A 228,380-nucleotide genomic window follows, 5' to 3' on the forward strand; every position below is an offset into this window, starting at 1 on the left:
CACCTCCTCGCGGGGTCCCCGGAACAGGTACACGCCGGGGGCATGCGGCAGATCGGCGGCCAGCTCCCGCTTTCGGCGTTGCGCCGAGGTCACCTCGGGCAGGTAGTCCAGCAGCTCCTCCAGGGACTGGACGCCGACGCCGCCGACTCGTTCGAGCAGTCCATGCAGGACGTTCACCGTGGCCCGTGCATCGGCGAGCGCCCGGTGACTGGGGGTCGTGTCGGAGCGGAAGAGCCGCGCGAGGGTGCCGAGTTTGACGTTCGGGGCCTCGTCTCGGCTGAGGATCCGGCGGGCCAGCCGGACGGTGCAGAGCACCGTCGGCCGGGGCCAGGGGCGTTCGAGGGCCTCGGCGGCGGAGCGCAGGAATCCGACGTCGAAGGGCGCGTTGTGCGCCACCAGCACACAACCGGCGGCGAACTCCAGGAAGGCGGGCAGGACCGAGTCGATCCGGGGCGCCTCGGTGACCATCGCATCGGTGATCCCGGTGAGCGACATGATCATCGGCGGGATGCCTCGACCGGGGTTGACCAGCGTGCCGAACTCGCCGATCACCTGGCCGCCGCGCACCTTGACCGCACCGATCTCGGTGATGGCGTCACCCCGGTTGCTGCCGCCGGTGGTCTCCAGGTCGACGACGACGAAGGTGACGTCGCGCAGCGGCGTTCCGAGTTCGTCGAACGTCAGCTGCCGATCCGGGAGTCCTGCCACGTCGGTCATCGGCTGGCAGGCTAATCGGATGGTCGGACATGACATCGACGGCTCCTCGGTAGTGAGGGATTGGGTGCGCAGCGTCGCCACCTCTAACCTGACGGGATGCCGAAGTTGAGTGCACGGGCCGGTTCTGACGAGCCGGTTTCCTCCGCCGAGCAGCCCGCCCCGGGTTCCTCGGCGAGCGACGTCGGCGCGGATCCCCCCGACACCTCCGAGTCGGGTGACACCACGGGCCTACGTGCCCGAGCCGAATCGGCCGACCCGAACGAGTCCTCGGCGGCCGCGGAGACGCCCGGCCAGACCGATCCTCCGTCGCCGGGCGAGCCGGGGCCCCCGCAGCCGCCTGCCGCGCCACCGCCGCCCGCTGCGCCGGAACCCCCGGTGCCACTCGCCGCACCGGAACCGTCTGCGGAATCGGATGCGACTGGCGACTCGTCCGTCGTCGACGAGCAGCAGGCGAGCGAGCGGGCGCAACCGGACTGGGACGGGTTCCCGGATGTCCTTCGTGGACGTCTCGCCGAACTCGCCGCGAGTGCGCTGGGCGAGATGAAGCCGCTGGAGATCCCCCGGCCCCTGCGGCCGGTCGCGAAGTTCACCCCCGCCAAGCGGGCCAGGCTCGGCCGGGCGCCGTTGTTGGCCGAGCTGCGCTCCTCGACGGCGTTCCGGACGGCGGTGTTGCGTTGGGCGGATCGGAATCGGCCCGCAGCGGTGGACGTCGATGCGCAGGACCCGATCGTTCGGGCGGTGGCCTCGGTGTTGGCGGCCGACGAGTCGGCCGCCGAACGCGTCGGTGCGGTGTCGAGGCAGGCGGAGGACAGCCGGTTGCGCGCGGAGCGGGACGCGGCGCTGGCCCAGGTGCAGCGGTTGACCGAGGAACTGGAGCAGCTGCGGTCGGAGAACGGCGCGGTGCGGGCTGCGGTGGAGCAGGCGCGGGCCGAGTCGGAGGAGGACCTGGAGAAGTTGCGTCGCAGGCTGCGCGAACAGGGCGTGCGGGTGCGGGATGCCAAGGACGCCTCGGCTGCGGCGATCGCCGAGCTGGAACAGATCAGGGCCGCGTCCTCGGAGGCGGTACGCGAGTTGACCCTGCAGCGGGATCGGGAGCGCGATCGGGCGGATGCGGAGCGGGCCAGGGCGAAACGGGCGATGGCCGATGCCGAGTCGGCCCGGCAGTCGGCGCGGGAGGCCAGGCAGGCCGACGAGGTGCGGCTCTCCCTGCTGGTGGACACGCTCGACGGCGCGGTGCTCGGCCTACGGCGGGAACTGGCGATCGGCGGCGGAGGCGGTCCTCGGCCCGCCGATCTGGTGGGCGGAGCGAGCACCGGTCAGGTGATGGCGGGTCGGGTGGAGGATCCGGCGGCGCTGGATCGTCTGCTGGCCCTGCCGACCGTGCATCTGGTCGTGGACGGCTACAACGTGACCAAGACCGGTTATCCGGAGCTGACACTGGCCTCGCAACGGGAGCGACTCGCCGCGCAGTTGGGCGCCTTGGCGGCCCGGACCGGAGCCGAGGTCACCGTGGTCTTCGACGGTGCCGACGTGGTGTCGGTACCCGCGGTGGTCAGTCGGGGAACCCGGGTGTTGTTCAGTGATCCAGGCGTGCTGGCCGACGACGTGATCCGTGCGTTGGTGGCTGCGGAACCGGAGGGCAGACCGGTCGTGGTGGCGACCTCGGACCGTGCGGTCGCCGATTCGGTGCGACGCAGAGGCGCCCATCCGGTGCCCTCGGTGATATTGCTGGCCCGATTGTCACGAATCTGATCCAATAGGATCGCTGCCACTCGATGAGGTGATCGATCGCACAGTGTCTGTTTCTGTGCGTCTTCTGCTTACTGTTTGTTGTCCCGCCTGCCGGAACAGCAGGTCGGATGATCGTGAATAGAAGAACACTGCGTAATCGCAACTAACCCTTTCGGGACCTTGTGCACTCGTTCACAACTTTTCCTTCCGGACAGTGGACTCTGTAGCTCACTACTCGTAACCTATCCGAGACCTCGCGGCGGGCAGTCGTCTACAAGGGGCGGCACTGCGGGTCACCGCCGAATCGGCATGTCGGGGAGCCGAACCGGAATCAACACTTTCGGATCCGATCAAGGGATCAGTTCGTCGACAAGATCGGCGAGTTCCCGCTTCGATCAAGGTTCGACGGTAGGCGGTTGGAGAAGTACGAAGGAGTTGCTCGCGACGTGGCGTCGCATCGAATGAGAAGAACGATGCGTGGAGCGATGGCGGCGACCGTGGTGGCAATGGCGGTAAGCCTTGTTCCCGCGCAGGCCATAGCCCAGGAACTTCCCGACAACAAGACGGATGCGGTCGCCCAGCTCGAAGAGCTGGCCCACGAAGCCGTGGTCCTCACCGAGGAATGGCACCGCGCCAACGATGATCTCGAGGCCCGACAGGCGGAGCTGGAGGAGGCCACCACGGTCTTCGAGCAGTCCCGCGAGTCGGCCGAACAGGCGCGAGGTGACGAAGAGCTGTTCCGCGGCAACGTGGACGAGCTCGCCAACGCCTCGTACCAGGGTGCTCGGTTCAACAAGCTCTCCGCGCTGTTGGTCGCCGAGGACCCCCAGGCGTTCCTCGACCAGCTCTCCGCGCTGGACGTGCTCGCCGCCGGGAACGCCGAGTCCCTCGACCGGCTCACCGCTGTCGTCATGCAGGCCGAAGAGGCCGAGGAATCCGCGTTGGAGGCCGAGGAGGCCGCTGCCGAGGCCGCTGCCGAGGCCGAGGAACTGCGCACCGAGATCGACGAGCGCCGGGAAGAGATGGACATCCGGATCGCCGAGGTCGAGGAGCACATCGATGCGCTCACGGCCGAGGAGCGCGAGCAGTACGAGTCGGGCCCCGGCGGTGGCGGCGGCGGCCTCGACGAGGGCGAGTACGAGGTTCCCCCGGGTACCGGTACCGGCTCCGCCGCAGTCCAGTCGGCGCTGTCCCGCGTCGGAATGCCCTACGTCTACGGCGCCCAGGGTCCCGGCACGTTCGACTGCTCCGGCCTGATGCTGTGGGCCTACAACCAGGTCGGCGTCTCGCTGCCCAGGAACAGCGCGGCACAGGCGTCGACGGGAATGGCCGTCTCGCGTAGCCAGCTGGCCCCGGGCGACCTGATCGCCTACGGCAACCCGTCGGTGCACCACATCGGCATGTACGTGGGCAACGGCAACGTCGTCCACGCGCCGACCCCCGGTCAGAACGTGAAGGTCGTCCCGATCGACAACGGCTCCAGCAGCCCGATCGTGGCGATGCGCCGCGTGGCCTGAGCTTCACCGGCGAACCGAACAACGAACACGAGAACGGCCCGACCCGACTGCGACAAGCAGCGTGAGTCGGGCCGTTTCTCGTTGATGCGCCGTAAGATCGGGTTTTGTGTCGGGCATGTCGCGGTCCCGCAGCTGGGCGACAGCGGCGATCACAGCTGCCCTGCTGACGGGCCTGGCGGTGATCGCCCTTCCTGGGCCAGGCCAGACCGTCGACACCGACCGGCACGGTGCGCCCGCCCCGGCGCCGCCCGCCTTCTCCGGATTCCCGACCGCCGCACTGCCCGACGCACGGGCGGGCTCGGGCGAACCCGCAGGAATGTCGGCCGAGGACGAGGCGGTCGCGGAACTGCTGGACCGGCGGGCCGAAGCCGTGTTGAACCGGGACGAACAGGCATTCCTGTCCACCCTGGACCCGGCGGCCGACCCGGCCTTCCGCCGCTCGCAACGCGAGACCTTCGCCAACCTCGCCGAGGTGCCGCTCGCCGAATGGGACTACCGCATCGTGCGACCGGCCGCCTCGATGCCGGAGCCGCCTGCGAACCTCGCGATCGACGCGTTCGCCGCGACCGAGGCGGACGGGCTCGCCGCGCCCGAGGTCGAACTGCGCTACGCCCTGGCAGGCGTGGACGAGGCCAGCACCGGCAAACCGATGGCCTACCTCTTCGTCCGACGAGACGACCGTTGGTTCGTCAACTCCGACACGAGCCTGGAGGCCCAGGGCAGACACACCTGGCGCGGGCCGTGGGCGTTCGGACCGACCGTGGTGCATCGGAGGGCGTCCGGACTGGTGTTGGGGCACCCCGAGAATGCGGAGTTGACCCGTCGGGTGGCGGACGAGCTCGACGCCGCGGTGCGGTCGGTCAGCGAGATCTGGGGTACCGACTGGTCACAGCAGACCGTGGTCCTGCTGCCCGGATCCACCGCCGAGTTCCAAGCCCAGGCGGGCTTGGTCTTCTCCCCGGACGACATCGCCGCGCTGGCCGTCGCCGACAGCGTCGACCTCGACACCCAGACGGCCACCGGACAGCGGATCGTGGTGAATCCCGCCTCGGCGGCCCGACTGTCCGATCCCGCCCTCGGGGTCGTGTTGCGACACGAGGTCACCCATGTCGCGGCCCGGGGCGTCACCGCATCCCGGGCACCGATGTGGCTGCTGGAGGGTTTCGCCGATTACGTCGGCTATCGGGACAGCGGGTTCGCCGCCGCACAGATCGCCCCCGATCTCAGCCAGGCCCTGCGCGATCGACGGCTGGGAGCGCAGATCGATCCCGCTCCCTCCGGGGACCCGACGGGGGTTCCGATTGCACCGCCCGGGTCGGATCGGGTCGGAGACGAGTCCACCGAGGAATCACCGACGCCCTTGGCCTTGCCAGCCGACGGCGAGTTCCACGAGGGCGGCAATCGGCTCGACCTCGCCTATCAGACCTCGTGGTCGTTGATCGACTTCCTCGCCGACGGCTACGGCGAGTCCTCGGTGGTCGACTTCTATCGGCGATTGGCAGCCGCGAACGAGCCCACCGAGGTCGAGGTCGATCGGGCGATGCGGGCGGTCTTCGGCACCGGCCGGACGGTGCTGCTCGATCGATGGCGGCGAGCGGTCGAACGGGAACTCGGCTGAGACTCGACACCATCGATCACCTCGGTGATCGCGGGGCGACCGCCGGCTCGACGGGATCGCGCATTACCCTCGGCCGGGTGCGTCGGACCCTCTTGGTGACCAACGACTTCCCGCCTCGACCGGGAGGTATCCAGGCGTATCTGCATGCCTTCGCCACCCGGCTACCCGGGCAGGAACTCACCGTCTACGCCCCGTCCTGGGAGGGACGCGCGGGCTCGCACACCGAGTTCGACGCCGCCCAGCCGTTCGAGGTCGTCCGGCATCCCACCAGCCTGATGCTGCCGACCGGCGACGTGCTGGCCCGCGCTCGGGAGATCCTGCGTGCCAAGGGCTGCGACACCGTGTGGTTCGGCGCGGCGGCCCCACTGGCCCTGCTGGGGCCCTGGCTGCGGGAGGCGGGCGCCCGCCGGATCCTGGCCAGCACCCACGGCCACGAGGTCGGGTGGTCGATGCTGCCCGGCGCCCGGTCGGCGTTGCGGCGCATCGGCGAGTCGGCCGATGTCGTGACCTTCGTCAGCCGCTACACCCGCTCCCGATTCGCCAGTGCCTTCGGTCCGACGGCGGCCCTGGAGCACCTGCCGTCCGGGGTGGACACCGAGGTCTTCCGTCCCGACCCGGCGGCCAGAGCGGAGATCCGTCGCCGATACGACCTGGGCGACCGGCCCGTGGTGGTCTGTGTGTCCCGGCTGGTGCCCCGCAAGGGACAGGACATGTTGATCCGCGCCCTGCCGCAGATCCGCCGCCAGGTGCCCGACGCGGCGCTGCTCATCGTCGGTGGTGGGCCGTATCGCGAGCGGCTGCACCGCCTGGCCCTCGATCGCGGGGTCGCGGGCCACGTCGTGATCACCGGCTCGGTGCCGTGGGAGGAGCTGCCCGCGCACTACGCGGCCGGGGACGTCTTCTCGATGCCGTGTCGGACCCGGGGCCGGGGGCTGGACGTCGAGGGCTTGGGCATCGTGTTCCTGGAGGCCTCCGCCACCGGACTGCCCGTGGTGGCCGGCCGTTCCGGCGGTGCACCGGAGACCGTGCTGGACGGCATCACCGGATTGGTCGTGGACGGCACGGACGTCGCCGCCATCGCCGAGCGGATCGGTGCGCTGCTGGCCGATCCGGCGCAGGCCGAGAGCATCGGTCGGGCGGGCCGGGACTGGGTGTCCCGGCATTGGCGGTGGTCGGACCTGGCGGGCAGGCTCGCGGGCCTGATCAACGGCTGAGCTCCCTGGCCGCGCCGTTCACGAGCGGTAGATCGCCTCGATCTCCAGGGCCCGGCTACGGGCGATCGCGACGCGCTGCAGTCTCCGATCCGGGGTCAGATCGCCGTTGGCCTCGCTGAAGTCCTCGACGAGCACCCGGAAGCGTTTGATCGACTCCGTGGCCGACACGGCCTCGTTCGCCTGATCGACGGCCCGTTGCAGTTCGCGCAGCAGATCGGGGTCCTTGGCCAGCGCGTCGATCCCGGTGCCCGCCATCCCCCGATTCGCCTGCCAGGCCGTGATCGCCGCCGCGTCCAGCGTGATCAGCGCGCCGACGAAGGGGCGTCGATCGCCGACCACCATGCACCGACTGACCAGCGGATGGAGCCGAACCCGTTCCTCCAGGGTGGCGGGCACGACCTTCCTGCCGCCCGCCGTCACGATGATCTCCTTCTTCCGACCGGTGATCGTGAGGAATCCCGCCGTGTCCAGCGCCCCGAGGTCGCCGGTGTGGAACCAACCGTCCCGCATCGCCGCGTCGCCCGCAGCCGCGTTGTTCCAGTACCCGCGGGCCACGATCTCGCCCTTGATCAGCACTTCATCGTCGTCGGCGATGCGCACCGTGACGCCCGCCATCGGCCTGCCCACGGTGCCGATCCGGGTGTCGTCGAGGCGATTCACGCAGGCGGCCGAGCTGGTCTCGCTCAGGCCGTAGCCCTCGAGGATGGGCACGCCCGCGCCCCGGAAGAAGTGCGTGAGCGCCTCGCTGAGCTGGGCGCCGCCGGAGATCACCGCCAGACAGCGTCCGCCGAGCATCGCCCGCAGCCGTCGGTACACCAGCCGGTCGTACATCGCGTGTCGCAGACGCAGTTGGACCGAGGCCCCGCCGCCGTCCACCGCCCTGCTGTAGGCGATCGCGGTCTCCTCGGCGCCGTCGAACACCGAGCCGCGCCCGCCTGCCACCGCCTGGGAACGCGCCCCCTCGTAGATCTTCTCGAAGATCCGGGGCACCGTCGGTATGAACGTCGGTCGATAGGTGCCGAGGTCGCTGAGCAGCCCGGCGGTGTGGCTGGTGTGGCCGAGCGTGGTGCGCGCGTAGACCGCGCAGATCGCGATGGTCCTGGCGAAGATCTGCGACATCGGCAGGGACATCAACACCGAGTTCCCCGGTTCCAGCAGGGTCGGGTGCGCCGCGATCTCCGCGCGGACCTGCGCGAGCAGGTTCCGGTGGGTCAGCTCACAGCCCTTGGCGTGCCCGGTGGCGTCCGAGGTGTAGATCAGCGTGGCGAGCTGGTCGGCGCGCACCTCGCGGCGCCGAGTGCGCACCGTGCTGTTGGCGATCGCACCGCCCAAGGCGGTCAACTCGTCCACGGCGCCCGCCGCACCGGTCTCGGCACTGGGGCCCTCGATATGCCAGAGGTGCCCGACCTCGGGCAGCCGGGACACCACCGAGTCGACCCGACGGCGGTGCGCGGCGTCCTCCACGATCACCGCCCTGGCGCCCGAATCGGTCAGCACCCATTCGATCTGCTCGATGGACGCAGTCTCGTCGATCGGGACGCTCACCGCGCCCGCCGCCCAGAGGGCGAAGTCGAACAGGCTCCACTCGTATCGGGTGCGCGACATCAGCGCGATACGGTCGCCCGGCTCGATCCCCGCCGCGATCAAGCCCTTGGCCACCGCCATGACCTGCGCGGCGAAGTCGGCTGCGGTGACGTCGATCCAGGTCCCCTCGATCCGACGTCGGAAGCTGACCGTGGTGGCGAAGCGGTCCGCATTGGCCCACACCATGTCGGTGAGGTTCTCCTCGGCGGAGACGGTTGCGGAGGCGGGAACACTGAACTCACGCACCTGTACCTCCCGGTGGCACTGTCACGGACAGCAACCTAACCAAATCGACGGGCCGGGGAACAGGGGCGGTGTCGCCTGGGCCAGGACCGGGCCGGTTTCCACCCGAGGTCGACGAGTCGCTGCGCCGGGTGGTGGCCCGGCCGAGGGCGGGTGCTCGCCGTAGGTGCTCGGCCTGGCAGGCTCGACGGTCATGCACGGCTTGGATCTCGCCGACGACACCTTCCTCGCGGTGCCCGGCGACCTGGTGTCGGCCGCCGTCGCCGAGCCCGCGTTCCTGCGTCGGCACTGGTCGGAGCTGGTCTTGCGGGTGTATGCGGACCGGGGTGTCAAGGGGCGGTGCTGGACGGTGGACGGGCCGCTGCACGGGACGATGGAGGTGTGGCTGGAGCCGGTGCTCGACGGCACGGTGTTGCACTACTACCTCCGCGTCGATCCCGTCGGTCCCGATGGCAGACCGCTCGACCTGACACCGGCTGCCCGAGGCAGACTTGCCCGCCGATGGCGGATCATCGGCCGGGGCGCCGCACTCGAACTCAAACTTCGTCTGGAGGCGGGTCGGGAACCCGGCCTCGCGCCGTGATCCCACTCCGCAGCCACGGCCGAGACGGCGACGCACCCCCCTCCCGGCCGTAGGATCCCGCTGCCCGATGCGGGGAAATCCGCACGTTCGCCTCTCGTCTGGGCACCGGAAGAGCAGGTAGGTTCGTCCGCGTGCGGGTTCATGTGGTGTCCGATGTGCACGGCAACGTCGACGATCTGGCCAGAGCCGGGGAGGGCGCCGACGCACTCATCGTGTTGGGCGACCTGCTGGACTTCGTCGACTACCTCAACCCCGCGAACGGGATCTTCGGCGCGTTGTTCGGTGCCGAGCGGGTCGCCGAGTTCGCCAGACTCCGCCGTGATCCCAACGGCGAGGCGGGTGCCTTCATCCGTTCCTTGTGGTCCGGGCTCGACGATGCCGCCGCCCGGGTGGACGAGGCGGTCCGCGAGCAGTACGCCAAGCTGTTCGCCGCCATGACGGTGCCGACCTACGCCACGCCCGGCAACGTGGACAACCCGGAGCTGTGGCCCGAGTACGCCGGACCGAACGTGACCGTGCTCGACGGGCAGACCGTCGAGATCGGCGGCTTGCGCGTCGGTTTCGTCGGCGGCGCCCTGCTGCTGCCCGGGACGACGATGCGCCCGGAGGCGCCCTGGAAGCCCTACCTGCGCTCGGCGGAGGAGTACGACACCGTCGTCGAAGCCCTGGGCCCGGTCGACCTGCTCTGCACCCACATCCCGCCCGCGGTTCCCGAACTGTGTTACGACGTGGTCGCCCGGCATCGCGAACTGGGCTCGGCGGGCATTCGTCGAGCCCTGCGCGAACACCGGCCGCGCTGGTCGGTATTCGGCCACGTCCACCAGCCGTTGGCGCAGCGCATGCGAGTCGACGGCACCGAGTGCGTCAACGTCGGTCACTTCCGACAGACCGGGGTGCCCTACGTCCTGCAGTGGTAGCGCTGCACACTCCCCGGCCCGACGGGGGTGACACGGTAGCCTGCCTGGCATGGCCGATGAGTCCACCCAGTCCTTGGTGATCGATGCACCCGCCACCCGCATCATGGGGGTCATCGCGGATTTCGCGGCCTACCCCGAATGGGCGGGCAATCTGAAGAGCACCGAGGTGCTCGCGGAGAACGCGGACGGCCAGGCCGAGCAGGTCAGGTTCGCGCTGGACGCCGGAGTCCTCAAGGACAAGTACACCCTGGCCTACGAGTGGGCCGCCGACGGATTGTCGGTGAGTTGGACCCTCGTGGAAGGCCAGATGCAGAAGTCGCAGCGCGGCAGCTACCGGTTGGAACCCGAGGGCACCGACGGGCCGACGACCGTGACCTACACCCTGTCGGTCGATCTCACGATCCCGATGATCGGCCTGTTCAAGCGCAAGGCGGAGAAGGTCGTGATGGACACGGCGCTCAAGGAATTGAAGCGCCGCGTCGAGGAGAGCACCTCCTCGGCCCGACCGGAGTAGGCGACGTCGTGCGCTTGCTGCTGTTCACCGGCAAGGGCGGAGTCGGCAAGACCACCCTCGCCGCGGCGACCGCGGCCCGGTTGGCCAGGGATGCGACCAAGACGCTGGTGGTCTCGACCGATCCGGCGCACTCGCTCGGCGATGCGCTCGGCGTGGCGGTCATCGACCGACCCACCGAGGTGGAGACCGGTCTGTTCGCGGCGCACATCGAGACCAGGGGACTGCTCGATCAGGCATGGCGGACGCTGCGGGAGCACCTCCGCACCATGCTGGCGGGCGCCGGTCTGGACGAGCTCGACGCCGAGGAACTGACGGTGCTCCCCGGCATCGAGGAGCTGCTTGCCCTCACCGAGGTCGCCAGGATCGCGGCCGACGGCCCGTGGGAGACCGTGATCGTGGACTGCGGGCCCACGGCGGAGACTCTGCGACTGTTGGCGCTGCCCGAGGCGCTCGCCGGTTATCTGGAGCGGCTCTTCCCCTCGCATCGGCGGGCGGTGCGCGGTCTGTTGGGCACCCTGGCCGGCGGGAAGCTGGAGCAGTGGGACGCATTGGCAGGCGGGCTCGGTGATCTGGCGGGTCGACTAGAGGGGCTGCGCGCGTTGCTCACCGATCGCGCCACCACCGGGGTGCGGCTGGTGCTGACCCCGGAACGGGTGGTCGCCGCCGAGACCCGTCGGACGATCACGGCCCTGACGCTGCAGGGCATCGCGGTCGACGCCCTGCTGGTGAACCGTCTGGTACCCGATCCCGGCACCGAGCAGGGGGTGGCCGCCGATTGGTTGCGGACCCGACGAGCCGAACAGCAGGACGTGCTCGATCAGGTGCGCCGGGAGTCCACCGTCGGAGTCTGGACGGCGGGCCACCACGCGAGCGAGCCGGTCGGTCCCGCCGCGCTGCGAGCCGTCGCCGACGATCTCTACGGGTCGGACGACCCGCTGCACCAGGCGCCCGATCGTCCGTTGCTGGCCATGCAGCGGCCCAGCACACCCGACGGCGAATACCTGTTGACCATCGCCGTACCGCTGGCGGCGTCGGACCGGCTCGATCTGGCCAGGGTCGGTGACGAACTGGTGGTGACCATCGAGGGCAGGCGAAGACTCGTCGCACTGCCCTCGGTGCTGCGGCGCTGTGTCGTCTCCGGCGCGGGCGCCGACGATGCCGGGCTGACCGTGCGGTTCCGGCCCGATCCCGCGCTGTGGATGCGGTGAGCGGGCGATGACCGAATCGGCGGGTTTCACCGACGCCACCGACACCGCCTCGGGCTCCGGTGCGGGCTCCGACGGCCATCCGATCGGGACACGGCAGATCGTGACCGAGCTGCGGCGCACGCTCGAACTCGTCCACGATCGGGCGCAACCGTTGGTGGAGAGCCTCCGCAACCGGGTCGGCCAGAGCACGACGGAGACCGCCGACTTCTCGCCGGAATCGGCTGCAGACCGGCCGAAGCACTCCGAGGTCGATGACGGACCCCTCGGTTGCGCGCACTGCGGGTTCGATCCGTCGAACGAGGACGAGTCCGCCGCCGAGCGGGCTTCCACTCGGGCCGACTCCGCCGCCGAATCGCGAGAGACGGCGAATGGCTGCGACTGGTGCCCGGTGTGCCTGGTCATCGCGGTGTTGCGTGGCGAACGACCGGAGATCGGCCTGCGCCTCGCGGAGCAGGCGATGAGTCTGCTCGGGGCCCTGCGCACCCTGGTCCACGAACAGGGGCCCGAGAGCGATGCGGCGCGGAGACCAGGCCGGGAGGCCACGGACGCCGACCCCACCGAGTCGGCTGCCGCCGCGCCGGACGCCGCCTCGGAGGCCCCGGCGAGCCGGGTGCAGCGCATCGACGTCACCCGGGCCCACGGATGCTGACCATCGGGATGGACGTCGGCGGCACCAGCATCCGGGCGGGCGTTGTCGACGAGCACGGCGCGGTGCTGCGCCTGGAACGCACCGACACCCCCGGCGAGGAACGAGCGCTGGACGACGCCGTGGTGGCGACGATCGCCGCGCTGGCCGACGTTCATCCGGTCGAGTCGGTGGGGCTGTCGGTTGCGGGTTTCGTGGCGCAGGACCGGAGTTCGGTGCGGTTCGCGCCGCATCTGGCCTGGCGGCAGGCCTCGGTGGCCGACCGGATCGCACAGCGGGTCGGACTGCCGGTGGTGTTGGAACACGATGCCAACGCCGCCGCCGTCGGGGAGTACCGATTCGGCGCGGCACGCGGTGCGGCCATCGCCGTGTTGGTGGCCGTCGGAACCGGTATCGGCGCGGCACTGCTGATCGACGGCAGGCTGTTCCGGGGCGCGTTCGGCGTCGCGCCCGAACTGGGGCATCTCACGGTCGTGCCCGACGGCAGGCCCTGCCCCTGCGGGAAGAAGGGCTGCTGGGAACGCTATTGCAGCGGCACGGCCCTGGCGGCGACGGCCCGGGAACTGCTGGCCGCCCCCACCGCGAGGAGTGAGCTATCGACTGCGACCGCGATCACCGGTCGTTCGGTGGCCGAGGCGGCGCGGCGCGGTGACCCGGTGGCCACTGCGGCGATGGCGGACTTCGCGCACTGGTTGGGCAACGGGCTGTCCCTGGTCGCGGACGCCTACGACCCGGCGGTCATCGTCCTCGGCGGCGGAGTGTCCGAATCGGCCGAGCTGTTCCTCGAACAGGCCGATGCCCGCTACCTCGCCTCGATCACCGGAGCCGGGTTCCGGCCGCGTGCGCAACTGAAGGTCGCCGCCCTCGGCGATCTCGCGGGGATCGTGGGCGCGGCCGTCTTGGCCGCCGAACACGCCGCTGTCACCGTCCCACCCGGCTGAGCGGGGCGGGCGGGTCTCCCGACCGCCCGGCCGCCGTCCTCTCGCGAGATCAGATCTGCGCGCCGTCGTCCCAACCGGAATCCGGCGGCGGGCCCTGCCGCATCCGGTAGACCAGCCAGCCGATGCCTGCACTGATGATCAGCAGTCCCAGCGGCAGACCCACCTGCCTGGTCAAGCCGATGACGCCCGGGATGATCAGCAGGATCAGGCCCACCGCGAACATCACCAGCGCACCGATCGTGCTGCGACGCAGCTTCGGCAGCGGCGGCGGCTCCGGGGGGATGTAGCGGTCCTCGTCGGGGACCTCTTCCTTCGGCGCCGGTGCCACGACCGGATCGACCGGTGCCGGCGGCGCGGCCTCCGGCTCCTGCTCGGTCTGCTGATCCCGGCTGGACCGCTCGTCCCGCTCCGCCCGCCTGCCGCGTTGGCCACGGGGTTCGGCGTCGGCCTGTTCGTCCTTCGGCCAGCTGGGCACCGATTCCGAATCGCGGGTCAAGCCCGCGACGATCTCGGCGAACGCTCTGTCGATGTCCTCCGGACCATCCGCGCTACCCGTGCCCCGTGTCATGACCGACTCCCGGTTCGCTCGTCCTCGAGCCTGCGGACGAATTCGAGACTGCGCTCGAAGATTCGCGGCGCGTCGTAGTCGAGCGTGGCGACGTGCGAACTGTCCGAAAGCGTCATCCGCGTCAGGTCCTCGCTGCGCACCCGGTTCGCGATGATCTCGGAGTTCTCCGGCTCCACCACCGGATCGCTCGGCGAGGTGCAGAGCAACATGGGCTGGGTCACCACCGGAAGATCGGCGTGCACCAGTCGCCAGAGGTCGGCCAGACTCGCCATGGCGCGCAGCGGCAGCCGATCGTAGGCGATCTCCATCACACCGGGCTTGGCGATGCCGCCCGCGATGCCGGGCAGCGACGGCCACACTCTCGACAGCAGCGGAAGCGCACCGATGGCCTTGCGCAGGGTCATCACCGACGGATTGACCAAGGCGAGCCCGGCGATCTGATCGCCGCGTTGCTGGGCGAGTCGCAAGGCGAGCGTGCCGCCCATCGACTGGCCGAAGACGTACACCGAACCGCACCTGGCCCGCAGTTCGTCGAAGGCCTCGGCATCGCAGTCGTACCAGTCCTGCCAGCGGGTTCTGTTCAGCTCACGCCACTGAGTCCCATGTCCGGGCAGCAACGGCAGTCGCACGCTGACACCCGCCTCGGCGAGATGTTCTGCCCAGCCACGCATGCTTTGCGGCGATCCGGTGAAACCGTGGCAGAGAAGGACACCGATCTCGCCGGATGCGTCATGGTTGAACGGCTCGGCACCGGCCATCACGGGCACCGTCGCCTCCCTTGTATCCGTGATCGACACCGCAAGAAAGCGGTAGCGCCATCGTGCCACGCCCGGCCGACCGACGGGAGAAAGCCCGGCTGGCGGACCCCTGCTTCACCGTTACCACAGGCGCTCACGTTGTGCGACCGGTGGTGTGGTCCGTAGTCTTGCCTGGCGATGCCCGCAGGCTGGTCCGCCGGGCGGAGGTCGTTAGGGAGGCGCGCGGGCAGTGGTCTACTGGTTGATGAAGCATATCTTCTTGGGACCCCTAATGCGGTTGTTTTTCCGGCCCCGGATCGAGGGTGCCGAAAACATTCCGCAGGACGGTGGGGCGATCCTGGCAGGCAACCATATTGCCGTCGCGGATTCGTTCTTCATGCCGTTGAAGGTCCAACGGCGAGTGACCTTCCTCGCCAAGAGGGAGTACTTCACCGGCAAGGGGATCAAGGGGCGACTGAAGAAGCTGTTCTTCACCTCGATCGGACAGGTGCCGATCGACCGCTCCGGCGGTTCGGCCGCTCAGGCGACGATGAACACCGCGGTGCGGTTGCTCAACGAGGGCAGGCTGCTCGGGATCTACCCCGAGGGCACCCGATCCCCGGACGGCAGGCTGTACAAGGGCAAGACCGGCGTGGCGCGGATGGCCCTGGAGGCGGGCGTCCCGGTGATCCCCGTGGTGGTCTTCGGCACCGACAAGGCCAACCCGATCGGTTCCAAGATCTGGCGGCCGTATCCGATCCGGATCGTCGTCGGCGAACCATTGAACTTCTCCCGCTACGAGGGATTGGCGGGCGACCGCTTCGTCGAGCGGTCGATCACCGACGAGATCATGTACGCCCTGATGGAGCTGTCCGGCCAGGAGTACGTCGACATGTACGCCACCAAGGCCAAGGCCGAGCTGTCCGGCACCGCCGAGAAGGACGGCAAGGCAAGCGCCAAGCAGGCCCGGCAGACCGGTGATCGGCTTCCGGAGTCCAAGGCGGGCTGAACCGCCTGTCGTGGTGGATGCCTGAACCGGCCGGGACGCCGTCGGCGCGCACCCTAGGCTGACTCGGTGCGTTACTTCTACGACTGCGAGTTCATCGAAGACGGTACGACGGTCGAGCTGATCTCGATCGGTGCAGTCGACGAACAGGGCCGCGAGTTCTACGCGGTGTCCACCGAGTTCGATCCGGAGCGGGCGGGACCCTGGGTGCGGCGCAACGTGCTGCCCAAGCTCCCGCCGCCCGCCGATCGAGCCTGGCAGAGCCGTGATGCGATCCGGCGCAACCTGCTCGAATTCCTGCGGGAGCCCGGCGAGGATATCGAGCTGTGGGCCTGGTTCGCCGCCTACGACCACATCGCCCTCGCCCAGCTCTGGGGCGCGATGCCCGCGCTGCCGCGCTCGCTCCCCAGGTTCACCCGGGAACTGCGCCAGCGCTGGGACGACGTCGGTCGTCCGACCCTGCCGCCCGCGCCGCTCGACGCCCACGATGCCCTCGCCGATGCCCGGCACAACCTCGCGCGGTGGCGCGTCATCCAGCGTCGCTGGGAGGAGCTGGGACTTCCCGCCGGTTCGACAGGCTCACCGACGCGATAACCGGCCCAACCGGAGCGGCCCGACCGAGTCGGCGCGGGCGCCGAGGAACGGCGTTCGCGACCTCGGAACTGAGATCGGATGATCGACCCCCATTGCTGCACCGATCCAGTTCGTGGCAGGCTCACCTCGCCCCTGTTCTTCGATGCGGAAGCTCGCCGCGAGTCCTCCACGTCGGCGGGCGGTCGGGCACGGCGAGGCCGGCCACCACGGCGCCGGCGAGGCTGACACAGGAGGCGAGACGAGAAGATGCGCATCGGTGTGCTCACCGGCGGCGGCGACTGTCCGGGTCTGAACGCGGTCATCCGTGCGGCGGTCCGCAAGGGCGTCGAGGTCTACGGGCACGAATTCGTCGGGTTCCGCAACGGCTGGCGAGGCCCGATCGAGGGGCTGACCAAGCCGCTCGGGCTCGACGACGTCGAGGACATCCTCACCAGAGGCGGGACGATCCTCGGATCCTCCAGGACCAACCCGTACAAGACCGAGGGCGGCGTGGAGGCGATCCGCTCGACGCTGAAGGATCAGGGCGTCGACGCGCTGATCGCCATCGGCGGCGAGGACACCCTCGGCGTGGCGAAGCGGCTGACCGACGACGGCATCGGCGTCGTGGGCGTGCCCAAGACGATCGACAACGACCTCAACGCCACCGACTACACCTTCGGCTTCGACACCGCGGTGCACATCGCCACCGAGGCGATCGACCGGCTGCGGACCACCGCCGAGTCGCACCACCGCGCGCTCGTCGTGGAGGTCATGGGTCGGCACGCGGGCTGGATCGCGCTGCACTCCGGCCTCGCGGGCGGTGCGAACGTGATCCTGACGCCGGAGAACGAGTTCGACATCGACCAGGTCGTCGGCTGGGTCGAGCGTCGTTTCGAGCGCGAGTACGCGCCGATCATCGTGGTCGCCGAGGGCGCGGTGCCCAAGGGCGGCGACGCGGTGCTCAGCCACGGGGAGAAGGACGCGTTCGGTCACGTCCGCCTCGGTGGCATCGGCACCTGGTTGGCCGAGGAGATCGCCACCAGGACCGGCAAGGAGTCCAGGGCCGTGGTGCTCGGACACGTCCAGCGCGGCGGCACCCCGACCGCCTACGACCGGGTGCTGGCCACCCGCTTCGGCCTGCACGCCATCGACGCGGTGCACGACTCGGACTTCGGTGTGATGGTCGCGCTGCGCGGCACCGACATCGTCCGCGTCAAGCTCGCCGAGGCCACCGCCGAACTCAAGACCGTCCCCGCCTCGCGCTACGCCGAGGCCGAGGTCTTCTTCGGCTGAGTTAGCCCAGCGGACCCGAGAGCACCCCGGCGTCTTGCGCGCCGGGGTGCTGCTGCTCTCGTCAGCGGGTCGACACGCCGGTACTCATTCCGGCACCTCGTAGGCATACCTGCTGGGGGTGAGCCGAGCAGGCGCAGGCGACCAATCCTGGAACACCCGGATCGTGCCGCCGTGCGCGACGGGTTGTTCTCCGCTTCGATCCAGTCGGATCTCCCGCACGATGAACAGCACCATGTGCTCGAACGATTGGGCGTGCTCGACCTCGGCGTGGGTCAGCTCGACCCTGGTCCCGTCGGTGCCGGTGCCTTTCACCTCGACGTGCGTTTCGGGGCGGCCCTCTGCGGTGAGCGCGAGGTCCCATGAGAAGGTTCGGGACACGTCCGCCACCTGCCAACCCCGTTCTTCGAAGTACTGCGTTGCCAGGGCCATCGAGTACATCTCCAACGCCAGCCGAGCTGCCGCATCCTGTTGCCGAGGAGTACCCGTCCCCGAGGAGCGCGACTTCGGGCTGTGGTGAACCTCCGGCGCGAGTTCGACGGATGTCGGCGGCAACACGATGTCCACCCGAGGCGGTGGGGCCGCCAGCCGAGACTGCAATCGATCGGCCTCATCGGTCGAATAGCCGGGGACACCCAGCCGTAGTCGTATTCTTCGCCGTCGATTGCTGCCCTTTGAGGGGTTCGCGTTGGAGGCAACGGTGCCCTGCGCGGCGGTGAGCACGTCACGCAACACGGTCAGATCGCGTTCGACACCGAGCCGCACCGGGAACGGTCGGCCCGCGAGCAGCAGCCTGCGTTCCGCTACGGGCAACCGCTCGGTGTTCCTGCTGTCGAGCAGGGCGTCGTCCAAAGACGCTCCGAGTAGCGCCAACCGCGTGAGCAGGAGCAGCAGCGCGGGGGAGTAGTCGCGGTTGCGCGGGACTCCGGAGGCCGTCCTACCACCCGCACTCTCGAAGATGAGATCGAGGCCGTAGGGGGGATCACCTGGTTCGACGAAGAAGGTCGCCACCAGTTCTTGGCCGCTCTCATCGCGGATTCGCACCCGATCAGGATGTCATTCCGAGGCCGGATCGGATACGGCTTTCGGGGGAGTGCACGAAGTTCGGTCAAGTATGGCGGCACGGGCGTCGGGGAAATCGGGAGCGCCCGTTCGGTTCGTCTCGCGATCAGGGTGCTACCACGGGGAAGTACATCTGCGGCACGCCGGTCTTCGGGTCGTAGTAGCCCGCGAACTCCAGGCCCTCGTGCGTGCCACTCCATACTCCGGTCACCTCATCGAAGAGGAAATCGTCCGAGGCCCAAGCCGCGTCTGCTGCAACCTGAACCTGCATGGGCGACCAGGCCTGGGGAAAGTAGGTGTGGTCGATCAGGACCGTTGATCCGTCGTCCCGACCGTGGGTGGTGACCATCCGGGTGGGTTCCGGGAAGTTCGCCGCCCTGGCAAGTCGGGGATCGGCGGCGGAGTCCCGAAGGAAAGCTCGCAAACCCGTGAGGATCGCGACCAGCAGGTCCTCGGAGAACCGGAGCGGTTCCCACCGGTCGTAGAGGCTCTCCAACACGACTTCTCCGTGTTCGAAACGGACGGCGCACCCGTTTCCGTTGATGGTGTGGCCGCCTGCTTTGGCCGTGGTCAGCAGCGTGCCGAAGGATTCGAGACCGGCCAGGTTGGCTTGGACATCGGTGTGGAGCCAGGCCGCGATGGGCAGCAGCCCATCCACCATGGCGATACGCAACCTGCGGGAGTCATCGAAGTCGAAACGAATGGACTCGTCGGTGGTCTCGAACATCACTGCTCGTTCCTACCTTTACCCTCGAACGGGCCAGTAACTACTGGTGGGATTTCCTGCTTCGTCCAGCGGCCCCGTGATCCTGATCGGTTTTGGTGTGGTACCCGGTCCTGCGGGGATCGTCGAACCTCCAGTCCACATGCCGTTGTTGCTTGTGGAGTCCCTGAACGCCTCGTTCGCCATGTTGGTGACCCCGCTGTTGCCGACATGGGATGGGAACATGGTGCTCTCTCCATATTTCTGGACACCGATGTTCCCTGGGAAGTCAAATTTCGGCTGGAGCATTGTAGTGACTCCATTGTCGTAGGTCTGATCCTGCCTCCCGCCGTAGGCGCCGCTCCCGTAGCGGTTGTTCGGCGGTGGTTGATCTATTGCGGTGGAATACATGTGGCCGCCTGTCGCCGTTCCGTAGCGGAACTCGCCATACTGCGCATGATGGTGGATGCGATCCGGAAGCCTGTCCCTTGGCGGTCGTGCCTGCGGACGCCGCCGGCCCCCTACCGTCTGAAAACCGTCGTCGGCGGGGGCGTTGACGGGAGGAGGCGGTGCAGCCGGCCGCGCAGCGGTTACGTCGGGGGTGATGGCGGGGCGGCCTGCGCCCCACGGACCGGGGGCTTTCCATGCCGGGGTGCTGGTGGATTGTGGAGTGACAGCGGGCGCTGCGGGCGGCCTCGGTGTGGCGGTTCCGGCCATCGACGGGGTGACGGCAGGCCTGGTCGCAGGCTGGTTGCCGCCGCCGGACCCGACCAGCTGGGCAAAGGTCAGAGGCTTCGCCGGAGTCGGTTTCGGGCTCGGACTCTGACTCTGGCAGGTCCCGGTGCCCCCGGTGTTCGGCGGCGGATTCGCCGACTGTTGTGGCACCGGAGTGGCCGGCCGGCTTCCCGATTGGCCGACCGATTGACCCCCTGATTGATTCCCCGCCTTATTTTTCTTCTTCTTCTTTCCCTTCAACCCCAACGGATCCGACCAGGTGATCGGGTTGGGCACGTATTCATGATGGTTGAGCTGCGGGCTGAGACCGAGCGGGTCGGGTGTGAGATAGCGACCGGTGGCCGGGTCGTAATAGCGGTTGCGGTTGTAGTGCAGTCCGGTCTCGGCGTCGTGGTATTGGCCGGGGAACCGCAGGGGAATGGCGCCGACCGGGTCGCCGGTCAGATTCTCGCCCCACAGGGTGCTGTGACCGTGCCAGGTCACGGTTCCATCGGGTGCGACGAGCTCCAGCGGGGTGCCGATGAGGTCGGTGATCACATGGTGGAAACTCAGATCCGTCCACTGTCGAGCGGCCGGGGTGCCGATGGCGACTCGCTCGGTCTGGGTGAGCACCCGGAAACCGTCGGGCTCCCATTCCCAGGTCGTCGCGGTCTCGGCGGCCGCGCCGTCCGGGGTGCGGGTGGTGGCGACCTGCTCGATGAGGACATCGCCGTCCCAGCCGAATCGGACCTGCTCCGCGACCTGGCCGGCCGCGTCCAGGCGTTCCTTGGAGATCCGCCTGCCGTGCGGGTCGTAGCGATACCGCCAACGCGTCGCGCTCGGGGTCGTCACCGCGACGAGCCGGTCGAAGCAATCCCATTCGTAGCGCCAGACCTGTTCGCCTGCGTCGTGGCCGAGCCGCCGTGTCACCACCCGGCCCTGCCCATCGTGGTCGTAGCGCACGGACCCCGCGCTCGTCAGCAACGTTCCCTCGTGGCGGCGATCTCCCAGCGTGTCGCGGGCGGGCAGCCGGGTCTCGGTGGGGATGGCGGCGGCATCGCCTGCGGCAGTGATCTCGGCGACGCTGAGATTGCCCGCGTCGTCGTAGCCGTAGCGTTCCCGCCAGCCCGTCGCTTGGACACCGATGGCCCGGCCGAGCACGTCGAGCTCGTACTCGCGGGGCCCGGACAACTGGTCGGTGACGGCGATGACCTCGTTCTCGCCTCGGTACACCCAGGCGCGGCGTTGGGCGACGGTGGAGCCGCGATTCACCCCGTTCACCAGCATGGCGGTGGTGAGTGCCTGCGAACGCAGTCGATCGCCGTGCTCCCAGGTCTGCGCCAGGCTTGCCGAGGCGCCCAGCCCTCGGTGCACCTCGCGTCCCGACGCGTCGTAGGCGAAGGCCACCGTGTGCGCTGCGGTCCGTAGCGCCGAGGGCAGCCCGTCCGCGGCGTGCTGCCAGGTGCTCACGACCCCGGTGGGCGTGGTGCGGCTGACCCGCCGGTCCAGCTCGTCGTATTCGAAACGGGTCGTCGCACCGTTGCACGTCTCGGTGGCGATCCGGCCCGACTCGTCGTAGACATAGGCGAGTTCGACGTCGGGGTTCGCCGCGCGGAGGAGCCGCCCGGCCGGGTCATGGGTGTAGTGGGTCGTGACGCCCCCGGCGGTCTCCTCGACGATCCGGCCCGCCGCGTCGCGGACGAAGTCGATCCGTTCGCCCATTCCGTTGACCCGCGAGACGATCCGGCCCAGCGCGTCATGGGTGTAGGCGACGGTGCTTCCGTTGAAGTCGGTCTCCTGCACCAGATTGCCCGCCGCGTCGTACCGATAGGTCCAGCGCCGCCCGTCCGGCCGGATGACCGAGGTGACCCGGAGCTCCGCGTCGTGCTCGAAGCGGGACGTGGTCCCGTCGGGTCCCGTTCGGGCGGTGAGCACCCCGAACGGCCCGTACTCGCTGCGGGTCACCCTGCCCTGTGCGTCGACGTGTTCGACGCAGTTGCCCTCGCCGTCGTAGCTCCAGGTCTGCGTCCGGCCGTCCGGTCCGGTCTCCCAGGCGGGCAGGCCCTCCACGGTCCAACCGAAGCGGGTCGTCTCGCCGGTCGGTTCGGTGCCTGCGGTCAGTCGTGCGAAGGCGTCGTACTCGAAGGTCGTGGTCGAGCCTGCCGGATCGGTCGTGGCGACGACCAGTCCGCGATTATCGAATCGGGTGCGGGTCACTCCGCCGAGCGCGTCGGTGACGATGATCTGGTCGGCCTCGTAGGCGTAACTCGTCGTCGCGCCGGTCGGTTCGATCTCGGCTCGCAGCGCACCGCTGGAGTCGTACTCCCAACGATGCACCGCGCCGTCGGGCTCGATGCGGCGCAGCGGCCGATGCCGTTGCGTGTAGACGGTCTCGGTGCGGGTCCCGTCCGGGTGCGTGACCGAGACCAGATCGCCTGCGGCGTCCCAGGTCTGTGTGGTCACGCCGCCGTGGGGATCAGTGCGGGTCAGCAGCCGATCGTGGGTGTCCCAGGTGTACGCGGTCGTGTTGCCCAACGAGTCGGTCTCGGACTCCACTCGGCCCGCGTCGTCGAAGCGGAAGGTCTTGGTGGCACCCAGCGCGTTGGCATAGGTGCTGACCCGAGCCCGGCTGTCGTAGGTGAAGACGCCGCTGACGAAGCCACCGGTACCCGAGGTCCGCACGCAGCGTCCCTCGCCGTCGTAGTCGTAGCGGTACTCGACGCCGGTGCGGTCGCGCCAGGAGGTGATCCGCCCGGCCCCGTCATAGTGGAAGACCATCGGGGCGCCGGAGGAGTTGGTGACCTCGGCGAGCCTGCCCACGTCGTCGTAGTCGAATCGGGCCACCTCGGTCTCGCCGTCGTTCTCGTCGACGAGGTGGAAACCGGTGATCCGACCGCCCTGGTTGGACACCCGCACCCGGTATCCGGCGGAATGCCGCACCTCGGTCGGTAGTCCCGCCGCATCCCTGGCCACCTCGATGTGGTGGCCGGAGACATCGACGATCGCCCGCAACGGATGCAGGTGACTCGCGTCGGTCGCCGCCGCGAAGATCAGCTCGCGGTCGGACTCCGGCAGAGCCAGCGAGTAGCCGCCGTCGGCGTGGTGCGAGAGCACGATCCTGGGGCCCTCGATGGGCAGGCCGTCCGCACCGGCGGCGATCACCGGATAGTGCAGGACCATGCCGTCCGCTGCGTGATAGCGGGGACCGGTCGGCGTGATCTCGATGCGTTGATCGAGGGTGGAGCTCCAGGACGGCCCGAACAACCGGCCGGACCGGTACGACGAGAGATGTGTCCGGTCCAATACCAGTGGCAGCCACCCGTCGACGGTCAGATCCGACTGTGCGAGGACCATCTCGCCGGTGACGACGTCCACCGGGTCGGATTCGCAGAACCGGCTGTCGAGCGACCTGGTGTTGCCGCCACCGCCGCCTCGGGCTCCGCTGGGGGACACGCCCGGCCCACCTCGGACGCCGCTGGGCGCGATCTCCGGTCCGCCGCGAGAGGACTCCGGAGTCCCCGCGCCGGGGCTGTTGTTGTTCGTGCCGGGCAGCGCATCGGGGCTCCGGCCGCCGCCGGTGTTGCCGCTGGGCGTGATCGACGGTGGTGCGTCGGTGCTGCGGGTGTCGGCGTTCTTGCTGGTCTTGATCTCCTTGAGGTGCTTGCCCGCGTCGGCGAAGTCGTCGCCGAGCTTCTTCAACAGCGGGGAGAGTTTGGACATCGAGGAGACGAGCTTCTGGATGAGCTGAGCGATCTTCGCTGCGGTCTCGGCGACCTTGGCGACCACCTTGGGAACCACCCAGACCATGCCGATGCCCAGGGTGAACAGAACTTGGAGTGCCCAGGAGACCATGGATCCGACGACGTCGGCGATGATGTCGCGGACGGCGTCGCGCACAGCACTGACGACTTCGCCCGCCATCTGGATGCCCTCGGCGGCTCCACCTGCGGCGGCTCCGGCGGCGAGGATCAGATTGGCGGTGTCGGTGGCGCGTTCGCGGTAGGCATCGGCTGCCGCACCGGTCCAGGTGGAGACGTCGGACTGGATCAGATTTCCCAGCTCCGTGGAGACCGCGTTGACCTCGTTGGCGACATTCGACCAGGTGTCGGCGTGGGATTGGATCTCATCGGGGCTGCCCGCGAGGGAGTCCAAGGCGTCGGATAACGGGCCGACGTGCTCCAACAACCAGCCGACGCCGTTGGAGATGATGGCCGCGAACGGGTCCAATGCGGACATCACCAATCCGGCGGTGCCCAACCCGGCTTCGAGCCAATCGCCGTTCTGGATCGCCTGATTCGTGGAGTTCACCGATTCGACCAGTGACAGACCCGACGTCGCTGTTGTCGAATCAACTACCTCGGCTACCAGTGGATTGCTCATCTACCACCAATCAGCTGGCTTGAGCCCGCGCGACGCAGAGCGATGCCGGGGTCTCCGCACTGGCATTACTTTCGGCCGAATTTCGGTGAAACAGAAAACAGTGCTTGGCAGAGTGATCGTTGCCGATCGTAGCGTTTCGTCGCGCAATGTCCAGCGGTGGGGCGAATGGCAATAGTGCGAGGCAGTGCAAGATTTGATTACTTATTCTCGATATCAACTATCGATAGGCTATTCGTGTCGAGTGTGGCGACGAGAACAGCCGGTTTTATTGTTCTCGGCGGCAACTGCGGGGGCAGCGCAGCCCGGCAGCTGCGGTCCGAGCAGACAGCCTGCGGCCAGCAGGCGCGAACCCGCCGTCAGACGACGAAAGCCGGGCCACCCAAGCGGCCGTCGGTCGGAAGACGGCGCCCGGAAGACCCGGCCCGTGAAGGTGTGTCCTGGGCTACCTCAGACCGCCGGCTGGCGATACACCGACAGCAGGTTCGTGCCCTGGTCGGACCAGCGCTGTTGCAGGGCGGTCGGGCCCTCTGCCGCGATGAAGTCGACCTCGGCGGACAGCAGCGGAATGAGCGTGATCAGTTGCAGGACGGGCCGCTCCGCGTTGTCGGTGAAGACATCGAACTCGTCCGACAGGTAGGGATGCGGGCAGGCCAGGACGCCCTGGACCCGGCTCTCGGGGATGATCAGCTCCGGAAAGCGAATCAGTCGGTCGTACTCCAGCCCTTCACCGCCCTGCACCGATGCCTCGGCGATCATGTGCACCAGCCCTCGGGCGAAACCCTGTTCCTCCGCGATCAGGCTGCAGGCGAACTCCTCGGGCAACAGCGAGGTGATCTGTTGGAAGCGGACTCCGTTGCTGACCACGGTGAACATGTCGTATTCGGGGTGCTCGTACACACCGAGGCCGAAGCCCCGATTCGCTCCGAGTGCATCGGGCCCCTCGGCGTCGCGGAACTGGCCCGCATACCGCTCGATGTGCTGGAGAAGTCCATCGAACTTGCCCTGGTCTGCCATCGGAACTTCCAGTCCTGGCCGCTGGGGCCGTCTTAGCGTCGTCGATCAGTGCACGGTGCGTGGTCGGTTGCCGATCACGGGAACTTGTGGCTGTAGATGCCAGGCATGAAGCCGTATTTCGCATCGCCCTGGCCGAAGGTGGGGTGATTCATCTTCGCCAAGTCGGCGGGGTCGGCCTCCTCGCTGTGGCTCTGGTTGGTCTTCCAGAACTCGAGACGATAGTGGTTCGGATCGTCATAGGTCTTCTCGAACTGGTCCCGGGTCGCGGAGGGGTGATCCATGGCGTACTGCTTGTGCATGTAGTGCTCCATGCCAGGCAGGTGACCCATCTGCATGTCGGAGGCCTGGTTCTTACCGGACGGGTGCGTCGCGGGTTCCATGAAGGTCTTGCCGTCGGGATCGACCCTCGGAGCATCCACCGGTCCGTTGCCCGCCGCGATGCTGTCGGCGTTCTCCTTCTTCCAATCGGTGTACCACTTCGGCGGGTCGACCTCCGTCTGGCCCTTGCCGTTCTTGCCGATCTCGTAGAACTTCGGGTCACCGTTCGCATCGCGCTTGACGTCGACCTTCGGGTTGTCGCCCTTGTCCTTGGTCGCGTCGCAGTGGTAGGTGCCGTCGGCGTACCGCTCGGCGCCGATCTTGACCTTGCGTTTGGTGTCGTTGCTGATGTTCGGCCGGGGCGGTTGCTTGTCCGACTTCTGATACCCGCCCTTGCCATCGGGCACCGCACCGAAGTACTTCGCGAATTTCTCGTCCGCCGCGATGTGCGCGGGCAGTGTGACCGGCTGCGGCGTCTTGGGCGCCTTGGGCGGCTTCGGCGCGGGCTGGCCGCCACTGCCGTTGCCGTTGTTCGAGCTGGCGTTCACGGCGGGCGGGTTGGGCTTCTGTTTCTTGTTCTTGCAGTTGCCCGTGCCGCCGCCACCCGTGGCCGTGGGCGGGTTCTTGCGCTTGGGCATCAAACCCAGCGGGTCCGACCAGGTCACCGGGTTGGCCACATAGCTGTGGTGGTTGGGCGCCGGGTCGAGACCGAGCGGGTCGGGGCTGAGATACCGACCGGTGGTCGGATCGTAGAAGCGGTGCCGGTTGTAGTGCAGCCCGGTCTCGTCATCGTGGTACTGCCCGGGGAACCGCAGCGGCGTGGGCGGGGCGGTGTCGTCGCCACCGAGGTGCCTGCCCCACAGGCTGCTGTGGGCGTGCCAGACGATCCGGCCGTCCTCGTCGACCATCTCGGTGGGCGAGCCGACCAGGTCGGTGACGATGTGGTGGAACCGTTCGTCCACCCAGTCCTGTTCGGCGGCCTGTTCCCCGACCGCGGTGGTGCGTTCCGACTGGGTCAGCACCCGGAAGGTGTCGGGCTCCCAATCCCAGGCGATGATTCGGCTGACCAGTTCGCCGTCCGGCCCCGGGGCGGTGTGGATCTGCTCGATGAGGCGGTCGGACTCCCAGATGAAGTCCACCCGTTCCAACACGGTGCCGGGATTCAGTCCGTCGAGGCCGACGCTGCGTCGTTCCTTGCGGATGCGCCTGCCCTCGGGGTCGTAGCGGTACCGCCAGTGCTCATCGGTCGGGGTGAGCACATCGGTGAGTCGATCGTGGGAGTCCCAGGCGTAGTGCCACTCCTCGACCTGGCCGTCCTCGTGGGTCACCTCGCGAGCCGTGACCCGGCCCTGGGCGTCGTGTTGGTAGCGGACGTTGCCCGCGTTGGTGATCAGCGTTCCGCTGTAGGCGCGCGGGCCCTCCGTGGTCTTGGGCGGCAGCTCGGTCTTGGCGGCGATGTCGGGTTGCTCGCCGGTCTCGGTGATCACCGCGTTGACGATGTTGCCGGTGCCGTCGTAGGCGTAGTCCTCGGTCCAGCCCGACGCCTCGACCGCGATGACCCGACCCTGCCGGTCCAGCGTGAACTCACGCGGTCCGGAGAGCTGATCGGTGACGGCGACGACCTCGCCGTCGGCCCGGTAGAGGTAGGCACGGCGTTGCGAGACCGACGCACCCCGGGTGACACCGTCCAGGATGACCGCGGTGGTCAGGGCCTGGGCCCGGAGTCGCTCGGTGGCGTCCCAGGTCTGGGTGAGAGTCGCGTTCGGCCCGAGGCTGCGTCGGGTCTGCTCGCCGGTGGCGTCGTGGTCGAAGGAGATCTGATGCCCGTCGACGGTCAGCGACAGCGGGCGACCCGCCGCGTCGTGGGTCCACACGCTCTCCATGCCCACCGGGGTGGTGCGCTGGATGCGGCGGCCGAGCCGGTCGTAGCCGTAGGTGCTGGTGGCGCCGTTGCAGCTCTGCGAGATCAGCCTGCCCAGGGCGTCGTACTCGAACGCCGTCTCCACGCCGGGGCTGCTGGTGCCGACGACCCGGCCTGCCGCGTCGTAGCGGTAGGAGGTGGTGATCTCGTCGGCGGTCTCCTCGATGACCCGGCCTGCCGCGTCCCGCAGATAGGTGATGACCTGTCCGACGGCGTTGGCCTTGGCGATCACCCGGCCTGCCGCGTCGTTCTGGTACCACAGGGTCCGGCCGTTGAAGTCGGTCTCCGAGACCATCCTGCCAGCGGCGTCGTATTCGTAACGCCAGGTGAGGCCGTCCGGGTTGGTGACGGCGATCAGGCGCAGTTCGGAGTCGTAGGCGTACTCGGTGCGGCTGCCGTCGGCCGCGATCCGCGCCGTCTCCAGATCGAACGGGCCGTACTCGGTGCGGGTGACATGGCCGAGGACGTCGACGTGCTCGACGCAGTTGCCCTCGCCGTCGTAGGTCCATCGCTCGGTACGTCCGTTGGGCCAGGTCTTCCAGGCGGGCAGGTTCTCCACCGTCCACCCGTGGCGGGTCACGTTGCCCGCCGGGTCGGTCGAGGTGACGACCCGGCCGAGCGCGTCGAGTTCGTAGGTGGTGCGGTTGCCCATCTCGTCGACCCGGCCGATGAGCAGCCCGCGCGCATCGTGGATGGTCTGGGTGACCCCACCGAGCGCGTCCCGGATGGTGGTGCTCCGCGCCATCTCGTCGTAGCCGTAGGTGATCGTCGCGCCGGTCGCATCGGTCTCGGCGAGCAGCTTGCCCCACGGGTCGTATTCCCAGCGGTGCACCGCGTCGCCGGGTTCGATGGTGCGAACCGGCAGCCCCATCTCGTTGAACACCGTCTGGGTGCGGGTGCCGTCGGGGTGCACGACGAGGACGAGATTGCCCTCGGCGTCCCACTCCTGGCGGGTGGTGTTGCCCAGCGCGTCGGTCCTGGTGAGCAGCCGGTCCCACTGATCCCAGCCGAAGGTGGTGGTGTTGCCGAGGGTGTCGGTCTCGGCGAGTACCTGCCCGAGGTCGTTGAGGTGGAAGACCTTCGTGCCGCCGAGCGCGTCGGTGTAGGTGGTGATCAGTCGGTCGCGGTCGTAATGGAAGACCCCGCTGACCCGGCCGTCCACCCCGGTGGTGCGGATGCAGCGGCCGTCGGCGTCGTACTCGTAGCGGTACCAGGTCTCGCCCCGGTCCTGCCAGCCGATGATTCGCCGCGCGTCGTCGTAGGAGAAGCGGTACGGCAGCCCCGAGGAGTTGTAGACCTCGACGAGATTGCCGAGCCGGTCGTAGCCGTAGCGGGTGATCGTCACCGGCTCGGCGTTCTCCGAGGCGAACAGCCGAAGCCGGGTGACCCGATGGTCGGAGATGTCGATCGACACCCGTTGGCCGCTGCTGTGCCAGAGGGTCCTGGGCAGGCCCTGGGGGTCGTGCTCGATCTGGATGCGATGTCCGGTGAGGTGTTCCACCGAGACCAGCGGCAGTCGGTTCCCGCTGCCGGGCAGGGCGGTGAAGTACAGGAGTCGGCCGGTCTCCCGGTCCGCGAGGACGTGGGTGCCGTCCTCCTGCAGCGTCAGCAGCAACTGCGGGCCCGCGAGCGGGGTGGCGGGCATGTCCACTTCCAGCGGCGGGTAGTGCAACACCATGCCGTCCGGTGCGAGGTAGCGCGGACCGTTGAAGCCGAGTTCGATGCGTTGATCGAGGCTGGAGGCCCAGGACTGTCCGAACAGGCCCCCGGTCCGGTAGGAGGAGACGTGGGTGCGGCTGAGTTCCAGCGGCAGCCAGCCGGGCAGGTTCAGATCGGTCTGGGTGAGGATCATCTCGCCGGTGACGATGTCGACCGGGTCGGATTCGCAGAACCGGTTCTCCTCCGGCACCGACCGGTCTCGGGGGTTGTCGCCGGGCAGCCCGCGGTTCCCCGAGGGGTTGACCTCGGGTCCGCCTCGATTGCCGCTGGGGTTGATGTCGGGTGAGCCGCCGGAGTTGCCACTGGGGTTGACGTCCGGACTGTTGTTCGGCCCTCGGTTGTCCGGTGTCGGCAGCGGGTCGGGTCCCCGGCCGCCGCCGGTGTTGCCGCTGGGCGTGATCGATGGCGGCGGGTCGATGCTGCGGGTGTCGGCGTTCTTGCTGGTCTTGATGTCTTTGAGGTGCTTGCCCGCGTCGGCGAAGTCGTCGCCGAGTTTCTTCAACAGCGGGGAGAGTTTGGACATCGAGGAGACGAGCTTCTGGGTGAGCTGGGCGATCTTCGCTGCGGTCTGGGCGACCTTGGCGACGACCTTCGGGACGACCCAGGCGAGTCCGATCCCGAGGGTGAAGAGGACCTGGAGTGCCCAGGAGACCATGGATCCGACGACGTCGGCGATGATGTCGCGGACGGCGTCGCGGACGGCGGTGACGACTTCGCCCGCCATCTGGATGCCCTCGGCTGCACCGCCTGCGGCGGCGCCGGCGGCGAGGATGAGGTTGGCGGTGTCGGTGGCGCGTTCGCGGTAGGCATCGGCTGCCGCGCCGGTCCAGGAGCTGACATCCGACTGGATGAGGTTGCCGAGTTCCGTGGAGACGGCGTTGACCTCGTTGGCGACATTCGACCAGGTGTCGGCGTGCGCCTGGATCTCGTCGGGACTGCCGGCTAACGCGTCCAGTGCGTCGGATAACGGGCCGACGTGTTCCAACAACCAGCCGACGCCGTTGGAGATGATCGCGGCGAACGGGTCCAGCGCGGTCATGACCAGATCGGCGGTACCCAGGCCCGCTTCCAGCCAGTCACCGTTCTGGATCGCCTCGTTGGTCGAGTTCACCGAATCGACCAGGGACAGACCCGACGTCGAGGTGGTCGAGTCGACTACATCGGCAACCAACGGGTTACTCATCGTGCACTCCCAAGCGTGACGATCCGGGCTCGCAGGGGCCGTGCGTGCAGCGGGGAACCGGGCGTGATGACGAGCCCCTGCGTTCGCCTGTGCGCTAGGTGCGTACCGCTCATCACTGGCTCCCTTCGAGTCGGCCCGAGGATCGGTGCGTCCGCGTGTTCGCGTCTGGCCGAGGCCGGTTGCGTCGCCGTGATCACGTCATGATGAACGCGCACGGATCGTAGGCGTTGCGCGGAAACGCGATGGACACCGCCGTTGCTCGCTGCCCGAATGGGCATCCGGCACTGCCTTATCGTTCACCGTTGAACCATGGGACTCGGGTGGGCAGGCCGGGGCGATCGGGTCACGTGACTTCCCGATATCGGCTTACTGCGAGCGCCACCGCAGCGATCTTAGCCGTCGCGGATCGGACGTCGGTGAAGTCGCAGGGACCGACCGGAAGGGGTGACCCGAAGCAGGGTCGAAGTCGTTCGGGCACTGCTGCTGTAGGTCGACACCGTAGATCGAGATTTCTATTTCGAACTTCAAGGCCTTGGCGACTGTGACCGCCATGGCCCGACCCGATCACCCAACGTCGACCTCGATACTTCGACAGTGATGAGAGGCACGGCTCGGGACCGAATGCGGCGAGAGCCGACCGCTAGGCTGGGGCTGTGATATGGACCGTCGACGTTCCGGTCGAGACCCTACCTTCGCTGCCCCCGCTACCCGCAGAACTTCGGGACCGCCTCGACGTGGCGTTGTCCAAGCCCGCGGCGCAACAGCCGGAGTGGCCGGACCCGGAGGCCGCGGCCAACGTGCGCTCCGTGTTGGAGAGCGTGCCTCCCATCACCGTGCCCGCCGAGGTCGACCGACTCCGTACCCAGCTCGGCGAGGTCGCCGAGGGCAAGGCCTTCCTGCTGCAGGGCGGCGACTGTGCCGAGACCTTCGCCAGTAACAACGAGCCGCACATCCGGGCGAACATCCGCACCCTGTTGCAGATGGCAGTGGTGCTGACCTACGGCGCGAGCATGCCGGTGGTCAAGGTCGGGCGTATCGCCGGGCAGTACGCGAAACCGCGTTCCTCCGGCATCGATGCGCTGGGCCTGCCCTCCTACCGGGGCGACATCATCAACTCGCTGGTCGCCTCCCCGGAGGCCAGGGTCGCCGACCCGTCGCGGATGATCCGCGCCTACGCCAATGCGGGCGCCGCGATGAACCTGGTCCGCGCCATCACCAGCGGTGGCATGGCCGGTTTGACCAAGGTGCACGATTGGAACAAGGACTTCGTGCTCAACTCGCCTGCGGGCGAGCGCTACGAGGCCCTGGCCAACGAGATCGACCGAGGCCTCCGCTTCATGGCGGCCTGTCGGGTGCAGGACTCCAACCTGCAGACCGTGGAGCTCTTCGCCAGCCACGAGGCGCTGCTGCTGGACTACGAGCGGGCCCTGTTGCGCTTGGAGGACGGCAAGCTGTACGACCTGTCCTCGCACTTCCTGTGGATCGGCGACCGCACCCGCCAGCTCGATGGCGCGCACATCGCCTTGGCGGAACTGCTGGCCAACCCGATCGGGCTCAAGATCGGCCCCACCACCACCCCGGAGATGGCGGTGGAGTACGTGGAGCGGTTGGACCCCGAGGGTGTGCCGGGCAGGTTGACGCTGATCAGCCGGATGGGCAACTCCAAGGTTCGCGACCTACTGCCCGCGATCGTCGAGAAGGTCACCGCCTCCGGGCACAAGGTGATCTGGCAGTGCGACCCGATGCACGGCAACACCCATGAGTCGAGCACCGGCTACAAGACCCGCCATTTCGACCGGATCGTCGATGAGGTGCAGGGTTTCTTCGAGGTGCACCGAGGGCTGGGCACCCACCCCGGCGGCATCCACATCGAGCTCACCGGCGAGGACGTCACCGAATGCCTCGGCGGTGCGCAGGACATCACCGACACCGATCTAGCGGGCCGCTACGAGACGGCCTGCGACCCCCGGTTGAACACCCAGCAATCGCTGGAGCTGTCCTTCCTCGTCGCGGAGATGCTGCGGGCGTGACCTGCCGATAGCGTCCACCATTCTTCTTCGGCGCCGGGCCCGTGCGCGATCCGCACGCCCGGCGCTCATGCGTCGTGACCAGGCAGGTCGGCGGCTTCGCGTGCTCTTCGCCCGGGCCGCCGCCGATGGTTCTCGGTGGGCGACCGCGCGGAGGCGGCGCGGGCTCATCCGTGTCTCCTCGTCCCCTTTGCCCCTCGCCGATGCTGCTCCATTCGGCGCATTGACCGTTCTCGTGATCTCGTTGTAACTTTCCCCCACCTCGACTGAGAGAGCGCTCTCACACGGAGCTGCGTGACTGGCGAGTCAGATTAGACCGGGTGATCACCAGTGTTTCCCCCTCTACGAGCAACTGGGTGGTCGAACCGGACAAATCGCAAAGACCAGGAGGTCGGACCATGACCAGGGCGAAGTTGCCCAAATGGTTGGCAGCGGTGACCACATCCGCGTTAGCCTGCTCAGCCCTCGTGCTTGTTCAGGGCACAGCCTCAGCCGAGACCGTCGCGGTCGGAGCGGGCAGTTACACCACGGAACTGCCGGCAGGCGCCCTCGGGCCGTCGAGCCAGCAGGGACAGCCCGTCTCACCGAAGGTCACCGACGCCTTCACCGGCGCGGCGCCCACCAACGACTGGTGGTCCTCGCTGATCTTCCAGCGGTATGCGCCGGACAACCCGCACGGCGAGAACATGTTCCCGCACCCGCTCGCGTTCAAGGCCCAGAACAACGGGCTCGCCGTGGGCTACCCGAGTTCGCCGAACATCGTCGGAACCGCGCCGAAGTACGAGTACAGCTTTCAGCAGGACCTGCGCCTGGGGCTGTCGGGACTGTCCTCACCGGACACCAAGGTCGACTCCTACAGCGACTGGACCGTCACGCCCTTCTGGGGCGACGGCACCCGTGAGCTGCGCACCACCATCGGCCACGGCCTGCCCTTCGTCTACGCCGAGGGCAACGGCGGCCCCGCCGAGGTCGAGTTCAGCGCACCGCCGGAGATCTTCCACCAGGAGGGCGGCGTCCTCGGCGCCACCGTCAACGGCAACCACTACGCGTTGTTCGCGCCCTCGTCGTCCAGCTGGACGGCCTCGGGCAACACCTTCACCTCGGACCTGGGTGGCGACGGCTATTTCTCCGTCGCGGTACTGCCGGACCCGGCCGACCTGAGCACCTTCCAGAACTACGCCTACTCCTTCGTCACCGGTACCACGGTCAACTGGGATTACGACGAGGCGGGCGCCTCGGTGACCACCGACTTCCAGGTGCAGACCGAGGCCAAGGAGGGCTCCGAGACCGGAACCCTGCTCGCCCTCTACCCGCACCAATGGAAGAACGTCACCAACGAGCTGACCGACCTGAGCTACGCCTCGCCGCGTGGCGAGATGCGGGTCGTCGAGGGCGGCGGATTCAGCACCGAACTGCCCGCAGGCGGCATCATGCCAAGCCTGCCCACGGTGGACTCCGCAGACCACGATCGGCTGCGGCAGCTCATCGACGAGGAGATCAACCACGAGGACCCGTGGCGCGGCGCGACCGACACCTACTGGGTCGGCAAGGCGCTGGGCAGGCTCTCCCAGCTGGTCCCGATCGCCGACTCTATCGGCTACACCGAGGGTCGCGACGCCCTGCTCGAACTGGTGCGGGGCAAGATGGAGGACTGGTTGACCTTCTCCGGTCCCGGTGACCAGGCGCTGTTCCGGTACGACGAGAACTGGGGCGCGCTGACCGGTTACCCGTCCAGCTTCGGCGCGGACCAGGAACTCAACGACCACGACTTCCACTACGGCTACTTCGTGACCGCCGCGGCCACCCTGGCCCGGTACGACGCTGCTTGGGCATCCGACGAGCAGTGGGGCGGAATGGTCAAGATGGTCATCAAGGACGCCAACAACTGGGACCGCACCGACGACCGCTTCCCGCTGCTGCGGTCCTTCTCCCCGTACGCGGGCCACGGCTGGGCCTCCGGCCACGCGGGCTTCGGATCGGGCAACAACCAGGAATCGTCCTCGGAGGGCATGCACTTCGCCGGTGCCGTGGCCATGTTCGGCTCGATCACCGGTGACGACGACATCCGCGACCTCGGTGTCTACATGCACTCGACCCAGGCCAGCACGGTCGCGCCGTACTGGCAGAACGCCGACGGCGACACCTTCCCCGACTCCTACGACGCCGACGTCGTCGGCATGGTGTGGAGCGACGGCGGCGACTACGGGATCTGGTGGGACGGTTCGGACGAGGAGCACTACGGCATCAACTACCTGCCGATCACCGCTTCCTCGCTGTACCACGGCACCCGCCCGGACCACGTGAACGCGATGCACCAGTCCTTGGTCGACCGGATCGGTGGCCAGCCGCAGGTGTGGCGGGACATCCACTGGGCCTACCAGGCGATGGGCGACCCGGACGCCGCGTTGGCGGCCTTCGACGGGCAGTGGCAGACCTACGAGCCGGAGGCCGGTTCGTCCAAGGCGCACACCTACCAGTGGGTGTCCACCCTGGCCGAGGTCGGCACGGTCGACGCCGAGGTCACCTCGGATGCCGCGCACTACGCCGTGTTCGACGATGCCGGACAGCGGACCTACACCGCCTTCAACCCGGACGACACGGCACGGACCGTCAACTTCTCCGACGGCACCACCCTCGAGGTACCCGCTCGTGGGTTGGCGTCCACTGCGGGCAGTTGACAGTGATCGCACCGACTTCGGTCGCGTGATCACTACGCATAATCGCTGATTGAACGAAACCCCCTGTCCGAGTGGATATTTGCCACTCGGACAGGGGGTTTTTGTGAATATTGATTCACAAAGAATTGTCCTAGTTGATTCGCTCCGGGCCCACCGGTTTCCTGGCACGAAATACCTTCACACGCACCATTGGAAGGAGAATCGTGCTCACTCGTCGCGAGATGCTGACCACCGCCCTGAGTGCCGGAGCCTGGATCGTCGCGGGCGCACCCGGCGCCGCGATCGCCGAAGCCCCGGGTTCCGACACCGATTCCGTCGTCGGCCGGGTGATCAGACCCGAGGCCTTCGATCACGTCGGTGTGCTCTTCCCCGCCGAGGCACGTATCGCCCCCGACGGGGTCGTCGGCTCGCTCCGCTTCGAGATCGCGGGCGAACTCGGGCCGTGGCAGCCGTTGCGACCCTCCGCCGAGGCGCCGGACCACCGACCGGTCGCCGCGACCGACCTGGTGCGCGCCCCGGCGGGCGCGTCGGGCTATCAGGTCGACATCGCCGAGGGGCTCGGTCCGATCCGGCCGGTCGCCGTGCTCGCAGGACCCCCGGCGGCGGGCGCGGCGCCCCGGCTGCTCCCGCTGCCGCAGAGCAGTCTGCGGGCGATCAGCCGGGCGGGTTGGGGAGCCGACGAATCGGTGCGCACCTGGCCCGCCACCTTTCATCAGGTCCAATGCCTCACGGTGCACCATTCCGCCATCGAACTCGAAGCCGACCGTGCCGCCTCCATGCGTGCGATCTACCGATTCCACGCCGTCGATCAGGGCTGGGGCGATATCGGATACCACCTGCTGATCGACCCGGAGGGCCTGGTCTACGAGGGACGATTCTCCGGATCGGACGGAACGCCGGTCTTCGACGGTCCACCGAGCGGCGGCCTGGCGCGTTCGGTGCTGGCCGGCCACGTCGGCGGCCACAACGCGGGCAACATCGGCGTCTGCCTGCTCGGCGACTTCACCCTGGGCGAGCCCGACGAGCCCGCCGTGGCCGCCCTGGTGGAGACGCTGACCTCGCTCTGCCTGCTGACCGGGCTGAACCCGACCGGCACCACCCATTACGTGAGTCCCACCGACGGTGCCTCGCGGACGGTGCCGACCATCTCGGCGCACCGGGACTGGTCGGTGACCCAGTGCCCGGGCGATGCCTTCTTCCCGCAGCTGAGCACGATCCGGACCAGGGTCGCCGCAGCGCTGGGATGAGACGGGCATGCGGGCGGTTCGATTCGGTTCGGTTCGGTTCGGGGACCGTGGGCGACCCAAAACCGTGCCGGGGCCCGCAGGCGACACCGCTACCGGGCCTGCGGCATCGCCGCCTCACCGAGCACGGCCGCCGAACGGACCAGCGCCGCGACAGCCGGGGAACGACTGTTCGGCGGCCACGCGATCACCGTGGTCACCTCCGGTGCGTCGACGACCGGCACCGCGACGTGCTCCGGCCACTGCCAGGCACGACTGGAGGCGGGGATCACCAGCAGCGTCTTGCCGAGCGCCACGAGCTGAGCGAGTTTCGACTGGGTGCGGACCTCCGGGCCGGGACCGTCCGGATAGGACCCGTCGAGTCGGGGCCACCGTGCGATCGGCAGGTCCGGTACGTCGCGGACCTCGGCCAACGTGAGTCGATCGCGCACGGCGAACGGATGCGCGGCGGGCAGGATCGCCACCTGACCCTCGATGTGGAGATCCTCGGTGTCGAAGCCTGCGAGGTCGTCGAACGGCCGATGCATGAGCGCCGCATCGGCGTGTCCGCCGCGCAACAGCCCCGCCTGCTCGCCCACCTCGCACAACAGCACCTCGACCGGCGGGATGTCGGGCTCGGCCGCCACGGTGTCGAGCAGCCGTTGGAGCAGCTCATGGGAGGCACCGGCCTTGGTCGCGAGTACCAGGGGTTGCGCCGGATTCCCGGCGCGCCGGGTCCGGCGGGCGGCGGCCGCGACCGCATCGAGCGCTGTCGTGGCCTCTCGCAGCAACACGCGGCCCGCCTCGGTGAGTGCGACGCCACGGCGGTTCCGATCGAACAGCCGTGCGCCGAGTCGGTGTTCGAGCCGGTGGATCGCCCGGGATAGCGGTGGTTGCGCCATCCCCAGTCGTTCGGCGGCGCGGCCGAAGTGCAGCTCCTCCGCGACGGCGACGAAGTACCGCAGCTCGCGGGTCTCGAGATCCTCCACGCAGGCAGTCTAACCGCTGATACCCGCCGGGTATCACAGTCGACCGAGTCGATATTGGACCGCTGTCGAACCCGAGGGCGATCATGGATCGGGTGAACGACACCAAGACGGCGCTGGTCACCGGCGCGAACAAGGGAATCGGCCTCGCCATCGCCCACGGCCTCGGGGCGATCGGCTTCCGGGTCGCGGTGGGCGCTCGCGATCAGGCCAGACGCGCGAAGGCCGTCGAGCAGCTGCATGCCGCAGGCATCGACGCGTTCGGGGTCGCCCTGGATGTCACCTCGGACGACGGTGTCGCCGCAGCGGCGACCACCATCGAACAGACCTCCGGGCGACTCGACGTGCTCGTCAACAACGCGGGCATCGCCGGCCGGACCGAGGATGCGGCGCAGGACCCGACGGCGCTCGACCTCGACAACCTCCGCACCACACTGGACACCAATGTGTTCGGGGTCGTCCGGGTGATCAACGCGATGCTGCCGTTGCTCTACCGCGCCGAGTCCCCGCGCATCGTCAACCTATCGAGCAACATGGGATCGCTGGCGTTGCAGACCGGCCCGATCATGGCCGCCTATGCGCCGTCGAAAACGATGCTCAACAGCCTGACGACGCAGTACGCCCGTCGACTCGCCGAGACCAAGGTGATCGTCAACGCGACCTGTCCCGGCTATGTGGCCACCGACTTCACCGGCCATAACGCGCCGAGGAGCCCAGAACAGGGTGCCGCGATCGCCATCGCGTTGGCCACGCTGCCGGATGACGGGCCCCGAGGCGGTTTCTTCGACGACGCGGGGGTCGTCCCGTGGTGAGCTAGCCGCGCCGGCGTCCGATCGGCCAACTCGGCTCATCGACGAGGCGAACTCTGCGCGACGACTCATCGCAGGTCAAGGCGCAGGACAGCCGTTCGGTATCGTCCGGCGATCCGCCGCCCGCACCGCCGTTGACCAGCGAGAACGCCTGGTGTTGGGTCCGGTCGGTCGCCGGTTGGGCGCCTGCCGTTCCGACCAGCGGAGATCCACAGAAGGGGTATCGGCGGCGATAACGGATCTGTCAGGGTGCGCGGTGGCGACATTGCGCCACGACAGCTCGTCGAAAGGAACCCTCATGCGTCTCTCCGCCCGGTCGGTGCGGCCGGTCCTTCTGCTGTCCCTGCTCATGGTGGGTGTCACCACGCCGATCGCCGGCGCGGCCGAGACGAATCACCGGGGCGGCCCCGAGGTGATCGCGCATCGGGGCTCCTCCGGCGTCGCGCCCGAGAACACCGTGGCCGCGATCACCACCGCCCGCGAGCACCGCGCCGACTCCGTCGAGGTGGACGTCCAGCGCACCGCCGACGGCGAACTGGTGCTGTTCCACGACTGCACCCTGGAGCGCACCACCAACGTCGAAGAGGTCTTCCCCGACCGCGAGTCCCGAGTGCTGAGCGACTACACCGCCGACGAGCTCGCGCAGCTCGACGCGGGTTCCTGGCTGTCGCCGGAGTTCGCGGGCGAGCCGATCCCCACCCTTCGGGAGGGCATCCGCGCGCTGGGAGTGCGCACCGACCTGCTGCTCGAGGTGAAGGTCTGCGAGGGCGAGGAGGGCCTCGGCGAGGCGGTCGCCGACGGTCTCCGCGAGATCCCCGGCTACCTGCCGCGTGCCCTGGCATTGGACTCGCTGGTCGTGCAGTCCTTCGACCACGAGCAGACTCGCGAGTTCCACGACGAGCTGCCGCGCGTCCCGGTCGGTCTGCTGTTCGGCGCCCGCCCCACCGACGCGGAGCTGGCCGACGCCGCGACCTGGGCGCAGCAGGCCAACCCCCGCTACACCCTCGTCGACCAGGAGTTGGTCGACCAGGTGCACTCGCTGGGGCTGGACATCAACGTCTGGACCGTCAACGAGGAAGCCGACATGACGGCCGCGGTCGACCTGGGTGTCGACGGTGTCATCACCGACTACCCGCAGGTCCTGCGCGAACTGTTGCGCACCAGCTGAGTTCTGCGCCGCGCCTCGACCGCGTCGTCGCCATCGCCCGGTGGCGGCGGCGCGGTCGGCGTCAGTCCAGCTCGGTGGTCGGGTGAACCGACATGTCCTCGGCGGCTCCGGACGGGTCGCCGGACCACGCCGGGAAGTCCTCGATGGGTTCCCCAGTGGGGCCCACCTCGGTCGGCTCCAACTCCATGCCCTCCTCCGGACCCGCGTCGCCGTGGTCCACGACCTCGTCCACCGAGGAGTCGAGATCCTCCAGCTCTCGCTCCACGGCTGGTCGAGCGGTGCCCTCCTCCTCCGGCGGGGTATCGGGGACCTCGGCCGCCACCCGTGCGTCGAGGGTCTCGCCCTCCAACATCTCCCTGGGTGTCACCCCCGAGGAGGTCGTCCGCTGCCAGTTCTCCGGCGGGTCGACGCCGCCCTCCAGCGGATCGACGTCCAGCTCATCCTCGTCGAGCTCCTCGAATACCGAGAGCAGCTCGTTGTCGGTGGCACCGGGCTGCGGCAGTTCGAACTCGGAACGGTCGCTCATCGCTCTACTCCTCCAGTCCGTGGCTAGGCGATGTTCATCGGTTGGGGGTACCCGACCGGCCGCCGGTCCACTCGTCGCCCTGGTCGTCGGTGTCGCCCTCGGTGCGCATGACAGGGCCCGCCACCTCGAATACGTGTCGTCGTAGCCCCGTCGGGGTATGCGATAAGGACGTTGCTTGGGTCGGCCGGGTGAACTGGTCGATCGAGTGGGTTACCCCGACTGAGGGGAGTGTGAAGGAGATGGAGCTGGGCCTGTTGCGAGAGCTCGCCACCAGGTCAGGACCCTGCGCGGTGGCGTACTTCGACGTCACCCGGGACACGGAGGAGGCATTCCGGGCCAACGCCTTGCGGCGTCGGGCGGTCGGGGAGGAACTCGCCGACCGAGGCGTCGACGCCGAGACCCTGGCGGCGATGGACGAGGCGATCGGCTCCGAACCCTGGGTGGTCGGCCGGGCAGGCCGGGCCGTGGTCGGCCGAGACGGCACCGTCCTACTCGACCGGGTGCTGCCCGAACCGCCCGCCAACACGGTGACCGCCTACTCGCGGGTTCCCGACGTCTTCCCGCTGTTGGTGGCGGTGTCCTCCGATGAGCCGGTCGTGGTCGCGGTGGTGGACCGCGTCGGCGCCGACATCGGGGTGCACGTCCGCGACGGCGGCTGGCGGGAACACACCGTTCGCGGCGACGAGCGGCCGGTGCACAAGGTGCGCGGGCTGGGCTGGTCGCAGAACCGGGTGCAGCGCCGAGTGGAGAACACCGCCGCGCACAACGCGGCGGAGATCGCGCACGAGGTCGATCGGGCCGCCGCCGAGATCGGTAGTCGACTGATCGTGATCGCGGGCGAGGTACGGGCCCGAGCCGAGGTCATGGCCGCTCTGCCCAGCCGCAGCCGAACCATCGCGGTGGAAGCCGAACACGGCGGGCGGGCCGCTGGCTCCGACCGGACCGCTCTGGCCGAGGAGGTGCAGCGCATCGCCGCCGAGTTCCTGGCCGACGAGACCGAGCAGGTCCTCGATCGATTTCAATCGGAGCTGGGCGCGGGCCAGGGATTGGCCGTCAGTGGCCCGGAACCGGTGGTCGCCGCCTTGCGTGCGGGCGCCGTCGAGACGGTGCTGCTGCCCTCCGACGGGATGCACCGCGACGTGACGGTCGGAGAGGAGGCGACCGACATCAGCTTCGGCGCCCAGGATGCGAACAGCATGGCGGGGGAGATGACCGCCGATGTCGCGGTGGGCCGGGCCGAATCGGCGGTCGCGCTGGCCGCCGCGGCCACCGACGCGAGCCTGTTCGTCATCGACCCGGTGGACGCGGTCCCCGACGGTGTCGGCGCGATGCTGCGGTTCCCGATGCCTCGGTGAAGAGACGAACCGGATCCGCTCAGACGAGGAGGCGATCGTGGTGCAACGCGGAAGCGATAAACACGGAGCCCGGCTGGACGACGAGCTGAGTCACGAGGTCGAGGGCATGACGCGAGCCAATCGCAGCGTCCGTGCGGAGGAGGCCCTCACCCCGGAGCCGCCCGCCGACGACGACCCCTTGGTCGCCAACCGAGCCCATCCCGAGGAACCGGACGAACACCCGCCGCCCGGCGAGTAAGGGGCCTTCGGCCTCGCGGTCTTGCACCCATCGAGCGAGACCGGCCGGGCACGCCGAAGCGGTCACCGTGACGCCCACTCGCAGGCGATGCGAGGCACGGTGACCGCTTCGGTTTCTCTGAGGAACGCGGTCCTTCAGTTCTTGGAGTGCTCGTCCCGGTCGACCGGGATCGACTGCACGGAGGCGGTCGAGCCCTTCGTCTCGGACTTGTCCGCCGGGGTGTCGCCCTGCACGGACTCCATCAGCGTCTTGGCCAACCCGAGACCGGTGCCGCCCAACGACAGTGCCTTGCCGAACAGATCCGACATCCCGTCGGCGCCGTTGAGCACCACCAGGTTGTCGATGCTGCTGAACGCCTTGGCGCCTGCGTCGACGATCTCCGGCCAGTGCTCGGCCAGCTGCTGGGCCACGACGGCCTCCTGGTTCTCCGCCAGCGCGGCGGAGCGGGCCCGGATGCCCTCGGCCTCGGCGAGACCCTTGGCCTTGGCCGCGTCGGCCTCGGCGAGACCCTTCGCCTTCGCCGCTGCGGCCTCGGCCTCACCGGTGGCCCTGGTCGCGTCGGCCTGCGCCACACCGCGTTGCTTGGTGGCCGAGGCCTCCGCCTCCGCCGCCGTCTTGACCCGGGTCGCGTCGGCAGCCGCCCGAAGCTCGGTCTCCCGTGCCTCGGCCTGTGCCCTGGCGATCCGCGCATCGCGCTCGGCCTCGGCGATGGTCCGCGTCTCGTACGCCTTGGCGTCGGCGGGCTTGCTGATCTCCGAGAGCAGCCGCTGTTCGGAGAGGTTGGCCTCCAGCTCGGCGGCCTTGGTCTCCTGGACGACGACCTCCTGCCGGGCGCTGGCCTCGGCCAGCGGTCCCGACTGGCTGCTCCGTGCGCGGGCCTCGTCCATCTCGGCCTGGTAACCGGCCTGCTGGATCTCGCTCTCCCGCACCGACGCGGCCTTCTTGGCCGCCGCCTGCTGCTCGGCCTCGGTGGCCTCCTGGTCGCGCTGTGCCTCGGCGATCCGGGCCGAGGCGGCGACGGCGGCCGCGTGTGGCTTACCGAGGTTCAGGATGTAACCGGACTCGTCGTCGATCTCCTGGATCTGCAGGGAATCGATGACCAGACCCAGCTTGCTCATCTCGTCGGCGGAGGACTGCCGAACCGCACCGGTGAGCGCATCCCGATTGTGGATCAGATCCTCGATCGTCAAGCCACCGCAGATCGACCGAAGGTGACCGGAGAACAACTCGTGAATGGTGCTGTTCATCCCGTCCTGGCGATCGAGGAATCGACGGGCGGCGTTGGCGATGGACACGAAATCATCGCCGACCTTGTATATGACGACCGCCCGAACAGTCACCGGCAGTCCCTGTTGGGTGACGCATGAGACCTGGAGATTGGCACCATTGGTGTCCAGTGAAAGCCTGCGCGCCACCTGGAAACCGGGCAGCACCAGGCTGCCCTTACCGGTGATGATCTTGAAACCCATGCTGTCCGGCCTGGACTTCGGGGTGGACCCGGTGCCGAAACCGGAGATGATCAATGCCTCGTTCGGCTCGGCGACCTTCCACAAAACGCGCAGCAGAATGACGAAGACGAGGATTCCCGCCGCCACCAGAATGGCGATGAGAAGCGGACCGTCTGGCATGTGGCAACTCCCCAGATGTAGACGTCACAGATGACGGCGAGCAGGGTCGCCGTCGACCGAGACGATCAACCAAGGGGGAGCCAACGTTGTACGTAGACGCTGCGGGGTGGTTGATGATCAACCACGAGGACCTGCTCGCCCGGCTCGATGACCTCGCCTGCCTCGGCGGGATAGGCGTAGAACGCCTCAACGCCGCCGCGAATGCTGATCATCACCTCGCCGACCAATCCGGGGCCGATCTTTCCTGTTACCCGACCCCGGTCGCCGATCATGTGCACTCCATCTTGGCTGTCGTCCAGCCGACCCGAGCATAAGGGCCGCGCGGGAAGGTTTTACCTGGATTGAACATCGTCGTGCTCAAAAAGTGTTGACGGTGAAGACGTCGCCGGGGCGCAGCCGGGTGCCCGAGGGTGGGAACTGCCCCACGATCCTGGCATTGTCGCCACCGAAGAATTGCTGGACCTCCAGTTCCAATCCCAGATCCTCGATCGTCTGGCGGACGTCCCGCAGTCGATCACCGGTGACGTACGGGGCGATGATCGTATTGGACAGCACCACGCCAATCCGGGTTCCCGGCGTTTCGATCAAGGTCTCGGCGGGCGGATCGGTGCGAATCACATCGCCACCGTCGACGCTCTCGGAGAATTCCGCCTCCAGCTCGTAGGGCTCGAATCCGGCCTCTCGAATCGCGGCGAATGCCTCGTCTCGGGACGAACCGGCGACATCGGGCACCGGAACCGGCGGCGGGCCGAGGCTCAGGATCAGCGTCACGGTGCTGTCGATCTCCAGCTCGGTGCCCGCACCCGGCTCGGTCCGGATCACCGCCCCTTCCTCGACCTCGGCGCTGTGCTCGGCCAGTTCCTCGTCGATCGCGACTTCGAGCTCCGCATCCTCGATCTGCGTGGTGGCCTCGTCCGGACTGATACCGGGAGTGATCTCGGGAACGGTGGGCAGACCTGAGGAGACCCGCACCCGCACATCGTCGCCGCGTCGAATCCGACGTCCCTGATCCGGCGCGGAGTCGATGACCACGCCTGCCGCGATGTCGTTGTGCGGCACGTGGACCAGCCGGGCATCCAGCTCGGCGGCGGTCAACGAGTCCTCCGCCTCCTCGACCTCCATACCCGCCAGGGCGGGCACCGACGTCCACTGTGCGCTGTTCCACCACCAGAGCAGCAGGGCCAACACCAGAACGACACCCATGGCGATCAACCGGGTGGACGCCTTGCTGAACAGGCCACCTGCCTTGCCGCCCGGCTTACCGCGTCTGCCTCGGCGGCCCCGATTGCCTCGGTCACCTCGGTCGCCGAGCCCGCCGAGGTGGGCGGCATGCGCGGCGTTGCCTGCCGCCGCGTCGTTCGGACCGCCGGGCAGTTCATTGCGACTCAGCGCCTGGGTGGCCCGGTGGCCGGGCGGCCGCGCGGGGGCGGGCCCGCCCGCAGGCAGCGGGGTGCGCACCGTCGGTCCGTCGATCCCGCTCGCCGGGTTGGGCGACTCGGGCGGCAGCCCGCCTACCGCCTGGGTGACGATCGTCCCGTCGTCGGCGCCCGCAGCCGACCCAGGGGCCGCCGACGTCGGTCCGGCCGGGGGAACGACACCCGGGACGGCGACACTCGACAGTCCCAGCGTCGCCCTGGTCTCGCGGAGCCTGGCCAACAACGCCGCCGCGTCCGCCGGGCGTTCCTCCTGCTCCCGGCGGGTGGCCGCGAGCACCAGGGCGTCCATCGCGGCGGGCACCTCGGCGACTCGTTCGCTCGGCGCAGGCACCCGATCGTTGACATGTCGATATGCGGTGGAGAACGGGGTGTCCCCGGTGAACGGCGGTGCCCCGGTGAGCAGTTCGTAGAGCACCACGCCTGCGGCGTAGACATCGCCGCGCGCATCGGTCTCACCGGTGGTGACCTGCTCGGGAGCCAGATAGTCGACGGTGCCGAGGATGACGCTGTCGCTGGTCGTCTTGGCGTCGGCCAGCGCGCGGACCAGACCGAAATCGGCGACCTTCACGACGCCGTCCCGACTGATCAGGATGTTCTCGGGTTTGACGTCCCGGTGCACCATGCCCGCGCGATGTGCGGAGTCCAAGGCCGACAGCACGGGTTCCAGGACGCTCAGCGCCACCGCAGGCGACAGCGTGCCCTGGCTGCGCAGCAGATCGCGCAGCGTGCCGCCGTCGACCAGTTCCATCACCAGGAAGACCTGCTCGCCACCGGAGGTGTGGTCGACACCCTGGTCGTGCACGGCGACGACCGACGAATGATGGATCCGGGCCGCCGACCTGGCCTCCAGCTCGAACCGGCGGACGAAGTCCGCGTCCCCGGAGAAGCGCTGATCCATGACCTTGACGGCGATCGGTCGATCCAGCCGAAGGTCCACACCTCGATACACGACCGACATCCCGCCCCTGGCCAGGACCGAATCGATCCGGTACCTGCCTTCGAGGGTCGTGCCGATGACGTGCGCCTCCCGTCGGTTCACACCTGCGATCGTACGGAGGCCCACCGACCCGGTGGCAGGGCGGCGTGCGTGGGCAGGCGAGGCGGTGAAACCGGCCGCGACGCGGTTATGGCATCGTTCGGTGCGTGAGTGAGTTCCCCACCGCCCCGGACGTGCTCGATCCCGAGGTGGAGGTCCTGCCGTTGCCGGACGTCGCCGAACGATTGGGTGTCCCCTTCACCCGAGTCCACCAGATGTTGCGGGACGGGCTGCTTCTCGCCGTACGTCGTGACGGCGTAGCGCTGGTCCCCGCCGAGTTCCTCACCGACGAGGAGAACATCGTCAAGGGCCTGCCCGGGACCGTCACGGTGTTGCGTGACGGCGGGTTCTCCCACGGCGAGATCATGCGTTGGCTGTTCACCGAGGACGACACACTGCCCGGTCGGCCGATCACCGCGCTCCGCGAGAACCGGGGCCGCGAGGTTCGCCGCCGCGCGCAGGCGATGGCGTTCTGACCTACAACGGCACCGTCGCGCGTCACCGGTTCTACTGACCGGTCCTCGCCGAGTCGGACGCAGAAGATTCGTGATGAAGTCGTAGTAGCGGCGGGTGCCCATCGGCCCCGCCGCGCAGTCGTCGTCGGGCGGGCCCCGGTCCGGATACTCGGTCAGCCGGGCGGCAGGCTCGCCGTGTCGGCGACCTTGCTACGGCTGGACAGCCGCAGCGGGTCCGGCCGCACCAGCGAGACGGCCGCCAACACCGACACCGCCAGCGCGCCCAGCAGGTAGAACCACGAGTAGAGCGCTGTGTCGCCGCTGGGGAAGGTCACCAGTAGCAGCCACACCGAGCCGCACACGGCGGCCGCGGTGGCGGCACCCGGCCAGTTCAACACCGCACCCAGTGCCAGCGGCCAGCTGAAGTACCAGGGCAGGGTGGCGGGGGAGAGCAGAGCGAGGGCGAAGAGCGTGATCGTCGCGCGGTAGACCGCCGCCTCGAGCCCGCCGTGTCTGGCCTTCCACCACTGCCAGACCGCGACGAAGAAGAACGCCACCATCCCCAACATGCGGGTCAGCGCCAGCAGGCTGGGCAGGCTCAGATCGATGAACCAACCGCCGATCAGTTCCGCGATCTGTGCCACCGCCGTCGGAACCGACAGCCAGTTGACGATGAGCGAGGACGTCTCCAGCGCGCCGATCCAGCCGAGATCCACCCCGGTGACCAGCGTGCAGGTGGCGAAGACACCCAACGAGACCACGAGCGAGGCCGAGGCGGCGCGGATGAACCGCGACTGCGGGGATCCGTGGAGTCGGGCCGCCCACACCCACACCATGAAGGGCAGCGCGATCACCGCCGTCGCCTTCATCGCGGCGGCCATCGTGATCAGGGCGACGCCCCAGACGTGTCTGCCCTGCAGACAGACCAGGACGCCCGCCGCGAGCAGCCCGACCATCAGCAGATCGTTGTGCGGCCCGCCGACCAGATGGACCAGCATCAGCGGATTCGCGGCGGCCAGCCACAACGCGCGCTCCGGTCTGCCGCCGAGCAGCCGGGCCAGCTTGGGCAACGCCCAACACAGCAGGACGAGTCCGAGCACCATCACCAGGCGCATCAACAGGACGCCGAGGATCAGATGCTGGCCGGTGACCATCACCACCAGCATCGACACCAGGATGAAGAGCGGTCCGTACGGCGCGGGGGTGTTCTGCCAGACCCAGCTCACGTTGTCGGCGAGCGGACCGGGCAACGCGGCGGGGCCCATCTGATAGGGATCGATGCCATGCGCGGCAAGGTTTCCCTGCGCGAGATAGCTGTAGGCGTCGCGACTGAACAGCGGTGGAGTGAACAGCAGCGGCAGCAGCCACCCCGCGATGGTGGCCAGCACACCGTGGGTGCCGACTCGTTCGATGCGTACCTCGCGGCCCAACCGCACCCACGCCCAGACCAACAGACCGAGGCCGAGATAGAGCAGCCCGCTGGCCAGATCGCGGCCGTGTCCGAAACGCACCCAGCTGAGGCCCGAATCGGCGAGCAGCGGATCGTGGTTGAGAACCCCGGCCGCACCCACCGCGCCCAATGCGATCAACACCGAGCCCGCAGCGCCGAGCAACACGATCCGTAGCGGAACCAGCCTGCGGAAGACGGCCAGCCGGTGGATCAGACGGCGTTGATCGGGCGAGTTGCTCAAGGCATTTTCTCTCGAGGTGCGGTTCGGCCGGTGGAGGGTGCTGCGTCCTGCTGCCGAGATGGTCGCGGCGGTTGTACTGGGTACGTCAGGGCTGCGCATGGCGGCCCCATGGTCCCACAGGCCGGATGTCAGCCTCGGTCTGCCGCCGTCCTGATTCCATGATCGTGTGTCCATAGGCATGGAATTGATCACCCTGCGTATCGATCTCTCGACTTAACGGGTGAAGAATCCTGGTCCGCCGATCAGTGGTTGCGCCGAGTGGCGACCGCCGACAGCTCGACGAGCCGTTCCTTGGCCACGGCGTCGATTCCAGTGGCCTCCAACACGCTCAACGCCCGCGCGGTCAACCGCTCGATCTCCCGCTCGATCTCGGCGACCGCACCGAGCCGCAGCAGTACGGTGCGCACCGAGGAAACGCCGTCCTCGTCCAGATCCGGATTCCCGATGGCCGCGCGAAGCAGCTTCGTACTCGCGTCGTCCGCTCGCTCCCTCGCCCGGCGCAGGCCGACGGACAACAGCAGGGTGCGCTTGCCCTCCCGCAGATCGTCGCCCGCCGGTTTGCCCGTGACGGCCGGGTCGCCGAAGACGCCGAGCTGGTCGTCGCGGAGTTGGAAGGCCACTCCGAGATCGGTGCCGAAGTGGCGTAATCCCGTCACGATCTCCGAGGAGCCACCCGCGATCGCGGCGCCGAGATGCAGCGGCCGCTCCACCGTGTAGGCGGCGCTCTTGAACCGATCGACCCGCAACGCGGTCTCGGGATCCTCGTCACACCGAACCTGCGACAGCATGTCGAGGTACTGGCCCGCGAGCATCTCGGTGCGCATCGCCTGCCACGGCTGGACCGCCCGCGCCGCTGCCTCGATGTCCAACCCGGACTCGCGCAGCATGTCGTCGGCCCATGCGAGGGAGATATCGCCGAGCAGCACGGCGGCGGCCATTCCGAAGCGGTCGGGGGCGGTCGCCCAACCGGCGCGGCGATGCCGTTCGGCGAAGGCGACATGGATGGTGGGCGCCCCACGCCGTCGCGGCGAGTCGTCCATCAGATCGTCGTGCACCAGAGCACAGCCCTGGATCAACTCCAGCGCGCTCACCGCACGCACCACGGCCTCGGACTCCGGGGACGACGGATCGCCGCCCGCCGCGCGCCAGCCCCACCAGGCGAAGGTGGGACGCAGTCGCTTGCCCCCGCCGAGCACCAGGTCGATCAGCGAGTCCATCGCCTCGGCGAATTCGGGCACCGTCGCACCGATCGTGGCTCTTCGCTGGTGCAGGAACGTCGCCAGCGCGCGGTCGACCCTGCTCCGCAGATCGTCATGTCCTCGGCCTGTCGAGCCGGTGGGGACAGCGGCGGCCGGAGCCGAGATCCGATGAGTAGAGGTAGCCACGTTGGTCATCTTCGCGAAAACTCTCTGGTCCTATTCGTGGTGGGGTCGTGATTCGACTGCGAAGTCGGTATGCATCGGTGCTCCACACCTTGTTCACCATGTGGACCCCCTTAGGGTGGAATTCATGACTCGCGTCGTGGATCGATTGAGGGCACAGCGCCCGGTGTTCTCCGTGGAGTTCTTCCCACCCCGCGACGACGAGAGCGAACGGCAGCTGTGGCGGACGATTCGCGAGCTGGAGCCGCTCGATCCGGCGTTCGTCTCCATCACCTATGGGGCGGGCGGATCGAGCCGGGATCGGACCATCAGGACCACCGGACGGATCGCCCAGGAGACCACCCTGGTGCCGATGGCTCACCTGACCGGGGTCGATCACTCGCTGGCCGAGCTACGCAACGTCATCGGCTGGTACGCCGCCGTCGGAGTGCACAACGTGCTGGCGGTTCGGGGAGACCCGCCCGGCGACCCGATGGGCGAGTGGTTGCCGCACCCCGAGGGCATCACCTACGCCGAGGAACTGGTGCGGTTGGTTCGGGAACTCGGCCCGTTCTGCATCGGCGTCGCCGCGTTTCCCTATGGGCATCCGCGTTCGGCGGATCTGGAGGTCGACGCGGATCATCTGGTGCGCAAGATCGAGGCAGGCGCCGATTTCGCCATCGCCCAGCTCTTCTTCGAACCCGACGATTTCCTTCGGCTGCGGGATCGGCTGGCAGCCAGGGGTTGTGACGTTCCGCTGCTGCCCGGGGTGATGCCGTTGACCACGATGCGCACCCTGCGCAAGACCGTCGAGCTCTCCGGCGCGGACGTGCCGCCGTTCCTCGCCAAGCGTTTGGAGCGATTCGCCGACGACCCGAGGGGTTTCCGGGCCGAGGGCATCGAGGTGGTCACCGAGCTGTGCTCGAAGCTGTTGGCCGAGGGCGTCGACGCGCTGCACTTCTACACACTGAACCGCTCGCCCGCCACCAGGGAGGTCGTCGGCCGACTGGGGCTGCTGCCCGCGAGGTCGTGACACGTACCCTCGGCGCGGGCCGGGAGCGGCTGCCTGCGCCGAGGGCAACCGATGTCGAGGGCAACCGACGTCGAGTCAGGAGTCGCGCTGCACGAGCCTGCGGCTGAAGCGGTGCGAGCGCAGTGCGAGGGCGCCGACCGCGACGGACGCGCCGCCCGTCAGCCCGCCGACGATGAGCGAGCCCAGCAGCCAGGTGTCGCCCGCCCCACCATGCTGCAACGACGCCCGCAGGGTGTTCAGCTCGCCGACCCTCGGCCGCCAGGTGACGGTCTTGCCCTCCACCCGGCCGTTGGTGTTGTGCACCTCGGCCGGGAAGGTGATGGCGATCTTGATGTCGGCGTTCTCCTCGCGGACCTTGCTGAGATCCATCGTGGTGTTGAACGACAGGTTCTCGCCGATCTGACGCAGGCTGACGCGATAGCGGGTCGGGTCCGGGCCGGTGCTGGTCAGCTCCTGAAGCTGCTCGAAGGTCAGGTTCTGGAAGGTCAGCAGGGTGCCGACATAGCCGTCCTCGTCATACGGCTCGACCGCGACGAGTTGGTCCATCCCCGGCGGCACCTGGACCACCGGTCCCATGTCGTCGGGGCGACTGGGCGTGGCGGCGATGACGAACCGCCCGGAGACCCGGTCCTGGTCGTTGATGTCCATGGTCAGGTCCAGTCGCAGGCACCCGCAGAGGGACAGGGCGACGAACGACAGGACCAACGCGAGCGCCGGAACTCTCCGGCGGCTGCGGGGTACCTCCAGCTGCGTGGCCACCCGGCCATCGTGGCAGCAGCATCGGCGATTCCGCCCGAGATGCGCGGGCAGGCGGGCAGGACTAGAAAGCGGGCGGTGCCGCCCGAGCGCGAACGGAAAAAACCCGGGGAGAGGCGGGCTTCTCGACAGGTAGCGTGCCGTCATGTCCTCTTCTTCCTCCCAACCCGACCACGGCGTTCACGCCATCAGTGATCGATACGTGGACGACTCGGTGGCCCTGGCGCCGAACGAGGCGACCTTCATGGGTATCGACGGCTACGACGACAAACTGACCGACTTCTCCCCGGAGGGCTTCCGCGACCGGGGTCGGCTCGTGTCCGACGCGCTGCGTGCGATGGCCGACGTGGAGCCTGCCGACGACGCCGAGCGGGTCGCCAAGGCGGTCTTCCAGGAGCGGGTCGGTCTCAGCGACGAACTGCACCAGGCGGGTCTGGACTCGTCGGCGCTGAACATCATCGCCAGCCCCGTGCAGGAGATCAGGGAGCTTTTCGACCTGATGCCGACCGACACCACGGAGCACTGGGAGAACATCGCCGCCCGGTTGAAGGGCGTTCCCACGGCGCTGGCGGGGCTGCGGGTCTCGCTGGGCGAGTCCGCGGATGCGGGCCGCTGTTCCGCGTTGCGGCAGATCCGGCGGGTCGCCGAGCAGTGCGACACCTGGTCGGGACAGGGCGATGTCACCTCGTTCTTCGTCTCCCTGACCGACGGCGCGCAGCAGCGGACCGACGTCGGCGCGGCCCTGCGCACCGAACTGGCGGCCGGGGCGAAGGCGGCCTCGGAGGCCTACGCGGACTTCGGCCGGTTCCTCCGCGACGACCTCGCACCGAAGGCACCCCGCAAGGACGCCGTCGGCCGCGAGACCTACCAGCTCTTCTCCCGATACTTCCTCGGCGCCCGGTTGGACCTCACCGAGGCCTACGAGTGGGGCTGGGAGGAGTTCTTCCGTATCGAGAAGGAGATGCACGAGCTGGCGGGGCGACTGCTCCGGCCGGGTGCCTCGCTCGCCGAGACCGCCCAGGCGCTGGACCGCGACCCGCGCTACCGGGTGGACGGGCAGGACGCCTTCCAGCGCTGGATGCAGGACCTCTCGGACACCGCGCTGCGCGAACTGCGCGGCACCCACTTCGAGATCGCCGACGAGCTGATGCGGCTCGAGTGCCGTATCGCGCCGCCCGGCGGCGGCAACGGGGCCTACTACACCGGTCCGAGCGAGGACATGACCCGGCCGGGTCGGATGTGGTGGTCGGTCAACACCGACAAGAGTGATTTCTCGACCTGGCGCGAGGTCACCACCGTGTACCACGAGGGGGCGCCCGGTCATCACCTGCAGATCGCCACCGCGGTCAACCAGCAGGATCGACTCAACAAGTTCCAGCGCCTGATGTGCTTCGTGTCCGGCCACGGCGAGGGCTGGGCGCTGTACTCGGAGCGGCTCATGCGCGAGCTGGGCTACCTCTCCGACGACGGCGACCTGATGGGGATGCTCAGCGCGCAACTGCTGCGGGCGGCTCGGGTGATCGTCGACATCGGCATGCACCTCGAACTGGAGATCCCGGCGGGCACCGGCTTCCACGAGGGCGAGCGCTGGACGCCCGAGCTGGGTCTGGAGTTCATGCTCGACCGCACCATCGAGGACCGCGACCTGATCCCCGACGAGGTGGACCGCTACCTCGGCTGGCCCGGTCAGGCCCCGTCCTACAAGCTCGGCGAGCGGTTGTGGCTTGCGGCCCGGGATGACGCCCGTCGTCGCGGCGGCGCCGATTTCGACCTCAAGACCTTCCACCGGCAGGCCCTCGACCTGGGTTGCCTCGGATTGGACGACCTTCGGGCCCAGCTCGCCCTGCTCTGAGTCGGCTCTCCGAGGTCCTCGATCCGGCCGAGGGGCAGGCCCGCGCGGGTTTGAACACCCGGGTGGGCCTGCGTCGCGGCCGGGCCGCTAGTCCAGCGGGAGCGGCCTGCCGAGCACCGCGAACGGGCGTGGGTCGCCCGCGAAGCGGTAGTTGCGCAGGACGTCCTCGAACCCGACTCGGCGGTACAACTGCCACGCCCGGCTCGGACCCTCCGGGGTGGACAACAGCACCTGAGCGCCGATGGCCTCGTCCAGCAGCATCCGCAGCAGGGCCTCGCCGATGCCCCGGCCCTGAGTGCCCGGCAGGACGTGGAGTTCGGTGAGTTCGAAGTAGTCGCGAAGCCAGTACCGCGCTCCATCGGCGTCGCCGGTGTCGAGCAGTCCGTGGTGCACCTGTTCGTACCACCATTGGCCGGGGGCGCCCCGATAGCCGTAGGCCACGCCGACCATGTCGCCCCGGCGATCGACGGCGGCGACGCCGCGCCAGCCCTCTCGGGCGGCGTGTCCCAGCCAGGTCGGCCCGCGATGGTGCATGGCGCTGGGCGGGTACCGCATCGCGGTGACGTAGACGTGCAGCGCCTCACCGAGTCGGGATTGCATCTCTTCGGGTGACAATTCGATGAGACGTTCCCAGTCCGCGGTTGCCGCTGCGCTCACGAGGTGGGACTCCCGGTCGCCGCGACGTCGAGCACGCGGCCGCCGGTCAGCCGGACCAGCTCCTCGAAGGTGGAGGGGTACACGGCCTTGGGGTGACCTGCGGCCGCCCAGATCACCGGGTACTGCTGGAGGGCGGCGTCGATCAGCGTGGTGATCGGCACGGGATGGCCGACCGGGGAGACACCGCCGATCACCTGGCCGGTGTGCAGTCGGACGTAGTCGGGCTTGGCGCGGCCGACCTGCTGCGCTCCGATCGCGGAGGCCAGCAGCGTGGTGTCGGCGCGATGCGCGCCGGAGGTGAGCGCCAACAACGGAGCCGGACCGGCGTCGAAGATCAGGCTGTTGGCGATGGCGCCGACGTCGACGCCTACCGCGTCGGCCGCCTGGGCCGCCGTTTTGACATCGGATTCCAGGATCCGGATGCGCTGTGCCGATTCGTCGAGACCTGCCGCGATCAACGCCGCCGCGACCCGCTGTATACCAGGGTGCTCCATCGGGCTCACCCATTCATCAGATCACGTCTGGCGCGCCGCCGGCACCTCGGGTTACTGTGGAGGCATTCGAACATCAGTTCGAATTCTGTTCTGACTCGTCCTCGCGAGCAAGCTATCTCCGGAGGCCGCCGTGTTCGTCCGATTCGACTCCGTCGTGACCCGTCCCGAGCCCGCCGATCAGGCTCTTGCGCTCGGGACGGTTCCTGCCGCGCGGCGTGTCCCCGTACCTCCCCCCTCGGCGCTCGACCTCCTTCGGCAGGCCCGCCTCGCTCTGGCCGAGGCGAGAGTCGCCGCCGACCATCACGACCGCTTCCTCGCGGCCTACCTGAGCGCGCTGCGGTCCGGCGCGGCCGTGCTCGCCACCAGGGCCCGCCCGGAGCCGGGGCTCGGCAGGCCGCGCAGCGTGTGGGGCCTGCTGGCCGGGGTCGCACCCGGATTGGCCGAGTGGGCGGGGTTCTTCGAGTCCTACGCCGCTCGCCGGGCCGCCGTGCAGGACGGCGAGCGCGACATCGTGTCGGTTCGCGACGCCGATGACCTCGAACGTCAGGTCCACGAGTTCACCCTGCTGGCCGAGGCGGCGGTATACGGGAGGCGGCGATGAGGCGAGTGACGGCCATCGACTACGAACGGTTCCTCGACGTCATGTGCATCGACGGAGAACGACTGGCGTCCTGCGTGGACAGTGCCCCCGGCGACAGCCCGGTTCCCGGCTGCCCCGGCCTGACCCTCGCCGAGACGGTGCAGCATCTCGGCGACGTCTATCGGTCCACCGCCGATCAGACCCGCCTCCCGAACAACCGAGAAGTCACCCCATCGAGTGGAATCAGGTCGTCGATTCCCGGCGATTCGGCCCGATTGGCCGCCTACCTGCGCGCCGGACTCGCCGAGGTCTCCGGGGAGCTGTCCGCCCACCGGCCGGAGGAACGGTGCGCCACCTGGTGGCCCGCCGATGCCAGCTTCGGTTTCTGGGCCCGCCGGTTGACCCACGAGACGATCGTGCACCGGGTCGACGTGCAGGCCGCGGCCGGACTCCGGCGGGACCACGTCGACACCGACATCGCGGTGGACGGCGTCGACGAGGTACTGACCCTGTGGTTCGACCACCAGCTCGGCGAGTTGGCGATCACCGCGTCCCGCGCGGCGACGGTGGCCGTGCGGACCGGCGGCCGGGCCTGGGTGGCCTATGCCGGCCCGACCGGCACCCGAGTGCGGGCGGTCGATCCGAATGCGGTCGGGCCGGTCGACGCGACGGTCTCCGGCGATCCATTCTCGGTCTACCTGTGGTTGTGGGGCAGGCTGCCGGACTGGACCGTCCGCTTCGAGGGCGACGCCGACGCCATCGCCCAGTTCTGGGTGCTGCTCAGCGTGGCCACCAGGTGACGACCGTTCGGGGCGACGCAGCGCCGCGTCGCCCCGAACGGCCACACCGGATTGCCGACGAGTCTCCGGGCCGATCGAAGACCGGTGAGGTCAGCCGCGTAGCCGCAGCCCCTTCGGGGTGCTGCGGAAACCCGCCTCGGTCAGCACGGCGGCCAGCCGCGAGCCCAACGCCTGCTCCCCATCGGTCCTGGTGAGCACCAAGGGCTCGACGCGGCCCGAGCGGACGACCGCCACCAACGCCGACGCCGCCAGCCGCAACTCCCGCTGCTCTTCGGTGAACGACAACAGGGATCGTCCGCCGCGCTCCACGTACAGCACCGCCTCGCCATCGACCGAGACGACCAGCGCGCCCGCCTTCCGACCCGGGCGGTGGGCACCGGCGCCGATCGGGGTCGGCCAGCCCAGGGCGGCGCCATACGGCTGCGCCGGGTCGGCCGCCGCCAGCACCAGTGCCCCCGGCGCACTCCTGTACCGGCCTGCTTCCCTGGACCACTCGCGCAGCCCGTCCACCGCGCCGGGCATTGCGAACTGGGCACCGCTCGGGCCCCGGACCAGCAGACCACGCCTGCACCGACCGGATTCCTCCATCGCCCGCAGCACCCGATACACCCCGGCGAAACCACCCGGCACCCGTTCGCCCTCCACGGAGCCCCTGGTGAGCACGCCGTGCCGAGCCAGCAGCGCCTCGGCCTGGGCATGTGCCCGCCGGGTCGGATCGGTCACCCGGACGGGCGCCAACGACCAGCGACCCGCGACCGTGGGCGGCCCGCCGGTGCCGGACAGCGGCCTGCCATGTCGGGTGGCCCGCAGCCCGGAACGGCGACCTCGGGGCGATACCGGTCGGGCTCGGTGGGTGGCGCCGCCACCGGAGATCAGCGCGCGCAGTCCGGCCAGCGTGTCGTTGGTGACCAACCCCGCCCAGACGAGTTCCCACAGCGCCGTGACGACCTCGCCCTCCGCGTGACGTGGCTCGCCGCGCTCCGCCGTCCACGTGCCGAGCCGGTCTACCAGGGTGCGGAAGAACAGCCCGCCCGGTTCCAACGCCGCGAGCACCGCCCGATGCAGTTCGGTGTCGAGACCCGGGTCCTCGACGGGAGGCGGGAGCACCAGCTCGGCGAGATCGGCGGGCGCCAATGCCAGCCAACCGTCGTTGCCGCCCAGCGCGCCCGCACCGCACCAGATGACCTCCCCGGCCGAGGTCAGCTCGTCGAGGGCGGCCGGTAGATAACCGGGCAACCGGGTGCCCATGATCATCGATTCCAGCGCGCTCGCGGGCAGCGGTGCGCCCGCCAGCTGCTCGATCACGGCCAAGACGTCGTCGGCGGTCGCCACGACCGGCTGTCGAGCAGGCGCCGCCGGAACCGTCTGCCGTTCCTGATCGGCGACATCGAGGACCGGCACGCCATGCCAATCGGGGAGGAACCGGCCGAGCGCGGCGGGCTCCACCGGCTCGACCTCGGCCCGCAGCCGCGCGAGCGAGCCGCGCCGCAGCCTGCGCAGCACCTCGACGTCGCAGTATTCGGTGGGGGCCGCCCCACGCTCGGTCGCGTCCGAGGCGGAGCCGTCGAGGGTCGCGGGTGCGTTCGCCGATTCGGACTCGACCGGTCGCAGCTCGCCCCGCGACAACCGGCCTGCGGCGGCGAGCCGATCCAGCCGGTCGGTCACCGGCCCGACGCCCACGCCGAACCGCGCGGCGGCCTGCGCCGCACGGAACGGCCCGCGACCTCGGGCATAGCGGATCAGCAGCTCGCCGAGGGCATCGGAGGTCGGTGCGAGCAACGCCCGAGGCAGTCCGGCGGGCAGCCGGACGCCGAGTGCGTCTCGATAGCGGGCGGCGTCCTCCACCGCAACCCAGCGGTCGGTCCCCGCCATCGACAACACCACCGCGCGCCCGGCCGTGACGAGTTCCTCGGCCCACTCCGGTAGCCCGCCCCTGGCGATGAGCTCCTCGCGATCCAGATCGCCGAGGAATCGCAGCAGGTCGGCCACGCCCTCGACATCGGACACCCGATGCTCCGGATCGGTCCGTTGCAGGGCCGCCTCGATCTCCGCCAACACCGTGGGATCGAGGAGATCGCGCACGGCGTCGGAACCCAGCAACTCGCCGAGCAACGTGGGATCCAACGTCAGTCCGGCCGCCCGCCGCTCGGCCAACGGGGTGTCCCCGCCGTAGAGGAACATCGCCACGTATCCGACCAGCAGCGCGCGGGCGAACGGCGATGGCGCAGGCGTCTGCACCTCGATGACCTGGATACGACGGGTCGAGGCGTCGCGCTGCACCGCGACGAGCCCTGGCAGGTCGTAGACGTCGCGCAGGCACTCCCGCATCGTCTCCAGCATCACCGGGAACCGCTCGTACTGGGCCGCCACCGTCAACAACTGCGCGGAGCGTTGCCGTTGCCGCCACAGCGGACTCCGCCGTCGGGGATCCCACCGGGGCAGCAGCAACGACCGCGCGGCGCACTCGCGGAAGCGGGCGGCGAACAGCGCGGAGGTGCCCACCTCGGCGCTGACCAGCCGCTCCACCTGGTCGGGGTCGAAGAGGATGTCCTCGGCGCCGACGGTGTGCTCGCCGTGTTCCTCGGCGACCTCGGCGGGTAGCCGAAGCACGATGCCGTCGTCGGCGTGCACGATCTGCGGATCGATCCCGAGTCGATCGCGCAGCCGGGCCGCGATGAGCAATGCCCACGGCGCGTTGACGCGATCGCCGAAGGGGGAGTGCACCACCCACTGCCAGTCGCCGAGCTCGTCGCGAAAGCGTTCGAGGACCACGGTGCGATCGTCGGAGACGCGGCCGGTGGCCGCCCGCTGGTCGGCGAGATAGGCCAGCAGGTTCCCGCACGCCCAGTCGTCCAGTCCCGCCTCCTCGGCGCGCCTGCGGGCCTCGGCGGGTTCGGCGGCGACGACCTCCCGGACGAACCTGCCGAGGGCGATCCCCAATTCCAGCGGCCGTCCCGGCGAATCGCCCTTCCAGAACGGCATCCGCGCCGGTTGTCCGGGGGCGGGCACCACGATGACCCGGTCGTGGGTGATCTCCTGCACCCGCCACGAGCTGGTGCCGAGTAGGAAGGTGTCGCCCACCCGGGACTCGTAGACCATCTCCTCGTCCAGCTCGCCGACCCGCGAGCCGGTCTCGCCCTCGCCGCCGGGCGTCGTGACGAGGAACAGCCCCCGATCGGGGATGGTGCCGCCGGAGGTCACGGCCAGCCGTTGCGCGCCGGGCCGCGCGTGCAGCACATCCGCGCCGCGATCCCAGACGATCCTGGCCCGCAGCTCGCCGAACTCCTCGCTGGGATACCGGCCCGCGAGCATGTCCAGGACCGAGTCCAGCGCGGACCCCGGCAGCTCGGCGAACGGCGCCGCCCGCCGCACCAGCGCGGCGAGCTCATCCACCGACCACTGATCCATCGCCACCATCGCCACGATGTGCTGGGCCAAGACGTCCAGCGGATTGCGGGGAAACCGGATCTCCTCGATGGCCCCACCGCGCATCCGCTCCGCGACGACCGCGCAGGAGACCAGGTCGCTGCGGAATTTCGGCAACATCACCCCGGTCGACACCGCGTCGACGTGGTGACCGGCCCGCCCGACCCGTTGCAGTCCCGCAGCCACGCTCGGCGGTGCCTCCACCTGGATCACCAGGTCGACCGCGCCCATGTCGATGCCCAACTCCAACGAGGAGGTCGCCACGACACACGGCAGCAGCCCCGCCTTGAGCTCCTCCTCGACCTCGGTGCGCTGGAGCCGGGCCATCGAGCCGTGGTGGGCCTTGGCGACGACGGCGGGCGCCCCGGTCGTCACACCGGACTGGCCGACCGCCTCCGCCGGGAACCGGCGCGGATCGGCAGGCGGCCCGGTTCGGGACGACGCCGTGGGCGACCCGGTCGCGGGTGGCGTCGGTGAATCGCCGAGCAGACCGTCCGTGGCGTCGGATCCGCCGGTGTCCAGTTCCTCCGCGGGACCGGGCGCCGCGTCGAGCGATGCCGCCTCGGGCTCCGCAGCGTCCGCCTCCATCGCGACCAACTCGTTGAGCCGGGCGGTGAGCCGCTCGGCGAGCCGCCGCGAATTGACGAAGACGATGGTCGACCGATGGGCGCGAACGAGGTCCAGGACCCGTTGTTCCACGGCGGGCCAGATCGAGGCAGCCGGAATCTGCGGCTCGGAATCGGATGCGTCGTCGGGTGCCTGCGCGGGACGCCGGGTGCGTGCCGACTGCACGTCGGACTCCGGCGCGTGCTCGTCCAACCGGGACATGTCCGGCACCGGCACCTCGACGCGGACCTCGACCTCCTTGGGGTGGTCGGGCCGGACGATCTCCACCGGCCTGCCGCCGGCGAGGAAGGTGGCGATCTCCGCCACCGGTCGAACGGTCGCCGAGAGCCCGATCCGCTGGGCGGGCGCCGCCAGCAGGGCATCCAGTCGTTCCAGGGACAGCGCGAGATGCGCGCCGCGTTTCCCACCAGCCACGGCATGTACCTCGTCGACGATCACCGTCTGCACCCCGCGCAACGACTCGCGGGCCGCCGAGGTCACCAGCAGGAACAGCGACTCGGGTGTGGTGACCAGGACATCGGGGGGTGTCCGGTTGAAGCTGCGCCGAGTGGTGGCATCGGTGTCCCCGGTGCGCATCCCCACGGTGATGTCCGGGGCGGGCAGCCCGAGGCGGACGGCGGACCGACCGATCCCGGCCAGCGGCCCACGCAGGTTGCGTTCCACATCGACCGCCAACGCCTTCATCGGCGACACGTACAGCACTCGGCAGCGTTCGCGCGGCTCGGCGGTCGGCCCGGTCACCGCGAGTCGGTCCAGGGCCCAGAGAAACGCGGCGAGGGTCTTCCCGGCGCCGGTCGGCGCGATGACCAGGGCATGTCCGCCGCTCGCCGCCGCCCGCCAGGCACCGCTCTGCGCCGAGGTCGGCGCGGGGAACGCTTCCGTGAACCAATCCCTGGTGGCGGGCGAGAACAACTCGACGCCGTCGTCCGCCGGAGCGGCGCCGGCCCGGCCGTGTCCTGCGGTCATCGGGTCATCCTCACCCAGGCCACCGACGACTTCGAGTCGGTCGCGTACCGACGGTCACCGCCGCGCTGCGCAGCGCCCGCACCTTCCTCCCCGGTCGTACTCCGCAGCACAGGGAAATACCGACAACCGCAGATATCGGTCCGGGTGGCATGGCACGATTCGGGCTGCTTGCCAGCATCGCGCGATCACCCGTCTGGGGGCGCGAGGTAGTGACGGTGTCGAGGAGAGTGCTGTGCGCGTCCTGTCCGTGGACCTGGGAACGTCGAACACCGTTGCGGTGCTGTCCGCGCACGGGCGGGAGGCCAGGGTCGTCGAGGTCGACGGTGCGGCCACCATGCCGTCATCGGTGTTCGCCGACGAGGACGGACAGTTGGTCGTCGGCCGGGATGCCGACCGGCGGGCCCGATTGGACCCGGCCCGGTACGAGCCGAACCCGAAGCGTCGGGTTGACGAGGGCTCCCTGCTGTTGGGTGCCGAGGTCGTCTCGGTCACCACCGCACTGGCCGCTGTGCTCAGCAGGGTCGCCGGGGAGACCAGCCGACAACTCGACGGTGGGAAACCCGACGAGGTGCGACTGACCCATCCCGCGCAGTGGGGTTCGACCCGCCGGGCGGTGTTACTCGCCGCCGCCCGGGAGGCCGGTCTCGGCAACGACCTCGTGCTCGTCCCGGAACCCGTCGCGGCCGCGGCGCATTTCGCGTCGTTCCCGGATCGCTCGTTGCCACCGGGCAAGAGCCTCGCCGTGTACGACCTCGGCGCCGGCACCTTCGACTGCGCGGTGGTCAGCGCGACGCAGAACGGCTTCGCGGTGCTCGCCGAGAACGGGCTGCCCGATCTGGGCGGGCTCGACGTCGACCAGGTGTTGCTGGAACACGTCGGCAGGCAGGTGTCGCAGAGGGACCCCGCCGCCTGGCAACGGCTGCTCCGCCCGGAGACCATCGGCGACCGGCGTGCCCAGCGTGCCCTGCGCGAGGACGTCAAGGCCGCGAAGGAGACCCTGTCCCGGCACCCGCAGACCGAGGTCCCGCTGCCGGACCCCTTCCAGGACGTCCTGGTGACCAGGACCGAGCTGGAGGCATTGATCCGCCCCAGCCTGCTGCGCAGCGTCGAACTGCTCAAGGCCACGATTCGGGCGGCGGGCACCACCCCGGAGGCATTGGCCGGGATCTACCTGGTGGGTGGTTCGAGCCGGATCCCCCTGGTGGCGACCCTGATCGCCGAGCAGACCAAGGTCGTCGCGACGAGCCTGGATCAGCCGGAGACTGCGGTGGCACTGGGCTCGCACCACGTGCCGAGGGACGGCGTGACCATGCGCACGCACGACCTCGACCCCGAGCAGCTCACGCCCAGCGCGCCTGCCCCGATCGTCACGCCGACCCCGGTGAGCAGCAGGCCTTTCGCGCCGAGCACCCCCGGCGAGGGCCAGCCCGCGTTGCCGGAGAGCTATGCCGCCCCGCAGCCGACCTACCCGCCCACCGCCCAGCAGCACGCCTACCCGACCACGCACGCCCAGCCCACCCTCGGCTACGGCACCGGCCAGCACGGCGCCCCGGACTACCGCTCCGGCTACCCGATGCAGGGCAGCGCGCCGCAGCCCCCGGCCCCTCGGCGACGGACCGGGGTGCTGATCTCGGCGATCGTCGGTGTGGTGGTGCTGGCGGCCGGTGCGGTCGTCGGCGGGATCTACTTGTTCGGCTCGCCCACGCTGCCCACCGCCGAGGACTGCTCCTCGGCAGGGGAACTCGACGAGAACGGTTTCTCCGCGTGTCTGCGCCAGCTCGCGGGCACCGTGCCGGACCGGCATGACTGCGGCCCCGGCGACGTCGAGGCCAGTGGTTCCTCGGGCTCGGAGATCGTCACCTGCCAGTTCAGCGCGGGATCCGAGAGCTACTCGCTCGCCTACACCCACACGGACTCGGTCGAGGCGGCGCAGAGCACCGCGGACTCCTGGATCGCCAACGGCGAAGGCGACCTGGTCGAGGCGCAGTGGGAGGGCAACGGTCTACGCGGTCGCTATCAGGCCACGGCCAGCGCGGGGCGCGGCGTGCTGGTGTTCACGGCCGAGGACCGTCCGTTGGCGGGATTCCTGCTGGCCAACAGCTCGCAGGCGGAGGACTTCACCCCGGACGAGCTGGCCGACTACTTCGAGGAGAGCATCCAGCCGGGTTCCTGATCGGAGGCCAAAGGGCGGCGGTCGAGACCCGGCCGCCGCCGGGGGACCGAAGCTAGGCGGTCAACGTCGTTCGGCGGGGATCTCGAAGGCCTGGCACACGGCTCGCCAGGCCTGCCGGGGCTCCACTCCCGCCTCCAACGCCTCGTCGACCGTTCGTCCACCGAGTTCGGAGAAGACGTGGTCCCTGGCGAGCATCTCGGCGCGGACCCGACCGAATTCCTCGGCCATCGCGCTACGGAAGGCGGTGTGTCGCATCCCGACTACCGTAGTCGGCCGGTGTTCGCCGTCGGTGTCTGGCTCGGTCCGTCCGGGTCGGTCCTGCTCAGCGCTTGCGCTGCCGCCACCACACCGACACGGCGACCAGCACCGTCGCCGCCAGCCCGGCGATCATGATCAACCTGCCCAGCGGGGAGGATAGTCCGGTCGGGTCGTTCTGCATCTCCATCTGCAAGGCGAGCAGCATGATGTCGGGCCTCGTTCCTCGTTGATCCGTTACGGCGGCCCTTCCCAGCATGCCTGCCCGACGCCTGCGTCGCCCGACCCGGCCCGCGCCGGATCACGCTCTGATGGTCGGTGGCCTGCGATGCCGCCCCGGGCCGCCGCGCCGATCCGACCGGCCCGAGCGCTGCTCCCGTGGCGCGGCCTGGCCGGGCTCGTTCTGCTGGGTGGGCACCTCGCCGTCCGCCTGAGTGTCGGACCGGGCGTCGGCCTGCGACCCGCCCTGCTGGGTGGGCACGGCCTCGTCCCGCTGGTCCCGCTCGTAGTTGCGCCACGCCTCCTGCTGGCGCTGCTGCGCCCGTCGCTCGGCGTCGTCGGCCACGAGTCGTTCCTGCTCCGGGGTGGCCTCGCCCTCCGCCACGGCGTGCTCGGCGCGGGCGAGCGGTTCGATCTCGGCGAGACGCCTGCGGTCGGCGGGATGCAGATGGCTGTGATCGTCCCTCGGGTCCTCGTGGTGCCGGGCCCGAACGAAGGGGTTGTCCTCCGGCAGTCCGCCGCTGAGCCTGCCGTAGAGGCCGAGGAAGAGCAGCAGCATGCCCACGACCAGGGAGAACACCACGTTCGGCAGCGTGAAGGCGAACACGTTCAACGGGGTTCTGATCACCGCGAGGTTGGCCATCCCCGAGACCAGGAACAGCACGCCGATGACGATGGCGGTCGTGGAGGCGACCACTCCGCCGATGAGTGCCGAGCCGATGAGGATGGCACCCACGACTAGCGAGATCACCGCGAGCAGACCGTTGCTCGACATCCCCAGGACGGGTTGGCCCTCGGTGGAGAAGAACTGCACACGGGCGATGAGCGCGAGCAGACCGAACAGGATGAGTCCGGCGCCGATCAGGCCGGCTCCGACTCGATAGACGGTGCTCAGCGGGCTTCCAGCGCGTAGGTACTGATTCATTCTCATGTCTGGCGACGCTCCCTCGGGATGGCTGGCGGCGGACCCGGCGGAACGCCAAGTGTGCTCGTCGTCTCGCCCCGCCGCAGACCCGTTCGAGCCGAGGTTGCGACTAGCGTGTCCCGCGTGATGGATGGGTTGCGTGTTCCGGTCATCGCGGCGCCGATGGCGGGTGGGGTCAGTACTCCGGAGCTCGTGGTAGCAGTGGGTGCGGCGGGCGGATTGGGCTTCCTGGCCACCGGCTACCTGTCGCCCGAAAGGGTGAAAGAGCAGATTCGGCGCACCCGGGCGCTGGACCGATGCCCATTCGGGGTCAATCTCTTCGTTCCCGGCTCGCCGTCGGGGGCGGACCTCACGGAGTACTCGCGGGTGATCGAGCGGGAGAGCCGCGCCATCGGGGTCGCTCCCGGCGAGCCGCGCTGGGAGGACGACGACTACCGGGCGAAATTGGACCTGCTGATCGCCGACCCGGTGCCCGTCGTGTCCTTCACCTTCGGGGCACCCACCGCGTCGGACGTCCGGCGACTACAGCGGGCCGGCAGCCGGGTCGTCGTCACCGTCACCTCGCCTGCGGAGGCGCGACTGGCCGAGGCCACCGGGGCGGACGCCCTGTGTCTGCAGGGCATCGAGGCGGGCGGGCATCGAGCGGTCTTCGTCGACGACGGCCACAGCCCCGCGGGCGGGCCCGCCCACGAACTGCTCGAACTGATCCGCTCGGTTCGCGCCGAGATCGACCTGCCGTTGATCGCTGCCGGCGGACTCGCCGACGGGGCCTCGATCGCCGCCGCGCTGGCTGCGGGCGCCACGGCCGCACAACTGGGCACCGCCCTGCTGCGCTGTCCGGAGGCGGGCACCCGTCCCGCGCATCGCAAGGCATTGACCGAGGGGCGCGCAACCGCCTTGACCAGGGCGTTCACCGGACGCCCCGCCCGAGGGCTGGTCAACACGATGCTGAGCAGGCTCAGCGAGACCGCGCCTGCGGCCTATCCGGAGGTGCACCACCTCACCGCGCCGATGCGAGCGGCCTTCGCGGCGGCGGGCGACCCGGAGGGCATCTCGGCCTGGGCGGGCACCGGCTCCGACCGGACTCGCGAACAACCCGCTGCGGGCCTGATCGACGAGCTTGCCGAGGAGATCGCCTCGCGGCGCTGAGCCCGCCCGTCCTCCCACCGGGACGGGTTCGGCCACGGTCTGCTTCTCGACGTGCCCATTCGCGCCCGGATGGGGTGATCCGAACCCCCTGAAAGGGGTTACACATCTGCCTGGATGGCTGCCTATCGTGGTTGGTATGTCAACCGTGAGCTCGGTGAACCTCGCTATGGTCCACACCGCAGACTGGGCAGGAAAACTCGGCAGCACCGGGATCGACAAGCGACCCGCCTCGGGGCGGATTCGGATCGAGAGCACCGGCGTCACAGGTGACACCGTGGTGAACAAGGTCGATCACGGCCGCTGGTTCCAGGCCGTCTACGCCTTCGACAGCGAGGACCTGGCCCATTGGTCCTCGGAGCTGGGCATGGAGCTGACGCCCGGCAAGGCGGGGGAGAACCTGACCACCTCGGAGATCGATATCGACGACGCGGTCATCGGCCAACGACTCCGCTTCGGCGACGCGGTGCTGCGGGTGACCGGGCCGCGCGTGCCCTGCCAGGTGTTCGCCGGATTCTGGGACGTCCGAGGCCTGGCCAAGAAGTTCACCGCACACGGCCGTCCCGGCACCTATCTCGCGGTCGAGGAACCGGGCGAGGTCTGGGCGGGCGCGCCGATCGAGGTGCTGAGCACTCCGGAACACGGGGTCACGGTTGCCGAGGTGTTCGCCGTGTCGCGCGGCCGCAGGTACGAACTCTCTGAGCACGTCGCCCAGGCCTTGGACGATCTGCCGCCGGAATGGGCCGAGGAGGTCCGGACCCGGATCGCGTTGGGCGCGGTCAGCGCCTGACCGCGCCGCCCGCTCTGCGGATCATCGGGTGAAGACGATCTTCCCGGCCGTGTTGCCCTCCTGCATCGCCGCGAAGCCCGCCGCCGCCTCCGGCAACGGCAGCGTCAGCCCGATCTGCGGGCGGATGTCGTGCAGTCGGAGGAACGAGATCAGGTCGATCAACTCCTGCCGGGTGCCCATGGTGGAGCCGAGCACCCGCAGCTGCAGGAAGAACACCCGCTGCAGATCGGCGCTCGGGTCCGCGCCGGTGGTGGTGCCGGAGACCACGAGAGCGCCGCCCGGCCGCAGCGACTTCAACGAGTGCGACCAGGTGGCCTTCCCGACGGTCTCGAATACCGCGTCCACCCGCTCGGGGAGCCGTGTTCCCGCTTCGAAGGTCGCATGGGCGCCCAGCGTCGTCGCCAACGCTCGCTTCTCCTCGGTCCGACCCGTCGACCACACCCGGACGCCCGCCGCGCTGGCGAGCTGGATCAACGCCGTGGCGACCCCACCGGAGGAGCCCTGCACCAACACCGTCTGACCCGGCCGCACCTGGGCCTGGACGAAGAGCATCCGATAGGCGGTCAGCCACGCCGTTCCCAGCGCGGCACTCTCCACGAAGGACAACTCGGTGGGCTTGGCCACGACATTGCCCTCGGGCACCACCACCGAGTCGGCGAACGTGCCCTGATGGCGTTCGGTCAACAGGGTCCGCTTCGGGTCCAGAGTCTCGTCACCACGCCAACCCGGGGCGTTGATCACCGGATGGATGACGACCTCGGTTCCGTCGTCGAGCACGCCCGCCCCATCGCACCCGAGGATCATCGGGAAGGCGTCGGCCTTGATACCCACCCCCCGCAGGGTCCATAGGTCGTGCATGTTCAGGCTGGCCGCCTTGACGTGCACCCGAACCCAGCCGTCGGGGACCGAGGGCTCCGGGCGTTCGCCGATCAAAAGCCCGGCGGTGGGATCGTTCGGATTTGCGGCGCTGGCATATACGGCGAACATCATCCGAACCTACCGCGTAGGCTCCGTACTCGTGTTGGCATCGGTGACCGGGTGGTGGGACGGCGTAGAGCTGTGGCTGGTGCAATCGCCTTTCGTGCTCCAGTTCGTCATGACCTTGGTCATTCTCGCCCCGCTGTGTTGGCTCGCCGCGTATGTGATCGACCGGGGCGTGGACCAGGTGTTCGCCTTCTTCGCCCGGCGTAGCCCTCGCAGATCCGAACCCGACGACGTCCGCGAAGGACTCGACAACGGCACCGGTCGTACCGCGGGAGGTGCGGCGTGAACTCGGGTCGACGCATCACCATCGTCCTAGTCGGACTGATCCTGCTGGTCATCGTGGCCTGGCTCGTGCAGCGATGAGTTGGGCCCCGGTCGTCGAGGCGATCGACGAGGCACATCGGGTCGGTGCCTGGCCGCATGTACTGGACGGCCGCGACTTCGCCGACGCCGAGACGACCATCGCGGCCATCGCCCGGCTGCTGGCCTTCCCCGACACCTTCGGGGGCAATCTCGACGCCCTGTACGACTATCTGCGGGACCTGTCCTGGCTCGATGCGGGCGAGCATCGACTGATCTGGGTTCATCTCGCCGGGCTGGCCGAGGACGATCCGACGCGGTTCCCGGGCATCCGGCGTGCCGTGCTCGACGCTGTGGATCAGGGCGAACAGGACGAGCGCAGCCTGTCGGCCGTGTTCATCGAGGTCTGAGCCCGCCGCTCGACCGTTCGGACAGCACGCCGGTCGACTCCGGACTCCGATGAGCCGATGCGATGTCAGGGGTGTCGGATCCGCAGCAGGTCCTGGGTGCAGTCGATCGTGTAGGAGCCGTCGTCGGCGGCGAAATGCTGTTGGACGTACTCGGTGACCTGGGCCCGGGTGGGATGCAGCTCGGCAGGCGCGATTCCGAGGATGAACTCGGCGACGGTCGTGGCGGTCTCCAGATCGGGGGCGCGCACCCTGGCCGGACTCGTGTCGATCCGCACAACCCACCGGCCCTCGGCATCACCGGTGAGGAACTCCTCGGCGGCCGAGGTGAGGTCGAATCGCAGTCCGGTGAAGTGCGCGACCATCACCATGGCGGCGCTGTCGGGGTTCTCCAACACGACGATCAACTGACCGGTGTCGGAGGTCCAGGAAGCGAGCCTGGCCAGCACCGGCGACCAGTCCTGCCTCGGTATGTAGTAGAGGACATGGGAGTTGAGCACCAGGTCTCCGCGCTCGGCGGGCTCGGTGTCCAGAATCTTTGTCGGCAGCACCGTCGCGGTCGGGCACACGGTCTGCAGGGTGACGCGCAGCTGGGAGTTCGGCTCGATCGCGATGGTGCGGCGGAACGATCCGCTCAACCAGGCGGTCGTGCCGCCCTCGCCCGCGCCCGCGTCGATCAACACGTCCCGACGGGGCAGCGCCTCCAGAATCGACTCCAGGTGATCCCACATTCGGCGTTTCTGGTCGGTGTGGGCGAGGAAGGCCGCGAATGCCTGGCTGTAGTTCTCGTCCTGCGGGTTGGCCGCGCCCGATGGCCCGGGCGGTTGCGATTCGGACGTCCCCGATGGGGTGGTCGCCTCGGATTCCTCGACGGAGCCGGACTTCTCGCTCGGCTGGCTCATCGTCACCCTCGCTGTTCCTCGCTGATCAGACAATCGGCTGGAATCAGGGGTACCCCATCTCGATGCCGAGCAGGCCGTTCACGCGCAGAATTCGTCACATCGATCTAGAGCACCGGCTGATCGACTCGGCTCAACGGGTGTCGTCGGTCGAGCCTGCGTCGGCGACGACCCAGCCGGGCAAGCGCTTCTCGGCGAAGGCCCGGATGCCCTCCTGCCCCTCCTCGCCTGCGAAGTGCCGGGCCGACAGGGCCAGCATCTCGGCGAACTCCTCGGCCAGGCTGCCCGCCCGAGGCGCCCGCAGCATCGCCTTCGTCGCGGCCAGGGCATTCGGCCCGCCTTTGGCCAGCATTCCGGTGAATCGGTCGATCTCGGCATCGAGCCGATCGGCGGGAACGGCCGAGTTGAGCAGTCCGATGTCGACCGCCCGCGCGGCATCGAAGGTCTCGCCGGTAAGGAAGAGCTCGTGTGCGGCCTTCGCTGCCAGTCTCGGCAACACCGTCACCGAGATGACCGCCGGAACCACGCCCAGCCGGACCTCGGAGAACGCGAAGGTGGCCGTATCGACGGCGACGGCGATGTCCGCGGCGGCCACCAGACCCACCCCACCAGCGCGGGCCGGACCGGCGAGCCGGGCGACGACCGGCTTCGGGCTGGTCCAGATCAGCTCCAGGATCTCCGGGAACTCGTTGACGCCCTGGTCGCCCGCCGTCGCATCGCGGGACTCCCGCAGGTCCATCCCGGAACAGAAGACCGGACCGGTGTGATCGAGGACGATGACCCGCACCGATTCGTCGGCGATGTCGGCCAGCAGATGCGCGCGCAGCTCGCGCCGCAGCGTGGCGGACAACGCATTGCGGTTCCTCGGGGAGTCGAGGGTGATCGTCGCCGTACCGTTCGCAACGCGATGCCGCACCAGGGTCTCGGTCATCCGCCGACACTAAGCGACCTCACGCCGGCGATACACCCCTCGCTCAGGGGCTCGCCTCGCCACGGCGTTCCTCGACGGCCGAGGCGAAGCGGCTCAGGACCACCTCGGTCACCTCCGGCGCTGCGCCCATCGGCTCGGCGACCACCGCATCGGGGGCCTCGGCGCGGACCGCGTCGATCACCCGGTTCAGCAACAGGCCGGGCGCCAGGAACCAGGGCGCCACCACGATGCGTCCGGCGCCTGCCGCGCGCAGCTCCTGCACGGCCTCGGCCGCCGACGGGCTCGTCGCCGAGGCGAACGCGGGTACCACCCGTGCCCAGCCGTGCCGTCGGGACCAGTCCAGGGCCACCTGCCGCACCAGACCGTTGGACTTCTCCTGTGAGGAACCCGCACCCGCCAGCACCACGCCCACCTCGGACATCGTGGGGTCGACGCCGACCTCGGCGAGCCTGCGCAGCACCGCCGCCTCCAGCCGGGCATCGGGACCGAGTACCCCGGCGATGCGCAGCCGCAGGCCGGGGCGTTCCCGGACGGCCCGCTCGATGGCGGCCGGGATGTCCACCCCCGCGTGGTAGGCGTGTCCGAGCAGCAAGGGCACCAGCACGGAACCCGGCTCGACCTCGGCGAGCACCTCGTCCAGCGACGGCGTGGACAGTTCGAGGTAGCCTGCCCGCACCACGAGGCCGGGCCGGGCCTCTCGGACCGCGCGCACCAGCCGATCGATCGTCGCGGGCGAACGGCTGTCCCGACTGCCGTGGGCGATGGCCACCAACGTCGACGTCATCGACGTCCCCCGATCTATGCCATTCCGGACAGTCCTCGAGCGAGCAGTATCCGACGCTCCAAGGGCCGGAACACCAGCAGGTCGACGCTCACCCCCACCAGCAGGATGAGCAGGATGGCCGCGAGCACGCCGGGCATGTCGTTGAAGGCCCTGGCCTGTTCGAGGGTCTGCCCCAGTCCGATGCCCAACTGCGGGGACGCCGCGATGAGCTCGGCGGCCATCAGCGACCGCCAGGAGAAGGCCCAGCCCTGTTTGCAGCCCGCCAGATAACCGGGCAGTGCGGCGGGCAACAGGATGTGCCGGGCGTTGGAGAACCGGCTCGCCCCCATGGCCTTGCCCGCCCGGGTCAGGATGGGTGGCACCTGATCTATTCCGGCCACCAGGCCATTGATCACCGACGGGACCGACCCCAGCAGCACGACCGCGAAGATCGTGGTGGGTGTCAGCCCGAACCACAGCACGGCGGCGGGTACCCAGGCCACCGAGGGAAGGCTTTGCAGCCCGGTGATCACCGGGCCGACGGCGGCGCGGACCACCCGGACCCTGGCCACCACCAAGCCCAGCGGGGTGGCCACCGCCACGGCGATCAAGAAGCCCAGGATCGCCCGATGCAGCGAGGTCCACAGCACCGGCAGGATCTCGCCGGTCCGCACCAGATCCCAGATCTCGCCGCCGACCGCCGCAGGCGCGGGCAGCCGGAACTCCGGCCACAACGCCAGGGCCCACAGCAGCTGCCAGACCGCCAGCAGGGCACCGATCGCCACCAGCGGCGGCAACAGACCCGACAGCAACCGGCGCCACACCGGGGTGCGGCGGGTAGCCGGGGTGTCCAATGCGTCCAGGCCCGCCCCGACCTGATCGAGATCGACCGTGGCCCCCGGGCCTGCGGGGCGCTCCCGTTCGGTGTCAGCTGCCTGCATGGCTGGAGATCACCTCCCGCAGCCGATCGGTGATCTCCTCGACCAGTCGTTCACTGCCGTCGGAGGCCCATTCCTGCACGACCCGCCCCGGACGGGAGGACAGCAGCACCACCCGTTGCGCGAGCCGCACCGCCTCCCGGACGTCGTGCGTGACGAACAGCACCGAGGTAGCGGTGGCCTGCCACACCCGGACCAGCTCGGCCTGCAACACGTCGCGGGTGATCGCGTCCAACGCGCCGAAGGGCTCGTCCATCAACAACAGCCGGTGCGCGCCGCCCTCGGGGCCGACCGCGCCGTCGGAGCCCGGCGAATGGCCTGCCGAGGCCAGTGCCCTGGCCAGGGCGACCCGCTGGCGCATCCCGCCGGACAACTCGTGCGGTCGTTTGTCGCCCTGACCACCCAGGCGCACCAGTTCGAGCAGCTCCAAGGCTTGTTCCCGGCGGGCCGCCGCCTTCACCCCGGCCAACCGCAAGGGCAGCTCGACGTTGCGTCGGGCCGTCAACCAGGGCATCAGCGCGGGCTCCTGGAACATCACCGCGGGTCGCGCGGTGTTGACGGTGACCGAACCCGAGGTCGGCTCCTCCAACCTGGCGAGCAGGTTGAGCAGGGTCGTCTTGCCACAGCCGGAGGCGCCCAGCAGGCAGACGAACTCGCCGGGGGCCACCGTCAGGTCCACCCCGTCCAGCGCCAGGACGGCCTCCGGGCCGTGGCCGAACTGTTTGACCAGCTTCGACACCGACACGGCCTGGCCGTCCCGCGCGTCGATGTCGGCCGCGTCGGTGAGTGTCACCGTCATGCCAGCTCCTCGATCTCGTCGGATCAGGACTCGTCGTCGAGGCCCGCGTCGTCGACCGGCTCTTCGCCGAGGTCGGTCAACACCCGGTTCAACGGCCGCAGATCGCTGAACGCGGACAGCTCCGGCGCCTCGTCGGTCAGCCCGGCGTCCACCGAGTTCTCGGCGAGCTGCGGGAAACCACCGGCGTCCGGATCCCAGGTAGGCTCGATGTTCTCCCAGGCCCGGTCGAGCACCTCGTCGTCCAGCGGATTGCCGGTGAGCCGCTCCAACTCCTCATTCGCCGAGGCCTTGGCCACCTCCGGGTTCTCCCGCGCCCACAGCACCGTCTCGACGTGCGCGCGCAGGATCGCCTCGACAGTCTCCGGGTGAGCCTGGAGGAACTCGGTGCGGGCGATGATCACCGTGGTGGGGAACCGGCCGTCCGGCCATTCGTCGCGCTCGTCGACCAACACCTCGGCGTCCGCCTCGATGACCAGCCGCGATGACCACGGCTCCGGCAGCCAACCGCCGTCGAGCTGCCCGTCGCGGAACAGCGCGAGCGTCTCGGCGTTGTCCACGTTGGACACCTCGACCTCGTCGTCCCCGGTGCCCTGCGGGATGTCGTTGTCGAACAGCCACTTCTTGGCGGCGACGTCCTGGGTGTTGGCCAGCTGCGGGGTCGCGATGGTGCTGCCGCCGAGATCGTCCACCGAGGCGATCTCCGGCCGGACCACGAGTTGCGCACCGCCGGAGGTGACGCCCGCGATCAGCCGCGTGTGGGTGCCGTCGGACTGCTCGTAGGCGCTGAGGGTCGGGTTGGAACCGATGAACTGGATGTCCAGCGAGTCGCCGAGCAGACCGTTCACGGCGTCGGGGCCCGCATTGAAGGTATGAGTCTCCAAACGGGTGTCGCCCAGCGCCTCCTCGAACCGGCCGTCGGCGACGCCGATCAGCGCCGACCAGTGGGTGATGTTCGGGAAGTAGCCGAGATTGACGACCTCCGCAGGTCCCTGATCGGCCACCTCGGCGGTCTGATCGGTCGAATCGCGCTCGACGCGGGAGCAACCGGAGAGGATCAGTGCGATCGGGACCACCAGCGCTGCGGCCATCGCGCGCTGTGGGCCGCGACGAGACGCGGGGTTCATGTAGTCAGCCTTCCCTGATCAAGTTGAAGCATTTGGTTGCGAAAGCAAGTGGTTCGAGCCGAGCGGGCGGTTTCGGCGGTGCCCATCCGCCGTGGCGGCCCGCTTCGGCTACCCGGTGCGGCTACGGGTCAGGTCGCCACCGGCGCGGGCTCGGTCGGAGTGATCGGGTCGGTCGTCGCGGTGTCCGCCGCGGCCGGCGAGCCGTCTGACTGCAAGGCCTGTAGCGGAACCCCGACCAGCCCGGCGGCCAGGGTGTTGCCCTCGGCCGGATCGATGACCAGGAACGCGCCGGTCCGTCTGCTGATCGCGTAGTCGTCCACCGGCAGCGGCTCGGCCGTGCGCACCGACACCCGGCCGATCTCGTTGAGTCCCAGCTCGGCGGGATCGGGGATCGTGACCAGCCGCTGTTCGTCGAAGCGAGCGGTCAGCTGGTCGACCACCGCCTGGGTGGTGCGGGCGCCGTGCTTGATCAGGACTCGCGCTCCTGCGCGCAGCGGACGCTCGGAGAGCCAGCACAGCGTCGCGTCGATCTCGGTGACCGGCTTCGGCGCCTCGGCTACCTCGCCGATCACATCGCCCCGACCGATGTCCAACTCGTCGGTCAACAACAGCGTCACCGACTGGCCGGCCACCGCTTCGGCCAGCGGCCCGTCGGCGGTGTCGATGCGGTGCACGGTGCTGCGCAACCCGGCTGGTTGGACCGCCACCTCGTCGCCGGGCCGTACGAGCCCGGCCGCGACCTGACCCGCGTAACCCCGGTAGTCCGGGTACTCCGGAGTCCGGGGGCGGATCACGTACTGCACCGCCATCCGGAAGGGCACCTCATGTGGATCCGGTGCCACGGGCACCGTCTCCAGGTGTTCCAGCAGGGTCGGCCCCGAGTACCAGCCGGTGTTGGCGGATGAGGTGACGACGTTGTCGCCGACCAGCGCCGATACCGGTATCGAGACCACGTCGTCGGCGGCGTAACCGAGCGCGGCGGCGTGGGCGGCGAACTCGGCGCTCACCGCACGGAACACCGTCTCGTCGTAGTCGACCAGGTCGATCTTGTTGACCGCCAGCACCAGCCTCGGCACCCCGAGCAGCGCCACCACCGCGGCATGCCGCCGGGTCTGCTCCACCACGCCGCGCCGGGCATCCACCAGCAGGATCGCCAACTGGGCGGTGGAGGCCCCCGTGACGGTGTTGCGGGTGTACTGCACATGTCCCGGCGTGTCGGCCAGCACGAAGGATCGGCGCGGCGTCGCGAAGTAACGGTAGGCGACATCGATGGTGATGCCCTGTTCCCGCTCCGCGCGCAGCCCGTCGACCAGCAGCGAGAGGTCCGGTTCCGTCAGGCCGCGTTCGGTGCTCACCCGGTGGACGGCCTCCAGCTGATCGGCCAGCACCGACTTGGTGTCGTGCAGCAGCCTGCCGACCAGGGTCGACTTGCCGTCGTCGACGCTGCCCGCCGTGGCCAGCCGAAGAGAGTCGATCTGTTCGCCACCGCTCATCAGAAGTAGCCCTCTCGTTTCCGGTCCTCCATGGCGGCCTCCGACATCCGGTCGTCGGCGCGGGTGGCACCCCGTTCGGTGAGCCTGCTGGCGGCGACCTCGGCGATCACCTCGGCGACGGTGGTCGCGTCGGACTCCACGGCGCCCGTACAGGAGCCGTCTCCGACCGTGCGATACCGAACGAGCCGCTCCTGGACCTGCTCGGTCTCGCGCGGTCCGCCCCACGGGCCCGAGCTGAGCAGCATTCCGTCGCGCAGGTAGACCTCGCGGCGGTGCGCGTAGTAGATCGAGGGCAGCTCGATGTTCTCGCGCTCGATGTAGTTCCACACGTCGAGCTCGGTCCAGTTCGACAGCGGGAACACCCGGACGTGCTCGCCGGGTCGATGCCTGCCGTTGTAGAGATTCCAGAGTTCGGGGCGCTGCCTGCGCGGATCCCACTGGCCGAAGGAGTTGCGCAGACTGAAGATGCGTTCCTTGGCGCGGGCCCGCTCCTCGTCGCGCCTGCCACCGCCGAACACGGCGTCGAAACGGTGTTCGACGATGCTGTCCAACAGCGGCACCGTCTGCAGTGGATTGCGGGTGCCGTCGGCGCGTTCGGTCAACCGGCCGTCGTCGATCCAGCGCTGGACCTCGGCCACCTCCAACCGCAGGCCGTACCGGGCGACCAGCCGATCCCGGAACTCGATGACCTCCGGGAAATTGTGGCCGGTGTCGACGTGCAGCAGCGCGAAGGGGATCGGCGCAGGCCAGAACGCCTTCCTGGCCAGATGCACCAACAGCGTGGAGTCCTTGCCGCCGGAGAACAGCACCACCGGCCGGTCGAACTCACCGGCCACCTCGCGGAACACGTGCACCGCTTCTGATTCCAGGGTGTCCAGGCCGGTGGGCGTCCGCCGCCTCGGCGCGGGCTGCTGGACGACCGCGCCTGCCGATCGGATCGTGGCCTCGGCCGGCTTCGGCCCGACGCTCGTCTTCGTCATCGAAAGGCCCCCGCTATCCATGTAATCCGCATTCGGTCTTGCTGCTGCCCGCCCAACGCCCGCTGCGCGGATCGGCCCCCGGCGCGGGTTTGCTGGTGCAGGGCTGACAACCGATCGAGGGGTAGCCCGCCGAGACCAGCGGGTTCACCAGGACGCCGTGCTGCTCGATGTAGTCGGTCATGTCCTCGTCCGACCACGCGGCCAGCGGATTGACCTTCACCAGCCCATGGCGTTCGTCGAAGGTGACGACAGGGGTGTTCGCCCTGGTCGGAGCCTCGACGCGCCGTACCCCGGTGACCCAGGCGCGATAACCGGCCAGGGTGCGGCGCAGCGGCTCGACCTTGCGCAGGGCACAGCATCGGTCCGGATCAGACGAATACAGCCGGCGTCCCTCGCTCGCGTCCTGCTCGGCGACGGTCTGGCGGGCCTGCGCCTGCACGATCCGCACCGGATAGGTCCCGGCCACCGCATCGCGGGTGCCCAGGGTCTCGGCGAAGTGATAACCGGTCTCCAGGAACAACACGTCCACGCCGGGCTTGGCCTTGGCGGCCAGGTCGACCAACACGGCGTCCTGCATGTTCGAGGCGACGATCCACTCGTCGCCGAAGGTCCGCGCGGTCCAGTCCAGGATCTGCCGCGCATCGGCCGACGCCAGTAGCTCGGCGCCCTCGCGGGCCAGCCGCCTGCCCTGCTCGATTCGTTCCTCGGTCTCGGTATTCATCTAGGACGACCTCGTCTCCCTCAGTCGCAGACCCACCATCCGCACGACGAACACCCGCCGACACCCGGCACACAGCCAGGCGCCCTCGGGTTCCTCCTCTGGCCGCAGGTCCTCCTCAGCGCAGTAGGGACAGTGCAGGGGAACCGCGCGGCCCTGACCGCCTGCGGCCTCGAACGCCGCGCTCACCGGAGTTCGGCCTCCTCGGCGCGCACGACCCACTGGGCGAACCGCTCGCCGTCGGTCCGGCCTGCCAGGTAGCGGCGCACCAGCCGTTCCACATAGTCGGGTAGCTCGGCGGAGGTGACCTTGTGCCCGCGCAGCTTGCGGCCGAAACCGGAATCCAGCCCCAGCCCGCCGCCCAGGTGCACCTGGAAGCCCTCGACCTGCGCCCCGTCGGCGTCGACGACGATCTGTCCCTTGAGGCCGATGTCGGCGACCTGGGTTCGCGCGCAGGCGTTCGGGCAGCCGTTCAGATTCACCGTGACCGGGTCGACGACGCCCTCCTGGACGTCGGCCAGCCGCCGATCCAGCTCCTCGACCAACGCGATCGCCCTGGCCTTGGTCTCGACGATCGCCAACTTGCAGAACTCCAGGCCGGTGCACGCCATCACGCCCTGCCGCCACGGCGACGGGTTGCTGTAAAGACCGAGCCCGGCCAACTCCGATTGCAGCGAGTCCAACTCGGCATCGGGCACATCCAGCACCAACAGGTTCTGCTGCACCGTGGTGCGGACCCGCCCCGAACCGACCCGCTCCGCCGCCTTGGCCACCGCGACCAGCGTCGAACCCGAGACCCGGCCCGCCGTCGCCGCGAAACCGACGTAGTGCGCGCCGTCCCGCTGCCGGTGGACGCCGATGTGATCGCGGGTCGTCGTGGGCGGCTGCGGCGCGGGCCCGTCCAGCAGCCGACGTCCGAGGTACTCCTGTTCCAGCACCTCGCGGAACCGCTCGGCACCCCAATCGGCGACGAGGAACTTCAACCGCGCCCGGTGCCGCAGCCTGCGGTAGCCGTAGTCGCGGAAGATCTGGGCCACGCCGTGCCAGACCTCGGGCACCTCCGCCAGCGGCACCCAGGTGCCCAACCGCACGGCGAGCTTCGGATTGGTCGACAGACCACCGCCCACCCACAGGTCGAAACCGGGCCCGTGCTCGGGATGCTCGACACCGACGAAGGAGACGCAGTTCGTCTCGTGCACGACGTCCTGTCGGGGTGAGCCGGAGATCGCCGTCTTGAACTTGCGCGGCAGGTTCGACAGCGTCGGATCTCCGATGAACCGCCGGGTGATCTCCTCGATCGCGGGCGTGGCATCGATGATCTCGTCCTCGGCGATGCCCGCCACCGGGGAGCCGAGGACCACCCGAGGGCAGTCGCCGCAGGCCTCGGTGGTCGACAGGCCGACCGCCTCCAGCTTCGCCCAGATCGCCGGGACGTCCTCGATCCGCACCCAGTGCAGCTGGATGTTCTGTCGGTCGGTCAGATCGGCGGTGTCGCGCGCGTACATCTGGGAGATCTCGCCGATGGCGCGCAGCTGGGCGGTGGTCAGCAGCCCGCCGTCGACCCGCACCCGAAGCATGAAGTACTCGTCGTCCAGCTCCTCCGGCTTCAGGACCGCCGTCCGGCCGCCGTCGATACCGGGCTTGCGCTGGGTGTACAGCCCCCACCAACGGAACCGGCCGCGCAGATCACCGGGATCGATGGAGTCGAAACCGCCCTGGGCGTAGATCGACTCGATGCGAGCCCGGACGTTGAGCGGATTGTCGTCCTTCTTGGACCGTTCGTTGGGATTGAGCGGCTCGCGGTAGCCCAGCGCCCACTGGCCCTCGCCGCGTTTCCGCTGCACCCCACGCGCCGATCGCGCTGCGCGACCGGGCGGCGTGGAGGTGGTCTGCTGCGGTGGAGTCATCGGCTGCGACCTCCGAGAGGCGGGGCGCTGCGGCGAGTCCGAGGTGACCCGAGATACTTCCCCTGGGTGACCCGACGGCACGCCCGGCGCCGGCGAGTGGTGGGAACGCTGACGGCGGAGCTAGCGGCCCCGTCGGCACAGAGCGCTGGCGACGCGCTTGAGGTCGACGTGGCGCCGGGTGACGAGTCGAGTGCGCCGCGCTGTCATGTTTTCGAGCCTGCCACGCACCGCGATGATCGGTCCAGATCCGACCGGATGCTGAGACTGGCATTGGATGATCATCACAGTTCAGGAGAACGGGCGTCCGCGATCTGGTATGTCGGATCGGTGCCGGTCCCGCTCTGCGGAATGCCCGGCCGAGGGTGTTCCCGAACAGGTGCTCCCTGTGCTTCGGCGCCGCTACGCCCGGGCGCATCCGAGGTGGGGACGACGTCGGAAGCGGGCCGGGCCCCGCCCCGCCCGGTCCGGTGTTGCGCCTGCCAGGCACCCTGGACACCATGCCCAGCTCACTTCCCGATGGCGAGCCGATGCCCGAGGACGGCGCGTTGCCCGCGCACGCCCTCGACGGCCTCGGTCGTCGACCCTTCGGGTTCTACGTGCACGTTCCCTTCTGCGCGACGCGGTGCGGATACTGCGATTTCAACACCTACACCGCCGGTGAACTGGGTTCCGGTGCGGGCCACGACTCCTGGGCGGACGGGGTACGTCGCGAACTGGAGCTGGCCGCGAAGGTGCTGCCCGAGGCGCCCCGGGTCGACACCGTCTTCGTCGGTGGTGGCACGCCCTCGCTGGTGGGCGCCGAGGCCCTCGGGGCGGTACTCGCCGGGATCGACGAGGTGTTCGGCCTGGCCGACGGCGCCGAGGTGACCACCGAGGCCAACCCCGAATCGACCTCGCCGGAGTTCTTCGCGGGCCTGCGCGCCGCCGGCTTCACCAGGGTCTCCCTGGGGATGCAGTCCGCCGCCTCGAACGTGCTGGCCGTGCTGGACCGGACCCACACCCCCGGCCGTGCCGCTGCGGCGGCCGCCGAGGCCGCCTCGGCGGGCTTCGACCACGTCAACCTCGACCTGATCTACGGCACTCCCGGCGAGACCGACGCGGATCTGCGTGCCTCGCTGGAGGCCGTGGTCGCCGCAGGCGTCGACCACGTCTCGGCGTACTCGTTGATCGTCGAGGACGGCACCGCGTTGGCCAGGCGCGTCCGGTCCGGGGAACTGCCCGCGCCCGACGAGGACGTCCTGGCCGCGAGGTACGAGATGATCGACGACGCGCTCTCGGCGGCGGGTTTCGACTGGTACGAGGTGTCGAACTGGGCGGCCAGGTCGGGCGGCGAGGCGTCCTGGTGCAGGCACAACATCGGTTACTGGACCGGCGGGGACTGGTGGGGCCTCGGACCGGGGGCACACAGCCATGTCGGTGGGGTCCGCTGGTGGAACGTGAAGCATCCGGCCCGATACAACGCCGTCCTCGCCGAGGGCCGCAGCCCCGGCGCGGGTCGGGAGATCCTCGACGAATCGGCTCGCCGGGTGGAGCGCGTCCTGTTGGAGATCCGCTTGGTCGGCGGCTTGTCGACCGAGCTGCTCGACGAGGCGGGCCTGCTGGCGGCCGCGCGGGCCGCCGACGATGGGCTGTTGGTGGCCGCGTCATTGGCCGCCGGGCGCTGTGTCCTCACCAGGCGGGGACGACTGCTGGCCGACGGACTCGTTCATCGACTGCTGGGCTGACCTGGTTCGAACCGTCGATGCCCTCGGCGGCGGACGGCCGATCGTGGAGTCGGGCTCCCCACACCCGAGCACTCCCCGGGCCGGATGGGTAGGGAATGCGGCATCCGGAACGTAAACTCGACGGATGGTGGTGCTCGATTCCGTCGAGATCGCCGGACAGGGCCGGAGTCCGGCGCTGCGCACGGGCTTCTCGGACTGCGAACGACGGGCGGAGGTGTCAGACGGTGAGTGCCGATGATCGTCGGTTCGAGGTGTTGCGCGCCATCGTCGCCGACTACGTCTCCACCCACGAACCGGTGGGATCGAAGGCACTCGTCGAGCGGCACAACCTCGGCGTGTCCAGCGCCACGGTGCGCAACGACATGGTGGCGTTGGAGGACGACGGCCTGATCACCCAGCCGCACACCAGTGCGGGGCGGGTGCCGACGGACAAGGGCTACCGCTTGTTCGTCGACCGGCTCAGCGAGGTCAAGCCGTTGTCCGGAGCCGAACGCCGGGCGATACAGAGCTTCCTCGACGGCGCGTTGGACCTGGACGACGTGCTCCGGCGCAGCGTCCGACTGCTCGCGCAGCTCACCAGGCAGGTCGCCGTGGTGCAGTACCCGACCCTGACCAGGGCGACGGTGCGGCACCTGGAGATCGTGAAGATCACCCCGGCGCGGTTGATGCTGGTGTTGATCACCGACACCGGCCGGGTCGATCAGCGGATGGTCGACCTCGGCGACGTGATCGACGACGAGGACGTCGCTCGGCTACGCGCGCTGCTCAACTCGGCCATGATCGAACAGCGGCTTCCGGAGGCCTCCGCCTCGGTGGCCGAACTCCCCGAACGGGCCGCCCCCGACCTGCGGGAGGTCCTCACCCGGGTCTGTAGCGTGCTGATCGAATCGTTGGTCGACCACCCGGAGGAGCGCCTGCTTCTCGGGGGCACCGCGAACCTGACCAGGAATGTCTCCGACTTCCCCGGCTCGCTCCGGCAGGTGTTGGAGGCATTGGAAGAGCAGGTCGTGGTGCTGCGATTGCTGGCCGCGGCCCGGGACCCCGGCACGGTGTTGGTGCGCATCGGCGTCGAGAACGAGGCCATGGAGATGCGCGACACCTCGGTGGTCTCGGTCGGTTATGGATCGCCGGGCAACGTGTTCGGCGGTATCGGTGTGGTCGGTCCGACACGGATGGACTACCCGGGGACGATGGCCGCCGTGCGGGCCGTCGCGGCCTATGTGGGGGAGATTCTCGCCGGTCGCTGAAAGCCGACCGGCGAAGAGAGCATGATGTAAGGCAGACAGGGTCCGATCGGACCCGATGATTCCGATGAGAATGCGTGCCGACGGCGCGCGGGCGAAAAGAACGCCGCGGTTCGGCGGGCGGGCTGCGGCAGGAGGACCGGAGAAAGTGGCCAGGGACTACTACGGCTTGCTCGGCGTGAGCAAGGACGCCAGCGCGGATCAGCTCAAGCGGGCTTATCGGAAGCTGGCAAGGGAGCTACACCCAGACGTCAACCCGGACCCGGCTGCGCAGCAGCGGTTCAGGGAGGTCACCACCGCCTACGAGGTGCTGACGGACCCCAAGAAGCGGCAGGTCGTCGACCTCGGCGGCGATCCGTTGGACAACGGCGGCGGCCGCTCCGGCGGCGGGGACCCCTTCGCGGGCTTCGGTGGTCTCGGCGACATCATGGACGCGTTCTTCGGCGGCAACGCCGGTGGGCAGAGCCGGGGCCCGCGCAGCAGGATGCAGCAGGGTTCGGATGCGCTGATCAAGCTGCGGATGACCCTGGAGGACTGCGCCAGCGGCGTCAGCCGGGAGATCACCGTCGACACGGCTGTGTTGTGCGACACCTGCGCCGGGACCGGCTGCCAGGAGGACACCACCCCCTCGGTGTGTGACACCTGCGCCGGTAAGGGCGAGGTCCAGTCGGTGCAGCGCTCGTTCCTCGGCCAGGTCGTCACCGCTCGGCCCTGCCCCACCTGCCGTGGCTTCGGCGAGGTCATCACCGACCCCTGTGGCCAGTGCAGCGGCGAGGGCCGGGTGCGGTCCCGTCGGACGATCACGGTCAAGATCCCCGCGGGTGTCGCGGACGGCATGCGGGTGCGCCTGTCGGCCCAGGGTGAGGTCGGCGTCGGCGGTGGTCCCGCAGGCGACCTCTACGTCGAGGTCGACGAGGTCGAGCACGACACCTTCACCCGGGACGGCTCGGATCTGCACTGCACCCTGATGCTTCCGATGACCTCGGCGGCGCTGGGCACGGTCCTGCCGCTGGACACGCTGGACGGGACCGAGGAGATCCGGGTCGAACCCGGTACGCAACCCGGCACCCGCCTGCTGCTGACCGGCCAGGGGATGCCCAGGCTGCGCTCCAACGGCCGCGTCAGTGGTCGTGGCGACCTGCACGTGCATCTGGACGTCGTGGTGCCGACCCGGCTCGACGGCAGGCAGACCGACCTGCTGCGGGAACTGGCCGCGTTGCGCGACGAGGAATCCGAACTGGCCGCCAACGGCAACGGCCGGGTCAACGGCGGATTGTTCTCCCGGCTGCGCGACTCCTTCGGTTCCCGCTAGTCACCGACGGCAGGCGCGAGAGCAGCGGGGCGGGGCCGGTCGTGTCCGGACCTCGGCTACGCGCGTGGCGGGTGTGCCGCGTTACCGGCGACAACAGTTGATGGGATGGGAAAGACGATGACCGCTGCGGTGCCGCCGCCCCCGCTGGCCAGGGACGGGCTGCCGCTGTTCCTGACCGAGCTTCCCGAGGGCGACCGGGTGGAGCTCTCGGGCCCGGAGGGGCGGCACGCCGCGACGGTGACCCGACTGCGGGTCGGCGAGCACCTTTTGGTGTCGGACGGGCGGGGCGGCATCGGCCGGGCCGAGGTGACCTCGGTCGCCAAGGACACCCTGTCGGCCCGGATCCTGCAGCGGGCGCAGGAGCCGGAACCGGCGCTGCGGATGACCCTCGTCCAAGCCCTGCTCAAGGGTGACCGCAGCGAACTGGCCGTCGACCAGTCCGTGGAGGTCGGAGTCGACGCGCTGGTTCCGTGGCGGGCCGCGCACAGCGTCGTCCGATGGGACAGCGGGCCGCGTGGCGCGAAGGCCCTGGAGCGTTGGCGTTTCATGGCCCGCGCGGCGACCAAGCAGGCCCGCCGATCCTGGCTGCCGCCGGTGTCCGAGGCGGTGAACCTGACCGAACTCGTCGAGCGGGTACGGGCGGCGACGCTGGCCGTGGTGCTGCACGAGTCCGCCTCGGCGCGGCTGAGCTCGATCGAGCTGCCGACGACGGGCGAACTGCTGCTCGTGGTGGGCCCGGAGGGCGGCATCGAGCCGAGCGAACTGAGCAGGCTCGTCGAGGCGGGCGCCCGCCCTGCCCTGCTCGGTGACACGGTGCTGCGGGCCTCCACGGCGGGCGTGGCCGCGTTGGGCGTGCTCTCGGTCGCAGGCGGGCGCTGGTAGCGGTAGGACGAGGACACCCGGGTCCGCCCTCGCGTGCTCGGCGGGTGCCGACCGGGAACGCCCACCGGGATCGCGGCTCGCCGCACACTGATTGTGCGCGGAACGACTTACTCGCCGGCTAACGCGGTTCGCTTATCGCCCGACGCAACAATTGGTTTGCCGATAAAGGGATTCGGTCCGTGACGGCCTCGCTGCCACGCGTAGTGGCGTTTCCTGTTGCTAATTTCCAGAGTGTTCGGCGTCTCTTGACGCACCGCTTGCTTTTCTCGGTCGAACCACTGTTCTGTTTTGGCTTTTGTCGATCGCTTGGCCGCCAACCAGCGCGAATTCGTCGGCGTGAGTTGCCACTGCGGCTGTGGTCGGTTGCCTGGGCCGCAGATTTCCGCCGCGATTACCGGTCGAGAACGGGCGGCGGACAACCGAAGACCGGACCACCTGCAACCCCTGTTCGTCACCGAGGTTTAGCCTGCACGTCATGAGCGATCCGGAGTCCGACTGTCTTTTCTGCAAGCTGCTCGAAGGTGAACTGCCGTGCAGCGTGATCCGTGAGACAGACACCACTTTCGCGTTCCGGGATATCCATCCCCAGGCGCCCACCCACGTACTTCTCGTCCCGCGCACGCACTATCCGGACGCGGCCACTCTGGCGGCGGAGGACCCGGCCCTGCTGGTCGATCTCTTCCACGTCGCCGCCGACGTCGCCGAGGAGGAAGGCGTCGCGGAGAGCGGCTACCGGCTGCTGTTCAACACCGGTGCGGACGCGGGTCAGACCGTCTTCCACGCGCACCTGCACCTACTGGGCGGCCAGCCGCTCGGCCCGCTGGTCGGCAACCCGCAGGGCGGCGCGCCCAAGGCGTGAGCCTGCACGTCCGGACCCGACCGGACACCCCTGCCCAAAGACGAAGCCCGGCGGAGACCGAGCCACCGCCGGGCCGATGCATCCGACGCTCTCCCCGGCGGCCCACACCGCCCGATACCGACGGCGTCCGCGCCCGGCCGCAGGGCACGCAGGGATTTATCACGCGTGCGTTCGGTCGTGCGTTACAGCTAGCATCGAAGTGTCGTCAAGGCAGGGCCTGCTCAGGTGGGCCGGAGGCAGTCAGCGTGCGTCGCGTCAGCGCAGAAGGTGGGCCGGAACACACCGTGGCAACAACCGCAGCGGGCTCAGCTCGCAGTGCCGATTCAGCAGGACCAGCGGCGGGCAACGGCAAGGCGATCACGCCCGAGGACGCCGCACTCGCCCAGCAGGTCGTCGCCAAGTCCAACCTCACCGTTCCGGATGCCGTCGTACTCAACCTCCTCGGGTCCGGGGACGAGAACCTCCGGGTGATCGAAGAGTTGGTCAGTGCCGACGTCCACGTCCGTGGCAACGAGATCACCCTCACCGGCAAGCCTGCCGAGGTCGCCTTCGCGGAGCGTCTCTTCGCGGAGTTGCTGATCATGGTCGGCAAGGCCCAACCATTGAGCGCCGACTCGGTCCGGCGCACCGTGGGGATGCTGTCGGCCGACGCGGGCGAGTCCCCCGCCGAGGTGCTCAGCCTCGACATCCTCTCCCGACGCGGCCGGTCGATCCGACCGAAGACGCTGAACCAGAAGCGTTATGTCGATGCCATCGACAAGAACACCATCGTCTTCGGTATCGGCCCGGCGGGTACCGGCAAGACCTATCTGGCGATGGCCAAGGCCGTGCAGGCCCTGCAGGCCAAGCAGGTCAACCGGATCATCCTGACCCGGCCTGCGGTGGAGGCCGGGGAGCGGCTCGGGTACCTGCCCGGCACGCTGCACGACAAGATCGACCCGTACCTGCGGCCGCTCTACGACGCGCTGCACGACATGGTCGATCCGGAGTCGGTTCCCCGGCTCACCCAGGCGGGCACCATCGAGGTCGCGCCACTGGCCTACATGCGTGGCCGAACTCTCAACGACGCGTTCATCATCCTGGACGAGGCGCAGAACACCACGCCCGAGCAGATGAAGATGTTCCTCACCCGGCTCGGCTTCGGCTCCAAGATCGTGGTGACCGGCGACATCACCCAGGTCGACCTGCCCGGAAGCACTCGAAGCGGCCTCCGGGTCGTGCGGGACATCCTGGACGGTGTCGAGGACGTGCACTTCTCTATGCTCACCAGCCACGACGTGGTCCGGCATCGACTGGTCAGCGACATCGTGGACGCCTACGAACGGTGGCAGGTGGTGCAGGAGCACCCGCAGGCCCCCGCCTCGGACGAGCGCTCCGATGCGCGAACCGGTCGTGGCCGCCGACAGGGACGGTGAACACGGTGAGTATCGAGATCGCCAACGAATCAGGCGTGGCGGTTGAGGAGACCTCCATCGTCGCCGCCGCTCGCTATGCACTGGATCGGATGGGCGTCAGCGCGCTCGCCGAGTTGTCGGTGCTGCTTGTCGAGCTGGAGGCGATGGCAGATCTGCATGAACGGTGGATGGACCTACCCGGTCCCACCGATGTGATGGCATTCCCCATGGACGAGCTCGACTCGGCACGCAGGCCCGACACCGCCGCCTCCGGGCCCGCGTTGCTCGGGGACATCGTGTTGTGTCCCGAGTTCGCTCGGGAACAGGCGAAGAAGGCCGGGCACAGCCTGCTCGACGAGTTGCACCTGCTGACCGTGCACGGCGTGCTGCACCTGCTGGGCTACGACCATGCCGAGCCCGCCGAGGAACGCGAGATGTTCGGGCTGCAGAACCGGCTGTTGGCCGATTTCCGGGCCACCTCGCGGGATGCGCTGGCCACGGCGGCCCGAGACGACGCCGACTCCCGGGTGCTCGGTGCGGTCGGGCTGGAAGGCGATGGTGCCGAGGACGAGGGTGGCGAGCCCGCCACCTCGCCGGGGGAACCGAATCGGTGATCGACACACCCGGCGGCCCTGAGTCTCTTCGATGGGGAGCCCCTTCATGATGTTGTCGTTGGCCGCGCTGCTGGTCGTCTTCGCGGGAGCCTTCGCCGCAGCCGACGCGGCGTTGAGCACGGTGTCCAGAGCGCGAGTGGACGAACTGGTCCGGTCGGGCCGCTCCGGGGCGAAGGCGTTGGCCGAGGTCGTCACCGAGCGCCCCCGCCACATCAACCTGTTGCTGCTGTTGCGGCTCGCCTGCGAGTTGACGGCGACGGTGCTGGTGACCGTCGTGGTGGTGGCGACCTTCGACTCCGACGGCTTCGCGGTGCTCGTCGCCGTGTTGATCATGCTAGTGGTGAGTTACGTCCTGGTGGGCGTCGGCCCGAGGACGATCGGTCGCCAGCACCCCTACGGCGTCGGCTGCCTGGTGGCCGGGCCGGTGCGGATGCTCGGCAAGCTGCTCAGCCCACTGGCCAGGTTGCTGATCCTGTTGGGTAACGCGATCACTCCGGGACGCGGTTTCCGCGAGGGTCCGTTCTCCTCCGAGGTGGAGCTGCGCGAGCTGGTCGACATCGCCGAGGAGCGCGGTGTCGTCGAGGCGGGCGAGCGCGAGATGATCCACTCGATCTTCGAGCTGGGCGACGCCGTGGTCCGCGAGGTGATGGTGCCTCGGACCGAGGTCATCTGGATCGAACGGGACAAGTCGGTGCGCCAGGCGGTGGCCCTGTGTCTGCGCACCGGTTACTCCCGGATTCCGGTGATCGGCGAGAGCGTCGACGACATCGTCGGAGTGGTCAACATCAAGGACCTCGTCCGTTCGTGGAGCGATGGTCCGCTGGGCGACGGCAGCGACACCCGTGTCGAGACGCTGATGCGCCCGGTGGTGCTGGTGCCGGACTCGAAGCGACTGGTCGAGCTGCTCCGCGAGATGCAGGTGTCGCGTAATCACCTCGCGGTCGCCGTCGACGAGTACGGCGGCACGGCGGGCCTGCTGACCATCGAGGACATCCTCGAGGAGATCGTCGGCGAGATCACCGACGAGTCCGACATCGGTGAGCGTCCGCCGGTGGAGCGCCTTGACGAGGACTCGGCCCGGGTCAGCGCCCGACTGCCGGTGACCGATCTGGCCGAGCTCTTCGACGTGGAGATCGACGACCACGACGTGGACACGGCGGGCGGACTGCTGGCTCAACGCCTGGGCCGGGTGCCGCTGCCGGGCGCCGAGACGGAGGTCAGCGGCCTGCGGATGCGCGCCGAGGGCGGCAAGGACAACCGAGGCAGAATGCGGATCAGCACGTTACTGGTCAGCAGGCTGCCCAGGACCAAGGCCGCCGATCCGGACGCGGAGCCGGAGCAGGTTCGCACTCAGGAGAGGACCACGGCCAATGGCTGAGTCGGGGACGGATCGGATCGACGCGTTGGATCCCGAGGACCGCAAGATCATCACCTTGGCGCAGGCGGGGCGGGCCCGGGTCGGTGCCACCGAGGGCGCCGCCGTCCGCGACACCGATGGGCGGACCTACTCGGCGTGCACCGTCGAGCTGCCCTCCCTGCGGCTGACGGCCTTGCAGGCCGCCGTGGCCGCTGCGGTGGCCAGCGGAGCTACGGCCCTGGAGGCGGCGGCCGTGGTCGGCGATCTGACGGTGGTGGACGAGCCCTCCAGAGCGGTGGTTCGTGACCTGTCGTCGGGGGCGCCGATCCATCTGGCCGACGCGGCGGGCAATCTGGTGGCCACGGAGGTCTAGCCACCCGCTGTGGGTGGTAGCACGAGATCTGCTGACGCGCGAGGATGTCTGTCGAGCATCCTCGCGCGTTCTTCTTGGTACCGGTCGCCTGCAAGCCTGCGGCGAGGACGATGTCGGCTCGTGCTGTCACTCGGGGTTCGAGTGCGTGCCCCGGAGTGTCTCGATGGCTCGGTATGCGCGGCCGCCCGCCCTGTCGGTGGCTGGCGAAACAAGGTGCTTCGGCATCGGTGGAAACCGTGCTCTTCGTGCGATAAATCGTTTACATGGATTGCCGATCTGTCCAGTGGGATTTCTTCCGAATGCTGGCTTATCCTGTCGAATGCCGAAGCGGTGGTAGTCGCATTCCTCGGCCTCGACCACCGGCCGCGTCGGGTCGTCAGCGGGGTCGGAGTCACGGCGGATCCGTGGGCGTCGGCGTGTCGATATCACGATTCGTCGACGAATTCTCCGGACGGAAATGCGGCCTGACCTGCATCGATCCTGCTGTCGTCGGGTTCTCGGTTTTCGGTGACTATCGGCGAGAATCGTCGATGATTTTCCGGTAAGCCTCCCGGTGTTGTGCTGGAGATTTTTCCTTATCGTCCGATCGCCCTACTATATGATCATGGTGACCAGCGAGGTTCGCGCGGCTTCCGCCGTCCGGCCGGTTTCACTCCGTAACGGCATCGTCCTGGTGTTGGCGGTGCTCGGACTCGGCGGTTCCGCCGTAATCGCTTATCAACTGGTGGGTTCCTATACCTGTGCTTCCTCGGAATCGGCTCAGTGCGCTGGTGACACTCTGTTGCTGGATTCCGCGCCCATCACCCTCGGTTTGTTCGCGCTGCTGGTGGTCGTCGGTCTGATCGGCGGTGGCAGGCTCGCCGGGCTCATCCTGCCCGCAGCCTCGATCACTGCAGGCGGGCTGGCCGTGGCGATCTGGCTGTGGTTGCCGATCGGCGAGCAGCATCCCTGGCTCGTCGGACTGGCCGCCGGACTGCTGCTGATCGGCATCGTGCTGATCGGCGGCCGATTGGCTGCCGGGGCACGCGCGCGGCAGCGAACGGCCGACGGCGTCGCGTTGATGCGGATCGGCACCCCGGTGGCGGGGCGGATCTCCTCGGTCCAGGTGACCGACACCGAGATCAGGGGCGCACCACTCGTGTTGATCACTGTGGAGTACGCGGGTCAGGACGGCGCGCTGCGGACGTATGTCAAGGAACGGGCCGTCGACGTGGACCACCTGCCGCGAACCGGCGACCGCACCGTGGTCTGGTACGACCCCGATGCGCCGGAGCGGGTGGAATTCGCGCATTCCTCCGAGCAGGGGCCGCTGGATCAGCTGGTGGAACGGGTGCTGGGTCCGGGTTCGAACGCGCCGTTGCCGGAGGCGCGCGGGCCGCACGGGTCGGCGTAGCGCGGCACCCCGTCGGCCTTACAAGATCGACTGCTGCTCGGACGACGGCTGGACCGAGCCATGCCGGCGGCGCTTGCAACAATGCTGGGATGAGCAGCAGCCTCGCCGAGCACCGTTCCGGCTTCGCTTGTTTCGTCGGCAGGCCTAACGCGGGCAAATCCACCCTGACCAACGCGCTGATCGGGACCAAGGTGGCGATCACCTCGAGCAGGCCGCAGACCACGCGGCATGCCATTCGAGGCATCGTGCACCGACCCGATTCCCAGCTGGTCGTGGTGGACACGCCCGGTCTGCACCGGCCGCGAACGCTGCTCGGCCAGCGGCTCAACGACGTGGTGCGCGAGACCTGGGCCGAGGTCGACGTGGTGGGCTTCTGCGTACCCGCCGATCAGAAGATCGGGCCCGGTGACCGGTTCATCGCCGCCGAGCTGGCCAAGGTCGCCCGGCGTACCCCGGTGTTCGGCGTGGTCACCAAGACCGATCTGGTGCCTGCCGAACGCGTCGCCCAACAGCTGGTGGCCCTCCAGGAGGTGATGGACTTCGCCGAGCTCATCCCGGTCTCGGCCAAGGACGGCTACCAGGTCACGACGCTCACCGACCTGCTGGTCGGCAGGCTGCCGGTGGGCCCGGCGCTGTACCCGGGCGGCGAGCTGACCGACGAGCCGGAGACGACCCTGGTCGCGGAGCTGATCCGAGAGGCCGCGTTGGAGGGCGTGCGCGACGAGCTGCCGCACTCGATCGCGGTCACGGTCGAGGAGATGGTTCCGCGCGAGGGCCGGGACGACATGCTCGATGTGCACGCCGTGATGTACGTCGAGCGCCCCAGCCAGAAATCCATCGTCATCGGCCGTTCCGGCGAGCGCCTCAAGCACGTGGGATCCGAGGCCCGCAGACAGATCGAGGCCCTGCTGGGCACCAAGATCTTCCTGGACCTGCGGGTGAAGGTCGCCAAGGACTGGCAGCGCGACCCCAAGCAGCTGCGCCGGCTGGGCTTCTGATCGCGCCTTCTCCGGTCGGCCCGACCGGAGGCGACCGGCATGATGCGGGCATGTCCGAGCTGTCGTCCGAGCGGGAATCCACCGACGTCCGCTGGCGGGCCGTGCTCGGTAGGCCCGTTCCCGCCCTGCGGTCGCTGGTGTCTACCTACGGCGAGTACCGGGAGAGCGCGCCGCATCCGGTCCTGCGCCGGGAGGTCCCCACTCCGGAGACCCCGCTGATCATCGAACTCGGCGACGGCTTGCTGGTACAGGCGGCCGAGGACGCCGCAGGTCCACGCCGGGCCACCGCGCTGGTCGCCGTCCCCGGGCGCGGCCCGTCGTTGACCAGGAACGAGGGTCGACAGCACAGCGTGCAGATCCGACTGGCGCCGTTGGGTGCCTACCGACTCCTCGGGCCCTTACACGAATCGGCAGGCAGGCTTCGACACCTCGACGAGGTCTGGGGCTCCGCAGGCCGTGATCTCGTCGACCGATTGGCTGCGGCGCAGAGCCCACAACGACGGTTCGCGCTGCTCGACCGGTTGCTTGCCGAGATCGCCGCCGAGGGACCCGAACCGGATCCCGAGGTCGTCCATGCCTTCGAGCGGCTGCGCCGGACTCAGGGCAGGGTGCCGATCAGCGAGCTGGTCGTCGAGACCGGGTGGAGCCGAGGACGCCTTGCGCAGCGCTTCCGTAGCCAACTGGGGCAGACCCCGAAGGCTGTTGCCGCGCTGCTGCGGTTCGACCGGGCGGTGCGGTTGATCAGCGCCCGGCCACCCGCCGCTCTCGCCTCGATAGCTGCCACCTGCGGGTACTACGACCAGGCGCATCTCAACCGGGACTTCGTGGCCTTCGCGGGTTGTTCGCCGACGGCCTGGCGTGATGCGCAATTGCCGGGGCTGCCGGGAATGGGGTCGATGCCTGCGCGGCGGTGACATTCGTCCAAGACGGGTCGTCGAGTCGGTGCCTACCGTCCGTGGGTCGTGATCGAAACCTCGGAGGAGTTCACTGTGGCCGCCAACCGACCCGCCATCCAGCCCGTAGTCGGCGCTGTCGACGACCCCGGTGCGGAGCCCGATGCCAGGGATAGCCCCTCCGAGGGGCCGGGCGGGTGGATCGCGAAACTCGGTGTCGCGTTACGGCGCCGACCATCGCCGCCCTTCGTGCCACAGGATTCGGTGTTCCCCGGCCGGTGGGTCGGCGGTATCGCCTGCATCCTCGGCCCGCTCGCGGTGCTGACGGCCGTGTTGCTGCGGGCACCGTTCCACTTCTTCTTCCCACAGCAACTCGCCGCCTTCGCGGAGCACCGGGGGTTGATGGTCGCCTCGTCGAGTCTCTTCACGGTCGGGATGCTGTTGCTGGTGCCCGCCGTGGTCATGCTGGCGAGCAGCATCGCGGCCACCCATCCCCGCCTTGCGCGGTGGGGCGCGCTGAGCGCGGTGGCCGGTCTGTGTGTCCGACACTTCCACGCCGGTGTCGACCATCTGGCTTTCCGGCTCGTCGACGTGCAGGGACTCGAGGTGGCCCATCAGGCGGTGGCCGACAGTTATGCCGCCGATTACGTGCTCGCCGTCCCGATGCCGCTGATCATGGTCGGCTGGGTGTTGCTGGCGGTCGGTGCCTTCCGGTCCGGCACCTTCGGGCTGACGAGGTCGATCGCTCTCGGTTCGACGGCCGCGCTGATGATCGGTGTGCTCAAGGGCACCAACCTGGTGTCGATCCTCGTGGTCACCGGGCTGTGCGTCGCGCTGGTCCCCTTCGGAATCATGGTGCTGCGCACCGGTTCCCGGCCCACGCCGCGCACCATCGCGGGTTACTCCGGCCTGACGATCCTGGTTCTGCTGGTGCTCTGGTTCCTGGGTACGGCGGGGTAGCGATCCCGAAGCGATCTTCCGGGCGGCCGCATCCGGTACCGCGCCGTGGCGCTGCCGAGGGCGGCGGGATCGGCCGTCGGCGGTGGGTGGCACGATGGCCCGATGGCTCTGTACCGCGATACCGGTGTGGTGCTGCGGGTACAGAAGCTCGGTGAGGCCGACCGGATCATCACCCTGCTGACCCGCAAGCACGGCAAGGTGCGTGCCGTCGGCAAGGGCGTGCGGCGGATGTCCTCCCGGTTCGGTGCTCGGTTGGAGCCCTTCGGCCACGTCGACGTGCAGCTCTACACCGGCCGGACCCTGGACGTGATCACCCAGGTGCAGACGGTGGACGCCTTCGGCGCAGGCCTGGTGTCGGACTATCCGCGGTACACCGCAGGGTGCGCCGTGCTGGAGGCCGCGGATCGGCTCAGCGCCGAGGAAGGCGAGCCGGTCCTTCGGCTCTATCTGCTGTTGGTGGGCGCCTTGCGTGCCTTGGCCGACGGGGTGCGGGATCCGATGCTGGTCATGGATGCCTTCCTGCTGCGGGCGATGACCCAGGCGGGCTGGGCGCCCGCGCTCACCGAGTGCGCCCGCTGCGGGCGCCCCGGGCCGCACCGGGCCTTCAACGTCGCGGCGGGCGGCTCGATATGCGAGACCTGTCGACCCTCGGGATCGGTGCTGCCTGCGCCCGAGACCCTGAGGCTGCTCGACGCGTTGCTGCACGGCGATTGGCCGGTGGCCGAGGCCATCGAGCAGCGGCCGCGCCGCGAGGGCAGCGGGCTGGTGGCCGCGCATCTCCAGTGGCATCTGGAGCGCAGTCTGCGCTCGCTGCCGCTGGTGGATCGGCGTAGCGGCGAGCCCGATGACGCGGCGCAGGCTTCGACGCCTGTCTGACCGGTCTGGCTTGGTCGGGTTCGTTGGTCGACCCCTGAGTTCGTTGGTCGAACTCGGTGAACCAACGAACCACCGGAACCCTCAGCCCGGGTGAAGAACCGACTGAGGCGTTTACGAAAGCAATTTATAACTCGCTGACCTGCGCAGATGTGCCCATCGGGGCCGGGTGTGCGGCGTCGGATGACACTTCCATAGGTTCATGGGTGCTACGGTTCATTACATGAGTAACGAACCAACGGACTAGGGGGCCGCGTTGTTCGACGACCGGAGCCCGATCTATCAGCAGATCGCCGAGCGGATCAAGAACGACATCCTGAGCGGCGAGCTGGCCGAGGACGCGCAGGTCATGTCGACGAACCAGTACGCCGCCTTCTATCGGATCAATCCGGCTACCGCGGCCAAGGGCTTCCACCAACTGATCGAAGAAGGCGTGCTCTACAAGAGGAGGGGAATCGGCATGTTCGTCAGTCAGGGCGCTGCCAAGGCGCTGCGAGGACAGCGGCGGCAGCGGTTCTTCGAGGAGGTCGTCGACGCGATGATCGCCGAGGCGCGAATCATCGGAATCTCCCTGGACGAGGTCGTCCAGCGGATCCAGGACCAGAAGGGCAAGGAGTAACCGATGACGTTGGGTATCGAGGTCACCGGACTGCGCGTCGATTACGGCGACTTCAACGCGCTGCACGACCTGAGCTTCGAGTTGAGCGGCGGGAAGATCCACGGGCTGCTCGGCCGCAACGGATCGGGTAAGAGCACGCTGCTGTCGGTGATCGCGGCGTTCCGCAAGGCCTCCGGCGGGCAGGTCCGGGTCGGCGGCCAGGACCCCTTCGAGAATCCCGAGATCGTGCGGCAGATCTGCTTCATCCGGGAGAGCGGCGACACCGAGGGACACAGCGTCAAGAGCGCCCTGCGATTCGCGGCCGATTTCCGGCCGGAGTGGGATTCGGACTATGCGAGTGCGTTGCTCGACCGCTTCGAGATCCCGCTGAAGAAGTCGGTCGGCGAGCTGTCCAGGGGTAAGAAATCCGCTCTCGGCGTGACGCTGGGACTGGCCTCCCGGGCACCATTGACGATCTTCGACGAGTCCTACCTCGGGATGGACGCGCCCTCCCGGTACGCCTTCTACGAGGAGGTGCTCAACGACTACCTGGAACACCCCAGGACGGTCATCCTCTCGACGCACCTGATCGAGGAGGTCGGTTCGCTCTTCGAGGAGGTCGTCATCATCGACCGAGGCTCGCTCATCCTCCAGGAGGAAAGCGACAACCTGCGGGAACGCGGCGCCACGGTGACCGGACCCGCCGAGGTGGTGGACCGGTTCACGGAGTCGCTCGACGTGCTCAACGAGCAGCGGCTCGGGGGGACGAAGGCGGTCACGGTGTACGGCACGCTCACCTCGGCACAACGCGAGCAGGCGGCGGCAGATCGGCTCGAACTCGGCCCGGTCGGGATCCAGGATCTCTTCGTGCACCTCACCGGGACCACTTCCAAGGCCGAGCAGGGCGGAGGAAAGCGATGAGCACTGCGGTGCGTGACCAGCCGAGACGGGTACTGACCTCCCTGCTGCATGGGACGCGGTGGATGCTCCTGGGCTACTGGCTCATCCTGATCACCGTGACGGTCTTGATCGGCGTCCTGCTGACCGTGACCGGAGCCGAGGACGCGACGACCGCGACCGGCGGGGCCCTCGCCAACCCGCCGAGGTACTTCCTGCTGGCCGTCGGGATCATGCTTCCGACGGTGTTCCTACCCGGCTACATCGTCCACGGTGTGACTCGACGGCACTTCGAGGTCGCCGCAGGGGCCTACGCGGTGATCCTCAGCCTCGGTTTCGGGTTACTGACCTGGGCGGGAGTTCTATTCGGCGGGCTCATCAGGGGAGTGGCCCCGACGGAACTGCTGATATCCGGCGATCACCTGTTCCAGAACCACTATCAGGTGTTGCACGCCCTCGTGGAATTCGGCGCGCTGGGACTGGTGCACCTGTTGGCGGGGGCCGTGATCGGGATGGGCTTCTACCGTTTCGGGGCAATCCGAGGCATGCTGTGGATCCCGCTCGGTCTGCTCCCCGTGGTGATCTGCGAGTACGCCATGGCCACCGGATGGATGAGCACGGTCTTGGAGTCGCTGGACATCGCCCGGCCCGCGATGGTCTTCACGGTGCTCGGCACGGCGGGCTCGATCGCCCTGGCAGCCGCCGGTTGCCACCTGTTGATCCGCGACATTCCGATCCGCACCCCCTGACCCAGACCGCTTGACCGAGACCGCCTGACTCGACCCACGAGATCGACGACCCGACTCCGTCGGGCTCCTCACCAACCCCGGAATCGGGTCTGTGCCGGGTGAACCTGTAGAGAATTCACGCTCCCCGAGAGAGATCAATCATGGTGACCAAGAACAGCTCGATCCTGCCCGCATTGATTCGTTGGCAAGCCCGTACGCAGTTGGTCTGGCAGCTGAATTTCTGGATTCTCGTCGTTGCCTGCATCGTCCTCGTGAGTTTCCTCGTCGGCCTATTCGGCACCCTGGACTCCAGCGTCGCGGACATGGTGATTCCGTATTCCATCAAATATGGTCTTGCCTGTCAGGGAATCGGTCTGATCTACTATTCGTTGCGCTCGGCGGTTGCGACCGGCATCACCCGGCGTGAGTTTCTGACCGTCGCGCAGCTCACCGCCATCGCGCTCTCGCTGTTGCTCGTGATCGGCACGCTGTTGCTGGGCGGGATCGAACAGCTGGTTCACGACGCCATGGGCATCCCGACCGCGCTCAGCGGTGTTCACCTGTACGGATCTCTCGGACAGGTGCACCTGGTGCTGATCGAGTGCCTCGCGATCGGACTGGTGCACATCGCGGCGGGCGCGCTGATCGGCACCATCGCCCTGATCCAGGGCCCGGCCCGCCGTTGGTTCGGCATTCTGCCTGCGATCGGCGTCGTGATCGGTGTCGAATGGGCCCTGGTGCACTTCGGTGGCGGCGGCTCGGCCGAATTCGCCGGGGTCGACCAGTCGGCATTGCTCTGGTTTGTGGGAATCGCCGTAGTCGGTATCGCCTTGCCGTGGCTGGCGGTTCGTCGACTCGTTCGGGATATCGGCATCCCGGGGCCCGAATCGCCGATCGCATAACCGGTTATAGAGAAACTCGAAAATTCCACCTAACATTGATCAATCAACCTGGCTGGGGGTCAGTCGTGTCGGTAATCGAAGTGCGCGACCTACACAAGAGCTATCCGAACCACGTGGCGGTGCAGAACGTCTCCTTCTCGGTGGAACCGGGGGAGATCTTCGGAATCATCGGTCCCAACGGGGCCGGGAAGACCACCACGGTCGAATGCATCGAGGGCCTGCGGACACCCGACGGCGGCAGCATCGAGGTGCTCGGACTGGATCCGCAGCGTGATCGGGTCCGGCTCCGTCACCTGATCGGGGTGCAGCTCCAGGAGAGCGCGCTGCCCGAGAAGGCGACCGCGCGGGAATCGCTCGAGCTGTACAGCTCCTTCTACCGCAATCCGGTCGACTGGCGGCCCATCGCCGAGGACCTCGGACTCACCGACAAACTCAACACGCGGTACGGCAAGTTGTCCGGCGGCCAGAAGCAACGGCTGTCCATCGCGTTATCGCTGGTCGGAAACCCCAAGATCGCCTTCCTCGACGAGCTGACCACCGGGCTCGACCCGCAGGCCCGTCGCGATACCTGGGAGGTCATCGAGAGCGTGCGGCAGCGCGGCGTGACCATCGTGTTGGTCACCCATTTCATGGAGGAGGCCGAACGACTCTGCGACCGACTGGCCCTGATCGACCGAGGACGGGTCGTCGCGGTCGACAGCCCCGGCGGGCTGATCGAGGGGGTGCAGGCCGAACAGCGGATTCGGTTCGAGACCTCCGCGCCGATCGAGGATCGCGTGTTGACCGACCTTCCCGAGGTCACCGGGGTGACACGGCAGGGCTCGCGGCTGCTGGTGACCGGTACCGGAGACCTGCTGCGTGCCCTGACCTCGGCCCTGGCCGCCATCGGTGTGCGACCGGTGGCGCTGCGGGTGGAGCAGGCCAGCCTGGAGGACGCCTTCGTCGCGCTGACCGGACACCGCAGCCAGAACGAGCAGTCCGCGACCGCAGGGAGCAACTGACATGACCGGTTTGACCAGGCTCTTCGTCCATGAGTGGAAGCTCTACGTCCGTGACGCGGGTTCGGCGATCTTCGGCTTCATCTTTCCCCCCGCCCTGCTGGTGATCTTCGGGCTGATCCCGATGTTCGGTGAGCCCGATCCGAACCTGGGCGGGCTGCGATTGTTCGATCTGTACGTCCCGATCATGATCGCCGTCGCCCTGGCCACGGTCGCCATCAACACGCTGCCTGCCGCGATGGCCGCCTATCGGGAGCGCGGCATCCTGCGCAAGCTCTCCACCACCCCGGTCTCGCCGTTGACCCTGTTGGGCGCCCAGCTGCTGGTCAACCTCGCGGTGGGATTGGCATCGATCCTGGTGATGATGCTGTTGGCGCGGCTGGTCTTCGACGTCGCCATGCCCAACCCGGTGGCATTGGCCATCAGCACCGTCGTGCTGGCCCCCGCGCTGTTCGGCATCGGGCTGGTGATCAGTGCGCTCAGCCCGTCCGCCAAGTTCGCCTCGGGCGTGTCCACCATCATCTACTTCCCGATCATGTTCTTCGCCGGGTTGTGGCTGCCCCGCGAGACGATGCCCGACATCCTGCGAACGATCAGCGACCTCACCCCCATCGGCGCCGGGGTGCAGGCATTGCAGAACAGCTTCACGGGTGACTGGCCGAGTCTTGCCTCACTCGGTGTGATGACCGCCTACGCCGTCGTCCTGACCGGCATCGCGGCCAAGACCTTCCGCTGGAACTGACTCCGAAGCGGCGGTGCCCGCTGGGGGTGGTCGCATCGCCGGGCGGAGCCTGCGCAGTGCGTTCGGCCGTGGAGCAGGACTGACGAGGTCGATACCGGGGGACACCCCGCGATCGAGATGGAGCCGCCGACCCGTACTCCGGGTCGGCGGCTACGCGTTTCTCGGCCGTGCGGTCACCGCAGCCGGGCGACCGAGCGGATACCGGTGCCCACCGACCGGCGGCGCCGTGTCGTCGGTCACGCAACGCGACCGACCGGCCGCTGGACGGGCCCGGCGCACCGTCGGGCAGGATGGCCGTGCTTGTCCAGCGTCGCCCGGGGGAGACCATGAGGAGGTCAGTCGTCTGATGCTGCGTCGGTTCCGGAGCGGGAGAGACCAGTACACGCCCCGTCCGCCTGACCCGCACCCGTCCGGGGAACGTCCCCCGGCCATCCCGCCCGCGTTGGTGCCCAACCACGTGGCGCTGGTGATGGATGGCAACGGTCGGTGGGCCAAATCCCGAGGGCTGCCCCGTACCGAGGGCCACAGACGCGGCGAGGAGGTGCTCAGCGATGTGGTGAGCGGCGCCATCGAGCTCGGCGTCAAGTGGCTGTCGGTCTATGTCTTCTCCACGGAGAACTGGAAGCGCAGCCCGGAGGAGGTGCGCTTCCTGATGGGCTACAACCGCGATGTGTTGGCCAAGCGCACCGAGTTCATGGTCGAGCACGGCGTCCGCGTCCGATGGGCGGGCAGGCGTCCCAAGCTGTGGCGCAGCGTCATCGATCAGCTCGAGGACGCAGAGGAGCGCACCAAGGACAACGATCTGCTGACCCTCACGTTGTGCGTCAACTACGGCGGTCGCGCGGAGATCGCCGACGCCACCAAGGAGATCGCACAGCGGGTCGCGGCCGGGGAGATCAACCCGGACAAGATCGACGAGAAGCTGATCGCGAAGTACCTGTACCACCCGGACATGCCCGACGTCGATCTGTTCCTTCGGCCCTCCGGGGAGCTGCGTACCTCGAACTTCCTGGTCTGGCAGTCGGCCTACGCCGAGCTGGTCTTCATGGACACGCTGTTCCCCGACTTCGACCGGTTGGCGTTGTGGCGGGCGTGCGAGGCCTACGCGCAGCGCGATCGCCGCTTCGGCGGCGTGAAGAACCAGCAGGCGGGCCCGACCCCGCCCGCCGATTCCGACGACTACGAGGTGCCGAGCACCGCCGAGTCCGCCGCGCACCCCGCAGGCGAGTCGCCCCAGACCGGTGGCGTGATCGCGACCGATCCCGGACTCGCGGCCGGACTCGAGAAGCAGAACGGAGGCACCAGCTAAGTGAGTGAACCCGAGGCACCGTTGGATGCCAGAGCCAACGAGGCCGCCAACACGGCGGAACTGCTCGCCGCCGCCCGCGAGGCGTTGGAGCGCTACCACGAGGTGCACACCGACGACGACGGAGCACTGACCTTCCGGCATGCCGAGGTGCCCTGCGCGGTGCAGGCCATGCAGCTCGCCGAGGGACTCACCGTGCTGAGCCTGACCTGTGTCGTGGCCTGGGATCTGCCCGACGACGACCAGCTGGCGAAGTCGGCGGCGGAGCGAGCAGGTCAGGGCCTGTTCGGCACCCTCGGCGTGGTGCGCACCGAACGAGGCATGGATGTCACCCTTCGGTACGCCTTTCCCGCTGCGGGGATGGGCCCGACGCCGTTGAGCACCATGCTGATGCTGGTGGTGTCCACCGCATCGCAGTTGCGGACCGAACTGTTGGACGCCGTGGATCCCCGGAGTCGGTGACATCGTCCGTTGGGGCGCCCGACGGGGCGGACGGAGAGGACAGCGGCAATGAGTGGCGGCCAGGAGCCCGCGGCGGCGCCGGAGGCGGGACGCGGGGTCGACTCGGGATCGGCAGGCGGGCCACCGCCCGCGAGCCCCGCGCTCGACGTCGCGGTGGCGGCCGGCCAGGGGGCGGCGGCAGGCGGCGGGCCCGCCACCGCTGCCGGACCAGGCGGCGGTCGGACCTGGCGGGTCACCTCCCTGGAGGTGCTCTGCGTCCTGCTGGTGGCCGCGATGGTCTTCCAGAACCAGCTGGTGAACCTCCTCGACGCGCCCGCCCTGCGTACCGGTGCGACGGTCTTCGTCGCGATCTGTGTGCAGGCGTTGCCGTTCCTGGTGCTCGGCGTGCTGATCAGCGGCTTGATCGCCGCGTTCCTGCCGCCGAGGGTGCTGCGAAGAATGTTGCCGTCCAACGATGCCGCGGCCGTGCCGGTGGCCGGGCTGGCCGGGTTGGCACTGCCCGGCTGCGAGTGTGCGTCGGTGCCGGTGGCCAGGCGGTTGATGCAGCAGGGCGTCGCCCCGGCGGCCGCCCTGGTGTTCCTGCTGGCCGCCCCCGCGATTAACCCGATCGTGTTGGTCTCCACTGCGGTGGCCTTCCCCGGCGAGCCGAGGATGGTGGTGGCCCGGTTCGTGGCGTCCCTGCTGACCGCGATGGTGATGGGCTGGCTGTGGATCGCCTGGGGCCGCACCGAGTGGATCGCCGAACGTGCTTTGCGCAGGCTGCCGGACCGGGCGAACGGTTCGCGGTGGGTGGCCTTCGTCGAGACCGCGCGGCACGACCTCGTGGAGGCGGGCGGCTTCCTCGTCCTGGGCGGGTTGGCCGCCGCCGTGCTCAACGTCGCGGTACCCGCGTCCTGGTTCGAGACCCTCGGCGGTCAGCTCCTGCTCGCCGTGGTGGTGATGGCGGTGGCCGCGGTCGTGCTGGCCCTGTGCAGTGAGGCGGACGCCTTCGTGGTGGCCTCGCTGCCGGGCATTCCGATGCAGGCGCGGTTGGCCTTCCTGGTGGTGGGCCCGGCGGTGGACATCAAGCTGATCGCCATGCAGATGGGCACCTTCGGCCGGGCGTTCGCGCTGCGATTCGCGCCGGTGACCTTCGTGGTGGCGATCCTGGCCGCATCGCTGGTGGGCGCCTTCCTGCTCACCTGACGGCCGGGGCCGGTCTCGTGGGCGAGCCCGGGGTGGACGCTGCCGTGGCCGAGAGCGTCGGGGACACTCGTGCTCGGGAATCGGTGCGGGAGGCGGGACATGCGACGCGAGACTCAGAACGTGCTGCTGGTGTTGCTGGGCGGCGCGCTGGTGAAGATCTCGTGGGACGGGACGTACCTGCGTTACGTGCGGCCCTCGCTGTTGCCGCTGTTGCTTGGCGCCGGGCTGGTGATCGTGGCGATCGGCGTGATCGCGATCGTCTTCGACATCTGGGGCCATCGATCGGAGCCCGCGCAGACCACCGGGTCCAACGATGTCGACGGGGAACCGGATCGAAGGGCTCGGGCCGCCTCCGCCGAGGTGGTGACCCAGGACGCGAGCACCGGGGCGCTGGTCGCCGATTCCGCGACCGGCGTGAGCGCCGCCTCGAGCGGAGCGAGTGCCTCGACCCGACCGGAGCCGACGGCGAGCGGGGGCGCGGCCACGTCGGGCGAGCACGCCGAGGAACACGCCCATCGAGGGCGGTCGTCCTGGATGTTGATGCTGCCCGTGCTCGCCATCCTGATGATCGCGCCGCCCGCGCTGGGTTCCGACTCGGTGCAGCGGGCGGGGGATCGATCGGTGGTGTCGGAACGCCCGCCGTCGAGTGGGTTGTTCGGCCCGCTTCCGGAGGGCGAGATCCCGGAGATGCAGATCACCGACGTGGTGATGCGCACCGTGTGGGACGCGGGCGGCGCGTTGGAGGGGCGGCGGATCTCCGTCACCGGATTCCTCGTCCGCGAGGAGGCGTCCGGAGACAGCGGTGCGGCCGTGCACGTCGCGCGCATCCGCATCATGTGCTGCGCGGCGGACGCGCTACCGGTCAAGCTGCGACTGACCTCGGACGGCGCCCCGGCCGCCGCCTTGGACACCATCGCCGTGGACGGCTGGATGCAGGTCGTCGGCGAGGTGGTGCCGGGTTCGGCCACCGAGGCCAACGGCAACGTCCCGGAGTTCCTCGTCTCCGAGGTCACCCCGATCGAGGCGCCCGCCGACCAGTACGAGTACTGACGTCGGGCGGGCCCGAGGAGAGGTTTCAGGCGCAGTCGGAGCAGTCGCCGAAGATCTCCAGCGTGTGACTGACCCGGTGGAAGCCGTGTTCCTCGGCGATGCGATCGGTCCAGCGTTCGACGGCCGGGCCCTCCACCTCCACCGTCCGGCCGCAATGCCTGCAGACCAGGTGGTGGTGGTGGTGGCTGGAGCAGCGGCGGTAGATGGCCTCGCCGGAGTCGGTACGCAGCATGTCGACCTCGCCGGCCTCGGCGAGCGTCTGCAGGGTGCGATACACGGTGGTCAGGCCGATGCCCTCCCCGCAGCGTCTCAGCTCCTCGTGGATCTCCTGGGCGGAGCGGAACTCGGGCTGCTTGTCCAGCAGCCGCGACACCGCCGTGCGCTGCTTGGTCGTCCGTACGCCCGGGACCGTCGTCGACGGCCGTTCGCTGGTGGTCACGAGTCCTCCGTTCCGCTGGGCTGGGGTTCGTCGACGTGGGTGACCGCGTCGACCACGATGTGCGCCAAGTGCTCATCCACCAGCCGATATACCACCTCACGGCCCTGGCGGGTGCCGATGACCACTCCGGCGGATTTCAACACGCGTAGATGCTGACTGATCAATGGCTGAGTGACGCCGAGGGCCTCGACGAGTTCGTGCACGCAGCGTGGCGCCTGGCGGAGTTGGAGCACGATGGAGATCCGGACCGGCGCGGCCAACGCCCGCAACAGATCACCGGCAGCGATCAGAGTTCTGGCGTCGGGCGTGGGCAGGACGCCCACCGCCGCCCGCTCGTCGCAGCGTGCCAGCGTGGTGTCTCCCGCAGCGTCCTCGCCCGCGTGCACCTGCCTCAGGGTGTGTGCGGTGGACATGTGGACTCTCCAGGGACTCGAGTGGTATGACGACGGGTCGAGAGGGGGCGCGGTGTGAGCCGCCTGCTGCCGCCCATACTAGTTGTGACCCGGCTCGTCCAGGGGAGTCCGATCGGCCCCTTCGGCGTCCGTGGGTGGTCACCGAGGCCGACTCAGCCGGTCAACGCGCCGTAGGCGACGTTCGTGGTGATGGCGACCAACATCAGCAGCGCGACGAGCCGCATGGTGCGGTCCCCGGTGCCCAATGAGCGCCATGTGACCAGCAACAGGCCCATGACCAGCAGGATCAGTGTCCCCAACAGCAGGACGCCGACCCAGCCGCCCAGCCACACGCCCAGCAGGAACAGGGCGATGACCACCAGGAAGGCCAGCGCGGGGGGAACCCGCGACAGCGGTCCGTCACCCGGGATCAATCGTGCTCGCCGATCTGCGCTACTGGGCACCGCACCGGCTCCTTCCTTCGAGGTCGGGTCGATCGATCCGGTTATCCTCGCACCCCACGTTCGAGAAGGAGTCCGCCCGATGCTGCTCATCTGTCGCTTCGCCGTTCCGGAGACGGGCATCGAGGACTTCCTCACCGAGGCCAGGACGGCGACCCGGCTGCTCGCCGAGCAACCGGGCTGCCAGGGCGTCCAGCTGGCCAGGACCGTCGAGGAGGCCGCGGACGGCGCCGAATGGACCCTGCTGGCCAGGTTCGACTCGGTGGTGGCCTACCGGCGGGCGCTCTCGCCCTTCGACGTCCGGGTGCATGTCGTGCCGTTCCTGTCCAAGGCCGAGGTCGGCACCTCCGCGGTGCACGAGATCCTGCTCGACGCCGCCCCCGGCGGGGAGCTGACCGAGCAGCACAGCCTGCTCGCCGACGACCGGGACAGCGTGCGCCTCGGCGAGGTCGCCGGTCCGGACGTCCCCGGACGCAGCTGAGACGCGCGACGCCTGCGGTCCATCGCATGGCCCGAGGCACGCTCGGGCCGCCGCGCGCCCTGCCGGGGCGGAGACTGGGCTGTTCGAGTGAGCTTCGCGTCGATGTCGACGCACTTCATGTCGAACCCGGCTGTCCCTCTGCCATCATCCGAAACCGGCGGATAGTGACGCGCAGTGAGGAGCTGATGACCGGTGGGACCCACCCGTTCGGAGGGCGATTCGCACGACGGCGCCAAGGACCCCACCGTGCGTCGACGATTCTGGACCCGGGGGCGGGCGATCTCCGCGATCGCGGTAACCGCGGCGATCACGGTCGGCATCACCGTGGGCGGCATCATCGGCAATTCCACGGCCGTGCCGGGCTTAGGCAGCGGGCCGGGACCGCAGCCCACCTCGGCCAGCGAGGACGCCCCCGAACCGCTCCCCGCCGAGCCGACGGCCGAACCGGTCGAGCACGCCAGGCAGCCCGGCACCATCTACCTGGCCGACGGCGGGACCGCCCGGCTGGTCCGTGCCGAGGTCGACGCGACCGGCACCCTCCCGGTTCCCGAGAGCCTCGACGAGGCCACCTGGTGGGGCGCCGGACTCGGCGCGGGCGGCGGCGCCGCGGTGATGGCGGGACATGTGAACTGGCAGGGCGCCCTGGGCCCCTTCGACCAGCTGCACCGGGCCGAGGTCGGCGAGCGGATCGAGATCGTCGACGTCGACGGCGGTGAATGGACCTATGAGACCCGCGAGGTCCTGACCCTGCACAAGGACGAACTGCCCGACCGGGCAGCCGAGCTGTTCGGCCAGGAGGGCAACCATCGGCTGGTCCTGGTGACCTGCGGGGGCCGCTACGTCGGTGGTCCCTCCGGATACGAGGACAACCGCATCGTGATCGCCACCCTCGTCGGCACCCCCACCGCAGCCTGATCGACGAGACGACGCCGCGCCGAGGTGCGCCGACCACTCCCACCTGCGAGGAAACTCGGGGCCGACCGGTGATCGAAGGCCGCTACGCTCGACTGCGACCCTTCTCGCCGCGCAGTTCATCAGGTCCTGGAGCGTGTCTGTGCCCGCCGATGCCGATCGGATCGACGCCATCGTCAAACTCTGCCGGGCCCGAGGCCTGGTCTACCCGAGCGGAGAGCTCTACGGGGGGATCAGGGCCGCCTGGGATTACGGTCCGCTGGGCGTGGAGTTGAAGGAGAACATCAAACGGCAATGGTGGAAGTCCGTCGTGCAGGGCCGCCACGACGTGACCGGCCTCGACTCGTCGATCCTGCTGCCCTCGGAGGTGTGGGACGCCTCGGGGCACACCGAGGAGTTCGTCGCGCTGCTCGTGCAGTGCCTGAGCTGTCACCAACGGTTCCCGGCCGCCGAACTCGCCGAGCAGTACCGCTCGCGCACCGGTGAGGAGCTCAACGCCAGGGCCTTGAGCGCGTTGGTCTGTCCGGAGTGCGGCAGCCGAGGGCGGTTCACCGAGCCCGGGCTGTTCAACGGGCTGTTGGAGACCAGGATCGGCCCGGACGAACCGGAGGACCGGCCGTACTACCTGCGGCCGGAGACAGCGCAGGGCGCCTTCGTCAACTTCGGCAATGTGCGGGCCAGCGAACGCCGCCGCCCGCCGTTCGGCATCGCCCAGATCGGCAAGGTGCTGCGCAACGAGGTGCTGCCCGGCGACTTCCTGTTTCGGACCAGGGAGTTCGAACTGATGGAGCTGGTGTACTTCGTCCCACCCGAGGAGACCGAACAGTGGCATCGCTACTGGTTGGAGACCCGCAACGGCTTCTATCGGGAACTGGGCATCGCGCAGGAGAACCTACGGCCCTATGAGCATGACCGCGACCAACTGGCCCACTACGCACGTCGGACGGTCGACATCGAGTACCGGTTCGGCTTCCCCGACCGCGAGTGGGACGAGCTGGAGGGCATCGTCGACCGGGGCGATTCCGGCCTCGCGGCGCACGCCGACCGCACCGGGATCGATCTGTCCTATCTGGACCGGGCCAGCGGCGCCCGCTACCGGCCGTTCGTGATCTCGACCTCGGTCGGGGTGGGCCGTTCGATGCTCGCCTTCCTCGTGGACGCCTACACCGAGGAGTCGACGCCGAACCCGATGGGCGGCAAGGACCGCCGGGTCGTGCTGCGGCTGGACCGTCGGTTGTCGCCGGTGAAGGTCGGAGTACTGCCCGTGTCGCGCAGCGCCGATCTCGCGCCGCAGGCGGTGGCTGTGACCGAGGAACTCCGGCAGAGTTGGAACGTGGAGCTCGATGACGCGGGTGCCATCGGCAGGCGCTATCGGCGACAGGACGAGATCGGCACGCCGTTCTGCGTGACGATCGATTTCGACGGCCTGCTCGATCAGACCGTCGCGGTACGTGATCGCGACACGCTGCTGCAGGAACGGGTGGCCTTGGACAAACTGGGCGACTACCTGACCTCCCGGCTGCGCGGCTGCTGAGAACGCGCGCGGCGATCTCGACTCAGTGCAGCCTGCGGACCGGAATCCGGTGCTCCACGACCCCGTTCGGGGTACCGGCGGCGCGTTCGACGCGGTAGGCGCCCGCGTTCGGCCGTTCCGTCACGGCTTCCACCAACTCCCGGCCCCGGAAGAGCAGACCGGCCCCGTCGTCGGTGCAGTAGGAGAGCGGCAGCTCACCGGCGGCCACCGCCGCCTGCACGGCGGGTCTGCGGGCGGGTTCGGAGTCGTAGTGCACGCCGTTGCCGTAGGGCAGCAGCGCCAGGCCATTGGTGACCACCCGCAGCGCGGGTCCGAAGGAATCGGTCGGCCCGCCGACGAACCAGCACAGCGAACCGGCCGAGATGCCCGCCAGCACCACGCCCGCCGCCCAGGCCCGACGGAACACCTCGGGCAGGCCGTGTACCCGCCACACGGCGAGCAGATTGGCCACCGAGCCGCCGTCGACCCACACGACGTCCTGGCCCAGCACCAGATCGTCGAGGTCGGTGGTGGCAGGCATCGGGAACAGATCCAGCTGGGTCAGATCGATACCCGCTCGCTGCCCGGCATCGGAGATCATCGCGCTGCGCCACCGCTGATCCCCGCCCGCCGTCCCCACCACGGCCAGCCGGGGGCGCCTACCCGTCACGCCCGCCTGCTCTATCGCGAAGTGCAACAGCGGTGCGAACTCGATATCGGTGCTCGCTCCGGGGCGCATTCCGCCCGAGGTGGCGAGGATGGTGGGCGCGTCGGCGGGCATTCTCCCAGCTTAGGTTCGCCGTCCTCGGTCGGGAAGATCTCACGTCGGCGGGCGCGACCGAGCCGAAGCCCTCTCGGCGTCTCGGCGGACCGCGACGCCAACGGGGACCACCGTCCGGCCGCGCGCCCGCTCTCTGCGACGATCAACCCATGACAGCCCCCGCCGATCAGCCTCGGTCTCCGCATTGGGGAAGGTGGGTGTGGCGCGCCGTTCTCGGAACGATATTGATCGGTGTGCTCGTGGTAGGCGGCACCCTGGTGCGCGTGTGGTACGTGGCCAGGCAGGACGACCGCAGCCAGGCCGACGTCGTCGTCGTGCTGGGTGCCGCGCAGTACAACGGCAAGCCGTCGGCGGTCCTGGAGGCCCGGCTGGAACACGCGGTGACGCTGTTCGAGTCCGGGGTGGCCGACCACATCATGACGGTTGGCGGCAGGCAGCTGGGCGACAATTACACCGAGGCCGAGGCCAGCGAACTGTGGCTGGTCGAGCACGGCATCCCCACCGACCGGGTGATCGCGGTCGGGGAGGGTGTGGACACCCTCGGCAGTTTCCGGGCCACCTCGCGTGCCATCTCCGAACAGGGCTGGTCCACCGCCGTGGTGGTCAGCGATCCGTGGCATTCGCTGCGCGCCAGGACGATGGCCAAGGACGCGGGGATCGACGCCTGGGTGTCGCCCACCCGCCGGGGGCCGATCGTGCAGACCAGGGAGACGCAGGCTCGCTACATCCTCCGGGAGACGGCCGCACTGCTGCACTACCGCCTCACCCATGCGCCCGTCGAGGGCGAGGACAACGGACTGCGCTGAGCGAGAGCGCGGCCCGAGGCACATCGGGTTCGACAGCGCGGGCGAGATGCCCGACGCCATCCTCGGCCCCTTAGGGTTGTCCGGTGTCGTCCGACTACCGCGACCACGATGCCGCTCGGCTGCTCCCCGAGTCGGCCAAGTTCGCCGAGCTCGACAGCGGTCGCAACGAGCCGCGCAGTCCCTTCGCCCGCGACCGGGCCAGGGTGCTGCATTCCGCCGCGCTACGCAGGCTCGCGGGCAAGACCCAGGTGGTGGGCCCGGATGAGGGCGACGTGCCGCGTACCCGGCTCACGCATTCCCTGGAGGTCGCCCAGATCGGCCGGGGCATCGGCATGGAACTGGGCTGCGATCCCGACATCGTGGACACCGCAGGGCTGGCACACGACATCGGTCACCCGCCCTTCGGACACAACGGTGAACGGGCCCTGGACGCCGCCGCGAAGGACTGCGGCGGTTTCGAGGGCAACGCCCAGACGCTGCGCATCCTGACCAGGCTCGAACCCAAGGCCTTGACCGGCGATGGCGACTCGCACGGCCTCAACCTGACCAGGGCCTGTCTGGACGCCGCGACGAAGTACCCCTGGCCCCGCACCTCGGGACTGCGCAAATTCGGTGTCTACGACGACGATCTGCCGGTCTTCGACTGGATGCGCGCGGAGGCCCCCGACCGGCATCGCTGTCTGGAAGCCCAGGTCATGGACTGGGCCGACGACGTCGCCTATTCGGTGCACGACGTGGAGGACGGTGTGCTATCCGGCCGGATCTCGCTGCGGATGCTGGCCGACCCGGCGGAACGGGATGCGGTGGCGCGGTTGGCCTCGGAGTACTTCTCCGACGACTCGGTGGCCGCCGTGGCCGCCGCCGCCGAGCGGCTGGTGCGACTCCCGGTGGTCGCCGATGTCTTGGACTACCGGGGCACCCTGTCCGATCAGGTAGCGCTCAAGCGGCTCACCAGTGAATTGGTCGGCCGGTTCGCCACCGCTGCGGTGGCGGGGACCCGAGGCAGGTTCGGCGACGGTCCGCTGCGGCGCTATCAGGCTGATCTGGTGGTGCCCGCCGAGGTCGCGGCCGAGGTGGCCCTGCTCAAAGCCGTCGCGCTGCGCTATGTGATGAGCGATCCCAAGCGGTTGGCCCTGCAGACCCTGCAACGGGAACTGCTCGCCGAGTTGATCGAGGTGCTCGCCGATCGGGCGCCCGTCGAACTGGATTCCGCTCTGCATCCCGCGTGGGAGCGTGCCGAGGACGATGCCGGACGAATGCGCGTGGTGCTGGACCAGACCGCGTCCCTCACCGACGGCCAGGCGGTCCGCTGGCATGCCAGGCTGACCGGCCGGACCACGCCGGGTATCGGCTGAACGGACCCGTTCTAGATCCACTGCGGACTGGCACACTGGGGTGCATGACGAGCGCAGGCGCCGTCTGCAGTCGTCGCCAGAGGTCTGCGACGGGGTTAACGCGCTGATACCAGTACTGCCCGCGTCGAGCAGCGAGGGATCCTCGCCGGATCGCTACGGCCGCTCGTGTTCGCCGACCATGCCGACGACAGACAGGGGTTGTTGATCACCGTGGACGACCGTGCACATCTCGCCTTCGCACTCAACCTGCATCGCGCGCTCTCCCCGTCCGACGGGGGCGACTTCTGTTGGTCACCGCTCTCGGTCGCCAGTGCACTGGGCTTGGCCGCCGCAGGCGCCCGAGGCACCACCCGCGACGAGGTGAGCCGGGTGCTCACCGACGGCTCTCCCGAGGATCTGCACCGGGTCTCGGCGGCGTTGATCGCGGCCGGGGAGCTCAGCACCTCGGGTGAGCGCGAGGATGCGCCGATCCTGTCGGTGGCCAACACGCTGTGGACCAGGGAGGACGTCGAGGTCACTCCGACCTTCCGCCGCGAACTGGCAGGCTGGCCGGGCGGGGCCGTGCAGGGCGCGCCGTTCGAGACGGACGTCGAGGGCGCCAGACGGCTGATCAACGAGGACGTCGCGCAGCTGACCAGGGGCCTCATCCCGGAGCTGCTGCCGAAGGGCACGGTCGGCGACGACACGATCGCCACCCTGGTCAACGCGCTGTATCTCAAGACGGCGTGGATCAACCGGTTCCCGGCGGAGGCCACCCGCCCGAGGCCCTTCCACGCGGTCGGCGGCGCCCGCGACGTGCCGACGATGCAGCTCACCGAACGACTGCCCTACACCGCTCGGGACGGTTGGCAGGTGGTGGGGCTGCCCGCCAAGGGCGGGGTCGAGGCCGTGGTGTTGTTGCCGGACGGGGATCTGGCCGAGGCCGAGGCGAGTCTGACCGCATCGAAGCTCGGCGTGCTGCTGGACGCCGTTCGTGCGACCCGGGTCGAGCTGTTCCTGCCGAAGCTGCGCGTCACCGGCCGTGCGGACCTGGGCGATTCGCTCGGCGGGCTGGGCGTGCGCACCATGTTCACCGACGCGGCCGACTTCCGTGGGGTGAGCGAATCACACCGGATCGCCGTCTCCTCGGTGCTGCACGAGTCGGTGTTGCAGATCGACGAGGACGGTCTGGAGGGCGCTGCGGCCACCGCCGTGGTGTTCCGGCTGGCTGCCGCGGTCCTCCCGCAGCGGCCGATCACCGTGCGGGTGGATCGGCCGTTCCTGCTGCTGGTCCGGCATCGCCGCAGCGGCGCGGTGTACTTCCTGTCCAGGGTCGCCGACCCGAGCTGATCTCGGTAGGCACCGGCGAGCGGGCCGCCCGACGATCGGGTGGCCCATGGCGGTCTCACCGCAGGATGCGGGCCAGCTTGTCGGGGTTGGCCAGGTCGTAGATCGCCTCGATCCGGCCGTCGCGGACGGCCAACCAGGCGACGCGCGGCTCGACCTCCGTGCTGCGTCTCCCGGTTCCTGCCCGCTCGGTGCGCCGCGCCGGGCCGACGGCGGCCGCCTGCTCGGCCCCGGTCGGCGGGGTTCCCACCAGCACTCCGACATCCCCGTTGACCAGGACGCCGACCGCGCCCGCCGTCATCGCCTCGCCGTAGAGGTCCAGCAGCCCGAAGAGGAATCGGATGACCTTGGGCGCCCCGAGGACCACCCGCAGCGTCGTCTTGGCCTTGCCGCCGCCGTCGCCGTGCATCGCGACCTCGGGATGCAGCACGCGGGTCAACGCCTCGGTGTCCCTGGCGGCCAGCGCGGCCAGGAACTCGGTGAGCAGCCGCTGCTGTTCGGCGGGTGCGACGCGTGGCGGCGGATCCGCTGCGACCATCACCCTGCGCGCCCGCGAGGCGTGCTGTCGGGCCGCCGCAGCCGAACACCCGAGGACCTCGGCGATCTCCGGGAACGGCACCGCGAAACCATCGTGCAGCACGAAGGCCACCCGTTGATCCGGGGACAGCCGCTGCAACACCAGCAGCGCCGCCGTGCGCATGCCGTCGGCCTGGACCACCTGGTCCAACGGGTCCGGGGCAGGTGTCGATCCGATCGGGCGGGCGACGAGTGGTTCCGGCAGCCACGGGCCGACGTAGCGTTCCCGGCGGGCGACCGCCGAGCGCATCCGATCCAGGCAGATCCGCCCGACCACCGTCGTCAACCAGGCCCGATGGTCGTCGATGGCCGCGCGGGCGGGCCCGTCCAGCGAGATCAGCCGCAGCCAGCTCTCCTGGACCGCGTCCTCGGCGTCGGTACGCGTGCCATGCAGGCGGTAGGCCACCGAGGTCAGGTGCGCGCGGTGCTGCTCGAAGATCAGCGCCAGCTCGTCGTCGACTCGGCTCACACCGCGCATTGTGTCCCCCCGACGACCATGATCGGTGCGGGTCCGGCGATTCGGCCCACCCGGTGGCGGGGTCATCGCCCTACCCTCGGCGACGGGACGCCCGTCTCCCATAGACTCGCCGACCGTGGCAGGACGCATCCGGGAAAGCGACATCGCCGAGGTACGGGACCGCAGCCGGATCGACGATGTGATCGGCGAGTATCTCGAACTTCGTCGAGCGGGCGCCGGAGCCTTGAAGGGCCTGTGCCCCTTCCACGATGAGAAGAGCCCGTCGTTCAACGTCCGGCCCGCGCACGGCACCTTCCACTGCTTCGGCTGCGGCGAGGGCGGCGACGTGATCGCGTTCCTGATGAAGCGGGAACACCTGAGCTTCGTGGAGGCGGTGGAGCGCCTCGCCGACCGGGTCGGCTTCCGACTGACCTATGTCGGCGGCAGCACCACCGTGCAACGGGACCGGGGTTCGCGGCTGCGGCTGGTCGAGGCGCACAAGGCGGCGGCGGAGTTCTACGCCGAGGCCCTGCGCAGCGCCGAGGCGAGCGAGGCCAGGGAATTCCTGAAGAGCCGGGGCTTCGACGAGGCTGCGGCGGAGCGCTTCGGCTGCGGCTTCGCGCCATCGGGCTGGGATCGGCTGACCAAACACCTGCTCGGCCGGGGGTTCGAGGCCGCCGAGCTGTACAAGGCGGGATTGGCCAAGGAGGGCAGGCTGGGACCGATCGACCGGTTCCACCGCAGGCTGCTGTGGCCGATCAAGGACCTCAGTGGCGACGTCGTGGGGTTCGGCGCGCGCCGCATCTTCGACGAGGACCCCATCCAGGCCAAGTACGTCAACACCGCCGAGAGCCCGATCTACCGCAAGTCCCAGGTGTTGTTCGGACTCGACGTGGCCAAGCGGGAGATCGCCCGACGGCATCAGGTCGTGGTGGTCGAGGGCTACACCGACGTGATGGCGATGCACCTGGCGGGCGTGCCGACCGCCGTCGCGTCCTGTGGAACGGCCTTCGGCGACGAACACATCAAGGTGCTGTCCCGACTGTTGATGGACGCGTCGTTCAACCAGGCCTCGCTCGGCGCCGAGGTGATCTTCACCTTCGACGGCGACGCCGCCGGTCAGAGTGCGGCCCGCAAGGCCTTCGACGGCGACCAGAACTGGTCGGGCAACACCTTCATCGCGGTGGCCCCCGACGGGATGGACCCCTGCGAGCTGCGGCAGGAGAAGGGCGATCCGGCGGTTCGCGACCTGGTGGCGCGACGTCGACCGCTGTACGAGTTCGCCATCCGAGGCGTGGTCAAGAGCCACAACCTGGACACCGCCGAGGGGCAGCTCGCCGCCGTGCGGGCCTCGACCCCCCTGGTCGCGCAGATTCGCGATATCGCGCTGCGCGACGAGTACGCCCGTCGGCTGTCGGGTTGGGTCGGTTGGGACGACACACCCTCGATCGTTCGCGAGGTCCGGGAGCTGGCGGCGGGCGGCGGGCGCGTCGAACCGGTCCGATCCGCCCGGCGCGCCGAGCCGACGACGCCCGCCAAGGTGGAGGACGGCGGCCCACCGAGGCCCGCGCCGGACGATCCTCGACTCTGGGTGCAGCGGGAGGCGTTGAAGGCCGCGTTGCAGTGGCCTGCGTTGGCCGGCCCGTCCTACGACACGATCTCCGAACAGGCCTTCACCGATCCGGCGTATCTGGCCGTGCATCGTGCGTTGATCGCGGCGGGCGGCGCCGCCAGCGGTCTGTCGGGATCCGCCCTGGTCGCGGCGATGAGCGAGCACACCCGACATGCCTCGGTGCGCTCCCTGCTCACCGAGCTGTCGGTGGAATCGCTGCGGTCGCGGGTGGACGAGGACGCGATGTACGTGGCGAACCTGCTGGCCCGACTTCGGGAGGCGGTCGTCGGCAGGCAGATCGGCGAACTGAAGTCCCGGTTGCAACGGATGTCCGCCACGGAGGAGCCTGAGGAGTATCACGCCCTGTTTGGAGACCTGGTCGGGTTGGAGCAGTACCGCAAGGCGCTCCAAGACCAGGCGGTGGGAGGACTGTCGTGAGTGATTTCATCCGTCGGTTGCGGCAGTGGGTAGTCGGCTCGCCCCGGCTACCGGAGAGCTTCACCGGAACCCTGGAAACCGATGAGCGGGTGCTCGCCGTGGCCACCACCCGAAACGGCGGCGCGGTGGTGGCCACCCGATTCGGTCTCTGGCTGCCCGAGGTGTCGGGCTCCCGCCGGGTGGGCTGGCACCTGATCTCGAAGGCGTCCTGGAAGGACAACGGTCTGACGGTGGTTGAGGCGGAATCGGCCGGTTCGGCCGGGGAGGCCGAGCTGCTGACGGATCTGCCGCCTCGGCGGTACCTCCTCTCGCAGCCGGGCCGGGTGCCGGAGGCCGTCCACAAACGGGTCAACAGTTCCATCAGCTCTCGGCACCACCGCGAACTTCCCGGCGGCGGTGCCTGGTTCGTGCAGCGGCGGGTCCCCGGCCGGGACGGCATCCTGCTCCAGGTGCGGCTGGACCCGGGCACCGACCGGGCCGTCGCGATCGACATCGCGACCGAGGTGGCCGCCAAACTCGCCCAGGCCAAGCCCCCGGCCGAATAACAGTCTCGGCCCGTCGTGTCCTCGAGGAGTTCGAGGGCAGGCACTCCCCGGTGCCCGAAGCACGGGATCGTCGGAGCGTTCACCGATACCGGTGCGGCGCGAACTCGCGTGCCCGGTGACCGAGCGCGGTGCCCGGGTGCGAGGAATCGGCCGTGCGCGCCCATCACGTGCCCACGGTCTGCTGTTCTTCCCGGACGCCGGATCGGACGAACCCGGCTCGTCGATCTCCCGGAGCAAATAAAGTACGTGCGTACGGTTTTCACTAGGAGGCGTGATGTCCACAACGAAGTGGAATCCCGAGAGCTACCTGACCTTCGCCGACCAGCGAGGCAGGCCCTTCCACGATCTTGTCGCCCGAATAGGCGCCGCCGAACCTCGGCGCGTCGTCGACCTCGGATGCGGGCCGGGCAATCTCACCGCCACCTTGCCGAAGCAGTGGCCGAACGCCGCGATCGAGGCCATCGACTCCTCGCCCGAGATGGTCGAGGCCGCGTGTGCCGCAGGCGTGGACGCCCGGCTGGGAAACCTGATGGCCTGGCAGCCCGACGTCGACGTCGACGTGGTCATCAGCAACGCCGTACTCCAATGGATTCCCGGACATCGTGAGCTGCTGCGATCCTGGCTGAACAACCTGCGGTCCGGCGCCTGGTTGGCCTTCCAGGTGCCGGGGAACTTCGATGCGCCCTCGCACCGGGAGATCCACTCGCTGGCCGGTTCGGTCACCTGGCGCGATCGACTCAACGGGCTGGCGCTGCGGGGACCGGGCAACGTCCAGAGCGCGCTGGACTACGCCGCCGAACTGGCCAGTCTCGGCGCCGAGATCGACGCCTGGGAGACGACCTACCTGCACCGACTGGTGGGGGAGGACCCGGTCCTCGAATGGGTGAGCAGCACCGCGTTGCGCCCGGTTCGCAGCGTGCTGACCCAGGCGGGTTGGACGGAGTTCCGCGCCGAACTCGGCGACCGCCTGCGGGCGGCCTACCCCAGGCAACCCGATGGAATCACCTGGTATCCGTTCCGCCGGATCTTCGTCGTCGCACGCAAGACCTGCTGAGTCGGACAGATCGGTCGCCGATGGAAGCCGGCCGGGGCCCCGACTCGGCGGCCCCGGCCGGGTGCTCGACACGTTGTGCTCGTCATCTCGGCGGCCGGTCCGGGCTGCGCGCGGCGCCACGCCGAGTGGCGCCGATCAGACCAGCAGGTCTTCCGGGCGGGCATCGCGGTGCTGGGCACGCGGGGCGACCCGCTCGCGCACCTTGGTGGTGATGTCGCGCACAGCGGGGTGGTCGACGGCCCGGTGGTAGGCCTGGACGATCTGCTCGTAGCGTGCTCGGCCCGCCTTCGCCCCCAGCACGTAACCGATGGCCGCGCCCAGCAGCAGCTTGTTCATGACGCCTCCTCGTTTGATCTTCTCCCGACCATGTTCCCGTACCGGCGTCGCTTCAACCGAGGGGTGGTGAAAACGGGGTTGGTAGGATGCGCTAGAGTACTGATCGTCGGACGGAGTCCGGCGCAGAACTGAAGACTTTCCTCCATAGCTCAATTGGCAGAGCATTCGGCTGTTAACCGAAGGGTTACTGGTTCGAGTCCAGTTGGAGGAGCATCGCACAGCCCCGGGTCCATCGACCCGGGGCTGTCTGCGTTCTGTGCTGCTGTCTGGGACCGAGCTGATCAGATCTTCTTGCTGTGTCGTGAGACCGCGTAGTCGTACTGCTCGGGCCACCGGGGCTCCTCGCCCAGTTCGGTGGCGGCGCGGTGTGCCCAGTACGGCTCGCGCAGCAGCTGCCTGCCGAGCATGACCGCGTCGGCCTGACCGGTGGCGATGATCTCCTCGGCCTGGGCGGGCTCCAGGATGAGTCCGACGGCGGAGGTCGGGATGCCGCTGCCATTGCGTGCCTGGGCGGCGAAAGGCACCTGGTAGCCGGGACCGGCCTGGATCCGGGCGTCATGGACCAGCCCACCGCTGGAGACGTCGAGCAGGTCGACGCCGCGAGTCTGCAGTTCCTTGGCGAGCTGGACGGTGTCCTCGCCGGTCCACCCCTGTCGGGGGTCGGCGGGGTTCTCGCTGAGCCAGTCCGTGGCCGAGGTGCGGAAGAACACCGGCAGGTCGGCGGGCCACACCGCCCGAACGGCGTCGACGATCTCCAGCGGGAAGCGCAGCCGGTTCTCGAAGGAACCCCCGTAGGCGTCGGTGCGGTGGTTGGCGACCGGGGAGAGGAAGGAGTTGATCAGGTAGCCATGCGCGCCGTGGATCTCGACGACCTGGAACCCGGCGGCCAGCGCACGCTGCGCCGAGGCGGCGAAATCCCGAACCAGCTGCTGGATCTCGTCGGTGGTCAGTTCGTGCGGGACGGGGTGATCCGCGAAGGGTTCCGTGCTGGGTCCGACGGTCGGCCAGCCGCCGTCGGCCTCGGGCACCGGCCTGCTACCGCGCCACGGCGCTTCGACCGACGCCTTGCGCCCTGCATGGGCGAGTTGGATGGCAGGCACCGAGCCGTGTGAGCGGATCGCCTCGGTGATCCGACCGAACGCCTGCTGCTGTCGGTCGTTCCATAGCCCGAGGTCCCAGGGGCTGATCCGGCCGTCGGGACGTACTCCGGTTGCCTCGACCATCACCAGTCCGGCTCCGCCTGCGGCGCGGGCGGCGAGATGCGTGAGATGGAAATCGGTGGGTGCACCGATGTCCGCACCATCGGGCGCTGCCGAGTACATGCACATCGGTGCCATCCACACCCGATTGGGAATCTCCAGCGACCGCAGCGTGATGGGTGTGAACAGGGCGTTCATCGGGATCTCCTTGTAGTCGAGCGCGGTTCGAGCAGGCCGGCAGTCATCGACTAGTACGATACACATCGTAGTACGACGATTGTCAAACTTAGGGCGGTCCTCGCTTTCTCTCGCGTAAGATCGCAGCTCCGGAGGTGACCATGTCCAGTAGCGAACAAGCCGCCGCGCCCGGCCGTAAGCTGGCGCATCCAGCTCGCGAGGAGATCCGGCTGGAGGCTGTGCTGCACGCGTTGGCCGACAGGGTCCGGCTGCGCATCGTGTGCGAGCTGGCCGACGGACACACCGACATGGCCTGCATGACCTTCGGCCTTCCGGTGAGCAAGTCCACCTCCACACATCATTTCCGCGTGCTGCGGGAGGCAGGCGTCATCCGCCAGCATTACGAGGGGACCTCGCGGATGAACCGCCTACGCTCCGACGATCTTGAAGTCCTGTTCCCGGGCCTGCTCCGTGCCGTGCTGCGAGCCCAACGACAATCGGCTCCGGCGACGCCCTGAGCCGTCGCTCGACCGCATCGGCCGCCGACCGGATGACCGTCAGCACCGGTTTCGCGCGCGCAGCGACCGAGGACCCGATCTGTCCTCGAATCCGGCTAGCTTGCCGCCCATGACGAACTCCGCCGCCGACATCCACCCCTTCCGCATCGATATCCCGCAGGAGCGTCTCGACGATCTTCGGCATCGGCTTGCCTCGGCACGCTGGCCCGACGAACTGCCCGGGGTGGGCTGGGACCACGGAATGCCGGTCTCCTACCTGAGGAAACTCGTCGAGTACTGGCAGACGGGCTACGACTGGCGGGCCCACGAGGCGGCGTTGAACGCGATCCCGCAGTTCCACACCGAGATCGACGGTCAGCGGGTCCACTTCCTGCACGTCCGGTCCCCGGAGCCCGATGCGGTGCCGCTGGTGCTCTCGCACGGTTGGCCGGTGTCCTTCGTCGAGTTCCTCGACGTGATCGGCCCGCTGTCCGACCCGCGTTCCCACGGCGGTGACCCGGCGGACGCCTTCCACCTGGTCATCCCGTCCCCGCCGGGGTTCGCGTTCTCGGGGCCGACCCGCGAGGCCGGTCGGGGCGACAGCTCGCGGCATGCCGAGGTGGTCGCGGCGCTGATGGCCCGACTCGGATACACCTCCTATGGTGCCCAGGGCGGTGATCTGGGTTCCCTCATCGCGCCGGAGCTGGGGCGGATCGACACCGAGCACGTCCTCGGAGTGCACGTCAACGGCCTGCTCACCATCGGCGGCTGGGACCAGGACACCAGCGGATGGGACGCGGCCGATCGGCGCAGGCTCGAGGAGCTCGGTGGCTTCGAGGAGGTCGGGGGCTACGCGGCGATCCAGTCCACCCGGCCACAGACCCTGGCCTTCGGCTTGCACGACTCACCGGTCGGACTGCTGGCCTGGATCGCGGACCTGTTCAAGACCTTCTCCAACCCCGAGAAGGAACTGCCCGATGACGCGGTGGACCGCGATGCGCTGCTCACCAACGTGATGCTCTACTGGCTGACCGAGACGACGGCGGCCTCGATGCGCATCTACAAGGAGTCCGGGCACTGGGGCACGGAACTGGCGAACTCCGGCGTCCCCACCGCCTGCGCGTTGTTCCCCGGCGACGGCACCATTCGGGCCATCGCAGAGCAGCAGAACAACGTGGTGCGTTGGACCGAGTACCACCGGGGCGGTCACTTCGCCGCGATGGAGGCCCCGGATCTGTTGATCGACGACGTTCGGGCGTTCTTCCGCACACTGCGCTGATCGGAGTCGCTCGGAGGGACCGCCGTCGGTCGGACGGCGGTCCCCTCGGAGTACATCGGCGGAGTGGACGCCTCAGCCCAGCACGCTTCGCGCGCCCAGGCCCAGTACGGCGAAGATCACCGCCCACAGGATGACGGCCAGGACCTGCCAGAACACGACGGTGCGCTGCTTGAGGCCCGCGCTGATCATGATGAAGGTGGAGAGTGCGGTGGCCAGGACGAACGGGCCGAGCAGGCTGGCCACGGGCACCCCGAAGCGGTCGACCTTGGCCATCACCTTGCGGAAGCGGTTGCTCCGTTCGGACTTCTGCCGCGATTCGACGCGCCGGGCCACCGCGGCGCCCGCGCGGGTGGCGATCAGGAGAGCGAGCAGGTTGCCCGCGATCGCCGCAGCCGCCGCGAGTACGACCGGCACCCCGGTGACCACCCCGATGAGAGTGCCGATCTGCGATTCCAGAAAGGGCACGATACCCACCAGGAAGAGGGCGAAGAACTGCACGACGGGAGGTAATCCGCCGATGAATTCGGTGAGCTCGCCGGTGAGGTTCTCCATGGCGATCGTCCTTTCTCGCCCTAGTGACCCACGCCACCGGGAGAACGGCGGCGACGGGTCGTCCAGCGCGCTTTCGATTTATCGGATGGGCCGCCGGTACATCGACGTCTTGGCAGGCTTGATCGCATCGCGCCAGTTCAGTGGGTCGATAGACGGCGAGGTCGTCGAACGTGCTGCCGACCGGCTAGCTGTCGCATCGGGTCGGACTCCGCTGTTGACGACAGTGGAAACCGTGCCGCTGCGGCATGGTCAAGCGCAGCGGGCCCGAATCGGAGGACAAGTGCGCTAGCTCACTATTCCGAGGCCTTGTGGCACCGTTCTCGTCCGGTGCCGAATGTGCCGGTGGAAAGTGGCGGAATCCGCCTGATCGATTTGTGGCGCACCGAAATCGTTCATCGATAGCCGGGCGACCGCTGGACTGCGGCGCCGCCGGGGCGATCATCGCGAGCGAGGGAGGCTTGCGGAACCTGATCGCGGCGGACCGAGCTCGCGGCCGAGCGGACCGGGCCGGGGCCTCGGCGTCCGCGTGCCCGGCCGAGACGGACATCAACCGATCGGTGGATGGCGGCGTCCACCGCATCGCATTCGGGCTCGGGCTATGCGGTCGATGTGGCCGAGGGGCCGCCGGCGGCACGCTCCACCCATGGCAATCATCGAGGTGGACCACCTCGTCAAACGCTACGGCGACCACACCACGGTGCAGGGGATCGACTTCACCGTCGACCAGGGGGAGATCTTCGGAATCCTGGGCCCCAACGGGGCAGGCAAGACCACCACCGTCGAGTGCATCGAAGGACTGCGGACCCCGGACGGCGGCTCCACCCGGGTCTGCGGCATCGACTCGCAGGACGACACCGGTGAACTGCGGCAGTTACTCGGCGCGCAGCTCCAGGAGAGCGAGCTGCCCGCGAAACTCAAGGTGGGCGAGGCGATGGAGCTGTACAGCTCCTTCTACCGCAGGCCCGCCGACTGGCGAGAACTACTCGAAGCGCTGCGCCTCACCGACAAGATCGACACCCAGTTCCGGAAGCTCTCCGGCGGACAGAAACAGCGGTTGTCCATCGCGCTCGCCGTGATCGGCAACCCGAGGGTGACGGTGCTCGACGAACTCACCACGGGCCTCGACCCGCAGGCCCGGCGGGATGCCTGGGACCTCATCGAGACCATCCGAGACAGGGGAGTGACCATCCTGCTGGTCACCCACTTCATGGAGGAGGCGGAACGCCTCTGCGACCGGCTGGCCCTGATCGACGCGGGCAGGCTCATCGCGCTGGACTCCCCGGCCGGACTGGTCGCCATGGTCGACGACCGGCAGCGGCTCCGGTTCCGGCCCTCCGCACCGCTGGACCACGCCGAGCTGGCCGCCCTGCCGGAGGTCACCACGGTCGAGCACTCGGGCGACCAGATCGTGGTCTCCGGCACGAGGGATGTGCTGCTCGCCGTGACCACGGTCCTCAACCGGCATCGGATCACCGCCGCCGGGCTGCGGGTCGAACAGGCGTCGTTGGACGACGCGTTCGTCGCACTCACCGGCCACTCCGTCGACGCCTCCGGGAGGCCATGATGTCCGCTCTGTCCCGGCTCACCGGCACCGAGACGAAACTGTTCTTCCGCGAGCCGATCAGTGTGATCTTCGTGCTCGGCTTTCCCCCGATCCTGCTCGTCGTCTTCGGCGTGATCCCGTCGCTGCGGGAACCCTCGGAGACCTTCGGCGGTGCGCGGGCGATCGACGTCTACACGCCCATCGTGGTGGCGATCGCCATCGCGACCCTGGCGCTCACCAGCTTGCCGCAACAGTTGGCCACCTACCGGGAGAAGGGCGTCCTGCGGCGGATGCGGACCACACCGGTCGCACCCCCGATGCTGCTCGGCGCGCATCTGCTGATGAGCGTGCTCATGTCCCTGTCGACGATGTTGGTCGTGCTCACCATCGGCAGGGTGGCGTTCGCGGTGAACCTGCCGCAGCAGCCGATCGCCTATCCGCTGGCCTACGTGCTGGCGGCAGTGGCGATGCTGTCGATCGGTCTGCTGGTCGCGGCGCTGGCGCCCACCGGTACCAGCGCCAGTGCCATCGGACTCCTGCTGTTCTTCCCGATCGTGTTCTTCGCCGGGCTCTGGGTGCCGAGGGACTCGATGAACGATCTGCTGCGCACGATCAGCGACTTCACCCCGCTCGGCGCTGGTGTGCAGGCACTCCAGGACGCCTCGGTCGGCGGCTGGCCGCAGCCCTTGCACATCGCGGTCATGCTGGGATGGACGATCGTGGCAGGCGGACTGGCCGCACGGTATTTCCGTTGGGAGTAGCTTCGTGAGCATCGAGGCCGAGCTGCGCGCGGAACTGGACCGGTTGGAGCACCGGGAGACCGCGATCATCGCCGTCCTGCCGTACGTCTTACTGGCGGTCAGCACCGTCGTCGCCCTGATGCAACCGCTCTGGGGCGGGCAACAGATGCCGGTTCCGGTGGTCCTCGGCCTCACGCTCCTGACCGCGGCCTTGATGACCTGGCACCATTCGCTGCGCATCACACCACAGCGCAAGCGCATGGCGACGGGCCTCTACTACACCGCGCTGATGGTGCTGGCGGCCGGCCTGACGCTACTGGCGCCCTGGTACGGCATCTTCAGCTTCATCGGTTACATCCACGCATTCCTGTTCCTGCGGGGCCGATGGCGGTACGTCGGTGTCGTTGCGACCTCGATGATCTCCGCGGTGTCCTATGTGGGCGGTGCGGGCGAGATCGTGGGCGCGCAGTTCTGGGAGTGGATCGCGCTCGCCCTGATCACCTCCCTGCTGGCCACCTCGTTCTTCCACTTCGCCGACGTGAGCGATCAGCGGGACCACCAGCAGAAGCGGGCCCTGACCGAGTTGCACGAGGCCAACATCCGGCTGGAGGCGGCGCTGGAGGAGAACGCGGGACTGCATGCTCGGCTCCTGGTTCAGGCGCGCGAGGCCGGGATGCTGGACGAACGTCAGCGGATGGCCCGCGAGATCCACGACACCCTGGCCCAGAGCCTGGCGGGCATCCTCACCCAACTCCAGGCCGCCGAGCAGACGATGGGCGAACCGCCGACCGTGCGCCGCCACCTGACCAACGCGACGAACCTGGCCCGCGAGGGCCTGCGCGAGGCCCGTCGAACCGTGCACGCCGTGGGACCGGAGCTGCTCGCCGAGGCTCGGCTGGTGGACGCGATCGGCGATGTGGCCCGCCGCTGGTCCCAGAACCATCACATCGACGCGATACTGACCACCACCGGCGATCCCCGGCCGATGCATGCCGATGTGGAGGTGACCCTGTTGCGCGCGGCGCAGGAGGCGCTGGTGAACGTGGCCAAACACGCGAAGGCGGAACGGGTCGGGCTGACCCTGTCCTACATGGAGGATCTGGTGACCCTCGACGTGCGCGACGACGGGATCGGCTTCGATCCCGACGACCAACGCGCCGCGATCTCGACGAACGGGGGATTCGGGCTCGCGGGCATGCGGCAGCGGGTGCAGCGCCTAGCGGGCCGACTCGACATCGAGTCGGAGCCCGGCGGCGGCACCGCGATCTCCGCCTCGGTCCCGGCGATCCCGGCCGGGAGCGGCGGATGATCTCGCTGTTGATCGTCGACGACCACCCGGTGGTGCGCGACGGACTCCGAGGCATGTTCGGCGCCGACGCGCGATTCGAGGTGCTCGGCGAGGCCTGCGACGGCGCCGAGGCGGTTCGCGCGGGCGAGGAACTGCGACCCGACGTGATCCTGATGGACCTGCGGATGCCGGGGACCGACGGCGTCACCGCCATCAGGGAGCTGGCGAAACGCGGAGTGCCCGCCCGCGTGCTGGTGCTCACCACCTACGACACCGACAGCGACGTCCTGCCCGCCATCGAGGCGGGCGCCACCGGCTACCTGCTCAAGGACGTGCCGAGGGAGGAGCTGTTCCGCGCGGTGGAGGCCGCCGCGCAGGGACAGGCGGTGCTGGCCCCTTCCGTCGCGACCCGGTTGCTCGGTCAACTCCGCCAACCCGCCTCCGAACTGCTGTCGCAGCGCGAACTGGAGGTGCTGGAGCTGATCGCGGACGGCTCGACGAACCGCGAGGCCGCCCGGGCGCTGTTCATCAGCGAGGCGACCGTCAAGACCCACCTACTGCACGTGTACGCCAAGCTCGGCGCCAAGGACCGGGCGGCGGCGGTGGCCATCGCGTTCTCCCGGGGTTACCTCACGCCGCGTCGATGATGGGGCGGCGATCGAGACGTCGCGCAGCAGGTGGGTCCGCCCTCCTCCGCAGGCCCACCAGCTGATCGGCGATCACAGACCTATTCGACCGGCTGCCGCAGGATGGTGCGCAGTCGCTCGGGGGCGGTCTTGCGGAAGTCGCTCAGGTAGATCTCGTGGTGTTTGCCGACCATGCGCAGTCCCTCGTCCGGGATGAACCCGGTGTGCAGCCGCTTCAGCAGCTCGGTCTCCTCGTCGAACGATCCGACATGGAGGGTCTGCACACACCGGCCCTCGGCGAGGGTCTCCAACCGAATCCGGTCCAGCCGATCCGGTGGGTTCTTCGCACCCGCCTGCCGCACGGCGGCGGCGAAAGCGTCCTGATCGAGCCAGTCCGGCACCATGAGCAGCAGCGTCCAGTCCCACTGCGACTTGTCCCGCACCGTCGTGAACGAGTCCATGTCCTCGGCCCACCACAGGCCTTCCAACGGCGGGACGACGTAGTCGCGCCCGAGGTCTCGCTTGCTGGCGAACTTCAGCTTGTAGGCCACCGGATACAGCGCCTCGATCGAGGCGGCGAAGGCGGGTGAGCTGTTCGGATCGCCGTGGCCGTCGATCATGAGGTACTGCCGCTCGGGCAGTTCCAACACTCGGAATCGGCCACGGACGGCCTGGTAGGAGTCGAGCGTCTTCTTGAAATCGATCTTGTCGGTCATCACTGCACCTGGGCTCGACTGACGAGCCACGACCTTTCCGCCTCCAAGAGGCTCAACGAATACGAGAAGACCTCGCGGGCGGGCAACGGAAGCGGGCCCTGTGCCTGCTCGGCCTGCCGGAGAGCGGCGATGCGCGCCTCGACCTGATCCAGCCGCGCCCCCAGCGCTCGCCGGTACTCCGCATCCGCCAGCAGCGGCAGATTCGCCACGCCGACCAGGAAGGGCTGCGGGACCGGCCGCAGCTGCGCGAGGAGATCGACCGACGTGCGTGCCGCGATCTCGCGGCCCGTGTCGGTGGCGTGGAAGACCCGACGCGACCTCGCCGTGGCGGGCGTCTCGGGTGCCTCGATGAATCCTCGGCGTTCCAACTTGGTGAGCAGGTAGTAGATCGACGAGAACCCGATGTCCGTCCACTGCCGGATGCCACGCTGCTCGATGACCTGCTCCAGGTCGTAGCCGTGTGACGGCCGCTCGATGATCAGACCGAGCACGGTCAGCTCGGCGGGAGTCAGTTCCACGAGGCTATTCTAGCGCTAGAATAGCCTCGCCTGCAGAGGTCCCCGGGGTACTGCCAATCCCTTCGCCGGGTCTCGGGCCCCGATTCGGTGCTGGCAGGACCGACCGGCTCGCGAGGGCGCCGCCTATCTCGAGCGGCGCAAGCGCTGAGCCACGGTCGGCGCAGTCCGCCGCGTTCGCGGCGTGGATCATGATCGCGGCGCACCCCCGATCGGCGAATCGCCGCATCGCTGGAGGTGCCGCCCGAATCCAGCACCGCAACCCGCCTCGACGTCGGTCGATCTTCGAGGACCCCTGCCGCGCATCGCCGGAGGACCGTTGCCGACGGTCCTCGTTCACCGAGAAGGAATCCAATGACGACTCACGAACATCCGCCGCTACAACCGGGGCGCGCCATCGCGCCGGACCTCGCACGTGGGCTCATGCTCCTGTTCATCGCCCTGGCCAATGTCCCCTGGTTCCTCTACGGCCCGCCGACCGCACTCACCAGCGCACATCGCGCCACTGCCAGCGGACTCGATGCGGTGTGGCAGACCATTGCCATCGTCGCGATCGACGGGCGGAGCTACCCGCTCTTCGCGTTCCTCTTCGGCTACGGCATCTGGCAGTTCTACCTGCGTCAGGAGAGGTTGGGAGTCGAGGAGAAAACCGCGCGACGCCTTCTCCAACAACGTCATCTCTGGATGATCGGCATCGGAGCGGTGCACGCCGCGCTGCTCTTCCAGGGCGACGTCGTAGGCGCCTACGGTCTCGTGGGCTTCATCGTGGTCTGGTTGTATCTGCGTCGCGCCAATCGGACGCTTCGAAGATGGATCATCGCCCTCGGCTGCATCCTCGCGGTCCTCACGGCATTCATGTGGCTGATCGCCATGCTCCTGACACCCGAGGACGCTGCGTTGGTGGCCGGGTCCGCAATGCCGCAATTAGCCGCGGAATCGTCCTACCTCGCCTCGATCGTGGCCCGATTCGAGTTCTGGTTCACCGTCGGGCTCACGCAGGGCATCAGCCCGACGGTGCCGATCGCCGTTTTCCTGGCGATCATCTGCGCACGCCACCGCGTGCTCGAATCACCCGAGTCGCACCGCCCGCTGTTGGTGCGTACCGCGATCATCGGCATCGCCATCGGCTGGGCGGGCGCCGTGCCGTCCGTCCTCGCGCACCACGGAATCTGGAGCGTGCTCGAATGGGCTCCTGCACTGCTCCACCAGATGACCGGTCTGTTCGCCGGTCTCGGGTATGCGGCGCTCTTCGCCCTTCTCGCCATGCGGTTCTCGTCGAGAAGAAGCCCCGGCCCGCTGGTCACGGGACTGACGGCCATCGGGAAGCGGTCCCTGTCCTGCTATCTCCTGCAATCGGCGATCTTCGCGCCGCTGCTGGCAGCCTGGGGCCTCGGGCTCGGCGGCATCCTCGACGAATGGCAGGCCGCCCTGGTGGCGGTGGCCGCCTGGGTCGTCTCGATGGTGTTCGCCGTCGCTCTGGAAACCGCCGGTAAGCGCGGCCCGGCGGAATGGCTGCTGCGCACCCTCGCCTATCGCGGACAGCCTTCCTCGGCGACACCGGTCGTGAACTGATCGATTCTCGCAGCTAGCGGTGGCTGCCGTCACGGTCGACGACGGGCGCGACGGCAGCCTGTGAACGTGAACCGGGTCACAGCGACGTTGACCATGCCGTAACGGCCGAGTGTCTCCTGCTCTCAACGCGGTCATCGATCACCACCACGACCGTCATGGAGGAGCACTCGTGAAGAAGAGAATCATCTTTCCGCTGGCAGGCACGGCCGCCGCCGCTGCGGTTGCCATCACGGCGGCCACGCTCATCGCGCCCGCCTCGGCGGACGTGGAGAACGCGGCGGTCGCCACATCGGACAAGCCGGTGACCCACGATCAGAACGACCGCGTCCCGGAAGGCGCATCCTGGACCCAGCACTACTTCCCGTCCTCGGACGGCTCCGACGTCGAACTGCACGCCGACGTCCTACTCCCGGCGGACCTGCCCGAGGGCGAGCAGGTGCCGGTCATCCTGTCCGCAGGCGCGTACTTCGGGCACGCGGGCCAACTGGGGGTCGAGGACTGGGCCCACACCGGACCGTCTGATCGGTTCCACGACTTCATCGAGGGCACCGACCTGTTCGACGAGGGCTACGCCTTCGTCATGGTCGACACCCGAGGCTTCGGCGGCTCGACGGGCTGCCTGGACACCAGCGGCCCCGGTGACCAGGCCGACGTCAAGGCGGCGATCGACTGGGCCGCCGAGCAGCCCTGGTCCACCGGCGCCGTGGGCATGTACGGCAAGTCCTGGGACGCCATCACCGGGCTGCTCGGCAACAACCTGAAGCAGGACAACCTCAAGGCCGTCGTCGCCCAAGAGCCGATCTGGGACCTGCAACGCAACATCCGCTCCAACGGCGTGCCCCGCACCACCGTCGTGAACGTCTTCAACACCTACAACGGCATCGCCACGATGCCGCAGATGGAGGATGACGACCCTCGCTACCTGGAGAACGCCAAGTGGGAGGAGTCCAATCCGGAGTGCATCGTGGAGCAGATGTTCGGATACCAGAACGCCGATCCGGAATCGGAGTACTGGAAGGCCAGGGACTACGCCGCGAACGCCAAGGGCACCGACACACCGCTGCTGTTCACCCAGGGCTTCCTCGAATGGAACACCGAGCCCGAGGCGATGCAGGAGTTCCTGACCAACCATGAGGGGCCGCAGCGTGGCTGGCTCGGCCAGTGGGACCACGTGCGGGGCAACGACACCGTCGAGGACGGCAGGCTGGCCATGGGCCGCGAGGGCTGGTTCGACGAGACCATGTCGTTCTACGACCAGTACCTCAAGGACATCGAGCCGTCGGTCGAATACCCGAACTTCGCCGTGCAGGACAGCAACGGCACCTGGCGCGCCGAGGAGACCTGGCCCGCCGTCGACAACTCCGCCACCATCGCACTCGAAGGCGGCTCCTACACCGATGACGGCGCTGAGGCCGGTGTGACGGAGGAGAACGCGTTCACCACCTGGTCCGAGCCGCTCGAACAGGACACCCGCGTGACCGGCACGCCGCGCATCTCCCTCGACGTCGAGGGCCACGGCACCACGCAGATCAAGATGTACGACGTGGCCCCGGACGGCACCGCCGTCATGTTCGACGAACAGGCCGCCCTGCTCAAAGCCGGTTCGAACAGCTTCGAGCTGAAGTCGACCGACTGGACCATCCCCGCAGGGCACTCGCTGGCCGTCGAGGTCGGCACCATCCAACCCGGCGGTGACTGGCTCAAGACGCCCTCACACGAGACGATCACCATCCACGGTGCCGAACTCGAACTGGCCGTGAACGACCCGGCAGGTGACGACGGCCTTCCCGGCGAACCGGCTCCGTACCTGGAGACCTACCTGGCGGCGTACACCAGCGAACGGCCGATCGGCACCCCGTCGTTCACCGTTCCGTCTCCGCAGGGCTGATCTCCCCGACTCGGCCGTGCGCCGGACATGCCGCAGCCCGGCCCCGCGACTTCATCACAGCGGGGTCGGGCTGCGCACTCTTGTTCCCGTCGGCGTCGCCTGCGGGCGACGGTGCACCCGAGGATCGCTTCCAGGCGGTCTGCCTCTTCCCTGCTACGACGGGATTCTCGATGGCAGCAGGCTGACAGCCCATTGGCAGCAGCACTCGGCATGCTCCGGCGTGGAGGTGATCGACGATGCTGTTCGTCGAGTTGTTCGTATCCAAGGGAGCACTCGATCCCGGCCAACTCCGCCGGGTGGCACAGCGGCTCGGCACGATTGACGAGCTGGGGCAAGGCGGGCCCGACGAGGACCGGGAGGAGGTGGCGCCCCGGTCGGCTGCGGTGTTCGCGTCCATGACCCAGGTCGTGGTGCACGAGCCCGAGACGTGGGTGTCCGAGGAGAAGCCACTCACATTGCAGGACCCGCCACGCTGCCTGATCCGGGTACATGTGCCTGGCCCGTGGCGTAAGGACCTGAGCGAGAGCGTGATCGGCTATGCCACGCGGATCGTCGCCGACGAGTTCACGGATGGTGGCCTGCCGTACCGCCAACCGACCGTGCAGGTGCATGTCATCGGGGTCGCCGAGGGGAGCATCGGGATGCTCGGCAAGGTGACCACGTCGAACGACATCGTCACGATGCTCAGTGAGCCGTACCGAGAGGACGCCGCCCAGGGGAGGGCATTGACGGATCCGATGTGCGGGGTCCTCGTTCCGCTGGGCGTGGGCGCCACGACGGTGGAGCTCGACGGCGAGCTGTACGCATTCTGCTGCCGGGGCTGTCGGGCAGGGTTCCTGGCGAAGCAGGGGAGCACTGCCGCCCAGGGTTGAGCCCATCGCATCGGCGGCCTCAAATGCTCTGGATCTTCGTGAGCGCGTTCGCGGAGTCCAGGGCACTGCCGCGCTCATACGCGGCCCGATACGAGCCGAGATCGCGCAGCAGCCGCGCGACATCGGGATTGCCGGAGTTGGGCCCGCCACGCAGTGCGTGGGCGGCGCCGAGAAGCTCTGCCGCGCTATCCGGGTCTCCCCGCCGGTGATGCAGGTCGGCCATGCCGACCGCGATGTGGGCGAGCATCGGCAGATCGGGCATCACGGCGGCCAGGCCTGCCGCTTCGGCGAGATTGTGCGCGGCCGAGTCGAGATCACCGGTCGCCACCGCGAGATAACCCGTTCCGGCGGTGTACAGGGCACGCTCGGCCAGATCACCACCGTCCTCGACAAGACCGAGTTGGCGCTCCGCCTCCGCCAGGTCGCCCTCGAACCGCGCCAGATCGGCGAGCGGAATCCGCGCGAGGGAGACCTGCCGTGCGGAGGAGGACCGCTCCAGCACGTGCAGGAGTTGCGCACGAGCGCCGTCGGTATCTCCACCGTCGATGCGGACCATCGCCAGCCACACCGGCTGCGCGTCATGGGTGCCGAGCTCTCGGGTCGCCGTCACGGCCTCGTCCAGCATGGCCAGTCCCTGCGTTGTATCGCCCGCTGTGATCTTGACGCTCGCCCAGGACATCAACGACAGCGACAAGCCCCACCGTTCGCCGGACTCACGGAATCCCGCCACGGCAGCGCTGACTCCACGCTCGTCCTGATCGCCCCGGCCCCGCGCGCCATCCAGGATCGAGCGGGCCAGCCACAGCATTCCCCGCGTCCACGGGTCGGCATCGGACAGATGCGGCTCCAATACCGCCGACCCGGCGACGAACTCGCCGGTGGCCAGCGACAGTAAAGCCTGAACGAACGCCGCCGCCGGTGTCGCTGTGTCCGCTGGTCGCCCGACGACCGTCGAGGCGTCCGCGAATTCGCCTGCGAACATGGCATTGAGTAGGTATCCGGCGCTCGCGTGCAGCCGGGCGGTCTCGTGCGCAGCCCCCGGCATCCGCAGCACCGTGCCGAGCCGCCGAGTGGATTCGACGTGGTCGCCGCGAAGCGTCCAGAACCAGCTCAGCACCGCGCCCAGTCGGCAGGCGGTGTCCGCGTCATCGCTGTCACAGGAGAATTTCAGCGCGGCGATGATGTTGTCGCGTTCGATGGTGAGCCGGGCGAGCCAGGGGAGTTGCCCCGCACCCCGCAGGTGGGGCTCCGCGCGTTCTGCCAGCTCTAGGAAACACTCGGTATGGGCGGTGCGCGCGGTGTCCAGACGACCGCTCCGGACCAGACATTCCTGGCCGTGTTCCCGGATGCTGTCGAGCATGCGGTATCTGCCGTCGGCGGCTTCGAGTAACGACTTGTCGACAAGGGAGTGCAGCTCTTCCACGGTGATGCCCACGTGTTCGGCGGCCTCCACCGTGAAGCTCGTCGGGAAGACGGCCGCCTGCTCGGCCGCCCTCCTCTCGGCGGCGGTGAGCAGGTCCCAGCTCCACGACACCATGGCTCGTAATGTCCGGTGGTGCGGCAAAGCCGTACGGCTGCCTCCCGTCAACAACCGAAATCGGTCTGTGAGGCGTTCGGCGAGCATCTTCTGAGACATCGACCGCAACCGAGCGGCGGCCAGCTCGATAGCCAAGGGCAGACCGTCCAACCGGCGGCATATCCGGTCGATGTCGGTGGTCGGTTCGAAGCCCGGTTGCACCGCCCGTGCCCGGTCGATGAACAGCGCCGCAGCTGGGCCGGGTTCGAGCGGTGCCACCGGACACAGCGCCTCACCGGTGATCCCGAGCGGTTCTCGGCTGGTGGCCAACACCCGCAATCGGGAACAACGACCGAGCAGCTCCTCGGCAAGTCGCGCCGCCGCCTCGATGACGTGCTCACAACCGTCCAAGACGAGCAGCGTGCCTGCGGCCGAGAGCGCGTCGACCAGACCTGCCATGGTGTCGGCCGAAGCAGGCAGACCGAGTGCCCGCGCGACCGCGTCCGGCACATCGGCAGACTCGGCCACCGAGCCCAACTCCACCAGCCACGCCGTTCCCGCCACCTCGGTGGCGGCCACCGAGGCCAGCCGACTCTTGCCCACTCCGCCTGCGCCGACCAAGGTCACCAGCCTGCTGCCGCGCAGCCGATCGCCGAGGAAGTCCAGTTCCTTCTCTCGACCGACGAAGCTGGTCAACGGGGCGGGCACATTGCCGTGCGCTCGCTCGGGCGCTGCGTCCCGCCGCAGTATCCGCAGATGCAGTTCCCGCAGTGCGGGCTCAGGGTCGGTCCCTAGCTCGTCGGCGAGGACAGCACGGTAATCCGCATAGGCGGCAAGCGCCTCGGACTGCCTGCCGTCCGCATCGAGCGTCTCGATCAGCAGCATGCGCAGCCGCTCACGCAACGGATGTGCCGCGATGAGTTGTTCGAGTTCGACCACCACCGATGCCCGATCCGTGTCGAAACCGGCCGCCTGCGCCTCGATTCGGTCGGCCACCGCACCAAGACGGAGTTCGGCGAGCCGCGCGGCTGTGGCAGCCGCGAAGGGCAGATGCGCCACATCGGCAAGTGCCTCGCCTCGCCACAGGCCGAGCGCCTGGGCGAGGAAGTCCTGCGCAGCGGCACGGTGGCCCGCACGCAGTGCATGCCGTCCTTCCTGCGCGAGCCGTTCGAAGCGGATGGCGTCCACCGCCTCGGCCGGGAGATCGAGCCGGTATCCCGCAGGCTCCGTGCGCAGCACCGCAGGCCCTGGCAGCGCCCTTCGTAGCCGGGACACCAACGAATGAAGCGCGGGTACCGGGTTGCTCGGCACCTCGTCCGGCCACAGCTCCGATGCCAGCGTCCGGAAAGTGACAACGTGACCGGCGTCCAAAGCGAGCCGCGTCAGCACTGCGCGCAGCCGCATCCCGCCGACCTCGATGATCTGACCGTCGACCACGACCTGCAACGGCCCCAGGACATCGATGCGCACACCCGCCATTGTCCAGAACTCGATCCGACGCTGCTGACAGTCGTCTGTGATCGGTCCGACAGGAGTGTCGGGCACCGTCGGGGCATCACCACGTGAGGGGAGAAGAGACATGACCTCCATCGTCAATACGGAGCAGTTCGACATCTGGAATGGCGCCGACGGCCGTCATTGGGCCGAACACCATGCGCGCTATGACGCGATGGCTGACGGATACGACGACCATCTCTTCGCGGCTGTTGCGCTGGGCGAGCAGGTGCTCGATGTCGGTTGCGGTACCGGACACACCACCCGGCTTGCCGCACGGAAGGCCCGACGCGGGCAGGTGACCGGCATCGACCTGTCCGCGCCGATGCTGGCCACCGCACGGCGTATCGCGAGCGCCGAAGGAATCATCAATGTGACCTTCGAACAGGGCGATGCCCAGGTGTACCCGTTCCCTGCCGGTCGATTCGACACCGTCATCAGCCGTGCCGGGGTGATGTTCTTCGCCGACCCCGTAGCGGCATTCACCAACATCGCCACCGCCATCACACCGGGGGGGCCGATTGGGTCTTCTCTGTCACCGGGATTCGGGCGCTGAGATGAGGACGGTCTTCGAGGCGGTCGCCGAGCACCTTCCGATGTCCGCTCTCCTCGCACAGGAACCCGGCGTGGCCGACTTCGCCGACCCAGGGCAGGTCCGCAGTGTGCTCACGAGTGCGGGTTTCGAAGCTGTCACCGCAACCGGATTCGAGACCATGAGCGTGCTCGGCCGTGATCCCGCCGACGCTGGGGATTTTCTGTTCGCCGCGCACTTGCGGTCGGTCGTCACCGGCGCCGACCCGACTGCCGTGCGACGTGCACACCATGCCGTTCAAGAGGTCCTGCGTTCATACGAGTCGGGAGGCGAAATCCGTATCCCGGCCCATGGGTGGCTGTATTCCGCCGTGTGGTTGCCCTGAGGCGAGCATCGGCCAAGTCCGTGGCCGGGTAACCCTTCTGCTGATCACGGCCGATCGATTCGGCGCGACTGTTCCCTGTGCCTGCTCTCGCCTGCGTCGAGTGATCAGGTGCAGAGAGTGCTCTGCGGTCGGCGGCGCTGTAGGGCAGCGAATTCAGTGGTGTGATCGGCCCAATCGGTGTGACCACCACGGACGCCGACGAGACCCGGACAGGAGTACAACCTGGATTGCGGATGTCATCGTCCATGTCGGTTCCGCGACGGCTGTCGTGCTGGCATTCGCCGCTCCCGCAGGCTCTCGTACATCCGCCGAGGGGCCGCATCGACCGACTGCATCGGTGCAGGACGCGCGGCGGTTGGAGAACGATCGAGGTTTTCCAGCCGCGTGGTGTCACCGAGCGGGCGGGACCAGGGGACGGACGCAGAAAAGGAGCCCCTAGGCGAACGACGTGATCCAACGGACCAGGTCGACGACCAGGAGCTCCTCTTCTTGCACAGCCACGCCACGACGCGTTCCAGCCGACGAGCGGAATCGCCAGGCTGAGAAGGGTCAACGGGTTACTACCCGGCGCACTGCGCGCCCTCGGCCGGGGTGGTCAGGTTCACCAGGTAGTCGGCGGCGAACTCGTCGACACAGGCGTTTCCGCCCACTAGGACCACGCCGTGAGTGGTGGCGTCGACCGACAGCAGGCTGCCACCCAGCGACTCGGCCAGGACGACCCCGCCTTCGAACGGCGTTGCCGGATCACCCGTGGCGGCCACGGTCAACGTGGCGGTCAGGTCCTCGATCTCCTGCACGTACGGGATCTCCAGGGTCGGCTCGACGGGCCACTGCTCACAGCTGTCGCGGGTCGGCTCCAGCACACCACCGGGGTCCTGGAAGGGCGCGGTCTCGTATATCTCGCGCACGAGCTCGGTCTCTTCCTCCGGGGTCCGCCGGTCCTCATCGACGCAGTTGATCATCGAGAACGCCTCGAGGTTGTTGCTGTACTGCTTGTCGGCTCCGCGCCCGTGGTAGACATCGCGCAGCGTGAGCAGGATGTCGCCTCGCCCGGCTTGGATCTCGGCGATGCCCGCGATGACTGTCGGGTAGACCTCCTCGCTGTAGAGGGCGGCCAGCACACCCTGGGTGGCGTCGATGAAGTTCAGCTCACGACCGTCCAGGGCCGGGACGGGATTGTCCGCCAACGGCTGCAGGATGTTCTGGTAGTTCTCCAGGGCCTGTTCCGGGTCGGTGCCCAACGGACAGTTCGGATCGGTGGCGCAGAAGGCCGCCATCTTGTCGAAACTGTCCTGGAATCCGACCATCTGGACCAAGGCCCGGTCGGCAAGGCGAGTCGTCGGGTCCATCGGCGCGTCGAGGAGCAGTGTCCGGACGTTCTGCGGGAAGGTCTCGGCGTAGATCGCGCCCAGCCGGGTGCCATAGCTCTGTCCGAAGTAGTTCAACTTCTCGTCGCCGAGAACGTGTCGAATGATGTCCATGTCCCGCGCGGCGTCCCGAGTGCCGACGTTGGCGAGCACGTCCTCACCACCCGACAGCTCGGCGCACTGGGCGAGGAACTGCTGGGTGTCGTCCTCAGTCCAGGGTCCGACACCGGGTTGCAATGAGGAGATGGACGCCCCGGCCTCGCGCTCTTCGTCGGAGAAGCAGTTCAGCGTCGGGGTGGAGGCGCCGACCCCGCGCGGATCGAATCCGATGAAGTCGAAGTTCTCGCCGATCGGGCTCTCGGCCAGCGGGCCCGCCAGCGTCGCCGCGGCGGCGCTCATCCCGGAGCTGCCCGGCCCACCGGGGTTGTAGAGCAGCGACCCGATCGGCTCGCCGTGGGCCGGGATACGCAGCATGGCGATCTGGGCGGTCCGCCCGTCGGGCTGTTCGTAGTCCAAGGGCACCTCGACGCGGGCGCACTCGAAGCCCGGGTTCGCGAACGTCTCTCGGTCGGCCGCCGAGGTGGCGTAATCCTCGCAGGGTTCGAAGGTCGGCGTCTGGTCGTAGAACCGGGCTAGTTCTGCGGGCGGTCCGCTCGACTGTGACTCTGCCGCCTGCAGCTCAAGCTGCTCGGTCGGCTGGGAGCAGCCGGCCGCCACCAGCAGCAGCGGCACGGCCACCACCGCAAGCGACGAGCGGGTTATGCGTGACAACACTGTTAGTTCTCCTCGGTTCGAGACTCGGCTCGGATCCCGGACTTCGCCGGCGGGCACTGATTCATCCGTGCCGCTAGAGCCGCCTCGTAGCTGGAGGGGACTCGGGGCATGTCGTGCACGCTAAGAGGGCCACCCGGAAGAGCACATCGATCTACGGGCTCGGGTCGGCCGACCTAAGTCGGAGTCGGTCTCCTACTTCAGGCGGAGGCGGCGATACGACAGGACGGCTTAGGCTCGCCGCGATGAAGGACACCGCAGGCACCAGTCCGCCGTCGACGATCCGGAACCGGTTCGTCGACGGCGGACTGGTCCTGCTCGCTGTTGTGGCCGGGCTATACCCGATGGCCATGCTGTGGGACACCGTGCTGGCGGTGCCCCTCTGGGTACAGCAGCTGGATCAGACCTTCGGGGTGTTCTGCTGCCTCGCGCTGTGGTGGCGCCGTCGTTTCCCGGTGGCGCTCGCAGTCTTCCTGCTCGTATCGACCGTTCTCTTCGTGTCAATGTCGTTCGCGGCGCTCATCGCGCTGTTCACCGTGGCCGTCCGTCGCTCGCCGAAGGTCACCGCGGTGATCGCCGTCGGTAATGTCCTCGCGTTCGTGGCGTATCTGCTGCTGGGCGCCACTCCGACCTCGTCGTGGTTGGCGTTGATCCTGCTTCAGGTGGCAATCGTCACCAGCGCATCCGCTTGGGGGCTACTCGTGCGGAGTCGACACCAACTCATCGCCTCCCTGCGCGAGCGGGCCGCCGGAGCCGAGGTCGAGGCGCAGCTGCGGGCCGAGCGGTCACAGCACGAGGCGCGGGAGAACCTGGCCCGGGAGATGCACGACGCCCTCGGACATCGGTTGTCTCTGCTCAGCGTCCATGCGGGCGCGCTGACCTATCACCGAAGCGCCTCACCAGAGGAGGTGGCCAGGGCCGCCGAGGTCATCCGGGAGAACGCGCATCGAGCCCTCCAGGACCTACGCGAGGTGATCGGCGTATTGCGCGCCCCCGAGACGGGTCCGCCGCTGCCGGACGTCGTCGATATCGTCGATCTGGTCGACGAGACCGAGCGTTCCGGCACCCCGGTCGACCTACAGGACCTTCCTGGCGTGACGACCGGCGATCGTGCCGTGTCCGCGACGGTGGGTCGCACGCTTTACCGGCTCATCCAGGAAGGATTGACCAACGCCCGCAAGCACGCCCCCGGTGCGCCCGTCCTCGTCCGGATCACCGGTGAACCCGGCGACCACCTGACCGTCGAGATCCTCAACGACCGGCCGTCCACGTCCCCATCGGTCGTCGCGCCGCAGATCGGCTCCGGGGAAGGACTGCGCGGGCTTGTCGAGCGGGCCGCCCTGGTCGGCGGAGAACTCGAGCACGGGCCGTCCGCTGACGGCGGCTGGCGGCTGAGCATGCGGATATCGTGGCCCGCATGATCGAGTCGGGGCAGCCCATCACCGTGCTCGTCGTCGATGACGACCCGGTCGTCCGCTTCGGACTGACCATGATGCTGCGCGGCGCCGCCGACCTGCGGGTGGTCGCCGAGGCAGGCGACGGCGCGGCGGCGATCGAACAGGTCGACCGCCACGCACCGGACGTCGTCCTGATGGACATCCGGATGCCCGGCACCGACGGAATCACCGCGACCGAGACCATCCGAGCCCGGTCCCAGGCACCTCAGGTCATCGTGCTGACCACCTTCGACGCCGACGCCCACGTCCTGCGCGCGCTGCGAGCGGGAGCGGCAGGCTTCCTCCTCAAGGACACCCCGCCCGAGGAACTCGTCGTCGCCATCCGACACGTCGCACAGGGCAGGCCGGTGCTCTCCCCGGAGGTGACCCGCCGCCTCATCGATCGCGTCGCCAGCGGCGAGCAGGACACCCGCCGCGACAAGGCCCGCCGCAAACTGGACGCCCTAGCCGACCGCGAACGCACCGTGGCGATCGAGATCGGCGCAGGCCGCTCCAACGCCGAGATCGCCGCCCGCCACCACATCGGGGTGGCCACCGTCAAAACCCACGTGTCCGCGATCCTGACCAAACTCGACTTCAACAACCGAGTGCAGGTGGCCGTGTTGGTGCACGACGCGGGGTTGGACGCGCAGGGGAGCTGAAACCAGCGGATGGCTGTCCGATTGACCCGCCTGATGCCAGAGTGGCTCAGAACTCGACGACAGCTCGAAAGAGTGCAGGCCCCACGGTGGAGGGACCGAGGAGAGCGGACAATTCAGGTGGGACGCGCGCGTCGTCCTTCGCCGAATGCCATGCGCCGAGACTGGCCCAGCGCGCGATGCTGACCAGCTGGAAGTCGGTGTCCGCATCCACCGCCCGGTGCAGTCGCTCGTCCCGGAAGCCCGACGCCTTGTTCATCGACTCCGCGCGGCCGAGCCAACGCGGCAAGAACTCATCGACCCGATCGACGGGCAGCTCGTAGGCATTGACGACGGTGATTCCCGGCCCTTCGTCTCCGTCCGAAACATTGCCCGCTGCAACGAGTTCCGCCGCCACCTCATACCACCCGCCCCGCACGGTGGCGTAGCTGGCGGAAGTAGCCGCTGAGGCGGTGAAGGCGGGATTCGCCAGAGCGGCGTCCCGAGCCTCGACACTGTCCCAGTGCGCCACGTTGACCAGTCCTAGCCGGAACTCCGGGGGCAGCCTGCGGTGCAGACGCGCATTTCGGAACCCGGGCGCGGTGTGGATGAGCCCAACGCGCTCCCGCCAACGTGCAATGGACTCGTCAATACGTTCCTCGGGTAGATCCCACGTGTCGATCAGGGTGATTCCGTTGTCAGGCACCGCATCATCGTGAAACATCAACCGAACTTCAGGTCAAGATGATCCGTTGACACTGTCCGAGGTCTGTCCTCGGTCCGTGGGATGGCTCGACCGGCATCTACGACGCACGCTAGCGGTTATTGGACGGTCGGTTGGACGGCCAACGGATGCCGCCACGCAAATCAGTGTTCGCACTGGTCAACGCGTTATCGTTTGTGGGGCGGGTGGGGCTCGAACCCACGGCCAAGGGATTATGAGTGGCAGATAATCCCCTGGCCCTACCTGCGGAAACGGGGCCTAAGTCGCCGTCTTGTCCGCGCACTGTCCGTGTCGCCATTGCAGGTTCGCGCATCAGCCCTTTATCGGCGGGCCCACTTCACCTGTTGAGGGCCCCGGTCCGTAAGCGGGGAGTAGGCGAACCACAGACCGGTGCTTCCGGAGGGCAGTGACTTAACGCCGAAACCGCCCCGCTGACCTTCGCAGACGTGCTACCGGTTCAGCAGGGCGGCCGGTTTCAGCGTGCATTCAGCGTGGCTACTCCTCGACGGCCGGGGAGAGATGCGTCCCTGCCCGGTCGACGTGGAGCGGCGATCAACTCGAGATCAGCCACGGGGCAGAGCGCCTGGCAGCTCAAGATGTTGGTGAAGCGCGATGATGGATCGCGATAGTATTCTTCTCTCGAATTCATGAGGGTCGTCGACGTCGGGTTTGTATGTTGCCATCTCTTTGTGAGTGGACTCGTACCAATTGCGAATCTTGGGAGCTGCGTCAGCATCTATGCGGTTTTCGCTGATTGCATGCGCGATAAGAACGTCAAGTTCTTGGCTCATCAGGTCATGTTTCGGGCGCTGCGGATTGACCCAGTCATCAGCTAGGACGGAGCGGAGTGTCTTTGCGTGACGGTTCCAGTGCAACAGAAGCGCGATATCCGCCGTGAAGTCGGCGGGTAGTGATTCAGGCCAAAGGTTTCGGCGAGCCGCGCGCTGTCCAGACCAAGGTGTGGTACCGACTCGCGCGAGCATCTCGGGGAATAGCAAACCAGCGATGGGTGCGAAGAACCCGTGTAGCCACATCTGAGGATAGAGTGGTCGCCAGTACAGGTCGGACACGCATGCGTCTGAAATGCCGCGAAGGATGGGATCGACAAGCAGTGCTACGAGTGGAGGATCACCGAAGTATTTCAAATCTCCGTCTACGAGACAGATTATGTCGCCACGGGCGTGCGCGACTCCGTCTGTAATGGCTGCCCCCTTGCCAATCGGGGCAGTGACGACGGTGGCGCCTGCGTGCTGTGCTGCGACGGCGGTGTCATCGGTGCACCCGCTAGCGCTGACGAGGACTTCGCCCTGGACGTCGAGGATGTCGAGGGATCGGAAGGCCTCGCTCACAACGTGCTCGATCGTCGTCTCCTCGTTGTGCGCAGGAATGACGACACTCACGGTGCTAGAGGTGTCTTGCCCTAAGGTTCGGGCGTTCACCAGGTCCATTCCGAGTGCAGGATTGATTGGCAATCGCTTCATTAATTGTCGCCCATCTGGAACTTGGGAGCAGCGGTTCCCCATCGCTTGAGGGGTTCGCTGAACTCAATTTCAGTTCGGTCGGCTGGGTAAACTGCTTCTGAGTACTCGACTACGCGCCCCTGGATGTCAATGGACTGCGTGGTTATGAGGATCATGGCTACTCCGGTGTCCATTCCCCATTTTTGCCTGTCGCCCGGTGTGGGCTGAATTGCGACCAATTTACGCTTAAACTCGTCGAGCTCTACCCCGACTGTGTAGAGCTGGTGTTGATGGCCGCCTGGCCACGGTTCGTTCTTGTCGTCTAGCAGTTCAGGGTTTGACCGAATTAGATAGAGCGGAATGTAGGACACGCTCCATGAAATCCGGTGTCCGGACTTCCGCTCGACCATCTCGAAACTGCGCTTTTGCACCTCGTCGCCCAGCTCGATGCCGAACACGTCGGCTTGGTGCTCAGTGGCGTGAACGACCTCATACCGTGCTGAAAACTCCGTTTCTGCAATCGGTATCCCTGCGGTGAGTTCGATTGCGCCGCTTTCTTCGCGCTCGTGAGGCGGGCGCAGGACCAAGTCCTTCTGGATCTGACTCCACTTGTGCGACAGCGAGAGTGTCGTTCGCTCTGGTGGGTGTCGGACGGTTGCGCGGGTGCCACGCCCCCCGGTGATCCGCCCTTCATCCTTGAGGACTGCAAGCGCTGCCCGAGCGGACCCGGCCGAGCAGCCCCACTTCGCAGCCAGGTCTACGGCTGCGGGGACCTGATCGCCAGGCGCCAAAGCCCCCGTTTCGATCTGATCGCGTAGGTCATCAGCGATAGCTAGGTGCACGGAAACTGTCCCTCGCGCGCGTTCGTGCTGCATGGGACCAGTCTGCCAGAAGTTCGCCAGTCAACTAGCGAACACCCCTTGCGCTGTTCTAGATCGTCCTGCTAGCGTTCCGATCACGCCAGTTCGCTAGCTAACTAGCGAACTAGCAAAGATCTTGGGATAACGGATTTAGGCGGCAGAGCACGCGAATGCCCATTCGAAGGCTCTGTTTCCGCTTGCTCTTTGATGAATTGAATAGTGGATTCTTCGCGCCCTTTTTCCGGTGCCTTTTCGGCACCGGGTACCGCGTTGACCAGCGAAAACGTCTCACGTTTGGCGTTTTCGCTGGTTTTCGTGGTCCCCGAGAGAAAGGTTTTGTCATGAGTTTGATGGATGACTGGGTTGAGCCGTCGGTTGACGATTTGGCTGCGATCGAGGCGGAGTCGGGTCTGATCTCGGCTGGTGTCGCGGTCGTTGATGCCGAGAGCGCCTATTTGCGGTCTGGCGACGAGATCACCGCCCGCCGGTTGGCGAAGGCTCGCGCTACGGAGCTCTCCGAAGAGCTCTTGGTGCAGCGGCGTCGGACCCTCGCGCACACCGCTTCTGCGGTGTCGCGGGCTGGTCAGGTCATTCCGCTGATACGTCGGAACGCTTCGGCGGTTGCAAGTGGTGCGGCATGACGGCGGCGGAGCGTTGGGATGCGCGGGTCGATGAGGCGTTGGCGGTGTACGACCGGGCGATTGACGAGCAGCGGTGGGAGGAGGCTCGCGTCGCTGCGGCTCGGGTTGTTCGGTGCATGGACATCGCGCGGGGCTTGCGGATGACCGCGGGCGCGCTGTCTTCCCAATGAGTGAGTGAGGAGGTTGGTATGTCCGAGGCAGAGATTGATCCGTGGCTTGCGGGCAAGGCTCGGCTGGCCGAGACGCGTGCTGCGGGACGCGCACAAGCCATCATGGCCCGGGAGGCAGCGCAGGCGAAACAGCGAGCTGCCCGTGAGGAGCGGGCGGAGAAGCGGCGGAAGCGGCGGCGCGCGCTGGTGGCGCGGTGGCTGCCCGAGGTGCCGTGGTTGGTGATCATGGGTGCTCCGATGTTGCTGAGTTGGACGGCGATGGCCGCGTTCGGCGTCAGCATTTTCGGCCCCGTTGGTGTGTTGCTGCCGCTGTTCGCCGATGCCTCGCTGATCGTGTTCGCGATGGCCCGGTCGGCGGCGGTGAAGCGTGGTGAACCGGGCGGGGCGCTGCTGGTCGGTGTGCTGGTGTCGGCGGGTCTTGCCGGTGGGATGGCGTTCGCCCATGGCGTTGAGGACGGCGTCGACGACGGTGGGCTGATTCGTGGTCTGGTGATGGCTGCGGTCGCGGTCGGTGGGGCGGTGGTCCATCAGCTCGTGCACGGCCGGTCCCCGCAGGCCGGGCGGACCCGACGGGACCGGCCCCGGGGGGTCGAGCGGGCGGCTGCTCGTCGGGCTGATCGTGTGCGGCGGGCGGCGGTGCTGGCTGCGGTCCCGGTGGTCCGCTCCGACGGCGCGGTGACGTTGGTGCACCGGTCCGGACCGGTCCGGGTCACTCGAACGCGGTGGGGGCGGACCCGTGTGGTTCCCACCCCGGACCCCGAACCGGGCGACCGTTTGGCCGAAGAGATCGGCGTGTGGCTTGCCGCAGGAGCACCGGACCACCCCGCCCCCCTCCCGGGTCCAGCACCGATCCCGCCGGTTCCCGATTCGGACCCAGACGACCCGGATTCCGGTGACGCCAGGACCCCGGCGGACCCGGCCCCGGACCCGGACGGTTCTGAGGTGGACGACTCCGAGGTGCAGCGGGTGCTCGATGCTCACGCCGATGGCATGCGGATCACCGTCGATGAAGTCCGCAAGCTCCTGCGGGTCCGTAAGGACCGCGCCAGCCAGGTCACCCGTGCCGCGAAGGACCGACGCCGCCGCGACGACGGCGGCACCGGTCCCGTGCCGGTCCGTACCTGACCGCCCGTCCCTGTTCGTCTCTTAGAGAGGGCTCATCATGCGTAACAGCACGCTCGTTCTGACCTGTTTCGACCACGCCGAAGCTGCGGCCGGTATCGCTTCGCGGCGTGGCACGGACCGCGATGCCGCTCGCGTGTGGCTGCGGGTGGCGGGTCTGTGGAGCCGCACCGCTGAGCTGGCCGCACGTACCAGCAATCGCCGAGCCGTGGCGCACCTGCGCACCGCCGTCGGGTTACTCGACGACGTCAGCGAGGTGCAGCAGCTTGATCAGGCCGCTGCCCATCTGGATCTGGCGGCTACCGCCCACCGACTCGGGATCGACCTCGGTATCGAGGCCCCCGAGGACAAGCCCGCCGCCGAGCAGGTCACCGCCGCCTGACGGTCTGACCGTGCCACTCATCCACCGCCCGGTTCGTGGTCGGTGGGTGGGTGGGGCGAACCAGCCCACGAGCGAAAGGAGATCTTCATGGCGGAGAACCGTCTTGGTGAGCCGGAATTCTTCTCGACCAGCTCGATCAAGGAGTACTGCACGAAGGGCCGTGACCTGCTGCGGCCGCTGCACCACGAGTTGGCGGTCTCAGCGGAGGAGATGCAGGTGGTCCTGACCTACGTCCCCGGCGTCGATTCCCGGGTTCGCGCGCGGTTGGTGGCTGCGCATCTGCGGCGGGCGTCGGCGGCGGTGGAGGTGGCGAACCTGGAGATCGTGCGCACCTTCCTGAGCTTTCAGCGGCACTTCACCCAGGAGCTGTCGCAGGCCAAGCGCACGCCCCGTCGCAAGTTCGAGTTCGACGAGTAAGCACCTGCTTGATGGCCCAAGGAGGCGACCGGCGCTGTGCCGGTCGCCTCCTTTCGTTCTGATGGGGAGATGGTGAGTGATGAAGCAGAAGAGAAGCACCGCGTTCCCCGCTGTGGGGTCGAGGGGTGGGTCCACGGCGGGCGGTCACTACGTGCCGCGCACGTTCTGGGGTAGCCGTTTGGCGCCGTATGCGCCGGAGTGGGCTTCGCTGCCGGTCGGGTATCTCGTGCCTCTGATCGCGCATCCGTTGGCTGTTGATCCGGAGGTGCTGCCGTGGGTGGCGGCGGGGATGGCCACATCGGGTGTGGTGCTGACCGGGGTCACCTGGGCTGTCGGCTCGGAACGGTCCCCGGTGGCGCGTGCTCATGCCACGATCACGGTCGGCGGTGTGATGACGTGGTTGACCACGGCGACGATCGCCGGGCCGTGGTCGACGGTGCTCGGGTGGGGTTATGCCCTGGCCGGTGTCGCGGTGGCCGCCTCGTGGTCGATCCGCAAAGCACTGCGTAAGTCCGGCAGCGAAGACGGCGGAGGCGATGGCGGGTTCTTCGCCAAGATCGGACTAGCCGGTTCCCGGTTCGATGGTGACATCCGCGTGGCGCCGAACAAGGTGGAGGCCACGGTGCAACTGCCGCCGGGGTCGACGGCCGCCGATCTGGAAGAGCGCAAGACCACGATCGCCTCGCACGCGCACCTGTCCGATGGTGCGGTGCGGGTCACCCCCGATCCCGACGACGTGTCGCGAGCACAGCTGACGGTGGTGCCAAAGGACATGCTCAAGCACTCGACCAAGTGGCCGGGGTTGTCCTCGCCCGGCGGGTCGATCATGGACCCGATCGTGGTGGGTGCGTACGAGGACACCGAGCCGTTGCAGTTCTGGCTGCCCGGTGACCCGGTTATCAGCCGCAACGCCACTCATTACGCGGTCAACGGGATGAACGGCAGCGGCAAGACCACGAGCGCGAAAGTCGCCTGGGCTGAGATCGTGAGCCGCCGGGACGCGGAATTGGTGGTGCTCGACCCGTCCAAGGGATCGCAGTCGGTGGGCTTCCTCAACAGGACCAAGGCCAAGCTGGTGCTGGGCAGGGCAGCCTGCAAGACCTATGTCAAGGCGTTGCTGTCCGACATCACCGAGCGGGCGGACCGGCTGGGCAAATGGGGCCTTGGGCAGTGGACACCCGAGGCCTTCGAGCGGCACGGCATGGCCTACCGAGTCGTCTGGATCGAGGAAGCGACCAAGGTCCTCGAAGACGCCAAAACGACGACCGAGCTGGTCCAGGAAGCCCGGTCGGCGGGAATCTCGGTGATCATGTCGCAGCAGAAGTCCACCCACCGGCAGATGAACACCGACGTCCGCTCTCAGCTCGGCGGCAGCTGGTGCTTCGGCGTCAAGGACCTGGAGGACGCCGAGTTCATCCTCTCCGACGAGGCCCTTGCTGCGGGTGCCAGGCCGGATCGCTGGAAGAACAGGCAGCCGGGCTGCTCGTACTTGGAGGGACCGGGCATCGACGAGAGCCGGTATGCGATCCCGGCACGGGGGTTCGACGTCGACGACAGCGACCTTGCTGCCGCCCTGGACACCACCGGCCCCGATCAGATCGGAGACGCCACCATGCCCGACTCGGATGAACCGATGGACGACTTCGACATCGACCCCGACGACCTCGACGACGATCTCGACGACGAGATCGAGCTGCCCGCCGAGGACTCCGAGGACGGCGACCTCACCGACGACGGCGACATCGAGCTTCCCGACGTCGCCGAATTGCCGCTGCCCACCCCACGGCCGAGCCTGGCCGAAGCCCGCCGCCAGGTCGCCGCGTGGCTGACCGAGCAACAGGCCACCGGCCGCAGCCTGGTCGGCCCGAAAGACGTGCCCGACGCCATCCACGGCCGGTCCCGCCCCTGGGTCTCCGTCGAACTCGCCCGGCTGGCCGAGGACGGAACCCTGGTCCCGACCGGACGCGACGGCATCTACACCTACCCGTCTGTCGCGCACGCAGCGTAATCGCACGCGGATGTCTGACACCTGACGCACTGTCAGGTGTCAGACATGCCCAAACCCCCGATCAACGCGCGCACGCACCTGCGCGCGCGCGAAATTTCTTGATCAACTAACACCTGACACCCACGACCACAGTCCTCGCATGCCCAAATTCGACTACTAAGAGTAACCAGATTGGTGGTGTGTCCATGTCTCCCGACATGTCTGACCGGATCACGATCGAGATCGCCGATACCCAATCCCAGATCGCTCGTGCCGACACCAAGGCAGCCACGCTCCTCGGGGTGTTCGGCGCCACCTTGGCCGGTGTGATCGCCCTATCGACCCGGTCGGGGATGCCGACGGCGGTGACGGTGCTGCTCAGCCTCGCGCTGGTGCCGATGGTTGCCGCCGTGGCCATCCTGCTCGTGGGTGTGCTCCGGCCGCGACTTCCCGCGACCGGCGGCGGGTTCCTCCGCTGGACACATCCCGGCGGCCACCTGGTGGTCGTCGACGACGACAGCGAGGTCGCGCAATTGGTGTCCCTGGCCCGGATCGCACGGGCGAAGTACGTGCTCATTCGGGCGGCCATCGACGTGCTCATGCCCGGACTACTGCTCATCCTCATCGCCGTTCCGTTCGCCTGACCACAGTGAAAGCCACAGTGAAAGAAGGAGATGCCCATGAACATCGTTGAGACTGCCAATGCCGCCGCGATCGACGCGGATGCATTCGCAAAGACCACGAGGTTCAGCAGTCGACTGGTCACCGCCGAGGAGGCCCACGCCATTGTCTCCAGCCTCGCAGGCATGACCGACTCGATCGAGTCCGTCACCAAATCCCTCCGCCGGATGGCCCGCAGTCACAGTGGCGACCCGGACACGCCCGCAGAGGTCGCCGAGGCGTGGAAGGACCTCGCATTCGCCCTCAGGCTCCCGTCAGCTTCCTACGCCCACCGCATTCAGGAGTCCGCCGTGCCGCGCTCGAACGACCTAGTCGCCGTAGCTAAGGCCGCCCGTCGGCGCCGCTGACCCACAAAAAACACCGACCAGACCGCCGTTCGCTTGCCGGCTAGGCGGTCTGGTCGGCCCCACCTCACAAGGAGGCACAACCATGTTCTCACTACTCATCCGGTCCGGTCGACTCCGCCGCCTGGTCGACGAGCACGCCGCGCTGCGCCGCGAGGTGCGTACCGACCCGCTCACGGGCTTGCCCAACCGCCGGGCGCTCAACGAGGTGGCCGCCGAGCCCCGAGGGCGTCTCGGCGTGCTGCTGCTCGACCTCGACCAGTTCAAAGCGATCAACGACAGCCACGGTCACCGTGTCGGAGATGAGCTGTTGTGCGCGGTCTCCGACCGACTCCGCCACCTCACGCACCACGCTGAGACACCCTTTCGATTGCATGGCGATGAGTTCGCCGTGTACCTCGGGGAAGGCGTCGACGCCGGGTCAGCAGCCGTGCGAGCGCGCGAGATCAGCACCGCACTGGCCGATGCGCCGTTCGACCTCGAATCCGGCCTGCGGGTGTGGGTCGGTGCCTCGGTGGGCGCTGCCGTCGGCGAGTGCGGCGACCTCGGCGGCGTGCTGGCCCAGGCCGACGCGCACATGTACCGGGTCAAGCACGCCCGTAAGGCCGACCGCGCCACGGTCGCGGCACTGCCGATCACCGGGTCGTCCCCGACCGCACGGACTCACCGAGACGGTGCCGCCGACCGCGATGGCGAGGCCGCCTGATGCCCACGCCACGCGCGAACCGCGCCCGCCGCCGACGCCACACCCGACCCGGTCCCTCCCGTTGGGGCTGCCGCGACCACGGCACCCCGTCCGGGCGTCGGTGTGACACCTGCGTTCGCCATGACCTTGATGTCTGGGGTGACCGATGAGCACACCGAACCTCGAACTTCGACCGGACGCGCCGACTCCTGAGGCGTGTAGCGCCTGCACCGTGGACGGCTGGTGTGCCTATCACGTCGGCTACTTCCGAGGCGTGTCCGACGGCTGGGACGCCTTGGCCGAGGTCATCCGGTGGGAGACCGGCGATGACCGGTGACATCCGCTCGGCCCTCCGCTCCGCCGCGACGAGCGCGGCGGAGCGGTTCGGGCCGGTGTTCCCACTGCGGGCGCCGAAAGCGCGCCACGCGAAACGCCCGGCGTGGGGTCTGCACGCGGACCGGGATTGTGACGGCACGGGGTATTGCCGAACAGGCCACCTCGGGTGGGAAGACCTGGCCACGGCCGATACGGAGCGCGTCGCCCGGTGTTGGTCGAACTTCTGCCGCCTGGGCTCCGGTGTGCACAACATCGGGTTGCCGTGCGGGTTGAGCGGTCTGTTGGTGGTTGATTGCGACATGCCCAAAGGTCCCGATGATCGGCCGGAAGGACGCTGGACCCGGGAGGGGGTGGGGTCGGGGCTGGACATGCTCACGGCCCTGGCCCAGGAGGTCGGTGAGCAACCGCCGTTGCCGGGGGACACGTTCACCGTGCGGACGCCCTCGGGTGGAACGCACCTGTACTACCGGATGCCGTCCGGGGTGCGGCTCGGGAACACAGCGAGCGCCCTCGGGTGGCGGATCGACACCCGAGGGTGGGGTGGCTACGTCGCCGCTCCCGGGTCGATGGTCACCGACACCACCGGAACCCGCCGGTACGAAGTCGAGGCCGATGTCCCGATCCTCGACTTGCCCGCATGGATCACCCGGCGGCTGGCTGATCGGCCCCGAGAGACGCTCTCAGCGGCTCCTCAGATGGCCACAGACCGGCTTGACCGGTACGTGGTCGCCGCCGTCCGAGGTGAGTGCGCACGGGTTGCAGAAGCACCACCAGGTGCTCACGCCATGACCCTGTTCACCGCAGCGATGGCACTCGGCCGACTCGCGCCTTCCCTCCCCCCGGGTACAGCTCACTCCGCCCTCACCACGGCCGCCGCCGGGTACCTCGACAGCGGCTGTGACTGCACCACTCGTGAGATCGACCGAAACATCCGCAACGGACTCACCCGAGCGACTGTGAGGACATCCCGATGAGCATCGCTACGTTGACAGCGGACGCTGTCGTTCTGGTCACGGAGCCCGCCACTCACTCGACGAGCGTCCTGCTGATCATGCGCAAGAAGGCCCCGTATCAGCATCGTTGGGCGTTGCCCGGTGGCCACGTCAACGAGGGCGAGGACACCCTGGCGGCGGCATACCGCGAGTTGGCCGAGGAGACCGGTATTGCGCTACCTGCCGGATCGCTGCGCCCGGTGGGCGTCTACGCCGAGCCCGACCGCGACCCACGGGGCCGAGTGGTGTCCTTCGCCGCCGTCACGGTGATTCCCGAGCGGGTCGAACCAGTCGCCGCCGATGACGCCCTGGCTGCGCAATGGGTCCACGTCGACGACGCCCTCGGCCACGGCCTGGCCTTCGACCACGCCCGCATCCTCACCGACGCCATCCACTCGCTTATCTGACATCCACACCGAGGTTCCCGACACGACACCCGGGGCAGAACACACATGTGTTCTGCCCCGGGTGTTTTTCAACGGACCTCGAGACTCCGGAGGAAGCACCGATGACCGAACCCGATCCACGGCCCACCTGGGATGAGCCCATCCCGTTGGGAACTGCCCGGGGTCTGCCGCCGTTCCCCACCTCGGCGTTGCCGCCGTGGGTGGCAGATCAGGTGTTGGCTGTGGCCACCGAGACGCAGACTCCACCGGATGCGGCCGGGTGCATCGCACTGGCCTGTCTGGCCACGGCGGCGGGAGGTCGCGCCGAGGTTGTGGCCCGTGGTGCGTGGCGTGAGCCGGTGAACTTGTTCACCCTCGTGGCATTACCGCCCGGTTGCCGCAAGAGCGCGGTGTTTCGGGCTCTCACGGTGCCGCTACGGGCGGCACAGGCCGAGCTGATCAAACGGTCTCGCGCGACGATCGCCGAGGCTGTGACGGCACGATCCGTGGCAATCCGCGAGGCCGAGGCGCTGACTCGCGCGGCATCCAGCGATGACCCCGGATCGATGGCTGAGGCAGCCCAAGCGGTTGCCGCGGCAGATGCGATCCCCGTACCCGCCGAACCACGGCTGATCGCTGGAGACATCACACCGGAGGTCGCTTCCACCGTGCTGGCGGACCAGGGCGGCCGGTTGGCTGTGCTCTCGGCCGAGGGGCAGATCGTTGCGAACCTCGCTGGCCGCTACAGCGGAAAGCCGAACTTCGATCTGTTCCTGCAAGGCCATGCTGGTGATTCGCTTGAAGTCGATCGGCGCGACCGCAAGGAGTTCGTCGACAAACCCGCACTGACCCTCGGGCTCGCCGTGCAACCAGCGGTGATCCGAGACTTGGCGGCGATCCACGGAGCCGACGACAAGGGACTCACAGCGAGGATCTTGTACTCGATACCGGCGGACAACGTCGGATTCCGCAAGATCCGGCCGCCCACTGCGCCGGCCGAGGTCACCGAGGCCTACGAGCGGCTTCTCGGTCGGCTGGTGGACGACTTGGCCGCGTGGGACGAACCCGCCCTACTCCAGCTCAGCGCCGACGCCGACGACGCCCTCGCCGACCTGGAGGCCGACACCGAAGCCGCCCTAGCCCCGGGCGGAGCGTGGCGCGGGATGCGCGCCTGGGCAGCGAAGTATGTCGGCGCCGTGCTCCGCATCGCCGGACTGCTGCACCTAGCCGAACACACCAACCTCGGCAACGACCCATGGCGCGAACCCATCAGCCTCGACACCCTCACCTCGGCAGCCTGCCTCGGTGAGTATTTCGCCGCTCACGCCAAGGCCGCATTCGATCTCATGGGCGCCGACGAGATCGTCGACCACGCCCGCATCCTGCTCGACTGGATCACCCGCACCAGACCGGTCTCCTTCACCAAACGGCAGGCACACATCGACAACCGGTCGACCTTCCCCCGGGCCGCCGACCTGGACGCACCGTTGGCCCTGCTGGAGGAGTTCGGGCACATCCGCCACGTCCCAGTTACCTCCACCGGCCGAGGTCGACCACCTTCGCCCACCTACTACACCCATCCCAACCACCGAAAAGCCCCCACAGAAAGCACAGAAAACACAGAAAACCCCGACTAGCCGCAAAACAGCAGGTCAACCACCACACAGCCCCACGGCAACGGGCAACACAGAAATCCACAGAAAGAACACACAAAAGCCCTGCCCGTCACCCCGGTATTTCTGTGCAACTTCTGTGGATTTCTGTGCAACCCCACCAAGATCAAAGTTCAAGCCCCTCACCAGCGCAGACACGCCCACAGCTGCTTTCTGTGCTTTCTGTGATTTCTGTGCAGCCATCCCGCCCCACCTCTCGGGAGACAGCCATGCCCGAACACGCCCACGAACCCACGACATGAACCCGCGACCACGAACCCGATGGACTTCCGCCGCCCACTGCTGGGACGAGACCGGCGAACACCACAACGGCACCCCGACCTACCCATGGGGACACGCACCCGCCGGACTCGTCACCCGCCGCCAACTCCGCGCCCTCGGCCTCGCACCCGGCGGACACGATCCCGTTGCCCAGATGCTCCGTCCGCGACGACGACGGCCCGCTGAACCGCTCACCGCCTACCTCTACGACATCACCACCGCCGTGGACAAACGCACACCGACCGAACGACAGCACGTTGCGATTCGCGCAATGAACAGGGCACATCGAATCTGCATCACCTGCCGAACCGATGCCGGATACCGCATCCCCAAAACGCCGCCGTGCGAAGGCGATTGCATTGACTGTGCCGGAGTGGCCGGACGCATCGAGGGATACCAGCCCGAAACCGACGTTGCCTAAGACTGGAGCATTATGCCGAAGCGAACTGGACGGTTCCTGACCGTTGCCGAGTTCTGTGCTGATCTCGGGATCAGCAGATCAACCTTCTACGAATGGAGGGCTAAGCACCGGTGCCCCCCATGTCGGAAGCTTCCGAACGGTGCTCTGAGGATCGAACGTCAGGCATATGAAGCATGGCTGGAATCGCTGCCCGTGGACCAGGTGGCGGCCTGATGAAAACGACCTATGATGTACGAATCTGGACCATCCGCACTCGGTATACGCAAAAGCAGGGAAAGAAAACACCTGTGAGCTACGGGGTCAGATGGGTTGTCTCAGGAAAGCAGTTCTACGAGTCCTTCAAAACAAGTGCGCTGGCCGGGAGCTTCCATGCGGATCTTCTGGCCGCTCAGCGCAAAGGTGAGGCGTTCGCGATCGGCTCAGGCCTTCCCGTTTCCATCGCGCGCGAGGCTAGCCAGATGAGCTGGTACGAGTTCGCTTGCTCATACATCGATATGAAGTGGCCTACTGCGGCGGGACATTCCCGTAAAGGTCTCGCGCAGACGCTCGCTGCGGTCACCATGGTTATGCTCTCGACTGAACGAGGACTCATTTCGAGAGATCAACTTTTCAAGGCACTCCAGCGTTGGTCTTTCAATCTCAACAACAGGGCCGAAAACCCACTGGAAGCGGATAGGTCGGTCTTGCGTTGGGTGGAGCGGAATACGAAAGATGTCGCGTCGCTTGAAGATCCAGAAACCATGCGTGCGGTGCTCACACGAATAGGGCAGAAAAAGGATGGTCAGGCAGCGGCGGCAAGAACGAGGCGCCGTAAGCACGCGAACCTTCACCATATTCTCGACTACGGAGTCGAAAGGGGACTCTTGTCCTCGAACCCCATCACTTCTGTGAAATGGACAGCGCCGAAGGTGTCGCGATCGATCGATCGGCGCTCAGTCATCAACCCAGTTCAGGCGAGAACGCTGTTGCGTTCCATCGAAGAACAGGGGCAGACCGGAGCTCGTTTGGTCGCTTTTTTCGGCGTGATGTACTACGCCGGGCTTCGACCAGCGGAGGCGGTGAACCTGCGGCGGGGGAACTTGGAACTCCCCGAATCGGGGTGGGGGCGCCTGGTGCTGATCGAGTCGAGTACTGAGCCAGGCAAGGAGTGGACCGATACCGGGACTCTCCGCGAGATCCGCGAACTGAAGCACCGTGCAAAGGGCGAGACGAGGAACGTGCCGGTCTCGCCAGAGCTGACTGCGCTTCTCCGGCGGCATCTGCGAGATTTCGGCACGGGTCCCGATGGCTTGCTCTTCCGGGGTGTCCAGGGCCGGCCGCTTGCGTCCGTCACCTATCGGCGGGCTTGGCAACGTGCCCGGACAGAGGTTTTCACTGTGGAGGCCGCAGCCTCGCCACTGGCGAAACGTCCCTACGACCTGCGGCATGCCGCGGTGAGTACCTGGCTTACGAGCGGCGTCCCCGCGACACAGGTAGCGGCATGGGCCGGCCACTCGGTCGGCGTGCTGCTGGAGATCTATGCCTCATGCCTTGACGGGCAGGGCGAGCTGTGGCGCAAGAAGATCGAAGACACGTTCGGTTCGCACTGATCGTGTCCGCGCATTGTCCGTGGCCACTCGTAGCGCGTCGGACTTGACCGGACACATTCGGACCGGATGAAACCGGCCGCTGACCACGTCATACCAGGTCAGCGGCCGGTTTATGCAGTTCTGAAGAGTGGGGCGGGTGGGGCTCGAACCCACGGCCAAGGGATTATGAGTCCCCTGCTCTAACCGACTGAGCTACCGCCCCTCGATGCCCGCGCACATCAAGTTCGCAGGGCACCGCGAGGTGATCCTAGCGAGTTGGACAGAACCCCGGATCGCCGCGTCCATGATCGTCGCGGGCGTGCTCCGATGCCCGGCGTGCGCGCCGAGTGTGGCTTCCCGCCCAAGCAGGGAAACCGCGCTAGGCGTCGACCCTGGCGCCGAGTGCCCGCAGCAGGTGGTCGACGAGTTGTTCCAGGTAGTCCGGTTCGATGGGCGCCTGGCGCACGCTCACCCGCCAGTACAGCGGAGCACCGATTAGGTCGAGTGCGATCTCGATGTTGACGTCGTCCGGTAGTTCGCCTCGGTCGATGGCGCGGCGCAGCATGATGGCGCCGAGTTCCCTCCTGGGATGACACAGCAGATTTTCCACGGCCTCCGACAGCGTCGGGTCGTGGATGGCCTCCGCAGTCAGGTCGGGCAGTAGGCCCGAGTACCGGGGATGCACCAGCCAGGTGTAGGTCTCTCGCAGGCTAGCCAGCAGATCGCCGCGCAGTGACCCGGTGTCCGAGGCGTCCAGGGCGGTGACCTCGGATTCGGCGAGTACGGCGAAAACCATGTCCTGTTTGGACGGCCAGCGGCGGTACAGGGCGCTCTTGCCGACGCCCGCCCGTTTGGCGACCGCCTCCATGGACAGTCGCGCATACCCGTTCGCGGCGAGTTCGTCGAGGACCCCCTCGCTGATCGCCGCCGTGGTCTGCGGCTGCAGGACGGCGGCACCGGTCGGTGCGCGGCGGGCCTTGTCGTTCACGTCGGTCAGCTTACGGCTTGACGAATCGTGATCGACACGGCTAATTTTGGTCGGGACGGAACCGTTCCGTCCTTTTGTAAGGAGTGTCTGATGACTCCCTCGAACACCGAAGCCGGCCAGCGCTACCGGAGCGCCGATCACTCGGACCAAAGCATCCAGGCCTCGGCATCGGCGCTGGTCATCGGCGGCACCGGCACCACGGGGAGTCGAGTGGTCGCACAGCTGCGCGCTGAGGGCGCCGCCTACCGGTTGGCCACGCGGTCGCCTTCGGCGGACGACTCGGCGCACGTTGCCTTCGACTGGTTCGCGCCGGAGACGCATCTCCCGGCCTTGGCAGGCGTGGACCGCGTCTATCTGATCGCGCCGGTCGGCGTCGCAAACCCCATTCCGGTGCTGGAACCCTTTTTGCACGCCGCGCGGGAGGCGGGTGTTCGCCGAGTCGTGCTGTTGAGTTCCTCTGCGGTCACCGAGGACACCCCGGTGCTCGGCCAAGCGCATCGGTTGGTTCGGGAACTGCTGCCGGAGTGGGCGATCCTGCGCCCGTCCTGGTTCATGCAGAACTTCATCGATGCCGGCCACCCGATCGCGGAAGGCCTCCGCACCCGGGGCGAGATCGTCACCGCCGCCGGAACGGGCCGGGTCCCGTTCGTCGACGCGGCCGACATCGCGGCGGTCGCCGTGCGCTCGTTGCTGGACGTGGATCCGCCCAATGTCGAGCGGGTCATCACCGGGCCCGAAGCGCTGAGCTACGACCAGGCTGTGGCGATCATCGCCGAGGTCACCGGCAGGCCGGTCGCGCACCGGTCGGTCGAAGACGACGCCTTCGTCGCCCACCTCGTGGCCAACGGGATACCGGCAGAGTTCGCCGCCGTCCTCGGTCGCCTCGACCAGGGCATCCGGCAGGGCAGCGAGGACCGGACCACCTCGGTCGTCGTCGAGGTCACCGGACGGCAGCCCGGGTCGTTCCGGGAGTTCGTCACGGCCAACCGCGCGGCCTTCCCCGGCTGATCCGGGAGGAGAAGCTCTGTATCAACGGCGGAGTCACTACACCTCGGTCAGGTCCTTCTCAGCGATGATCTTCGTCGGAGTGACCCGCACGGTCATCATCCCCTCGCCCGCGTTGAGCCTGCCGTACTGCTCGGCCTGATCCTCGCCCATGTATCGGGCGGCGTTACGGGTCGACCAGTACAGGACGTCCTCGGGATCATCCTCGGTCGTGGTGGTGCCCTCCACGACCACGAAGGAGAACGGCGGGTCGTCGTCCTCGATACACAACGCCACCTGTGAGGTTCGCAGGAGATCGTGCCCCTTGGCGGAGGCGGCGCTGGTGACGAAGACCAGGTCGTCGCCATCGAGCACGAACCAGACCGGCGTGACGTGCGGGCTCCCATCGGCGCGCACCGTGGCGATCTTCGCGGTCCGGGTTCCGTCCTGGATGAAGTTCTCGTACTGCCGACTGGTCATCGTGGTCATCGCGCGGACACTCCTCGAATCTGGTCGATCCCTACTCCCCGGTCGACCCGCCGCCGTAGGCGCTCGCCATCGGCAGGCGTCGGGCCGCCGCCGGAGCTCGTCACGTCGGGGATGCCCGAACGGCCGCGTCGATGAAACCAGCGTGATCCGCCATTGATGGCGAGCAGTAAGAGACAGCCTCTGAACTGGCAAGACGTCGGATTCTCGGCACCTGCACCTCTCGTAGTGACCCATTTTGCTATTGTGGTCACTACGAGAGGGGGCCCGATGCCCAGACCACTGATCCCGCACCGTTCGGCCGTCATCCTGGACAACGCCGAGCAGTTGATCATCGCTCGTGGTTTCGATCGCACGACCGTCGCCGATATCTCGGAGCGCTCCGGAATCGGCAAGGGCGCGGTATACCGCGAATTCCCGAGCAAGGAGGCGGTCCTCGACGCCCTGCTCGCTCGCAGCATGGGGCGGCTGGTCGACGAGGTGCAGGCGCGCGTCGAGGAGACGACGCAGGCCGTGGGGTTGGCGGCGATCTACCGGATCGCCTTCCACGCCATGCGTGGCGAACCGCTGGTGCTCGCCCTGCTGCACGGCGACACCGACGTGCTCGGCGGTTACGTCCGCGAGCGCAGCGATGACCGTTACGAGCGCAGGCTCGCCTGGGTCATCGAGTACATCGGCGAGCTCCAACAGGCAGGCGTGGTCCGCGCGGAACTGCCCGCCGACGCGGTCGCGATCGCCCTGAGCTCCCTCACCATCGGTCTTCTCTCGATCGGTCCGCTGACGGGCGGATTGGGCGATCGCCAGCTCGAGGCCGCGCTGGACGTGGTCGTCGAGCTGGTCGAACGAGGGCTGGATCAGCAGGCGGACGACGACGGGGCATCGGCCAGGACAGCGCAACTCCGGCTACTCGACCGAGTACGCGGCCAGTTGCCGACCGCGACGGAAGGAACGACATGAGCGACCGAACGGATGCATTCGCGAGTACCGAGATCGAGTGCGCCGAGGGCAACCTCCGCGTCTACCACGCAGGCGAACGGGGCAGCCCGGTGCTGCTGTTGAGCGGTGCCGGGGTGGACAACGCCATGCTCAGCTGGAGCAGGCTGATCCCCGACCTCGCCCGCAATCACCGGGTCTTCGCGCTGGACTGGCCCAAGCAGGGCAAGAGCCGACCGTGGAACGGGGTGGCCGACCACCCTCGGATGCTGCGCTGCATCACCGAGGTACTCGACCACTTCGACCTGGCCGAGGTCAGCCTGGTCGGGATGTCGCAGGGTGGGGCGCTGACCCTCGCTTACGCCATCGAACACCCCGAGCGCGTGAGCAGCCTGGTTGCGCTGTCACCCGGCGGCATCATCTCCTTCCCGCCCGTGGTGCACCAACTGTTGTGGCTGATCGCGAAGGTGCCGTTCATCGGCACCGGCATGATGACGCGGATCTTCCGACACCGCAGCGCCTGTGCCTACCTGGCCAAACACGGACTCTTCGCCGGGCCGGTCGACGACTTCGAAGAGGTGGTCGACCAGATCCAGCAAGAGGTACTGACCGGTGGCGGCGGGTCCTCCGACTGGCAGAACGCGTCGATCGGCTTCTGGCGGATGAACGTCGATCTGCGGCCCCGCCTGCCCGAGATCGTCTGCCCGGCGCTGTTCATCCAGGGCGACAAGGACGTCGGGGTTCGGCCCAAGCACACGATCCGCGCGGCCAAGCTGGTCCCGAATGCACGGCTGGAGATCCTGCCCGGCAACGGGCACTGGTCCAATCGTCAATCGCCGCATCTGGTCAATCCGCTGGTCGCGGACTTCCTGGCCGCCGATCCGGCGTCCCGAGGCTGACCGGGCACGGGCGGCCTCCGCCCGGGTGAGCGCGGCGGACACGTCCGTTCCGTACAAGAACGACGGCGGTTCGCGGCGCACGATGACGAGATGCGTGACCTCACTCGGATCTCCGAATTCATCACCACCCATGCTCGACTGCTCGACCGGCGCCGATTCGCCCTGCTGATCGGCGCCGGACCCGAGGAGATCGCCGGGGCACTGGCCGCCCTGGCCTGCTATCGGAATCCCGACGGCGGCTATGGCTGGGGGCTGGAACCCGACCTTCGCTCGTCGAGCAGCCAACCGGTGAGCGCGCTGCACGCCTTCGAGGTCTTCGAGGGCATCGGCGGCCCCACGTCGGATGCGAGCGCGTTGTGTGACTGGCTGGCATCGATCACGCTGGCCGACGGCGGCCTGCCGTTCGGATTGCCGATCTCGGACTCCACGGGATGCGCACCGTACTTCGTGGACACCGATCCGACGGAATCCTCGCTGCACATGACCAGCATGCTCGCCGCGATCGCCCACCGGATCGGTCGCTTCGACCCCGGGGTCCGCGATCACCCCTGGCTGGCCACCGCCACGTCGTATGCCTTGCAGGGCGCGCGGCGTTCCGACGGTTCCGGGCACGCCTTGGAGTCGCTGTACCTACTGCACTTCCTTGACGCGGTGCATGAGGTGGTGCCCGAGGCCGCCGGTGAGCTGCGGCGATTGGGTGGGCTGCTGCCGTCCTCCGGCGTGCTGCCGGTCGGCGGTGGCCTCGAGGACGAAGCGCTGCACCCATTGGATTTCGCGCCGCTACCCGACCGGCCGATTCGAGCGCTGTTCGCCGACTCGCGCATCGAGTCCGAACTGGATCGGCTCGCCGCGGATCAGCGGGAGGACGGCGGGTGGAGCGTCGACTGGGCCTCGTTCTCCACGGCGGGCGCCCTCGAATGGCGTGGCTGGGCGACCGTGCGGGCGGTGCGGATCCTGGCGGCCAACGGTCGCGACTGACCCGAAGCGGCTAATCCGCGCGTTCTCACTCGGTCGGGCGACGTGTGTCCGAGGCTGGGTCGGTCGGCTGATGCGAGGCTGAATCGAGTCCGTCTCGGACCGAACCCGCTGGTCGGTAGGGGTGTCGACGGCTATCGGGTGTCAAGCAGCCGCAGAGAGAAAGCGAGATGTCGATGGCCATGAAGGTCTTCGTCAACCTGCCCGTTCGCGACCTCGGTGTGTCGACCGGGTTCTACCAGGCGCTCGGATTCGTCGTTAACCCCCAGTTCTCCGATGAGAACGCCACCTGCATCGTGATCTCCGAAGAGATCTACGTGATGCTGCTGGTGCACCCCTTCTTCGCCACCTTCACCACCAAGGACGTCGCCGACGCGACCACTGACACCGAGGTGATCACCGCGTTGTCCGTCGACAGCCGCGCCGAGGTGGACCGACTGGTGGACAAGGCCCTGGCTTCCGGCGGCAGCACCGCCATGTCGCCGATGGAGGACGCGCCGATGTACCTGCGGAGCTTCCAGGACCCCGACGGGCATCAGTGGGAGATCGTCTACATGGAGATGGGCGAGTAACGCGACGGCCCGAGGACGATCGGTCGTCCGGGCAGGCCGCCGCGTTGCACTGCGTTCCCTCAGAGATCGACGATCGCCCCGGCGGAGATGTTGACCGTGGCCGAGGTCATCGCACCCGCCCGATCCGAGGCGACGAACGCGGCGGCATTGCCCACCTCGGCCAGGGTTGCGGCCCGCTTGAGCAGGCTGGACTCGGCGATGCCTGCTTCGATGGCGCCCCGCAGGGCGTCGTCGGCGGCGATTCCCTCCGGTATCCCGCCGCTGACCAGGGTGACGACGCGAATGCCGTGTTCACCGAGTTCGACCGCCCATTGCCTGCGCACGCCCTCCACCGCGTCCAGCGCGATCTTGAAGCCGCCCAGGCCGGGCATCGTCTGTGGTCCCGACCCGCCGAAGGCGAGGATCACCCCGGATCGCTGCGGGATCATGTGCCGCGCTGCGGCCCTGGTGGTGAGGAACTGGGTCCGGGTCGCGGTGACGATCGGCGACAGGAAGTCGTCCACCGAGATCTCGGTCAGCGGTTGTTGGACATCGCCGTAGCCGATGACGTTGAACGAGATGTCCACCCGGCCCATGCGCTCGACGACATCGTCGACGAAGGCGTCCACGGCCTGTTCGTCGAGTGCGTCGAGCTGCGTGGCCTCGGCCCGGCCGCCTGCCGCTCGGATCTCACCGGCGATGTCCGTCGCGCGCGCCTCGGTACGGCTTGCCACGAACACGGCCGCACCTTCCTTCGCGAAGGCGGTGGCCGCAGCGCGGCTGATCGAGCCCGCCCCGTAGAGGACGGCGATCTTGTTCTCCAACAGCATCGAAAGGGCCTACCCTTCTCGGGCCGGAGCGAGGTGGACGGGTGCCCGCCGCGTCGGCTGGCGTCCTCGGGAACCGGCGTGATCTGAACGGGAATGTCGTCGACGCGAGAAATGCCACGCTCGTCATGCTGGGCGATATCGGGAGAATCGCTTTCGACCGTAGCCCCGGGGACCGACAACGCCTGTTGAGAAGACGTGATTTGCCAGCGGGGGTGTCCCGGCAGCATCGTCATGTGGATGACCAGTGTGTCGACACACTCTCGCCCCCGTAAGCAGCGCGCCGCAGACGCGGCGATCGAGGTGATCGCCGATTCCGGGCTTCGGGGATTGACGCATCGCGCGGTGGATGCGCGGGCGGGACTGCCCGAGGGCAGCACCAGCAGTTGTTTCCGGACGCGTTTCGCTCTGCTCTCCGGGGTGGTGGACCGCCTGGTCGAGTTGGAGGAGACGTGGGCGGCGCAGTTCCCGACCTCGGGCTGGGCCATCGTCACCTCGGACGACATCGGTCGGATCGTCGATGTCTACACCGAACTCCTGCTGCATTGGCTCGGGCCGGCCCGGTCGCGCACGGTCGCGCGTCTGGAGCTCTACCTGGAGGGGGCGCGCCGCCCCGAACTGGTCGCTCGGCTGGATACCGCGAGCCGGTACTTCATCGACATGGCGGCGGCCGGAATGCGGGAGGTCGGCATCCCCGATCCGCAGGAGTCGGCGCGGGTGCTGGTCGCCCAGCTGGACGGGCTGATCTTCAGTGCGGTGACGCGCCCCCTCCTCGGCGGCACGGATCGCGAGTCCCTGCGCCAGTCGGTCCTCACCGTGTTGCGGGGCTTCCTGCCCTGACCCGCGTGTGAACCTCGCCGGCGACGCCGGTTTCGCGATTCGTGCTCGGCAGGGCGGACCAAGGGGTCTACCTGCGGCGATCGTGCCTTCGACGTTCGGTCGGTCACTTTCCTCGCCACCGCTGTCTCGACCCGTCTTGCCTCGACTACGCTGATGTTGCTACAAATGTAGCGAACACGGGGTGGGGGAGTACGGACGATGTCGAAGAACTCGATCGGGGAACGGGCGGGCTCGGGCGGAGGCGGGACGGATGCGGTGACCTACCCGCCCGGCGACACGCTGTTGGCGATGCATCGCCGCTTCGGGCCGTTGATGCGGCTCGGCGTGGGCCGGCGCGGCTTCGTGTATCTGATGGGGCCGGAGGCCAATGCCTTCGTCTTCGCCAATGCCTCGCTCTTCCAGACCAGGGAGGCCTTCGAGGTACTGGTGCCCGTCAGCGGCGAGCGCTCTCTGCTGCTCAGCGACGGCGATGTCCACCGCAGACGGCGCAGGCTGGTCGCCCCGGCGCTGCATCACCGACAGATCGACGGCTACCTCGAGATCATGGCCAACCAGGCCGACGCGGCGTTGGACGGTTGGCGACCGGGGAGCCGGGTGGACGTCTACCAGGACTTCCGGGCCGCGATTCGCCGCACCACCATCGAATCGCTGTTCGGCAGTCGACTCGCGGCCGACGCCGACTTCTTCGGGAACCGGCTGCAATCGCTGCTGCGTCTCGTCGACGACCTGCCCACCATGCTGGCGTTGCGCCGCAGCCTCGGCACTCCGAGGTGGCGCGGTGCGATGGCCGACCGGGCCATGGTCGACGAGCGTATTCACGCCGAGATCGCGCGGGTGCGCAGCGGCGCGGTCGACGGCGACGACAACGTGTTGGTGAACCTGGTGACGGCCAGGGACGAAGATGGCGATGCGCTCAGCGATATCGAGATCCGCGATCAGATGGTCTCGCTGATCGTGGCGGGTTACGAGACCACCAGCGGGGTGTTCGGCTGGGCGGTGCACGCGATGCTGAGCAACCCGGGAGTCTGGGAACGCGCGGCCGCCGAGGTGCGCGATGTGTGCGGCGACCGGGCTCCGACCAGGGAGGATCTCCGCCGGTTGCCCTATCTGACCGGGGTCATGAACGAGACGCTCCGGCTGTGGCCGCCCGCGGTGATCTCCGCGCGCAAGATCGTGCAGGACTTCGAATACGCCGGTCGCCGGATTCCCGCCGGGCCCATGATGATCTTCAGCCCCTATGTGACGCACCGGCTCCCGGAATTGTGGACCGACCCGTTGAGTTTCCGCCCGCAACGCTGGGATCCGCAGGACCCCGACTACCGCAAGCCGGGTCCGCACGAGTTCCTGCCGTTCGGTGGGGGAGCGCATCGCTGCCTCGGATCGACGATGGCCACCACGGTGCTGACGGTGATGTTGGCCAGGCTGCTGAGCCGGACGACGCTGCGTGCCCTGCCCGGTAAGCCGAAGGCGGTCAGCTTTGCCGCGATGCGCCCCAAGGACGGGATTCCGGTGGAGGTTCTGACGAGTCGGTGAGCGTTGCGCTCCATCATGGGCGGTCCATCGAACAGGCCATGCACCCTAGCTCCGGCTAGGCGTGGGTAGCAGGCCTGCCTCGGTCGACACGCCCCGGGACGCGCGGGGACAACGGGTCGGTCCGGGGGCGGGCCGATCCCCTCCGAGCGGGGATTCGACATTCGAGGGGTGTTGTCGAATCGTGGGCCCGGGCTCGTCGCGGTGGCGATGAGCCCGGACCCCGCTCCACCGGGCTCGACCCGCAGTTCCGCCACGAACGCGCTGCTAATTGAGTTATTCACCGAATCATCCTCTTCTCCCGATGACCGCGTTCCTCTCTTGCGGCACCGGGGACTCGACTGGTGGTGACTTCTCCGTCGCCGATCTTTCCAGCGGGGGTATTACCCGGTTATTGACCGCGCTGGAGGGCCTTGCCGACCAGCCCGGCGCCCGCCGTGATCGTGCTCGACGCGCGTGGCATCGCCAGTCGGCGCCGCAGGCAGGCAATCGCGCGTGGGTGGGTTGCCTGCATTCCCATTCCGCTTCCCGGCCGGTTTTCCGCGCCGCCGTCACCGGCATCGATGAGTTGAATCTCGCAGGTAAACGGTGAATTGGGTGTTTTTTAGTTCGAAGGTGTAGACCAACCGTTGTGGTATGGGGCATACTCTGTGTTGCTCGTTTCCGGTAAGACCCGTGCGTTCTCTGGTGTCCCCTTCTCGCTTCGTCCCGTGGCGTTGAAGAGCGATCGGAGTCGATGGCGTCCTACAACCGGTGATCGTCTCAGGTGCACTCCTCGGCTTCGATTCGCCGCTTTGTCGGCATCCTGTGGACCCGGACGATCCTGGTTCTCGACTGTCCTCGACCCGGGTCGCTCCCGCCTGCGCTTCGTTGCGTGTTGGGTGCTCCAGTGCTGAGTGCCGCCCATTTTCGCCGGTGAATCCGGCCGACGAGCAGCGTATTCCGGGAGTTCGACGGCGCATCGACGTCCCTGATTTCCTGCAGCCTGGTCATGTCTGTGACCAGCTGTTATGCGGGATGAATGGGACAGTCGATCCGTTGTCGACCCCGAAGTGCGCACCCCTGTCTTGTTTCCGCGCGTGCGTGTGTCGGCACTCGAGAATTGATGAGTCAACGACTTTCCTCGTCGAATCCCAAGACCAAATCGGAGCTTCCAGTGACCTCGGTAGACGATCTTCTCGACAAACTACTCAAACGTGGATTTCAGTTCTCCCGCGCGCCGGGAGACGACGCTGTTCCGTTCACTTTGGTCGCCACCTTCGGCTGGTCCGGCCATATCGATGCGTTGCATGTCCGATCCGAGGACGATGCCACCGCCTGGCGATCAGAGGACGCCGCTACGGGCGGAATCGGACGGGTGGTATGGAGTTTCGACGGAACTTTCGAGGACGCGGTACTGCAACTCCTCGGGCTTCCCGATCCGAGGACCCGAGGCGCCCCGAGGCAACCCGCGCGGGTGTCCGACGGGGTCTACCTCCCCCGGCAGTATCGACCGCCGAGGGGAGGGAGACGATTGCGTTGAGCCAATGAGCCGAAGGAGAGTTCGGATTCTCAGAGCAAACGCCGGATCTCGCCCCTGGCGCGGTAGAAACCGCCGCGCTCGGATGGCAGTACCTCGGTGACCAGATAACGCGCTCCGGGCACCCGAATGTTCTTCGGGAACTGGACTCGCCACGTCGGATCGAATCCGGGGGTGATCACGCGGATTCGAGTGCGCGAACCATCCTGGATACACTCGACCTCGATCCCGCCGGTCTGCTGTGCCTGGGTGACCGTCACGGTCTCGATCTGCGTCGTCGGGGTGACCCGTTCCCACCCGGTGGCCTTGATGTCCGCGGCCATCGGGACGTTGCCGTCCTCGGCGTCGCTGATGGCGCTCTCGGAGGCATCGATGCATGCCAGGGTGCCCCGAGTGGTGACGATGTACAGATGGCCCTCGTGGTACTGCATGGAGAACGCCGAGCCGCAGCCGGTGCCCAGTTTCCACAGCCGGGTGCCGTCGGCGGCGAAGCAGTAGACCGAGGAGGAGCTGTCGCCTGCGAACACGTATCGCCCGTCGGGCGAGGTCGCACACGAGTAGACGGAGGTGTCGCACTTGTAGCGGGCGCGCTCGGACCCGTCCCGCTTGTCGATCGCGTGCACCATGCCCCGCGAGGTGCCCGCGAAGACCTCGGTCCGCTCCTGCCAGCCGAACAGGACCTGGCCGCCGATGTCGGTGTGCCACACCCGCTCGCCGTCCCGCGATCCGTAGCGCGTGACGCCCCGGTCGTGGCCGTGGTAGACGCCGTCGTCGTCGCAGCGGACCATCCAGCCGTAGTTGCCCGTGCTGTTGCGCCGCCACTGGAACTCGTCCTCGTGGTCGACGGTGGTGATGCTGCCTGCCCGGTCGGAGACCCCGAGGACACCGTCGTTGATGTCCAGCCAGTAGATGTCGACGTCCTCGGAGATCTCGTAGGCGACGTGCGGCACCTTGCCACCGAGGTCGTAGACCCGGCCGTCGTCGCAACCCGCGTAGATCCAGAAGTCATCGGAGACGATGCACTTGACGCCGTCGGGCAGGCCGTACCGGCGAGTGACGGTGCCATCGTGGTCGAGGGTGTAGACATCGCCGGACTGGTTGCCTACCCAGACGCTCCGATCGTCCACATAGATCCCGAAGGCCGCAGCGCCGGAGTCGAAACGCCACAGCACCGGGGCCTGCCGTGCTGTCGATCTCGTGCTGACGATCTCCCGCCGGGTGACCGTTCGCCGCTGTCGCACCCCGCGCACCGCCGGGGCATAGCCCTTCCTGGTCTTCTCTCCGATCTTGCGCGCGGCGGCGGCCAGAGCCTTGTCGTGACTGGCGAACGAACTCGTCCGCACCTGACCACGCTCGCCGATGCGGCCGTAGGTGATCATCACCTCGGTGCCGGTGACCCGCACCTCGTAGAACTTGTGCGAGCCTGCGTCCTCGGACAACTCCAGGTAGGTGATCTGGTCGGCCTGGCCGGCGCTGCTGGACATTGCTGACGCTCCCTCATGGGTCCCGGTGCCTGCGAGGCCGGAGGGGCCGCACATGCGCTGTGTGACCGCAGACTAGAACCGATCACCGACATGGGGGATGGTCTTGGCCGGAGTCGCTCGCCAACTGCGGCAAAGGGAATGCCCCCGCACCGCTGAGCGGCACGAGGGCATCCTCGTCGGGCTGGCATAGGGGTACCGGCTGGCTCTTCACGGGTCGCGCGCGAGGGGCTCGGCGCGCCCGTGGCGGAGCACCGGAGGAGGGATCAGGACGGTTCGACCTCCGTGGACACCGAGGATTCCTCGCTGTCCACGATGGAGTCCTCCGGGAGGGACTGGGTGACCGGCGGGGCGATGGTGATCAACGCGTGCGTGCCCTCGGCGGAGGACATCACGCCGGTCTCCAGGTTCTCCACGTAGCTGATCACCGCGTACTCGCCGGGCGGATAGTCGGCGGTGAAGGTCATGATGCGTCCGGGGGAGATCGGTGCGGACCCGTTGCCCGAGCCGATGAACGGCGAATCGACCTGCTCGGCCTGGGCGCCGCCGCCGATGCTCTGGAAGAACCGGTCGAGGTCCTCCGGGGTCGTGCCGGGGCGGACCGGCGCGAGGATCGCCTCGTTGTGCTGCCCCGACCAGTTCATCAGCACGATCGGCCTGCCGGAGGTCGGTTGCCCGGTCACCTGGAACCGGGTTCCCTCCGGGGTGTCGGCGATGGTGATCAGCGCGCTGGACGCGGTCTGCGCATCGGAGGACTGGACCTCGCCGGACTGGACCAGTTCGCCCGCCTCCCACTTCCACTCCCACTGCTGGGAGAAGACGATGCCGTGGTCCCCGGCGATCTCGATGATCTGCTGTCGGCTCGGTCGGGCGTCCGTGCTCGGCTCCTCGGGCCGCTGCTCCCAGGTCGAGGTCGACAGCGGGTCGAGGTCGGTCGTGTCGACGCCCGGTGGCTGCATGGCGGCGTGCCGACCGGAATGCGGCGACCCGACCGCGACCTCGGCCGGACGGCTGTCGGGCCCGATGTTCGCCAGCGCACTCGGCAGGCTTGCGGCGGTCCAGCCCACGTCGACCGGACGCACCCGCTCGGCGAGGTCGGGCTCGGTGGCATCCTGCACATCCACCAGGTAGTGCCTGCCCGGCATCACCACCATGTCCACCGTCACGGGGATGTCCTCGACGATCGCCCCGCCCAACAGCTGGACCGACTCGGCCATGGCGCGACGGGCTTCGAGGCCGGCCTCGTCGTCGTCGCCGTAGGCGGTCCGCAGGTTCGCCAGGTAGTCCTCCAGCGATTCGCCGCGATTCAGCCGGATCAGGTGCAACCAGGTGCCCTCCGGGTCGTCCGTGCTGATGTTCAGGGTCGCGTTGCCGGCTGGCAGCGTGTCGGGCGCGGTGGTGATTCCGGTGGAGCTCACCCGGATATCCACCGAGTCGTCGATGGGCGGTTGCGCGATGGCGGGCGGAGCCTGAAAGCCGGCGACTACCAGCGTGATCAGCGCTCCGACGAACAGGGACCGTCGTCTCATGGGGTTACTGTGGCGCCGGGTAAGTCGAGTCGCGCTCTGAGGTCGGGAGCCGGTCTCATCTTCGGCTTGCACTGCCGCTCGGCGGGTCCGACCGTCCGTCCGTCGGACGACAGACCCGCCGCAGCTCCGGCATCGACGCAGGTAGTCGACCCGAATCAACCGGAGGTCCCTGGTGGATTCCGTACTCGGCTCCCACGGTGTCGAGGGTCGGGGGCGGCCGATGTCGGGATGACCTTTTCCGTCGAAGCGGTGAAACTCGGCCCCGGATGGGGCGACCCCCGGTCGAGCAGCCCGGGGCCGGCCGGCGACGGTGGTCAGTCGGTGGCGCGGTCGGGCACTCGCGGAGGTGTCCACGAGGCGAACCGCCCCATGGACCGCAGGGAGAGCCGATTCGGCACGAGGCTCATCGCCGTGTCTCGCAGCGCCGCGACCGCCGGATTCCGGATTCCCATCCCGAAGCGGCCGAGTGCTCGCGACGCCCGGGCGACGGCCTGGGTCCTCGGCAGGCGGAGCCGGTCGTAGTCGGCCAGGGCCGTGGTCACGGCCTGCGGATCCTCGACATCGGTGACTCGGGACAACACCGAGGCCAGCACGACGGCGTCCTCGATCGCCTGACAGGCCCCCTGCCCCAGATGCGGCGTCATGGCGTGAGCGGCGTCGCCGAGCAGCGCTACCCGACCCCGCACGTAGGAGCTGAGCGGTCGGCCGAGGAAGGCGATGTCGTGGTGGAGCACCTCCCGGGCGGGGGTGGCGGCGATGACCGAGGGGATCGGGGCATGCCAGTCGGCGAACCGGTTCTGCACCGTGCTCTTCTCGTCGGCGAATCGTCGACCCGCCGGGGCGAGCTCGGCGGCATACCAACAGACCCGGCCGTCGCCCAATGGGATCGTGCCGAACTCGGCCCCGCGTCCGATGCTGACGGTCATCTCGACGTCCTCGGCGGGGCTGCTGACGCCGCGCCAGGCCGTCCACCCGCTGTAGGCGGGCTGCGGGTGTTGTGGCCAGAGCTGCCTGCGGACCCGGCTGTTCATGCCGTCGGCGCCGATGAGCACATCGATGTCGCCCAGGTCCTCGTGTCCGGCGATCGCCGGGGCGGTGGCGTTCGAGACATCCTGGACCTGGGCCCCGAATCGGAAGGTCGTGGCGGGCAGCGCATCGGCGAGCAGCTGGTGGAGGTCGCCGCGATGCACTCCGAGTACCGGTCCGCCGAGGGCCTCGGCTCGGCCGGGGCCGTCCCAGCTGCTCAAGCGGCGACCGTTGGCGGCCCGAGCACCGCCCGGGCCCTGCTTCGCGATCGCATCCTCGAAGGGGGCGCCCAGGCCCAGCTCGCGTAGGGCGCGCAGGGCATTGGGCCATAACGTCAGCCCGGCCCCGATCTCGCTGAATCTCGGCGAGCGTTCGAGCACCGTGACCCGCCAACCGATACGTCGAAGGCCGATGGCGGCACTCAGCCCGCCGATGCCGCCGCCGACGACCACCGCGTGTCCTCGTCGTCCCATGACCACTCCTCTACATCCGTAGAGTTTTGACTCTACAGAAGTAGAGTGCCGGTACTGTGTCGCGGGTGGAGACGACAGGATCGAGCCGGATCGAGGTGATCACGGCCGCCGCCGTCCGCCTGCTCGCCCAGCATGGGATGCGCGGGCTGACGCACCGGGCCGTCGACACCGAGGCAGCACTGCCACCCGGGTCGACGTCCTACTACGCCCGAACCCGATCGCGACTGCTCGAGATGACCATGACGCGCTTGGTCGAACGGGAGATCGGCGAACAACAGACCCGGCTCGACACCGTGGACCACGCCGATCTGGACGCCGTGAGCGAGGCCGCCGCGGAGTTCCTCCACGGCTTGATCGTCGCCGATCGGGTGTGGACGCTGGCGCGCTTCGAATTCGCCCTGGAGGCGACCAGAAGCCCCGAACTACGGGAGCTCTACGACCGCAGCAGCGATCGGATCAGGACGGCCGCCCGGCACATCATCGTGGCCGCCGGATCGACCGAGCCCGACCGACACACCGACGTCCTGCTCGCCTGGTGCGACGGCACGCTCTTCTACTTCACCGGCGGCCGAGGTCGCGATCGGACACCGGAGCGCGCGCAGCTGGCGGCGGGACTACGCGACGTCCTGCGCGGCCTGTTGCACCGCTGATCGAGACTTCGCCGAGGGGACCGGACGGCTACCCGGTCCGGCCCGACAGCGGCCCGCCACCGGCAGCACACGGGTGGCGGGCGGTACGCAGACCGGTCAGACCCGATCCGCGTCGATGACCCTGCTGTCCACCACCTGGCCCTCCACCACGCGGGGCGGCTCGCCGATCTCCATCTCCCAGCTGTCCAGATCCTCCGGCGTGCTGGGGTTCGTGCTCGTGGTGGTCCGTCGCTGCCTCGGCCGGCCGGCGGCAGCGCCGGTCCGCGCCGACGCCGTGCCGACACCATCGGTCCGATTCGCCTCGTCCTGATCCGGCGGATCGGTCTCCGGCTGCGGTCCAGACTCGGCTGCGGGCGACGGTTCGGCCGCCCTGGCCTGAGCGGCCTGCGCTGCCTGGGCGGCCTGAGCTGCTTGAGCCGCCTGCGCGGCCCGAGCCGCCTCGGCTGCGGCCTCGGCTTCCTGCACCTCGGCCCACGCCTGGGCGCCGCCCGCTCCCGCTCCCTCGAAGGGCTCGATGCCCAGCTGCTTCAACCGGGCCCACAGCGGACGCAACGCCGCCGCCGGATCACGGTGGTAGTTCGACTCCCGCACCCGCCAGAACCGCCAACCGCAGCGCTTGAGCTCCTGCTCGCGGTGCAGGTCGATCCGGCGTTGTTCCGGCGTCGAGCGGAACGCGTCGCCATCGCACTCCACGGCCAGCCTGCCCGCCAGCCCCGTCACCACCAGGTCGATCCGACGGCCGTTGCTCTCCACCTGCGGCTCGACGTGGAAACCGCGCGCCGCGATATCGAGGAACACCCGCTGCTCGAACAGCGAATCGAAGGCCTGATGCCGGTCGGTCCGATCCACCCCGGTGAGCATCATCGGCACCGGAACGGACCCGGTGGACTCCACATAGGTCAGCAGCGATCGACGCAGGTCGCCCTCGCGCAATCGACCGATGTCCACCGAGTGGAACAGCCACAGCTGGTCCTGCGCCCTGGTCGCGGCCACGTTGAACCGCTGCTGGAACTCGCGGCGGCTCAACGCCTTGAAGCGCTGGTCGGGGGCGACCACCATGGACAGCCACACGACATGCCGCTCGTCGCCCTGGAAGTCCGGCGGCGTTCCCACCCGCAGACTCGACCGTTCGAACTCCTCGGTGCTCACCCGGTCCAGCAGCATCGAGTTGATCAGCTCCGCCTGGGCGTGTCCCTGCAGCGTGATCACACCGAAGGTCCGATCCGCGTAGGCCGGATCCGCCAGGCACGCCACCACCGAGTCCACGATGGCTGAAGCCTCCGGCGGATTGGTCAACCGCAGTCCGGTGCCTTCGACGTAACCGTCCTCGACGTGGGTGGACCGCAGCGGCGGGAGTCGATCCGCGCCGAACTGCCGCACCGGCTCCAGCGGCGCATCCGAGTAGAACTCGTTCGACGACCAGTTGACGATCTCGGGCATGCTCCGGAAATGCTCCCGGAGGCGGATCACCTGGCTGAACCTGGTCCGTAGCAGCGAGAACGCGCTGGACTGCGGGGTGAACTCGGTGCGCAGGTAGTGCGGCAGATCCGGGAGTTCGGCATCGAGCCGGTCGAACACGGCGTCGAGCGCCCCGCCACTGACCTCCGACGGCGTGCACTGCCGATCGTCTCCGACCACGATCACCCTGGGCGCCAACCACAGCAGGAACAGACTGGTGATACTGACCTGACTCGCCTCGTCGATGATCACCACGTCGAAGGCGTCGGGCTGCGGCGGCACCGAGTCGAGCACCTGGCGGATCGGCATCACCCACGCGGGAACGGCGTCCTGTGCGATCCGCATCGCCTCCCGTGCCGACTGGCGATAGCGCGCCGCGTACTTCCCGGTGCCCTTCCCGAGATTGCTCATCGCCGATCGATAGGAGCGAAGTGCCTGGGCCTGTTCCTCGGTCATCCGATCGAGACACGCCTGCCACGCCCGCACGGCCACCAACCGGGTGGTCACCAGCACCAGATCCTGGTCGGCGGCGGTCAGCGCCTCCTCCAGCTCGGCCTCCCGACCCGGCTCGACCTGCCGATCGACCCAACTGTCGGCACAGGCCCGCGCCCAGGCGGCCTCCCAATAGGCCAGCCTGCCGGTCCACGCGTCGTCGCGCGGTGTCTCGCGCAGCCTGGTGAACAACACCGGGGCGGACTCGCGCAACCGCTGCGACAACATGTCGCTCCGAAGCTGGGCGGCCTGCTGCTCACGCGCCATCGACAGGTCTCGGCGGGCCTCGGCGTACCGCTCGGCGTCGACCTCGATCATCGCCAGACCCAGCCGGGTCAACTCCGGCGGTCGATGCTCGGCGGGGACCGCCGCAGCCAACCGCTCGGCGGCCGCCTCCAACTCGCGTCGCGCACCGACACCCCGTCGATGCTCCGCCACCGCCATGACCGTGTCGCAGGTCCGCCGCAGGCCCGCGAGGCTGTCCAACCGGGGCCTACGGGCCACCGGGATGCCTTCGAGCAGCTCGACGAGCGCGTCGCGTGCCGACAACAACGCGCGCAACTTCGCGCACGCCGTCCGCAGATGGATCAGCCGCTGCACGGCGGCCCCCGGTTCGGCCGGGACCACCACGGTGATCCCGGTCGGGGCGAACGCGGCGGCGATGTCCCGCGCGATCGCGACCATCCGCAGGTAGGCGGCTGCGATCCCCGCAGTGCGCGCATCCGACACCGGCTCGCCCTTGACCAGCACCGATTCGGCGTACTGCTCGACGGTCTTCTGCTCGCTGCTGCGCAGCAGCCGCTTGGGCCGGTTCCCCGCCCCGAGGTGCTCCGCCCAGCGTTCGAAAGCGGGTCCCGCGGTGAACGGATCGACGCTCTCGGAGATCTGCACCGGAACGAAGTCCAGCCGCCGCTCGGCCTCCTCGGCCTTCTCCACCAACGACAACCGCTCGACGGCGCGTTCCCAGCCGTGTAGCGACTTCTCACTGAGCAGCGGATCGACCTGCGACAACGCCCATTCCCGGTCGACGGGCAACCGATCCAACTCGGCCCAGGCGTCCATCACCCGCTCGCAGACCGGTCCGAGCCGGTCCAAGCGATCGTCGTCCAGCGTGCCCAGCGTCTCGACCAGGGTGCCCGCCTCGCCGGTCCGGGCGGCGCGGCCGATCGCGACCAGATCCGATAACTCCGCGACCCGCGAATCGGCGAGCAGTAGCTCCGCAGGCGGGAACTGGTGCATGCGACGGGATTCCCGCGCCGGATCGGTGTGGGCGAGCAGATCGATCAGCTCGCGCAGTTCGCCCGCGTTCAGCGGCGGCGGGCCCTCGACCGGTCCCGGGATCCAACGGATCTCCTCGGGGTCGTTGGTCAATCTCCTGGCGATCGCGGCGAGGGTGCCGCGATAACCGGGGGCCACCTCGGGATGCTCGACGAGTTCCGACTCCCGCAGTTCCCGGATTCGTTCGAGCAGGTCGGCGCGATGGCGACGCAGCGCCTCCCGCAGGAAGGTCAGCTCCTCGATCTGCCGCGAGGTCTCCCGAGGATCGTGGTCGCTCTTGCGGCCTGCGATCGTGCTGACACTGCGATCGAACGCCGCGTCGCCCTTGACGTTGTCACCGGTCAGCGCGACGCAGAGATCCTGGATCTCCGGGGGAAGCTTGTCCCGCAGCACCCGCAGGGCCTGGTTCTTCTCACTGGTGACCAGGACCCGCTGGCCCCTGGCCAGCAGCGCGCTCACCAGGTTGGCGATCGTGTGGGTCTTCCCGGTTCCCGGTGGGCCCTCCACGACGACGCCGTCGTCGCTGGACAGCGCATCGATGATCTTGCGTTGTTCGGCGTTGGCGGGGAGCGGGAACAGCGGCTCCTCGACCGGATCGGCGACGGGTTCCGTCGACTCGCCGAACCAGGTCACCCGATCGTCGGTCTCGATCGGCTCGATCAGCTGGGCCAGTCCCAGCGGAATCGGCGTCGACGGCTCCGCGATGGCCTGCGTGATGCGGTGGTAGTACTGCTGCAGGGCGAACGCGCCCCGTCTGCGGGCCAGCAGCGCGGGTGCCAGGGACAACAGCGGTTGGTCGCCCTCGGTCGGCGCCCATTCGGCGTCGACGGCGATATCGATCTGCGCGGCCCGACCGGCCCATGCCCGCAGGAACTCCGGAATCAACGGATCCAGCACCGAACCGACGTCCTCGACGAGGCGGTGACGCAGCACCGGGTCGGCGGTTTGATCGAACCAGCGTTCGCCGTGCAGGACCTCGTCGGCCTCCAACCGCACCCGGGCCTCGACGTCGAGTGTGCAGACCAGATCGCCGCTGTCGGCGTCGCGCTCGATGCGGATCGGCTGGCTCAACAGATGGATGCGCAACGAGGAGTCGTCGTCCGGGTCCGGCAGCTGCAACAGCCCGCCCGCCAGGACCAGTTCGATCGACTCGGGTTGATCGGCGCCCAGCCGGTGCATCTCGAACAGCCGGATGTGGAGTTGACGGACTGCCTCGTTGCTCGCCCAAGGCCGCCAGGTGCGTTCCAACCACCGCACATAGGCGGAGGGGACGTCGGGGGCCTGCGAGATCGGGACGAGTGTCTCGGAGCCGGGCAGCATCGCCTGGGTGTTCAGCGTCGGCTCGGCAGGCAACATTCCCTCGCCTGCCGGTCGGTGAATCCAGCCCTCGAGTTCCTCGGGCGTCGCGGGTTCCGGCTGCTGCGGCGCATTGGGTACGCGCAGGAGTACCTCGCCGGGGGCGACTGGTTGCGCGATCTCGGCGATGTCACGGATCTCCGCGAGCCACAACGACTTCGGATGCCTATCGACATGTCGAGCCGGTCGGGACCGTGCGATGGACAGACGGCGCATGAACGCCATCAGGCGGGACACCTTGTCGCGTAAGGCAGGGTCGTTCCGTCGGTTGAGCAATGAGGTCATCCTCGAAAGCCGTGAGCCGATCGCGATGGGGCGCGGACTGCTCGGTGAGCAGGGCCGGCGGGCGTCGATGAAGACAGGGCCGGGCCTGCCGGTCGGTCTACCACCCGTTCGGCCGAACAATGATCACGCAGGTGCTACAAGCTGGTCAAGGGTCGGCTGCATGGTAGTGCTCTCGGGTGATGTCGTCACGCTGACGGTACCGGTTGTTCGGCTTCGGGCGGTGCGGTAATCGGCCACTGTGGTGTGTGGTCACGGCAGTGGCGCGGAGGATGACGATGATCTTCGCTGCGGATGGCGGGCTTCGGGTCGGTCGGGTCCATCGTGGACCCGACCGGTTCTGTGCTGCTGCCCCGAGGCGTGCTCCGGCTGATGCGGTCGCGTGGTCAGCCGCCGAACGCCGCCGCGTTCTCCCGAACCCACTGGGCGAAGGTCCGGGCGGGCCTGCCGGTGACCTGTTCGACGGTGGGCAGCACGGTGCGACCCGATTCCGGAGTCTCGGTACGCACCGCCAGGAAGAACTCGATGTCGGAGTCGGAGAAGCCGCTCTGCCGCCAGGCGGCGACGATCTCGGGGGTACTCAGCTCGACGAAGCGGACCTCGCGGCCGAGCGCCTCGGCGATCGTGCGGACCTTCTCGGGTGGCGTCAGTACCTCTGGCCCGCTCAGCAGGTACGTCCGCCCGGCGTGTTCGTTGCGCTGCCTGCCGCCTGCGGTCAGCGCCACCGCGGCCACGGCGGCGATGTCGGCGTCGTGGACCATCGCGCTCAACGATTCGGGGAAGCCATCGCGGACGACGCCCTCGGCACGCACCGATTCCGCCCATTCCAGTGCATTGGACATGAACTCACCCGGTGCCAGGTGGGTCCAGTCCAGCCCGCTCGCCTCGACGGCCTTCTCCAGCGGGCCTGCCGCGAGGTCGCCCTTCAATACAGTCACCCGTCGGACGCCCGCCTGTTCGGCCAACGCGACGATCTCGGCACCATTGGTGAGCGGGGAGTAGTCCGCGCCATCGAAGGTGATCAGGTGGATGGCATCGACGCCGTCGAAGGCCGCTGCCAGGCCGGTGCCGTCGGCCAGGTTGCCCGCCATCGCCTCGGCGCCCTCGGGCAGGTCGGCTCGCGCGGGATCGCGGGTGAGGGCGCGGACTCGGTGCCCGTCGGCCAACAGCGCTTCGACCAGGGGACGTCCGACGTTGCCGGTGGCACCGGTGACGAGGACGGTCAGGGTGGTGTGTTCGATCATGGCGGGGACGCTAAGCCGGTTCGCGGTCGGTTTCCGGCCTCGATCCCGGTCAGACTGGCCGCATGTTGGAGACCTCGGCTCGGCTGCTGCGCCTGCTGGACCTGTTGCAGAGCGGTCGGGAATTCGCCGGTTCGGAGTTGTCGCAGCGGCTCGGGGTGAGTCCCAGGACGGTGCGCCGCGACGTCGACAAACTTCGCACGCTGGGCTATTCCGTCAACGCCATCGGCGGCGTCGGCGGTGGCTATCAGCTGGCCTTCGGGGCGACGCTGCCGCCGCTGTTGCTCGGCGAAGACGAGGCGGTGGCCATCGCGGTCGGGCTGCGGATGGCGTCGGTGGGGGCGATCACGGGCATCGCCGAGAGCTCGGCGCAGGCCCTGGCCAAGCTGGACGGGTTGCTGCCGTCCCGATTGCGACGTCAGGTCAACACGCTCAGCGCCGCGCTGGTGACGATGCCGCTGCGCGGCCCCACCGTCGCCTCGTCGACCTTGACGGCGATCGCCTCGGCGGTGCGGGACCGCGAGCGACTCCGACTCGACTACGTCTCCTACGGGGGAACGTCGACGTTCCGCGAGGTCGAGCCCTATCGCCTGGTCCACAACGGACAGCGCTGGTACCTCTTCTCCTGGGACGTCGAGCGATTGGACTGGCGGACGTTCCGAGTGGACCGGTGTTCGCTGCGTGTCCCGAACGGCCCCCGCTTCGACCCGAGACCGCTGCCGCCGGGCGACCTCGCCGACCATGTCGCCCTCGGCACCACCACCCGTGTTCGGCGGTATCAGGCGGTGCTGACCATGCATGCCTGCGCCGAGGCGGTCGGCGACGAGGTGCCGCCCACCCTCGGGGTGGTGGAGGCGATCGACGAACGGACCTGCACGCTGCGTATCGGTTCGGACAGCCTCGATCAACTCGCGGCCTGGGTGGCGGCCTTAGGTTTCGAGTTCGAGGTCCGCGAACCACCGGAGCTTCTGGAACACCTGCGTGTTCTCACCGGCCGACTGAACAGGGCGGCCTGGCCTGGCGGGGACGGTCCCGGCCGGACGAGCGCGGTGCCGGGCGATCAGAGGCCCGACTGAACGGACACGGTGCTGTGCGCCTCGTCGCTTCACCGTGCGTCGATCATTTCCAGGGTTCACCCACCTGATCGAGGGACATAAACTGCACTGGGTCGTTAAACTGTTGCCCAGCGTGAGGGTGGTGGGGGCTGCCCGAGCAAGACAGGGGGCGGGGTGTCGGACACGTACGAGATTGATCCCGAAAAGCTTCCCCAGGCGATCGCGGACCTGGAGGAGGCGTACGCGGCGGCCAGTGCATTGCGCAACCGGGTACTGGACTTGAGCGCGAACAAACCGGGGAACGGTTCGGACGAAGTCAGTATGAACGCGGCCGAACAGTTGAATCGGTTGGCGAGCGACCCGATGATCGACTCGCTCAGCAGCACGCAAGAGGCTCTATTGGCGGCCCTCGGGAAGACGATCGAACAGTTCAAGGAGATGCTGGCCGAGTACCTCGATCTCGAAGAGGTCAACCAGATTCCGGATTACGATCTCCCGGGCACCGACACGCCGCAGAGTTCATCCTGGGCGGTATCGGAGAATCGATCTCCGTAACCCTGCTGAGTGTGCTACCGCGATGAGCGGCACCGATCCTCAGTGCGCCCCGGCGCCCGTCGCCGTGGCCCTAACACACCTCAGATGAGTCGAAACGGCTGTTCGATAGGCAACTGGCCACCGTGACAGCCAGCCGGAGAATGTCAACCGTTCCATTTGATCGGGGGATTCATGCCTGGCTTGACCGAGCGCTTGCGGACCACGGCTGCGAGCTTCGAGAACCGGACAGCTTATGAACTTCGAAATCAGCTGGACGCTGTCGGCTATGGCGGGGATTTCGGTAAGGCTTGGCGCGAATGGGTCGAGGTCGCCTACGATTTCGAGTACATCGGTGAGTACCTGGATGCCGCCATCAAGAAGGCTGCGGCGGCGCATAGCGGACTCGCGGCGGATGCCTCGCAGAATGCGGTCACACCGCTGGCCGAGTTCACCAGGCAGGCTAAAGAACAGGCATTGGCCATCGGCAGCGCCGTCAGCGGTCAGGGGCTGAGCCACAAGGTGGTTCGCCGGGCCGCGCCGTTGAACCCGGCCCCCGGACCGCCCGCGAAGGAGGGCTTCGAGAACGTCCTGCCATCGAGCTGGACCGGGCACGGCGACCGGGTGGAACACTACGAGGACGAGAACCGCGCTGCTCGATCGGCGATGTATGCCTATCAGGACGCCTCCAACGAGCAGCTGCGAAGCTTCCCGGTGTTCGATCCGCCGCCCGCCGTCGAGTATCGGGTGAGCGAGGCCGTCCCCACCCTGCCGAACGCCGACGACGAGCCCAGCGTGCAGCCGTCCTCCGTTGCAGGCGGTGTCCGAAGCCTCCCCGGCGATGCAGGGATTCCGGTGTCGCCGAGCGGGATCCCGGCCGAGCGAGCCGCTGGCGGCGGGCAACCGAGGTTCGTGTCCGGCGGCGCCGGGTCCAGCGCAGGAGCGGGCGCTTTCGGTCGCGGCCGGACCCATTCCGACACCGGCGGCAACCTCGCACCCCGCCGCACGACCGGTTCCGCCAGTCCGACCGAGAGCGGCAGGCCCACCGGCATCACCCCGACGGGCGGCGGACCCGCCCCGACGGGCGGCGGGATGCCGGCCGGTCGTCCCACCGGAAACAGCGGCGACGGCGACGGTGGCGGCGGCATGGAGCTGGAACACGAGCGCGCCAGCTACCTGGTCGAGAGCGAAGACCTCTTCGGCGACGGACGACAGGTGGCTCCGCCGGTCGTCGGAGGCTGACCCGATCGGCACAACGCCGCACCGGTTGACGGCTTTCACCCCGCGAAGACCCGAGGCTGCGCGAGTACCGCTGCGCAGCCTTCGGCATCCACGAGGCGTTCCGCGACGGTGGCCGCCGCGAGTTCTGGCGGCAGCGCCGCGGAGAACTTCAGTCCGGTCAGGGCCTGTTCGTCCATTCGGGCGCCTGCGGCTCGGGTGCCCGCCGAATCAGCTCCCCGATCTCGGCCAAGGACAACTCGGGGCGTAGCCGCAGCCGGAACAGCACGGTTCGGCCGAATCCCAGCAACGTCGCGCCCTGCCGATCTCGCTCTATCCGGCATCGAGCGGGATGAGGTCGTTCGTGGAGCCGGTGACGGTGACGGTGATGGCGTGGTCGTGCAGGCGTCGACGGGTTCGATCTCCGGCGATCGCGCAGGACTGTGGGCTTCCGGTGTGACGAGGCGTCGATGGGTCGATTTCCGCAGGTCCGCACGGTCGCCGCTCCCTTGGGCGGCAGCGCGGCAGAGGACCCCGTACCGAGACGGAGGAGCAGCTTCACCTCGGCGGTCTCCACCGCTGGTACCGGTCGTGTCCCGGTCTCGCGGCCGATGCGCAGCTCACCGTGCCCCGGCAGGATGATCGTCCATGTCGACGTCACCAGGGCAGGGCCGAATCGAGTCGGATCAGGACCGATCGAACCCGCCCGGCCCAACCCCGTCCGCCCGCCGCATCGCCGCCCTGGACGCCCTTCGAGGATTCGCGCTCTGCGGCATCATCTTCATCAACATTCCGCAGACCCTCGACATGCTGCCGGATCTGGCCGCTGCTCCGGACGGCCTGCGGATCTTCGTCCTCGGGCGGTTCTATCCGATCTTCTATCTGCTGTTCGGCGTCGGCTTCGGGTTGTTCCTCCGCTCCGCAGCTCGGCGCACTGATCGACCTCGAATCCTGTTGCTGCGACGATTGGTGGCCTTGGGTGCTGTCGGCGCGTTGCATCACCAACTCCAACCGGGCGAGGTGCTGCTGCCCTTCGCGATCACTGGCTTGCTGGTCCTGCTGCCGTTGAGCTTCGCGTCGACTCGCGTGACGCTCGTCCTCGGTCTGGTCCTCACGGTGGCGGGGTTGGCGGCGGGTGTCGGCGGGCTCGCGCTGCTGCCGGGGTTGTTCGCCATGGGCTTCGCGATGGCGGCATCGGGCACGGCGGAACGCCTGCCCAGCCGCGCCGGGGTACTGGCCAGCGCGGTGGTGGTGTCCGCCTTGGTTGCCTGCCTGTCTTATTGGTTGGTCACCTCGGTGGTGCCCGCAGTGGTGGCGCAACGGTTGGGCCTGGTGTTCTCATTGGCCATGTCGCTGGGATACGCCGCGCTGTTCCTGCTGCTGTTGCACACACCGCTGGGTTCGCTGCTCTCCGGTGTGTTGGCGCCCCTGGGTCGATTGGCCTTGACGAACTACCTGACGGCGACGGTGTTGTTCGTGGTGCTCGGCGAGCTGCTCGGGCTGCGTGGTTCGGCGGACTGGGGCACGGCTGCGCTGCTGGGAGCAGGCATTCTTGCTGTTCAGGCCGTGTGGAGCCCGTTGTGGTTGCGGGCTTTCCGCTATGGTCCGCTGGAGTGGGTGTGGCGGTGCAGCACGTATTGGCGGTGGCTGCCGATCCGAGACGCGGCCGGGGGAGGGCATCGGTGAACAGCCGGTTTGCGGGGCTCGCCGGTTTCGGCGCCGATGAGTCATGGAGGGTTCGATGCCGCTAGGCGAGCCTGGCGCCTCGGCGGCACCATGATCGGCGCGCTGCGCCTGCCGAGGCGATTTGGCGGCCGAACGCCGACTGCCCGCGATGCCTCGGCCGCTTTCCTGCTGATCGGCGTGGTGTTGTTGTCGCGCATCGGCTTCGGGATGGCCAACGGCAGCGGGGAGTTCCCCGGTTCGTGGTCGGTGTTCCTGCTGGCGAATGTGCCGAGCGTGCTGGATCTCGCGACGATCGCCCTCCGGCGGCGTATACCTCGGACGGCGTTGGGCCTGGCGACGGCGGTGGTGATAGCGAGTTCGGCGCTGCCGACGGCCTTCACCGGCACCGGGGTGGGCGTGGTGGTCTGCGCCTACACGGTGGGGACGCTCCTCCCGCGTCGCGGCGTGATCCTCGCCCTGACCGGTTTCGGCGCGGTGCATGCGGTGGGTGGCGCCGTGGCGGTGAGCCTCGGCGTGTCGCTGACGCCGTTGTTGACCTTCCTGGGCAACGACGGCAGCACCCCGGTCCAGATTCTGTTGGCCTCGATGGTCTCCTACGGGATGCCCGGGCTGCTCGGCCTCTATATCCAGGCCCGCCGCTCCTACATCGCGGAGTTGTCTGCGCGGTTGTCGCGGGCCGATATCGAGCGTGAGTTGCGGGCGTCGGAGGCCGTTGCCGAGGAACGGCGGCGGATTGCCCGCGAGCTGCACGACGTCGCCGCGCACGACCTGTCGGCCATCATCGTGCAGGCGGGCGCCACGGACCGATTGATCGACGGCGATCCTGCGGCCGCCAAGGCGGCGTTACGCGCCATCCGCGCGCAGGGCCGCGAGACCTTGACGGCGATGCGCGGGTTGGTGGGGATCATGCGGGCGGGCGGCGAGCATCCGGATGACGAGGTATTCGCTCCGCAGCCGTCGATCGCGCGGCTTGAGGAGTTGGTGGCGGGTTCCCGGCGGCTCGGGATGTCCGTCGAGTCGGTGGTGTGTGGTTCACCGAGAACCTTGCCCGCAGTGATCGATCTGGCCGCTTATCGCTTGCTCCAGGAAGGTCTGACCAATGCGCGACGGCATGCGCCGGGCGCTCCGGTCACCTTGACCGTGCGCTATGAATCTGCGGCCTTGGTCGTGTCGGTGACGAACACGGCGGCCGTGCAGGCATCGGGGGTGGTTTCCGAGGTGGGCTCCGGGCATGGACTCGTGGGTATGCGGGAGCGGGTCCACCACGCGGGCGGCATGCTGTCCGCCGGGCCGATATCGACGGGCGGTTGGTGCGTCGAGGCGCGGTTTCCGCTGTCGGATCGGGATCGTCGATGACCATCGCTGTCGTGGTGGCCGACGACCAGGCCGTGGTGCGCGCGGGATTTCGCACGATCCTGGAGGTCGAGCCGGATATGACGGTGGTCGGTGAGGCCGCCGACGGGGCCCAAGCGGTGGCGGCGGCTCAACGGTTGCGCCCGAATCTGGTGTTGATGGATGTCCGGATGCCCGGTGTCGACGGGATCGCGGCTACCCGGACGCTGGCCGCGTCGAACCCGGACATCCCGGTACTGATCATCACGACCTTCGATCTCGATGAATATGTCTTCTCCGCGTTGCGGGCGGGGGCGGCGGGCTTTCTGTTGAAGGACACCGAGCCCGACGACCTGGTGCTCGCGGTCCGCGCGGTGGCCGCAGGCGATGGTCTGGTGTCGCCCCGCGTGACGCGCAGGTTGATCGCCGAGTTCGCGAGTTCGTCGCCCGCGCCGCCGACGAGTTCGACTTCGGTCGCGTTGACCGCCCGCGAACGCCAGACCCTGCTGTTGGTCGCCGAGGGCTTGTCGAACGCGGAGATCGCCGCATCCCTGGTCGTCAGCCCGTCGACGGTGAAGACGCATGTCGGCAACGTGTTGGCCAAGATCGGCGCTCGCGACCGGGTTCAAGCGGTGATCTGGGCTTATGAGCACGGCATCGTTCGTCCCGGCGCCTGACTGCGGCCAGCTGCCTACGGTGATTTGAGACTTACCGTCGGACGACCTCTCTCGAATCGGAGAAAGTCTCCACAGAGTACTTCAACGATATTATTGAATCTCATGAGTCAGGACATTCGAGACTTCGTGACCCCCGAGACCGGCCTGCTGGCGCTGGGCGAGCCCACCCACCTGGAGCCGGCGTTTCCGCTGGTCCGCAATGAGATCTTCGCCCGCTTGGTCGAGTTCGGCTTCCGATCGATCGCCATCGAGAGTGATCGAGTGGCCGCGCTGGCGGTGAACGATTTCGTGCTGCATGGCACCGGCACGCTGGATGCGGCGATGGCCGAGGGCTTCTCGCACAACTTCGGCCACATCGACGCCAACCGACAGTTGGTCGCGTGGCTGCGCGACTACAACAAGGACCGCCCCGAGGCCGAGCGGCTCGCCTTCCACGGCTTCGACGCGCCGATGGAGACGATGAGCGTGCCCAGCCCCCGGCGTTACCTCGAATATGTGCGGGATTACTTGGACCTGGATCTCGACATCGCGAGCCTGACCGGCGCCGACGAACTCTGGAGCAGGCAGGAAGCCGTGTTGGATGCGGCGTCCTCGCCTGGTGCGACCACCGAAGCGGAGAAGCTGCGCACCATCGCCGACGACATGCTCGTCGCGCTCCTGGGGCGGGCCCCGCAGCTCATCGCGACCACCTCGCGTCCCGAGTGGTTCCGCGCCAAGAACTATCTGACCGCAGGCCTCGGATTGCTGCGGTATCACCGGCAGGCGGCGCGAACCGGTGACCCGTCGACCCGATGGTCCGGCCTGAGCGGCACCCGAGACGCCTCGATGGCGCAGAACCTTCTCGACATCCGGGAGATCGAACAGCGCCGAGGCCCGACGCTGGTATTCGCCCACAATCTCCATCTTCAGAAGGCGGCCAGTTACATGCGGATGGGCCCGATGGAGGTGCACTGGTCCGGCGCGGGCGCGATCGCAAGCTCGTTGTTGGGCGAGCAGTACACCTTCGTGGCGGGCAGCGTGGGTCGCAGCGCGGCAATCGACCTGGGCGAGCCCGCGCCGGAAACCCATGAGGGCGAGCTGCAACGCCGGTTCGCCACCTGGGGTCTGACCGCTGCCGCCGAGCTGACCTCGACGCGGTCCCGCACCGACACCACCGTCGAACAGGGCTATTTCCCGCTCGACGAGGCGAACCTGACCGGCGCGGATTCCGTCTGGCATATCAACACGGGCACCGAGTTGATGCCGGAGAGCAGCGGGCTTCGGCTGCGCGCCCGGGAGGTCTCGTCCTGAGGTAATGGTTGCCCGCCGAGTCGGAGGTGGCTCGATCGCGCTCCGGCTCGGTGGGTGGCAACGGGTCAGCGTTTCCGAATCGGCGGGGTTCGCTCGGTACGCGACCGCTCGTTCTGTGGCTCCCGAGCGGGATTGCCGCGCAGCGCCCAGGCGTGGTCGGCGCAGGTGGGGCAGGTGACCTGCGGGCGAGTCTGGTCGCAGCGGGCGGCGTCGGTGTTGACGGTGAGAATCGCACCGCAGAACGCGGTGATCTCGGTGCCTGCGGCCGGTCGTGGTGGGGCGGCGGCGTGCCGATCGGAGAGCGCGGAGCGCGTCCGGACGACGGGTTCCCAGAAGAGCTGGGGATCGCCGTGCCAGCCTGGAATCACCGGCCGGCTCGCACGATGTGTAGGCCGCGGGTCCGGTTGATCGGCTCCCGACGGCGGAACTCGATGCGGGTGGCAGCAGTCGGATGCGGCGGCGGTGGCTCGACCGGCTTGGGCAGCGGATAGGGATCGACGAGGTCGATGGCGTCGATCAACGCGAGCACCAGTGTCGGCAGTTGGTCGAGCTCGATGCGCCAGCTGCTGCGGGGCGCGCCGTCGCCCAACACCGCGAGATCGACCCCCAGTCCGGGGTGGATGGTCAGCGACAACACACGGGGGACGAGCCCGCGGCCGAGCGCGGGCAGTCGGGTTTCGCCTGCGTGGCGGAGGTCGAGATTGTCGATCAACGAGCGGGTGGCGGTCGGATTGAGCGCGGCAAGTCCGCTGGAACGGAATCCCAGATCGAGCAAGACGCGATGCGCCGACCGGTCGACGGTGATCGCGATCGATTGTGGAACCCGGTGCGGGCCGGATTGTTCGGCGGGAACCAGGATGAACAGACTGGGATCGGGGTAGATCATGCGGCGCTCCTGATCGGAAGACTGAGGCTGCCGGTGAAGGCGGTGACATAGCCGGTGGGGCGCGGTGGCCGCGTCGATGGCGGTTGGGCGGGATCGGTCCGTTGCCCGAGATTCGAGCGGGGCGGTGGTTTCTCGGTGCAGCGCGCGACGATCGCGGCAACGCAGTAGAAGTCGTCGTCGGCAGGCTCGACGCCGTGGGATTCCCGCAGCAGCAGGGCATCGCCCGCCGACGGGTCGAACCGCGCGGCGTCGAAGGCGTGCCTGTCGTGGGGCGAGGGGTCGGACGGATCAAGCTCGTCGGACGCCTCCAGCGGGGCGGTATCCAGCGACGCGATGGTCAGTAACGCGTCGTCGAGGCGCTGCGCGGCGACCCGCGCCGCAGCCCGGCGGGACTCGGCGGGGCGTGAGGCCGGACGCGGGACACGCGGGGTCGAGGTGGTTCTGCGCTCGGTGTTGCGTGGTGCGCTCCGGGGCTTCGGAGCGGCGGATCTGCTGTCCGATGCGGCGCAGCTGGGTCGTTCGGGCGCCGGGCTGCCGAATGAGATCCAGATCAGCACCGCACCGAACACCATGAGCGCCAGCCCGCCCAAGGCAGTACCAACGAAGCCGTCGATCGGCATCACACCTCCTGAGTACAAACTCACTATGCTTGAGTTGGTATTCGGCGGGCAATCGCTCGATGGTGTGGATCTTTTAGGGAAAGGAGGCAGTAGCTTGTTGGCCATGAGCGGACTCAACAAATCGCCACGAGCACTGGCTTTGGGTTCGGATCTGGCAGAAGCGCGCATCAAGAGCGGCCTCAATCAGCGGGAAGCTGCGCAACGGTTCGGGTTTACTCAGGCCGTCATCGCCAGGATCGAAACGGGTAGGCGAGTGCCTACGCCGGACGAGTGCGCGGTGCTGCTGGGCATCTACTCGACCCCGTTGGCCGAACGTGAACACATCTTGGAACTCGCCCGGGATGTCGATCGAGAGACGTGGACGCCCGTCGGGAGTCGTCATGTGCCACGTCAGCTTGGTGCGCTGGTCAAATATGAGGCCGCAGCCACGGCCATCTGTGAAGTCAACCCGTTGGTGATTCCTGGTCTGTTGCAAACGTTCGAGTACGCTCAAGCGGTCATGTCGGCGGATCGACTCTCGCCAAGCGAGATAGACGCACGGGTTATGTTCCGCATGAACAGGCAGAAGGTTTTGCGGGGCGAGGAGCCGTCGAATTATCTGGCGATCATCGACGAGCTGGCCCTCATGCGGTTCGCGGGAGATTCGAGCATCATGAAAAACCAGTATGCCAGACTCCTTGAATGGTTGGACTTCGATCACATCGACATCCGCATAGTTCCGCGCTCTACCGGGTTCTACCCCAGCTTGGCTGGCGGCTACGTCGTATTGGAATTTGACGACGGCCCGCCTGTAGTGCACGTGGAACACATGGGACAGGGAACATGGTTGCACCAAGCTAAATACACGAAACCGCTGCTGTCTGCCCGCTCCTCGACGCTGAAGATCGCGCTTGACTCGGATTCCTCCAGGGATTTGATTGCCGCTTATGAAAAAGGAGAAAGTAATGGAAAAGCTCCGGTGGCGTAAGTCAAGTTGGAGTTCGACTAGTATTTCCTGTGTGGAGATCGGGTGTTCCAGTCAGTCGATTGGCATCCGGGACACCAAGAACAGGTCGGGTGGGATGTTGCAGGTCGACAGATCCGCCTTTGCCGCCTTCGTGGCCTCGGTGAAGGCCGACCGGCTGCGCTAGCGGGTAAGCAATCGGCCCGCCTGTCTCCGCGATGGACAGAGCGGGCCGATGCTTCGGTGAAGAGCGTGTTTCGCCATCACGGCACCAGCCGCAGGCCCGTCCCGCCGGGGTGCCAGTCCGGCGCCGCGCCGTTCATTCGCGAGGTGCCCTCGGTGGACACCGCCGTCACCACCAACCCGAAGACCAGGCTGTTCAGCTCTTCCATGTCGATGGCCAGCGCGGCGGCGATCTCCTGCGGACCGCTCCCGTGCTCCCGCAACGCCCGAAACGCCTTGGCCAACAATTGCGAGCCCTCACGGGGCACGCCCCCGGGCTCGTCCCGGCGGAATCCGCGTCTGCTCAGCTCCCCGCACACCGTGCGGTACTGCCAATCCGACAACAGTTCCAGGTCGTGCAGGCGGTAGGTCAACGCCAATGCCGATACCCGCCAGCGGGACCGATACTCGACGACCTGATCCACCAACGGTCCGCGAGAAACCCGAGCCAGCACGTCCGCGCGTGGCAACAGGAAGGCCGCCGCGAAGGCGTTCGCCTCCGATTCCGCGCTCGGCCCGTCCAACGCGGGCGCGCCCGCATGCAACACCAGGTGCCCCAATTCGTGGGCGGCGTCGAAGCGGCAGCGTTCGGGCGACTTCGCCGTCGACAGGAAGACGAACGGCCGCTCGCCCTGCCAGAACGAGAAGGCGTCGACCTCGGCGCACTCACCTGGAACCGAGAACACCCGCACGCCCCGCGACTCCAACAGATGCACCATGTTCGGTGCGGGCGCGTGCCCCAGACCCCACTCGGCACGGACCATCTCCGCCGCCGTCTCCGGATCCGGCCGATGCAGGCTCGGCAATCCCGTGATGGGCAGCGCGAACCGGATGTCCAACCAGCCCGAGATCTCGGTAGCCAATTGCCCCGCGCCCAACGCCGCACCCCGCAACCGTCCGGGGAGCTTGCTCGGCGCCCGGAACGACACCGCCGCACCCGGCAACTCCGCGACCTCGGGTCGGAAGAAGAACTCCGCCGGGAAGCCCAGCGCATCGGCCAGCCCGTGCACCGTCGCGACCGTCGGCCGTTGCCGGTCGCGTTCGTAGTTGCTGACGCTCTGCGCGCTGACGCCGACCTTGCGTGCCAGCTCGGCAGCGGTGAGCCCACGCCTGCGGCGGGCGAGCGAAATCCGGGATGCGGTCACCATGACCCGGTCATTCTCACCAAACACGGCCGGTGACAACAGTTGCCCTGCCGCAGACGTGGGAGCGGTCACCGCAGGGGGATTTCGAAGTCGAGCTCGTCCGGATCAGCTGGATCACCCGGCCGAATCGAAGGACCGGCGTTCGGCCGGAAGTCCAAAGGCGGCAGTGGGAAGCGCTCCGCCCAGTCGGTGATCTTCCTAGCACCGTCGATGGGCTTGGGCTGCGAGAACTCGGCCCTGACCTGGTGTTCGATGTCGTTCCACCACGTCACGAGAAACCACACCTTCAGCCCCGGGATCGGCGCCGTCGGTGTGGACGAATCACCAGTGGCGGGGTCGAACAGCGCGAATTGGGAGGGTCCGGGGTTGTCGTTCTCCAGCGTCAACTCTGCGGTCCGCGTGCCACTGTCATAGCGACTCGTCAGAGGCGCGTTCCGGTCGCCCGTTCCGGCGTCGCCTTGGAGGACACCGAGCGCCATCGGCACCTTCGGATGGCGGGAGAACGGCGCACCGTGGTGGTCGAGAAGAGACCACCCTCGGCCCAAGAGGGTCTCGCGCAGGGTGCCGTGTCGGTGGGTCCAGTCCGCATAACCCTTCGACGTTTCAACGGCGCTCGGCGGGACGGCCCGCCGAGCGTTGATGCCTGCCCAGATCGCATCCTCGAAATCCTGCGGTGTCAGGTCGAACTCGGCCAGCTTCTTCTCGGTCCGCCGGTACAACTCGTCTGACACAAGACCTCCCGGATTGGCTTATGAAAACGGTACCGCATGTGAGGTAGTGGATTCATAAGCAATGGGAGGGGGTCGGAGGATTAGTGGTTCCGCCGGCGACGAGGCCGGACGGCGCGCTTGCCCTGCGGATATCGACGTGTGGTCCTCGATCCTTTCGTTTCCTCGGGCGTTGGCCGATCGTCGGTTTCCTGCGGTGGCGGCGGATACCCGGGTTCTTCCGGGGCGGCAGCGGCCTCCCGCGCCACCGCCATCCGCATCCGCATGGCTCCATTGCCGAACCGCGGCCGCCGCCCGACCAACCGCAGCGGCCTGTGGACCTGCCGTTCCCTGATCCAGCGTCGCTTCCCGACCGCTTCGGCAAAGGCGTGCGCGACCTCGTAGGCATCGCCCAGCTTTCCGAGGACCAACACGATGAACGCTACGAAGATCGCCTGCGCACCGCGAAAGGAGTCCGGCACGAACAGCTGCGTCGCGACGATCCCGACCAGGTTCGGCAGCACACCAAGGGTGTACTTCGCGGCGAGCTTCCTCAACGCGTGGAACTGCGGTGCCGTCGCCCCGAAGAACGGTGCGGCGACGCATCGCGACCACACCGTCGAGAGCGGGAAGCACACGACGAACAGGCTCACGATGAAGAAGACGTCCTGACCGTTGCGCGCCGGGATCGCCAACAGACCGACCGTGGTCAGCAGCATCATCAGGTCGACCAGCCGGATGAACGGATACGCCCGCCAGGGCCGCTTCCTCGGCGCGCGTAAGCCCGGACCCGCCTCGGGGTGGCGCCGCCGCCTGCGATCCCGCCTGTGGTGCTTGAGTCGGCGGGCGAGTCGAGACAGGACATTCATCGTGTGGTTCGGCTCCGGGCGTGCATGCTCGCCACTGCCGTCGGCCGACGGGCCGACGGCAGTGGCGTAGCCAGGTGGGTCTACAGGTAGGCGGGCGGCGAGTGGTACCACTTGGTGAGCACCCCGACCAGATGTTGCAGGTTCTGAGTCAACATCGACGGCGACGATTGGCCGAGTGAGAAGTCGCTCTTCGTCTCATGACGAAGCCAGAAGCTCTCTCCGGAGATCGGCGCATTCATGTGCGGGCTGAGCCGTGAGAAGAACACCGCGATCTCCTCGGCGGGGACCCCCGACTCGGTCAGCTGGTGATACGTCCCGGCCAAGACACGGAGCATCCCCACCGAACCCAGCAGCGAGTTCCGACGCAGTTCCAACGGGGGCAGCGTGCGCTCGGCAACCGCGTCCAACTCCGGGAACGCCGAACAGATGCAGTCGAGGAAGCCGTGGATCTTCTCCACGAGCACCTCGTCGGCGATCTCGGCCTCGCGCTTGCGGCCCATCCGCCCCGCCACTCCGACGGCGACGCCCCTGGTGAGGTCGGCGACATGCTTGGCCCCCAGCAGATTGGGGTTCCGCGCAGTCATGCGGTCCTGTTCCAGGTCGACGCGGTCCTTCAGCAACGCATGGCTGACGACCCGGTCGAGAATGCGGTTCGCGACCTTGGAGCTGTCGAACCGCGATCGCAGGGCGCTGGAGATGCCCTTCGCATTGTCGGCCACGTCGACGAACATCTGCCGCGCCTGGATGTTGTTCGGCTCGACATAGATGTCCAACCCGATGGATTCACGCTCCAGCCTGGCCAGCTGGTCGGTCAGCGTGGTCCTGGCCGCCTTGAGTACCGGGATCTTCTCCGCGCGAACCGCCTTGGCAAGTTCACGGTCGAGTTTGGTGAGCTGGTCGCCGATGTCCTTGAGCGCCAGGTGGATACCGAGCACACGGTGCTGACCATCGATGATCAGCAGCGGCGAGACCGAACCGATCGCCCACGGAACCGAGAGGTAACCGACCGCATCGGTCTCGCTGCCGGGCACCGCTTCGAAGACGCAGCCGCCGTTGTCCCTCACCAACAGGGTGGGCGCGACCCACGACTGATTCTGTAGGACGTAATCCCCGAATCCCCTCGCGTGCTTCGGAGTGACCTTGCGGTTGTCCGGGTCCGGCTCCTCGACGCTGGGTACCGGTAACACCTGATCGAGGCTGGTCAGCGGAATCCGCAGGCTGTACACGACTCGGCCGCCCTGCGCGGATCGGCTGGCCAGATAGGTGCTGGAGCGCCGAGCACCGCTGAGCCGAGAGGAGTCGATGGAGAGAGACAAGAAGTACCCCCTGGGAAGACACCGTGATCCCGAATTCTTCCGGATCAAGGACTGTGAACGGATAAGAATGCGCGAGCGTCGAGGCCGAAGGCAAGCCGAGTTAGTTTTGCTTGTTCAAGCAATCACATTCCGGGCAGGCATGTGACTCGATCGTGCCGGTCAGAAAATTTCATACCGAGTCGCTTGGTGGGGGTGTGGGTCGCATTTCCCGAGTTGCTTGTCGGGGCGATCTCTCGGCGATCCCGTCGAGCGCGTGATCCCCGTTGGGTTCGTCAGCGCGGATACGGGTAGTTCGGCGGTGGCCCAGGCGGTCCCGGCGGCCCATACGGTCCAGTGTGGCCAGGCTGTCCGTACGGGGCGGGGTACTGGTACGTGGTGGTGACCTCCTTGCGTTTCACCACCGATCGGATGATCGGCAACGGTGCGTAGACCACTGAGAACCAGGCGCCGAGGGTGATGATGGACATGAAGATGTGGAAGCCATGGGCAGTATTCTTGCGGTATCGCGTTACCTGATGGTGATACACGATCGCCCCTTTTCTTCTCCCTATCATCGGCTGCCGGTGCGGCGCGTTACACGGATCGCCCTGCTAAGTCCGACGCTCTCGAAAACTGCGGCGAGCGCGCGATTTTCGGCGCCGGAATCAGCCGCTGCGACCGGGATGGTGTCGTGAGCCGGGCTCTCTTGGGCGAGTCCGGATCAGCGATGGGTGCATTGATGGCCATTTCGATCCGCGTGCAATAGCAATACTGATTGCGTCCGCAACTTGTCGGATCGAGTCTGGCGCAATCAGTGCGTACCCGGCGGGCAGGCTTGGTTGAAAACCCGGCCCGACCGAACCGTCGTGCAGACCAACACAGAGTGAACGCGCACCATCCGCAGACCGAAGGCGCCGTTCACCGCTTGAGCTCTGGATCCCTCCCGGATACCGGTGGTAACAAGATGTGTGATCAACGACTCCGACACCACCGGTCATCCCGTCTGCCCCTACGCCGATCTCGATGCTTATGCGGAGCTTCCCCGGCTCGCCGATCTTCGGTTATCACCCGGTGGGACCAGGCTCGTCGTCGGAGTGGCGATGCTCGATGCCACCAAGACTCGGCACATCAGCACGCTATGGGAAGTGGATCCGAACGGTGTCGAGCCCGCCCGCAGGCTGACCCGTAGCGAGAAGGGCGAATCCGCCGCCGGGTTCACCCCCGACGGCGACCTGCTGTTCGCCTCCAACCGACCCGCACCGGGCGCGACCGAGGATGCCGACGCGGCCGCGTTGTGGGTCCAACCCGCCTCCGGCGATGCGCAGGTGATCGCAGATCCGCCCGGTGGCGTGCACGGCGTCCTCGTCGCTCCCACGGGCACCGTTCTGTTCGGCTCGGGATTGTTGCCCTCGGCGGTCGACCTCGCCGAGGACGCGGCGCTGCGTACCCGGCGAAAGGACACGAAGGTCTCGGCGATCCTGCACGAGGAATACCCGATCCGGCACTGGGATCACGACATCGGTCCAGACCGCACCCGGCTGTTCGTGGCCGAGATCGGAACGGGACCCTCCGATGCGCAGCTGACACCACGCGATCTCACCGGACACGTCGGTCGGGCGCTCGGCGATGGGTCCGACTGGGATCTCGCCCCCGACGGTAAGACCGTGGTCAGTACGTGGATCGTGCCCGAGGTGACCGCCGCTCAACGGTTCACGCTCGTTGCGATCGACGTGGCCACCGGCGCTCGTCGGATTCTGGCCGATGACCCCGGTCACGAGTACGAATCACCGAGGATCTCCCCGGACGGCACCCAGGTCGCGGCCGTTGTCCGTCGACGATCGACACCGAAGGATGCGGGGGACACCTGGCTGGCGGTCTTCCCGGTGGCGGGTGGGCCACAACGCGACCTGACGTCGGAATGGGACCGTAGGCCCAACGCACCTCGCTGGACGCCCGACGGCACCGCGTTGATCCTCGCCGCCGATGACAACGGCCGGGCGCCGCTATGGCGGGTGGACATCGCCACGGGCAAGCCCACCCGGCTCACCGAGGACGATGCCGCTTACAGCGATATCGCGCTGTCGCCCGACGGGGCATGGCTCTACGCGTTGCGGTCGGCCATCGGCGCTCCACCGGCCCCGATCCGACTCGCCATGATTGAGGGCGCCATCCCCGAACCGCTGCCCGGCCCCGCCGAGGCTTTGGGCAGGATCGCTCCGCCCCCCGGTCGGCTCACCGAGATCACCGCGACGGCATCGGACGGCACCGCGCTGCGTGCCTGGCTCGCTTTGCCCGGCGGCGCTGGTCCGGGCGCTCCCGCGCCGCTGCTGCTGTGGATTCACGGCGGTCCGGTGATGTCGATGAATGCCTGGTCTTGGCGGTGGAATCCATGGCTGGCGGTGGCCAAGGGCTACGCCGTCGTGCTGCCGGATCCCGCGCTATCCACCGGTTATGGGCGAGATTTCATCCAACGCGGCTGGGCCGACTGGGGCAACGAGCCCTTCACCGACCTGATGACACTGGCCGATGTCGCGGCGGACCGATCCGACATCGATGCGGACCGCACCGCGGCGATGGGCGCCTCCTTCGGCGGCTACATGGCCAACTGGGTCGCGGGCCATACCGACCGCTTCGCCGCGATCGTCACCCACGCCTCCGACTGGATGTTGGCCGACGCCAACGAGTCCGGCGATGTCGCACACGAATTCACCCGTGAGATGACCTGGGAGGACGGCGATCGCAACTCCCCGCATCACGCCGTCGACCAGATCACCACGCCGATGTTGGTCATCCACGGCGACAAGGACTACCGGGTCCCGATCCACGAGGGCATCCGCCTGTGGCGGGACCTGCTGGTCCGATCCGCCGACGACAACGGCGTGACCCCGCACAAGTTCCTCTACTTCCCCGATGAGAACCACTGGATCCTCGCCCCGCAGCACACCAAGCTCTGGTACGAGACGGTCTTCGCCTTCCTCGATCATCATGTGCACGGCAAGCCGTGGCGTAGGCCGGAGATCCTCGGCTGATCAACGAGGTGAGTGCCCTCGGCCGACGGTGCGGACCGGCGGCCGAGGGCATTCCCGTCGGCATCGCCGGGTTCGGTGGCCGCCTCCGGTGCCCAGGTTGTCAAATGCCGCAATCGTGTCAGTGTTGAATGAATTCAATGCGTTGCCGCATCGAGCTGGGAGACCGCTCCGACCGCGCGGTCCTCCGCTTCGTGTCCTCGGTGGTGCCGATACCGAAGATCGACACCACCTTCCGCTCCGCTCGCGGGCTCGCCCGACATTCCGGCGACAGGCCGCAGCGGTGGGACGAATCAGCGCGACGGGGGACCCTGATGGGCGCCTGCCATTGCCTCTCGGCGGGGTGGTCTGCACGTGCTGAGCAATCTCGGCCTGCCCGACTGCTGCTCGCCTGCCGCGCCCACGTTTAACCCGGATCGACCGGCTCGCTGCCGCGCCCGAATGGTCGCCGCGAGTTCGGCCTCGACCGTGTCGACCCGCATCGAGACCTCGGACCAGGCGCGCACCAGCCGGGCATCCGGGCCGTGGTTCCTGGCTGCGGCCGCGAGCGGGCTCAAGGCGATCCGTCGCTCATCACGCCACCGCCGATCGCGGTCCAACCGTTCCTCGGCGTTTCGCACCATTGCCTCGAAGGCAGGGCAGAGCACGAAGGTGGCTAGTTCCCGGGCGGTGGCGCGCAATCCCGGATCGCCGCCCAACCGGGAGGGGCTGAGCAGGTATCTCGCGATCACGTCGGCGGCTAGCGGGCCTTGGCCGTCGATGCCGGTGGTGAGTCGAATGAGCGTCATCAACTCGAGAGCCACCAATAGATCGAAGTCGGCCAACGCCGACCGCAGCTCGACAGCCTCGGTCGATCGCAGGAGCGCCGGGTCGCAGTCGCCATTGAGCCGGGTCAGCCAGCGCGGCGTGGTGGACCCGAGCGGGGACACGGCCCGATTCGCAGCGTCCGCCTTATCGACACCATCGGGTCGGCCAACGCTGGCGGCTTCCGCTTCGGCGTGCTCCCAGCCGTCGATGGCTGCGAGGACGCGGCTCGCGAGCCGACGAGCCCGATCGATCAGGTCGTCGTCGATCCGAGGCAGCGCACGGGCATCGGGGGACAGCCCGGCCTGGTACCACCAGCGGTCGATATCGGTGTCGACATCCGGCCAGGGTGGCAACGGCAACGACTCGACATTCGGCCGTTCATGTCGTCGATCGACCGACTCGAGTGCGATCCTGGCCTCCATCGAGCACCGCTGGAAGGTCTCCAGTGCGTTCGACACGCGCCGCACGGATGCATCGACGGCGGCTCGTAGCGCCAGTACCGCCGGGCCCAGGATGGTCGGGTCGGCCGGTTCGTCGGCGTTGCCCCACCGGAGCGTGGCGTCCTGGTGGTCGCCGAGCTGCGGACGAAGGAAGTGTTCGTACAGCGGCGGTTCGCTGGAATGACAGCCCGCTCCGGGCGCTGACGGCCGACCTGCGTCGCCCACCGAAACGGCTAGCTCCATACCGGCGGACAGCGAGGTGCCGAGACGCGGAGAAATCGGGAGCGTGGTGCCCGGAAACTGATGAGCCGGGATGGACACGGCGCGGGAGAGCGCGTCCTGGTCGATATCGGATGCAGCGTCGAGAAGCGGCTGTCGGGCGATGGTTGCCAGGTCGGTCGGGGCACCGGTCGCGCCGCGTTCCACCTGCTCGCCGGAACGGCGGATATCGGACTGACCTGCGGTGACGGCGATGCCCACTGACCACAGCAGACAGGGCGTCGATTCGTCGCAGCCAGTGGCCGTGGACGCTGCGGTGGCCGCCAGTCTCGTCGCGATCTCCAGCAACGTGCGCCAACTCGACGGAGTCTCATCGGCGCGACAGTTCATTAACCGGCGGGCAATCGTCTCGCGAATCTCATCGAAGGTGACCGCGTTCGCACCAGAGCCGTCCTTGTCCAGCAGGCGAGCTGTCGAATCCGCTGCTGCGCGATGAGAACCGCCCAGTACCTCGGGCCGGACGTCCTCGGCGGAGACCGATCCGCCGACCGGTGGGTCTACCGTGCCGTCGGCGGTTGCCGACCACTCCTGTGACGGCACCATGACCGCGGTCATCGCCGTTCTTCGGCACCGAGACGAGCCCCGATGCCGATGTCGATTTCACAATGTTCCATCTCTGGTAATTCGTCCACTGAACCAGGAAAGTCAAGTCGCCCGATCTGGTGATCAACAAGGAATCAAGGCCGGTTGTGCGGCCGAGCCCGGGTCTGCCCGCACGACGTTCCATCGGGGACGGGCAGACCGAGGCCCGCATCGGGATGTGCGGCTGGACGGTCGCCACTGCACATCGGTCGAGCAATTCAGGTCGACGGTTCAGCCGCGCCGATCCGCCCGCCCATAGGCCTGGAGTATCCGAGCCATCTGAAGCCCCCGCTGCGGAAAGCGCGTCACATAGGCCCAGCGGAACTTCGTCCGAGGCCACCAGCGTGAATCCGGCAGCACGAGCCGCATCATCCTGCACAACCGAGCCTCGTGTATCTCGTGGCCACCAGCCAACGTGCTGATCTGGCTGATCGCCTCATCGCCGAACACCGATGGGTCGTGCACCAACCTGGTCAGCAGGGTCGCCGTCAACGACTCGGTCTGCTGCGCAGTCCGTGAGGCATCGACGTCCGGCGGTGGCCCGGTCAGCAGGATCCGGTCGTCCTGCGGATTGAAACCCAGCGCCCACAGGAACGTGGCGAACGCGACCTGCTGTTGGCCTGCACGGTTCACGGCGGGATCGGTCCATCGGCTCAACGCCGTGAGCACCGCCGACCGGCTCTTCTCGTCGGCGAGCAGTACCAAGAGGCTGCGCACGACGTTGTTCCGCAGCTGAGGGTTGGGAGCCTGCGCCAATCTCGCCAACCGCTGCAGCGACTTGGGCAGATTCTCCTTGCCATAGGAGGTACTCAGCATCAGCGCGGCGGTAGTCCGCACCATCACCTTGGTGTCGTTGTGGACCCAGTCGTCGACGAGGGTCTCGACCATCTCCGTCAACTGCGGGTTCCTGGCCAGCCGTCGAAGTGCCTGCGCAGCCAACTCACGACTCGACAGGCGTTGGTGAGACGCCAGACTCCGAATGCGATCCAACGGCCGATGCGCCGGGACATCCTTGGTGACCAGGCAGAGGGCGTTGACACAGGCCAAGCGGAACTCGGTCGGGAAGTTCGGTGCCGACATCCAATCGAGCAGGACCGGCCGCACCCGGTCGTAGTGTCGCCAGACGTAGGTCAGGATCGCCGCGCCTCGTTCCGAGGACAGGAATCGCACCGTCTCGTCCTGCAGACCCGGGTGGCGCGGGTGCTCGATGATGTCGCCCCGGGCTTCGATGCGTCGCAACAGACCCGACCGGGAGGTCTCGAAGATCGGTATCGTCGCAGGGGGTACCCCGTCGATGGACTGCTGAGCCTTGTTGATCGCCTCCAGCAGCGACCGCGCCAGGTCGTACACCGGATCCATCGCTCGGTTCTCGAAGAACGCCACGGCGATCGCCATCGAGATCTCCATCGGCGTGCGTTCGACGGAGAACCAGCGTTCGACGGTGGCATTGCGGTGACCTCGGAAGGAATCGAGCGTCTCGCGAATCCGAATCGGGTCCGCGCCCGCCGCCATCAGGGCGTCGGCGACCTGTACCGCACGTCCTGGGGACGTGCCGGGCCGCAGCAGATCCTCCTCGTTCTCCTTGGCCAGGCTGATGATCTCCTCGGCCCGGCAGGCATCCCGGTGGCCGACGATCGCCGAGAAGACATCCATCGCAGCAGGAGGCGACAACCGCACCTGGGTGGAGTCCAATTCGGAGGGAAGGTAGAAGGCGTCATCCGGAATCAGGATGAGCAGGCCGCCCTTCGCCCGTACCGCACTGGCCAACCTGCGGAAGCCCGGCTCGGACAAGGCGCTGTGGCCGTTGACCGCGCACAGCTCCCACAGGTAGGCGTGTCCCTGCTCGAATCGCGGTTCGACGGTGAGGGTCCGGTGCGGGTCGAGTTCGACCACCACCCTGGGCCGGTACTCCGCGAGCAGTCGTTTGGCGGCGAACTCACGGCCGCTGCCCTCCCCGCGCAGCGCCATGACGCCGGTTCTGCTCAGCAACCTCCGGGCGTCCTCGTATCCGCCGGGTTCGATGAACGGTGTGCCGTCGGCCATCTCATCCCGGCTCAACACCCGATCCCAGGGCTTGGCCTCGACGAAAAGCTCGGTGTAGTTCCACGTCTGGTTGCCGTGGATCGTGTCGGCCTGGACCCCGTGCGAATCGCCCTCCACCTGGAACCTCGAATAGCGTTCCGGGAAGAAGACCTTCTCCTTCTGATCGAGTTCCTCGGCCTGCTGGGGCCGATCCTCGGTCATCATCGGCCGCCGAAATTGATGTCGCCGTGGATGTTGTCGGCCTGCACGCCGTTGTTATCCCCCCGAACGGCGAACTTGGCGACCGTGGTGTCACGGCCTGCGGTGTTTCCCGACGCGGTCGCGTTGAACGTGGTGCTGGTGAACTGGTTGTGATCGCCCGAGATTTGATGCCCGTGCACCGCCGCCTGATTAGTGAAGTTGCGACCGCCGGACACGGTGGTGGGCGGTCGCGGGCTGGGCGGTTCCGGAGCCGACGGCGCGTTCGTCGGACCGGGTGCCTCGTCGTTGCGGTCGGCGCTGGGTGCCGCGGCCTGGCGGGCGAACTCGGTGATGCTGAACGCATCGAAACCGGGCACCCGAATCCACGCCCGACCCGGGCTGGCCTTCTCCTCGAGGTGCACGGCGGCGAAGTCGTGGCTGTTCAATCCGGTCAACCAGCCATCACCGAACACTGCGCGATGTACCCGGTCCGAGAGGATCAAACCGCTGTGCGGCGAACCATCGGAGCGCAAGCCCGAGCACCGCGCCAGGATGGCTTTGAACAGATCGGCATTGAGCAGCCGTGCCCGGTCGATGGCCGGTCCGTAGTAGCCGAGGGTGTCGGGCAATGCGCCGAGCTCGACGGCCAGCCGGAGTCGGACCGAGGGGCGGAACCGCGCATTGCGTTGCGCGGCGAGTTCATCCAATCGGGTGGCCAGCAGAACCACAGCGGGTAGATGAGTGGCCGGGAAGGCCAACAACCTGCCGTCGCCGGTGTGCTGATCCTCGGTGCTCATGACGTCGACCAGCGCGGTTCCGGCCATCCCCGCTGTCAACAGGGCCGCCAGAATCCCAGGCAGGTCGCGTCGTTGTTCACCGGGGTATTCCGAGGAATCGATCAGATCGACGCCCAACAATGCCCGCTGTTCCGGCATCGTGCTCACCAGGTACCTCCATCGAAACGCCGGTTGTTCACACCGGATCGCCGGGAAGTCTTGGGCAGGATCGTGTTGCCGTCTCCCGGAAAACCGGGATACGGACCGATGTTCTTCACACGCCGGAGGTCTTTTCCAAGTACCGGGCGAGCGCGATGCGATCGGGGATCAGGAACCACAATCGGGCGGTCGAGACCAGCCCCGCCTCGCGCAAGACGTTGAGGACCTCTTCCACCGATTTCGGTGATGCGGAGATGTATTGCGCGAGTTCCTGCTGGCTGATCCCCCGGATCTCGGTGCCCTTCGAGGTGGTCGTGCCGGGTTCCTCCGCCCAGTCGAGCAGCTGATGGACCACCCGGGCCCGTACCGTCTTCGTGGCGACGGCAAGCTGCCTGCGATCCGCCTGCCGCAGGCGTTCGTAGAGCGTTTGGTTCACCCACTGCACCACGGCCGGATCAAGCTGGTGCAGCCGACGAAAGGCCTCGCGGCCGATACTGACGGCCTGGACACGGTCCCGCGCGATCACCGTCGCACTACGCGGCTCGTCCTGGATGACACCCAGTTCACCGATCAGCGCCCCGGCACCGTAGAAGCCGATCATCAATGCGGCTCCGGTCGGATCGTTGAGCATCACCTTGACCGTGCCCGATTCGATCAGCAGGACCTCGGTACTCACGCTGCCCTCGTGGATCAGAGTTTCGCCCTGTACGTACGACTTGGGTCGACCCACTTCGCGCAGCCGCGCCCGTACGGCCATGGTCGATCCCACTCCACGTCCTTTGTGGTTCACGGTGTGGATTCTTGCGAACGCACTCGGTAAAGAGCACGGCCGTTCGGGTGATGCGAGTGGATCTTGGGGGAGTCAGCGAATCCCCTGATGTCGATGGTGGCGTGCGCGGTTCGCCGCCGGGTCCTCGCGCGGCAGTCGGTCCATGGTGCGCCCGGGGATCGAGCGGGCCGAACGGTGGATGTAGCCTGAGGGTATACACCGCGTGTATAGATCGATGTCTCTTCGGATGCCGGTCGGGGCGCGAGGATGGTGAGGAGAGGGCGAGACCTGGTCATGGATCTGCAATCACGGCACGATTCCGGCGCGTCCGTACTCGCTTCGACCGGGCGAATCGTGTCGGTGTTCGCGGGCGGGCTCGCGGTCGGCGTGGGCACTTTCTTCGGGCAGGGTTCGCTACCCGCGTTGCTGAGTCAGGCGTTGGCGAACTCGGGTGCGAGCTGGTCGGTGGCCACGTTCCTACTGGTGGCCTTCCTGGTGGCTGCCGGACCTTGGTCGTCGGCGATTGCGGGAATCCTGGCCATGGTCGGCATGGTGCTCGGGTACTACGGAACCGCCACGATCGTGCTGGGGACCAGCGGCGGGCGATGGATGATCATCTGGTTGCTGGTCGCCTTGGTGGCGGGCCCGGTGTTCGGGCTGGCCGGTTACTGGTGGCGGGTGCGACGACCGGGATTCGAGATCGCGGGAATCGCATTGCTGGGCGGGGTCTATCTGGAGGAGGCCGGTCGAATCCTGCTGTCCGGTCCGCAGGACTATCCGTTCCAGGGACCCGGATGGCTCGCTTTGGTGATCGGCGTGGGCATTCCGCTGCTACTCGGTCGATCCTGGCGCAATCGAGGTATCGCGCTCGTCGCGGCATTGCCCGTCGCCTTGCTGATCCACTTTGTATTGATGGTGTTGCTTCCGGGCTGATCTGCCGGGTTCGACGAGTGAATGGCCGCGCCTTCGTCGTGGTTCGGGGGCGCAATCGGGCCGCAGGCCCCCAGTTCACACCTTGGAGTGCATCGACCTGGGAGTCCTTGCCTTGATCGGTCGACTCCGTGCATTATTCGAACATGCGTTCGAGAATGATTGACTGTGTCCTGTTGAGCGGCTTCGCGCTCAGTCTGGCGATCTCGTTGCCACTGCTCGTGCGTCGGCTGGCGAGTAGGCGACTGCGGGTCGCCAGTGGTTCGGAGGCCCGCTTCGGTTCGGATCTCGGTCGGAATGTCGAGGATCGTGTCCACTCGCCCGATTCGCAGCACGGCGCTTCCGCTGTGTTGGGCGATATCGCTCATCGGTCGAAGCGCACTGTGGTGTGTCGCTTCCGATTCCTGGTGGCCGGTGGAGATCGGAAGCGTTCGTCGGTACCTCCACGGCGGGCGCTTCCGAGACCGATATCAGGTCCACGGCCCGTCGTAATGCGGCGATGGCGATGCACGCCCGTACGTCGGCTGCATCGGCACCGGAGACCGGATCTTTGGCCCGGTCCTGGCTTAGACAACGCAGTGAGAGGGCGTCCGACATCACGGTCGCCGTCGGTGTGGTGGGTGTCGTCCCGCCGATTACCGCGCGCTGTCGGACGTCGAGGTGCTCCGTCCGCCCGATGTCCGATCGTGAAGCCGAGTTCCGCCGCCCTCGAGTAGCAGTGCGGTCTGTGCGGCGTTGACTTGGTCGGACCCATTGGGATGATCCTTCGAGTGAGCATCGCACTCGTCCACTGTGGGCAAGATCCGAAAAGCGAGAGGAGAATGTTTTGGGAATGGCGTCGACTCGGCCCATTCGCCCGTAGGTAAAGGTCGATCCCGCCACCATAGCCAATCGGTACGACATTTCTCGGCGGCCGCCGGCGGTAGCCCGATCATGTCGTACCCCGGCGTCACCATGGATGGCTGTCCCGATCTATCGGGACCGCCCGGCCAAGGCCGGCGGTGAACGCGCTAACCACACTGCCGATCGATCCATCCGTCGCACCTTACGAGGATGATCACGGATAGGGACGAAACAACAGCGGAGTGGGCGGCGCGACTGATCGAGGCGGGGGAATTGGGATGACGACGGGATACGCGGTACTGGACACCGAGACGACCGGCTTCACCCCGGGATGGCACCGGGTGGTCGAGATCGGCGTCGTATTGCTCGATGTAGACGGTGCGGTGGAGGGGGAGTGGTGCACGCTGATCAACCCGGAACGGGATCTGGGGCCGCAGCACGTCCACGGGATCAGCGCAGCCAACGTCCGTAGCGCGCCGCTGTTCGCCGATATCGCGGGTGATCTGGCGGAATTACTCGCGGGACGGGTCCTCGTGGGACACAACCTGTCCTTCGACGTGGACTTCCTCGCCTTCGAGTATGGGCGGCTCGGTCTCGACGTCCCGCTCGCGGTGATGCCTGGTCTCTGCACCATGCAGTTGGCCGAGCGGTACCTCGACATTCCGGCTCGCTCGTTGGCGGCGTGTTGCGCGGCGGTGGGTGTGCCGCTCATCGAGGCACATTCGGCGCAGCACGATGCCTACGCAACGGCCGGGTTGTTGGCCAGCTACCTCCAGGTTGTGGGGAGCCCCGTGCCCTGGCAGGACCTGTTGGCCTCGGCGTCGCAGTGGCGCTGGCCGGAGCTGCCGATGCCGACCGGCCGTACCGCCCACCGGGGTGCGGTGGTCGGGCCGCGTGAGCATTTCCTCACCCGGCTGCCGGAACACGGTGCGCGGTCGGTCGATCCCGGCGCGCTCGACGCCTATCTGACCTTGCTCGATGCCGCATTGCTCGACCGGCATCTCTCGCTCAGTGAGGAGGACGGTCTGATCGACAACGCCTTGTCGGCGGGCCTCGGTCGCACCGAGGTGCTCGGTGCCCATCGCCGGTACCTCTCGGTGGTGGCGTGTGCTGCGGCCCAGGAAGGTGTGTTGCCCGCTGCCGTCGTTGCGGACCTGGTGACGATCGCGGCCTTGATCGGCTTATCCGTAGTCGATGTCGACCGGGCTCGGTGCCATGCCGTTCGGGAGCTGTCCAGCGCCGGAACAGGTGCGCTCGTTGCGTCGGGGGCACTGGTCGAGCCGGGAGCAGTGGCCGAGGCGGGAGATCTCGCGGAGTCGGGTACAGCGGGTGTCGCGAAGACGCAGGGTGAGTCTGCGCGGTGTGCCGGGGTCGAATTCGAGACGGTGGCCCGGGACGCGGCGGCGACGGTGTGCGAGTCGGTCGTGGGAGCGGATGAGCGGTACGTCGCGACCGGGCTTGGGACGGCCGCGGGAGCCGCAGCCGGCACTAGCCATGGCCTCGGTTCGGGCGCGCTCTCGGCTGCTTGGGGCAGTGGCACCGAGGCTTCTCCGTCCGACGAACGGCGTGCCGAGCCACGGTCGAAGTCGATCGCTGTCTTGGGAAAGCACAGCGAGACTCCTGGCGCATCGGGGGAGGGCTCGGCCGCAGCCGCAGTGATCGAGACGGCCGCATCCGGACCGGCGCCCGCCACCATCCGGGCCCGACGGGTTTCCCGGCGGAGGGCGGGACACCGGAGCCAGCCGACGGCCGAGTCGACATCCGGGCCGACGGCGGACGCCGAGCACGCAGCACCATCGAAACCAGGTCCACAGACCTGGGGTCGGTTCCGGTTATGCACCGGCGATCGAGTCGTCTTCACCGGACAGACCCGTTCGCCTCGCGAGCGGTGGAGCCTGCGGGCGGTATCCGCAGGCCTGGTCGAAGGCAGTCATGTCACGCGTAAGACCAGGTTGGTGGTAGCGGCCGATCCCGATTCTTTGTCCGGGAAGGCGCGTCGTGCACGGAACTACGGCATCCCGATAGTCACGGAGGAGGCGTTCACGAAGCTGTTGGAGAAGATGCTCGACACGGAACGGCCGAACGACTCCGGCTGAACCGGGGTGAGCCGACTACACCACGTGAGTCGTCGTCGTGGTGTCCAGGGGGAGTTTCGTTGTTGTATGCGTTGCCTCGGCCTGCGTGGCGCCCGGCACTGCGGCGTCCTCACGGAGCGAGCAGCTTCTTATTGCGGCAGAGCGTGTTCGGCACCGCTGCGGTCGAGGATCGGGTGGATGCACTTACCGCGCATGGCGTGCGCCCGTAGCCATAGCCGTGGCCGTGGCTATCGCATCCCTTCGAGTTCTCAACACCTCTGAAAACGATCCGGGGGTTGCTGTCTTCCACATCACGGCTTGCCGAACAAGATCACCCCGTGCCACTACCGGGTAATCCTTGGTGCCCCATTGAAGCAGCGGGATTCTCTGCGGTGTTATCGCAGCTCAGCCTTCGTTGCGGACGTCTTTCCCCTGCTCGGCGAACGCCTTGAAATCCTGCATGTGCTGTTGCGACTGCTTGCGGAAGGTACCGGGCATCAGCAGTCCCACCAGCCGCATCAGCAAGCCACTGAACCGGTATTCGTTCTTGCTTACCCAAAGCGTCGTCTCCGGACCGACCTCGGTCAGCCGGTCACGCACCGCGTTCCACATGCCCAGGCCGACGATCTCGCGGTCGAAGTGGACGACGGTCTCTTTCGGGATCCCGCTCAGCTCTACCGGTTCCCGGCGAGTGACCGTCTCGGTGGCTTCCATCTGCTGCTTCCCCGACTGAAACACGACTCGCGACTGGGTTCCGACCGCGCCGTGCACTCCACTCAGTGGCTCGTGCAGTACTAGGCCTCGCAGCCATTTCGGCAGGTGCGCAGGGTCGGCGAGCAGCTGGGCCGTCTGCTCCCTCGGCAGGGCGATCTCAATCGAGACGGTGTACTTCATTGCAGGCATCGTTCTTTCGGCTAGGTGTAGGCGACATGCTGGTGCACTGCTCGTCCTGCTTCTCGACCGAGAAACCTCGACGTTCTGTGTCCGCGGAAAACTCGCGGTTCACTGTCGGGTGGTCGGCGGCCATGCTTAGGCGGGCAGCCGAGGTAGCAACTGATGAGTTCCCACATCGTGCGAACGACTCTTCGCCTGGCGATCGGCATTCGCGGCCTCGGTACGAGCCAAGGACGCCGATCAGCCCACGACGGCAGGAATGGCAGTCAGGCCTGGTCGGGTACGTAGAACTTGGTGGTGGCCTCGACTGCGGCCGCGACCTGCTCCGGTTCGCCACCCCAGGCCAGGTGAGCCTGACCCCAGGCTGCGGCGCTGCCCCTGCTGAACTCGCGCCCCTCGGGCGACTTCTCGAAGTTGTCGTGGTCGAGGGTCGAGCCATCGGCCAGCAGCCGGGCCAGGGAGAGCAGAGCCAGGTCCCAGCCGACGCCGCCTGCGCCGGGGCCGTAGATCGGGAACGACGGCTCCCCGATGACCGCTGCGTGGATCAGCTCGAACTCGGTGTCGCCGTCCGGGCCTTCGGCCAGCCGCACTTCCACCTCACTCGTGCCGGGCCAGTCGTCGGCCTCCGGTCCGTAGAGCCAGGACACCTTCAGCAGCCGGGGCGGCTCGCACCGAAGAACCTCGCCGTGCTCCCCACCGTCCAACTCGAAATCTCCGCCGAGCCGCAGGTCCCCGGTGACCGGCTTCAACCAGCGTTGCAGTCGTTCGGGGCTGGTTATGGCATCCCAGACGTCGCCGATGGGTGCGTCGTACCGACGCCGGAGCTCGACGGTGTAAGCCTCGCCTGCCGGCACGCTGCCCGTGCCCATCGTCCGGCGGACGGCGGCCAGCTCCTCCACTACGTCTTTCATATGTCAGGTTCCGTTCGTTGGTGGGTTGGGCTTGCCCGCGCCTGCCGGGCCCGGTCCGTCGGCTGGGAGCCTGCGGGCCCGCTTGCCTCGGGCCAGCTCGGTTTCCAGGGCGTCGAGGCGTTGTGTCCAAATGCGGCGGAACTGGTCCAGCCACGCGTCGATCTCGCTCAGCGGAGCGGGCTCGATCGCGTAGATGCGGCGAGCGCCCTCCGCCTGTACCGACGCGAAGCCGTTGTCACGCAGCACGCGTAGATGTTGGGAGACAGCAGACTGGGAGATGCCGAACTCGGTCCGGATGACCTCCGTGACCGCGCCGGAGGTCCGCTCGCCATCGGCCAGCAATTCCAGAATGCGCCTGCGCACGGGATCGCCGAGGACGTCGAACGCGTGCACGACGGTGACCGTAACGGCCGCTGCTTATATAAGTCAAGGCTGCTATTTGGTGTGCCGTGCACTGTGTTCGGCCGCTCCCGGCGTTCACGGCTCAGCCCGCGGTACCAGCGCTCGACCTCGGGTGGCAATGGTTTGATCGGCTAATCACGGCTCATCCGGTGCCAAGATCGTTTCCGTGGGCGCGCTTAGGGAGGGCAAGCGTCTGGCAACACGCCGCACCTTCCCGAACCGCATCCCGGGCGTGTTGGTCAACATCCGGTAACCTTGCACGGCGTTGAACACAGTCGTCCCTGCACACGCAGGGTGGCACCGGCCCTTCGGGGCCGGTGAGGATCGCAACACCATCGACCTCTCCGATATGAACGGTGCCAGCCTGTGGCACCGGCCCTCCGGGGCCGGTGAGGATCGCAACCCTGTTGGCCGCCATCGACCAGGCGGCCCCGATCCGCGTGGCACCGGCCCTCCGGGGCCGGTGAGGATCGCAACGCGCTCCCCCGCCACGGATACCGCTCGGCCACCGGCGGGTGGCACCGGCCCTCCGGGGCCGGTGAGGATCGCAACGATTTTACTGCCGTTTGGCGGTCGTCGGATGGCGGTCGTGGCACCGGCCCTCCGGGGCCGGTGAGGATCGCAACACGCACTGCTGCCCCACCGGCTGAGCGCACGACGGACAGTGGCACCGGCCCTTCGGGGCCGGTGAGGATCGCAACATCGGGCACGCTCTGGCCGCCGACGGGGTGACGTCCTGTGTCACCGGCCCTTCAGCGCCGGTGGAGATCGCACCGACGTCCGCGTAACCGTGGTGGAGTCTGCGGTTTTCGGCGACACCGCCCCCACAGGGGCCGGTAAGGACTCGCAACGCATCGGCGCTGCCGATCGAATCATGCAGGCTTAGATGGACGCGCAGTGAAAAGGACACCCGCCCCCTGCCTTGGGCGGGTGTCCTTTCCTCGACCAACACCGTCGGTGGTCGTCTCTGGTGGGTCAGGGCTGTTCCGTGCGGCGCTGGTGCGGCCGCTGGAGGACCGCCGTGGCCTCGTGTCCGCCTCTACTGGTAGGAGATGTCCGATTCCTCGTAGAGGCAGTGCTGCCCGTCGGGGCCCTCACCGGTCTCCTCCGGTTCGTCACCGTTGTCGTTGCCCTCGTAGCGCTGGCAGATGGTGATGTCCTGGCCGTCGTCACCGATGATGGTGATGTTGGACAGGGTTGCCGTGTCGCCGTAGTTCTCGTTGATTCCGACGAGCCGGTCCCCTGGGGTGCGGACAGTGATGTCTTCGAGCACGACGTGCCGTTCGTACATGCTGCTGCAGTTGCCGCACGACCGGTACAGCGCGCCGAAGTCCTCGACCTCGAAGTTCGAGACGGTCAGGGTGCCGGGTCCGTTGTGCTGGAAGACCTTGTCCTCGGCCTGCGCCGCGCTGCCGCCCTCCACACGGAACTGGGCGGAGTCGGAGTCGGCCCGGAACGTTGCGGCGTCCTCGCCCACGTCCTCCCAGGTGATGTTGCGCAGTGTGCAGCTGCCTTGACAGTGGATGCCGTCGGCTGCGGGGCTGCCGAGGATGACGTTGCTGATCGTCACGCCGTCGGCAAGTTCGAACAGCGGGTCGCCACCCTCGTTCTGGCCACCTTCACCGAGATCACCTTCGCCGTAGTAGCGGGTGCCACCGCCGTCGAAGTCCTCGTCGAGTTCGATGGTCTCGGACACCGGTTCGTCCAAGGCCGTCAAGGGGGCCGGTGCGGTGGCGGCGGTGGGTTCGGCCGTTCCGAGGGCCGGGCTGAGCACCAGCGCCGCTGCGGCTAAAGGAAGCGTGACCAGTGCGGCCAATACCGACCGCGGTCGTTTCGAGGACGCTCGAGAAGACCACATCATTGAGGCTCCTTGCTGACTGCGTACAGGAACGGATATCGGAAAGCGCTTTCCTTATGCGGCATGACGTTAGCGAACCGTTATCGGCTTTGTCAACTTCTCGGGCAGGCTGTTGGTGAGTAACCGTCGAGATTCTCGGAATTCGACATGAATCGACGAAGAATGAGTCGAATAGTGGCAGCAAGCGCTGCGTCTTCATGGAGCAGTGGCGACTCGGAAGTCGGACGGGACGCGAGTTTTGGCCCTTCTACCAGCGAAGATAGTTGTGCAGCGCGGCGCGTTCCTCAGGGGGCATCTGTTCCCCTGTAGCGCTGGGAGTGCTCGTTGTTATGTGTGTTCTTCGTTAGATTTTCCCGTAGGAAGGAGGTGTTAGCGCGATGGAAGCGACGTATTCCGGATTGTCGGGCTATTGCCTTGCGGCCTTCGTAATCGTCTCCGCCAGGCAGGCCCGGTGGTGCGGGGGCACGCTTCGTCATTCGCGAATTGCTGTTCCGGGCTTGCGCAATCGTTCAGCCGATGCATCGCGTCGACAGCCGCGTGCGTACCGGGCGGGGGAGACGCCGACGACCCTGGCGAAATCCCTGGTGAGGTGGGCCTGGTCGCTGTATCCGAGATCGGCGGCCAGGCTCGCCCAATCGACCGCGTCCTCGTCTGCCCGGAGGGCGGCCTCGTGGACGCGGGCGCGCAGCAGCACCCATTTCGGGGAGACGCCGACATATTCGGCGAACAGTCGTTGCAGGGTCCGTCGGCCCATGCCGACCCGGTCCGCCAGTGTGTCGACCCGTGCCAGGTCGGGTTCGTCCACGATCTGCCGCACCAGGTCGGCGACCACCGCAACCATCGGGTCCACCGCAGGCAGTCTGGGGCGGAGGAACTCGTCTGCCGAGGCGACCATCGCGGCCGGTTCGACGATGTCCAAGGCTCGACGTGCCTGTTCCTCGGCCTCGGTGTCGAGGAATTCGGCGAGTGGGATGACGCGGTCGGTCAGTTGCGAGACCGGGCCGTCGAGGAACGGGCGGAATCCGCCGGGACGAAAACGAATGCCGAGGACCCGACCCGATCCGGAGAGCAGCCGGGAGAAACGCCCGCGCATCACGCCGTTCACGGTGGAACCAGCCGGGTCGAACACCAGGTGCACCGTGGGGTGCGGGATCACCCATTGCCGATGCGACCGGTCGCCGGGCAGGTTCCAGTGGATCGTCCAGTAGTACTCGACGAAGGGGGCGATCTCCGGCGCGGGCGCATGTTTGCCCAGCTGGAAGTGTTGTCGGGCGGCGGCTTCGTACAGCACCCCGAGGTTGCGTCCTCGCCCGATGGTCGATGCCATCCGCGCACCGTATGTCGCTGCCCTGACGGTGTCGTGTGTCGAGTCACTCCGTGCTGCGACGCCGGTTGTGACGTGTTTCTTCAAGAAGCGTGGGCCGTCCGCTTTCTAACCTCGGCGGGCCGTTTCGCCCACTCGCACGAGGAGACACCGTGACACTGCAAGCCCGGTTGGCCACCGCCGCCGCCACCCTGCGCGATCTCAGCGACGGGATCGACGCGGAGCAGCTCGCCGCACCCACGCCGTGCACGGAGTTCGACGTGCGCAAGCTGCTGGATCACGTCATCTGGGCCACTCGAATCCTCACGGCGGCGGCAGCCAAGCAGCCGTTGCCCGCCGATACGGATTGGACAGCGGATCTGATGGACGATCAATGGCGGAGCCGACTCGCCGACGGCCTCGCAGGCACGGCAGCCGCCTGGGACGATCCCGCCGCCTGGGCGGGAACCACCGTTCTGGGCCCCGGCACGGAGCTACCCGCGACGCTGGTGGGGGAGTTGACCTTCGTGGAATTCGTGTTGCATGGCTGGGATCTCGCCAAGGCCACCGGACGCACCTACGACTGCTCCCCGGAGACGGCGGCCGCAGCGCTCGAGGTTCTGCAGAAGCTGTATGCCCAGACGCAGGGGCTGTCCTCGCTCGCCTTCGGCCCCGAGATCGCCGTGGACTCGGACGCGGACGCGTTCGACCGCGCGCTGGGATTGAGTGGGCGCGACCCCGGATGGACGGCAGGCTGACGCACGGCGGTGCACCCGTGCGAACGCGGTGACACGTCGCCCGCCGGTCCTCGATGACCGGAATGGGTCGCTTCTGCCACCTCGGTCGGCACCTGCTTGCGGGTTCCGGTCGGCGGCCGGTTGAATCCGGCGGGGCCGACCGGGCCTGCCAGGGCAGGAATGATGCCGGGACGCGGCCGGATGGATGAGGAGTGGTGCAGGGTGAGCGAGGATTCCACGCCGGTTCGCTATGCGGTGGTCGGGCTGGGATCGCGGGCGGAGATGTATGTCGACGCGCTGGCCACCCGGTTCCCCGAACACGCCGAACTCGTCGCGCTGTGTGATTCCAATCCGACGCGCATGCAGGTGCACAACGCCCGCCTCGCCGGACAACTCGGTGTCGCGGCGGTGCCGACCTACGCACCCGCCGATTTCTCCGAGATGCTGACCAGGGAACGCGTCGACGCGGTGATGGTGTGCACCACCGACAGCTCGCACGACGACTACCTGGTGGCCACCGTCGAAGCCGGGCTGCGCGCCGTGACCGAGAAGCCGATGACGACCGACGTCGACAAGGCGCGTCGCATCCTGGAGGCGCAGGAGCGCACCGGCGGTCGGATCGAGGTCACCTTCAACTACCGCTACAACCCGGTCCATCAGCGGGTCCGGGAGCTGTTGGCGGACAAGGTGATCGGCGATGTCGGATCGGTGCACTTCGAGTGGCTGCTCGACGTGCAGCACGGCGCCGACTACTTCCGGCGGTGGCACCGTAATCGGGAGCACTCGGGCGGGTTGCTCGTGCACAAGTCCAGCCACCACTTCGACCTGGTCAACTGGTGGTTGGGCGACGCGCCCGACTCGGTGATCGGCCTGGGCAATTTGTTCTTCTACGGCGCGGCGGGTGGTGCGCGCAACGGTTACGCCAAGGACTACGACCGGGCCGCGGGCTCCGAGGCCGCCGCCACCGACCCCTTCGCGCTCGACATGGCCGCCTCGCCCCGGCTCAAGGAGCTGTACCTGGACGCCGAGCACGAGGACGGCTACCAGCGCGACCGCAACGTGTTCGCCGCCGACATCGACATCGAGGACGACATGTCGGTGCTGGCCCGCTACCGGGGTGGCGCCTCGCTGACGTATCAGCTGACGGCCTACGCGCCCTACGAGGGCTACCGGGTGTCGTTCAACGGCACCAAGGGGCGGTTGGAGCTGGACGTGTTGGAGAACGACTACGCGCGTTCGCCTCTGGAACACGGTTCGCGGATGGGCATCTCACCCGGTGCGGTGGAGGAAGCCGTTCCGACGCGTACGGCCATCACGGTGCGCCCGCTGTTCAAGCCCGCCGAGGTCGTGTTGGACGAGCCGATGCGACCCGGGCACGGCGGTGGGGACGAACTGATGCTGGACGCGCTGTTCGGCCCGGCCGCAGCCGACCCGCTGGGCCTGCGTGCCGACCACATCGCCGGGGCCAGGGCGTTGGCGATCGGGCTGGCGGCGACGAAGTCCTTCGGTACCGGTGGCCTGGTGCGGATCTCGGATCTGCTGCCCATCTGAGGCGGGAAGTCGACGGCGCGGGCCTGCCCGGCGGCACCGGCCGACCGGGCAGGCAGGCGCGACCATCCACCCGAGTCGGCCCGCTCCGGCGTCGACCGACTCGGCGCGACGCAAGGAGCATTCGAGCATGGGCAAGGATCTGACCGCGCTGCGGAGCAGGCTCGGCGGCCCCGCCTACGGCTGCGACTACAACCCGGAGCAATGGCCCGAGGAGGTCTGGGCCGAGGACATGCGGTTGATGCGCCAGGCCGGGGTCAACCTGGTCAGCGTCGGCATCTTCTCGTGGGCGAAGATCGAACCCCGTCCCGGCGAGTACGACTTCGGCTGGTTCGACCGGTTGATGGACCTCTTGGCCGCCAACGGCATCGGGGCGTGCCTGGCCACCATGACCGCCTCGCCGCCGCCATGGCTGGCCCGGTTGCATCCCGAGACACTGCCGATCACCGCGACCGGGGTTCGGTTGGCTCCAGGTTCACGGCAGCAGTTCTGTCCGTCGAGCCCGGTGTACCGCGACCACGCGCGCCGGCTGGTGGAGCAGATCGCCACCCGCTACCGGGACCATCCGGCCTTGGCGTTGTGGCACGTCAACAACGAGTACGGCTGCCATATGAACGCCTGTTACTGCGAGGTCTCGGCGGCCGCGTTCCGCGAATGGCTCCGGGACCGTTACGGCGATCTGGCCACGCTGAACGCCGCCTGGTACACCGATTTCTGGTCGCAGCAGTACGGTGAGTGGGACGAGATCGGGGTGCCGAGCCTGGCGCCGTACCACCCGAACCCGACGCAGAGCATTGATTTCTCGCGCTTCACCTCGGATGCCTTCCTCGGCTGCTTCCGCACCGAGAAGGAGGTGCTGTCCCGGCTGACCCCCGAGGTCCCGGTGACCACCAACTTCATCCACGAGGGACCGGCCATCGACCTGTTCGGTTGGGCCGAGGACCAGGACCTCATCGCCTTCGATTCCTACCCCGACCCCTTCGAGGCCGACAGCCACATCGCCGCCGGTTTCCACTATGACCTGATGCGCTCCCTGCGGCACGGTCAGCCGTGGTTTCTGATGGAGCAGGCCACGGCGGCGGTGAACTGGCGGGAGCGCAACGCCATGAAGGCGCCGGGCGCGATGCGGCTGGGCAGCTGGCAGGCCGTCGCGCAGGGCGCCGACGCGGTGATGTTCTTCCAATGGCGGGCTTCCCGGGGCGGCACCGAGAAGTTCCACGCGGCGATGGTTCCGCACACCGGAACCGACACCCGGATCTTCCGCGAGGTGTGCGAACTCGGTGCCGAGCTCGCGGCGGTGCCCGGATTGGTCGACAGCCGGGTGCACGCCGACACGGCGCTGCTGTTGGACTGGTCGAGTTGGTGGGCCCTGGAACGCGATTCGCATCCGAGTGTCGACGTGACCCGCGGCGAGGCGGAGCTGGCGCACTACGCCCCGCTGTTCGAGGCCGGGGTGACCTGCGACGTCGTGCATCCGGAGCGGGATCTGTCCGGCTACCGGCTGGTGGTCGTGCCGAACCTGTATCTGATGACGGAATCGGTTGCTGAGCGCTTGCTTGCATATGTGCGGGGCGGCGGGCACCTGGTGGTGTCCTTCTTCTCCGGCATCGTCGACGAGAACGACCACATCCATCCAGGTGGGATGGCCCCGGCCCTGCGCGAGACCTTGGGAGTCTGGGTCGAGGAGTTCTGGGCCCTGCCCGAGGCGGGAACCGTGGCCGTGACCGGATTGGCGGGCAGCGATTCCACCGGCACCGGGCGGATCTGGTCGGAGGTGATCCGGCTGGAGGGCGCGCAGTCGCTGGCCGAGTTCGCCGAGGGCGAGTTGGTCGGTTCGCCCGCAGTCACCCGCCACCAACTGGATTCGGGTGTCGCCTGGTACCTGGGTACGCGCTTGGATGCCGCCACGATGCGCGGCCTCCTCGATCGGGTGCGCGGCGAGGCCGGGGTCGCCCCCGACCTGGCGGTGCCGCCCGGTGTCCAGGCGGTCACCCGACATGCCGAGGACGGCACTCGTTTCCTGTTGCTGCTCAACCATGGCGACGAACCGGCGGAGATCACCCTCGACCAGCCGATGGTCGACCTACTGGCCGGTGTAACCGAGCCCGACCGCGAATCCTCCACAGCGATCCGGCTGGGTAGCCGCGGGGTAGCGGTGCTGACCGCCGCGACGGATTGAGTCTCGTCACGAGCGGTTCGCGCGAAACATGGGAGGAACGCGTCACGGTGGAGTCCGATCTTGACGACCGTGCAACCAATCCGAGCGTTGCTGACAGAGTTCGGCGAATTCCGAAGCGTTGCCGACCGTGAGCGCTACCGTCCGATGTGCGGCACGTAGGACGAGCACCGGGCCGGGTCTCGCGACGACACCGCGCCCTAGCCGTGCGTCGATCACCGGGTTCTCGGTGGTCGACGTCGACGCGGACTGTAGCTCGCTCAGCGGGAGGTGGCCGCTGGCAACGGTCCGAGCGCCGTGTTGACGAATGACCTGTACGACCCAGCGAACACGGTCGGCTTCAAGGTGGACGTGCGCATCCCGGAAACGTCGGACGCGCAGCCGTGTGGTCAAGGCGAAGCCGCTGCGTCCGGCCAACGCCAACGGTGCTGACAGCAGAAGTCCGACCGCACCACGTGCCGCAGCGAACACCGGGACGGGCACGAGTATCGCGGCGATCAGCAGAACCGAAGCAAGACCTCGGTTGTCTCGAAGATCGGCAGAGCCCAGCAAGGCGATCGCGGCGAGTGCAGCCGTGACAAGCGTGGGGAGCAGTCCTGCGGAGGTCCACTCGGACACCTTCGGAATGACCAGGCCCCGGCGGATCCGGACAAGGATCAGTCCCACGGGAAGGCAGCACAACGCACCGATCACCAGCGCACCGAGGCCGCGTTCGCCCGCACCGAAGGTCAGCAGACCCAGCCCTACCAGTGCGATGACGAGTTGAACCGACGGCAGCACCACCAGCGCTAGCCGTAACCGGGACCGCACCCGTTGCCAGCGCCCTTCGAGGTCCACCCGTACCCGCTCATCGCAGTCCACCGGTAGGTGCTGGGGAATCAACGGGCCACCTGTCCCACTCGTCGACCTGAGTGGCTCCGCTCCGAATGGGGTGCGGGGCACCTGGTCAGAGCCTGCTCGCGATCATTCTCGTGCTTCCGGCAGCGGCGAATCGTCGCCCTGGTTCTGCGGGCGATGTCGGCCCGCCTGGTCGATGACATTCGAGCCGTTGATCCCGACCTGTTCCCGCGTCCCACTGTTGTACGGGTTCTCGAAACCCTCGGGAGCCCGACCACCGACGGGCCAGTTGCGGCCGCTGTCGAGCACTTCCCGTGCATGACTGGGATTGTTGCGCGGCGTCGAGTGCTCCGTCGTCTGATTCGGGAAGGTCGATTCCGCCAATCCCTGGGTTCGATCGGACATGTTGCCCTGAGCGCCGCCGATCGTCCCGGAGATGGTGTTGCTGGTGAGATTGCGGTAATCCCAGCCGCTGCCGTACTCGCCGCCGGTCAGGGAGCTCACGCCGCCCTGAGCAGTGAACTCCGTGACGCCTTGGGCGAACCCGCCCACTGCTCCGGCACCCGCTCCACGTAAGGCAGCCCCGCCCATTCCTCGGGACGCTCCGGTAGGGATGGCGCTCGTGACGGCGCCGCCCACCGTCTGCCCGGCCCCTTGGATGACGCCGTTGACGATGTGATTGCCGAAATTGCCGTGATCGAGCCCGGACCGGTCTCCTCGGGCCATCTGGAAGGCCTGGATTCCGTAGTCGGTCGCCAGGTTCGTGGCGATGTTGAGCAGAATGTTCTGGATCAGCTTCTGCAGGATCTGGCGGACGACGACCTGGGTAGCGGCCTGCGCTACCGGGATGCCTGCGGAAGCGGTACCAAGACTGGCCGCCGCAGCCGCCAGCAATGCGATGATCTGCACCGCCAGTGCGGCCAGCGCGATGTAGATGCTGATCTTCGCGTGTTCGACCTCCAGAGCCATGTCTCCGCAGCCGGTGGAGAGCTGTTGGGACATCTCGGAGAACGCGACGAGGTAGCCTTCGAACTCTTCCCAGTAGGTTTGGAATTGTTCGGCGGTCTCGCCTTGCATCGTGGCGGCTGCCGATTGTGCCGCCGCCTGTGCGGTTTCCTTGACTGCGGTGATGTCGGTACCCGCGGTTTCCCAGGCGTCCCGCATCTCGCGGAGCTTGTCCTCATCGCTCTCGGGCCAATCGGCGCCGAGCGCTATCGATGCGACCCATTGCAGGGACTCGGGCAATTCCATTCCCATGGCGTGCTCCCGGGTTATCAGTAGCCCAAGCCCTGGGCCTGCTGTTGGAAGGCTTGTTCGGCGGCGTGATCATCGGAATCCCACTGCTCGGCCGATGCATCGAGGTTGTCGCGGATGGCGTTGAGCCCTTCTGCGAAGGTGCCGAAGGCGGCGGTTCCCTCTTCGGCGGCGGGTTCGTAGGCGGTGCCGAAATTCGTGCCGGGCTCGTCGTTGCCCCAGGCACCTGCTGCGGCGGACAGACTTGCCGTCAGACGCTCATGGGCATCGAGGAGCTGATCGGCGGCCGAGCTGAACTGCGGTGCCACTCCGCGCAATGCCGTGGTATCCGCGCTGTATCCGTCGCTCACCAGGAACCCCTCCTCATCATGAAGCCGTCGTCATCGTCGGGTTCGTCGCGGCTGTCGCGTCGCTGTGGCGGCGGGTTCCCCGCTGTGCTGCGGTCGGGGCCGTCCATCGGCGCCAACGGGCGGTTCGCCGTTTCGAAAAGCTGTTGGAGGGACGGCGCGCCGTCGAACACCTCGGGTAGGTCGACGACCGGTGGTTGGGTGACCTCGGCGAACGCATCACTGACCTGTGCCTGCGATTGCGCTTTGGCTCTGGCTATTGTTTCGACAATCGAGCCGGCCAGTCGCTCGGTCGTACTGCGGGCGAACACGGTGGGAGCCAGTTGCAATTGGGTGATCGCACCCGTGCCGTCCACAACCACACTGACAAGCCCGTCGGGCGAGGTTGCTTCGCCGTGTGCCTGCTTGGCGCTCTCCTGTGCTTCGGCGAGCTGATCGGTTTGTCGTTCGAGCTGTTCGGTCAATGCGGCGGCGTGCGCCTTCAGGATCGGTAACCTCCGCTCCAGCTCGGCCCTTCTGTCGTCCGAATCCGACATGATCACCCCCGAAGGAAAGCGGATCACTCTAGAGGAAACCATAGGGCGATTTCTGGGTCTGCTCGGATGATCGGTGAAAAAATATGGTCGTTCGGCCGTCATGGGAAACAGCTCGGCATTCGACCGATTCGACGGAGCAGTGCGGTGGATAGAGCGCGCGACTCGACAGCCATCGGGTGCCCGAAGCGTGCGGTGGCGATGTGGAGCGTGGCGCGACGGCTTCGGGCCTGCGCGAGCGCGTCTAGGCCCTCACCCTCGCGATCGGCGCGGATGGCTGGAATCCCGAACCACCAACTCCGGGGTGAACACGGTGTGTTGGTGAGTGTGCTCCTTGGGGACGAGTGTCTCGGAGATCACCAGGTCCGCGGCGGTGCGGCCGATCAGGTAGCGGGGTTGGCGTACGGAGGTGAGGGGCACGGCCGCGGCCGAGGCGAAGTCGATGTCGTCGTAACCGACCAGGGCGACATCCTCCGGAATGCGCACTCCGGCCCGCATCAACACCTGGAGCAGGCCTAGGGCGAGCAGGTCATTGGCGCAGAAGACGCCGTCGGGCAGTGTGGGGGCGGCGAGGAGTTGTTCGGCGGCACGCTGCCCGGAGGCGACGTTCAGCGCGGGCACCTCGACGGTGCGCAGGGCGTCCTCGGGTCGGCCGGTGCGCTCGACGGCCACTCTGGCGCCCGCGAGTCGGTCGGCGCACTGCCGGATCGACTCGGGGCCGGTGACCATCACCAGGTTCTGATGCCCGCCCGCGAGGAGGTGGGTGGTGGCGAGATCACCGCCGACGACGTCGTCGACCGACACCGAGCAGACCTCCTCGGATGCCGTCGGGTGATCGAGCAGCACGACGGAGACGCCGCGTTGCTGGAGGCGACGGACCGGTTCGAGGGAGTCGCCGACCGGGGTGATCAACACGGCATGGGCGCGCTGCTCGATGAGCAGGTCCAGATAGCGGCTCTCCCTGGCACTGGATTCGTCGCTGTTGCAGAGGATCACCACGTGTCCCGCTTCGGTGGCGACGTCCTCCACCCCCCTGGCGACGTCGGTGAAGAAGGGGTTGCCGACGTCGAGGACCACCAGCCCGATCGTGCGCGCCGTGCCCGATCTGAGCTGGCGGGCGGATTCGTTGCGCACGAAACCCAGGCTCTCGATGGCCGCGAGTACGCGGTCTCTGGTCGCCGGTGCGACGACGGCCGGTCGGTTGAGCACGTTGGAGACCGTGCCGACCGAGACCCGCGCCGCCGCGGCGACCTCCCGGATGCTCGCTGTCGGGTTCACCCGCGTCCCCCTTGATCGGACTACATCGTGGCTTGCGGACCTGCACCCCAGCCGTGCTGAATCGTCGTGTGCTGCGCCGGATGGCGTATTGAAACGTGTCAACAGGACGCGTGTGTGCTCGGGCGAGTATGCACCAGATCTTCGTGACCAACCCGAAACATGACCGATTCTCGTCGGAAAAGGTTGACTCTCCTCGGCGCTGTATCGCAAGCTGGGACCAACATTGCGGCTTGAAACGATTCATTAATGCTGCGGAAACCGCCGAGAGGGGTCGAGAGTGGCCGAACGGGTGTGCTTCACGCTCCAGGTACGGGCCGACCGCCTGGAGGAGTACCGCGCGCGGCACGAGGATGTCTGGCCGGAGATGCGGAAAGCGCTATCCGAGGCGGGCTGGCGCAACTACTCCCTCTTCCTGCGGCCCGACGGACTGCTCATCGGCTACCTCGAGTGCGAGGACTTCGCCGCCGCCAAGGCCGCGATGGACGCCACCGAGGTCAACGACCGCTGGCAGACCTACATGGCCGACCTCTTCGTCGGCCTGGATGGCCATGCCGACGCGAGCATGCAGCCATTACCCGAGGTCTTCCACCTCCCGTGACCAGCCAGCCTTCCCGGTCTCGACGAGGAGCCGGGGGAGTCTTTCGAGGAGAAGCACGATGACCGACATCGACCCGTCCCGGCGTGCCGCGCTGTTCGACGTCCTGCGTAGCCAGCGGATCGAGACGCCCTCATGGGCGTACGGCAACTCGGGGACTCGCTTCAAGGTCTTCGAGCAGGCAGGCGTGCCGAGGAACCCGACCGAGAAGATCGAGGACGCCGCGAAGGTCCACGAGTTCACCGGCATCGCGCCCAGCGTCGCCCTGCACATCCCGTGGGACCGGGTCGACGACTACGCCGCGCTGCGCAAGCACGCCGAGGACGCCGGCATCGCGTTGGGCGCCATCAACCCCAACGTCTTCCAAGAGGACGACTACAAGCTCGGCAGCGTGTGCAGCCCCGACGCGGGCGTGCGGCGAAAGGCCACCGACCACCTGCTCGACTGCGTCGAGATCGCCGGACAGACCGGCTCCTCCGTCCTGTCGCTGTGGTTCGCCGACGGCCTCAACTACCCGGGCCAAGACGACCTGCGTGCCCGACAGGACCGGTTGGCCGAGGCTTTGCGCGAGGTCTACGACCAGATGCCCGCCGGGCTGCGGATGCTCCTGGAATACAAGTTCTTCGAACCTGCCTTCTACGCGACCGACGTCCCGGACTGGGGCACGTCCTTCGCGCACTGCCTGGAACTCGGCCCGGCGGCGCAGGTCCTGGTCGACACCGGACACCACGCACCCGGCACCAACATCGAGTTCATCGTCGCGTTCCTGCTGCGGGCCAAGCGGTTGGGCGGATTCCACTTCAACTCGCGCTTCTACGCCGACGACGACCTGATCGCAGGCGCGGCCGACCCGTTCCAGCTGTTCAGGATCATGAGCGAGGTCGCGCGCGGCGGTGGTCTCGACCGGGAGACCGGTGTCGAGTTCATGCTCGACCAGTGCCACAACATCGAGCCGAAGATCCCCGCGATGATCCGCTCGGTCTGCAACATCCAAGAAGCCACCGCCAAGGCACTGCTGATCGACACCGACGCGCTGCGCGCCGCCCAGAACGAGGGCGATGTGCTCGCCGCCAACGCGGTCGTGATGGACGCCTACAACACCGATGTGCGCCCACTGCTCGCCGAACTGCGCCAGGACCAGGGCCTGGACCCCGACCCGATGGCCGCCTACCTGCGCTCCGGCTACCAGGAACGCATCGTGGCCGAGCGGGTCGGCGGCAGCGCAGCAGGCTGGGGCGCCTGAGAAGCAGCACCGCCGAGAACCCGCCCGCCGAGCATTGCGGACACGAGAGACGAGAGATGACTACGCACCCAGAAGTCGAGAAGCTGCTCCAGCGCTGTCACGAGCTCGGCTCGGACCCGCGCAACACCAACTACGCGGGCGGCAACGCATCGGTCAAGGCCGATGACGTCGACCCGGTGACCGGGCAGCCCGTCGAACTCATGTGGGTCAAGGGCTCGGGTGGCGACCTCGGCACCCTGAAGGAGGCGGGGCTGGCGGTGCTGCGCACCGACCGGCTCCGCGCGCTGATCGACGTCTATCCCGGCGTCGAACGAGAAGACGAGATGGTGGCCGCGTTCGACTACTGCCTGCATGGCAAGGGCGGCGCGGCACCCTCCATCGACACGGCGATGCACGGTCTCGTCGACGCGGCGCACGTCGACCACCTGCACCCGGATGCGGGCATCGCGCTCGCCACCGCCGCCGACTCCAAGACACTGACCCAGGAGTGCTTCGGCGACCGGGTCGCCTGGGTGCCGTGGCGGCGCCCCGGCTTCCAGCTCGGCCTGGACATCGCCGAGATCAAGCGCGCCAACCCCTCGGCCATCGGCGTCATCCTCGGCGGGCACGGCATCACGGCGTGGGGTGCCACCGCCGAGGAATGCCAGGCCAACTCGCTGGAGATCATCGACACCGCCGAGCGGTTCATCGAGACCAAGGGCCGTGCCGAACCCTTCGGCGCGGTGCTGTCCGACCGGACGCCGCCAGCCGAACAGCAGCGCCGCGAGCGGGCCGCGGCCCTGTTCCCGGTGCTGCGCGGCCTGGCCTCCACGGACCGACGCCAGATCGGACACTTCACCGACTCCGAGGTCGTCCTGGACTTCGTCTCCCGCGAGCGGATGCCCGAGCTCGCCGCGCTGGGCACCTCCTGCCCGGACCACTTCCTGCGCACCAAGGTGCGGCCGATGGTGTTGGACCTGCCGCCGGACGCGCCGTTGGACACGGCCATCGCGCGACTGCGTGAACTCCACGAGCAGTACCGCGCCGACTACCGCGCCTACTACGAGAAGTTCGCCACCCCCGATTCGCCTGCGATGCGGGGCGCCGACCCGGCGATCGTGCTGGTCCCCGGCATCGGCATGTTCTCCTTCGGCGCCGACAAGCAGACCGCTCGGGTTGCGGGCGAGTTCTATGTCAACGCCATCAACGTGATGCGCGGCGCGGAGGCGATCTCCCGTTACGAGCCCATCGACGAGGGCGAGAAGTTCCGCATCGAGTACTGGGAACTGGAGGAGGCCAAGCTGCGGCGGCGCCCCAAGGCCAAGCCGCTGGCCACCCGGGTCGCCCTGGTCACCGGCGGTGCCTCCGGAATCGGCCTGGCCACCGCCCGCAGGCTCGTCGCCGAGGGCGCCTGCGTGGTGGTCGCCGACCGGGATGCCGAACGCGCCGCCGAGGTCGCGGCAGAACTCGGCGCCAACGCCTATCGGGCCGAGGACGTCGCGATCGCCGTCGGTGCCGATGTCACCGATTCGGCCGCCGTCGAGGCCGCACTGGCCACGGCTGCACTGGCCTTCGGCGGTGTCGACCTGATCGTCAACAACGCGGGACTGTCGATCTCCAAGCCGCTGCTGGAGACCACCGACGCGGACTGGGACATCCAGCACCAGGTGATGTCCCGAGGCTCCTTCGTGGTGTCGCGCGCGGCGGCCCGGGTGCTCGTCGCGCAGGGCATGGGCGGCGACATCGTCTACATCGCCAGCAAGAACGGCGTGTTCGCGGGTCCCAACAACGTCGCCTACGGGGCGGCGAAGGCGGACCAGGCCCACCAGGTCCGGTTGCTGGCCGCCGAACTCGGCGAGCACCGCGTCCGGGTCAACGGCATCAACCCCGACGGGGTGGTGCGCGGCTCCGGCATCTTCTCCGGCGGCTGGGGTGCACAACGCGCCGCGGTCTACGGCGTCGAGGAGTCCGAACTCGGCAGTTTCTACGCGCAGCGCACCCTGCTCAAGCAGGAGGTGCTGCCCGAGCACGTCGCGGCCGCGGTGTTCGCACTGACCGGCGGCGACTTGACGCACACCACCGGACTGCACATCCCGGTGGATGCGGGCGTCGCGGCGGCGTTCCTGCGCTGAACAGGAACGACCGGTAGATCGGCGCAGTACGACCACGGCGAGGGAAGGCCCAGGACAAGGAGGTCCCCATGGTTGCGTTGGCGGTACGACCGGCTACGACCGATTCGGAGCGAGGCCAGAGCAGGCTGAGCAGATCCGAGCGGGTCATCGAGGTCCGACTGACCAGGGAGGAGCGCATGATTCTCGCGCTGCTCGCGGACGGCTATCTGCTCGACGGCATCGCGCGGCGGATGTGCACGTCCAACCGAACCCTGCGTAGGCGGATTCGCGGGGTGTGCGATCGGCTCGGCGTGCAGACGCCGATCCAGGCGGTGGCCTGGGCGGCTCGGCGTGGGCTGATCTAGCCAAGCCCATCCCGACAACGGTGTGCGGGCCGATGCCCGCAGACCCCCTTACCCGACCGTCCTGCCGTGACGTCCGGTCCTGGCCACGCCGGGGTGTCGACCCGAAACCGGAGTCGACATCTCGGTGCGACCGGCCGGTGCAGGGCGTCGTGATCCCGGGCGATCTAGAAGCGCGTGCCCGGTCGTCTCCCGGTGCGGGTCCCGCTGTGTCCTCGGCTGCCCGGCAAACGGGTGGACGCACCGGATTCCCCCGCCGCGCCCATGGCACGACGGGCGGGTTTCATGACGACGAAGGGAACAGGCGCGTGAGTTCATCGGGGCCGAGCGGCGGCGGATCGACGGTGTCGTGCGCGGCGGTGGACCTCGGCGCGTCCAGCGGCCGGGTCATCCTCGGGCGAGTCGGCGGAGGCGAACTGACCACCACCGAGGTCGCCCGATTCGACAACAAGCCGATCCGCGTGCCCCGCGGCGCGGACGACGACCGGCTGCACTGGGACATCCTGCGGCTTTACGCCGATGTGCTCGCCGGTCTGCGCCGGGCCTCGGAGCTGGGGCCGCTGGACGGCATCGGGATCGACTCCTGGGCGGTGGACTACGGGCTGCTCGACGCGGGCGGTGAACTACTCGGCAACCCGATTCACTATCGAGACGCCCGCACCGACGGCGTCCTCGATCAGGTGCGTGCCGAGCTCGGCGCCCGCCGGATCTATGCCACCACCGGCATCCAGTTCATGCAGATCAACACGCTGATCCAGCTGGTGGCGGCGCGGGACAGCCCGGCCCTGGCCTCGGCGCGGCGGCTGTTGCTGATCCCCGACCTGCTCTGTTATTGGCTGACCGGCGAATTCGGCGCCGAGGTCACCAACGCGTCGACCACCCAGCTGCTCGACGTCGGACAGCGGCGGTGGGCGCGGGAGTTGATCCGCGATGCGGGGATCGACGAGGCACTGCTGCCCCGGCTGCGCGAACCGGGCGAGACCATCGGCGTGCTCGCCGGGTCCGCCCGCGATCAGCTTGGCGGCCACGCAACACCGGTGGTGGCCGTCGGTTCCCATGACACGGCCTCGGCGATCGTCGCGGTGCCCGCCACGGGGACCCGGTTCGGCTACATCTCCTGCGGCACCTGGTCGCTCGTCGGGTTGGAACTGGCCGCGCCGGTGTTGTCCGAGGCGAGTCGGGCCGCGAACTTCACCAACGAGCTCGGTGTCGACGGCACCACCCGCTATCTGCGCAACGTGATGGGCCTGTGGTTGCTCCAGGAGTCCCTGCGGACCTGGCAATCGCGGGGACAGCAGCCCGAGGTGGTCGAGCTGTTGAGCGGGGCGGCCGAGGCGGCGCCGTTCCGCTCGCTCATCGACCCGGACGACCCGAGGTTCCTAGCGCCGGGGGACATGCCCGCGCGGATCGCCGAGGTGTGCCGCGAGACCGGGCAACCGGTGCCCGCAGACCGATACCAATTGGTGCGATGCATCCTGGAAAGCCTCGCGCTGGCCTACCGCCGCACCTTGCGCACGGCCTGCGAACTGGCCGATCGCGAGGTCGACGTCCTGCACATCGTCGGTGGCGGCTCTCGCAACGAGCTGTTGTGCCGGTGGACCGCGGATGCCTGTGGCATTCCGGTGGTCGCCGGTCCCGTGGAGGCCACCGCGTTGGGCAACCTGCTGGTGCAGGCCAGGGCGGTGGGAGCGGCCGGGGTCGGTGATCTGACCGCGATGCGTGCCCTGGTCGCCGCGACGCAGGACGTGCACGAATACCGACCCGGTGGCGACATCCCCGCATGGGATGCCGCCGCCCGCCGCTGGTCGGCGATCTTCGAGCGTTAGCCCGAGACCGCCGACCCGCTTGGTCAGCTGAGCAGCTGCTCGGCCTCGTTCATCACCTGCTCGGCGCCTTCCTCGATCGTGAGATCGCCGAAGTTGATCGAGTCGTAGATCCGGGTGAAGGTGCGCTTGAGCGAACCCCAGCCCGGCGGCGGCGAACTCGGCGCGGGGCTCATGACGTCGGCCATGCTCTCCTCGAAGTCGAAGAGGATCTTGTCCACGCCGTCCAGATCGGCGGCCACCGCGGCACGCACCTCGCTGTTGGGCGGCGTTCCCCGGACGGTGCCGAGAATCTCGCCGGCTTCGACGTCGTTCATCAGGAAGTCGATCAGCGCGGCCGATTCGGCGGGATGCTCGGTCTGACTGCCGATGGCGATCTGAATCGAGGTCGAGGCGTAGATGCCCATCTCGCCGTCGGCGTTGCTCGGCCAGGGGCCAGTGCGACGTCATCGCCCATGGTCGGGAACAGCGATGCGGAGCTGCCGAGGTAGTTCAGTTCCGAGGCGGCGTCGCCCAACACCAGCGGGGAGGTGTCCACGGCCCCGGTGTGCTGGCTGGTGATCTCGGCCGGGGTGAACACGCCGGACTCGCTGAGGTCCTGGGTGAAGGTCCAGTAGTCGACGACGTCCTGTTCGTCGAAACCGATGCCCTCCTCGGTGTAGAAATCGCGACCCTGTTGCCGGACGAAGAACTGGAACCAGTCGATGGCCCAGCCCGGGTCGGTCATCCCGTAGACCTCGCCGTCGGTGTTCTCGCTGATCGCCTCCGAGGCCTCGATCAGGTCGTCCCAGGTGAAGTCGCCGATCTCCGGCGGTTCCAGGCCCGCGTCCGCCCAGATGGTGGGGTTGTAGGCCATGGTCTGCGTGCTGCGGCCCAGCGGGACGGCGAACTGGCCGTCGGCGAGCGTGCCGGAACGCAGGCCGTTGGGGTCGACCAACTCGGTGTCGATCTCGGAGCCGATGTACTCGTTGAGATCCAGCAGCATCCCGCGTTCGGCGTATTCGCGCAGGTAGCCGGCGTCCATCTGCACCACGTCGGGGATGTTGCGGCCTGCGACCTGGGTGGAGAGCTTCTCGAAGTAGGCGTCGAACCCGGAGAACGAGGTGTTCACCGTGATGTTCGGGTTGCGCTCCTCGAACAGATCGATGGCCTGTTGGGTCGCCTCGGCCCTGCTGTCGTTGCCGTACCAGGTGAAGTCCAACGAGACTCGACCATCATCGGACCCCGAGCCGCCGCACCCGGCCAGCACTCCGCAGGCCGCCAGCAGCGACACGGCCGCAGCGGCTGGGCCGCGCGGTCCGACTCGGCTCTTCCGGATACTGGTCGGCATCGTTGCCCTCCACGTCGTCGAGGCGAGCCCGACTTCGGGCCCGCCAGGTGAATGGGAAGGCATCGGGCCGGCCGCTGTCGAGGATCTGACCGGATCAGGTCGTGCGCCGACGGCGTCGACGCCATCCCGGCTCGCAAGCAGGCACTATCGGCCTCGTCACGAGGAGGTGCCATCGCCGTGCGAATGCCGGACGAGGATCGAGAGCTGTCCCCGATCACCGGGTGGACCAGGGATCACTGGGCTCAGACCGCCGACCGGATGTTGCTCGGCGTGCGCCGACACGCGTCCTCGACCCATGCGCAGTTCCGGCTGCCCGGCTCCCCGTCGAGATCCGGCGAATGGAGCGATGGCCTGGAGGGATTCGCGCGGACCTTCCTGACCGCGGCCTTCCGCATCGCGGGCAGCGGCGGGGACGACCCGCACGACTTCCTCGGCCGGTATGCCGAGGGCTTGGCGGCGGGAACGGATCCTCGGCACGCGCAACGGTGGCCGACCTTCGCCGAGACCGGCCAGGCCAAGGTCGAGGCGGCATCGGTCGTGATCGGACTCCACGAGACCCGCGAGTGGCTCTGGGACCGGCTCGACGACGACGTCCGACAGCGGGTGGTCGAGTGGCTCGCGCCGCAGGTCGGCGAGCCGGCCATCGATAACAACTGGATCTGGTTCCAGAACGTTACCGAGTCGTTCCTGCGTTCGGTGGGCGGGCCGTGGTCGCAGGCCGATCTGGACCGCAACTGCGAGCTGACCGAGTCCTGGCATCGCGGCGCGGGTTGGTACACCGACGGTGGACTGCGCAAGTACGACTTCTACAACGCCTGGGCCTTCCATCTCTATCCACTGTGGTGGTGTCGGATGTCCCCGGGACTGCCTGCGGCGCAGGAATGGCGCTCGACCTACCTGGATCGCCTGCGGGAGTTCCTGCCCGGGCACGCCGCGTTGTTCGGCGGGGACGGTGCCCCGTTGTTCCAGGGCCGGTCGTTGACCTACCGGTGGGCCGCCCTGGCGCCGGTCTGGGCCTCGGCGGTGTTCGACTCCGGACCGTTCGAGCCCGGTGTGTTGCGGCGTTGGGCCAGCGGAACGCTGCGGTACTTCCTGGACCGGGGTGCCTTGGACGCCGACGACGTGCTCACCACCGGATGGCACGGCTCCTACCCCCCGTTGGCCCAGTGGTATTCCGGGCCTGCCTCGCCGTATTGGGCGAGCAAGGGAATGTTGGGGCTGTTGCTGCCTGCGGACCATCCGGTGTGGACGGCCACCGAGGCGCCGATGCCGGTGGAGGAGTCGGATTTCGAACTCGATCTCCCCGCGCCGGGTTGGTTGGTCTCGGGCACCAAATCGGACGGTGTCGTCCGCGTGGTCAACCACGGCACCGACCGGGCTTCGGACGAGCGGCTCGCCGTCGAGCTGCCGGTCTACACCGCCTACGCGTACTCCACCCACACCGCCGTGCAGCTGGATCCGGCGCTCGAACTGCGGCGGGGCCGGGGGCTGGCCGCCGAGCCGACCGACGCCACGGTGGCCTTGGTGGATGCGGCGGGCTCGCCCTCGATGCGGCCACCGGTGACGCCGCTGGGCGTGGTCGACGGCGTGGGCTTCTCCCGACACCGGGCGCACTGGTCGGTGGACGAGGAGGGCACCGAGTTCCGGATCGGCCCGGTGGTGACGGTCGGGTCGGTCCTGCGAGGCGCGTGGGAGGTTCGGCTGGTCCGGATCACCGAGTCCGACGACGCAGCCGCCGGGTTGCCCGCCGCCCAGCCCGCCACCGGTGATCCGGTCGGCGTCGACGCGGTGTCGTTGCGGGTGACCGGTTGGCCGTTGGCAGGCGCGCAACCGCCGCAGGTCGAGTCGGGGACCGTTGCGCAGGGGGAGTCCCAGATGCGCGAGGAGACGATGGTGGCCGGTGGGCTGCGGGCGCGGTCCAGGGGACTGCGCGGGCTGATCTCGGCGCCTGCGCTGCGGGCCGAGGGCGCCTCGGCGCTGGACCGGTTCTCGGCGACCTCGGTACTGGTCGGTGCGGCGCCGCTCGAGTTGGGCGCGGTGTATGCGGCGGCGTTCGAACTCGCGGGACAGGACAGCGAGTCCACGCTGTCGGTGCTCTCCGTGGCCGTCGTCGAGTCGGACGGTGCCACGCCGGTGATCACGGTGCGTTGGAGCGACGGACGGGATCAGTCCTTCGCCTGGCCGGACTGAGGGCCGCCGCGATTGCGCCCCGGCCGCCGAGGTGGTCGGGGCGTTGTTCTGCGTAAACCGGGCTCGGCGTGCTGCCGTGTCGTCGCGGGGATTGTGCGGGCCGACTGTGGCCGAATTCGCCAGACCTGTGCGCGGATGTCTGCCGCGACACGCCGGGTAGGGACTTTTGTGTAATCGATCACTGGTTCTGGGTTGCCGTAAACCGAATGGAGCACTCGGAGTCACATAACGTCGGAATTAGTGCCGCCGTAGTAACGATGCGTCATGAATCATTGATCCATTCGGCGGAAATATCAGTACCAAATCCGTTAAGGAAATGATACGAGCGGGTCAAGTTTGTGCCCGGTCGCAACGGTCTGATGAGGACTGCTTAGCATCTGTGACCCAGGCAATACGAAGCATTCTCAGCTTAGTGTCGAGAGGGAGGTGCCGGTGTCTCGGTCACGAAGACAACGGGCTGGTGCGATTGTGGCGGTGTTCGCCCTGGGGAGCGCATTGACGGCGTGCGCGGACACCCCGGACGACGGCACGGTGGAACTCTCCTTCCAATGGTGGGGCAACGACGAGCGTGCCCAGGCGACCCAGGCGGCGATCGACCTCTTCATGGCCGAGAACCCCGATATCAGGGTCGAGGTGTCCTACGCCGACTACAACGCCTACGTCGAGCGGCTTTCCACCCAGGTCGCGGGCGGCAACAGCCCCGACGTCATCCAGACGGACACCCCGTTCCTCCGGGAGTTCGCCGATCGGGGAGTGCTTCGCGACCTCGGCGAATACGTCGGTGAGGGAATCGACACCGGCAGCCTGCCCACCGAGCTGATCGATGCGGGCAGCATCAACGGCATTCTGTACGGCCTGCCCGCCGGACAGAACACCCAGGCGATCCTGCTCGACAACGCCATCTGGGAGGAAGCCGGAGTCACGCCGCCCGAGGCAGGCTGGACCTGGGCGCAATTCGAGGCCGCGGGCGCCGAGCTGCACGAGGCCACCGACGGCGAGGTCTACGGCTACACCGACGTCGGCGGATTCTCCGACTGGTTCGACTTCTGGCTGCGTCAGGACGGCAAGGCGCTCTACAACCCGGACGGCACCCTCGGCTTCGAGGAAGCCGACCTGGTCGCCTTCTGGACCTGGACCAAGGGCCTGCAGGACAACGGAACCTTCACCCCTGCCGAGGTGACGACCACCTTCACCGGCGGTACCGACACCTCGCCATTATTGGCGGGCCGTGCGGGCGGCGAGTTCAACTACGACTCCACCGCGCCCGGCTACCACGCGGCCTTCGACGGTGAGATCACGCTGTCGCCGTGGCCCACCGACACCGGCAGCAGCGGGATGACCGCGGGCGCCGCCTCGATGTACAGCATCGGTACCGCCAGCGAGCACCCGGAAGAAGCAGCGCAGCTGATCGACTTCATGGTGAACAACGTCGAGGCGGGTCAGGAATTGGGCGTGGTGCGCAGCATGCCGCCCAACAGCGCGGTCCGCGAGGCCATCGCCTCGGAGTTGGACGGCCCCAATCAACAGGTCTTCGAGTACCAGGAAAGCGTGGCGGGGATGCTGAGCGGTGCGCCGCCCGCGCCGCCTGCTGGCGCCGGATCGGTGAAGCGTTCCTTCACCGTCGTCTACGATTCCTTCAACTTCGGCGGGATGTCCGTCGAGGAGGCCGCCGCACAGTTGATCGGCGAGGCGGAACAATCGATCGGCTGACGAGAACCTCACACGGTTCGATGGCGTGAACGCCGGTTCGTCGAGTGCGAATCCGTATTCGTCCTCGGGGCGATCGATAGCGAGGGCGGGTCGTCGCGACGACGATGATCCAACCGTCCCGATGAACGCCGAAGACGATATGTCGCCCACCGTCGAACCGTGCGAGATGGTGCCGGACGCAGTCGTGGGGATCGTGTCTTCAAGTGGCCGATCTACCACCGCGCCGCACCATCGATGCCCACTCACCTGATCGAGTAGTACACCGGGCGGCCGGGGTCGAGCACCTTCGACCCCGGCCGCCTGACTTTCCTCCGGCCGCAACCGAACGAGAGGTCGCCTTCGTGTCGAACAGCGCAGAACCGACGGTCACCGAGATCGAGGGCGACGAACCGCCGTGGGTGGCCGATCTGGGCGACGGGACGTACCGGAACCCGGTCCTCTTCACCGATCTGTCCGATCCGGACGTCATCCGCGTCGGCGAGGACTTCTACCTCGTCGCCTCGACCTTCGCCTGCGTGCCGGGGCTGGTGCTGGCGACCTCCCGCAACCTCGTCGACTGGCGACTGATCGCCAACGCACTACCCGAGCAGCAGCCCACCGAGGTCTATGCCACGCCGCAACCGGGCAAGGGCGTGTGGGCGCCCGCCCTGCGCCATCACGCCGGGCGGTTCTACATCTTCTACGGCGACCCCGACTTCGGGATCCGGGTGCTGGACGCGGAGCACATCGAGGGCCCGTGGTCGGAACCGAGGTTGATCAAGCCGGGTCTCGGACTGATCGACCCTTGCCCGTTCTGGGACGCCGACGGGACCGCCTACCTGGTGCACGGCTGGGCGGCCAGCCGATCCGGGATCAAGAACCGGTTGACACTGCACCGGATGAACGAGGCCGCCACCGAGTTGCTCGACGACGGACACCTGGTGATCGACGGCGACCAGGTACCGGGCTGTAACACCCTGGAGGGTCCCAAGCTGTATCGCCGCGGGGACTGGTACTACATCTTCGCCCCAGCAGGCGGGGTGGCCACCGGCTGGCAGTCGGTGTTCCGATCCCGCTCCATCGACGGTCCCTACGAGCACCGGATCGTGCTCGCGCAGCGCGACACCGAGGTCAACGGGCCGCACCAGGGCGCCTGGGTGGACACCCCGGCAGGCGAGGACTGGTTCCTACACTTCCAGGACCGGGGGGTCTACGGCCGGATCGTGCATCTGCAGCCGATGCAGTGGCTGCCGTCCGAATGGCCGGTCATCGGTGTCGACCCGGATGAGAACGGCTGCGGACGGCCGGTGTTGGTCCACCCCAAGCCCGCCCTGCCCTCGATCGACCCGGCCGACCGCGTCGTCGAGGAGACCTTCGCTCCCGGCGAACTGGGTCCGCAGTGGTCCTGGCAGGCCAATCCGGACCCGCGTTGGTGGTCGCTGTCCGAGGAGCCGGGCACCCTGCGGTTGGCGGCGCTACCGGAGGAGAACGCGGGCGATCTGCGGTCCCTCGGTCAGGTGCTCACCCGACGGATGCCCGCCGAGGAGTTCGTGGTCACCGTCGACCTGGGCCTGAATTCCGGTGCGACGGAGGCCGACCGGCGGGGCGGGGTGGTCGTGATCGGCTACGACTACGCCTGGGCCGGGATCGTCGCGGGCCCGGATGGTCAGCGCGTG

The 228,380-nt window shown here is 68.2% G+C and carries 209 protein-coding genes, 2 tRNA genes and 1 CRISPR repeat array (2 of these 212 cut by a window edge); of the genes, 126 read left to right on the top strand and 85 right to left on the bottom strand.

The features are described 5' to 3' along the window. Positions 1 to 717, bottom strand: the 5' portion of a protein-coding gene (locus BKA25_RS05500) for a DEDD exonuclease domain-containing protein (RefSeq protein ID WP_069851608.1). It extends 1,005 nt beyond the left edge of the window; only the first 717 of its 1,722 coding nucleotides appear in the window; its start codon is at positions 715 to 717; its stop codon lies off the left edge, out of view. Between the two features lie 96 nt (positions 718 to 813). Between BKA25_RS05500 and BKA25_RS05505 the strand changes: the two genes are divergently transcribed. From BKA25_RS05505 to BKA25_RS05520, 4 genes are all read left to right on the top strand, one after another. After that, entirely contained in the window at positions 814 to 2,469 is a 1,656-nt protein-coding gene (locus BKA25_RS05505) for an NYN domain-containing protein (protein ID WP_157421230.1), read from the top strand. Between the two features lie 452 nt (positions 2,470 to 2,921). Then, positions 2,922 to 3,965: a C40 family peptidase gene (locus BKA25_RS05510; RefSeq protein ID WP_236750366.1), complete on the top strand. Its 1,044-nt coding sequence runs from the start codon at positions 2,922 to 2,924 to the stop codon at positions 3,963 to 3,965. A 115-nt stretch (positions 3,966 to 4,080) separates the two neighbouring features. Next, positions 4,081 to 5,583: a hypothetical protein gene (locus tag BKA25_RS05515; protein ID WP_069851604.1), complete on the top strand. Its 1,503-nt coding sequence runs from the start codon at positions 4,081 to 4,083 to the stop codon at positions 5,581 to 5,583. Positions 5,584 to 5,660: 77 nt separating this feature from the next. Beyond that, a complete protein-coding gene (locus tag BKA25_RS05520; RefSeq protein WP_069853997.1) occupies positions 5,661 to 6,797 on the top strand; it encodes a glycosyltransferase family 4 protein in 1,137 nt (378 codons plus the stop codon). A gap of 18 nt (positions 6,798 to 6,815) precedes the next feature. On the opposite strand, the gene BKA25_RS05525 is transcribed toward BKA25_RS05520, so the two are convergent. Next, positions 6,816 to 8,627, bottom strand: a complete 1,812-nt coding sequence (locus tag BKA25_RS05525) for an AMP-dependent synthetase/ligase (protein ID WP_069851603.1) — start codon at positions 8,625 to 8,627, stop codon at positions 6,816 to 6,818. Between the two features lie 190 nt (positions 8,628 to 8,817). Between BKA25_RS05525 and BKA25_RS05530 the strand changes: the two genes are divergently transcribed. The 6 genes from BKA25_RS05530 to BKA25_RS05555 all read left to right on the top strand — a co-directional run bounded on the left by BKA25_RS05530 (position 8,818) and on the right by BKA25_RS05555 (position 13,433). After that, positions 8,818 to 9,207 (top strand): polyketide cyclase / dehydrase and lipid transport, encoded by a 390-nt coding sequence (locus BKA25_RS05530; protein WP_069853996.1) that lies wholly within the window; start codon positions 8,818 to 8,820, stop codon positions 9,205 to 9,207. A gap of 131 nt (positions 9,208 to 9,338) precedes the next feature. After that, positions 9,339 to 10,124: a metallophosphoesterase family protein gene (locus BKA25_RS05535; RefSeq protein WP_069851601.1), complete on the top strand. Its 786-nt coding sequence runs from the start codon at positions 9,339 to 9,341 to the stop codon at positions 10,122 to 10,124. A 49-nt stretch (positions 10,125 to 10,173) separates the two neighbouring features. Beyond that, complete coding sequence (locus BKA25_RS05540) at positions 10,174 to 10,638, top strand: SRPBCC family protein (RefSeq protein WP_069851599.1); 465 nt, start codon at positions 10,174 to 10,176, stop codon at positions 10,636 to 10,638. 8 nt (positions 10,639 to 10,646) lie between these two features. Further along, a complete protein-coding gene (locus BKA25_RS05545; protein WP_069851597.1) occupies positions 10,647 to 11,846 on the top strand; it encodes an ArsA family ATPase in 1,200 nt (399 codons plus the stop codon). A gap of 7 nt (positions 11,847 to 11,853) precedes the next feature. Beyond that, on the top strand, positions 11,854 to 12,495 hold the full coding sequence (locus BKA25_RS05550) for a hypothetical protein (protein ID WP_069851595.1): 642 nt from the start codon (positions 11,854 to 11,856) through the stop codon (positions 12,493 to 12,495). Further along, positions 12,489 to 13,433 (top strand): ROK family protein, encoded by a 945-nt coding sequence (locus BKA25_RS05555; RefSeq protein WP_157421229.1) that lies wholly within the window; start codon positions 12,489 to 12,491, stop codon positions 13,431 to 13,433. The genes BKA25_RS05550 and BKA25_RS05555 overlap by 7 nt, the downstream gene beginning before the upstream one ends. Before the next feature lie 49 nt (positions 13,434 to 13,482). Here the strand turns inward: BKA25_RS05555 and BKA25_RS05560 are convergent, their stop codons facing one another. Both BKA25_RS05560 and BKA25_RS05565 read right to left on the bottom strand, forming a co-directional pair. Continuing rightward, positions 13,483 to 14,001: a hypothetical protein gene (locus tag BKA25_RS05560; protein WP_069851593.1), complete on the bottom strand. Its 519-nt coding sequence runs from the start codon at positions 13,999 to 14,001 to the stop codon at positions 13,483 to 13,485. After that, a complete protein-coding gene (locus BKA25_RS05565; RefSeq protein ID WP_069851591.1) occupies positions 13,998 to 14,768 on the bottom strand; it encodes an alpha/beta hydrolase in 771 nt (256 codons plus the stop codon). The genes BKA25_RS05560 and BKA25_RS05565 overlap by 4 nt, the downstream gene beginning before the upstream one ends. Positions 14,769 to 14,988: 220 nt before the next feature. On the opposite strand from BKA25_RS05565, the gene BKA25_RS05570 reads away from it, so the two are divergent. The 3 genes from BKA25_RS05570 (at position 14,989) to BKA25_RS05580 (ending at position 17,610) form a co-directional block, all read left to right on the top strand. Further along, positions 14,989 to 15,747, top strand: a complete 759-nt coding sequence (locus BKA25_RS05570) for a lysophospholipid acyltransferase family protein (protein WP_069851589.1) — start codon at positions 14,989 to 14,991, stop codon at positions 15,745 to 15,747. Between the two features lie 66 nt (positions 15,748 to 15,813). Further along, a complete protein-coding gene (locus BKA25_RS05575; protein ID WP_069851588.1) occupies positions 15,814 to 16,338 on the top strand; it encodes a polyadenylate-specific 3'-exoribonuclease AS in 525 nt (174 codons plus the stop codon). A gap of 246 nt (positions 16,339 to 16,584) precedes the next feature. After that, positions 16,585 to 17,610 (top strand): 6-phosphofructokinase, encoded by a 1,026-nt coding sequence (locus BKA25_RS05580; protein WP_069851585.1) that lies wholly within the window; start codon positions 16,585 to 16,587, stop codon positions 17,608 to 17,610. Between the two features lie 84 nt (positions 17,611 to 17,694). Here the strand turns inward: BKA25_RS05580 and BKA25_RS28290 are convergent, their stop codons facing one another. From BKA25_RS28290 to BKA25_RS05605, 5 genes are all read right to left on the bottom strand, one after another. After that, on the bottom strand, positions 17,695 to 18,651 hold the full coding sequence (locus tag BKA25_RS28290) for a protein NO VEIN domain-containing protein (RefSeq protein ID WP_069851583.1): 957 nt from the start codon (positions 18,649 to 18,651) through the stop codon (positions 17,695 to 17,697). 124 nt (positions 18,652 to 18,775) lie between these two features. Beyond that, on the bottom strand, positions 18,776 to 19,396 hold the full coding sequence (locus BKA25_RS05590) for an EndoU domain-containing protein (RefSeq protein ID WP_069851582.1): 621 nt from the start codon (positions 19,394 to 19,396) through the stop codon (positions 18,776 to 18,778). A gap of 18 nt (positions 19,397 to 19,414) precedes the next feature. Next, positions 19,415 to 24,394: an RHS repeat-associated core domain-containing protein gene (locus tag BKA25_RS05595; RefSeq protein ID WP_069851580.1), complete on the bottom strand. Its 4,980-nt coding sequence runs from the start codon at positions 24,392 to 24,394 to the stop codon at positions 19,415 to 19,417. A 519-nt stretch (positions 24,395 to 24,913) separates the two neighbouring features. Further along, complete coding sequence (locus BKA25_RS05600) at positions 24,914 to 25,480, bottom strand: suppressor of fused domain protein (RefSeq protein WP_069851578.1); 567 nt, start codon at positions 25,478 to 25,480, stop codon at positions 24,914 to 24,916. A 74-nt stretch (positions 25,481 to 25,554) separates the two neighbouring features. Beyond that, positions 25,555 to 30,621, bottom strand: coding sequence for an RHS repeat-associated core domain-containing protein (locus tag BKA25_RS05605; protein ID WP_069851576.1), 5,067 nt, complete (start codon positions 30,619 to 30,621; stop codon positions 25,555 to 25,557). Positions 30,622 to 31,274: 653 nt separating this feature from the next. Here BKA25_RS05605 and BKA25_RS05610 point away from each other — a divergent pair. The 3 genes from BKA25_RS05610 (at position 31,275) to BKA25_RS05620 (ending at position 36,573) form a co-directional block, all read left to right on the top strand. After that, on the top strand, positions 31,275 to 32,651 hold the full coding sequence (locus BKA25_RS05610; RefSeq protein WP_069851574.1) for a class II 3-deoxy-7-phosphoheptulonate synthase: 1,377 nt from the start codon (positions 31,275 to 31,277) through the stop codon (positions 32,649 to 32,651). A 395-nt stretch (positions 32,652 to 33,046) separates the two neighbouring features. After that, complete coding sequence (locus BKA25_RS05615) at positions 33,047 to 35,326, top strand: glycosyl hydrolase (RefSeq protein WP_069851572.1); 2,280 nt, start codon at positions 33,047 to 33,049, stop codon at positions 35,324 to 35,326. A gap of 203 nt (positions 35,327 to 35,529) precedes the next feature. Further along, a complete protein-coding gene (locus BKA25_RS05620) occupies positions 35,530 to 36,573 on the top strand; it encodes a peptidoglycan recognition protein family protein (RefSeq protein ID WP_216637758.1) in 1,044 nt (347 codons plus the stop codon). Positions 36,574 to 36,662: 89 nt separating this feature from the next. Here the strand turns inward: BKA25_RS05620 and BKA25_RS05625 are convergent, their stop codons facing one another. Next, entirely contained in the window at positions 36,663 to 37,538 is an 876-nt protein-coding gene (locus tag BKA25_RS05625) for a LysR family transcriptional regulator (protein ID WP_069851568.1), read from the bottom strand. Positions 37,539 to 37,621: 83 nt separating this feature from the next. Here BKA25_RS05625 and BKA25_RS05630 point away from each other — a divergent pair, with 83 nt between their 5' ends. Both BKA25_RS05630 and BKA25_RS05635 read left to right on the top strand, forming a co-directional pair. Then, the gene (locus BKA25_RS05630) at positions 37,622 to 38,347 is read left to right on the top strand and encodes an SDR family oxidoreductase (protein ID WP_069851566.1); all 726 of its coding nucleotides are present in this window, start codon (positions 37,622 to 37,624) and stop codon (positions 38,345 to 38,347) included. 295 nt (positions 38,348 to 38,642) lie between these two features. Beyond that, complete coding sequence (locus BKA25_RS05635) at positions 38,643 to 39,512, top strand: glycerophosphodiester phosphodiesterase (protein WP_069851565.1); 870 nt, start codon at positions 38,643 to 38,645, stop codon at positions 39,510 to 39,512. A gap of 61 nt (positions 39,513 to 39,573) precedes the next feature. On the opposite strand, the gene BKA25_RS05640 is transcribed toward BKA25_RS05635, so the two are convergent. Next, positions 39,574 to 40,038, bottom strand: coding sequence for a hypothetical protein (locus BKA25_RS05640; protein ID WP_069851563.1), 465 nt, complete (start codon positions 40,036 to 40,038; stop codon positions 39,574 to 39,576). 239 nt (positions 40,039 to 40,277) lie between these two features. Here BKA25_RS05640 and BKA25_RS05645 point away from each other — a divergent pair, with 239 nt between their 5' ends. Then, a complete protein-coding gene (locus BKA25_RS05645; RefSeq protein ID WP_157421227.1) occupies positions 40,278 to 41,393 on the top strand; it encodes a baeRF2 domain-containing protein in 1,116 nt (371 codons plus the stop codon). Positions 41,394 to 41,430: 37 nt separating this feature from the next. Continuing rightward, positions 41,431 to 41,631, top strand: a complete 201-nt coding sequence (locus tag BKA25_RS05650; RefSeq protein WP_221313750.1) for a hypothetical protein — start codon at positions 41,431 to 41,433, stop codon at positions 41,629 to 41,631. A gap of 134 nt (positions 41,632 to 41,765) precedes the next feature. Here the strand turns inward: BKA25_RS05650 and BKA25_RS05655 are convergent, their stop codons facing one another. The 3 genes from BKA25_RS05655 to BKA25_RS05665 all read right to left on the bottom strand — a co-directional run bounded on the left by BKA25_RS05655 (position 41,766) and on the right by BKA25_RS05665 (position 45,734). Then, positions 41,766 to 43,259: a flotillin family protein gene (locus tag BKA25_RS05655; RefSeq protein WP_069851561.1), complete on the bottom strand. Its 1,494-nt coding sequence runs from the start codon at positions 43,257 to 43,259 to the stop codon at positions 41,766 to 41,768. 65 nt (positions 43,260 to 43,324) lie between these two features. Then, positions 43,325 to 43,531: an NfeD C-terminal domain-containing protein gene (locus tag BKA25_RS05660; protein WP_069851560.1), complete on the bottom strand. Its 207-nt coding sequence runs from the start codon at positions 43,529 to 43,531 to the stop codon at positions 43,325 to 43,327. An 85-nt stretch (positions 43,532 to 43,616) separates the two neighbouring features. After that, positions 43,617 to 45,734, bottom strand: coding sequence for a Stk1 family PASTA domain-containing Ser/Thr kinase (locus BKA25_RS05665; protein ID WP_084643332.1), 2,118 nt, complete (start codon positions 45,732 to 45,734; stop codon positions 43,617 to 43,619). Positions 45,735 to 45,838: 104 nt separating this feature from the next. Between BKA25_RS05665 and BKA25_RS05670 the strand changes: the two genes are divergently transcribed. Continuing rightward, positions 45,839 to 46,207: an Rv2175c family DNA-binding protein gene (locus tag BKA25_RS05670; RefSeq protein WP_069851559.1), complete on the top strand. Its 369-nt coding sequence runs from the start codon at positions 45,839 to 45,841 to the stop codon at positions 46,205 to 46,207. A 152-nt stretch (positions 46,208 to 46,359) separates the two neighbouring features. On the opposite strand, the gene mptB is transcribed toward BKA25_RS05670, so the two are convergent. Both mptB and BKA25_RS05680 read right to left on the bottom strand, forming a co-directional pair. Next, on the bottom strand, positions 46,360 to 47,976 hold the full coding sequence (gene mptB, locus BKA25_RS05675) for a polyprenol phosphomannose-dependent alpha 1,6 mannosyltransferase MptB (RefSeq protein ID WP_069853992.1): 1,617 nt from the start codon (positions 47,974 to 47,976) through the stop codon (positions 46,360 to 46,362). A gap of 143 nt (positions 47,977 to 48,119) precedes the next feature. Continuing rightward, positions 48,120 to 49,262 carry a polyprenyl synthetase family protein gene (locus BKA25_RS05680; protein ID WP_311734452.1) on the bottom strand — a complete coding sequence of 381 codons (1,143 nt, stop codon included), beginning with the start codon at positions 49,260 to 49,262 and terminating at the stop codon, positions 48,120 to 48,122. Between the two features lie 124 nt (positions 49,263 to 49,386). Here BKA25_RS05680 and metF point away from each other — a divergent pair, with 124 nt between their 5' ends. Next, positions 49,387 to 50,271 (top strand): methylenetetrahydrofolate reductase [NAD(P)H], encoded by an 885-nt coding sequence (gene metF, locus BKA25_RS05685; RefSeq protein WP_069853990.1) that lies wholly within the window; start codon positions 49,387 to 49,389, stop codon positions 50,269 to 50,271. Between the two features lie 75 nt (positions 50,272 to 50,346). Here metF and BKA25_RS05690 read toward each other — a convergent pair whose 3' ends face one another. Further along, positions 50,347 to 51,030 (bottom strand): DUF3153 domain-containing protein, encoded by a 684-nt coding sequence (locus tag BKA25_RS05690; protein WP_069851558.1) that lies wholly within the window; start codon positions 51,028 to 51,030, stop codon positions 50,347 to 50,349. A 142-nt stretch (positions 51,031 to 51,172) separates the two neighbouring features. Here BKA25_RS05690 and BKA25_RS05695 point away from each other — a divergent pair, with 142 nt between their 5' ends. Next, positions 51,173 to 52,879 (top strand): DUF885 domain-containing protein, encoded by a 1,707-nt coding sequence (locus tag BKA25_RS05695; RefSeq protein ID WP_069851556.1) that lies wholly within the window; start codon positions 51,173 to 51,175, stop codon positions 52,877 to 52,879. An 87-nt stretch (positions 52,880 to 52,966) separates the two neighbouring features. Here the strand turns inward: BKA25_RS05695 and BKA25_RS05700 are convergent, their stop codons facing one another. Beyond that, positions 52,967 to 53,479: a GNAT family N-acetyltransferase gene (locus BKA25_RS05700; protein ID WP_069853989.1), complete on the bottom strand. Its 513-nt coding sequence runs from the start codon at positions 53,477 to 53,479 to the stop codon at positions 52,967 to 52,969. 53 nt (positions 53,480 to 53,532) lie between these two features. Then, positions 53,533 to 54,030, bottom strand: a complete 498-nt coding sequence (locus BKA25_RS05705) for a YbaK/EbsC family protein (RefSeq protein ID WP_069851554.1) — start codon at positions 54,028 to 54,030, stop codon at positions 53,533 to 53,535. A gap of 130 nt (positions 54,031 to 54,160) precedes the next feature. Here BKA25_RS05705 and BKA25_RS05710 point away from each other — a divergent pair, with 130 nt between their 5' ends. Then, complete coding sequence (locus BKA25_RS05710) at positions 54,161 to 54,631, top strand: SAV_6107 family HEPN domain-containing protein (protein WP_236750360.1); 471 nt, start codon at positions 54,161 to 54,163, stop codon at positions 54,629 to 54,631. Next, positions 54,628 to 55,410: a maleylpyruvate isomerase N-terminal domain-containing protein gene (locus BKA25_RS05715; protein ID WP_069851552.1), complete on the top strand. Its 783-nt coding sequence runs from the start codon at positions 54,628 to 54,630 to the stop codon at positions 55,408 to 55,410. The genes BKA25_RS05710 and BKA25_RS05715 overlap by 4 nt, the downstream gene beginning before the upstream one ends. 90 nt (positions 55,411 to 55,500) lie before the next feature. Here the strand turns inward: BKA25_RS05715 and BKA25_RS05720 are convergent, their stop codons facing one another. Then, entirely contained in the window at positions 55,501 to 60,429 is a 4,929-nt protein-coding gene (locus tag BKA25_RS05720) for an Lhr family helicase (protein WP_069851550.1), read from the bottom strand. 232 nt (positions 60,430 to 60,661) lie between these two features. Here BKA25_RS05720 and BKA25_RS05725 point away from each other — a divergent pair, with 232 nt between their 5' ends. Further along, the gene (locus BKA25_RS05725) at positions 60,662 to 62,602 is read left to right on the top strand and encodes an Hsp70 family protein (RefSeq protein WP_069851547.1); all 1,941 of its coding nucleotides are present in this window, start codon (positions 60,662 to 60,664) and stop codon (positions 62,600 to 62,602) included. A gap of 60 nt (positions 62,603 to 62,662) precedes the next feature. On the opposite strand, the gene BKA25_RS05730 is transcribed toward BKA25_RS05725, so the two are convergent. The 3 genes from BKA25_RS05730 to BKA25_RS05740 form a co-directional block, all read right to left on the bottom strand. Then, positions 62,663 to 62,857 carry a DUF3046 domain-containing protein gene (locus tag BKA25_RS05730; protein ID WP_069851545.1) on the bottom strand — a complete coding sequence of 65 codons (195 nt, stop codon included), beginning with the start codon at positions 62,855 to 62,857 and terminating at the stop codon, positions 62,663 to 62,665. A 67-nt stretch (positions 62,858 to 62,924) separates the two neighbouring features. Further along, the gene (locus BKA25_RS05735) at positions 62,925 to 63,065 is read right to left on the bottom strand and encodes a hypothetical protein (protein WP_172803854.1); all 141 of its coding nucleotides are present in this window, start codon (positions 63,063 to 63,065) and stop codon (positions 62,925 to 62,927) included. 93 nt (positions 63,066 to 63,158) lie between these two features. Then, positions 63,159 to 64,007, bottom strand: coding sequence for a DUF4383 domain-containing protein (locus tag BKA25_RS05740; RefSeq protein WP_069851544.1), 849 nt, complete (start codon positions 64,005 to 64,007; stop codon positions 63,159 to 63,161). A 21-nt stretch (positions 64,008 to 64,028) separates the two neighbouring features. Here BKA25_RS05740 and BKA25_RS05745 point away from each other — a divergent pair, with 21 nt between their 5' ends. After that, the gene (locus BKA25_RS05745) at positions 64,029 to 65,150 is read left to right on the top strand and encodes an NAD(P)H-dependent flavin oxidoreductase (RefSeq protein WP_084643328.1); all 1,122 of its coding nucleotides are present in this window, start codon (positions 64,029 to 64,031) and stop codon (positions 65,148 to 65,150) included. Between the two features lie 136 nt (positions 65,151 to 65,286). Then, positions 65,287 to 65,937 (top strand): MOSC domain-containing protein, encoded by a 651-nt coding sequence (locus BKA25_RS05750; RefSeq protein WP_069851540.1) that lies wholly within the window; start codon positions 65,287 to 65,289, stop codon positions 65,935 to 65,937. 21 nt (positions 65,938 to 65,958) lie between these two features. On the opposite strand, the gene BKA25_RS05755 is transcribed toward BKA25_RS05750, so the two are convergent. Continuing rightward, positions 65,959 to 66,924, bottom strand: coding sequence for a zinc-binding dehydrogenase (locus BKA25_RS05755; protein ID WP_069853987.1), 966 nt, complete (start codon positions 66,922 to 66,924; stop codon positions 65,959 to 65,961). A gap of 31 nt (positions 66,925 to 66,955) precedes the next feature. Between BKA25_RS05755 and BKA25_RS05760 the strand changes: the two genes are divergently transcribed. Together BKA25_RS05760 and BKA25_RS05765 are read left to right on the top strand one after the other, a co-directional pair. Continuing rightward, the gene (locus BKA25_RS05760) at positions 66,956 to 67,207 is read left to right on the top strand and encodes a hypothetical protein (protein ID WP_069851538.1); all 252 of its coding nucleotides are present in this window, start codon (positions 66,956 to 66,958) and stop codon (positions 67,205 to 67,207) included. 73 nt (positions 67,208 to 67,280) lie between these two features. Next, on the top strand, positions 67,281 to 67,631 hold the full coding sequence (locus BKA25_RS05765; protein WP_069851536.1) for a barstar family protein: 351 nt from the start codon (positions 67,281 to 67,283) through the stop codon (positions 67,629 to 67,631). 65 nt (positions 67,632 to 67,696) lie between these two features. Here BKA25_RS05765 and BKA25_RS05770 read toward each other — a convergent pair whose 3' ends face one another. The 12 genes from BKA25_RS05770 to BKA25_RS28590 all read right to left on the bottom strand — a co-directional run bounded on the left by BKA25_RS05770 (position 67,697) and on the right by BKA25_RS28590 (position 78,462). Beyond that, positions 67,697 to 68,530: a class I SAM-dependent methyltransferase gene (locus BKA25_RS05770; RefSeq protein WP_069851534.1), complete on the bottom strand. Its 834-nt coding sequence runs from the start codon at positions 68,528 to 68,530 to the stop codon at positions 67,697 to 67,699. 130 nt (positions 68,531 to 68,660) lie between these two features. Further along, positions 68,661 to 69,458, bottom strand: a complete 798-nt coding sequence (locus BKA25_RS05775; protein WP_069851532.1) for an enoyl-CoA hydratase-related protein — start codon at positions 69,456 to 69,458, stop codon at positions 68,661 to 68,663. Positions 69,459 to 69,501: 43 nt separating this feature from the next. Further along, positions 69,502 to 70,242, bottom strand: coding sequence for a sirohydrochlorin chelatase (locus BKA25_RS05780; protein WP_069851530.1), 741 nt, complete (start codon positions 70,240 to 70,242; stop codon positions 69,502 to 69,504). A 14-nt stretch (positions 70,243 to 70,256) separates the two neighbouring features. Further along, positions 70,257 to 71,162 carry an ABC transporter permease gene (locus BKA25_RS05785; protein ID WP_069851528.1) on the bottom strand — a complete coding sequence of 302 codons (906 nt, stop codon included), beginning with the start codon at positions 71,160 to 71,162 and terminating at the stop codon, positions 70,257 to 70,259. Beyond that, positions 71,149 to 71,958 carry an ABC transporter ATP-binding protein gene (locus tag BKA25_RS05790; RefSeq protein WP_069851526.1) on the bottom strand — a complete coding sequence of 270 codons (810 nt, stop codon included), beginning with the start codon at positions 71,956 to 71,958 and terminating at the stop codon, positions 71,149 to 71,151. The genes BKA25_RS05785 and BKA25_RS05790 overlap by 14 nt, the downstream gene beginning before the upstream one ends. Positions 71,959 to 71,981: 23 nt before the next feature. Beyond that, the gene (locus BKA25_RS05795) at positions 71,982 to 73,082 is read right to left on the bottom strand and encodes an ABC transporter substrate-binding protein (RefSeq protein WP_157421225.1); all 1,101 of its coding nucleotides are present in this window, start codon (positions 73,080 to 73,082) and stop codon (positions 71,982 to 71,984) included. 128 nt (positions 73,083 to 73,210) lie between these two features. Next, positions 73,211 to 74,575, bottom strand: coding sequence for a sulfate adenylyltransferase subunit 1 (locus BKA25_RS05800; RefSeq protein WP_069851524.1), 1,365 nt, complete (start codon positions 74,573 to 74,575; stop codon positions 73,211 to 73,213). Then, positions 74,575 to 75,555 (bottom strand): sulfate adenylyltransferase subunit CysD, encoded by a 981-nt coding sequence (gene cysD, locus BKA25_RS05805; protein WP_084643327.1) that lies wholly within the window; start codon positions 75,553 to 75,555, stop codon positions 74,575 to 74,577. Before cysD ends, BKA25_RS05800 begins: the two co-directional genes overlap by 1 nt. 13 nt (positions 75,556 to 75,568) lie before the next feature. Further along, positions 75,569 to 76,276: a phosphoadenylyl-sulfate reductase gene (locus tag BKA25_RS05810; RefSeq protein WP_069851522.1), complete on the bottom strand. Its 708-nt coding sequence runs from the start codon at positions 76,274 to 76,276 to the stop codon at positions 75,569 to 75,571. After that, positions 76,277 to 76,462, bottom strand: a complete 186-nt coding sequence (locus tag BKA25_RS05815) for an Insertion element protein (RefSeq protein WP_069851520.1) — start codon at positions 76,460 to 76,462, stop codon at positions 76,277 to 76,279. Beyond that, the gene (locus tag BKA25_RS05820; RefSeq protein WP_069851518.1) at positions 76,459 to 78,180 is read right to left on the bottom strand and encodes a nitrite/sulfite reductase; all 1,722 of its coding nucleotides are present in this window, start codon (positions 78,178 to 78,180) and stop codon (positions 76,459 to 76,461) included. The genes BKA25_RS05815 and BKA25_RS05820 overlap by 4 nt, the downstream gene beginning before the upstream one ends. 120 nt (positions 78,181 to 78,300) lie before the next feature. Further along, the gene (locus BKA25_RS28590) at positions 78,301 to 78,462 is read right to left on the bottom strand and encodes a putative leader peptide (RefSeq protein ID WP_375791842.1); all 162 of its coding nucleotides are present in this window, start codon (positions 78,460 to 78,462) and stop codon (positions 78,301 to 78,303) included. A 215-nt stretch (positions 78,463 to 78,677) separates the two neighbouring features. Here BKA25_RS28590 and hemW point away from each other — a divergent pair, with 215 nt between their 5' ends. The 24 genes from hemW to BKA25_RS05940 all read left to right on the top strand — a co-directional run bounded on the left by hemW (position 78,678) and on the right by BKA25_RS05940 (position 101,924). Continuing rightward, on the top strand, positions 78,678 to 79,904 hold the full coding sequence (gene hemW / locus BKA25_RS05825) for a radical SAM family heme chaperone HemW (RefSeq protein WP_069853984.1): 1,227 nt from the start codon (positions 78,678 to 78,680) through the stop codon (positions 79,902 to 79,904). A gap of 224 nt (positions 79,905 to 80,128) precedes the next feature. After that, entirely contained in the window at positions 80,129 to 81,151 is a 1,023-nt protein-coding gene (gene hrcA / locus BKA25_RS05830) for a heat-inducible transcriptional repressor HrcA (protein ID WP_069851517.1), read from the top strand. A 145-nt stretch (positions 81,152 to 81,296) separates the two neighbouring features. Beyond that, positions 81,297 to 82,460: a molecular chaperone DnaJ gene (gene dnaJ / locus BKA25_RS05835; protein WP_069851516.1), complete on the top strand. Its 1,164-nt coding sequence runs from the start codon at positions 81,297 to 81,299 to the stop codon at positions 82,458 to 82,460. A gap of 105 nt (positions 82,461 to 82,565) precedes the next feature. After that, positions 82,566 to 83,342: a 16S rRNA (uracil(1498)-N(3))-methyltransferase gene (locus tag BKA25_RS05840; protein ID WP_236750358.1), complete on the top strand. Its 777-nt coding sequence runs from the start codon at positions 82,566 to 82,568 to the stop codon at positions 83,340 to 83,342. Positions 83,343 to 83,817: 475 nt separating this feature from the next. Further along, the gene (locus BKA25_RS05845) at positions 83,818 to 84,201 is read left to right on the top strand and encodes a histidine triad nucleotide-binding protein (RefSeq protein ID WP_069851512.1); all 384 of its coding nucleotides are present in this window, start codon (positions 83,818 to 83,820) and stop codon (positions 84,199 to 84,201) included. A gap of 284 nt (positions 84,202 to 84,485) precedes the next feature. Next, a complete protein-coding gene (locus tag BKA25_RS05850) occupies positions 84,486 to 85,616 on the top strand; it encodes a PhoH family protein (RefSeq protein WP_375791843.1) in 1,131 nt (376 codons plus the stop codon). Between the two features lie 5 nt (positions 85,617 to 85,621). Further along, entirely contained in the window at positions 85,622 to 86,209 is a 588-nt protein-coding gene (gene ybeY / locus BKA25_RS05855) for an rRNA maturation RNase YbeY (RefSeq protein WP_069853982.1), read from the top strand. 31 nt (positions 86,210 to 86,240) lie between these two features. After that, complete coding sequence (locus tag BKA25_RS05860) at positions 86,241 to 87,587, top strand: hemolysin family protein (RefSeq protein ID WP_069851510.1); 1,347 nt, start codon at positions 86,241 to 86,243, stop codon at positions 87,585 to 87,587. Continuing rightward, a complete protein-coding gene (locus BKA25_RS05865) occupies positions 87,580 to 87,939 on the top strand; it encodes a cytidine deaminase-like protein (RefSeq protein ID WP_069851508.1) in 360 nt (119 codons plus the stop codon). The genes BKA25_RS05860 and BKA25_RS05865 overlap by 8 nt, the downstream gene beginning before the upstream one ends. A 604-nt stretch (positions 87,940 to 88,543) precedes the next feature. Continuing rightward, complete coding sequence (locus tag BKA25_RS05870) at positions 88,544 to 89,332, top strand: DUF3592 domain-containing protein (RefSeq protein WP_157421224.1); 789 nt, start codon at positions 88,544 to 88,546, stop codon at positions 89,330 to 89,332. A gap of 89 nt (positions 89,333 to 89,421) precedes the next feature. Beyond that, entirely contained in the window at positions 89,422 to 90,330 is a 909-nt protein-coding gene (gene era / locus BKA25_RS05875; protein WP_069851505.1) for a GTPase Era, read from the top strand. 50 nt (positions 90,331 to 90,380) lie between these two features. Further along, the gene (locus BKA25_RS05880; protein WP_084643325.1) at positions 90,381 to 91,244 is read left to right on the top strand and encodes a helix-turn-helix domain-containing protein; all 864 of its coding nucleotides are present in this window, start codon (positions 90,381 to 90,383) and stop codon (positions 91,242 to 91,244) included. Positions 91,245 to 91,319: 75 nt separating this feature from the next. Continuing rightward, entirely contained in the window at positions 91,320 to 92,183 is an 864-nt protein-coding gene (locus BKA25_RS05885) for a hypothetical protein (protein ID WP_157421223.1), read from the top strand. Between the two features lie 102 nt (positions 92,184 to 92,285). After that, the gene (gene recO, locus BKA25_RS05890; RefSeq protein ID WP_069851503.1) at positions 92,286 to 93,059 is read left to right on the top strand and encodes a DNA repair protein RecO; all 774 of its coding nucleotides are present in this window, start codon (positions 92,286 to 92,288) and stop codon (positions 93,057 to 93,059) included. 253 nt (positions 93,060 to 93,312) lie between these two features. After that, complete coding sequence (locus BKA25_RS05895) at positions 93,313 to 93,675, top strand: GntR family transcriptional regulator (protein WP_069851501.1); 363 nt, start codon at positions 93,313 to 93,315, stop codon at positions 93,673 to 93,675. Positions 93,676 to 93,678: 3 nt separating this feature from the next. Then, entirely contained in the window at positions 93,679 to 94,575 is an 897-nt protein-coding gene (locus tag BKA25_RS05900; RefSeq protein ID WP_069851499.1) for an ATP-binding cassette domain-containing protein, read from the top strand. Beyond that, positions 94,572 to 95,300, top strand: coding sequence for a hypothetical protein (locus BKA25_RS05905; protein WP_069851497.1), 729 nt, complete (start codon positions 94,572 to 94,574; stop codon positions 95,298 to 95,300). The genes BKA25_RS05900 and BKA25_RS05905 overlap by 4 nt, the downstream gene beginning before the upstream one ends. A gap of 140 nt (positions 95,301 to 95,440) precedes the next feature. Next, a complete protein-coding gene (locus tag BKA25_RS27580; RefSeq protein WP_069851495.1) occupies positions 95,441 to 96,181 on the top strand; it encodes a hypothetical protein in 741 nt (246 codons plus the stop codon). Positions 96,182 to 96,246: 65 nt separating this feature from the next. Beyond that, positions 96,247 to 97,182 carry an ABC transporter ATP-binding protein gene (locus BKA25_RS05915; RefSeq protein WP_069851493.1) on the top strand — a complete coding sequence of 312 codons (936 nt, stop codon included), beginning with the start codon at positions 96,247 to 96,249 and terminating at the stop codon, positions 97,180 to 97,182. 1 nt (position 97,183) lies between these two features. Next, positions 97,184 to 97,921 (top strand): ABC transporter permease, encoded by a 738-nt coding sequence (locus tag BKA25_RS05920; RefSeq protein WP_069851491.1) that lies wholly within the window; start codon positions 97,184 to 97,186, stop codon positions 97,919 to 97,921. Between the two features lie 346 nt (positions 97,922 to 98,267). Continuing rightward, positions 98,268 to 99,230: an isoprenyl transferase gene (locus BKA25_RS05925; protein ID WP_084643323.1), complete on the top strand. Its 963-nt coding sequence runs from the start codon at positions 98,268 to 98,270 to the stop codon at positions 99,228 to 99,230. Next, positions 99,231 to 99,689, top strand: a complete 459-nt coding sequence (locus tag BKA25_RS05930; RefSeq protein ID WP_236750357.1) for a YbjN domain-containing protein — start codon at positions 99,231 to 99,233, stop codon at positions 99,687 to 99,689. A 48-nt stretch (positions 99,690 to 99,737) separates the two neighbouring features. Next, positions 99,738 to 100,874, top strand: coding sequence for a permease (locus BKA25_RS05935; RefSeq protein WP_084643322.1), 1,137 nt, complete (start codon positions 99,738 to 99,740; stop codon positions 100,872 to 100,874). Between the two features lie 99 nt (positions 100,875 to 100,973). Beyond that, the gene (locus tag BKA25_RS05940) at positions 100,974 to 101,924 is read left to right on the top strand and encodes a TIGR03943 family putative permease subunit (protein ID WP_069851489.1); all 951 of its coding nucleotides are present in this window, start codon (positions 100,974 to 100,976) and stop codon (positions 101,922 to 101,924) included. 25 nt (positions 101,925 to 101,949) lie between these two features. Here the strand turns inward: BKA25_RS05940 and BKA25_RS05945 are convergent, their stop codons facing one another. From BKA25_RS05945 to BKA25_RS05955, 3 genes are all read right to left on the bottom strand, one after another. Beyond that, entirely contained in the window at positions 101,950 to 102,363 is a 414-nt protein-coding gene (locus BKA25_RS05945) for a Fur family transcriptional regulator (protein WP_069851487.1), read from the bottom strand. Further along, positions 102,360 to 102,776: an ArsR/SmtB family transcription factor gene (locus tag BKA25_RS05950; protein ID WP_084643321.1), complete on the bottom strand. Its 417-nt coding sequence runs from the start codon at positions 102,774 to 102,776 to the stop codon at positions 102,360 to 102,362. Before BKA25_RS05950 ends, BKA25_RS05945 begins: the two co-directional genes overlap by 4 nt. 152 nt (positions 102,777 to 102,928) lie before the next feature. Further along, a complete protein-coding gene (locus BKA25_RS05955) occupies positions 102,929 to 103,219 on the bottom strand; it encodes a hypothetical protein (protein WP_069851485.1) in 291 nt (96 codons plus the stop codon). Positions 103,220 to 103,298: 79 nt separating this feature from the next. On the opposite strand from BKA25_RS05955, the gene BKA25_RS05960 reads away from it, so the two are divergent. The 3 genes from BKA25_RS05960 (at position 103,299) to BKA25_RS05970 (ending at position 106,143) form a co-directional block, all read left to right on the top strand. Beyond that, positions 103,299 to 103,697, top strand: coding sequence for an antibiotic biosynthesis monooxygenase family protein (locus tag BKA25_RS05960; RefSeq protein WP_069851483.1), 399 nt, complete (start codon positions 103,299 to 103,301; stop codon positions 103,695 to 103,697). Positions 103,698 to 103,889: 192 nt separating this feature from the next. Further along, positions 103,890 to 104,612, top strand: a complete 723-nt coding sequence (locus BKA25_RS28295; RefSeq protein WP_084643320.1) for a class F sortase — start codon at positions 103,890 to 103,892, stop codon at positions 104,610 to 104,612. 139 nt (positions 104,613 to 104,751) lie between these two features. Continuing rightward, on the top strand, positions 104,752 to 106,143 hold the full coding sequence (locus BKA25_RS05970) for a glycine--tRNA ligase (RefSeq protein WP_069851481.1): 1,392 nt from the start codon (positions 104,752 to 104,754) through the stop codon (positions 106,141 to 106,143). Between the two features lie 22 nt (positions 106,144 to 106,165). Here the strand turns inward: BKA25_RS05970 and BKA25_RS05975 are convergent, their stop codons facing one another. After that, positions 106,166 to 106,903 (bottom strand): Type 1 glutamine amidotransferase-like domain-containing protein, encoded by a 738-nt coding sequence (locus BKA25_RS05975; RefSeq protein ID WP_069851479.1) that lies wholly within the window; start codon positions 106,901 to 106,903, stop codon positions 106,166 to 106,168. Positions 106,904 to 107,052: 149 nt separating this feature from the next. Here BKA25_RS05975 and BKA25_RS05980 point away from each other — a divergent pair, with 149 nt between their 5' ends. The 3 genes from BKA25_RS05980 to BKA25_RS05990 all read left to right on the top strand — a co-directional run bounded on the left by BKA25_RS05980 (position 107,053) and on the right by BKA25_RS05990 (position 110,393). Next, positions 107,053 to 107,709 (top strand): YdcF family protein, encoded by a 657-nt coding sequence (locus BKA25_RS05980; protein WP_069851477.1) that lies wholly within the window; start codon positions 107,053 to 107,055, stop codon positions 107,707 to 107,709. A gap of 83 nt (positions 107,710 to 107,792) precedes the next feature. Further along, positions 107,793 to 109,064, top strand: coding sequence for a deoxyguanosinetriphosphate triphosphohydrolase (locus tag BKA25_RS05985; protein WP_069851475.1), 1,272 nt, complete (start codon positions 107,793 to 107,795; stop codon positions 109,062 to 109,064). Positions 109,065 to 109,229: 165 nt separating this feature from the next. Beyond that, on the top strand, positions 109,230 to 110,393 hold the full coding sequence (locus BKA25_RS05990; protein ID WP_236750356.1) for a serpin family protein: 1,164 nt from the start codon (positions 109,230 to 109,232) through the stop codon (positions 110,391 to 110,393). Between the two features lie 55 nt (positions 110,394 to 110,448). Here BKA25_RS05990 and sigJ read toward each other — a convergent pair whose 3' ends face one another. Continuing rightward, entirely contained in the window at positions 110,449 to 111,444 is a 996-nt protein-coding gene (sigJ, locus tag BKA25_RS05995) for an RNA polymerase sigma factor SigJ (protein ID WP_069851473.1), read from the bottom strand. Positions 111,445 to 111,559: 115 nt separating this feature from the next. Between sigJ and dnaG the strand changes: the two genes are divergently transcribed. From dnaG to BKA25_RS06010, 3 genes are all read left to right on the top strand, one after another. Next, positions 111,560 to 113,473, top strand: coding sequence for a DNA primase (dnaG, locus tag BKA25_RS06000; RefSeq protein WP_069851471.1), 1,914 nt, complete (start codon positions 111,560 to 111,562; stop codon positions 113,471 to 113,473). Next, positions 113,470 to 114,018: a hypothetical protein gene (locus BKA25_RS06005; protein WP_069851469.1), complete on the top strand. Its 549-nt coding sequence runs from the start codon at positions 113,470 to 113,472 to the stop codon at positions 114,016 to 114,018. The genes dnaG and BKA25_RS06005 overlap by 4 nt, the downstream gene beginning before the upstream one ends. A gap of 274 nt (positions 114,019 to 114,292) precedes the next feature. After that, positions 114,293 to 115,072, top strand: coding sequence for a trans-aconitate 2-methyltransferase (locus BKA25_RS06010; RefSeq protein ID WP_069851465.1), 780 nt, complete (start codon positions 114,293 to 114,295; stop codon positions 115,070 to 115,072). A gap of 135 nt (positions 115,073 to 115,207) precedes the next feature. Here the strand turns inward: BKA25_RS06010 and BKA25_RS06015 are convergent, their stop codons facing one another. Beyond that, complete coding sequence (locus BKA25_RS06015) at positions 115,208 to 115,408, bottom strand: hypothetical protein (protein WP_069851463.1); 201 nt, start codon at positions 115,406 to 115,408, stop codon at positions 115,208 to 115,210. 138 nt (positions 115,409 to 115,546) lie between these two features. Between BKA25_RS06015 and BKA25_RS06020 the strand changes: the two genes are divergently transcribed. Next, a tRNA-Asn gene (locus BKA25_RS06020) sits at positions 115,547 to 115,619 on the top strand. A gap of 70 nt (positions 115,620 to 115,689) precedes the next feature. On the opposite strand, the gene BKA25_RS06025 is transcribed toward BKA25_RS06020, so the two are convergent. After that, positions 115,690 to 116,805 (bottom strand): NADH:flavin oxidoreductase/NADH oxidase, encoded by a 1,116-nt coding sequence (locus BKA25_RS06025; RefSeq protein ID WP_069851461.1) that lies wholly within the window; start codon positions 116,803 to 116,805, stop codon positions 115,690 to 115,692. Between the two features lie 140 nt (positions 116,806 to 116,945). Between BKA25_RS06025 and BKA25_RS06030 the strand changes: the two genes are divergently transcribed. Together BKA25_RS06030 and BKA25_RS06035 are read left to right on the top strand one after the other, a co-directional pair. Next, entirely contained in the window at positions 116,946 to 117,302 is a 357-nt protein-coding gene (locus BKA25_RS06030) for an ArsR/SmtB family transcription factor (protein ID WP_069851459.1), read from the top strand. A gap of 109 nt (positions 117,303 to 117,411) precedes the next feature. Further along, positions 117,412 to 118,560, top strand: a complete 1,149-nt coding sequence (locus BKA25_RS06035; protein WP_069851457.1) for an epoxide hydrolase family protein — start codon at positions 117,412 to 117,414, stop codon at positions 118,558 to 118,560. 72 nt (positions 118,561 to 118,632) lie between these two features. Here BKA25_RS06035 and BKA25_RS06040 read toward each other — a convergent pair whose 3' ends face one another. After that, the gene (locus BKA25_RS06040) at positions 118,633 to 119,112 is read right to left on the bottom strand and encodes a hypothetical protein (RefSeq protein WP_069851455.1); all 480 of its coding nucleotides are present in this window, start codon (positions 119,110 to 119,112) and stop codon (positions 118,633 to 118,635) included. A 643-nt stretch (positions 119,113 to 119,755) separates the two neighbouring features. On the opposite strand from BKA25_RS06040, the gene BKA25_RS06045 reads away from it, so the two are divergent. The 4 genes from BKA25_RS06045 to BKA25_RS06060 are packed head-to-tail and all read left to right on the top strand — an operon-like array spanning position 119,756 to position 123,330. Beyond that, complete coding sequence (locus BKA25_RS06045; protein WP_069851453.1) at positions 119,756 to 120,676, top strand: ABC transporter ATP-binding protein; 921 nt, start codon at positions 119,756 to 119,758, stop codon at positions 120,674 to 120,676. Further along, on the top strand, positions 120,676 to 121,416 hold the full coding sequence (locus tag BKA25_RS06050; protein ID WP_069851451.1) for an ABC transporter permease: 741 nt from the start codon (positions 120,676 to 120,678) through the stop codon (positions 121,414 to 121,416). Before BKA25_RS06045 ends, BKA25_RS06050 begins: the two co-directional genes overlap by 1 nt. 4 nt (positions 121,417 to 121,420) lie before the next feature. Then, positions 121,421 to 122,704 carry a sensor histidine kinase gene (locus tag BKA25_RS06055; RefSeq protein ID WP_069851449.1) on the top strand — a complete coding sequence of 428 codons (1,284 nt, stop codon included), beginning with the start codon at positions 121,421 to 121,423 and terminating at the stop codon, positions 122,702 to 122,704. Further along, positions 122,701 to 123,330: a response regulator gene (locus tag BKA25_RS06060; protein ID WP_069851447.1), complete on the top strand. Its 630-nt coding sequence runs from the start codon at positions 122,701 to 122,703 to the stop codon at positions 123,328 to 123,330. Before BKA25_RS06055 ends, BKA25_RS06060 begins: the two co-directional genes overlap by 4 nt. An 80-nt stretch (positions 123,331 to 123,410) precedes the next feature. Here BKA25_RS06060 and BKA25_RS06065 read toward each other — a convergent pair whose 3' ends face one another. Beyond that, entirely contained in the window at positions 123,411 to 124,025 is a 615-nt protein-coding gene (locus tag BKA25_RS06065; protein ID WP_069851445.1) for a GyrI-like domain-containing protein, read from the bottom strand. Next, on the bottom strand, positions 124,025 to 124,543 hold the full coding sequence (locus BKA25_RS06070) for a PadR family transcriptional regulator (RefSeq protein ID WP_069851443.1): 519 nt from the start codon (positions 124,541 to 124,543) through the stop codon (positions 124,025 to 124,027). Before BKA25_RS06070 ends, BKA25_RS06065 begins: the two co-directional genes overlap by 1 nt. Positions 124,544 to 124,894: 351 nt before the next feature. On the opposite strand from BKA25_RS06070, the gene BKA25_RS06075 reads away from it, so the two are divergent. The 3 genes from BKA25_RS06075 to BKA25_RS06085 all read left to right on the top strand — a co-directional run bounded on the left by BKA25_RS06075 (position 124,895) and on the right by BKA25_RS06085 (position 128,872). Continuing rightward, positions 124,895 to 126,112, top strand: coding sequence for a DUF418 domain-containing protein (locus BKA25_RS06075; protein ID WP_069851441.1), 1,218 nt, complete (start codon positions 124,895 to 124,897; stop codon positions 126,110 to 126,112). Between the two features lie 169 nt (positions 126,113 to 126,281). Continuing rightward, positions 126,282 to 128,000: a CocE/NonD family hydrolase gene (locus BKA25_RS06080; protein WP_069851439.1), complete on the top strand. Its 1,719-nt coding sequence runs from the start codon at positions 126,282 to 126,284 to the stop codon at positions 127,998 to 128,000. 236 nt (positions 128,001 to 128,236) lie between these two features. After that, positions 128,237 to 128,872, top strand: a complete 636-nt coding sequence (locus BKA25_RS06085) for a YHS domain protein (RefSeq protein ID WP_069851437.1) — start codon at positions 128,237 to 128,239, stop codon at positions 128,870 to 128,872. A 19-nt stretch (positions 128,873 to 128,891) separates the two neighbouring features. Here the strand turns inward: BKA25_RS06085 and BKA25_RS06090 are convergent, their stop codons facing one another. Further along, on the bottom strand, positions 128,892 to 131,858 hold the full coding sequence (locus BKA25_RS06090) for an ATP-binding protein (RefSeq protein ID WP_069853974.1): 2,967 nt from the start codon (positions 131,856 to 131,858) through the stop codon (positions 128,892 to 128,894). A gap of 109 nt (positions 131,859 to 131,967) precedes the next feature. Between BKA25_RS06090 and BKA25_RS27155 the strand changes: the two genes are divergently transcribed. Together BKA25_RS27155 and BKA25_RS27160 are read left to right on the top strand one after the other, a co-directional pair. Next, positions 131,968 to 132,438, top strand: coding sequence for a class I SAM-dependent methyltransferase (locus BKA25_RS27155; protein WP_216637757.1), 471 nt, complete (start codon positions 131,968 to 131,970; stop codon positions 132,436 to 132,438). A 1-nt stretch (position 132,439) separates the two neighbouring features. Next, entirely contained in the window at positions 132,440 to 132,799 is a 360-nt protein-coding gene (locus BKA25_RS27160; protein ID WP_216637756.1) for a hypothetical protein, read from the top strand. A gap of 560 nt (positions 132,800 to 133,359) precedes the next feature. Here BKA25_RS27160 and BKA25_RS06100 read toward each other — a convergent pair. After that, positions 133,360 to 134,940 (bottom strand): alpha/beta hydrolase, encoded by a 1,581-nt coding sequence (locus tag BKA25_RS06100; protein ID WP_069851435.1) that lies wholly within the window; start codon positions 134,938 to 134,940, stop codon positions 133,360 to 133,362. 242 nt (positions 134,941 to 135,182) lie between these two features. On the opposite strand from BKA25_RS06100, the gene BKA25_RS06105 reads away from it, so the two are divergent. Continuing rightward, entirely contained in the window at positions 135,183 to 136,358 is a 1,176-nt protein-coding gene (locus tag BKA25_RS06105; RefSeq protein WP_069851433.1) for a sensor histidine kinase, read from the top strand. Further along, on the top strand, positions 136,355 to 137,035 hold the full coding sequence (locus tag BKA25_RS06110) for a response regulator (protein ID WP_069851431.1): 681 nt from the start codon (positions 136,355 to 136,357) through the stop codon (positions 137,033 to 137,035). The genes BKA25_RS06105 and BKA25_RS06110 overlap by 4 nt, the downstream gene beginning before the upstream one ends. A gap of 46 nt (positions 137,036 to 137,081) precedes the next feature. On the opposite strand, the gene BKA25_RS06115 is transcribed toward BKA25_RS06110, so the two are convergent. From BKA25_RS06115 to BKA25_RS06125, 3 genes are all read right to left on the bottom strand, one after another. Beyond that, a complete protein-coding gene (locus BKA25_RS06115) occupies positions 137,082 to 137,717 on the bottom strand; it encodes an antibiotic biosynthesis monooxygenase family protein (protein ID WP_236750355.1) in 636 nt (211 codons plus the stop codon). A gap of 581 nt (positions 137,718 to 138,298) precedes the next feature. Further along, positions 138,299 to 139,183, bottom strand: a complete 885-nt coding sequence (locus BKA25_RS06120) for a glycosyltransferase (protein WP_216637755.1) — start codon at positions 139,181 to 139,183, stop codon at positions 138,299 to 138,301. Positions 139,184 to 139,215: 32 nt separating this feature from the next. Continuing rightward, complete coding sequence (locus BKA25_RS06125; protein WP_069851425.1) at positions 139,216 to 140,070, bottom strand: GntR family transcriptional regulator; 855 nt, start codon at positions 140,068 to 140,070, stop codon at positions 139,216 to 139,218. 326 nt (positions 140,071 to 140,396) lie between these two features. Between BKA25_RS06125 and BKA25_RS06130 the strand changes: the two genes are divergently transcribed. From BKA25_RS06130 to BKA25_RS06190, 13 genes are all read left to right on the top strand, one after another. Further along, a complete protein-coding gene (locus BKA25_RS06130) occupies positions 140,397 to 140,696 on the top strand; it encodes a DUF6284 family protein (RefSeq protein WP_069851423.1) in 300 nt (99 codons plus the stop codon). Then, positions 140,693 to 140,866 (top strand): hypothetical protein, encoded by a 174-nt coding sequence (locus BKA25_RS06135; RefSeq protein ID WP_157421222.1) that lies wholly within the window; start codon positions 140,693 to 140,695, stop codon positions 140,864 to 140,866. The genes BKA25_RS06130 and BKA25_RS06135 overlap by 4 nt, the downstream gene beginning before the upstream one ends. 18 nt (positions 140,867 to 140,884) lie before the next feature. Further along, on the top strand, positions 140,885 to 141,991 hold the full coding sequence (locus BKA25_RS06140; RefSeq protein WP_157421221.1) for a hypothetical protein: 1,107 nt from the start codon (positions 140,885 to 140,887) through the stop codon (positions 141,989 to 141,991). Between the two features lie 37 nt (positions 141,992 to 142,028). Next, on the top strand, positions 142,029 to 142,370 hold the full coding sequence (locus BKA25_RS06145) for a hypothetical protein (protein ID WP_069851419.1): 342 nt from the start codon (positions 142,029 to 142,031) through the stop codon (positions 142,368 to 142,370). 87 nt (positions 142,371 to 142,457) lie between these two features. Continuing rightward, positions 142,458 to 142,787: a TraA-like protein gene (locus BKA25_RS06150; RefSeq protein ID WP_157421220.1), complete on the top strand. Its 330-nt coding sequence runs from the start codon at positions 142,458 to 142,460 to the stop codon at positions 142,785 to 142,787. A 79-nt stretch (positions 142,788 to 142,866) separates the two neighbouring features. Continuing rightward, positions 142,867 to 144,795 (top strand): FtsK/SpoIIIE domain-containing protein, encoded by a 1,929-nt coding sequence (locus BKA25_RS06155; RefSeq protein WP_157421219.1) that lies wholly within the window; start codon positions 142,867 to 142,869, stop codon positions 144,793 to 144,795. 185 nt (positions 144,796 to 144,980) lie between these two features. Next, the gene (locus BKA25_RS06160; RefSeq protein WP_069851413.1) at positions 144,981 to 145,418 is read left to right on the top strand and encodes a Pycsar system effector family protein; all 438 of its coding nucleotides are present in this window, start codon (positions 144,981 to 144,983) and stop codon (positions 145,416 to 145,418) included. Between the two features lie 36 nt (positions 145,419 to 145,454). Then, positions 145,455 to 145,802: a hypothetical protein gene (locus tag BKA25_RS06165; RefSeq protein ID WP_157421217.1), complete on the top strand. Its 348-nt coding sequence runs from the start codon at positions 145,455 to 145,457 to the stop codon at positions 145,800 to 145,802. Positions 145,803 to 145,884: 82 nt separating this feature from the next. Beyond that, positions 145,885 to 146,505, top strand: coding sequence for a GGDEF domain-containing protein (locus tag BKA25_RS06170; RefSeq protein WP_069851409.1), 621 nt, complete (start codon positions 145,885 to 145,887; stop codon positions 146,503 to 146,505). Positions 146,506 to 146,650: 145 nt separating this feature from the next. Then, positions 146,651 to 146,821: a hypothetical protein gene (locus BKA25_RS06175; RefSeq protein ID WP_157421216.1), complete on the top strand. Its 171-nt coding sequence runs from the start codon at positions 146,651 to 146,653 to the stop codon at positions 146,819 to 146,821. Further along, positions 146,811 to 147,794 carry a bifunctional DNA primase/polymerase gene (locus BKA25_RS28595; protein WP_069851408.1) on the top strand — a complete coding sequence of 328 codons (984 nt, stop codon included), beginning with the start codon at positions 146,811 to 146,813 and terminating at the stop codon, positions 147,792 to 147,794. Before BKA25_RS06175 ends, BKA25_RS28595 begins: the two co-directional genes overlap by 11 nt. After that, a complete protein-coding gene (locus tag BKA25_RS06185) occupies positions 147,791 to 148,219 on the top strand; it encodes an NUDIX domain-containing protein (protein WP_069851406.1) in 429 nt (142 codons plus the stop codon). The genes BKA25_RS28595 and BKA25_RS06185 overlap by 4 nt, the downstream gene beginning before the upstream one ends. A 101-nt stretch (positions 148,220 to 148,320) precedes the next feature. Further along, positions 148,321 to 149,835, top strand: coding sequence for a YfjI family protein (locus BKA25_RS06190; protein WP_069851404.1), 1,515 nt, complete (start codon positions 148,321 to 148,323; stop codon positions 149,833 to 149,835). Between the two features lie 15 nt (positions 149,836 to 149,850). Here BKA25_RS06190 and BKA25_RS06195 read toward each other — a convergent pair whose 3' ends face one another. Next, positions 149,851 to 150,054 carry a hypothetical protein gene (locus BKA25_RS06195; protein ID WP_157421215.1) on the bottom strand — a complete coding sequence of 68 codons (204 nt, stop codon included), beginning with the start codon at positions 150,052 to 150,054 and terminating at the stop codon, positions 149,851 to 149,853. A 55-nt stretch (positions 150,055 to 150,109) separates the two neighbouring features. On the opposite strand from BKA25_RS06195, the gene BKA25_RS28300 reads away from it, so the two are divergent. From BKA25_RS28300 to BKA25_RS06205, 3 genes are read left to right on the top strand one after another with little or no spacing between them, the layout of a single operon-like run. Further along, positions 150,110 to 150,553 (top strand): RRQRL motif-containing zinc-binding protein, encoded by a 444-nt coding sequence (locus BKA25_RS28300; protein ID WP_069851402.1) that lies wholly within the window; start codon positions 150,110 to 150,112, stop codon positions 150,551 to 150,553. 12 nt (positions 150,554 to 150,565) lie between these two features. Next, complete coding sequence (locus BKA25_RS06200; protein ID WP_084643316.1) at positions 150,566 to 150,766, top strand: helix-turn-helix transcriptional regulator; 201 nt, start codon at positions 150,566 to 150,568, stop codon at positions 150,764 to 150,766. Next, positions 150,766 to 152,142: a tyrosine-type recombinase/integrase gene (locus BKA25_RS06205; protein WP_069851400.1), complete on the top strand. Its 1,377-nt coding sequence runs from the start codon at positions 150,766 to 150,768 to the stop codon at positions 152,140 to 152,142. Before BKA25_RS06200 ends, BKA25_RS06205 begins: the two co-directional genes overlap by 1 nt. Before the next feature lie 128 nt (positions 152,143 to 152,270). Here BKA25_RS06205 and BKA25_RS06210 read toward each other — a convergent pair. Beyond that, a tRNA-Ile gene (locus BKA25_RS06210) sits at positions 152,271 to 152,344 on the bottom strand. A 156-nt stretch (positions 152,345 to 152,500) separates the two neighbouring features. After that, complete coding sequence (locus BKA25_RS06215; RefSeq protein ID WP_069851398.1) at positions 152,501 to 153,109, bottom strand: TetR/AcrR family transcriptional regulator; 609 nt, start codon at positions 153,107 to 153,109, stop codon at positions 152,501 to 152,503. Positions 153,110 to 153,199: 90 nt separating this feature from the next. Between BKA25_RS06215 and BKA25_RS06220 the strand changes: the two genes are divergently transcribed. Then, positions 153,200 to 154,117, top strand: coding sequence for an NmrA family NAD(P)-binding protein (locus BKA25_RS06220; RefSeq protein ID WP_084643315.1), 918 nt, complete (start codon positions 153,200 to 153,202; stop codon positions 154,115 to 154,117). A 36-nt stretch (positions 154,118 to 154,153) separates the two neighbouring features. Here the strand turns inward: BKA25_RS06220 and BKA25_RS06225 are convergent, their stop codons facing one another. Then, complete coding sequence (locus BKA25_RS06225; RefSeq protein ID WP_069851396.1) at positions 154,154 to 154,582, bottom strand: PPOX class F420-dependent oxidoreductase; 429 nt, start codon at positions 154,580 to 154,582, stop codon at positions 154,154 to 154,156. Positions 154,583 to 154,849: 267 nt separating this feature from the next. Between BKA25_RS06225 and BKA25_RS06230 the strand changes: the two genes are divergently transcribed. The 4 genes from BKA25_RS06230 to BKA25_RS06245 all read left to right on the top strand — a co-directional run bounded on the left by BKA25_RS06230 (position 154,850) and on the right by BKA25_RS06245 (position 157,958). Beyond that, entirely contained in the window at positions 154,850 to 155,536 is a 687-nt protein-coding gene (locus tag BKA25_RS06230; RefSeq protein ID WP_069851394.1) for a TetR/AcrR family transcriptional regulator, read from the top strand. Continuing rightward, positions 155,533 to 156,411: an alpha/beta fold hydrolase gene (locus BKA25_RS06235; RefSeq protein ID WP_069851392.1), complete on the top strand. Its 879-nt coding sequence runs from the start codon at positions 155,533 to 155,535 to the stop codon at positions 156,409 to 156,411. The genes BKA25_RS06230 and BKA25_RS06235 overlap by 4 nt, the downstream gene beginning before the upstream one ends. Positions 156,412 to 156,501: 90 nt before the next feature. Further along, positions 156,502 to 157,389, top strand: coding sequence for a hypothetical protein (locus tag BKA25_RS06240; RefSeq protein WP_069851390.1), 888 nt, complete (start codon positions 156,502 to 156,504; stop codon positions 157,387 to 157,389). Between the two features lie 167 nt (positions 157,390 to 157,556). Then, positions 157,557 to 157,958, top strand: a complete 402-nt coding sequence (locus BKA25_RS06245; protein WP_311734453.1) for a VOC family protein — start codon at positions 157,557 to 157,559, stop codon at positions 157,956 to 157,958. 59 nt (positions 157,959 to 158,017) lie between these two features. Here BKA25_RS06245 and BKA25_RS06250 read toward each other — a convergent pair whose 3' ends face one another. Beyond that, on the bottom strand, positions 158,018 to 158,767 hold the full coding sequence (locus tag BKA25_RS06250) for an SDR family NAD(P)-dependent oxidoreductase (RefSeq protein WP_069851388.1): 750 nt from the start codon (positions 158,765 to 158,767) through the stop codon (positions 158,018 to 158,020). 237 nt (positions 158,768 to 159,004) lie between these two features. Here BKA25_RS06250 and BKA25_RS06255 point away from each other — a divergent pair, with 237 nt between their 5' ends. From BKA25_RS06255 to BKA25_RS06270, 4 genes are all read left to right on the top strand, one after another. Next, complete coding sequence (locus BKA25_RS06255) at positions 159,005 to 159,604, top strand: TetR/AcrR family transcriptional regulator (protein WP_069853971.1); 600 nt, start codon at positions 159,005 to 159,007, stop codon at positions 159,602 to 159,604. A gap of 198 nt (positions 159,605 to 159,802) precedes the next feature. Beyond that, positions 159,803 to 161,137 carry a cytochrome P450 gene (locus tag BKA25_RS06260; RefSeq protein ID WP_084643313.1) on the top strand — a complete coding sequence of 445 codons (1,335 nt, stop codon included), beginning with the start codon at positions 159,803 to 159,805 and terminating at the stop codon, positions 161,135 to 161,137. Positions 161,138 to 161,438: 301 nt separating this feature from the next. Next, entirely contained in the window at positions 161,439 to 161,726 is a 288-nt protein-coding gene (locus BKA25_RS06265) for a hypothetical protein (RefSeq protein ID WP_157421214.1), read from the top strand. 564 nt (positions 161,727 to 162,290) lie between these two features. Further along, complete coding sequence (locus tag BKA25_RS06270; RefSeq protein ID WP_069851386.1) at positions 162,291 to 162,656, top strand: hypothetical protein; 366 nt, start codon at positions 162,291 to 162,293, stop codon at positions 162,654 to 162,656. A gap of 29 nt (positions 162,657 to 162,685) precedes the next feature. Here BKA25_RS06270 and BKA25_RS06275 read toward each other — a convergent pair whose 3' ends face one another. From BKA25_RS06275 to BKA25_RS06285, 3 genes are all read right to left on the bottom strand, one after another. Further along, positions 162,686 to 164,137, bottom strand: coding sequence for a WGR domain-containing protein (locus tag BKA25_RS06275; protein ID WP_069851384.1), 1,452 nt, complete (start codon positions 164,135 to 164,137; stop codon positions 162,686 to 162,688). A gap of 263 nt (positions 164,138 to 164,400) precedes the next feature. Then, a complete protein-coding gene (locus tag BKA25_RS06280; protein WP_069851381.1) occupies positions 164,401 to 165,663 on the bottom strand; it encodes a hypothetical protein in 1,263 nt (420 codons plus the stop codon). 314 nt (positions 165,664 to 165,977) lie between these two features. After that, positions 165,978 to 167,162 carry an FAD-dependent monooxygenase gene (locus BKA25_RS06285; RefSeq protein ID WP_069851379.1) on the bottom strand — a complete coding sequence of 395 codons (1,185 nt, stop codon included), beginning with the start codon at positions 167,160 to 167,162 and terminating at the stop codon, positions 165,978 to 165,980. A 65-nt stretch (positions 167,163 to 167,227) separates the two neighbouring features. Here BKA25_RS06285 and BKA25_RS06290 point away from each other — a divergent pair, with 65 nt between their 5' ends. Beyond that, complete coding sequence (locus tag BKA25_RS06290; protein WP_236750353.1) at positions 167,228 to 167,812, top strand: TetR/AcrR family transcriptional regulator; 585 nt, start codon at positions 167,228 to 167,230, stop codon at positions 167,810 to 167,812. 96 nt (positions 167,813 to 167,908) lie between these two features. Here the strand turns inward: BKA25_RS06290 and BKA25_RS06295 are convergent, their stop codons facing one another. Beyond that, complete coding sequence (locus tag BKA25_RS06295; protein WP_172803852.1) at positions 167,909 to 172,621, bottom strand: PDDEXK-like endonuclease domain-containing protein; 4,713 nt, start codon at positions 172,619 to 172,621, stop codon at positions 167,909 to 167,911. A 443-nt stretch (positions 172,622 to 173,064) separates the two neighbouring features. Beyond that, a complete protein-coding gene (locus BKA25_RS06300) occupies positions 173,065 to 173,922 on the bottom strand; it encodes an SDR family oxidoreductase (protein WP_069851375.1) in 858 nt (285 codons plus the stop codon). Between the two features lie 62 nt (positions 173,923 to 173,984). On the opposite strand from BKA25_RS06300, the gene BKA25_RS06305 reads away from it, so the two are divergent. The 3 genes from BKA25_RS06305 (at position 173,985) to BKA25_RS06315 (ending at position 176,747) form a co-directional block, all read left to right on the top strand. Further along, entirely contained in the window at positions 173,985 to 174,995 is a 1,011-nt protein-coding gene (locus tag BKA25_RS06305) for a helix-turn-helix transcriptional regulator (RefSeq protein WP_069851373.1), read from the top strand. Between the two features lie 153 nt (positions 174,996 to 175,148). Beyond that, positions 175,149 to 175,529: a hypothetical protein gene (locus BKA25_RS06310; protein WP_069851371.1), complete on the top strand. Its 381-nt coding sequence runs from the start codon at positions 175,149 to 175,151 to the stop codon at positions 175,527 to 175,529. 180 nt (positions 175,530 to 175,709) lie between these two features. Continuing rightward, positions 175,710 to 176,747, top strand: a complete 1,038-nt coding sequence (locus BKA25_RS06315; protein WP_157421213.1) for a hypothetical protein — start codon at positions 175,710 to 175,712, stop codon at positions 176,745 to 176,747. A 35-nt stretch (positions 176,748 to 176,782) separates the two neighbouring features. On the opposite strand, the gene BKA25_RS06320 is transcribed toward BKA25_RS06315, so the two are convergent. Further along, positions 176,783 to 176,923, bottom strand: coding sequence for a hypothetical protein (locus tag BKA25_RS06320; RefSeq protein WP_157421212.1), 141 nt, complete (start codon positions 176,921 to 176,923; stop codon positions 176,783 to 176,785). Positions 176,924 to 177,371: 448 nt separating this feature from the next. Between BKA25_RS06320 and BKA25_RS06325 the strand changes: the two genes are divergently transcribed. From BKA25_RS06325 to BKA25_RS06340, 4 genes are all read left to right on the top strand, one after another. Further along, positions 177,372 to 178,409: a DUF418 domain-containing protein gene (locus tag BKA25_RS06325; protein ID WP_221312325.1), complete on the top strand. Its 1,038-nt coding sequence runs from the start codon at positions 177,372 to 177,374 to the stop codon at positions 178,407 to 178,409. A gap of 36 nt (positions 178,410 to 178,445) precedes the next feature. After that, a complete protein-coding gene (locus tag BKA25_RS06330; RefSeq protein WP_084643312.1) occupies positions 178,446 to 179,765 on the top strand; it encodes a sensor histidine kinase in 1,320 nt (439 codons plus the stop codon). Continuing rightward, positions 179,762 to 180,418, top strand: coding sequence for a response regulator (locus tag BKA25_RS06335; protein WP_069851366.1), 657 nt, complete (start codon positions 179,762 to 179,764; stop codon positions 180,416 to 180,418). The genes BKA25_RS06330 and BKA25_RS06335 overlap by 4 nt, the downstream gene beginning before the upstream one ends. Positions 180,419 to 180,520: 102 nt before the next feature. Beyond that, positions 180,521 to 181,708 (top strand): erythromycin esterase family protein, encoded by a 1,188-nt coding sequence (locus tag BKA25_RS06340; RefSeq protein WP_069851364.1) that lies wholly within the window; start codon positions 180,521 to 180,523, stop codon positions 181,706 to 181,708. 65 nt (positions 181,709 to 181,773) lie between these two features. Here BKA25_RS06340 and BKA25_RS06345 read toward each other — a convergent pair whose 3' ends face one another. The 3 genes from BKA25_RS06345 to BKA25_RS06355 are packed head-to-tail and all read right to left on the bottom strand — an operon-like array spanning position 181,774 to position 183,214. Further along, entirely contained in the window at positions 181,774 to 182,076 is a 303-nt protein-coding gene (locus BKA25_RS06345; RefSeq protein WP_069851362.1) for a hypothetical protein, read from the bottom strand. Continuing rightward, positions 182,073 to 182,594: a hypothetical protein gene (locus tag BKA25_RS06350; protein WP_069851360.1), complete on the bottom strand. Its 522-nt coding sequence runs from the start codon at positions 182,592 to 182,594 to the stop codon at positions 182,073 to 182,075. Before BKA25_RS06350 ends, BKA25_RS06345 begins: the two co-directional genes overlap by 4 nt. After that, positions 182,591 to 183,214, bottom strand: coding sequence for a hypothetical protein (locus tag BKA25_RS06355; protein ID WP_172803851.1), 624 nt, complete (start codon positions 183,212 to 183,214; stop codon positions 182,591 to 182,593). Before BKA25_RS06355 ends, BKA25_RS06350 begins: the two co-directional genes overlap by 4 nt. Positions 183,215 to 183,239: 25 nt before the next feature. Between BKA25_RS06355 and BKA25_RS06360 the strand changes: the two genes are divergently transcribed. Continuing rightward, positions 183,240 to 184,181: a helix-turn-helix domain-containing protein gene (locus BKA25_RS06360; RefSeq protein WP_069851356.1), complete on the top strand. Its 942-nt coding sequence runs from the start codon at positions 183,240 to 183,242 to the stop codon at positions 184,179 to 184,181. Then, positions 184,159 to 184,344 carry a DUF397 domain-containing protein gene (locus BKA25_RS06365; protein WP_084643309.1) on the top strand — a complete coding sequence of 62 codons (186 nt, stop codon included), beginning with the start codon at positions 184,159 to 184,161 and terminating at the stop codon, positions 184,342 to 184,344. Before BKA25_RS06360 ends, BKA25_RS06365 begins: the two co-directional genes overlap by 23 nt. 76 nt (positions 184,345 to 184,420) lie before the next feature. On the opposite strand, the gene BKA25_RS28305 is transcribed toward BKA25_RS06365, so the two are convergent. From BKA25_RS28305 to BKA25_RS06385, 4 genes are all read right to left on the bottom strand, one after another. Further along, complete coding sequence (locus tag BKA25_RS28305) at positions 184,421 to 185,527, bottom strand: helix-turn-helix domain-containing protein (RefSeq protein WP_069851353.1); 1,107 nt, start codon at positions 185,525 to 185,527, stop codon at positions 184,421 to 184,423. A 65-nt stretch (positions 185,528 to 185,592) separates the two neighbouring features. Further along, on the bottom strand, positions 185,593 to 186,255 hold the full coding sequence (locus tag BKA25_RS06375) for a hypothetical protein (RefSeq protein WP_069851351.1): 663 nt from the start codon (positions 186,253 to 186,255) through the stop codon (positions 185,593 to 185,595). 80 nt (positions 186,256 to 186,335) lie between these two features. Beyond that, complete coding sequence (locus BKA25_RS06380; RefSeq protein ID WP_157421211.1) at positions 186,336 to 187,100, bottom strand: hypothetical protein; 765 nt, start codon at positions 187,098 to 187,100, stop codon at positions 186,336 to 186,338. An 80-nt stretch (positions 187,101 to 187,180) separates the two neighbouring features. Next, a complete protein-coding gene (locus tag BKA25_RS06385) occupies positions 187,181 to 188,416 on the bottom strand; it encodes a DNA sulfur modification protein DndB (protein ID WP_069851347.1) in 1,236 nt (411 codons plus the stop codon). Between the two features lie 947 nt (positions 188,417 to 189,363). Between BKA25_RS06385 and BKA25_RS28310 the strand changes: the two genes are divergently transcribed. Continuing rightward, the gene (locus BKA25_RS28310; RefSeq protein WP_069851345.1) at positions 189,364 to 191,424 is read left to right on the top strand and encodes a prolyl oligopeptidase family serine peptidase; all 2,061 of its coding nucleotides are present in this window, start codon (positions 189,364 to 189,366) and stop codon (positions 191,422 to 191,424) included. Positions 191,425 to 191,714: 290 nt separating this feature from the next. Here BKA25_RS28310 and BKA25_RS06395 read toward each other — a convergent pair whose 3' ends face one another. The 4 genes from BKA25_RS06395 to BKA25_RS06410 form a co-directional block, all read right to left on the bottom strand. Next, positions 191,715 to 193,502 (bottom strand): hypothetical protein, encoded by a 1,788-nt coding sequence (locus tag BKA25_RS06395; protein ID WP_069851343.1) that lies wholly within the window; start codon positions 193,500 to 193,502, stop codon positions 191,715 to 191,717. A 258-nt stretch (positions 193,503 to 193,760) separates the two neighbouring features. Continuing rightward, the gene (locus BKA25_RS06400; RefSeq protein ID WP_069851341.1) at positions 193,761 to 195,773 is read right to left on the bottom strand and encodes a hypothetical protein; all 2,013 of its coding nucleotides are present in this window, start codon (positions 195,771 to 195,773) and stop codon (positions 193,761 to 193,763) included. Further along, complete coding sequence (locus BKA25_RS06405) at positions 195,773 to 196,696, bottom strand: hypothetical protein (RefSeq protein ID WP_069851339.1); 924 nt, start codon at positions 196,694 to 196,696, stop codon at positions 195,773 to 195,775. Before BKA25_RS06405 ends, BKA25_RS06400 begins: the two co-directional genes overlap by 1 nt. A 106-nt stretch (positions 196,697 to 196,802) precedes the next feature. Then, positions 196,803 to 197,456: a Crp/Fnr family transcriptional regulator gene (locus BKA25_RS06410; protein WP_157421210.1), complete on the bottom strand. Its 654-nt coding sequence runs from the start codon at positions 197,454 to 197,456 to the stop codon at positions 196,803 to 196,805. Positions 197,457 to 197,723: 267 nt separating this feature from the next. On the opposite strand from BKA25_RS06410, the gene BKA25_RS06415 reads away from it, so the two are divergent. Beyond that, positions 197,724 to 198,389 (top strand): DUF6518 family protein, encoded by a 666-nt coding sequence (locus tag BKA25_RS06415; RefSeq protein ID WP_069851335.1) that lies wholly within the window; start codon positions 197,724 to 197,726, stop codon positions 198,387 to 198,389. A gap of 1,118 nt (positions 198,390 to 199,507) precedes the next feature. Then, positions 199,508 to 201,325: an exonuclease domain-containing protein gene (locus tag BKA25_RS06420; protein ID WP_069851334.1), complete on the top strand. Its 1,818-nt coding sequence runs from the start codon at positions 199,508 to 199,510 to the stop codon at positions 201,323 to 201,325. 384 nt (positions 201,326 to 201,709) lie between these two features. Here the strand turns inward: BKA25_RS06420 and BKA25_RS06425 are convergent, their stop codons facing one another. From BKA25_RS06425 to BKA25_RS06445, 5 genes are all read right to left on the bottom strand, one after another. Beyond that, positions 201,710 to 202,198 (bottom strand): SRPBCC family protein, encoded by a 489-nt coding sequence (locus BKA25_RS06425; protein WP_069851332.1) that lies wholly within the window; start codon positions 202,196 to 202,198, stop codon positions 201,710 to 201,712. Between the two features lie 266 nt (positions 202,199 to 202,464). Next, positions 202,465 to 203,109 carry an SRPBCC domain-containing protein gene (locus BKA25_RS06430; protein ID WP_069851330.1) on the bottom strand — a complete coding sequence of 215 codons (645 nt, stop codon included), beginning with the start codon at positions 203,107 to 203,109 and terminating at the stop codon, positions 202,465 to 202,467. Between the two features lie 3 nt (positions 203,110 to 203,112). Next, positions 203,113 to 203,502 carry an ArsR/SmtB family transcription factor gene (locus BKA25_RS06435; RefSeq protein WP_069851328.1) on the bottom strand — a complete coding sequence of 130 codons (390 nt, stop codon included), beginning with the start codon at positions 203,500 to 203,502 and terminating at the stop codon, positions 203,113 to 203,115. A 303-nt stretch (positions 203,503 to 203,805) separates the two neighbouring features. Next, a CRISPR array of direct repeats spans positions 203,806 to 204,286; the repeat unit is 37 nt; unit sequence GTGGCACCGGCCCTCCGGGGCCGGTGAGGATCGCAAC. Between the two features lie 264 nt (positions 204,287 to 204,550). After that, positions 204,551 to 205,372: a pectate lyase gene (locus BKA25_RS06440; RefSeq protein ID WP_069851326.1), complete on the bottom strand. Its 822-nt coding sequence runs from the start codon at positions 205,370 to 205,372 to the stop codon at positions 204,551 to 204,553. A 469-nt stretch (positions 205,373 to 205,841) separates the two neighbouring features. Beyond that, positions 205,842 to 206,696 (bottom strand): helix-turn-helix domain-containing protein, encoded by an 855-nt coding sequence (locus tag BKA25_RS06445; RefSeq protein ID WP_069851324.1) that lies wholly within the window; start codon positions 206,694 to 206,696, stop codon positions 205,842 to 205,844. 149 nt (positions 206,697 to 206,845) lie between these two features. On the opposite strand from BKA25_RS06445, the gene BKA25_RS06450 reads away from it, so the two are divergent. From BKA25_RS06450 to BKA25_RS06460, 3 genes are all read left to right on the top strand, one after another. Next, positions 206,846 to 207,430 (top strand): TIGR03086 family metal-binding protein, encoded by a 585-nt coding sequence (locus BKA25_RS06450; protein ID WP_069851322.1) that lies wholly within the window; start codon positions 206,846 to 206,848, stop codon positions 207,428 to 207,430. A gap of 201 nt (positions 207,431 to 207,631) precedes the next feature. Then, positions 207,632 to 208,960, top strand: coding sequence for a Gfo/Idh/MocA family oxidoreductase (locus BKA25_RS06455; protein WP_236750352.1), 1,329 nt, complete (start codon positions 207,632 to 207,634; stop codon positions 208,958 to 208,960). 127 nt (positions 208,961 to 209,087) lie between these two features. Next, a complete protein-coding gene (locus BKA25_RS06460) occupies positions 209,088 to 211,136 on the top strand; it encodes a beta-galactosidase (protein ID WP_069851320.1) in 2,049 nt (682 codons plus the stop codon). 42 nt (positions 211,137 to 211,178) lie between these two features. On the opposite strand, the gene BKA25_RS06465 is transcribed toward BKA25_RS06460, so the two are convergent. The 5 genes from BKA25_RS06465 to BKA25_RS06485 form a co-directional block, all read right to left on the bottom strand. After that, positions 211,179 to 212,015, bottom strand: coding sequence for a hypothetical protein (locus tag BKA25_RS06465; protein WP_157421209.1), 837 nt, complete (start codon positions 212,013 to 212,015; stop codon positions 211,179 to 211,181). An 81-nt stretch (positions 212,016 to 212,096) separates the two neighbouring features. Beyond that, complete coding sequence (locus tag BKA25_RS06470; RefSeq protein WP_157421208.1) at positions 212,097 to 213,227, bottom strand: WXG100-like domain-containing protein; 1,131 nt, start codon at positions 213,225 to 213,227, stop codon at positions 212,097 to 212,099. 17 nt (positions 213,228 to 213,244) lie between these two features. Beyond that, positions 213,245 to 213,574, bottom strand: coding sequence for a WXG100 family type VII secretion target (locus BKA25_RS06475; protein WP_069851314.1), 330 nt, complete (start codon positions 213,572 to 213,574; stop codon positions 213,245 to 213,247). Continuing rightward, positions 213,571 to 214,107, bottom strand: a complete 537-nt coding sequence (locus BKA25_RS06480) for a YbaB/EbfC family nucleoid-associated protein (protein WP_236751007.1) — start codon at positions 214,105 to 214,107, stop codon at positions 213,571 to 213,573. Before BKA25_RS06480 ends, BKA25_RS06475 begins: the two co-directional genes overlap by 4 nt. Positions 214,108 to 214,356: 249 nt before the next feature. Further along, complete coding sequence (locus tag BKA25_RS06485) at positions 214,357 to 215,382, bottom strand: LacI family DNA-binding transcriptional regulator (protein ID WP_069851310.1); 1,026 nt, start codon at positions 215,380 to 215,382, stop codon at positions 214,357 to 214,359. A 277-nt stretch (positions 215,383 to 215,659) separates the two neighbouring features. Here BKA25_RS06485 and BKA25_RS06490 point away from each other — a divergent pair, with 277 nt between their 5' ends. The 5 genes from BKA25_RS06490 (at position 215,660) to BKA25_RS06510 (ending at position 221,498) form a co-directional block, all read left to right on the top strand. Then, the gene (locus BKA25_RS06490) at positions 215,660 to 215,980 is read left to right on the top strand and encodes an L-rhamnose mutarotase (RefSeq protein WP_069851308.1); all 321 of its coding nucleotides are present in this window, start codon (positions 215,660 to 215,662) and stop codon (positions 215,978 to 215,980) included. A 58-nt stretch (positions 215,981 to 216,038) separates the two neighbouring features. Then, complete coding sequence (gene rhaI, locus BKA25_RS06495) at positions 216,039 to 217,220, top strand: L-rhamnose isomerase (RefSeq protein WP_069851306.1); 1,182 nt, start codon at positions 216,039 to 216,041, stop codon at positions 217,218 to 217,220. 56 nt (positions 217,221 to 217,276) lie between these two features. Then, positions 217,277 to 219,331, top strand: a complete 2,055-nt coding sequence (locus tag BKA25_RS06500; RefSeq protein ID WP_069851304.1) for a bifunctional rhamnulose-1-phosphate aldolase/short-chain dehydrogenase — start codon at positions 217,277 to 217,279, stop codon at positions 219,329 to 219,331. 68 nt (positions 219,332 to 219,399) lie between these two features. Then, positions 219,400 to 219,675 (top strand): helix-turn-helix domain-containing protein, encoded by a 276-nt coding sequence (locus BKA25_RS06505; RefSeq protein ID WP_069851302.1) that lies wholly within the window; start codon positions 219,400 to 219,402, stop codon positions 219,673 to 219,675. 305 nt (positions 219,676 to 219,980) lie between these two features. Then, positions 219,981 to 221,498 (top strand): rhamnulokinase, encoded by a 1,518-nt coding sequence (locus BKA25_RS06510; protein ID WP_236750351.1) that lies wholly within the window; start codon positions 219,981 to 219,983, stop codon positions 221,496 to 221,498. 23 nt (positions 221,499 to 221,521) lie between these two features. On the opposite strand, the gene BKA25_RS06515 is transcribed toward BKA25_RS06510, so the two are convergent. Both BKA25_RS06515 and BKA25_RS06520 read right to left on the bottom strand, forming a co-directional pair. Beyond that, complete coding sequence (locus tag BKA25_RS06515; RefSeq protein ID WP_157421207.1) at positions 221,522 to 221,812, bottom strand: hypothetical protein; 291 nt, start codon at positions 221,810 to 221,812, stop codon at positions 221,522 to 221,524. Between the two features lie 11 nt (positions 221,813 to 221,823). Next, positions 221,824 to 222,825: an ABC transporter substrate-binding protein gene (locus tag BKA25_RS06520; protein ID WP_172803849.1), complete on the bottom strand. Its 1,002-nt coding sequence runs from the start codon at positions 222,823 to 222,825 to the stop codon at positions 221,824 to 221,826. A gap of 183 nt (positions 222,826 to 223,008) precedes the next feature. Between BKA25_RS06520 and BKA25_RS06525 the strand changes: the two genes are divergently transcribed. From BKA25_RS06525 to BKA25_RS06535, 3 genes are all read left to right on the top strand, one after another. Next, the gene (locus BKA25_RS06525) at positions 223,009 to 225,015 is read left to right on the top strand and encodes a DUF2264 domain-containing protein (protein ID WP_069851294.1); all 2,007 of its coding nucleotides are present in this window, start codon (positions 223,009 to 223,011) and stop codon (positions 225,013 to 225,015) included. Positions 225,016 to 225,447: 432 nt separating this feature from the next. Next, positions 225,448 to 226,725, top strand: coding sequence for an ABC transporter substrate-binding protein (locus BKA25_RS06530; protein ID WP_069853966.1), 1,278 nt, complete (start codon positions 225,448 to 225,450; stop codon positions 226,723 to 226,725). A gap of 341 nt (positions 226,726 to 227,066) precedes the next feature. Then, on the top strand, positions 227,067 to 228,380 hold the 5' portion of the coding sequence (locus BKA25_RS06535; RefSeq protein WP_069851292.1) for a glycoside hydrolase family 43 protein. It continues 333 nt past the right edge of the window; only the first 1,314 of its 1,647 coding nucleotides appear in the window; its start codon is at positions 227,067 to 227,069; the stop codon falls past the right edge of the window.

The organism is Actinoalloteichus hymeniacidonis, from assembly GCF_014203365.1.
In the GTDB taxonomy this organism is placed as follows: Bacteria; Actinomycetota; Actinomycetes; order Mycobacteriales; family Pseudonocardiaceae; genus Actinoalloteichus_A; species Actinoalloteichus_A hymeniacidonis.

Excerpts from the sequence above, each read along its gene's own strand:
- BKA25_RS05505 (WP_157421230.1), top strand. The coding sequence starts at position 814 with ATGCCGAAGTTGAGTGCACGGGCCGGTTCTGACGAGCCGGTTTCCTCC.
- BKA25_RS05510 (WP_236750366.1), top strand. The coding sequence starts at position 2,922 with ATGCGTGGAGCGATGGCGGCGACCGTGGTGGCAATGGCGGTAAGCCTT.
- BKA25_RS05515 (WP_069851604.1), top strand. The coding sequence starts at position 4,081 with ATGTCGCGGTCCCGCAGCTGGGCGACAGCGGCGATCACAGCTGCCCTG.
- BKA25_RS05530 (WP_069853996.1), top strand. The coding sequence starts at position 8,818 with ATGCACGGCTTGGATCTCGCCGACGACACCTTCCTCGCGGTGCCCGGC.
- BKA25_RS05540 (WP_069851599.1), top strand. The coding sequence starts at position 10,174 with ATGGCCGATGAGTCCACCCAGTCCTTGGTGATCGATGCACCCGCCACC.
- BKA25_RS05550 (WP_069851595.1), top strand. The coding sequence starts at position 11,854 with ATGACCGAATCGGCGGGTTTCACCGACGCCACCGACACCGCCTCGGGC.
- BKA25_RS05555 (WP_157421229.1), top strand. The coding sequence starts at position 12,489 with ATGCTGACCATCGGGATGGACGTCGGCGGCACCAGCATCCGGGCGGGC.
- BKA25_RS05560 (WP_069851593.1), bottom strand. The coding sequence starts at position 14,001 with ATGACACGGGGCACGGGTAGCGCGGATGGTCCGGAGGACATCGACAGA.
- BKA25_RS05580 (WP_069851585.1), top strand. The coding sequence starts at position 16,585 with ATGCGCATCGGTGTGCTCACCGGCGGCGGCGACTGTCCGGGTCTGAAC.
- BKA25_RS05590 (WP_069851582.1), bottom strand. The coding sequence starts at position 19,396 with ATGTTCGAGACCACCGACGAGTCCATTCGTTTCGACTTCGATGACTCC.
- BKA25_RS05600 (WP_069851578.1), bottom strand. The coding sequence starts at position 25,480 with ATGGCAGACCAGGGCAAGTTCGATGGACTTCTCCAGCACATCGAGCGG.
- BKA25_RS05605 (WP_069851576.1), bottom strand. The coding sequence starts at position 30,621 with ATGAGTAACCCGTTGGTTGCCGATGTAGTCGACTCGACCACCTCGACG.
- BKA25_RS05615 (WP_069851572.1), top strand. The coding sequence starts at position 33,047 with ATGACCAGGGCGAAGTTGCCCAAATGGTTGGCAGCGGTGACCACATCC.
- BKA25_RS05630 (WP_069851566.1), top strand. The coding sequence starts at position 37,622 with ATGGATCGGGTGAACGACACCAAGACGGCGCTGGTCACCGGCGCGAAC.
- BKA25_RS05635 (WP_069851565.1), top strand. The coding sequence starts at position 38,643 with ATGCGTCTCTCCGCCCGGTCGGTGCGGCCGGTCCTTCTGCTGTCCCTG.
- BKA25_RS05640 (WP_069851563.1), bottom strand. The coding sequence starts at position 40,038 with ATGAGCGACCGTTCCGAGTTCGAACTGCCGCAGCCCGGTGCCACCGAC.
- BKA25_RS05645 (WP_157421227.1), top strand. The coding sequence starts at position 40,278 with ATGGAGCTGGGCCTGTTGCGAGAGCTCGCCACCAGGTCAGGACCCTGC.
- BKA25_RS05655 (WP_069851561.1), bottom strand. The coding sequence starts at position 43,259 with ATGCCAGACGGTCCGCTTCTCATCGCCATTCTGGTGGCGGCGGGAATC.
- BKA25_RS05660 (WP_069851560.1), bottom strand. The coding sequence starts at position 43,531 with ATGATCGGCGACCGGGGTCGGGTAACAGGAAAGATCGGCCCCGGATTG.
- mptB (WP_069853992.1), bottom strand. The coding sequence starts at position 47,976 with ATGCGCAGCCCTGACGTACCCAGTACAACCGCCGCGACCATCTCGGCA.
- metF (WP_069853990.1), top strand. The coding sequence starts at position 49,387 with ATGACTCGCGTCGTGGATCGATTGAGGGCACAGCGCCCGGTGTTCTCC.
- BKA25_RS05695 (WP_069851556.1), top strand. The coding sequence starts at position 51,173 with ATGTCCTCTTCTTCCTCCCAACCCGACCACGGCGTTCACGCCATCAGT.
- BKA25_RS05700 (WP_069853989.1), bottom strand. The coding sequence starts at position 53,479 with ATGCAATCCCGACTCGGTGAGGCGCTGCACGTCTACGTCACCGCGATG.
- BKA25_RS05705 (WP_069851554.1), bottom strand. The coding sequence starts at position 54,030 with ATGGAGCACCCTGGTATACAGCGGGTCGCGGCGGCGTTGATCGCGGCA.
- BKA25_RS05715 (WP_069851552.1), top strand. The coding sequence starts at position 54,628 with ATGAGGCGAGTGACGGCCATCGACTACGAACGGTTCCTCGACGTCATG.
- BKA25_RS05720 (WP_069851550.1), bottom strand. The coding sequence starts at position 60,429 with ATGACCGCAGGACACGGCCGGGCCGGCGCCGCTCCGGCGGACGACGGC.
- BKA25_RS05730 (WP_069851545.1), bottom strand. The coding sequence starts at position 62,857 with ATGCGACACACCGCCTTCCGTAGCGCGATGGCCGAGGAATTCGGTCGG.
- BKA25_RS05735 (WP_172803854.1), bottom strand. The coding sequence starts at position 63,065 with ATGCTGCTCGCCTTGCAGATGGAGATGCAGAACGACCCGACCGGACTA.
- BKA25_RS05740 (WP_069851544.1), bottom strand. The coding sequence starts at position 64,007 with ATGAGAATGAATCAGTACCTACGCGCTGGAAGCCCGCTGAGCACCGTC.
- BKA25_RS05745 (WP_084643328.1), top strand. The coding sequence starts at position 64,029 with ATGGCTGGCGGCGGACCCGGCGGAACGCCAAGTGTGCTCGTCGTCTCG.
- BKA25_RS05750 (WP_069851540.1), top strand. The coding sequence starts at position 65,287 with ATGTCAACCGTGAGCTCGGTGAACCTCGCTATGGTCCACACCGCAGAC.
- BKA25_RS05755 (WP_069853987.1), bottom strand. The coding sequence starts at position 66,924 with ATGTTCGCCGTATATGCCAGCGCCGCAAATCCGAACGATCCCACCGCC.
- BKA25_RS05765 (WP_069851536.1), top strand. The coding sequence starts at position 67,281 with ATGAGTTGGGCCCCGGTCGTCGAGGCGATCGACGAGGCACATCGGGTC.
- BKA25_RS05770 (WP_069851534.1), bottom strand. The coding sequence starts at position 68,530 with ATGAGCCAGCCGAGCGAGAAGTCCGGCTCCGTCGAGGAATCCGAGGCG.
- BKA25_RS05775 (WP_069851532.1), bottom strand. The coding sequence starts at position 69,458 with ATGACCGAGACCCTGGTGCGGCATCGCGTTGCGAACGGTACGGCGACG.
- BKA25_RS05780 (WP_069851530.1), bottom strand. The coding sequence starts at position 70,242 with ATGACGTCGACGTTGGTGGCCATCGCCCACGGCAGTCGGGACAGCCGT.
- BKA25_RS05785 (WP_069851528.1), bottom strand. The coding sequence starts at position 71,162 with ATGCAGGCAGCTGACACCGAACGGGAGCGCCCCGCAGGCCCGGGGGCC.
- BKA25_RS05790 (WP_069851526.1), bottom strand. The coding sequence starts at position 71,958 with ATGACGGTGACACTCACCGACGCGGCCGACATCGACGCGCGGGACGGC.
- BKA25_RS05795 (WP_157421225.1), bottom strand. The coding sequence starts at position 73,082 with ATGAACCCCGCGTCTCGTCGCGGCCCACAGCGCGCGATGGCCGCAGCG.
- BKA25_RS05800 (WP_069851524.1), bottom strand. The coding sequence starts at position 74,575 with ATGAGCGGTGGCGAACAGATCGACTCTCTTCGGCTGGCCACGGCGGGC.
- cysD (WP_084643327.1), bottom strand. The coding sequence starts at position 75,555 with ATGACGAAGACGAGCGTCGGGCCGAAGCCGGCCGAGGCCACGATCCGA.
- BKA25_RS05810 (WP_069851522.1), bottom strand. The coding sequence starts at position 76,276 with ATGAATACCGAGACCGAGGAACGAATCGAGCAGGGCAGGCGGCTGGCC.
- BKA25_RS05820 (WP_069851518.1), bottom strand. The coding sequence starts at position 78,180 with ATGACTCCACCGCAGCAGACCACCTCCACGCCGCCCGGTCGCGCAGCG.
- BKA25_RS28590 (WP_375791842.1), bottom strand. The coding sequence starts at position 78,462 with ATGATCATCCAATGCCAGTCTCAGCATCCGGTCGGATCTGGACCGATC.
- hemW (WP_069853984.1), top strand. The coding sequence starts at position 78,678 with ATGCCCAGCTCACTTCCCGATGGCGAGCCGATGCCCGAGGACGGCGCG.
- BKA25_RS05840 (WP_236750358.1), top strand. The coding sequence starts at position 82,566 with ATGGGAAAGACGATGACCGCTGCGGTGCCGCCGCCCCCGCTGGCCAGG.
- BKA25_RS05845 (WP_069851512.1), top strand. The coding sequence starts at position 83,818 with ATGAGCGATCCGGAGTCCGACTGTCTTTTCTGCAAGCTGCTCGAAGGT.
- BKA25_RS05860 (WP_069851510.1), top strand. The coding sequence starts at position 86,241 with ATGGGGAGCCCCTTCATGATGTTGTCGTTGGCCGCGCTGCTGGTCGTC.
- BKA25_RS05865 (WP_069851508.1), top strand. The coding sequence starts at position 87,580 with ATGGCTGAGTCGGGGACGGATCGGATCGACGCGTTGGATCCCGAGGAC.
- BKA25_RS05870 (WP_157421224.1), top strand. The coding sequence starts at position 88,544 with ATGGTGACCAGCGAGGTTCGCGCGGCTTCCGCCGTCCGGCCGGTTTCA.
- era (WP_069851505.1), top strand. The coding sequence starts at position 89,422 with ATGAGCAGCAGCCTCGCCGAGCACCGTTCCGGCTTCGCTTGTTTCGTC.
- BKA25_RS05880 (WP_084643325.1), top strand. The coding sequence starts at position 90,381 with ATGTCCGAGCTGTCGTCCGAGCGGGAATCCACCGACGTCCGCTGGCGG.
- recO (WP_069851503.1), top strand. The coding sequence starts at position 92,286 with ATGGCTCTGTACCGCGATACCGGTGTGGTGCTGCGGGTACAGAAGCTC.
- BKA25_RS05900 (WP_069851499.1), top strand. The coding sequence starts at position 93,679 with ATGACGTTGGGTATCGAGGTCACCGGACTGCGCGTCGATTACGGCGAC.
- BKA25_RS05905 (WP_069851497.1), top strand. The coding sequence starts at position 94,572 with ATGAGCACTGCGGTGCGTGACCAGCCGAGACGGGTACTGACCTCCCTG.
- BKA25_RS27580 (WP_069851495.1), top strand. The coding sequence starts at position 95,441 with ATGGTGACCAAGAACAGCTCGATCCTGCCCGCATTGATTCGTTGGCAA.
- BKA25_RS05920 (WP_069851491.1), top strand. The coding sequence starts at position 97,184 with ATGACCGGTTTGACCAGGCTCTTCGTCCATGAGTGGAAGCTCTACGTC.
- BKA25_RS05925 (WP_084643323.1), top strand. The coding sequence starts at position 98,268 with ATGCTGCGTCGGTTCCGGAGCGGGAGAGACCAGTACACGCCCCGTCCG.
- BKA25_RS05935 (WP_084643322.1), top strand. The coding sequence starts at position 99,738 with ATGAGTGGCGGCCAGGAGCCCGCGGCGGCGCCGGAGGCGGGACGCGGG.
- BKA25_RS05940 (WP_069851489.1), top strand. The coding sequence starts at position 100,974 with ATGCGACGCGAGACTCAGAACGTGCTGCTGGTGTTGCTGGGCGGCGCG.
- BKA25_RS05950 (WP_084643321.1), bottom strand. The coding sequence starts at position 102,776 with ATGTCCACCGCACACACCCTGAGGCAGGTGCACGCGGGCGAGGACGCT.
- BKA25_RS05960 (WP_069851483.1), top strand. The coding sequence starts at position 103,299 with ATGCTGCTCATCTGTCGCTTCGCCGTTCCGGAGACGGGCATCGAGGAC.
- BKA25_RS05975 (WP_069851479.1), bottom strand. The coding sequence starts at position 106,903 with ATGCCCGCCGACGCGCCCACCATCCTCGCCACCTCGGGCGGAATGCGC.
- BKA25_RS05980 (WP_069851477.1), top strand. The coding sequence starts at position 107,053 with ATGACAGCCCCCGCCGATCAGCCTCGGTCTCCGCATTGGGGAAGGTGG.
- sigJ (WP_069851473.1), bottom strand. The coding sequence starts at position 111,444 with ATGCGCGGTGTGAGCCGAGTCGACGACGAGCTGGCGCTGATCTTCGAG.
- BKA25_RS06010 (WP_069851465.1), top strand. The coding sequence starts at position 114,293 with ATGTCCACAACGAAGTGGAATCCCGAGAGCTACCTGACCTTCGCCGAC.
- BKA25_RS06015 (WP_069851463.1), bottom strand. The coding sequence starts at position 115,408 with ATGAACAAGCTGCTGCTGGGCGCGGCCATCGGTTACGTGCTGGGGGCG.
- BKA25_RS06025 (WP_069851461.1), bottom strand. The coding sequence starts at position 116,805 with ATGAACGCCCTGTTCACACCCATCACGCTGCGGTCGCTGGAGATTCCC.
- BKA25_RS06030 (WP_069851459.1), top strand. The coding sequence starts at position 116,946 with ATGTCCAGTAGCGAACAAGCCGCCGCGCCCGGCCGTAAGCTGGCGCAT.
- BKA25_RS06035 (WP_069851457.1), top strand. The coding sequence starts at position 117,412 with ATGACGAACTCCGCCGCCGACATCCACCCCTTCCGCATCGATATCCCG.
- BKA25_RS06040 (WP_069851455.1), bottom strand. The coding sequence starts at position 119,112 with ATGGAGAACCTCACCGGCGAGCTCACCGAATTCATCGGCGGATTACCT.
- BKA25_RS06045 (WP_069851453.1), top strand. The coding sequence starts at position 119,756 with ATGGCAATCATCGAGGTGGACCACCTCGTCAAACGCTACGGCGACCAC.
- BKA25_RS06050 (WP_069851451.1), top strand. The coding sequence starts at position 120,676 with ATGTCCGCTCTGTCCCGGCTCACCGGCACCGAGACGAAACTGTTCTTC.
- BKA25_RS06060 (WP_069851447.1), top strand. The coding sequence starts at position 122,701 with ATGATCTCGCTGTTGATCGTCGACGACCACCCGGTGGTGCGCGACGGA.
- BKA25_RS06065 (WP_069851445.1), bottom strand. The coding sequence starts at position 124,025 with ATGACCGACAAGATCGATTTCAAGAAGACGCTCGACTCCTACCAGGCC.
- BKA25_RS06075 (WP_069851441.1), top strand. The coding sequence starts at position 124,895 with ATGACGACTCACGAACATCCGCCGCTACAACCGGGGCGCGCCATCGCG.
- BKA25_RS06085 (WP_069851437.1), top strand. The coding sequence starts at position 128,237 with ATGCTGTTCGTCGAGTTGTTCGTATCCAAGGGAGCACTCGATCCCGGC.
- BKA25_RS27155 (WP_216637757.1), top strand. The coding sequence starts at position 131,968 with ATGACCTCCATCGTCAATACGGAGCAGTTCGACATCTGGAATGGCGCC.
- BKA25_RS27160 (WP_216637756.1), top strand. The coding sequence starts at position 132,440 with ATGAGGACGGTCTTCGAGGCGGTCGCCGAGCACCTTCCGATGTCCGCT.
- BKA25_RS06105 (WP_069851433.1), top strand. The coding sequence starts at position 135,183 with ATGAAGGACACCGCAGGCACCAGTCCGCCGTCGACGATCCGGAACCGG.
- BKA25_RS06110 (WP_069851431.1), top strand. The coding sequence starts at position 136,355 with ATGATCGAGTCGGGGCAGCCCATCACCGTGCTCGTCGTCGATGACGAC.
- BKA25_RS06120 (WP_216637755.1), bottom strand. The coding sequence starts at position 139,183 with ATGGACCTGGTGAACGCCCGAACCTTAGGGCAAGACACCTCTAGCACC.
- BKA25_RS06125 (WP_069851425.1), bottom strand. The coding sequence starts at position 140,070 with ATGCAGCACGAACGCGCGCGAGGGACAGTTTCCGTGCACCTAGCTATC.
- BKA25_RS06130 (WP_069851423.1), top strand. The coding sequence starts at position 140,397 with ATGAGTTTGATGGATGACTGGGTTGAGCCGTCGGTTGACGATTTGGCT.
- BKA25_RS06135 (WP_157421222.1), top strand. The coding sequence starts at position 140,693 with ATGACGGCGGCGGAGCGTTGGGATGCGCGGGTCGATGAGGCGTTGGCG.
- BKA25_RS06140 (WP_157421221.1), top strand. The coding sequence starts at position 140,885 with ATGTCCGAGGCAGAGATTGATCCGTGGCTTGCGGGCAAGGCTCGGCTG.
- BKA25_RS06145 (WP_069851419.1), top strand. The coding sequence starts at position 142,029 with ATGCGTAACAGCACGCTCGTTCTGACCTGTTTCGACCACGCCGAAGCT.
- BKA25_RS06150 (WP_157421220.1), top strand. The coding sequence starts at position 142,458 with ATGGCGGAGAACCGTCTTGGTGAGCCGGAATTCTTCTCGACCAGCTCG.
- BKA25_RS06155 (WP_157421219.1), top strand. The coding sequence starts at position 142,867 with ATGAAGCAGAAGAGAAGCACCGCGTTCCCCGCTGTGGGGTCGAGGGGT.
- BKA25_RS06160 (WP_069851413.1), top strand. The coding sequence starts at position 144,981 with ATGTCTCCCGACATGTCTGACCGGATCACGATCGAGATCGCCGATACC.
- BKA25_RS06165 (WP_157421217.1), top strand. The coding sequence starts at position 145,455 with ATGAACATCGTTGAGACTGCCAATGCCGCCGCGATCGACGCGGATGCA.
- BKA25_RS06170 (WP_069851409.1), top strand. The coding sequence starts at position 145,885 with ATGTTCTCACTACTCATCCGGTCCGGTCGACTCCGCCGCCTGGTCGAC.
- BKA25_RS06175 (WP_157421216.1), top strand. The coding sequence starts at position 146,651 with ATGAGCACACCGAACCTCGAACTTCGACCGGACGCGCCGACTCCTGAG.
- BKA25_RS28595 (WP_069851408.1), top strand. The coding sequence starts at position 146,811 with ATGACCGGTGACATCCGCTCGGCCCTCCGCTCCGCCGCGACGAGCGCG.
- BKA25_RS06185 (WP_069851406.1), top strand. The coding sequence starts at position 147,791 with ATGAGCATCGCTACGTTGACAGCGGACGCTGTCGTTCTGGTCACGGAG.
- BKA25_RS06190 (WP_069851404.1), top strand. The coding sequence starts at position 148,321 with ATGACCGAACCCGATCCACGGCCCACCTGGGATGAGCCCATCCCGTTG.
- BKA25_RS06195 (WP_157421215.1), bottom strand. The coding sequence starts at position 150,054 with ATGGCTGCACAGAAATCACAGAAAGCACAGAAAGCAGCTGTGGGCGTG.
- BKA25_RS28300 (WP_069851402.1), top strand. The coding sequence starts at position 150,110 with ATGAACCCGCGACCACGAACCCGATGGACTTCCGCCGCCCACTGCTGG.
- BKA25_RS06200 (WP_084643316.1), top strand. The coding sequence starts at position 150,566 with ATGCCGAAGCGAACTGGACGGTTCCTGACCGTTGCCGAGTTCTGTGCT.
- BKA25_RS06205 (WP_069851400.1), top strand. The coding sequence starts at position 150,766 with ATGAAAACGACCTATGATGTACGAATCTGGACCATCCGCACTCGGTAT.
- BKA25_RS06220 (WP_084643315.1), top strand. The coding sequence starts at position 153,200 with ATGACTCCCTCGAACACCGAAGCCGGCCAGCGCTACCGGAGCGCCGAT.
- BKA25_RS06225 (WP_069851396.1), bottom strand. The coding sequence starts at position 154,582 with ATGACCACGATGACCAGTCGGCAGTACGAGAACTTCATCCAGGACGGA.
- BKA25_RS06230 (WP_069851394.1), top strand. The coding sequence starts at position 154,850 with ATGCCCAGACCACTGATCCCGCACCGTTCGGCCGTCATCCTGGACAAC.
- BKA25_RS06235 (WP_069851392.1), top strand. The coding sequence starts at position 155,533 with ATGAGCGACCGAACGGATGCATTCGCGAGTACCGAGATCGAGTGCGCC.
- BKA25_RS06240 (WP_069851390.1), top strand. The coding sequence starts at position 156,502 with ATGCGTGACCTCACTCGGATCTCCGAATTCATCACCACCCATGCTCGA.
- BKA25_RS06245 (WP_311734453.1), top strand. The coding sequence starts at position 157,557 with ATGTCGATGGCCATGAAGGTCTTCGTCAACCTGCCCGTTCGCGACCTC.
- BKA25_RS06250 (WP_069851388.1), bottom strand. The coding sequence starts at position 158,767 with ATGCTGTTGGAGAACAAGATCGCCGTCCTCTACGGGGCGGGCTCGATC.
- BKA25_RS06255 (WP_069853971.1), top strand. The coding sequence starts at position 159,005 with ATGACCAGTGTGTCGACACACTCTCGCCCCCGTAAGCAGCGCGCCGCA.
- BKA25_RS06260 (WP_084643313.1), top strand. The coding sequence starts at position 159,803 with ATGTCGAAGAACTCGATCGGGGAACGGGCGGGCTCGGGCGGAGGCGGG.
- BKA25_RS06265 (WP_157421214.1), top strand. The coding sequence starts at position 161,439 with ATGACCGCGTTCCTCTCTTGCGGCACCGGGGACTCGACTGGTGGTGAC.
- BKA25_RS06275 (WP_069851384.1), bottom strand. The coding sequence starts at position 164,137 with ATGTCCAGCAGCGCCGGCCAGGCCGACCAGATCACCTACCTGGAGTTG.
- BKA25_RS06280 (WP_069851381.1), bottom strand. The coding sequence starts at position 165,663 with ATGAGACGACGGTCCCTGTTCGTCGGAGCGCTGATCACGCTGGTAGTC.
- BKA25_RS06285 (WP_069851379.1), bottom strand. The coding sequence starts at position 167,162 with ATGGGACGACGAGGACACGCGGTGGTCGTCGGCGGCGGCATCGGCGGG.
- BKA25_RS06295 (WP_172803852.1), bottom strand. The coding sequence starts at position 172,621 with ATGGCGTTCATGCGCCGTCTGTCCATCGCACGGTCCCGACCGGCTCGA.
- BKA25_RS06300 (WP_069851375.1), bottom strand. The coding sequence starts at position 173,922 with ATGATCGAACACACCACCCTGACCGTCCTCGTCACCGGTGCCACCGGC.
- BKA25_RS06305 (WP_069851373.1), top strand. The coding sequence starts at position 173,985 with ATGTTGGAGACCTCGGCTCGGCTGCTGCGCCTGCTGGACCTGTTGCAG.
- BKA25_RS06320 (WP_157421212.1), bottom strand. The coding sequence starts at position 176,923 with ATGGACGAACAGGCCCTGACCGGACTGAAGTTCTCCGCGGCGCTGCCG.
- BKA25_RS06325 (WP_221312325.1), top strand. The coding sequence starts at position 177,372 with ATGTCGACGTCACCAGGGCAGGGCCGAATCGAGTCGGATCAGGACCGA.
- BKA25_RS06330 (WP_084643312.1), top strand. The coding sequence starts at position 178,446 with ATGAGTCATGGAGGGTTCGATGCCGCTAGGCGAGCCTGGCGCCTCGGC.
- BKA25_RS06335 (WP_069851366.1), top strand. The coding sequence starts at position 179,762 with ATGACCATCGCTGTCGTGGTGGCCGACGACCAGGCCGTGGTGCGCGCG.
- BKA25_RS06340 (WP_069851364.1), top strand. The coding sequence starts at position 180,521 with ATGAGTCAGGACATTCGAGACTTCGTGACCCCCGAGACCGGCCTGCTG.
- BKA25_RS06350 (WP_069851360.1), bottom strand. The coding sequence starts at position 182,594 with ATGATCTACCCCGATCCCAGTCTGTTCATCCTGGTTCCCGCCGAACAA.
- BKA25_RS06355 (WP_172803851.1), bottom strand. The coding sequence starts at position 183,214 with ATGCCGATCGACGGCTTCGTTGGTACTGCCTTGGGCGGGCTGGCGCTC.
- BKA25_RS06360 (WP_069851356.1), top strand. The coding sequence starts at position 183,240 with ATGCTTGAGTTGGTATTCGGCGGGCAATCGCTCGATGGTGTGGATCTT.
- BKA25_RS06365 (WP_084643309.1), top strand. The coding sequence starts at position 184,159 with ATGGAAAAGCTCCGGTGGCGTAAGTCAAGTTGGAGTTCGACTAGTATT.
- BKA25_RS28305 (WP_069851353.1), bottom strand. The coding sequence starts at position 185,527 with ATGGTGACCGCATCCCGGATTTCGCTCGCCCGCCGCAGGCGTGGGCTC.
- BKA25_RS06380 (WP_157421211.1), bottom strand. The coding sequence starts at position 187,100 with ATGAATGTCCTGTCTCGACTCGCCCGCCGACTCAAGCACCACAGGCGG.
- BKA25_RS06395 (WP_069851343.1), bottom strand. The coding sequence starts at position 193,502 with ATGACCGCGGTCATGGTGCCGTCACAGGAGTGGTCGGCAACCGCCGAC.
- BKA25_RS06400 (WP_069851341.1), bottom strand. The coding sequence starts at position 195,773 with ATGACCGAGGATCGGCCCCAGCAGGCCGAGGAACTCGATCAGAAGGAG.
- BKA25_RS06415 (WP_069851335.1), top strand. The coding sequence starts at position 197,724 with ATGGTGAGGAGAGGGCGAGACCTGGTCATGGATCTGCAATCACGGCAC.
- BKA25_RS06420 (WP_069851334.1), top strand. The coding sequence starts at position 199,508 with ATGACGACGGGATACGCGGTACTGGACACCGAGACGACCGGCTTCACC.
- BKA25_RS06425 (WP_069851332.1), bottom strand. The coding sequence starts at position 202,198 with ATGAAGTACACCGTCTCGATTGAGATCGCCCTGCCGAGGGAGCAGACG.
- BKA25_RS06430 (WP_069851330.1), bottom strand. The coding sequence starts at position 203,109 with ATGAAAGACGTAGTGGAGGAGCTGGCCGCCGTCCGCCGGACGATGGGC.
- BKA25_RS06440 (WP_069851326.1), bottom strand. The coding sequence starts at position 205,372 with ATGATGTGGTCTTCTCGAGCGTCCTCGAAACGACCGCGGTCGGTATTG.
- BKA25_RS06445 (WP_069851324.1), bottom strand. The coding sequence starts at position 206,696 with ATGGCATCGACCATCGGGCGAGGACGCAACCTCGGGGTGCTGTACGAA.
- BKA25_RS06460 (WP_069851320.1), top strand. The coding sequence starts at position 209,088 with ATGGGCAAGGATCTGACCGCGCTGCGGAGCAGGCTCGGCGGCCCCGCC.
- BKA25_RS06470 (WP_157421208.1), bottom strand. The coding sequence starts at position 213,227 with ATGGGAATGGAATTGCCCGAGTCCCTGCAATGGGTCGCATCGATAGCG.
- BKA25_RS06480 (WP_236751007.1), bottom strand. The coding sequence starts at position 214,107 with ATGTCGGATTCGGACGACAGAAGGGCCGAGCTGGAGCGGAGGTTACCG.
- rhaI (WP_069851306.1), top strand. The coding sequence starts at position 216,039 with ATGACCGACATCGACCCGTCCCGGCGTGCCGCGCTGTTCGACGTCCTG.
- BKA25_RS06500 (WP_069851304.1), top strand. The coding sequence starts at position 217,277 with ATGACTACGCACCCAGAAGTCGAGAAGCTGCTCCAGCGCTGTCACGAG.
- BKA25_RS06505 (WP_069851302.1), top strand. The coding sequence starts at position 219,400 with ATGGTTGCGTTGGCGGTACGACCGGCTACGACCGATTCGGAGCGAGGC.
- BKA25_RS06515 (WP_157421207.1), bottom strand. The coding sequence starts at position 221,812 with ATGAACGACGTCGAAGCCGGCGAGATTCTCGGCACCGTCCGGGGAACG.
- BKA25_RS06520 (WP_172803849.1), bottom strand. The coding sequence starts at position 222,825 with ATGCCGACCAGTATCCGGAAGAGCCGAGTCGGACCGCGCGGCCCAGCC.
- BKA25_RS06525 (WP_069851294.1), top strand. The coding sequence starts at position 223,009 with ATGCCGGACGAGGATCGAGAGCTGTCCCCGATCACCGGGTGGACCAGG.